The 225,611-nt window shown below is 67.4% G+C and carries 211 protein-coding genes, 1 tRNA gene and 4 pseudogenes (1 of these 216 cut by a window edge); 124 read left to right on the plus strand and 92 right to left on the minus strand.

Annotated features, from left to right (window positions below; genetic code table 11):
• Positions 1-521, plus strand: partial view of an esterase/lipase family protein gene (locus tag J2739_RS07635; RefSeq protein ID WP_309900174.1) — the 3' portion only. 253 nt of this gene lie to the left of the window's left edge; 521 of the gene's 774 nt are visible here — the last part of the coding sequence; its start codon lies beyond the left edge, outside the window; the stop codon is at positions 519-521.
• Between the two features lie 14 nt (positions 522-535).
• On the opposite strand, the gene J2739_RS07640 is transcribed toward J2739_RS07635, so the two are convergent.
• On the minus strand, positions 536-859 hold the full coding sequence (locus tag J2739_RS07640) for a GYD domain-containing protein (RefSeq protein ID WP_309900176.1): 324 nt from the start codon (positions 857-859) through the stop codon (positions 536-538).
• Between the two features lie 131 nt (positions 860-990).
• On the opposite strand from J2739_RS07640, the pseudogene J2739_RS07645 reads away from it, so the two are divergent.
• Positions 991-1,197, plus strand: a pseudogene (locus J2739_RS07645) (Rid family hydrolase); the annotation flags it as partial.
• Positions 1,198-1,437: 240 nt separating this feature from the next.
• Here J2739_RS07645 and J2739_RS07650 read toward each other — a convergent pair.
• The 3 genes from J2739_RS07650 to J2739_RS07660 form a co-directional block, all read right to left on the minus strand.
• A complete protein-coding gene (locus tag J2739_RS07650; protein WP_309900178.1) occupies positions 1,438-4,659 on the minus strand; it encodes a bifunctional cytochrome P450/NADPH--P450 reductase in 3,222 nt (1,073 codons plus the stop codon).
• Positions 4,660-4,756: 97 nt separating this feature from the next.
• Positions 4,757-6,010 carry a branched-chain amino acid ABC transporter substrate-binding protein gene (locus tag J2739_RS07655; protein WP_309900180.1) on the minus strand — a complete coding sequence of 418 codons (1,254 nt, stop codon included), beginning with the start codon at positions 6,008-6,010 and terminating at the stop codon, positions 4,757-4,759.
• A gap of 51 nt (positions 6,011-6,061) precedes the next feature.
• On the minus strand, positions 6,062-6,733 hold the full coding sequence (locus J2739_RS07660) for a TetR/AcrR family transcriptional regulator (RefSeq protein ID WP_309900182.1): 672 nt from the start codon (positions 6,731-6,733) through the stop codon (positions 6,062-6,064).
• A gap of 83 nt (positions 6,734-6,816) precedes the next feature.
• Between J2739_RS07660 and J2739_RS07665 the strand changes: the two genes are divergently transcribed.
• From J2739_RS07665 to J2739_RS07680, 4 genes are all read left to right on the plus strand, one after another.
• A complete protein-coding gene (locus J2739_RS07665) occupies positions 6,817-8,430 on the plus strand; it encodes an AMP-binding protein (RefSeq protein WP_405053858.1) in 1,614 nt (537 codons plus the stop codon).
• A gap of 10 nt (positions 8,431-8,440) precedes the next feature.
• Complete coding sequence (locus tag J2739_RS07670) at positions 8,441-11,743, plus strand: acetyl-CoA carboxylase family protein (RefSeq protein ID WP_309900186.1); 3,303 nt, start codon at positions 8,441-8,443, stop codon at positions 11,741-11,743.
• A 63-nt stretch (positions 11,744-11,806) separates the two neighbouring features.
• Complete coding sequence (locus J2739_RS07675; RefSeq protein WP_309900188.1) at positions 11,807-13,099, plus strand: SGNH/GDSL hydrolase family protein; 1,293 nt, start codon at positions 11,807-11,809, stop codon at positions 13,097-13,099.
• A gap of 116 nt (positions 13,100-13,215) precedes the next feature.
• A complete protein-coding gene (locus tag J2739_RS07680; RefSeq protein ID WP_309900190.1) occupies positions 13,216-13,593 on the plus strand; it encodes a YXWGXW repeat-containing protein in 378 nt (125 codons plus the stop codon).
• 140 nt (positions 13,594-13,733) lie between these two features.
• Here J2739_RS07680 and J2739_RS07685 read toward each other — a convergent pair whose 3' ends face one another.
• Together J2739_RS07685 and purU are read right to left on the minus strand one after the other, a co-directional pair.
• A complete protein-coding gene (locus J2739_RS07685) occupies positions 13,734-15,239 on the minus strand; it encodes an FAD-linked oxidase C-terminal domain-containing protein (protein WP_309900192.1) in 1,506 nt (501 codons plus the stop codon).
• A gap of 32 nt (positions 15,240-15,271) precedes the next feature.
• Positions 15,272-16,120 (minus strand): formyltetrahydrofolate deformylase, encoded by an 849-nt coding sequence (gene purU / locus J2739_RS07690; RefSeq protein WP_309900194.1) that lies wholly within the window; start codon positions 16,118-16,120, stop codon positions 15,272-15,274.
• Positions 16,121-16,209: 89 nt separating this feature from the next.
• On the opposite strand from purU, the gene aptA reads away from it, so the two are divergent.
• Complete coding sequence (gene aptA / locus J2739_RS07695; protein ID WP_309900196.1) at positions 16,210-17,544, plus strand: omega-aminotransferase AptA; 1,335 nt, start codon at positions 16,210-16,212, stop codon at positions 17,542-17,544.
• Between the two features lie 16 nt (positions 17,545-17,560).
• On the opposite strand, the gene J2739_RS07700 is transcribed toward aptA, so the two are convergent.
• From J2739_RS07700 to J2739_RS07710, 3 genes are all read right to left on the minus strand, one after another.
• Positions 17,561-18,400, minus strand: coding sequence for a ChaN family lipoprotein (locus tag J2739_RS07700; RefSeq protein ID WP_309900197.1), 840 nt, complete (start codon positions 18,398-18,400; stop codon positions 17,561-17,563).
• 129 nt (positions 18,401-18,529) lie between these two features.
• The gene (locus J2739_RS07705; protein ID WP_309900199.1) at positions 18,530-18,808 is read right to left on the minus strand and encodes a BTH_I0359 family protein; all 279 of its coding nucleotides are present in this window, start codon (positions 18,806-18,808) and stop codon (positions 18,530-18,532) included.
• Between the two features lie 121 nt (positions 18,809-18,929).
• A complete protein-coding gene (locus tag J2739_RS07710; protein WP_309900201.1) occupies positions 18,930-20,090 on the minus strand; it encodes a DUF3108 domain-containing protein in 1,161 nt (386 codons plus the stop codon).
• 79 nt (positions 20,091-20,169) lie between these two features.
• Between J2739_RS07710 and J2739_RS07715 the strand changes: the two genes are divergently transcribed.
• Entirely contained in the window at positions 20,170-21,174 is a 1,005-nt protein-coding gene (locus tag J2739_RS07715) for a fumarylacetoacetate hydrolase family protein (protein ID WP_309900203.1), read from the plus strand.
• Between the two features lie 73 nt (positions 21,175-21,247).
• Here the strand turns inward: J2739_RS07715 and J2739_RS07720 are convergent, their stop codons facing one another.
• Positions 21,248-22,027, minus strand: a complete 780-nt coding sequence (locus J2739_RS07720; RefSeq protein ID WP_309900205.1) for a LuxR C-terminal-related transcriptional regulator — start codon at positions 22,025-22,027, stop codon at positions 21,248-21,250.
• Between the two features lie 74 nt (positions 22,028-22,101).
• On the opposite strand from J2739_RS07720, the gene J2739_RS07725 reads away from it, so the two are divergent.
• The 3 genes from J2739_RS07725 to J2739_RS07735 are packed head-to-tail and all read left to right on the plus strand — an operon-like array spanning position 22,102 to position 25,080.
• Positions 22,102-23,847: an FAD-dependent monooxygenase gene (locus J2739_RS07725; RefSeq protein ID WP_309900207.1), complete on the plus strand. Its 1,746-nt coding sequence runs from the start codon at positions 22,102-22,104 to the stop codon at positions 23,845-23,847.
• Positions 23,844-24,074 carry a hypothetical protein gene (locus J2739_RS07730; protein WP_309900208.1) on the plus strand — a complete coding sequence of 77 codons (231 nt, stop codon included), beginning with the start codon at positions 23,844-23,846 and terminating at the stop codon, positions 24,072-24,074. Before J2739_RS07725 ends, J2739_RS07730 begins: the two co-directional genes overlap by 4 nt.
• 31 nt (positions 24,075-24,105) lie before the next feature.
• Entirely contained in the window at positions 24,106-25,080 is a 975-nt protein-coding gene (locus J2739_RS07735; RefSeq protein ID WP_309900211.1) for a Bug family tripartite tricarboxylate transporter substrate binding protein, read from the plus strand.
• Positions 25,081-25,092: 12 nt separating this feature from the next.
• Here the strand turns inward: J2739_RS07735 and J2739_RS07740 are convergent, their stop codons facing one another.
• Together J2739_RS07740 and J2739_RS07745 are read right to left on the minus strand one after the other, a co-directional pair.
• Complete coding sequence (locus tag J2739_RS07740; protein ID WP_405053847.1) at positions 25,093-26,259, minus strand: toxin-antitoxin system YwqK family antitoxin; 1,167 nt, start codon at positions 26,257-26,259, stop codon at positions 25,093-25,095.
• A gap of 4 nt (positions 26,260-26,263) precedes the next feature.
• Positions 26,264-26,677 (minus strand): VOC family protein, encoded by a 414-nt coding sequence (locus J2739_RS07745; RefSeq protein ID WP_309900215.1) that lies wholly within the window; start codon positions 26,675-26,677, stop codon positions 26,264-26,266.
• Between the two features lie 106 nt (positions 26,678-26,783).
• On the opposite strand from J2739_RS07745, the gene J2739_RS07750 reads away from it, so the two are divergent.
• From J2739_RS07750 to J2739_RS07775, 6 genes are all read left to right on the plus strand, one after another.
• The gene (locus J2739_RS07750; protein WP_309900217.1) at positions 26,784-27,857 is read left to right on the plus strand and encodes a TraB/GumN family protein; all 1,074 of its coding nucleotides are present in this window, start codon (positions 26,784-26,786) and stop codon (positions 27,855-27,857) included.
• A gap of 10 nt (positions 27,858-27,867) precedes the next feature.
• Positions 27,868-28,221: a DUF2946 family protein gene (locus tag J2739_RS07755; RefSeq protein ID WP_309900219.1), complete on the plus strand. Its 354-nt coding sequence runs from the start codon at positions 27,868-27,870 to the stop codon at positions 28,219-28,221.
• 98 nt (positions 28,222-28,319) lie between these two features.
• Positions 28,320-30,647 carry a TonB-dependent receptor gene (locus J2739_RS07760; protein WP_309900220.1) on the plus strand — a complete coding sequence of 776 codons (2,328 nt, stop codon included), beginning with the start codon at positions 28,320-28,322 and terminating at the stop codon, positions 30,645-30,647.
• Between the two features lie 26 nt (positions 30,648-30,673).
• Entirely contained in the window at positions 30,674-31,579 is a 906-nt protein-coding gene (locus J2739_RS07765) for a copper chaperone PCu(A)C domain-containing protein (protein WP_309900222.1), read from the plus strand.
• A 79-nt stretch (positions 31,580-31,658) separates the two neighbouring features.
• Positions 31,659-32,408, plus strand: coding sequence for a PhaM family polyhydroxyalkanoate granule multifunctional regulatory protein (locus tag J2739_RS07770; RefSeq protein WP_309900224.1), 750 nt, complete (start codon positions 31,659-31,661; stop codon positions 32,406-32,408).
• Positions 32,409-32,439: 31 nt separating this feature from the next.
• Positions 32,440-33,708: an FIST signal transduction protein gene (locus J2739_RS07775; RefSeq protein WP_309900227.1), complete on the plus strand. Its 1,269-nt coding sequence runs from the start codon at positions 32,440-32,442 to the stop codon at positions 33,706-33,708.
• 156 nt (positions 33,709-33,864) lie between these two features.
• Here J2739_RS07775 and J2739_RS07780 read toward each other — a convergent pair whose 3' ends face one another.
• Positions 33,865-34,599 (minus strand): helix-turn-helix domain-containing protein, encoded by a 735-nt coding sequence (locus J2739_RS07780; RefSeq protein ID WP_309900229.1) that lies wholly within the window; start codon positions 34,597-34,599, stop codon positions 33,865-33,867.
• Positions 34,600-34,722: 123 nt separating this feature from the next.
• Here J2739_RS07780 and J2739_RS07785 point away from each other — a divergent pair, with 123 nt between their 5' ends.
• The 7 genes from J2739_RS07785 (at position 34,723) to J2739_RS07815 (ending at position 41,293) form a co-directional block, all read left to right on the plus strand.
• The gene (locus J2739_RS07785) at positions 34,723-35,565 is read left to right on the plus strand and encodes a hypothetical protein (RefSeq protein ID WP_309900231.1); all 843 of its coding nucleotides are present in this window, start codon (positions 34,723-34,725) and stop codon (positions 35,563-35,565) included.
• A gap of 22 nt (positions 35,566-35,587) precedes the next feature.
• The gene (locus tag J2739_RS07790) at positions 35,588-37,552 is read left to right on the plus strand and encodes an MFS transporter (protein ID WP_309900232.1); all 1,965 of its coding nucleotides are present in this window, start codon (positions 35,588-35,590) and stop codon (positions 37,550-37,552) included.
• Positions 37,552-38,205, plus strand: coding sequence for a phosphatase PAP2 family protein (locus J2739_RS07795; protein WP_309900234.1), 654 nt, complete (start codon positions 37,552-37,554; stop codon positions 38,203-38,205). Before J2739_RS07790 ends, J2739_RS07795 begins: the two co-directional genes overlap by 1 nt.
• Before the next feature lie 102 nt (positions 38,206-38,307).
• On the plus strand, positions 38,308-38,793 hold the full coding sequence (locus J2739_RS07800; protein ID WP_309900236.1) for a YiaA/YiaB family inner membrane protein: 486 nt from the start codon (positions 38,308-38,310) through the stop codon (positions 38,791-38,793).
• A gap of 40 nt (positions 38,794-38,833) precedes the next feature.
• Complete coding sequence (locus tag J2739_RS07805; protein WP_309900238.1) at positions 38,834-39,292, plus strand: hypothetical protein; 459 nt, start codon at positions 38,834-38,836, stop codon at positions 39,290-39,292.
• An 89-nt stretch (positions 39,293-39,381) separates the two neighbouring features.
• On the plus strand, positions 39,382-40,173 hold the full coding sequence (locus tag J2739_RS07810) for a DUF2145 domain-containing protein (RefSeq protein WP_405053859.1): 792 nt from the start codon (positions 39,382-39,384) through the stop codon (positions 40,171-40,173).
• 31 nt (positions 40,174-40,204) lie between these two features.
• Positions 40,205-41,293: a serine endopeptidase gene (locus tag J2739_RS07815; protein ID WP_309900240.1), complete on the plus strand. Its 1,089-nt coding sequence runs from the start codon at positions 40,205-40,207 to the stop codon at positions 41,291-41,293.
• Here the strand turns inward: J2739_RS07815 and J2739_RS07820 are convergent.
• Positions 41,266-42,042 carry an SDR family NAD(P)-dependent oxidoreductase gene (locus J2739_RS07820; RefSeq protein ID WP_309900242.1) on the minus strand — a complete coding sequence of 259 codons (777 nt, stop codon included), beginning with the start codon at positions 42,040-42,042 and terminating at the stop codon, positions 41,266-41,268. The two genes, J2739_RS07815 and J2739_RS07820, sit on opposite strands and share 28 nt — an antisense overlap.
• A 183-nt stretch (positions 42,043-42,225) precedes the next feature.
• Between J2739_RS07820 and J2739_RS07825 the strand changes: the two genes are divergently transcribed.
• Positions 42,226-42,615, plus strand: a complete 390-nt coding sequence (locus J2739_RS07825) for a hypothetical protein (protein WP_309900245.1) — start codon at positions 42,226-42,228, stop codon at positions 42,613-42,615.
• 18 nt (positions 42,616-42,633) lie between these two features.
• Here J2739_RS07825 and tgt read toward each other — a convergent pair whose 3' ends face one another.
• Together tgt and queA are read right to left on the minus strand one after the other, a co-directional pair.
• Positions 42,634-43,806, minus strand: coding sequence for a tRNA guanosine(34) transglycosylase Tgt (gene tgt / locus J2739_RS07830; RefSeq protein ID WP_309900247.1), 1,173 nt, complete (start codon positions 43,804-43,806; stop codon positions 42,634-42,636).
• 7 nt (positions 43,807-43,813) lie between these two features.
• The gene (gene queA / locus J2739_RS07835; protein ID WP_309900249.1) at positions 43,814-44,860 is read right to left on the minus strand and encodes a tRNA preQ1(34) S-adenosylmethionine ribosyltransferase-isomerase QueA; all 1,047 of its coding nucleotides are present in this window, start codon (positions 44,858-44,860) and stop codon (positions 43,814-43,816) included.
• Positions 44,861-44,940: 80 nt separating this feature from the next.
• Between queA and recG the strand changes: the two genes are divergently transcribed.
• From recG to J2739_RS07850, 3 genes are all read left to right on the plus strand, one after another.
• Entirely contained in the window at positions 44,941-47,043 is a 2,103-nt protein-coding gene (gene recG / locus J2739_RS07840) for an ATP-dependent DNA helicase RecG (RefSeq protein WP_309900251.1), read from the plus strand.
• A gap of 128 nt (positions 47,044-47,171) precedes the next feature.
• Positions 47,172-48,143, plus strand: a complete 972-nt coding sequence (locus J2739_RS07845; RefSeq protein WP_309900253.1) for a LysR substrate-binding domain-containing protein — start codon at positions 47,172-47,174, stop codon at positions 48,141-48,143.
• A gap of 56 nt (positions 48,144-48,199) precedes the next feature.
• Complete coding sequence (locus tag J2739_RS07850; RefSeq protein ID WP_309900255.1) at positions 48,200-48,793, plus strand: Dps family protein; 594 nt, start codon at positions 48,200-48,202, stop codon at positions 48,791-48,793.
• Positions 48,794-48,803: 10 nt separating this feature from the next.
• Here J2739_RS07850 and J2739_RS07855 read toward each other — a convergent pair whose 3' ends face one another.
• Complete coding sequence (locus J2739_RS07855; RefSeq protein ID WP_309900257.1) at positions 48,804-50,957, minus strand: TonB-dependent receptor; 2,154 nt, start codon at positions 50,955-50,957, stop codon at positions 48,804-48,806.
• 229 nt (positions 50,958-51,186) lie between these two features.
• Here J2739_RS07855 and ubiA point away from each other — a divergent pair, with 229 nt between their 5' ends.
• A complete protein-coding gene (gene ubiA / locus J2739_RS07860; protein ID WP_309900260.1) occupies positions 51,187-52,068 on the plus strand; it encodes a 4-hydroxybenzoate octaprenyltransferase in 882 nt (293 codons plus the stop codon).
• Positions 52,069-52,085: 17 nt separating this feature from the next.
• On the opposite strand, the gene proC is transcribed toward ubiA, so the two are convergent.
• Positions 52,086-52,943 (minus strand): pyrroline-5-carboxylate reductase, encoded by an 858-nt coding sequence (gene proC / locus J2739_RS07865; protein WP_309900262.1) that lies wholly within the window; start codon positions 52,941-52,943, stop codon positions 52,086-52,088.
• A 447-nt stretch (positions 52,944-53,390) separates the two neighbouring features.
• Here proC and rplN point away from each other — a divergent pair, with 447 nt between their 5' ends.
• The 20 genes and pseudogenes from rplN (at position 53,391) to J2739_RS07965 (ending at position 63,092) form a co-directional block, all read left to right on the plus strand.
• Positions 53,391-53,759 (plus strand): 50S ribosomal protein L14, encoded by a 369-nt coding sequence (gene rplN, locus J2739_RS07870; RefSeq protein WP_068674584.1) that lies wholly within the window; start codon positions 53,391-53,393, stop codon positions 53,757-53,759.
• Positions 53,760-53,771: 12 nt separating this feature from the next.
• Positions 53,772-54,089 carry a 50S ribosomal protein L24 gene (gene rplX / locus J2739_RS07875; protein WP_309900264.1) on the plus strand — a complete coding sequence of 106 codons (318 nt, stop codon included), beginning with the start codon at positions 53,772-53,774 and terminating at the stop codon, positions 54,087-54,089.
• A gap of 11 nt (positions 54,090-54,100) precedes the next feature.
• Positions 54,101-54,640, plus strand: coding sequence for a 50S ribosomal protein L5 (gene rplE / locus J2739_RS07880; RefSeq protein ID WP_068674580.1), 540 nt, complete (start codon positions 54,101-54,103; stop codon positions 54,638-54,640).
• A gap of 8 nt (positions 54,641-54,648) precedes the next feature.
• Positions 54,649-54,954, plus strand: a complete 306-nt coding sequence (gene rpsN, locus J2739_RS07885) for a 30S ribosomal protein S14 (RefSeq protein ID WP_106556362.1) — start codon at positions 54,649-54,651, stop codon at positions 54,952-54,954.
• Between the two features lie 20 nt (positions 54,955-54,974).
• Positions 54,975-55,370, plus strand: coding sequence for a 30S ribosomal protein S8 (rpsH, locus tag J2739_RS07890; protein ID WP_162572711.1), 396 nt, complete (start codon positions 54,975-54,977; stop codon positions 55,368-55,370).
• Positions 55,371-55,394: 24 nt separating this feature from the next.
• On the plus strand, positions 55,395-55,928 hold the full coding sequence (gene rplF, locus J2739_RS07895) for a 50S ribosomal protein L6 (protein WP_309900266.1): 534 nt from the start codon (positions 55,395-55,397) through the stop codon (positions 55,926-55,928).
• Between the two features lie 14 nt (positions 55,929-55,942).
• Complete coding sequence (rplR, locus tag J2739_RS07900; RefSeq protein ID WP_309900268.1) at positions 55,943-56,308, plus strand: 50S ribosomal protein L18; 366 nt, start codon at positions 55,943-55,945, stop codon at positions 56,306-56,308.
• An 18-nt stretch (positions 56,309-56,326) separates the two neighbouring features.
• On the plus strand, positions 56,327-56,845 hold the full coding sequence (gene rpsE, locus J2739_RS07905) for a 30S ribosomal protein S5 (protein WP_068674573.1): 519 nt from the start codon (positions 56,327-56,329) through the stop codon (positions 56,843-56,845).
• Positions 56,846-56,859: 14 nt separating this feature from the next.
• Complete coding sequence (gene rpmD / locus J2739_RS07910) at positions 56,860-57,045, plus strand: 50S ribosomal protein L30 (protein ID WP_057593150.1); 186 nt, start codon at positions 56,860-56,862, stop codon at positions 57,043-57,045.
• 11 nt (positions 57,046-57,056) lie between these two features.
• Positions 57,057-57,488, plus strand: a complete 432-nt coding sequence (gene rplO, locus J2739_RS07915) for a 50S ribosomal protein L15 (RefSeq protein WP_309900269.1) — start codon at positions 57,057-57,059, stop codon at positions 57,486-57,488.
• Between the two features lie 22 nt (positions 57,489-57,510).
• Positions 57,511-58,821, plus strand: a complete 1,311-nt coding sequence (gene secY, locus J2739_RS07920) for a preprotein translocase subunit SecY (protein WP_309900271.1) — start codon at positions 57,511-57,513, stop codon at positions 58,819-58,821.
• A 19-nt stretch (positions 58,822-58,840) separates the two neighbouring features.
• Positions 58,841-58,942 (plus strand): annotated as a pseudogene (locus tag J2739_RS07925) (S1 domain-containing protein); the annotation flags it as partial.
• A gap of 34 nt (positions 58,943-58,976) precedes the next feature.
• The gene (gene rpmJ / locus J2739_RS07930) at positions 58,977-59,090 is read left to right on the plus strand and encodes a 50S ribosomal protein L36 (protein WP_038201958.1); all 114 of its coding nucleotides are present in this window, start codon (positions 58,977-58,979) and stop codon (positions 59,088-59,090) included.
• Positions 59,091-59,113: 23 nt separating this feature from the next.
• The gene (gene rpsM, locus J2739_RS07935; protein WP_019653977.1) at positions 59,114-59,479 is read left to right on the plus strand and encodes a 30S ribosomal protein S13; all 366 of its coding nucleotides are present in this window, start codon (positions 59,114-59,116) and stop codon (positions 59,477-59,479) included.
• Positions 59,480-59,491: 12 nt separating this feature from the next.
• Entirely contained in the window at positions 59,492-59,896 is a 405-nt protein-coding gene (gene rpsK, locus J2739_RS07940) for a 30S ribosomal protein S11 (RefSeq protein WP_309900272.1), read from the plus strand.
• A 129-nt stretch (positions 59,897-60,025) separates the two neighbouring features.
• Complete coding sequence (rpsD, locus tag J2739_RS07945; RefSeq protein ID WP_309900275.1) at positions 60,026-60,649, plus strand: 30S ribosomal protein S4; 624 nt, start codon at positions 60,026-60,028, stop codon at positions 60,647-60,649.
• Between the two features lie 127 nt (positions 60,650-60,776).
• Positions 60,777-61,766: a DNA-directed RNA polymerase subunit alpha gene (locus J2739_RS07950; RefSeq protein ID WP_309900276.1), complete on the plus strand. Its 990-nt coding sequence runs from the start codon at positions 60,777-60,779 to the stop codon at positions 61,764-61,766.
• Between the two features lie 101 nt (positions 61,767-61,867).
• Entirely contained in the window at positions 61,868-62,269 is a 402-nt protein-coding gene (gene rplQ, locus J2739_RS07955) for a 50S ribosomal protein L17 (protein WP_309900278.1), read from the plus strand.
• An 18-nt stretch (positions 62,270-62,287) separates the two neighbouring features.
• Positions 62,288-62,364, plus strand: a tRNA-Met gene (locus J2739_RS07960).
• A 326-nt stretch (positions 62,365-62,690) separates the two neighbouring features.
• Entirely contained in the window at positions 62,691-63,092 is a 402-nt protein-coding gene (locus tag J2739_RS07965; RefSeq protein WP_309900280.1) for a hypothetical protein, read from the plus strand.
• Between the two features lie 17 nt (positions 63,093-63,109).
• On the opposite strand, the gene J2739_RS07970 is transcribed toward J2739_RS07965, so the two are convergent.
• Genes J2739_RS07970 through J2739_RS07995 form a run of 6 tightly spaced genes read right to left on the minus strand, consistent with a single transcriptional unit; the run spans position 63,110 to position 70,008 of the window.
• A complete protein-coding gene (locus J2739_RS07970) occupies positions 63,110-63,505 on the minus strand; it encodes a RidA family protein (protein WP_309900282.1) in 396 nt (131 codons plus the stop codon).
• Complete coding sequence (locus J2739_RS07975; protein WP_309900285.1) at positions 63,502-65,118, minus strand: AMP-binding protein; 1,617 nt, start codon at positions 65,116-65,118, stop codon at positions 63,502-63,504. The genes J2739_RS07970 and J2739_RS07975 overlap by 4 nt, the downstream gene beginning before the upstream one ends.
• Positions 65,115-66,311, minus strand: a complete 1,197-nt coding sequence (locus J2739_RS07980) for an acyl-CoA dehydrogenase family protein (RefSeq protein ID WP_309900287.1) — start codon at positions 66,309-66,311, stop codon at positions 65,115-65,117. The genes J2739_RS07975 and J2739_RS07980 overlap by 4 nt, the downstream gene beginning before the upstream one ends.
• Before the next feature lie 4 nt (positions 66,312-66,315).
• Positions 66,316-67,170: an enoyl-CoA hydratase family protein gene (locus J2739_RS07985; RefSeq protein ID WP_309900289.1), complete on the minus strand. Its 855-nt coding sequence runs from the start codon at positions 67,168-67,170 to the stop codon at positions 66,316-66,318.
• Positions 67,167-67,643 (minus strand): MarR family winged helix-turn-helix transcriptional regulator, encoded by a 477-nt coding sequence (locus tag J2739_RS07990; protein ID WP_309900292.1) that lies wholly within the window; start codon positions 67,641-67,643, stop codon positions 67,167-67,169. Before J2739_RS07990 ends, J2739_RS07985 begins: the two co-directional genes overlap by 4 nt.
• 1 nt (position 67,644) lies before the next feature.
• A complete protein-coding gene (locus J2739_RS07995) occupies positions 67,645-70,008 on the minus strand; it encodes a bifunctional salicylyl-CoA 5-hydroxylase/oxidoreductase (RefSeq protein WP_309900294.1) in 2,364 nt (787 codons plus the stop codon).
• A gap of 99 nt (positions 70,009-70,107) precedes the next feature.
• Here J2739_RS07995 and J2739_RS08000 point away from each other — a divergent pair, with 99 nt between their 5' ends.
• Positions 70,108-71,394 carry a class I SAM-dependent methyltransferase gene (locus J2739_RS08000; RefSeq protein ID WP_309900296.1) on the plus strand — a complete coding sequence of 429 codons (1,287 nt, stop codon included), beginning with the start codon at positions 70,108-70,110 and terminating at the stop codon, positions 71,392-71,394.
• Positions 71,395-71,405: 11 nt separating this feature from the next.
• A complete protein-coding gene (locus J2739_RS08005; RefSeq protein WP_309900298.1) occupies positions 71,406-71,729 on the plus strand; it encodes a DUF1840 domain-containing protein in 324 nt (107 codons plus the stop codon).
• Between the two features lie 105 nt (positions 71,730-71,834).
• Here the strand turns inward: J2739_RS08005 and J2739_RS08010 are convergent, their stop codons facing one another.
• Both J2739_RS08010 and J2739_RS08015 read right to left on the minus strand, forming a co-directional pair.
• Positions 71,835-72,848 (minus strand): Bug family tripartite tricarboxylate transporter substrate binding protein, encoded by a 1,014-nt coding sequence (locus J2739_RS08010; RefSeq protein ID WP_309900300.1) that lies wholly within the window; start codon positions 72,846-72,848, stop codon positions 71,835-71,837.
• A gap of 85 nt (positions 72,849-72,933) precedes the next feature.
• The gene (locus J2739_RS08015) at positions 72,934-73,872 is read right to left on the minus strand and encodes a LysR family transcriptional regulator (protein ID WP_309900301.1); all 939 of its coding nucleotides are present in this window, start codon (positions 73,870-73,872) and stop codon (positions 72,934-72,936) included.
• 109 nt (positions 73,873-73,981) lie between these two features.
• Between J2739_RS08015 and J2739_RS08020 the strand changes: the two genes are divergently transcribed.
• Positions 73,982-74,743 carry an SDR family oxidoreductase gene (locus J2739_RS08020; RefSeq protein ID WP_309900303.1) on the plus strand — a complete coding sequence of 254 codons (762 nt, stop codon included), beginning with the start codon at positions 73,982-73,984 and terminating at the stop codon, positions 74,741-74,743.
• Between the two features lie 13 nt (positions 74,744-74,756).
• Here the strand turns inward: J2739_RS08020 and J2739_RS08025 are convergent, their stop codons facing one another.
• From J2739_RS08025 to J2739_RS08035, 3 genes are read right to left on the minus strand one after another with little or no spacing between them, the layout of a single operon-like run.
• Positions 74,757-75,779, minus strand: a complete 1,023-nt coding sequence (locus J2739_RS08025) for an alpha-ketoacid dehydrogenase subunit beta (protein WP_309900305.1) — start codon at positions 75,777-75,779, stop codon at positions 74,757-74,759.
• Positions 75,770-76,789 carry a thiamine pyrophosphate-dependent dehydrogenase E1 component subunit alpha gene (locus J2739_RS08030; RefSeq protein ID WP_309900307.1) on the minus strand — a complete coding sequence of 340 codons (1,020 nt, stop codon included), beginning with the start codon at positions 76,787-76,789 and terminating at the stop codon, positions 75,770-75,772. The genes J2739_RS08025 and J2739_RS08030 overlap by 10 nt, the downstream gene beginning before the upstream one ends.
• A complete protein-coding gene (locus J2739_RS08035) occupies positions 76,786-78,012 on the minus strand; it encodes a helix-turn-helix domain-containing protein (RefSeq protein WP_309900309.1) in 1,227 nt (408 codons plus the stop codon). The genes J2739_RS08030 and J2739_RS08035 overlap by 4 nt, the downstream gene beginning before the upstream one ends.
• Before the next feature lie 146 nt (positions 78,013-78,158).
• Here J2739_RS08035 and J2739_RS08040 point away from each other — a divergent pair, with 146 nt between their 5' ends.
• Entirely contained in the window at positions 78,159-80,264 is a 2,106-nt protein-coding gene (locus J2739_RS08040) for a PQQ-dependent dehydrogenase, methanol/ethanol family (RefSeq protein WP_309900310.1), read from the plus strand.
• Here the strand turns inward: J2739_RS08040 and J2739_RS08045 are convergent.
• The 3 genes from J2739_RS08045 to J2739_RS08055 form a co-directional block, all read right to left on the minus strand.
• On the minus strand, positions 80,227-80,919 hold the full coding sequence (locus J2739_RS08045; RefSeq protein ID WP_309900312.1) for a hypothetical protein: 693 nt from the start codon (positions 80,917-80,919) through the stop codon (positions 80,227-80,229). The two genes, J2739_RS08040 and J2739_RS08045, sit on opposite strands and share 38 nt — an antisense overlap.
• A gap of 1,409 nt (positions 80,920-82,328) precedes the next feature.
• A complete protein-coding gene (locus J2739_RS08050; protein ID WP_309900314.1) occupies positions 82,329-82,655 on the minus strand; it encodes a hypothetical protein in 327 nt (108 codons plus the stop codon).
• On the minus strand, positions 82,652-82,984 hold the full coding sequence (locus J2739_RS08055; RefSeq protein ID WP_309900316.1) for a hypothetical protein: 333 nt from the start codon (positions 82,982-82,984) through the stop codon (positions 82,652-82,654). The genes J2739_RS08050 and J2739_RS08055 overlap by 4 nt, the downstream gene beginning before the upstream one ends.
• A 160-nt stretch (positions 82,985-83,144) precedes the next feature.
• Between J2739_RS08055 and J2739_RS08060 the strand changes: the two genes are divergently transcribed.
• The 5 genes from J2739_RS08060 to J2739_RS08080 all read left to right on the plus strand — a co-directional run bounded on the left by J2739_RS08060 (position 83,145) and on the right by J2739_RS08080 (position 88,521).
• Positions 83,145-83,345 carry a hypothetical protein gene (locus J2739_RS08060; RefSeq protein WP_309900318.1) on the plus strand — a complete coding sequence of 67 codons (201 nt, stop codon included), beginning with the start codon at positions 83,145-83,147 and terminating at the stop codon, positions 83,343-83,345.
• A 16-nt stretch (positions 83,346-83,361) separates the two neighbouring features.
• Positions 83,362-84,231 carry a DUF6502 family protein gene (locus tag J2739_RS08065; RefSeq protein ID WP_309900320.1) on the plus strand — a complete coding sequence of 290 codons (870 nt, stop codon included), beginning with the start codon at positions 83,362-83,364 and terminating at the stop codon, positions 84,229-84,231.
• Entirely contained in the window at positions 84,228-85,589 is a 1,362-nt protein-coding gene (locus tag J2739_RS08070) for a DUF5666 domain-containing protein (protein WP_309900322.1), read from the plus strand. The genes J2739_RS08065 and J2739_RS08070 overlap by 4 nt, the downstream gene beginning before the upstream one ends.
• Before the next feature lie 17 nt (positions 85,590-85,606).
• Positions 85,607-87,370 carry an IlvD/Edd family dehydratase gene (locus J2739_RS08075; RefSeq protein WP_309900324.1) on the plus strand — a complete coding sequence of 588 codons (1,764 nt, stop codon included), beginning with the start codon at positions 85,607-85,609 and terminating at the stop codon, positions 87,368-87,370.
• Positions 87,371-87,627: 257 nt separating this feature from the next.
• On the plus strand, positions 87,628-88,521 hold the full coding sequence (locus J2739_RS08080; protein ID WP_309900326.1) for a hypothetical protein: 894 nt from the start codon (positions 87,628-87,630) through the stop codon (positions 88,519-88,521).
• 12 nt (positions 88,522-88,533) lie between these two features.
• Here the strand turns inward: J2739_RS08080 and J2739_RS08085 are convergent, their stop codons facing one another.
• Positions 88,534-89,871, minus strand: coding sequence for an NHL repeat-containing protein (locus J2739_RS08085; protein WP_309900328.1), 1,338 nt, complete (start codon positions 89,869-89,871; stop codon positions 88,534-88,536).
• A 355-nt stretch (positions 89,872-90,226) separates the two neighbouring features.
• Here J2739_RS08085 and J2739_RS08090 point away from each other — a divergent pair, with 355 nt between their 5' ends.
• Positions 90,227-91,153: a 1-acyl-sn-glycerol-3-phosphate acyltransferase gene (locus J2739_RS08090; RefSeq protein ID WP_309900330.1), complete on the plus strand. Its 927-nt coding sequence runs from the start codon at positions 90,227-90,229 to the stop codon at positions 91,151-91,153.
• A gap of 282 nt (positions 91,154-91,435) precedes the next feature.
• Here the strand turns inward: J2739_RS08090 and J2739_RS08095 are convergent, their stop codons facing one another.
• Positions 91,436-91,798 carry a hypothetical protein gene (locus J2739_RS08095; RefSeq protein ID WP_309900332.1) on the minus strand — a complete coding sequence of 121 codons (363 nt, stop codon included), beginning with the start codon at positions 91,796-91,798 and terminating at the stop codon, positions 91,436-91,438.
• A 576-nt stretch (positions 91,799-92,374) separates the two neighbouring features.
• Between J2739_RS08095 and xylF the strand changes: the two genes are divergently transcribed.
• The 3 genes from xylF to J2739_RS08110 all read left to right on the plus strand — a co-directional run bounded on the left by xylF (position 92,375) and on the right by J2739_RS08110 (position 95,380).
• Positions 92,375-93,400: a D-xylose ABC transporter substrate-binding protein gene (xylF, locus tag J2739_RS08100; RefSeq protein ID WP_309900334.1), complete on the plus strand. Its 1,026-nt coding sequence runs from the start codon at positions 92,375-92,377 to the stop codon at positions 93,398-93,400.
• Between the two features lie 70 nt (positions 93,401-93,470).
• Positions 93,471-94,604, plus strand: coding sequence for a sugar ABC transporter permease (locus J2739_RS08105; RefSeq protein ID WP_405053860.1), 1,134 nt, complete (start codon positions 93,471-93,473; stop codon positions 94,602-94,604).
• Positions 94,601-95,380, plus strand: coding sequence for an ATP-binding cassette domain-containing protein (locus J2739_RS08110; protein WP_309900338.1), 780 nt, complete (start codon positions 94,601-94,603; stop codon positions 95,378-95,380). Before J2739_RS08105 ends, J2739_RS08110 begins: the two co-directional genes overlap by 4 nt.
• A 113-nt stretch (positions 95,381-95,493) precedes the next feature.
• Here J2739_RS08110 and J2739_RS08115 read toward each other — a convergent pair whose 3' ends face one another.
• Complete coding sequence (locus J2739_RS08115; protein WP_309900340.1) at positions 95,494-96,471, minus strand: tripartite tricarboxylate transporter substrate-binding protein; 978 nt, start codon at positions 96,469-96,471, stop codon at positions 95,494-95,496.
• A gap of 179 nt (positions 96,472-96,650) precedes the next feature.
• Complete coding sequence (locus J2739_RS08120; protein WP_309900342.1) at positions 96,651-97,742, minus strand: zinc ribbon domain-containing protein; 1,092 nt, start codon at positions 97,740-97,742, stop codon at positions 96,651-96,653.
• A gap of 234 nt (positions 97,743-97,976) precedes the next feature.
• Between J2739_RS08120 and J2739_RS08125 the strand changes: the two genes are divergently transcribed.
• Positions 97,977-98,534, plus strand: coding sequence for a type 1 glutamine amidotransferase domain-containing protein (locus tag J2739_RS08125; RefSeq protein ID WP_309900344.1), 558 nt, complete (start codon positions 97,977-97,979; stop codon positions 98,532-98,534).
• 87 nt (positions 98,535-98,621) lie between these two features.
• Here J2739_RS08125 and J2739_RS08130 read toward each other — a convergent pair whose 3' ends face one another.
• From J2739_RS08130 to J2739_RS08160, 7 genes are all read right to left on the minus strand, one after another.
• The gene (locus tag J2739_RS08130) at positions 98,622-99,869 is read right to left on the minus strand and encodes a phenylacetate--CoA ligase family protein (protein ID WP_309900346.1); all 1,248 of its coding nucleotides are present in this window, start codon (positions 99,867-99,869) and stop codon (positions 98,622-98,624) included.
• On the minus strand, positions 99,866-100,678 hold the full coding sequence (locus J2739_RS08135) for an ABC transporter ATP-binding protein (RefSeq protein WP_309900348.1): 813 nt from the start codon (positions 100,676-100,678) through the stop codon (positions 99,866-99,868). Before J2739_RS08135 ends, J2739_RS08130 begins: the two co-directional genes overlap by 4 nt.
• A gap of 138 nt (positions 100,679-100,816) precedes the next feature.
• Complete coding sequence (locus tag J2739_RS08140; protein WP_309900350.1) at positions 100,817-102,133, minus strand: ABC transporter substrate-binding protein; 1,317 nt, start codon at positions 102,131-102,133, stop codon at positions 100,817-100,819.
• Between the two features lie 39 nt (positions 102,134-102,172).
• Positions 102,173-103,237, minus strand: a complete 1,065-nt coding sequence (locus J2739_RS08145) for a branched-chain amino acid ABC transporter permease (RefSeq protein WP_309900353.1) — start codon at positions 103,235-103,237, stop codon at positions 102,173-102,175.
• Positions 103,238-103,246: 9 nt separating this feature from the next.
• Entirely contained in the window at positions 103,247-104,176 is a 930-nt protein-coding gene (locus J2739_RS08150; protein ID WP_309900355.1) for a branched-chain amino acid ABC transporter permease, read from the minus strand.
• Positions 104,177-104,269: 93 nt separating this feature from the next.
• The gene (locus J2739_RS08155) at positions 104,270-105,103 is read right to left on the minus strand and encodes an ABC transporter ATP-binding protein (RefSeq protein ID WP_309900357.1); all 834 of its coding nucleotides are present in this window, start codon (positions 105,101-105,103) and stop codon (positions 104,270-104,272) included.
• A complete protein-coding gene (locus J2739_RS08160; protein ID WP_309901088.1) occupies positions 105,100-107,058 on the minus strand; it encodes an AMP-dependent synthetase/ligase in 1,959 nt (652 codons plus the stop codon). The genes J2739_RS08155 and J2739_RS08160 overlap by 4 nt, the downstream gene beginning before the upstream one ends.
• 85 nt (positions 107,059-107,143) lie before the next feature.
• On the opposite strand from J2739_RS08160, the gene J2739_RS08165 reads away from it, so the two are divergent.
• Complete coding sequence (locus J2739_RS08165; RefSeq protein ID WP_309900360.1) at positions 107,144-107,881, plus strand: Crp/Fnr family transcriptional regulator; 738 nt, start codon at positions 107,144-107,146, stop codon at positions 107,879-107,881.
• A 22-nt stretch (positions 107,882-107,903) separates the two neighbouring features.
• Here the strand turns inward: J2739_RS08165 and J2739_RS08170 are convergent, their stop codons facing one another.
• On the minus strand, positions 107,904-108,551 hold the full coding sequence (locus J2739_RS08170; RefSeq protein ID WP_309900362.1) for an SOS response-associated peptidase family protein: 648 nt from the start codon (positions 108,549-108,551) through the stop codon (positions 107,904-107,906).
• Positions 108,552-108,649: 98 nt separating this feature from the next.
• Here J2739_RS08170 and J2739_RS08175 point away from each other — a divergent pair, with 98 nt between their 5' ends.
• Positions 108,650-109,414, plus strand: a complete 765-nt coding sequence (locus J2739_RS08175; RefSeq protein WP_309900363.1) for an SDR family NAD(P)-dependent oxidoreductase — start codon at positions 108,650-108,652, stop codon at positions 109,412-109,414.
• A 53-nt stretch (positions 109,415-109,467) separates the two neighbouring features.
• Here the strand turns inward: J2739_RS08175 and J2739_RS08180 are convergent, their stop codons facing one another.
• From J2739_RS08180 to J2739_RS08190, 3 genes are all read right to left on the minus strand, one after another.
• The gene (locus J2739_RS08180; RefSeq protein WP_309900365.1) at positions 109,468-110,430 is read right to left on the minus strand and encodes a Bug family tripartite tricarboxylate transporter substrate binding protein; all 963 of its coding nucleotides are present in this window, start codon (positions 110,428-110,430) and stop codon (positions 109,468-109,470) included.
• Positions 110,431-110,719: 289 nt separating this feature from the next.
• A complete protein-coding gene (locus tag J2739_RS08185; protein WP_309900367.1) occupies positions 110,720-110,926 on the minus strand; it encodes a hypothetical protein in 207 nt (68 codons plus the stop codon).
• A gap of 183 nt (positions 110,927-111,109) precedes the next feature.
• Positions 111,110-111,382, minus strand: coding sequence for a DUF4242 domain-containing protein (locus J2739_RS08190; RefSeq protein WP_309900369.1), 273 nt, complete (start codon positions 111,380-111,382; stop codon positions 111,110-111,112).
• Positions 111,383-111,531: 149 nt separating this feature from the next.
• Here J2739_RS08190 and J2739_RS08195 point away from each other — a divergent pair, with 149 nt between their 5' ends.
• The 7 genes from J2739_RS08195 (at position 111,532) to J2739_RS08225 (ending at position 115,961) form a co-directional block, all read left to right on the plus strand.
• Entirely contained in the window at positions 111,532-112,299 is a 768-nt protein-coding gene (locus J2739_RS08195) for a pseudouridine synthase (RefSeq protein WP_405053850.1), read from the plus strand.
• Between the two features lie 102 nt (positions 112,300-112,401).
• Complete coding sequence (locus J2739_RS08200) at positions 112,402-113,061, plus strand: response regulator transcription factor (RefSeq protein WP_309900373.1); 660 nt, start codon at positions 112,402-112,404, stop codon at positions 113,059-113,061.
• Positions 113,062-113,069: 8 nt separating this feature from the next.
• A complete protein-coding gene (locus J2739_RS08205; RefSeq protein ID WP_309900375.1) occupies positions 113,070-114,431 on the plus strand; it encodes a sensor histidine kinase in 1,362 nt (453 codons plus the stop codon).
• A gap of 82 nt (positions 114,432-114,513) precedes the next feature.
• A complete protein-coding gene (locus tag J2739_RS08210; RefSeq protein ID WP_309900377.1) occupies positions 114,514-114,834 on the plus strand; it encodes a hypothetical protein in 321 nt (106 codons plus the stop codon).
• A 45-nt stretch (positions 114,835-114,879) separates the two neighbouring features.
• The gene (locus tag J2739_RS08215; RefSeq protein WP_309900379.1) at positions 114,880-115,128 is read left to right on the plus strand and encodes a hypothetical protein; all 249 of its coding nucleotides are present in this window, start codon (positions 114,880-114,882) and stop codon (positions 115,126-115,128) included.
• Positions 115,129-115,272: 144 nt separating this feature from the next.
• On the plus strand, positions 115,273-115,647 hold the full coding sequence (locus J2739_RS08220; protein ID WP_309900381.1) for a DUF4148 domain-containing protein: 375 nt from the start codon (positions 115,273-115,275) through the stop codon (positions 115,645-115,647).
• A gap of 83 nt (positions 115,648-115,730) precedes the next feature.
• Positions 115,731-115,961, plus strand: coding sequence for a hypothetical protein (locus J2739_RS08225; RefSeq protein WP_309900383.1), 231 nt, complete (start codon positions 115,731-115,733; stop codon positions 115,959-115,961).
• 46 nt (positions 115,962-116,007) lie between these two features.
• On the opposite strand, the gene J2739_RS08230 is transcribed toward J2739_RS08225, so the two are convergent.
• From J2739_RS08230 to J2739_RS08255, 6 genes are all read right to left on the minus strand, one after another.
• On the minus strand, positions 116,008-116,274 hold the full coding sequence (locus J2739_RS08230; RefSeq protein WP_309900385.1) for a hypothetical protein: 267 nt from the start codon (positions 116,272-116,274) through the stop codon (positions 116,008-116,010).
• A 245-nt stretch (positions 116,275-116,519) separates the two neighbouring features.
• A complete protein-coding gene (locus tag J2739_RS08235) occupies positions 116,520-118,628 on the minus strand; it encodes an SdrD B-like domain-containing protein (RefSeq protein ID WP_309900387.1) in 2,109 nt (702 codons plus the stop codon).
• On the minus strand, positions 118,625-119,452 hold the full coding sequence (locus J2739_RS08240; protein ID WP_309900388.1) for a hypothetical protein: 828 nt from the start codon (positions 119,450-119,452) through the stop codon (positions 118,625-118,627). The genes J2739_RS08235 and J2739_RS08240 overlap by 4 nt, the downstream gene beginning before the upstream one ends.
• On the minus strand, positions 119,449-119,919 hold the full coding sequence (locus J2739_RS08245) for a hypothetical protein (RefSeq protein WP_309900391.1): 471 nt from the start codon (positions 119,917-119,919) through the stop codon (positions 119,449-119,451). The genes J2739_RS08240 and J2739_RS08245 overlap by 4 nt, the downstream gene beginning before the upstream one ends.
• The gene (locus J2739_RS08250) at positions 119,916-120,578 is read right to left on the minus strand and encodes a hypothetical protein (RefSeq protein WP_309900393.1); all 663 of its coding nucleotides are present in this window, start codon (positions 120,576-120,578) and stop codon (positions 119,916-119,918) included. Before J2739_RS08250 ends, J2739_RS08245 begins: the two co-directional genes overlap by 4 nt.
• Positions 120,579-120,621: 43 nt before the next feature.
• Positions 120,622-121,263: a hypothetical protein gene (locus J2739_RS08255; RefSeq protein ID WP_309900395.1), complete on the minus strand. Its 642-nt coding sequence runs from the start codon at positions 121,261-121,263 to the stop codon at positions 120,622-120,624.
• A gap of 274 nt (positions 121,264-121,537) precedes the next feature.
• Between J2739_RS08255 and htpG the strand changes: the two genes are divergently transcribed.
• Positions 121,538-123,583: a molecular chaperone HtpG gene (htpG, locus tag J2739_RS08260; protein ID WP_309900397.1), complete on the plus strand. Its 2,046-nt coding sequence runs from the start codon at positions 121,538-121,540 to the stop codon at positions 123,581-123,583.
• 146 nt (positions 123,584-123,729) lie between these two features.
• The gene (locus J2739_RS08265; protein ID WP_309900399.1) at positions 123,730-124,974 is read left to right on the plus strand and encodes a cytochrome P450; all 1,245 of its coding nucleotides are present in this window, start codon (positions 123,730-123,732) and stop codon (positions 124,972-124,974) included.
• A gap of 87 nt (positions 124,975-125,061) precedes the next feature.
• Here J2739_RS08265 and J2739_RS08270 read toward each other — a convergent pair whose 3' ends face one another.
• The 6 genes from J2739_RS08270 to J2739_RS08295 form a co-directional block, all read right to left on the minus strand.
• Positions 125,062-126,084 carry a serine/threonine protein kinase gene (locus J2739_RS08270; protein WP_309900401.1) on the minus strand — a complete coding sequence of 341 codons (1,023 nt, stop codon included), beginning with the start codon at positions 126,082-126,084 and terminating at the stop codon, positions 125,062-125,064.
• Between the two features lie 18 nt (positions 126,085-126,102).
• The gene (locus J2739_RS08275; protein ID WP_309900403.1) at positions 126,103-127,212 is read right to left on the minus strand and encodes a DUF2855 family protein; all 1,110 of its coding nucleotides are present in this window, start codon (positions 127,210-127,212) and stop codon (positions 126,103-126,105) included.
• A 108-nt stretch (positions 127,213-127,320) separates the two neighbouring features.
• Positions 127,321-127,749, minus strand: coding sequence for an organic hydroperoxide resistance protein (locus J2739_RS08280; protein ID WP_309900405.1), 429 nt, complete (start codon positions 127,747-127,749; stop codon positions 127,321-127,323).
• 72 nt (positions 127,750-127,821) lie between these two features.
• A complete protein-coding gene (locus J2739_RS08285; RefSeq protein WP_309900406.1) occupies positions 127,822-128,277 on the minus strand; it encodes a MarR family winged helix-turn-helix transcriptional regulator in 456 nt (151 codons plus the stop codon).
• A gap of 83 nt (positions 128,278-128,360) precedes the next feature.
• Positions 128,361-129,176: a crotonase/enoyl-CoA hydratase family protein gene (locus tag J2739_RS08290; protein WP_309900408.1), complete on the minus strand. Its 816-nt coding sequence runs from the start codon at positions 129,174-129,176 to the stop codon at positions 128,361-128,363.
• Between the two features lie 71 nt (positions 129,177-129,247).
• A complete protein-coding gene (locus tag J2739_RS08295; RefSeq protein ID WP_309900409.1) occupies positions 129,248-130,096 on the minus strand; it encodes a 3-hydroxybutyryl-CoA dehydrogenase in 849 nt (282 codons plus the stop codon).
• Between the two features lie 126 nt (positions 130,097-130,222).
• On the opposite strand from J2739_RS08295, the gene purT reads away from it, so the two are divergent.
• From purT to J2739_RS08355, 11 genes are all read left to right on the plus strand, one after another.
• On the plus strand, positions 130,223-131,425 hold the full coding sequence (purT, locus tag J2739_RS08300) for a formate-dependent phosphoribosylglycinamide formyltransferase (protein WP_309900412.1): 1,203 nt from the start codon (positions 130,223-130,225) through the stop codon (positions 131,423-131,425).
• A 22-nt stretch (positions 131,426-131,447) separates the two neighbouring features.
• On the plus strand, positions 131,448-132,401 hold the full coding sequence (locus tag J2739_RS08305) for an alpha/beta hydrolase (protein WP_309900414.1): 954 nt from the start codon (positions 131,448-131,450) through the stop codon (positions 132,399-132,401).
• Positions 132,402-132,756: 355 nt separating this feature from the next.
• The gene (locus J2739_RS08310; RefSeq protein ID WP_309900416.1) at positions 132,757-134,262 is read left to right on the plus strand and encodes a leucine-rich repeat domain-containing protein; all 1,506 of its coding nucleotides are present in this window, start codon (positions 132,757-132,759) and stop codon (positions 134,260-134,262) included.
• A 233-nt stretch (positions 134,263-134,495) separates the two neighbouring features.
• Complete coding sequence (locus tag J2739_RS08315) at positions 134,496-135,083, plus strand: hypothetical protein (RefSeq protein ID WP_309900417.1); 588 nt, start codon at positions 134,496-134,498, stop codon at positions 135,081-135,083.
• A 305-nt stretch (positions 135,084-135,388) separates the two neighbouring features.
• Entirely contained in the window at positions 135,389-136,267 is an 879-nt protein-coding gene (locus J2739_RS08325) for a branched-chain amino acid ABC transporter permease (protein ID WP_309900419.1), read from the plus strand.
• A gap of 89 nt (positions 136,268-136,356) precedes the next feature.
• Positions 136,357-137,433, plus strand: a complete 1,077-nt coding sequence (locus J2739_RS08330; protein WP_309900420.1) for a branched-chain amino acid ABC transporter permease — start codon at positions 136,357-136,359, stop codon at positions 137,431-137,433.
• Positions 137,430-138,338, plus strand: a complete 909-nt coding sequence (locus tag J2739_RS08335) for an ABC transporter ATP-binding protein (RefSeq protein ID WP_309900422.1) — start codon at positions 137,430-137,432, stop codon at positions 138,336-138,338. The genes J2739_RS08330 and J2739_RS08335 overlap by 4 nt, the downstream gene beginning before the upstream one ends.
• Positions 138,331-139,110 (plus strand): ABC transporter ATP-binding protein, encoded by a 780-nt coding sequence (locus J2739_RS08340; RefSeq protein ID WP_309900424.1) that lies wholly within the window; start codon positions 138,331-138,333, stop codon positions 139,108-139,110. The genes J2739_RS08335 and J2739_RS08340 overlap by 8 nt, the downstream gene beginning before the upstream one ends.
• A gap of 5 nt (positions 139,111-139,115) precedes the next feature.
• Complete coding sequence (locus J2739_RS08345) at positions 139,116-140,972, plus strand: AMP-dependent synthetase/ligase (RefSeq protein ID WP_309900425.1); 1,857 nt, start codon at positions 139,116-139,118, stop codon at positions 140,970-140,972.
• A 26-nt stretch (positions 140,973-140,998) separates the two neighbouring features.
• Positions 140,999-142,171: an ABC transporter substrate-binding protein gene (locus tag J2739_RS08350; RefSeq protein ID WP_309900427.1), complete on the plus strand. Its 1,173-nt coding sequence runs from the start codon at positions 140,999-141,001 to the stop codon at positions 142,169-142,171.
• 1,172 nt (positions 142,172-143,343) lie between these two features.
• Positions 143,344-144,171, plus strand: coding sequence for an HDOD domain-containing protein (locus J2739_RS08355; protein ID WP_309900429.1), 828 nt, complete (start codon positions 143,344-143,346; stop codon positions 144,169-144,171).
• A gap of 136 nt (positions 144,172-144,307) precedes the next feature.
• Here the strand turns inward: J2739_RS08355 and J2739_RS08360 are convergent, their stop codons facing one another.
• The 5 genes and pseudogenes from J2739_RS08360 to J2739_RS08380 form a co-directional block, all read right to left on the minus strand.
• Positions 144,308-145,819, minus strand: a complete 1,512-nt coding sequence (locus J2739_RS08360; protein WP_309900431.1) for a tripartite tricarboxylate transporter permease — start codon at positions 145,817-145,819, stop codon at positions 144,308-144,310.
• An 8-nt stretch (positions 145,820-145,827) separates the two neighbouring features.
• Positions 145,828-146,316 carry a tripartite tricarboxylate transporter TctB family protein gene (locus J2739_RS08365; RefSeq protein ID WP_309900433.1) on the minus strand — a complete coding sequence of 163 codons (489 nt, stop codon included), beginning with the start codon at positions 146,314-146,316 and terminating at the stop codon, positions 145,828-145,830.
• 134 nt (positions 146,317-146,450) lie between these two features.
• Positions 146,451-146,903 (minus strand): annotated as a pseudogene (locus tag J2739_RS08370) (acyl-CoA dehydrogenase family protein); the annotation flags it as partial.
• Between the two features lie 99 nt (positions 146,904-147,002).
• Positions 147,003-148,661, minus strand: a complete 1,659-nt coding sequence (locus J2739_RS08375; RefSeq protein ID WP_309900434.1) for a Vgb family protein — start codon at positions 148,659-148,661, stop codon at positions 147,003-147,005.
• A 35-nt stretch (positions 148,662-148,696) separates the two neighbouring features.
• The gene (locus J2739_RS08380) at positions 148,697-149,470 is read right to left on the minus strand and encodes a type III pantothenate kinase (RefSeq protein WP_309900436.1); all 774 of its coding nucleotides are present in this window, start codon (positions 149,468-149,470) and stop codon (positions 148,697-148,699) included.
• A gap of 152 nt (positions 149,471-149,622) precedes the next feature.
• Between J2739_RS08380 and lysM the strand changes: the two genes are divergently transcribed.
• Entirely contained in the window at positions 149,623-150,087 is a 465-nt protein-coding gene (lysM, locus tag J2739_RS08385) for a peptidoglycan-binding protein LysM (RefSeq protein ID WP_309900438.1), read from the plus strand.
• Between the two features lie 84 nt (positions 150,088-150,171).
• On the opposite strand, the gene J2739_RS08390 is transcribed toward lysM, so the two are convergent.
• The gene (locus tag J2739_RS08390) at positions 150,172-150,636 is read right to left on the minus strand and encodes a rhodanese-like domain-containing protein (RefSeq protein ID WP_309900440.1); all 465 of its coding nucleotides are present in this window, start codon (positions 150,634-150,636) and stop codon (positions 150,172-150,174) included.
• A 166-nt stretch (positions 150,637-150,802) separates the two neighbouring features.
• Between J2739_RS08390 and J2739_RS08395 the strand changes: the two genes are divergently transcribed.
• From J2739_RS08395 to J2739_RS08430, 8 genes are all read left to right on the plus strand, one after another.
• Positions 150,803-151,924 (plus strand): TRAP transporter substrate-binding protein, encoded by a 1,122-nt coding sequence (locus J2739_RS08395; RefSeq protein ID WP_309900442.1) that lies wholly within the window; start codon positions 150,803-150,805, stop codon positions 151,922-151,924.
• 73 nt (positions 151,925-151,997) lie between these two features.
• Complete coding sequence (locus tag J2739_RS08400; RefSeq protein WP_309900444.1) at positions 151,998-152,654, plus strand: TRAP transporter small permease subunit; 657 nt, start codon at positions 151,998-152,000, stop codon at positions 152,652-152,654.
• 61 nt (positions 152,655-152,715) lie between these two features.
• On the plus strand, positions 152,716-154,635 hold the full coding sequence (locus tag J2739_RS08405; protein WP_309900446.1) for a TRAP transporter large permease subunit: 1,920 nt from the start codon (positions 152,716-152,718) through the stop codon (positions 154,633-154,635).
• A gap of 17 nt (positions 154,636-154,652) precedes the next feature.
• Positions 154,653-155,609, plus strand: a complete 957-nt coding sequence (locus J2739_RS08410) for an extracellular catalytic domain type 1 short-chain-length polyhydroxyalkanoate depolymerase (protein ID WP_309900448.1) — start codon at positions 154,653-154,655, stop codon at positions 155,607-155,609.
• A 122-nt stretch (positions 155,610-155,731) separates the two neighbouring features.
• Entirely contained in the window at positions 155,732-157,765 is a 2,034-nt protein-coding gene (locus J2739_RS08415; protein ID WP_309900450.1) for a DUF6600 domain-containing protein, read from the plus strand.
• A 72-nt stretch (positions 157,766-157,837) separates the two neighbouring features.
• Positions 157,838-159,196: a glutathione-disulfide reductase gene (gene gorA, locus J2739_RS08420; protein ID WP_309900451.1), complete on the plus strand. Its 1,359-nt coding sequence runs from the start codon at positions 157,838-157,840 to the stop codon at positions 159,194-159,196.
• A 33-nt stretch (positions 159,197-159,229) separates the two neighbouring features.
• Positions 159,230-160,747 (plus strand): AMP nucleosidase, encoded by a 1,518-nt coding sequence (locus J2739_RS08425; RefSeq protein WP_309900454.1) that lies wholly within the window; start codon positions 159,230-159,232, stop codon positions 160,745-160,747.
• Positions 160,748-160,871: 124 nt separating this feature from the next.
• Entirely contained in the window at positions 160,872-161,867 is a 996-nt protein-coding gene (locus J2739_RS08430) for a Bug family tripartite tricarboxylate transporter substrate binding protein (protein WP_309900456.1), read from the plus strand.
• 80 nt (positions 161,868-161,947) lie between these two features.
• Here the strand turns inward: J2739_RS08430 and J2739_RS08435 are convergent, their stop codons facing one another.
• Positions 161,948-162,634, minus strand: coding sequence for an ArsR/SmtB family transcription factor (locus tag J2739_RS08435; protein ID WP_309900458.1), 687 nt, complete (start codon positions 162,632-162,634; stop codon positions 161,948-161,950).
• Positions 162,635-162,685: 51 nt separating this feature from the next.
• Between J2739_RS08435 and J2739_RS08440 the strand changes: the two genes are divergently transcribed.
• The gene (locus J2739_RS08440) at positions 162,686-163,843 is read left to right on the plus strand and encodes a cytochrome P450 (RefSeq protein ID WP_309900460.1); all 1,158 of its coding nucleotides are present in this window, start codon (positions 162,686-162,688) and stop codon (positions 163,841-163,843) included.
• 14 nt (positions 163,844-163,857) lie between these two features.
• Here the strand turns inward: J2739_RS08440 and J2739_RS08445 are convergent, their stop codons facing one another.
• Complete coding sequence (locus tag J2739_RS08445; RefSeq protein ID WP_309900462.1) at positions 163,858-164,811, minus strand: pyridoxamine 5'-phosphate oxidase family protein; 954 nt, start codon at positions 164,809-164,811, stop codon at positions 163,858-163,860.
• Positions 164,808-164,945 (minus strand): hypothetical protein, encoded by a 138-nt coding sequence (locus tag J2739_RS08450; protein ID WP_309900464.1) that lies wholly within the window; start codon positions 164,943-164,945, stop codon positions 164,808-164,810. The genes J2739_RS08445 and J2739_RS08450 overlap by 4 nt, the downstream gene beginning before the upstream one ends.
• A 105-nt stretch (positions 164,946-165,050) precedes the next feature.
• Here J2739_RS08450 and J2739_RS08455 point away from each other — a divergent pair, with 105 nt between their 5' ends.
• From J2739_RS08455 to J2739_RS08465, 3 genes and pseudogenes are all read left to right on the plus strand, one after another.
• Positions 165,051-165,935 (plus strand): LysR family transcriptional regulator, encoded by an 885-nt coding sequence (locus J2739_RS08455; protein WP_309900465.1) that lies wholly within the window; start codon positions 165,051-165,053, stop codon positions 165,933-165,935.
• 118 nt (positions 165,936-166,053) lie between these two features.
• Positions 166,054-166,908, plus strand: a pseudogene (locus J2739_RS08460) (ATP-binding cassette domain-containing protein); the annotation flags it as partial.
• A 260-nt stretch (positions 166,909-167,168) separates the two neighbouring features.
• The gene (locus tag J2739_RS08465) at positions 167,169-167,930 is read left to right on the plus strand and encodes an ABC transporter permease (protein WP_309901094.1); all 762 of its coding nucleotides are present in this window, start codon (positions 167,169-167,171) and stop codon (positions 167,928-167,930) included.
• A 36-nt stretch (positions 167,931-167,966) separates the two neighbouring features.
• Here the strand turns inward: J2739_RS08465 and J2739_RS08470 are convergent, their stop codons facing one another.
• Both J2739_RS08470 and argE read right to left on the minus strand, forming a co-directional pair.
• Positions 167,967-169,094: a DUF445 domain-containing protein gene (locus J2739_RS08470; protein WP_309900467.1), complete on the minus strand. Its 1,128-nt coding sequence runs from the start codon at positions 169,092-169,094 to the stop codon at positions 167,967-167,969.
• A gap of 89 nt (positions 169,095-169,183) precedes the next feature.
• Entirely contained in the window at positions 169,184-170,395 is a 1,212-nt protein-coding gene (argE, locus tag J2739_RS08475; protein WP_309900470.1) for an acetylornithine deacetylase, read from the minus strand.
• A gap of 180 nt (positions 170,396-170,575) precedes the next feature.
• On the opposite strand from argE, the gene J2739_RS08480 reads away from it, so the two are divergent.
• Genes J2739_RS08480 through J2739_RS08490 form a run of 3 tightly spaced genes read left to right on the plus strand, consistent with a single transcriptional unit; the run spans position 170,576 to position 174,077 of the window.
• Positions 170,576-171,709, plus strand: a complete 1,134-nt coding sequence (locus J2739_RS08480; RefSeq protein WP_309901096.1) for a glycerophosphodiester phosphodiesterase — start codon at positions 170,576-170,578, stop codon at positions 171,707-171,709.
• A 56-nt stretch (positions 171,710-171,765) separates the two neighbouring features.
• Positions 171,766-172,980, plus strand: a complete 1,215-nt coding sequence (locus J2739_RS08485; protein ID WP_309900472.1) for a M20 aminoacylase family protein — start codon at positions 171,766-171,768, stop codon at positions 172,978-172,980.
• Positions 172,977-174,077, plus strand: a complete 1,101-nt coding sequence (locus J2739_RS08490) for a M14 family metallopeptidase (protein WP_309900474.1) — start codon at positions 172,977-172,979, stop codon at positions 174,075-174,077. Before J2739_RS08485 ends, J2739_RS08490 begins: the two co-directional genes overlap by 4 nt.
• Positions 174,078-174,083: 6 nt before the next feature.
• Here the strand turns inward: J2739_RS08490 and J2739_RS08495 are convergent, their stop codons facing one another.
• Positions 174,084-175,208 carry an ABC transporter substrate-binding protein gene (locus tag J2739_RS08495; RefSeq protein WP_309900476.1) on the minus strand — a complete coding sequence of 375 codons (1,125 nt, stop codon included), beginning with the start codon at positions 175,206-175,208 and terminating at the stop codon, positions 174,084-174,086.
• Positions 175,209-175,283: 75 nt separating this feature from the next.
• On the opposite strand from J2739_RS08495, the gene J2739_RS08500 reads away from it, so the two are divergent.
• From J2739_RS08500 to J2739_RS08510, 3 genes are read left to right on the plus strand one after another with little or no spacing between them, the layout of a single operon-like run.
• A complete protein-coding gene (locus J2739_RS08500; protein ID WP_309900478.1) occupies positions 175,284-177,311 on the plus strand; it encodes a molybdopterin-containing oxidoreductase family protein in 2,028 nt (675 codons plus the stop codon).
• Between the two features lie 12 nt (positions 177,312-177,323).
• A complete protein-coding gene (locus J2739_RS08505; protein ID WP_309900480.1) occupies positions 177,324-178,466 on the plus strand; it encodes an aminopeptidase in 1,143 nt (380 codons plus the stop codon).
• Entirely contained in the window at positions 178,459-178,794 is a 336-nt protein-coding gene (locus J2739_RS08510; RefSeq protein WP_309900482.1) for a polyhydroxyalkanoic acid system family protein, read from the plus strand. Before J2739_RS08505 ends, J2739_RS08510 begins: the two co-directional genes overlap by 8 nt.
• Positions 178,795-178,828: 34 nt before the next feature.
• Here J2739_RS08510 and J2739_RS08515 read toward each other — a convergent pair whose 3' ends face one another.
• The 4 genes from J2739_RS08515 to J2739_RS08530 all read right to left on the minus strand — a co-directional run bounded on the left by J2739_RS08515 (position 178,829) and on the right by J2739_RS08530 (position 181,284).
• Positions 178,829-179,083, minus strand: coding sequence for an acyl-CoA-binding protein (locus J2739_RS08515; protein ID WP_309900484.1), 255 nt, complete (start codon positions 179,081-179,083; stop codon positions 178,829-178,831).
• A gap of 68 nt (positions 179,084-179,151) precedes the next feature.
• Positions 179,152-179,982, minus strand: coding sequence for a tetratricopeptide repeat protein (locus J2739_RS08520; RefSeq protein WP_309900486.1), 831 nt, complete (start codon positions 179,980-179,982; stop codon positions 179,152-179,154).
• 9 nt (positions 179,983-179,991) lie between these two features.
• On the minus strand, positions 179,992-180,666 hold the full coding sequence (locus J2739_RS08525) for a TetR/AcrR family transcriptional regulator (RefSeq protein WP_309900488.1): 675 nt from the start codon (positions 180,664-180,666) through the stop codon (positions 179,992-179,994).
• A gap of 114 nt (positions 180,667-180,780) precedes the next feature.
• On the minus strand, positions 180,781-181,284 hold the full coding sequence (locus J2739_RS08530; protein ID WP_309900490.1) for a phasin family protein: 504 nt from the start codon (positions 181,282-181,284) through the stop codon (positions 180,781-180,783).
• A 155-nt stretch (positions 181,285-181,439) separates the two neighbouring features.
• On the opposite strand from J2739_RS08530, the gene rfbB reads away from it, so the two are divergent.
• From rfbB to J2739_RS08555, 5 genes are read left to right on the plus strand one after another with little or no spacing between them, the layout of a single operon-like run.
• Positions 181,440-182,501, plus strand: a complete 1,062-nt coding sequence (rfbB, locus tag J2739_RS08535) for a dTDP-glucose 4,6-dehydratase (RefSeq protein WP_309900492.1) — start codon at positions 181,440-181,442, stop codon at positions 182,499-182,501.
• Entirely contained in the window at positions 182,498-183,388 is an 891-nt protein-coding gene (rfbD, locus tag J2739_RS08540) for a dTDP-4-dehydrorhamnose reductase (RefSeq protein ID WP_309900494.1), read from the plus strand. The genes rfbB and rfbD overlap by 4 nt, the downstream gene beginning before the upstream one ends.
• A 22-nt stretch (positions 183,389-183,410) precedes the next feature.
• A complete protein-coding gene (gene rfbA, locus J2739_RS08545) occupies positions 183,411-184,298 on the plus strand; it encodes a glucose-1-phosphate thymidylyltransferase RfbA (protein ID WP_309900496.1) in 888 nt (295 codons plus the stop codon).
• Positions 184,295-184,843 carry a dTDP-4-dehydrorhamnose 3,5-epimerase gene (gene rfbC / locus J2739_RS08550; protein ID WP_309900498.1) on the plus strand — a complete coding sequence of 183 codons (549 nt, stop codon included), beginning with the start codon at positions 184,295-184,297 and terminating at the stop codon, positions 184,841-184,843. The genes rfbA and rfbC overlap by 4 nt, the downstream gene beginning before the upstream one ends.
• 22 nt (positions 184,844-184,865) lie before the next feature.
• The gene (locus J2739_RS08555) at positions 184,866-186,554 is read left to right on the plus strand and encodes a hypothetical protein (protein WP_309900500.1); all 1,689 of its coding nucleotides are present in this window, start codon (positions 184,866-184,868) and stop codon (positions 186,552-186,554) included.
• A gap of 49 nt (positions 186,555-186,603) precedes the next feature.
• On the opposite strand, the gene J2739_RS08560 is transcribed toward J2739_RS08555, so the two are convergent.
• The 10 genes from J2739_RS08560 to J2739_RS08605 form a co-directional block, all read right to left on the minus strand.
• Positions 186,604-188,016, minus strand: a complete 1,413-nt coding sequence (locus J2739_RS08560; protein WP_309900502.1) for a hypothetical protein — start codon at positions 188,014-188,016, stop codon at positions 186,604-186,606.
• A gap of 13 nt (positions 188,017-188,029) precedes the next feature.
• Entirely contained in the window at positions 188,030-188,977 is a 948-nt protein-coding gene (locus tag J2739_RS08565; RefSeq protein ID WP_309900504.1) for a glycosyltransferase family 2 protein, read from the minus strand.
• Positions 188,974-189,339, minus strand: coding sequence for a GtrA family protein (locus J2739_RS08570; RefSeq protein WP_309900506.1), 366 nt, complete (start codon positions 189,337-189,339; stop codon positions 188,974-188,976). Before J2739_RS08570 ends, J2739_RS08565 begins: the two co-directional genes overlap by 4 nt.
• Position 189,340: 1 nt before the next feature.
• Positions 189,341-190,258, minus strand: coding sequence for a transketolase family protein (locus J2739_RS08575; protein ID WP_309900507.1), 918 nt, complete (start codon positions 190,256-190,258; stop codon positions 189,341-189,343).
• The gene (locus J2739_RS08580; protein WP_309900510.1) at positions 190,255-191,067 is read right to left on the minus strand and encodes a transketolase; all 813 of its coding nucleotides are present in this window, start codon (positions 191,065-191,067) and stop codon (positions 190,255-190,257) included. Before J2739_RS08580 ends, J2739_RS08575 begins: the two co-directional genes overlap by 4 nt.
• Positions 191,064-192,098, minus strand: a complete 1,035-nt coding sequence (locus J2739_RS08585; protein WP_309900512.1) for an NAD-dependent epimerase/dehydratase family protein — start codon at positions 192,096-192,098, stop codon at positions 191,064-191,066. Before J2739_RS08585 ends, J2739_RS08580 begins: the two co-directional genes overlap by 4 nt.
• 13 nt (positions 192,099-192,111) lie before the next feature.
• A complete protein-coding gene (rfbH, locus tag J2739_RS08590) occupies positions 192,112-193,443 on the minus strand; it encodes a lipopolysaccharide biosynthesis protein RfbH (RefSeq protein WP_309900514.1) in 1,332 nt (443 codons plus the stop codon).
• A complete protein-coding gene (gene rfbG, locus J2739_RS08595; protein ID WP_309901098.1) occupies positions 193,436-194,521 on the minus strand; it encodes a CDP-glucose 4,6-dehydratase in 1,086 nt (361 codons plus the stop codon). Before rfbG ends, rfbH begins: the two co-directional genes overlap by 8 nt.
• The gene (gene rfbF, locus J2739_RS08600; protein ID WP_309900516.1) at positions 194,521-195,291 is read right to left on the minus strand and encodes a glucose-1-phosphate cytidylyltransferase; all 771 of its coding nucleotides are present in this window, start codon (positions 195,289-195,291) and stop codon (positions 194,521-194,523) included. The genes rfbG and rfbF overlap by 1 nt, the downstream gene beginning before the upstream one ends.
• 68 nt (positions 195,292-195,359) lie before the next feature.
• Positions 195,360-197,081 carry a sugar translocase gene (locus J2739_RS08605; RefSeq protein WP_309900517.1) on the minus strand — a complete coding sequence of 574 codons (1,722 nt, stop codon included), beginning with the start codon at positions 197,079-197,081 and terminating at the stop codon, positions 195,360-195,362.
• A gap of 572 nt (positions 197,082-197,653) precedes the next feature.
• Here J2739_RS08605 and J2739_RS08610 point away from each other — a divergent pair.
• The 6 genes from J2739_RS08610 to J2739_RS08635 are packed head-to-tail and all read left to right on the plus strand — an operon-like array spanning position 197,654 to position 203,986.
• Positions 197,654-198,781, plus strand: coding sequence for an FkbM family methyltransferase (locus J2739_RS08610; protein ID WP_309900519.1), 1,128 nt, complete (start codon positions 197,654-197,656; stop codon positions 198,779-198,781).
• Positions 198,778-199,431, plus strand: a complete 654-nt coding sequence (locus tag J2739_RS08615) for a NeuD/PglB/VioB family sugar acetyltransferase (RefSeq protein WP_309900521.1) — start codon at positions 198,778-198,780, stop codon at positions 199,429-199,431. Before J2739_RS08610 ends, J2739_RS08615 begins: the two co-directional genes overlap by 4 nt.
• Positions 199,428-200,465, plus strand: coding sequence for a glycosyltransferase family 4 protein (locus J2739_RS08620; RefSeq protein WP_309900522.1), 1,038 nt, complete (start codon positions 199,428-199,430; stop codon positions 200,463-200,465). The genes J2739_RS08615 and J2739_RS08620 overlap by 4 nt, the downstream gene beginning before the upstream one ends.
• Positions 200,462-201,496, plus strand: coding sequence for a glycosyltransferase family 4 protein (locus J2739_RS08625; protein WP_309900524.1), 1,035 nt, complete (start codon positions 200,462-200,464; stop codon positions 201,494-201,496). Before J2739_RS08620 ends, J2739_RS08625 begins: the two co-directional genes overlap by 4 nt.
• A complete protein-coding gene (locus J2739_RS08630; RefSeq protein ID WP_309900526.1) occupies positions 201,493-202,845 on the plus strand; it encodes a glycosyltransferase in 1,353 nt (450 codons plus the stop codon). Before J2739_RS08625 ends, J2739_RS08630 begins: the two co-directional genes overlap by 4 nt.
• Complete coding sequence (locus J2739_RS08635; RefSeq protein ID WP_309900529.1) at positions 202,838-203,986, plus strand: DegT/DnrJ/EryC1/StrS family aminotransferase; 1,149 nt, start codon at positions 202,838-202,840, stop codon at positions 203,984-203,986. Before J2739_RS08630 ends, J2739_RS08635 begins: the two co-directional genes overlap by 8 nt.
• 28 nt (positions 203,987-204,014) lie before the next feature.
• Here the strand turns inward: J2739_RS08635 and gmd are convergent, their stop codons facing one another.
• Complete coding sequence (gene gmd, locus J2739_RS08640; protein WP_309900531.1) at positions 204,015-205,052, minus strand: GDP-mannose 4,6-dehydratase; 1,038 nt, start codon at positions 205,050-205,052, stop codon at positions 204,015-204,017.
• Between the two features lie 441 nt (positions 205,053-205,493).
• Here gmd and J2739_RS08645 point away from each other — a divergent pair, with 441 nt between their 5' ends.
• From J2739_RS08645 to J2739_RS08660, 4 genes are read left to right on the plus strand one after another with little or no spacing between them, the layout of a single operon-like run.
• The gene (locus tag J2739_RS08645) at positions 205,494-207,908 is read left to right on the plus strand and encodes a glycosyltransferase (protein ID WP_309900533.1); all 2,415 of its coding nucleotides are present in this window, start codon (positions 205,494-205,496) and stop codon (positions 207,906-207,908) included.
• A gap of 5 nt (positions 207,909-207,913) precedes the next feature.
• On the plus strand, positions 207,914-209,053 hold the full coding sequence (locus tag J2739_RS08650; protein ID WP_309900535.1) for a glycosyltransferase: 1,140 nt from the start codon (positions 207,914-207,916) through the stop codon (positions 209,051-209,053).
• A gap of 56 nt (positions 209,054-209,109) precedes the next feature.
• Positions 209,110-210,066, plus strand: coding sequence for a GDP-L-fucose synthase family protein (locus J2739_RS08655; RefSeq protein WP_309900537.1), 957 nt, complete (start codon positions 209,110-209,112; stop codon positions 210,064-210,066).
• Positions 210,059-212,209, plus strand: a complete 2,151-nt coding sequence (locus J2739_RS08660; RefSeq protein WP_309900539.1) for a glycosyltransferase family 4 protein — start codon at positions 210,059-210,061, stop codon at positions 212,207-212,209. The genes J2739_RS08655 and J2739_RS08660 overlap by 8 nt, the downstream gene beginning before the upstream one ends.
• Here the strand turns inward: J2739_RS08660 and J2739_RS08665 are convergent.
• The 3 genes from J2739_RS08665 to J2739_RS08675 are packed head-to-tail and all read right to left on the minus strand — an operon-like array spanning position 212,175 to position 215,153.
• Complete coding sequence (locus J2739_RS08665; protein ID WP_309900541.1) at positions 212,175-212,924, minus strand: ABC transporter ATP-binding protein; 750 nt, start codon at positions 212,922-212,924, stop codon at positions 212,175-212,177. The two genes, J2739_RS08660 and J2739_RS08665, sit on opposite strands and share 35 nt — an antisense overlap.
• A gap of 7 nt (positions 212,925-212,931) precedes the next feature.
• Entirely contained in the window at positions 212,932-213,735 is an 804-nt protein-coding gene (locus tag J2739_RS08670) for an ABC transporter permease (protein ID WP_309900544.1), read from the minus strand.
• The gene (locus tag J2739_RS08675) at positions 213,732-215,153 is read right to left on the minus strand and encodes a mannose-1-phosphate guanylyltransferase/mannose-6-phosphate isomerase (protein ID WP_309900546.1); all 1,422 of its coding nucleotides are present in this window, start codon (positions 215,151-215,153) and stop codon (positions 213,732-213,734) included. Before J2739_RS08675 ends, J2739_RS08670 begins: the two co-directional genes overlap by 4 nt.
• Before the next feature lie 219 nt (positions 215,154-215,372).
• Between J2739_RS08675 and J2739_RS08680 the strand changes: the two genes are divergently transcribed.
• From J2739_RS08680 to J2739_RS08690, 3 genes are read left to right on the plus strand one after another with little or no spacing between them, the layout of a single operon-like run.
• Positions 215,373-217,391: an acyltransferase family protein gene (locus J2739_RS08680; RefSeq protein ID WP_309900547.1), complete on the plus strand. Its 2,019-nt coding sequence runs from the start codon at positions 215,373-215,375 to the stop codon at positions 217,389-217,391.
• A 28-nt stretch (positions 217,392-217,419) separates the two neighbouring features.
• Positions 217,420-219,282 carry a glycosyltransferase family 2 protein gene (locus J2739_RS08685; RefSeq protein WP_309900550.1) on the plus strand — a complete coding sequence of 621 codons (1,863 nt, stop codon included), beginning with the start codon at positions 217,420-217,422 and terminating at the stop codon, positions 219,280-219,282.
• Entirely contained in the window at positions 219,282-220,265 is a 984-nt protein-coding gene (locus J2739_RS08690) for a glycosyltransferase family 2 protein (protein WP_309900551.1), read from the plus strand. Before J2739_RS08685 ends, J2739_RS08690 begins: the two co-directional genes overlap by 1 nt.
• 3 nt (positions 220,266-220,268) lie before the next feature.
• Here J2739_RS08690 and J2739_RS08695 read toward each other — a convergent pair whose 3' ends face one another.
• The gene (locus J2739_RS08695; RefSeq protein WP_309900553.1) at positions 220,269-221,036 is read right to left on the minus strand and encodes a glycosyltransferase family 2 protein; all 768 of its coding nucleotides are present in this window, start codon (positions 221,034-221,036) and stop codon (positions 220,269-220,271) included.
• 56 nt (positions 221,037-221,092) lie between these two features.
• Between J2739_RS08695 and J2739_RS08700 the strand changes: the two genes are divergently transcribed.
• Together J2739_RS08700 and argB are read left to right on the plus strand one after the other, a co-directional pair.
• Positions 221,093-222,187, plus strand: a complete 1,095-nt coding sequence (locus J2739_RS08700) for a glycosyltransferase family 4 protein (protein ID WP_309900555.1) — start codon at positions 221,093-221,095, stop codon at positions 222,185-222,187.
• 145 nt (positions 222,188-222,332) lie between these two features.
• Positions 222,333-223,226 carry an acetylglutamate kinase gene (gene argB, locus J2739_RS08705; RefSeq protein WP_068680954.1) on the plus strand — a complete coding sequence of 298 codons (894 nt, stop codon included), beginning with the start codon at positions 222,333-222,335 and terminating at the stop codon, positions 223,224-223,226.
• 323 nt (positions 223,227-223,549) lie between these two features.
• Here argB and J2739_RS08710 read toward each other — a convergent pair whose 3' ends face one another.
• The gene (locus J2739_RS08710; RefSeq protein WP_309900557.1) at positions 223,550-224,503 is read right to left on the minus strand and encodes a hypothetical protein; all 954 of its coding nucleotides are present in this window, start codon (positions 224,501-224,503) and stop codon (positions 223,550-223,552) included.
• 80 nt (positions 224,504-224,583) lie between these two features.
• The gene (gene galE / locus J2739_RS08715) at positions 224,584-225,600 is read right to left on the minus strand and encodes a UDP-glucose 4-epimerase GalE (RefSeq protein ID WP_309900559.1); all 1,017 of its coding nucleotides are present in this window, start codon (positions 225,598-225,600) and stop codon (positions 224,584-224,586) included.
• Between the last annotated feature and the right edge of the window lie 11 nt (positions 225,601-225,611).

Here is a 225,611-nt window from a genome sequence, read left to right on the forward strand (position 1 = left end):
GCCCGCGCGAGGGCATCGAGGACGGCATGGTCGCCAAGCTCGAAGCCCTGCATGCCGGGACCGGCCGCAAGGTCAGCCTGGTCGGCTGGAGCCTGGGCGGCGTCTATGCGCGCCTGCTCGCCACGCGCCATCCGCAATGGGTGCGCAGCGTGGTCACCCTGGGCAGCCCTTTCACCGGCAGCGCCCGCGCCACCCACGCATGGCGCGTCTACGAAGGCGTGAGCGGCCAGAGCGCGGAGGACCCGCGGCGCATGAAGCATGCGCGCCCCACGCCGCCGGTGCCGACCACGTCGATCTTCAGCCGCAGTGACGGCGTGGTCGCCTGGCGCTGCAGCGTGGAGGCGCCCGGGCCGCAGTCCGAGAACATCGAGGTGATCGCCAGCCATCTGGGGCTGGGCGCCCATCCGGCCGTGCTCTATGCGCTGGCGGACCGGCTGGGGCAGCCGGAGGGGCAGTGGAAGCCCTTCGATCGCAGGCTATGGGGGCCGCTGGTCTATCCGGATCCCACGCGGCCGGCGTAGGCGCGGCGCCCGCGCTACTTCGGCGGCTGGTACTTGACCTTCGCCGCTTTTTTCATTGCCTCCATCGCCTCGCTCGGCGTGAGCAGGGGCGTCGTCTTGAAGGTGCGCAAGGCGCCGCTCGCGCCGATCGCCATCGAGATGGCGGCGGCGCTCGCGTTGTCCGGCAACTCAGCGATCGCCACCACGTCGTAGTCGCCGAATGACAGCCACAGCCCGTGCAGCTTGCCGCCGGTACTTTCGAACACCGGTGCGACAGCGGCGGCGCGGTCCTGCGGGTTCTTGATCAGGCTGGCCGTGGCGCTCGTGTCGTAGGACGCTTGAACCAAGTAGAAAGACATGATGTCTCCTCGGTGTGAAGCGGAAGATCCGCCATGCCATCCTAGGCCGTGGCAACGCGAATTCAAGCGACGAACGCAAGCGCCTTTCCTGCGCGGGAAAATCCCCGATCTCCGAACTTCGAGCAACCCCCATGACACGCAGACTCATCAGCTCCGGCTCCACCTTCGAGCAGGAGATCGGCTATTCGCGGGCGGTGGTGGACGGCGACTGGGTGTTCGTCTCCGGCACCACCGGCTTCGACTACGCGACCATGACCATTCCCGAGGGCATCGTCGAACAGGCCGAGCAGTGCCTGCGCAACATCGGCGCGGCGCTGGCCGAGGCCGGCGCCTCCTTCGCGGACGTGGTGCGGGTCAACTACGTACTGCCGGAGGCGGGGGACTTCCCGCCCTGCTGGCCCGTGCTGCGGAGGCGAGTGCAGGCCGGCAGCGATGATGATCTCCGCGGGCCTCGCCGATCCGCGCATGCGCATCGAGATCGAGGTCACGGCGCGCAAGCGCGGTTGATTCGCATCGAGGCGCGCCCGGTTGTGTCCCGGACGCCGATCTCCGCGAGGGCTCCGGGGAATCGGGTCGTCTCAGTTGCCCGCCCAAACGTCCAGCACGTAGCGCTTGTCGGCGATCATGCGTTCCAGCCAGGCCTCGCCGTCCTGCCCATGCTCGCGTGCGATGTCCGACAGCGCGCGCCGCACATCGGGCTCCATGCGCGAGCCGTCGCCGCACACGTAGACGATCGCGTCCCGGTCCAGCAGCCGCCAGACCTCGGCGGCCTGCTCGCGGATGCGGTCCTGCACATAGACCTTGCGCTCGCCGGCGCGCGAGAAGGCGGTGAAGAGCCGCAACACGCCGCGCCCGGCCCAGGCCTGCAACTCGTCCCTGTAGATGAAGTCCTGCTCCGGGTGCCGGCAGCCGAAGAAGAGCAGGGCCTCGCCGAGCGTTTCGCCCGCGTCGATCCGCGCCTCGCGTTCCTGCAGGAAACCGCGGAAGGGGGCGAGCCCGGTGCCCGGCCCGACCATGATCACCGGGCGTTGCGGATCATCGGGCAGGCGGAAGCCCTCGGCCGTGGTCTCGCGCACCACGCCGTGCACCAGTTCGCCGGCCTCGGCGCGCGCCAGGTAGCTGGAGCACACGCCCTCGAATTGCCCGAAGCCCGAGCGCGCCGGGCCCGCCACCACGCCCACGGTGATGCTGCAGCGCGATTCGTCGACACGCGGCGAGGACGAGATCGAGTAATAGCGCAGCGACAGCGGCGACAGCATCTCCAGGAACGCGGCAAAGGGCGGCTGGCTCGCGGGAAACTCGTCGAGCAGGTCCAGCACCGACTTGCGCTTCTGCAGCACCTCGCTCTTGTAGAGCCCCATGGAGGCTTCATCGGCGCTCGACAGCGCTTCCAGCCTGGGCCGCGTGGCGGGGCATGGCGTATGGGCCGCGAGCTGCGCGATCTGCTTGCGCGTGGCCACGTCCTGCAGCTCGACATAGTCGGCGAGCAGCCGGTCGACCGCGATCACCTCGTTCACCGGCAGCGCGGCCTTGCGTCCCGGCGCCGCCTGCAGCCGCACATGGGCCTGGCGTTCGAAGCGAAAGCGCGCCATGGCGCGCTCCACCTGCGCGGCGCCATTGCGCGGCACCACGCTCAGGTGGTCGCCGGCGCGGTAGCGCACGCCTTCGGGCAGCTGCAACTCGACGTGGCGGGTGGAACGGTCGTTGCCGACAAGGTCGCCGCCGTTCTGCAGCTCGCGGTTCTGCAGGATGCGCATGCCCACTGCGCCGAGCGCATCCACCAGCGCGTTCTTCTGCGGCGGCGGCATCTCCTCCAGCGTGTAGAGCGGCTCGATCTGCAACGGCGCCGAATCGGTGGCCTTCAGAGCGAAGGCCTTGGCGAGCTGCGGCCACAGTGCGTCGCTCCAGTCCTGGAAGGCGCCGTCCATGTCCTCGCGCGCATCGCCTTCGCCGCGCGTGTGGACGCGCGTGGCGCCCAGCGCTGCCAGGCGCTCGTCGATGCGCCGCGGCACGGCCTGGTAGGTGGAGGCCCAATCGGTGTTGCCGCAGCCGAAGACGCTGAAGCGCACGCCCTTGAGCGCATCGTCGGCCTGGTCCAGCCAGCGGTGGAACTCGGCCGCGTTGTCGGGCGCCATGCCGTTGTAGGAGGCGCAGACGATCGCCACCGCGCCTTCTGCGGGCAGGCGCTCGGCATAGTCGTCCAGGGAGGCGAGCTGGGTCGAGAAGCCGCGCATCTCGCCGGCCTCGGCCAGCTGGCGCGCCAGGTCTTCGGCACTTCCCAGGTTGGAGCCCTGCAGCACCAGCAGCGGCGTGCCATGGCGCGCGGCCTGCGGCCTTGCGACAGGGCGCTCGGTCGCAGTCGCCACGGGTTGCACGGCCAGGGCGGCGTCGCTGCGCGGGCGAGTGGCCGGATCGCGCGGCACCGCCCGGATCTTGAAGCCCTCCGGCTTGATCGTGAGGGCCTCGCGGATCTTCAGCTTGTAGCCCGTGTGGTCGACCAGGTCGAAACGCTGCAGGATCATGCCCAGCGTGAGCACCGCCTCCTGCAGCGCAAACTGGCGCCCGATGCAGGCGCGCTGCCCGTTGCCGAAAGGCTTGAAGGCGTTGGCGGGGCGTTCGCGCTCGGCCTCGCGGCTGAAGTGGTCGGGGTTGAAGCGGTCGGCGTCCTCGCCCCACACCGTCTTGTCGCGGTGCAGCGCGAGCGCATGCATGATCACCATGTTGCGCTTCTTGATGGTGTACTGGCCGCCGATGGTGGTGTCTTCCTTCGCGGCCATCGCGATGGCCGGCGCGGTCGGGAACATGCGCAGCGATTCCTTGAGCACCTGAAGCACGTAGACGAGCCGGTTGACCTGCGCGTAGGTGGGCTTCACCGTCGGATCGGAGCCGAACACATGGTCCACCTCGGCCTGGGCCCTGGCCATGGCGTCCGGGTTGTTCAGCAGGAAGTAGAGCGCGAAGGACAGCAGGCCGCTGGTGGTCTCGTGGCCCGCGATCAGGAACTCGATGCACTCGTCGCGGATCTGCCGGTCGTCCAGGCGCTCGCCGGTCTTCTTGTCCACGCCCGCGATCATGTAGCTCAGCAGGTCCGGCTTGGCCCCGATGTCGGCCCCGCTCTGGCGCCGCTCCTGGATGATGTCCTCCACCATCTTGTGCATGAAGCGGATGTCCTTGCGCTGCTGGGCCAGCTGCTTCTTGAGCATCAGCGCCTCGAGCGGGATGCCGCGCCGGTTCTGCACCGTCTCCAGCGTGCGCACCATCGCGTCGACGAAGGGATGGAAGCCCTCGCGGTAGAAGGAGTTGAAGCGGTAGCCGAAGCCGCACAGACCGATGGTGTCGAGCGTGAGCGCGGTCATGTCGCGCACCACGTCCACTTCCTCGTCGAAGTTCAAGCGCTCCCACTTGGTCACCAGCTGCTCGGCGATGTCCAGCATCATCGGGTGGTAGGCCTGCATCGCGCGCTGGCTGAAGTTGGCCAGCAGGATGTTGTGCGGCTTCGACCAGGTCGACTCGTGCGTGTCGGAGGTGAACAGCCCGTGCGAGAGCGCGCGCAGCCGGCGCAGCGTGCCCTTGGTGCTCTTGTCGAAGCGCTTTTCGTCGCACAGCTCGTCGACCAGCGCGGCTGACGAGACCACGATCACCGGCATGCCCGGCATGTCGAGCCAGTAGATGGCGCCTAGCTCCTGCGCGATCTTCCACATGTCGAGCACCGGCGACTCGGAGCCGATCGACAGGAGGTTGCCGACGAAGGGTTTCCTCGCGGGGTGCGGGATCGGGTAGAGCGGATTCTTGCCTGCCATGGTGTTCTTCGACCTCCGGTCCGCCCTTTGCGAGCGACCTCGCAGTATCCCGATGCCGCCCCGCGCGGCAGGCAGGGCTATCCCTTAGCGCGGGGCATCAGGAGGCAGGCCGCACCATCTTGCATTCCGTCCCCTGCGCCAGCTCGTTGCCGGTGTAGACCGCGTCGGTGCGGAAGCCGTAGTTCGTGCCTTCCCAGCCCACCTTGACCGCCTTGCCGTCCACCGGCGCGATGGTGTTGACCACCTGCGGCAGCAGCAGCTGGTGGTCCTCGGCGCGCATGCGAACGGGGCCGACCACCGAATCAAAGCTCAGGTCTTCCATCGCGCGCGCCACCTTGGTGGCGTCGGTGCTGCCGGCCTTGTCGATCGCCGCGGACAGCAGGCGGGGCGTGAACTCGATGCGCGGCGCGAGGAAGTCCTTGCCGGTCTTGGCCTTGTAAGCCTTGGCCAGCGCGTCGGCCCTGGGCACGCCAGCCTCGCCCGGATGCCATTCGGCCACCCAGGTCAGCTGACCCAGCTTGGCCTGCGACACCGCCAGCACCGTGCCCGGCACCGAGCCGGCGCTGTGATTGAAGTAGCGCAGGTTGTACCCGGCATCGCCCGCGGCCTTCAGCAGCAGCGTCATGTCCTGGCCCCAGTTGCCGGTGATCACCGTATCGGCACCGGCCTGCTTGACGTTCGCGATGTAGGGCGCGAAGTCCTTCACGCGGCCGATCGGGTGCAGCGTCTCGCCGACGAACTGCACATCAGGCCGTGCCAGGCCCACGAGCTGGCGGCCGTAGTTCGCCCATTGCCTGCCGTGCGCATAGTCCTGGTTGAGCAGGAAGATCTTCTTGATGTCCGGCGTCTTCTTGATGTAGTTGGCCAGGGCCTTCATCTTCATCGCCGTGTTGGCCTCGGTCTGGAAGTGCCAGAAGCTGCAGCCCTTGCCGGTCATTTCGGGGTCGATCGAGGAGTGGTTGAGCACGATCAGTTCCTTGCCCGGGTTGCGCTGGTTCCACCGGTTGACCGACTGCACCAGCGCCGTCACCACGGAGGAGCCGGAGCCGCCGGTGACGATCGCCTGCGCGCCCTGGTCGATCGCGGCCTGCAGCGCACTCTGGCTCTCCTGCGCCGAGAGCTTGCTGTCGAACTGCAGCAGCTGCAGCTTCGTGCCGCCGAGCACGCCGCCCTTGGCGTTGATGTCCTCGATCGCATACTGCGTGTGCGTCAGCATCAGCTCGCCGACGTTGGCGAAGGGACCCGAGAGCGGGTCGATGTAGGCGATCTTGTAGGTCTGCTGGGCCTGGGCCGCGCCGGCCGCGAGCAGCATGGCCGCGGCCAGCGGCGCGAAGGCGAAAGAGGGCTTCATCGCTTGTCTCCGGAAGGGGTGGAACGAAAGGGAAGGGCGCAGGGCAGCCGCTCAGCCGCCCCGATCGCGCAGGCCCAGCACGCGCCACGCGAGCTGCGCCAGTTCGGCCACCACCTCGTCGGGCGAGAGCCTGCCGTCGGGCCGGTACCAGCTGTAGAGAAAGCCCGGCAGGCTGAGCGCGGCCAATGCGGTGATCTTGGTTTCGCGGAAATGCAGGTCCCCGTCGCGCCGCGCCTCCTCGAGCAGGGGGCAGAGCCGGTCGTAGAAATGGTGCGCCAGCTTCTTCTGCGCGGCGATGTACTCGGGCCGGTAGACCTGCGGCTCGCGATAGGGGAAGAAGGCGCACGGGTGGTGGGCCACCGTGGCACGGATCAGGCGCTCGATGCCTTCCTTGACCTTGTCGACCGCGGGCCGCGGATCGCCCTCGGCGAAGTCCAGCGAGGTGAAGCAGTCGACCGCGGGCTGCCACGAGAGCGTCTCGAAGATCTCCTGCTTGTCGCGGAAGTAGTAGTAGACGAAGGGCTTGGTGACGTCGAGCGCGCGCACGATCTGCGCCATCGTCGTATTGGCATAGCCCTGCGCCGCGAACAGCTGCGCGGCTGCCTGCAGGATGCGTTCGCGCTGCACGTCGGTCCCCGCGGTGGCGGCGCGCTGGCGGCCGGTGCCCTGGGGCAGGTCGGTGCGCTCAGAGGGTTTGTGCGGTGTCGCCGAGGTTATACCCATCGGTAGGATTGTTGGAGCACCATGCGGCCATGGCAAGCGGCCAACCCTATCGATAACCCTGTGAGAGTGACGCCATGGAGACAATCACCGCGCTTCCCGATCGCCCTGTTCAACCCCTGCACGAGTACCTGCGCACGCATGCGCGCGAGCGCGGCGGGCATCCTGCCTGCATCTGGTACGGCCATGCGATGAGCTATGCCGAACTCGATGCCGCCAGCGATGCCTTCGCGGCGCGGCTGCAGGCCGCCGGCGTGAAGAAGGGCGACCCGGTGGTGCTCTTTCTCAACAACTGCCCGCAGTACCTGGCGGCGCACTACGGCATCCAGAAGATCGGCGCGATCGTGTGCCCCAGCAGCCCGCTCAACAAGGAGCACGAGCTGGCCTACCAGGTCGACGACCTGAAGGCGCGCGTGATCGTCGCGGCCTCCTCGCTGCTGCCGGTCGTCGACAAGGTGCGTGCCCGGAGCGCGCTGCAGCACGTCTTCGTGGTGCACTACGCCGACCTGCTGCCGCAGGCGCCCACGCTGGACCTGCCCGCCGACCTGGCAGCGGCGCGCGACGAGCCGCGCAGCGTGCCCACCGGCTGTGAGGATTTCCTGGCCGTCATCAAGAGCGGCGAGCGCCCGGCGCCGGTCGCGCTCTCGATGGATGACGTCGCCCTGATGACCTACACCTCCGGCACCACCGGTCTGCCCAAGGGCGCGATGCTGAGCTACGGCAATGCGCTCTTCAAGACGCGCGCCGCGGCCGACTGCAACGGCGTCGCGGGCGGCGATGTGCTGCTGTCGGTCGCGCCGCTCTACCACATCGCCGGCATGCTGATGGGCGTGAACGTGCCGGTGCTCACCGGCGCGACCTCGGTGCTGCTGCACCGCTTCGAGCCGCGCGCGGTGCTGCAGGCCATCGAGCGCTACCGCGTCAGCTGGTGGTACAGCATTGCGCCGATGAACGTGGCCTGCATGCAGGTGGAGGGGGTCGCGGACTTCGACCTGTCCAGCCTGCGCATGAACCCGGTCACCAGCTTCGGCATCACCTTCACCGAGCCGTTGGCGGCGCAATGGCGCGGCTTCGCGAAGAACTGCACCTCCTTCGAGGCGGCGTACGGCCTGTCCGAGACCCACACCTGCGACACCTACACGCCGCACCACGCGCCGCGCTGGGGCACGCAGGGCATCGCAGTGCCGGGTGTCACCATCCGCATCGTCGACCCCGACACGGGTGCGGACCGGCCGGTGGGCGAGATCGGCGAGATCGTGCTCGCGAGCCCCGGCAGCTTCAAGGGCTACTGGAACAAGCCCGAGGCGACGGCCGCCACCCTGCGCGGCGCCTGGGTGCATACCGGCGACATGGGCAAGCTCGATGCCGACGGCTACCTGAGCTTCATCGGCCGCTTCAAGGAAATGATCAAGGTCTCGGGCTACAGCGTGTTCCCCGAGGAGGTGGAGACCATCCTCACCAAGCACCCCGCCGTGGCACAAGCCGCGGTCATCGCGGAGCCCGACGCGGAGAAGGGCGAGGTGGTCAAGGCCTTCATCGTGCGCAAGCCCGGTGCCGCGCTCGAGGCCGAGGCGCTGGTGGCCTGGGCGCGCGAGAACATGGCTCCTTACAAGGCGCCGCGCACGGTGCGCTTCATCGACACGCTGCCTGCTACCGGCGCCGGCAAGGTGTTGCGCCGGCTGTTGAAAGACCATCCCTGAAAGGCCCGCGTTGTTCAAGAAGATTCTCGTGGCCAACCGCGGCGAAATCGCGGTGCGGCTGGTGCGCGAGCTGCGCGACCTGGGCATCGCGAGCGTGGCCGTGCATGCGAAGGACGACGCCGCTGCGCTGCATGTGCAGCTGGCCGACGCGGCCGTGCCGCTGGCCGCGACCGGGCCCGCGGCCTACCTCGACGGCGCTGCGCTGATCGCAATCGCGCAAGCCCAGGGTTGCGATGCCGTGCATCCCGGCTATGGCTTCCTGAGCGAGCGCGCTGATTTCGCACAGGCCTGCGCCGAGGCGGGACTCTGCTTCATCGGCCCCACGCCGGATCAGCTCGCGCTCTTCGGCGACAAGGCACGCGCCCGCGCGCTGGCGCAGCAGTGCGATGTGCCGGTGATGCCGGGCAGCGCCGGCGCGGTGACGCTCGCAGAGGCGCAGGCCTTCTTCGCGGCGCAGCTGGCGGAGGATGCCCCCGGCGTCATGATCAAGGCCATCGGCGGCGGTGGCGGCCGCGGCATGCGCGCCGTGCTGCGGGCATCGGATCTGCCGGAAGCGCATGCGCGCTGCATGTCAGAGGCCAAGGCCGCGTTCGGCGTCGAGGGCGTGTATGTCGAGCGCCTGATGCGCAACGCACGCCACATCGAGATCCAGGTGCTGGGCGACGGCCGTTCGGTCGCCAGCCTGGGCGAGCGCGAATGCACGCTGCAGCGGCGCTTCCAGAAGCTGGTCGAGATCGCGCCCAGCTCCTCGCTGCCGCCGGCGCTGCGCGAGCGGCTCACGCAGGCGGCGCTGCGCATGGCAAAGGCCGTGGGCTACCGGAGCCTGGGCACTTTCGAATTCCTGGTGGACGAGGCGTCGACGCGGCTGCCCTTCGTCTTCATCGAGGCCAATCCGCGCCTGCAGGTGGAGCACACGGTCACCGAGGCCGTCACGGGGCTCGACCTGGTGCAGCTGCAGATTGGCGTCGCGGCGGGGCAATCGCTGGAAGCGCTCGGCATCGACGCCGACCGCTGTGCCGCGCAGCGCGGCTTTGCCGTGCAGTGGCGTCTCAACGCCGAGACGCTCGATGCGCAAGGCCACGCACGCCCGGCCAGCGGGAGCCTGTCGCGCTTCGACTTGCCGGCGGGACCCGGCGTGCGCGTCGATACCCATGGCTACGCGGGCCTGGCGCCTTCGCCGCACTACGACACGCTGCTCGCCAAGGTGATCGTGCACACGTCCTCGCCGCGCTTCGACGACGTGCTGCGGCGCTCGCTGCGCGCGCTGGAGGAATGCCGCATCGAAGGCGTCGAGACCAACCTCGCGTTGCTGCGCGCAATCGCCGAGCGGCCCGAGTTCGCGACGCAGAAACTGCACACGCGCTTCGTCGAGGCGCATCTTTCGGACTTGCTCGCCGCGGCTTCGCGCATCGACGCGGCCGCGGCCCGGGCGGCGCACCCGCCGGCGGTCGAGCCGAAGGCCATGCCGCCGGAGGAAGACGCGGCCGGGCTCGTCGTCAAGGCGCCGATGCCTGCGCGGCTGGTGCAGTTCGAGGTCGAGGTGGGCGATGTGCTGCCCGCCGGCGCGCAGCTCGGCGTGCTCGAGGCGATGAAGATGGAGCACCTGCTGCACGCCCCCGCCGCCGGCCGCGTGAGCGCGCTGCTGGCCGCGCCGGGCGACTACCTGGTCGAGGGCCAGTCGCTGCTGCGGCTCGAGGCGATGGAGGCGCAGGACGTCCACGCCGAAGCGAAAGGCGAGCAGGACCTCGATGCGATCCGGCCCGATCTGCAAAAGGTGATCGACCGCCATGCCTTCACGCTCGATGCGAACCGCGGCGCCGCGGTCGCGAAACGGCAGGCGCAGGGTGGCCGCACGGCGCGCGCCAACATCGCGGACCTGTGCGACCTTGCCGCAGACCCGGGCAACTTCAGCGAATACGGTGCCCTGGCGATCGCCGCGCAGACGCGCCGCCGCACGCTGGAGGACCTGATCGCCAACACGCCGGCCGACGGCATGGTGACCGGCATCGGCAGCATCAACGCCAGGCAGTTCGGCCCCCAGAAGTCGCGCTGCGTGGTGATGGCCTACGACTACACCGTGCTCGCCGGCACGCAGGGAATGCGCAACCACCACAAGACCGACCGCATGCTGGGGATCGCGCACCGGCTGAAGCTGCCGGTGGTGCTGTTCGCCGAAGGGGGCGGCGGGCGGCCGGGCGACACCGACATGCCGATCGTCGCCGGCCTCAACAACCACACCTTCAGCCAGTTTGCGGCGCTCTCGGGCCAGGTGCCGGTGGTGGGCATCGCGCACGGGCGCTGCTTCGCGGGCAATGCGGCGCTCCTGGGCTGCGCCGACGTGATCATCGCCACCGAAGCCAGCAACATCGGCATGAGCGGACCCGCCATGATCGAAGGCGGCGGGCTCGGCACTTTCGCGCCCGAGCAGATCGGGCCCAGCGGTGTGCAGTCGCGCAACGGCGTGATCGACCTCCTCGTGAAGGACGAAGCCGCGGCAGTGGCGGCGGCGAAGCAGTACCTCTCGTACTTCCAGGGTGCGACGGACGAATGGCAGTGCGCCGATCCGCGTGCGCTGCGCCATGCGGTGCCCGAGAACCGGCTGCGCGTGTACGACGTGCGCGCCGCGATGCGCGGCGTGGCCGACACCGGCTCCCTGCTCGAGCTGCGCGCGGGCTTCGGCGCCGGCATCGTCACCGCGCTGGCACGCATCGAGGGCAGGGCCGTCGGCCTGTTGGCGAACAACCCGCATCACCTCGGCGGCGCCATCGACGTCGAAGCGGCCGACAAGGCCGCGCGCTTCATGCAGCTGTGCAATGCGCATGGGCTGCCGCTGGTCGCGCTGTGCGACACGCCGGGTTTCATGGTCGGCCCCGAGATCGAGGCGCAGGCGCAGGTGCGCCATGTGTGCCGCATGTTCATGGTGGCCTCGCACCTGCGCGTGCCGTACTTCGCGGTGGTGCTGCGCAAGGGCTACGGCCTGGGTGCGCAGGCGATGACCGCCGGCGGCTTCGATGCCCCGGTCTTCACCGTGGCCTGGCCGACCGGCGAGTTCGGCGCGATGGGGCTGGAGGGCGCGGTGCGCCTGGGCTTCCGCAAGGAACTCCAGGCCGCAGCCGAAGGGGCCGAGCGCGATGCCCTGTTCAAGAAGCTGGTCGCGCAGCAGTACGCGAACGGCGAGGCAATCCACATGGCGCAGACGCTGGAAATCGACGCGGTGATCGACCCCGCCGACACGCGCGCCTGGCTGGTGCGCGGACTCGCGTCTGCTGCAGCGGCACAGCGGCCTGCCACGCCCTACGTCGACACCTGGTAGCGCCTTCGGCCCTCCGTCCGACAATGGCCGGGCCGGGCTTGCGTAAACTGCCTCGCTTTGCGCATGAACCTGGTTTCACGACGACGCTTCACCCAGGCCGGGCTCGCGCGCTGCGCGGGCCTGTGTCTCCTGGGCGTCACGCCCCTGGGCCTTGGCGCCAAGCCGAAGCACGCGGAGTCGCCGGGCTGGGCTGCGAGCTGGGCCGCGGCGCCGTTCGACTACATGCCGGCGCCGCTGTTCCCGGGGCTGCCCTCGCTGCCCGCCAAGCCGCAGCACTTCGATGGGCGGAGCTTGCGCCAGCAGATGGTGTCCGGCCTGGGAGGCGAGCGCGTGCGTGTGCGTTTCTCGAACCTGTTCGGGCATCAGCCGCTGCACATCGTCGATGCCAGCGTGGGGCTCTCCGCCGGTGCCGATGCGGTTGCGCCGGACAGCCTCCAACGCTTGCGTTTCGGCGGCCGCGCCGGCGTCACCATCGCGCCGGGCCGCGAGGCCTGGAGCGATGGCGCCCGGCTCGCAGTGGAGCCCGGCCAGAGGGTCGCCGTGGGCTACCAGGTCGAGGCTGGCACGCCCTTCGCCACCTTGCATCCACTGGGCGCGACGGTGATGCTGCCGGGCGCCGCCGTGATGCGGGCGAAGTGGCCTGGCGCCGAGCCTTCGCCCATCAACCACATCGTGACCGGGCTGGACGTTGCCATGCAGGTCATGCCGCGCGTGGTGGTGGCCTTCGGCGATTCGATCACCCAGGGCACGGGAAGCGCCGAGGCCCCGCCGGCGAGTTATCCGGACCGGCTGGCCGCGCGCCTGCGGGAGCAGCCCGGCGGCGATGGGGCCTTCTCGGTGATCAATGCCGGCATCGGGGGCAACCGGCTGCTCGTGGACGGTACGGGCCCGCGCGGCATCGACCGCTTCAGGCGCGACGCGTTGGGGCAGAGCGGCGTGACGCATGTGCTGATCCTGATCGGCATCAACGACCTCGGCGTCAGCCTGCCGGTTGCGATGCAGGGGCTGTCGCCGGCCTTCAGGCCGGCCAGCGCCGAGCAGCTCGCCGCCAGCCTGCAGCAGTTGATCGAGCAGGCGCGCGGCCGCGGCGTGAAGGTGCTGCTGGGCACGATCACGCCCTTCAAGGGCGCGGCCTACTGGAGCGAGGAGAAGGAGTTGCGGCGGCAGGCCCTGAACCGCTGGATCCGGGGCCGCCAGGACGTCGACGCCGTGGTGGATTTCGACCAGGCGCTGCGCGATCCCGGCGATCCTGCCGCGATGGACCCGCGCTACGACAGCGGCGATCACCTGCATCCCGGCCCGGCGGGCTATGCCGCCATGGGCGATGCGGTCGACCTGCGCGAGCTGCAGGAGTAGGCCCGGGGCGGCAACAAAAAGCGACAGCGCTTTACAAAAAGCTTCGGGCCGGGCTTACAAGGGCTTCACAGGGCGCAGGGAGGATGAAGGCTCCAATCACTCATGAGGGCATCCCCATGAAAAAACTCGCGATCTCTTTTGCTGTAGGCGCCGCGTCACTCCTGTCGGTGGGTACCGCCGTCATGGTTCCAACCACCGCGCAGGCGCAGCCCGCCGTCATCGTGCAGACGCCGCCGCCCCCGCCGCGCTCCGAGCACGTGCCACCGCCGCGCCGCGGCTATGTGTGGGCACCGGGCCACTACGAGTGGCACCGCGGCCGCCACGTGTGGGTGGCCGGAAACTGGGTCCGCGCACGGCCGGGCTACGCCTACCGCGCGCCGGAATGGCGTGAGCGCGACGGCCGCTGGGAGTACAACCGCGGCCGCTGGGACCGCGACCACGACGGCGTGCCCAACCGCTACGACAGGCGGCCGGACAATCCGAACCGCAGCTGATCCTTGGACTCGCCCGTGAGTCGCTTGAAAAAGCCCGCCCCACGTCGGCGGGCTTTTTCTTTCCAGAAAAGCCGGGAGACCGGCGGCATCGCGAGCGCTGCCAGAACCACGCCCTGCCCCGGCCGCCCAAGCCCTCATGGTCAGAAGCGCGGCAGCTCGGCGTGGGGAATGATCCGTCCCCCACGAAACACCTGCTTGCCGTATTCGGCGCAGCGCTGCAGCGTGGGGATGGCCTTGCCTGGATTGAGCAGCCCTGCCGGATCGAAGGCGCGCTTGACGCCGAACATCTGCTCGTTCTCCTCGGCCGTGAACTGCACGCACATGCTGTTGAGCTTCTCGACGCCCACGCCGTGCTCGCCCGACACCGTGCCGCCCATGGCGACGCTGGTCTCCAGGATGTCGGCGCCGAAGAGCTCGCAGCGGTGCAGCTCGTCCGGGTCGTTGGCATCGAAGAGCACCAGCGGGTGCAGATTGCCGTCGCCCGCGTGGAACACGTTGCAGCAGCGCAGGCCGTACTTCTTCTCCATCTCCTGGATCGCCAGCAGGATGTCGGCCAGGCGCTTGCGTGGAATCGTCGAGTCCAGGCACATGTAGTCGGGGCTGATGCGGCCCGAAGCGGGGAAGGCGTTCTTGCGGCCGCTCCAGAATTTCAGGCGCTCGTCCTCGCTGGTGCTCACCGAGATCGCGGTGGCGCCGGAGGCGCGCAGCACCTCGCTCATGCGAAAGATCTCTTCCTCCACCTCTTCCGGCGTGCCGTCGGATTCGCACAGCAGGATGGCCGCGGCCTCGAGGTCGTAGCCGGCGCGCACGAAGTCCTCGACCGCGGCCGTCATCGGCTTGTCCATCATCTCCAGGCCGGCCGGGATGATGCCGGCGGCGATCACAGCGGCCACCGCGTCGCCGGCTTTGCGCACGTCGTCGAAGCTGGCCATGATGCAGCGCGCCAGCTGCGGCTTGGGCACGAGCTTGACCGTGACCTCGGTGGTGACCGCCAGCATCCCCTCGCTGCCCACCACCAGGGCCAGCAGGTCGAGACCGGCGCAGTCCAGCGCCTCGCTGCCGAATTCGACCGGCTCTCCCTCGGCGGTGAAGCCGCGCACGCGCAGCACGTTGTGCAGGGTCAGGCCGTACTTGAGGCAATGCACACCGCCCGAATTCTCGGCCACGTTGCCGCCGATGGTGCAGGCGATCTGGCTCGACGGATCGGGTGCGTAGTAGAGGTTGAAAGGCGCGGCCGCCTCGCTGATCGCGAGGTTGCGAACGCCGCACTGGACCACGGCGGTGCGGCTGACCGGGTCGACTTTCAGGATGTTGTTGAATTTCGCCAGCGAGAGCGTCACGCCCATCGCATTCGGCATCGCGCCGCCGGAGAGCCCCGTGCCCGCGCCGCGCGCCACCACCGGCACACCCAGTGCGTGACAGGTCTGGAGCACGGCTTGCACCTGCGCCTCGGTCTCGGGCAAGGCCACGGCCAGCGGGCGCTGGCGATAGGCGGTGAGGCCGTCGCACTCATAGGGCGTGGTGTCCTCGGCCTGCCAGATCAGGGCATGCGCGGGCAGGCGGGCCTGCAGTGCGCGGACCACCTCGGCCTGGCGTTCGGCGGCCTGCAGGGGGTCGCGCTGGGTCGTCGTGGTGGGCGCGTTCATGGGTGGGGCTCCGAGGCAGGTGGCGATGCGCGCTACTTGAAGACCACCGTGCGGTGCCCGTTGAGCAGCACCCGGTGCTCGCTGTGCCACTTGACGGCGCGGGCCAGCACCTGGGTCTCGGTGTCGCGGCCGCGGGCGGTGAGGTCCTCCACCGTGTCGGTGTGGTCGGCGCGTTCCACGTCCTGCTCGATGATCGGGCCCTCGTCGAGGTCGGCCGTCACGTAGTGGGCGGTGGCGCCGATCAGCTTCACACCGCGGTCGTGCGCCTGGTAGTAGGGCTTGGCGCCCTTGAAGCTGGGCAGGAAGGAGTGGTGGATGTTGATCGCGCGGCCGGCAAGCTGCGTGCAGAGGTCGTTGCTCAGGATCTGCATGTAGCGTGCCAGCACCACCAGCTCGGCACCCTCGGCCTCGATGATTTCCAGCTGCCGGGCTTCCGCCTGGGCCTTGGTGGCGGCCGTCACGGGGATGTGGTGGAAGGGCACGTTGTAGCTGGCCGCCAGCTGGTAGAAGTCGCGGTGGTTCGAGACGATGGCGCGCACGTCGATCGAGAGCAGGCCGCTCTTCCAGCGGAACAGCAGGTCGTTGAGGCAGTGGCCTTCCTTGCTGACCAGGATCACCGTCTTCATCGCCTCGGTCGCCACGTGCAGCTTCCAGCACATGCCGAAGCTCTGGGCCAGGCCCGCGATCTGATCGCGCAGCGCAGCCTCGCCATGGTCGCTGCAAGCGAAGCGCACGCGCATGAAGAACAGGCCGGTCCCGTGGTCGTTGTACTGCGCTGCTTCTTCGATGTTGCCGCCGCGCTCGAGCAGGAAGCCGGACACGGCATGGACGATGCCGGTGCGGTCGGGGCAGGAAAGGGTGAGGATGTACGCGGGGGTCATAAGGGCGAGGATTGTCGCAGGGCTGCCGAAGATTGCGCCCGGTGCCAAAATGCCCTTCCCCCAGCATCCACCCTGCAGGAGCGAAGAAGATGGCCTACAACGACTTCAGCATGGACAACCAGTGGTTGCCCTTCACCCCCAACCGCCACTTCCGCAAGGACCCGCGCGTCTTCGTTGCGGCCGACGGCATGGAATTCACCACGCACGACGGCCGCAAGGTGATCGACGGCATCTCCTCGCTGTGGTGCGTGGGCGCGGGCCACAACCGCAAGCAAATCAACGAGGCGATCAAGAAGCAGCTGGACACGCTCGACTACGCCACGGCCTTCCAGGTCAGCAATGACAAGGCCTTCAAGGCGGCCGAGCTGATCGCCGCGATGGCCCCGGGCGACCTCAACAAGGTGCTGTTCTGCAACTCGGGCAGCGAGGCCGCCGACACCTCGCTGAAGGTGGCGCTGGCCTATTACCGCGCGCGCGGCGAAGGGCACCGCAACGTTTTCATCGGCCGCGAGAAGGGCTATCACGGCGTGGGTTTCGGCGGCATGTCGGTGGGCGGCATTCCGGGCAACCGCAAGGTCTTCGGCTCGGCCTTCCTGCCGCGCGTGGATCACATGCGCTTCATCCACGATCCGGTGAATCACGCCTACATCCACAACCAGGAGCCCGTGTGGGCCGAGGACGCGCTGGCCGATCTGGAGCAGCGCATCCTGCCGCTGCACGACCCGAGCAACGTGGCCGCGATCATCGTCGAGCCGGTGGCCGGCTCGGCCGGGTGGTACCTGCCGCCCCAGGGCTACCTGCAGAAGCTGCGCGAGATCTGCGACAGGCACGGCATCCTGCTGATCTTCGACGAGGTCATCACCGGCTTCGGCCGCATGGGGACGAACTTCGCATCGGACTTCTACGGCGTGGTGCCCGACATGCTGAACTTCGCCAAGTGCGTGACGAACGGCGTGATCCCGCTCGGCGGCGTGATCTGCCGCGACAAGCTCTACGACCAAATGATGAACACCTCCGCGCCGGAACACGTGGTGGAGTTCTTCCATGGCTACACCTACTCGGGCCATCCGGTGGCCTGCGCCGCGGCGATCGCGACGCTGGATCTTTTCGCGAAGGAAAAGCTCTTCGCGCGCGCCGGCGAGATGGCCCCGGTGTTGGGCGATGCCTTTCACGCCACCTTCAAGGGGCTGCCCAACGTGATCGGCATCCGCAGCCTCGGCCTGGCGGCGGCGGTGGAGTTCGCGCCGATCGCGGGCGCGCCGGGCAAACGCGCCTACGACATCTTCCTGGACTGCTTCCACCACGGCGCGCTGGTGCGTCCGGCCGGCGACGTGATCGTGATCGCGCCGCCCTACGTGGTCGAGAAGTCGCACATCGACACGCTGGTCAACACGCTCGCGGATTCGATCCGCAAGAACGCCTGAGACGCCTGCGCGGTCCTCAGCCCGGGGGGCGTGCCTGCGCCCGCAGCGTTGCGCAGTAATCCTTCTCGGGCAGCGCGGGCGTCTGCCACACGGCGTCGAAGGCGTCCGGCTCGCGCGGCAGCACCGAGGGGAGGCCGGCCTGCAACCGCACCGTCTTCACCGAGAGGTCGCTGGGCAGATGCTGCGGCACGCCCAGCGCCTTGGCACTGTGGCCGGCGCCGCTCACGAGCAGCACCGTCTTGCCCGGCATGCGGGCCTTGAGGAGGGTCTGCGCCATGGCGCGGTCGCGGGCGATCTGGATGCGCGTCATGGGGCCGATCTGCGACTCGGGGAGCAAGCGGCAGTGGCCCTCGCGCACGGCCTCCTGCTGGACCTTGAGCGCCTCGGCGCCGAGCTGGGCGTCGAGTGATACGTCGGCCATCGCATCTTTCATGCGTGCATGCCCGAGGTTGGCGCCGAGCACCGGAACGCCGGCACGCACCGCGGCCATCACGACCGGCCCGTAGTCGCTCCAGGGCCATGCCTTCTCGTTCCAGCCCAGGGCGGTCTGCACCTGGGCCTCGGTCGCGTCGGCGCCCAGGTGGGCGGTGCTGTTGCCTTCCTCGGCCATCTCGATGGCCAGCGCCGCCAGGCGCCCGCGCGCCGCCAGCGCCTCGACCATTTCGCGCTCGATCGCCTGGTGTTCGCTGGCGTCATGCTGTTCGCCCAGAAGCACGGCGTCGGCCGGCAGCAGGGCCAGGGCACGGCGGGCAACAGGCGCATCCGCCGGTGGCCCGAAGGCCGCGCAACCGGGGAGTAGGGCCACCGCCAGAAGGGCGGCCGGCCAGGCAGGCAAGGAGAGGGAGGGACGCGCCATCGAGGCATCCTACGCGAGGGCGGCGCGCCGAGCGCCATCACGCGCGTTCAATGGGAGCGTGAGCGAATTTTCGGGACGCGAAAGCGAAGTTGGCCGAGGCCTTTGGCAAAGCGAGGAGGGCGCCGGTGCTTAATGGACCAGCACCGGCGTATGGGCGAGTTCGGCATAGCCTTCGAGCGTGTCTTCGACCTCTTCCTGGGTCGGTGTATTGAGTTGCCACGCGGCGATCTGCTGCTGGAAGAGCTCCGCCCAGGAGCCATCGAGATAAACCTCCTTGCCGGAGCGCTTGTCCACGATTTCGAAGCCATGACGCGCGAGCACGGGAATGTTCGGCGCCACGGGCACGTCGCCTTCGGTCGGCTGCACGTGCACGACGACAAAGGAGTCGGAGTCGTAAAGCATTTGCATGGCGGGTCCAGTGAGGATGTCTGTGGCCTTCATGTTGGTTAGATAGCACTGAACGCGCCAGTTTCAATAAGAGCTGTTGTTTTGTAGGCACGCGCCGTCATTTTTTGTGCTTTTATTGGCTTCAGGGGCGGGCACCTTGAGCCTCCCGCAACTGGAAATCCGCGAAATCGCCATTGGCCTGGGTCTGCCGGATCCGCACCGGCAGATAACCGAGTTCGGGCGCAATCCAAAGCTCAACCTTGTCGTCATAGGGCTTGCGCGGGTTGCGCGTGACCTTGCGGGCGTTGAACTCGCCGGCCGGCAGGGTCAGATGCTCGTCCTCCTCGACCTTGAAGATCCAGAGGTCCGCATCGCGCGGTCCCACCGTCTGGATCGCGAAGGCCGCGCCGGGCGGATAGCGGCCCGGATCGCCGGCCATCAGCGCGCCGAGCTGAAGGATCACGCTGAGCCGGTCCTGCGCACCCGGCAGGAGCGGCGCGCTCGGCGCGTTGTTGCTGAACACCACCTGGCCCTGTTCACGCAGGAAATGCGCGGCCACCTCGTTGCGGCGTGTGTCCGAGAAGCGCGCGGGTTCGATGCCGCCGGGGCCGATCGCACCATGGCTGTGCTGGCTGCGGAGGGTCTTGAAGAGGAAATTGAGCGCGAGCTGCGCGTCGTACTGCTGGCCATCCTGCTGCCAGAGCAGTTTGCCGAACACGCCCTGCATCGGCGCGGTGCCGATCTGGCCCGTGACCGCAAACGCGAGCTGCACCGACCCCGGGATATGGATTGGAGCCGGCGCCTCCGCCTGGCCCGGGGTGGCACCGCTTCCGGCCGCGGCCGCCGGTGCGGAGCCCGTGCCTGCAGGGTCGCCCGTGGCCGCGCCTGGAGCGGCTTCGGCGGGGCCGGGCTCCGCCGGCGCCTCGGCCGCCGCGGACGCTGGCGGCTCGGCTGCCGGTCTTTCGGGGGGCACCGAATTCGATGCCGCGGGTGCAACCGATCGGGGCGCCGGCTTGGGTCGTGCGGGGCGGGGCGGGGCGGGCTTGGCGGCGGGCGGCGGTGGCGCTTCCGCCGGCGCTGCCGCAGGCGGTGCGACGACGATGGTCCGCGTGATGAACTTGCCGGCCAGCGGCGAGGGATGCGGCCCCCCCGCCAGGGGCGCCAGGCCCAGCAGGGCCAGGTGCGCGAGCAGCACGGCGGCTGCCAGCAGCAGCAGCACGCGCCAGGGCGGGCGCGGGACGCTGGGCGGGGCGGGAGCGGCGAAGCGCGGGTGCATCGGGAGTGGATCGGAGGCTGCTGCCAAGGTTCAGCTCGGTACACTGCCGCCCGTCCAACCAGTTTAGTGGCAGCGGTGCCGTGCCGGCATCCGCGCCCGTCTCACCATGAAACTCGCCACCCTCAAGGACGGCTCTCGCGATGGCCAGTTGGTCGTCGTCTCGCGCGACCTGGCCAGCGCCCACTACGCCACCGGCGTTGCCAACCGCCTGCAGCAGGCGCTCGACGACTGGGGCTTCGTCAGTCCGCAGTTGCAGGACCTCTCGGACGCCCTCAACGCCGGGCGCACGCGGCATGCCTTTCCCTTCGATCCCGCGCAGTGCATGGCGCCGCTGCCGCGCGCCTACCAGTGGGCCGACGGCTCGGCCTATCTCAACCACGTGGAGCTGGTGCGCAAGGCCCGCAACGCCGAGGTGCCCCAGAGCTTCTACACCGACCCGCTGATGTACCAGGGCGGGAGCGACGACTTCATCGGCCCCTGCGACCGCATCGTCGTGGCCAACGAGGCCTTCGGCATCGACTTCGAAGCCGAGATCGCCGTGATCACCGGCGACGTGAAGATGGGCGCCACGCCCGCGCAGGCGCTCGACGGCATCCGCCTGGTAATGCTGGCCAACGATGTGAGCCTGCGCAACCTGATCCCGAACGAATTGGCCAAGGGCTTCGGCTTCTTCCAGAGCAAGCCGGCCACCGCCTTCAGCCCGGTGGCCGTCACGCCCGACGAACTGGGCGAGGCCTGGGAGGGCGGGCGCGTGCACCTCACGCTGCAGAGCAGCTGGAACGGGCGCAAGGTCGGCATGTGCGACGCCGGTGAGGAAATGACTTTCCACTTCGGCGAGCTCATCGCGCACATCGCCAAGACGCGCAACGTGCGCGCCGGCAGCATCGTCGGCAGCGGCACGGTGAGCAACAAGGGCGTCGAGAAAGGCGGGCGGATGGAGTGGCCCAAGGGCTACAGCTGCATCGCCGAGAAACGCTGCATCGAAACGATCCAGGACGGCCAGCCGAGCACCGAATTCATGAAGTACGGGGACACGATCCGCATCGAGATGAAGGGGCGGGATGGGCAGTCGGTGTTCGGGGCGATCGATCAGGAAGTGGCGGCGCCCTGAACACCCGCCGGTCGCTTGGGCGCAGGGCGACATGACAAGGCACTGCGCCGCAAATCTCCATCTCGACGACACATCAGGCCGAAGCACCGCGCAGCAAGTCCTTCAAGCTCCGGATCCCCAGCCGCCGAAACGCCCTGTACTGGTGGGTCCGCACCGTGGTCAGCTCGATGCCGATCTCGCGTGCCGTCTCCTTCGCGGTGCGTCCGGCCAGCAGGTGGCCGATCACCTCCCGCTCGCGCAGGCTCAGGGCCAGCAGGCGCGTGCCCAGGCTGGGCTCGGCCGCCTCGCGTGCCGCCATCGCGCTGCGGCCGTGCGCGAGAGTGGCATCGGCGAGCAGGGTCGCGTGGGCCTCCAGCAACGCGAAGTCGCGGGCATCGAACTCCGCTTGCGCGAGGCTGCGGTAGAAGCTCACCGCCGTGCGCTGCCCGGTGGGCAACAGCAGCAGCACCGAGGCGCGTTCGCGGATGCCCACGTCGCCATAGCAGGCCGCGCGGTAGGCCGGGTCCGCCACCTCGTCGGCGCGCTGGTGTCCCATCCAGAGCTGGGGGCGCTTGGGCAGCTTGCGCCCGGCGAGCCACACCATGTTGGGATCGAGGCGGTCGAAGCGCTGGGCCACGTAGCGCTCGGCCGTTCGCTCGGCCGTGCTGCCGTAGCTGCTGGCGGCCGACACCGTCTCGATTCGGCCGCTGGCGCCGACGGCGAAAACGGTGCAGAAGGTAACCGGCAGCACCCGGTGCAGGGCGCCGAGGTAGCTGGCGGCCAGATGCGGCGTGCCGATACCGGCGAGCACGTCGCTGACCACGGGGGCCGCGAAGGCCCGCTCCTCGACACTGCGCAGCGGCCAGCGCCTCATGGGAATCTCAGGGTAAGCACGTCGTACAAAGTTAGGACATCGGCGCTCCCGAGGCATCGGGACAATCCCTTCGCATGAACACCGCTGTCCTGTCCCCACCGGCCGCCCGCCCGGGCCATGCCGCCACCGGCCCGCTGCCGCCTGCGGCCGGCGGGATGCCGCCGCAGGTCGGCGATTTCCGCTACACGCGCTTCGCGCCCGCGCTGCCGCCCCTCGAGGACGGCGTCGAAGCCCGCCGCCATCCGGTGGCGATCGCCGGCGGCGGCCCCGTGGGAATGGCGCTCGCCCTGGGCCTGGCCAACCATGGCGTGCGCAGCGTGATCCTCGAAGCCGACGACACCGTCTGCGTCGGCAGCCGCGCGGCCTGCATTTCGCGCCGCAGCCTGGAGATCGTCGAGCGCCTGGGCGCGCTGCCGGCCTTCTTGAACAAGGGCCTGCCTTGGACCGGTGGCCGCAGCTTCTACAAGACCGCGGAAGTGTTCCGCTTCGAGATGCCGCATGACGAGCGGCAGAAGCTGCCGCCGATGATCAACCTCGAGCAGTACTACATCGAGCAGTACCTGCTGGACGAGATCGTGCGCCGCAACGTTGCGGAGCCGGGGCTGATCGACATTCGCTGGGGCACCGAGCTCACCGGCTTCACGACGGGCGCCGAAGGGGTCATGCTGGAGGCGCGCAATGCCCTGGGCGGGTATGCCGTGAATGCGCAATGGCTGGTCGGCTGCGACGGCGGCCAGAGCTTCGTGCGCAAGTCGCTGGGCCTGAACCTCGAAGGCACGGCCTACGAAGGCCGCTACGTGATCATCGACATCGAGCTGCACAGCACCCACCCGACCGAGCGCCGGGCCTGGTTCGACCCGCCTTGGAACCCCGGTTCGACGGTGCTGATGCACCGCCAGCCCGACGACATCTGGCGCATCGACTACCAGCTGCGCGCCGGCCAGAGCACCGAGGAGGCCCTGCAGCCCGCCGCCGTGGCCGAGTTCGTGCAGCGCCACCTCGACGCCATCGGCGAGGGCCACCTCCCCTGGAAGACGGTGTGGACCTCGGTCTACCGCGCCGGCGCAATGACGCTGCAGAGCTACCGCCATGGCCGCGTGCTCTTCGCCGGCAATGCCGCGCACGCGATGCCGATCTTCGGCGTGCGCGGCCTCAATTCGGGCTTCGACGATGCCGACAACCTGGCCTGGAAGCTGGCACTGGTGGCGCGTGGCGTGTCGGACGCGTCGCTGCTCGACAGTTATTCGCAGGAGCGCATCGCCGCCTTCCACATCAATGCCGAAAGCGCGATGCGCAGCACCGAGTTCATGTCGCCGCCCTCGCGCGGTTTCGACCTGCTGCGCGAGGCGGCGCTGTCGCTCTCGGGCGCGCATCGGGGCATCGCGAACCTGATCAACCCGCGGCAGACGCAGGCCGTGTGCTACGAAGCCTCCGCGCTCTCCAGCGAAAGCGATGCGCTGCCCGCCGGACCGCGCCCCGGCGAGACGCTGCCCGAGCAGCCGCTGGCGCCCGGGCTGCATCTCTCCGACTGGGCGGGGCCGCAGTTCACCGTGCTCGTGCTCAACATCGATCGCCCGGACGCCGGCTTCGAGGCCGAGCTCGCCGCCGCTCAGGCCGGCCCTTTGCAGCCGGTGCTGCGCGTCCTGCCGCCGGGCGCGGAACATGGCGCCGTCTTCGCAGCGCTGGGTGCAGCGGAAGGTGCGGTCTATCTGCTGCGCCCTGACGGCCACGTGGCCGCGCGTTGGCGCCGCGTACCGCCGGGCGCATTGATGCGTGCGCTCGCGCGCGCATCGGCGCTCGCGACCCAGGAGATCGCATGACGGCCGCGCTGACGCTCGAAGCCCGCGACCGGCTCTACGCCGAATGCGCCAACGCCATCAGCGAAGCCGGTGCCGACCGAGAATCGCTTTTCCTCGCGCGGCTCGTGCTGCTGCTCTTCGAGCAGCTCGGCGACGAGGCGCGTTGCCGGGCCGCGCTCGCCGAAGCGTTGCGCGAGCTGCCGGTGCCTTCGCTGTCCGCATCGCCGGCCGAGGCGGGCAAGGCTTGATCCCAAGAAATCACTCAGGAGACTTCATTCGATGGACCGCAGAACCCTGCTCACCACCCTCGCCGCCACCGCGGCCGCCGGCGCCGCACCCTGGGCGCGCGCGCAGAACTACCCCGAACAGATCATCAAGTGGGTGGTGCCCTATCCCGCCGGCGGCGGTACGGACGTCATCGCGCGCACCCTGGCCGAAGCCATGCGCCAGCCCCTGGGGCAGCAAATCGTGGTCGACAACCGGCCCGGCGCCTCGACCAACATCGGCGCCGAACTGGTCGCCCGGGCCAAGCCCGACGGCTACACCATCATGTCGGCCGACAACGCGGTGCTGGCCTTCAACGAGTACCTGTTCAGCAAGCTGCCCTTCAACCCCGAGAAGGACTTCAGCTACATCGGCGCGATCGGCAAGTTCCCGCTCGCGCTGGTGGTGCATCCGGATTTTCCGGCCAAGGACTTCAAGGCCTTCCTGGCCTACGTGAAGGCCAATCCCGGCAAGGTCAACTACGCCTCGCCGGGCAACGGCTCGCCGCACCACCTGGCGATGGAGATGTTCAAGAACCGCACCGGCACCTTCATCACGCACATTCCCTACCGCGGCGCGGCGCCGGCGATGGCGGACGTGATGGGCGGCCAGGTGCCGTGCATGTTCCTCGACCTGGCCTCGGGCCTGCCGATCATGCAGGGGCACAAGGTGCGGGTGCTGGCGATCGGCTCGGGCGCGCGTTCGAAGCTGCTGCCCGATGTGCCGACCCTGGCGGAAGTGGGTGTGCCCAACACCAAGGTGTTCGCCTTCCAGGGCATCCTGGGCCCGGCCGGACTGCCCGCGCCGGTGGTGAGCAAGCTCAATGCCGAGCTCAACCGCGCTTTCACCGTGCCGGCGGTGCAGAAGCGCTTCAATGATTTCGGGATGGAGGCGATGCCCGGCACGCCGCAGCAGTTCGCCGCGCTGTCGCGCGCGGAGTCGAAGCGCTGGGGGCCGATCATCAAGTCGGCAGGGATCAAGCTCGATTGAGAACCTGAAGGCCTACCTTGCGTAGGCCTTGCGCGAGCCGTCCTCGAAGACCTCGTCGTCGCGCTCCAGCTTGCCCTCCGTATCCCAGCTGCGTTCGCGCGTCACGCGGCCCTTGTCGTCGTAGCTCGATTCGGCGCGCAGCGCGCCGCTGTCGCTGAAGCGCTGGTGCAGGCCGATGGGGACCTGCCTGAAGCGGCTCACGACGGCGAAGCGTCCCTGCGCGGCGCGCTGGCCGTTGTCATGGAACTCGGTGATCTCGACCGTGCGCGCCTCGTTGCCCTCGCCGTAGGTCGCCTTGCTGCGCGGCTGGCCGTTGAGGTAGTAGCTCTCGTCGGAAAGGGGCTCGCCCGCGGCGCCCCAGCGCTGGTCGCGCACCAGCGTGCCCTTCTCGGAGAACGCCTGCTCGCGCCGCTTGATCGCGCCGCGTTCGAGCAGCAGATAGACGATCTCCCGCCGCTTGATGCCCTCGGACGACCAGTGCCGCTCGACGCGTTGATCGCCGTTGATCTCGTCCTGCACCGAGGGCTTGCCGTTGTCATAGAGCTCTTCGCTTCGCACCCGCTTGCCAGCCAGGTAGGCGAGCCGCGTGCGCAGGATGCCCTTGGCGTCGAAGAGCTCGACTTGCGAGGGCGTGCTGCCCACGAAACCGCACAGCCGTGCATCGTCGGCCGCGGGCGCCAGCAGGGGCTTGTCGCCGCAGCGCAGTGCCGAGAGCTGGCCGCGCTCGGTGAACTCGGCGTACGCGCGCTCGCCCGGCTCGGCGTAAAAGGTGGCGCGGCGCAGCTGCCCGTTGGGATGGAAGCTGCGCGTCAGGCCGGTCTCATGGCCGTTGTCGAACACCGCCTCGCGCAGCACCCGGCCCGTGGCCGGCGAGAACTCGCGCGCCGGGCCTTCCATGTTGCCGCGCGCGTTGACGCTGTGCTCCTTCAGGAGCTTGCCCTTTTCGTAGTGGCGCACCACGCCCGTGAAGGCGCCGTTCTGGAGCTGCTGCTCGCGCACCAGCTCGCCGCTGTCGCGGTCCTTGCAGCGCATCAGGCCGCTCTTGCCGGCCGTGGTGTGGCCGTTGGCCGGATTCACGCTCTGGCCATTGAGCTCGCAGTCCTGCACTGCGTGCGCGCCCAGCGGCAGCAAGGCGAGCAGGGCGGCTGCCAGGCCGAGCGGACGCGCGAACACGGGCATGGATTCAGCTGGCGTAGACGGTATCCAGCGAGCGAAAGCCTTTGACCTCGATCGGATTGCCGGAGGGGTCGCAGAAGAACATCGTCCATTGCTCGCCCGGTTGCCCCTCGAAGCGCACCTGCGGCTTCAGCACGAACTCGGTGCCGGCTGCTTCCAGGCGCTCGGCCAGTGCCTGCCAGTCGGGCAGCTCCAGGATCAGGCCCAGGTGCGGCATCGGCACCATCACATCGCCCACGTGACCGGTACGCGCGGTGGCGAAGGGCTCGCCCAGGTGCAGCGAGATCTGGTGGCCGAAGAAGTCGAAGTCGACCCAGGTGCCGGTGCTGCGGCCTTCGGCGCAACCGAGGCGGCCGCCGTAGAAGCGCCGGGCCTCGTCGAGATCGCGGACGTTGAAGGCGAGGTGAAATATGCTGCGCATTCGAAGAGCATAGCGGCGCCGCCGCGGTCCCGATACCTGTGGATACAGACACCCTGAGATCACCATCCGACCCATCGCCGATGTCGCGGCGGCACTGGAGGCCCGAATGAAGCCTGGCGCCGCCCTGACCGGCTGGCGGCGGGCCCTTTGTGCGCTGGCCCTCGCCGGCCTGTGCGCCGGCGCCGCCCCTGTGTTCGCGGGCGGCGAGGCGGGAGCGCCGATGGCCTGCCCGCCCGCGGCGCCCGTGCCCGATCTCTCGCCGGCTGCCCTGTCGCGCGCGATGGCGTCGGGCACAGACCGCGGGCTGCTGTGGCGCATCGAGAAGGACGGCCACCGCTCCTGGCTCTACGGCACCATGCACCTGGGCAAGGCCGAATGGATGATTCCGGGCCGGCGCGTGCTGCGCGCGCTGATGCAGAGCGACACCCTGGCGCTCGAGCTCGACCTGGAAGACCCTGCGACCGTGGCCGTGTTCAGCACCCCGGCCGATGCCGCCGCCAGCGCGCGCCTGCTCACGCCGGAACGTCAGCGCCGGCTGGACCGCCAGGTGGCGGCGGCCTGCCTGCCGGAGGGTGCGCTCGCCAGCCTCAGGCCGATCCTGCAGGTCACGACGCTGGCCATGCTCGCGGCACGTGCCGAAGGTCTTTACGGCGACTTCGGCAGCGAGCCTGTCCTCTCGGGGCTGGCGCGGGCCCGCGGCAAGCCGGTGGTGGCGCTCGAAAGCGCCGCGTCGCAGTTGAAGATGCTGATGGGGGATTCGGAGGCGGAGGAGGGCGAGCAGGTCGACCAGGCGCTGGACGAGCTCGAATCGGGCCGGGCCGGCGCGCTGGCCGGGGAGCTGGCGCAGGCCTGGGCGCGCAATGACGGGTCGCGGCTCGAAAGCTACGCCCAATGGTGCGACTGCGTGCGCACGCCGGCCGAGCGGCGCGCGCTGCTGCGACTGCTCGACGAGCGCAACCCCGGCTTGGCCGAGGGCATCGCGCGGCTGCATGAGCAGGGGCGGCGCGTGTTCGGCGCCGTCGGCGCGCTGCACATGGTGGGGCCGGCCGGCCTGCCCGCGCTGCTGGCGGCGCGCGGCTTCCGTGTCACGCCGGTGGTGCCCGTCCCGGCCTCTCCCTCGCTTTCCGCATCCCCATCGGCGGAACCGGTCGAAGCCGCGAGCGCACCGCCTCGCCGATAATCGCAACCCCATGTCCTGCCTGCGCCACGCCCACCACCTCGGCCGCCTCGTGCTGCTGTGGTTCGCGCTGTCGCTGGGCGCGGCGATCGCATCGCCGGTCGTGCATCCGCAAGCGCTGGAGCTGGTGTGCTCCAGCGTCGGCGCCATCAAGGTGGTGGTGCAGGGCGAGGACGGCGCGCCGCAACTGGGCGCCACCCACATGGATTGCCCGCTGTGCCTCCTGACCGGCGCGCCGCCGCCGGCACCCGTGGCGGCGCGCCCCCATCCCCTCCCGCTGGGCCACGCGGTCCAACCCATCCCGGCCGCGCGCATCGCAGCGGCCACCGCGGCCCCGCTGCCCGCGCGCGGCCCGCCTGCGCTCTGAGCTTGCTGTCGATCCGGTAGCGGGAGCGCGCACCCCCGGCGCGCTCTCGCCGATCTCCTTGCAATGCACCGGCGCCGCGGCGCCGAGGAGCGCTCTTCATGAACAAGAAAACCGTGCTGAGGCTGGCCCTGGGCGCAGCCTTGCCCTGGCTCGCCGGGCCGGCGCTGGCCGAGACCCCGCCGACGCCGCTCGACGACCGGGCGCGCGATCGCACCAAGTCGCTCGGCATCGTGACCGTCACCGGCGGCCAGCCCACCTCGCTGCCCACGCAGATCCCCACCACCATCGAAGGCATCACGCGCGAGGACATCGAGACCCGCATCAACGCCACCGACAGCGAGGATGCGCTCAAGTACCTGCCCAGCCTGCTGGTGCGCAAGCGCTACATCGGCGACTACAACCACGCCATCCTTTCGACGCGCGCCTCTGGCACCGGCAACAGTGCACGCTCGGCGGTCTATGCGGACGGCATCCTGCTGTCCAACTACCTGGGCAACGGCATCGCCAACGGCACCAACTACGCGCCGCGCTGGGGGCTGGTCACGCCCGAGGAGATCGAGCGCGTGGACGTGATGTACGGGCCCTTCTCGGCCGCCTACCCCGGCAATTCGGCCGGCGCGGTGGTCGACTACGTGACGCGCATGCCGACGAAGCTGGAGGCGCACGTGAAGGCCGGCTACGCGTCGCAGCCCAACCGCCTGTACAACACCCACCAGACCTTCGACAGCTGGCAGACCAGCGCTTCGCTCGGCAGCCGCAGCGGCGACTGGTCGTGGTGGATCGATGTCAATCGCACCGACAGCCGCGGGCAGCCGCTGACCTTCACCACGGCGACCGTCACCTCGGGCACGCCGGGCAGCCGCGGCACCCCGGTGACGGGGTTCGTGCCGGGACGCAACACCACCGGCACGCCCTGGTACATCCTGGGCACCGGCACGGCCTATCACACGGTGCAGGACCATGCCAAGCTCAAGCTGGCCTACGACTTCTCGCCCACCGTACGCGCCGCCTACACGCTGGGCTGGTGGCAGAACACGTCGCAGGGGCGGCCCGAGAGCTATCTGTTCGACGGGGCGGGCCAGCCGGTCTACAGCGGGCCGGTCAACATCGGCGGACGCAGCTTCACGCTCGCGCCGACAGCCTTCCCGCTGACCAATGATGCCCAGACGCACTACATGCATGGCCTGTCGGTCAAGAGCAACACCAAAGGGGAGTTCGACTGGGAAGTGGCCGCGAGCCTGTACGACTACGCGAAGGACCAGCAGCGCGCTCCCACGGTCGCGTTGCCCCTGGCGGCCATCGGTGGCGTCGGCACGCTGCAGGACCAGGACGGCACCGGCTGGAACACGCTGGCGGCCAAGGGCACCTGGCGGCCGCAGGGCGTGGGCGGTGCGCACATCGTCGACTTCGGTGTCGGGCGCGATGCGTACAAGCTGGCGATCGCGAAGAACAATGTGCTGGGCAGCTGGCTGGACGGGCCGGCCGTGCCGGGGTCCGTCGTCAGCAATGTCGGCGGCCGCACGCAGACGCAGAGCGCCTGGGTGCAGGACAGCTGGGGCTTCGCGCCGCAATGGAAAGCCGTGCTCGGCCTGCGCTACGAACACTGGCAGGCCAAGGATGGCTTCACCGCCACCGGCGCCAGCGCGCAGGGCTATGCCGCGCGCAGCGTATCGGACCTCTCGCCCAAGGCCGCGCTCGCCTACCAGCTGACCAAGGACACGGTGCTCAAGGCCTCCGTCGGGCGCGCGGTGCGCTACCCGACCGTGGGCGAGCTCTACGGCGCGACCTCGGGCGGGGCGCTGTCCTTCATCAACGACGCGGGCCTGCAGCCCGAGAAGTCGTGGACCGGCGAGCTCTCGGCCGAGAAGGACATGGGCAGCGGCCTGGCGCGCGCCACGCTGTTCCACGAGACCACCATGGATGCGCTCTACAGCCAGCTCATTGCGAACTCGAACGTCTCGCGCGTGCAGAACGTCGACAAGGTACGCACCACCGGCCTCGAGTTGGCCTACACCGGCCAGGATGTGTTCGTCAAAGGCCTGGAGTTCGGCGGCAGCGTGACCTATGCCGATTCGAAAATCGTGGCCAACGCCGGCTTCCCGGCCAGCGTGGGCAAGTGGCAGCCGCGCGTGCCGCGCTGGCGCTCCACGGTCTACGCCGCCTACAAGCCCGATGCGCGTTGGGCCTACACCGTGGCGGCGCGCTACAGCGGACGCCAGTATTCGAACCTGGACAACAGCGACGTGAACGCCTTCGCCTACTTCGGCGCCAGCAGGTACTTCATCGTCGACCTGCGGGTGGTCTACCGAGTGGACAAGCACTGGTCGGCCGCCTTCGGCATCGACAACGCCGGCAACGAGCAGTACTGGAATTTCCACCCCTACCCGCAGCGCACCTACAGCGCTCAACTCCGCTTCGACCTTTGATTCACACTTCCCCAAGGAGCCATGCCATGAACAACCAGCCATTTCTTCCCCGGAGCCTCGCCTTCGCCCTCCTGCTGGCAGGCGCCGGCAGTGCCCTGGCCCATGTGGCCCTGCCGCGCGGCGGCGCGACCGCCGGCAGCGACTACGAAGCCGCCTTCCGTGTTAGCCATGCCTGCAAGGAGGCCAAGAGCACCACCGGCGTCGCCGTTCGCCTGCCCAAGGGCTTCTCCTTCAGCGATGCGCAGGCGCGCAAGGGCTGGAAGCTCGATGTGCAGAAGGCCACCGCCGACAACGGCGGCGAGGTGCGCTGGACCGCCGAGAGCGCGCAGGCGGTGCTTCCGGGCAGCGAGGCGGGCGAGTTCGTGCTGCGCGGCAAGCTGCCCGCGGCACCCGGCGTGCTGTGGTTCAAGGTGCTGCAGACCTGCGACACCGGCAGCACGGACTGGGCACAGGTGCCGGCCAGCGGCACGTCGACCGAGGGCCTGCAAAACCCGGCGGCGCGGCTCGAGGTGCTCGCGCCCGGCGTGGCACCGGTCGAGGTGCGCGATGCCTGGATCCGCGCCTCGGTGCCCGGTCAGAGCGGTACCGGCGCCTTCATGAAGCTGACCGCACCCACGGGCGCGCGCCTGGTCGGCGCATCCACGCCCGTCGCCGGCGTCGCCGACGTCCACGAGATGAAAATGGAAGGCGACACCATGCGCATGCGCGCGGTGGAAGGCGGCCTCGAACTGCCGGCTCGGCAGACCGTCGAGCTCAAGCCCGGCGGCTACCACCTGATGCTCACGGACCTGAAGCAGCCACTGGCCAAGGACAGCAGCGTGCCGCTGACCCTGCGCTTCGAGGATGCCAAGGGGCAGAAGAGCACGCTGCAGCTCGACGTGCCCGTGTTGTCCGGCCCCGCAGGCTCCGCGGGCGGCACACACAAGCATTGAGACAAGCATTGACCCGGCCCCAGGGCCGTGCGCATGGAGTAAGCTGGCCGAATACAAAAACCCTCGCAGGAGACCGCCCATGAGCGACGCCAAGCCCTTCGCCTTCAGCCAGTTCGTTCCGGGCTTCGACTTTCTCCAGAGCCTCGCGAGCGGTGCGTCGGGCGGTGGCTCCAGCGCGGTGCCCGGCATGCCCAGCCTGTCGAGCTGGGTGGCGCCGACGCTGAGCGTCGAGGAAGTCGACAAGCGCATCCAGGAGCTCAAGACGGTGCAGTACTGGCTCGAGCAGAACGGCCATGCGCTCAAGGCCACCATCCAGGCGCTGGAGGTGCAGAAGATGACGCTGTCGACCCTGCGCGGCATGAATCTGCGCATGGAAGACCTTGCCAATGCCTTCACCCGATCGGCCGCGACACCGCCAGTCGCGGCGGCACCCGCGCCCCGTGCGCAGGAACGGGCCCCGGAGCCCGAACCCGAAGTCGCCGCCGAGCCCGACGAGGCGGCTGAAGTGCCGGCGCCCAAGCGCGCCGCCAAGTCCCGGAAATCCAATGGCCCCGCCGCGCAGGAGGCTGGCGGCGGGGGCGTGGTGGACCCGCTGCAGTGGTGGGGCGCGCTCACGCAGCAGTTCCAGCAGATCGCCAGCTCGGCGCTGAAGGATGCCTCTCAGCTGAAGATGCCCGCCGCGGCCCAGCCGCTGGCCGAGGCGGTCGGCCAGGCAATGGGTGCCCCGGCGCCTACGCCGGCCAGCAAGACGGCCACCGCCATGAAGAAGGCACCGACCGCGGCCAAGAAGACGACGACGGCAGCGCGCAAGCGAACGCGCGCGCGCTGATTTCCAACCACGTTGCGGGGAGTCCGAGTTTATGAAGCTGTTTCCCACGGGCCACGCCACCCATCCCCAATGGCGCATGGCAGCCGGGCTGGTGCTCGCGCAGCTGCGTGCGCAAATGGCGCTGCCGGACTATGCGCGTTCGCCCACGCTGGGCCTGCTCTACATCACGGACCACTACGCGGCCGAGGCGCAGCAGATCCTCGATCATCTGGGCGCCGAGCTGCCCGAGATCACGGACTGGTCGGGCACCGTCGGCATCGGCGTGTCGGCCAACAACGCCGAGTACTTCGACGAGCCGGGCCTTTCCGTCATGCTGTGCATGCTGCCGAGCGACCAGTACCGCGTATTTTCGGGCGTGGCGCCCCTGGCCGGCTCCGAGATGAGCGGCTTCGCGGCGCACACGGCGCTGGTGCATGCCGACCCCGCGACGCCGGACCTCACCGAGCTGATCGCCGAGATGGCCGGGCGCACCGACACCGGCTATCTCTTCGGCGGACTGTCCTCGGGCCGCGGCGGCGCGCTGCAGTTCGCGATCGGCGGCAACGGCAACATCCGTGGTCATGGCGCCGCGGGCGGCGTGTTCTCAGGCGGCCTGTCGGGCGTGGCCTTCGGCGAGGCCGTGCGCCTGGTGTCGCGCGTGACCCAGGGCTGCCAGCCGGTGTCGCGCGAGCGCGAGATCACCGAGGCCGAGGGCAATCTGCTGCTCGAGCTCGATGGCCAGCCCGCGCTGGACGTGCTGCTGGCCGAGCTGGACGTTTCGCTGGAAGCGCCGCAGGAGGCGATCGAGGCGGTACGCGGCACCCTGGTCGGCCTGGTCGACGCAGGCAGCGACGGCATCCGCCGCACCGGCGACCTGGGGGCCGACGTGCTGGTGCGCCACATCATCGGCCTCGACCCCACGCGGCGCGGCATCGCGATCGCCGACGTGGCCGAGTCCGGCATGCGCATGAGCTTCGTGCGTCGCAACGCGCAGGCCGCGCGCGCCGACCTCATGCGCATCTGCGCCGAGATCCGCGAGGAGCTCGAGCCCCAGGAGCAGACGCTCGCCACCGCGCGCGCGGTGGCGGCCGGCGAGGCCGAGGCCGCGCCTCATCCGGCGCGACGCATTGCGGGCGCGGTGTACGTGAGCTGTTCCGGGCGGGGCGGGCCGCACTTCGGCGCGCCCGGCGCCGAACTTCAGATCGTGCGCCATGCGCTGGGCGACGTGCCGCTGGTCGGCTTCTTCGCAGCGGGCGAGATCGCACGGCACCACCTGTACGGCTACACCGGCGTGCTGACGGTGTTCGCTGCCAACGACTAGCGCAGAAAGCGCTCGGCCATGAGCACCCAGCAGGCCGCGCCGACGACGACGTTGCCGTCGGTGAAGTCGTAGCCCGAGTTGTGCGCCATCCTGCGCACGCTGATGGAGGCCTTGATGCGCGACGACTGAGGCGCAGGGAAGGTACCGGCGATCGGCTCAGGATCGCCGAAGCCGCGTGAAGAGCTCGAACTCCCAATTGCGCATGCCCAGCAGGAGGGTGTAGCCCTCGCGCTCCTTGGGCGAGAGCTTCTGATCGGTCTGGTGCTGCTGGGCGAAGTCCTGCGCCACGCGCTGGAGGCGGTCCAGGAAGGCCGGGGCCAGCGACCTGCTGATCGAGCCGTGCACCAGCAGCAGGCCTTCGGCCGGCCCGTCGAATCCGCCGCGGTAATAGTCCAGCACGACGTTTTCGCGGAAGAAGTCCATCACCGGCCCGTGCGGACGCCAGCGGAAGGTCTTGGCGAGCTTGAGCCGGTAGCGGTTGAGCGGTCGCAGCTCGATGATGCCGATGCGATCCAGCTGCGCCAGGTAGCCGATGCATTCGGCCTCGTTGATGCGGTAGGCCGCCACGATCTGCTCCAGCGTCCACTGGCTCAGCACGCAGATGGCCAGGAGCAGCAGCTTCTTGTCTTTCACCACGGCCTTTTCCTGCTCGAGCGTCAGCTCCTTGAGCAAGGGCTGGGCATCGGCGACACGCCGCGCCAGCTCGGCGAAATCGATCTTCAGCGCACGGCAGATCGCATCGACGCGCGTGAGCGGCATGTCGCCCTTGGCGAGCATGCGCTTGACGCTGGACTCGGCCATGTCCAGCGACTTGGCGAGATCCGCATAGGTCATGCGGGCGGTTTTGAGCTCGTTCTTGAGAGCCTGGATGAGGTCGACGGTGGTGCTCATGGAGTCGGGTATTGGCTCTCGATACCGATAGGCGTGAAAAAGTACGCCGTATCGATTCTCGATGCTCCCCCGTTGCTTGACAACCTACATTCCGCGGCACCGATCTCTCACCCGGAACTCGCCATGTCCCTCACGCTTCTCTCCCGCCGCGAACGTGTTCTGCTCTCCTTCTTCGCCTTGCTTCTGCTGCTGGCCATCGCCGGGCCCGCGCTGCCGTCGCCAGGGGCGGGCGGCGCTCCCTTTGCGGATGAGCGCGGCTGGCTGGGCCTGCCGCACGCGATGGACGTGCTGAGCAACCTGCCCTTCGCGGCATTCGGCGTCTGGGGCCTGCGCTGGCTCCACTGGCACGATCGGGCGCACGAGCATGTGCAGGACGCGGTGCCGCTGCAACAGGCCGTGGTCCAGCCGCCCGTCAACCTGCTCGACTGTGCCTGGATGTTCTTCGCCGGCCTGGTCATCACGGCGGCCGGCTCCGCCTTCTACCACTTGCAGCCCGACGCCTTGCGCCTGGCTGCGGACCGTGCCGGGATGACGGTGGCCTTCGCCGGGCTGATCGGCTGCGCCGTCTGCGAGCGGGTCAGTTCGCGCGCGGGCTGGCCGACCGCCTGGTTCGTGTTGGGTGCCGGCTTGCTGGCCGTGGCCGTGTGCCAGGAAACGGGCAATGCGATGCCCTGGGCGCTGGTCCAGTTCGGCGGCATGCTGCTGGTGCTCGTGCTGGCGCTGGCTCGGCCGGCTCAGGGAGCCATCGGTCTGCGGCTGGGCTGGGTGATCTTCTTCTATGCCCTGGCCAAGCTGTTCGAGCTGTCGGACCACGCCATCTACGAGGCCACGCACCATCTGCTGGCCGGCCACAGCCTCAAGCACCTGACGGCGGCCCTGGCGGCGCTGCCGGTGCTGCATGCATTGCAGGCCATGGGACGGCAGACGCTGCGGCACAATCCGGGCGCGGCCGCGGTGACGGCCTGAGGAGCCCGCCAGGGACATTCGAATGACGACACCCGCCGATGCCTCCACCCTCGCCGTTGCGCACGAGCCGAATCCGCACGCCAACCAGTTTGCCCTGCTCAAGCAGCGGCGCTTCGCACCCTTTTTCTGGACTCAATTCGAGGGCGCGGCGAACGACAGCCTTTTCAAGTTCGCCTTCACCGTGATGGTGACCTACCAGCTCCAGCTGAGCTGGCTGTCGCCGGTGATGGCGGGCCTGGCGATCGGCGCGCTCTTCATCCTGCCCTTCCTGCTGTTCTCGGCCACAGCGGGTCAGCTGACCGACAAGTACGACAAGACGAAGATGATCCGCTTCGTCAAGAACCTCGAGATCGCCATCATGGCGCTGGCTGCCTGGGGCTTCCTGCGCGCGGATGCGGTGCTGCTGCTGGCATGCGTGTTCCTGATGGGGCTGCACTCGACGCTGTTCGGTCCCGTCAAGTTCGCCTACCTTCCGCAGATGCTCGATGCGCGCGAGCTCACTGGCGGCAACGGCATGGTCGAGATGGGCACCTTCGTCGCGATCCTGTTGGGCCAGGTGGCCGGCGGCCTGCTGGTTGCGCTGCCGGGCATCGGCCACACGACCGTGGCGGTGGCCTGCCTGCTGCTGGCGCTGGCAGGGCGCGTCGTCGCCCAGGCCATTCCGCAGGCGCCGGCAACCGATCCTGGCCTGGTGATCAACTGGAACCCCATCAGCGAGACCTGGCGCAACCTGCGTCTCGCGCATGGCAACCTGGTGGTGTTCCGCTCGTTGCTGGGGATCTCGTGGATGTGGTTTTTCGGGGCGGTCTTCCTGAGCGAATTCCCGAGCTTCGCCAAGGAGGTGCTGCACGGCAACGAGCAGGTGGCCTCGCTGCTGCTGGTGGTGTTCTCGGTGGGCATCGGCATCGGCTCGCTGCTGTGCGAAACCATGAGCCGTCGCCAGGTGGAGATCGGCCTGGTGCCGCTGGGCGCGATCGGCATGAGCGTGTTCGCGATCGACCTTTACTTCGCCTCGCGCAACCTGCCGCCCGCGGCGGACATGGGCCTGGCGGGCTTCGTCGCGCAGCCGGCCCACTGGCGCGTGATGGCCGACCTGGGCCTGCTGTCGCTCTTCGCCGGCCTCTACAGCGTACCCATGTACGCGCTGATCCAACTGCGCAGCCAGCCCACGCACCGCGCACGCATCATCGCGGCCAACAACATCCTCAATGCGCTCTTCATGATCGCCAGCGCCGTGATCGCGGGCGCGCTCCTCAAGGCCGGCTGCACGATCCCGCAGATCTTTCTCTTGACCGGCATCGCCAATGCGGTGGTTGCCTTCTACATCTTCATGCTGGTGCCGGAGTACCTGCTGCGCTTCGTCGCCTGGATGCTGTCGCACCTGGTCTACCGTTTCGACGTGAAGGGCGATGAGCACATTCCGGCCGAGGGAGCCGCCGTGCTCGTCTGCAACCATGTGAGCTTCATCGATGCGGTGCTGCTGATGGCCGCAAGCCCGCGGCCGATCCGCTTCATCATGGACCACCGCATCTTCCGCGTGCCGGTGCTCGGCTGGCTGTTCCGCCTGGCCAAGGCCATTCCGATCGCGTCTCAAAAGGAAGATCCGGCCGCCTACGAGGACGCCTTCGCCCGCGCGGTCCAGGTGCTGCGCGAAGGCGACCTGCTCGCCATCTTTCCCGAGGGCGCCATCACGCGCGACGGCACGCTGCAGCCCTTCAAGGGCGGCGTGATGCGGATCCTCGAAGACGCTCGCGCCCAAGGCATCGACGTGCCGGTGATCCCGATGGCGCTGACCAACCTCTGGGGTTCGTATTTCAGCCGCATCGAAGTGCGCGACGGCGAGCGCGTGGCGATGGTGCGCCCCTTCCGGCGCGGCTTCTTCAGTCGTGTCGGGCTGCGCGTCGGCGGCGCGATGGCGCGCGCCGAGGTACAGCCCGAGGCTCTGCAGCGGCGCGTCAGCGGGCTGCTGGGCAGCCAGCCGACCTGATGCTGTTTCTGCCCGACGACGCCTGGCAATCGATCACCTGGTTCGGTGACAGCGGCTTCCTGCTGCCCGTCGCGGCTTGGATTGCCGTGTGGCTGGGCGTGCGGACGGTCACGCGGCCGATCGCATGGCGCTGGCTCGTGCTGTTCGGCTCCGCCGGTGCCCTCGTTGCGGCATCGAAGATCGCTTTCCTGGGCTGGGGCATCGGCAGCGCGATGCTCAACTTCACCGGCATCAGCGGCCACACCATGCTTTCGGCCAGCATCTGGCCGGTCGCCTTCTGGCTGGTCGCTGCCCATCGGGCGCCGCGCGTGCGCGCCTCCGCCGCCGCGCTCGGCTGGGTCTTCGCCGCGCTCATCGGCCTGTCGAGACTGGCGATCTATGCCCATTCCAAGTCGGAGGTTGCGGCGGGGTTCGCGGTTGGCGCGGCCGTCAGCGCGCTGTTCCTGTGGCGGCAGCATCACCGGCCGCCGCCGCGGCTCCACTGGCTCCTCCTCTTGCTCAGCATCGTCTCGCCGATGCTGTTCCTTCGCCCAGGCACGCCGGCGCCCACGCAGGACGCGCTCGGCCTGGTCGCCGTGCGGCTGGCCGGTATCGATCGCCCCTTCACGCGCGAGGACCTGCTGCGGCGCCGGCAGCGCATCGGTACCGATTGAAGATACCGGGAGCGGCGAGTTTCGCCACCGGCGCGGAATCTGCGCCCCGCGGTGAACGCGCGAACCATCATTCGCGCACCTTCACTACGCCGCGAGGCATCCATGCAACCCTCCACCCCCATCGTCTCCCTCCAGCGCGACACCCGTGCCTGGCAGGTCCAGGTCTGGATCTCCTTCGGCTTGGCCGTGTTCCTCTGCGCGACCGGCCTGGGCTGGCTGCCGGGACAGGCGCTGGACCGGGCGTTCATGGTGATGGGCTACGTGTTCTGCTTGTCGGCGGCCTTCGTGCTGGCCAAGTTCGTGCGCGACAACCAGCGCGGCGCGCTGCCCGGCGCCGGCGACACGCCGATGTGGAAGCTCGTGGTCTGGGGCGGCTTCTTCACCGCGATGGGCCTGACCGGCTGGGGCCTGCTGCGCATGGAGATCAGCGAGACCTACAAGGCCTTCCTCGGCGTGAGCTGGCTGTTCCTGATCAGCAGCGCCTTCACGCTGGCCAAGACCTTGCGTGACCGCCACGAGGCCGACATCGCCGAAGCGCGCCTGCAGGGCCGCCGCGAAGCCCGCGCCGAAGCGGAGCGTGGTGAATGAGAGCGCAAGCCCTTCAAGCCCTTATCCTGGAGAGCACATCATGACGAAGTCTTTGGTCCAGGCCGTGATCGCAGCGTGTGCCGCGCTGGCGGGCATCGCCGCCCCGCTTCAGGTTCATGCGCAGAGCGAGGCTTCGGCCGCTCTGTCGATGTTGCCGGTGGCCTCGGTCGTCGGAACCGCCTCGCTGGCAGGGAGCGCGGCGACTTCGGCGGTGGCGGTGCCGGCAGCGCTGTCGGTGGCCGGTTCGACGCTCACGGTGGTGGCGATCGAGGCTTCGGCGGATGGAACCGTTTATCTGCTGGAGCGCGCATCCGATGGCGCCCGCGCGAGCGTCAAGGTGATTGGCCGTGCCGTCCTTGGCAGCGTGGTCGTGGCCGGCACCGTGGTGACGGTCAGCGTGATCGGCACCGGCGTCGTGCTGTCGGCGGCCGGCGAAGTGCTGGCCTTCGTCCCGAATGCCCTGGGCCGCGCGCTGCTCTACAACGAGAGGCTGTCGTGAAGCGCATTCCTACCAACTTCGGCAACTACGAGACCGAGTACCGAAGCCGCGTGCCGCATGTGCGCCGCTGGCTGCGATCGGTCCTGCACGTGCTTGCGGCGGCGCTGGCTGTGACCCTGGCCGGGCTCTTCCTGTTCCCGCTCAACGCGCATGCCGGCCGATCCTGCGAGGAGCACCGGCCGAACGCGGCTTCCATCATCAAGGGCATGGAGCTTGCCCAGCGCACCGCGCAGCAGCTCGACGCCAGCGGCGCCCAGGTGGTGCTGCTGGCGCGGGCGGGCCAGGACCTGGGCAAGTACGGGCTGCGCTACTCGCACATGGGCCTGGCCTACAAGACCGAAGCCGGCCTCTGGCGCGTGGTGCACAAGCTGAACCAGTGCAACACGGCGACGGCGGCGGTCTACCGCCAGGGACTGGGCGAGTTCTTCCTCGACGACCTGTGGCGCAACGAGGCCGCCTGGGTCGTCCCGACGCCGGCCGTGCAGGCGCAGCTGCGGGCGGCGCTCGGCGAACCGCCTTCGCGCATCACGAGACTGCACATCCCTTCCTACAGCATCGTGAGCTATGCCTGGGGTGACAAATACCAGCAGTCGAACCAGTGGGCGATCGAGACCCTGGCGGCGGCGATGGAGCCCGCGACGATCCGCACGCGCGCGCAGGCGCAGGCATGGCTGAAGTTCAAGGGCTACGAGCCCACCACGCTCAAGCTCGGGCCGCTGACGCGGCTCGGCGGGCGCCTCGGCGCGGCCAATGTGGCCTTCGACGATCACCCCAACGAGAAGCGCTTTTCCGACCGTATCGAAACCGTGACGGTCGACTCGGTCTTCGCCTGGATGCCTCGTGCGGGACTCGGCGCGGCCCCGGTGGTGCTCGGGCTCTGATGCAGCAGCTTCAACAACAACGAGGAATCGGATGAGCAGCAAGTCCCTGCGTCTGTCGGAGAAATGGTTCCGACGCGGCCTGTGGGTGGTGGCCCTGGTGTTCGCGAGCTTCCTCATCGGATTGGGCAGCACCGTCGTTGGCGACCTGCCGCGCGTGGAGCGCACGCTCACGCTCGATGACTTCATCGATCGCCAGGCTGCCGAACCGCTGCGCCAGACGATCCTGGCCAGCGAGCGTACCGAGCAAGAGGCCACGCGCGAGCGCGAGCAGGCCGAGCTCGCGCTGATGGCCGCCCAGCAGGCCAGCCGCACTTCGCGGGAGACCTTCGGCAATTGGCTGGCGACGCGGCGCGTGACCGCGCAGCCGGACCAGGACACCGAGCTGATCGCCCGCACCAGGGCGCTGGACGCGCTGAAGGCCAAGGAGAACGAAGCCGAGCGGGCGGTCGGGGCGCAGCGGCAGATCGCGCTCGATGCACGCCAGGCCCGCCAGAGCGCCCAGGAGAAGCTTGCAGTGCTCGAAGCGTCGGCGCGCAAGTCGCTGGAGGCGGAGAGCCGGCGCGTCGAACTGCGCGTGTTCGCCTATCGGCTGGCGCTGACCCTGCCGCTGCTGGTGGTCGCGGGCTGGCTGTTCGCGAAGAAGCGCAAGAGCACCTGGTGGCCCTTTGTCTGGGGCTTCATCTTCTTCGCGTTGTTCGCCTTCTTCGTCGAGCTGGTGCCCTACCTGCCGAGCTATGGAGGCTACGTGCGCTACGCGGTGGGCATCGTGCTGACCGTGCTGGTGGGGCGCTACGCGATCATCGCGCTCAACCGCTACCTGGCGCGCCAGAAGCTCGCCGAAGCACAGCCCGACACCGTCCGCCGCAACGAGTTGAGCTACGACACGGCGTTGGCGCGGCTGGCCAAGAGCGTGTGCCCGGGTTGCGAGCGGCCGGTGGAACTGAAGAACACCGAGATCGACTTCTGCCCGCATTGCGGCATCGGCTTGTTCGACCACTGCCGGGCGTGCAAGGCGCGCAAGAGTGCCTTCTCGCGCTTCTGCCATGCCTGCGGTACCGTCGCGGCATCGCCGCCGGCCGATGGTCTGCCGCCTCAGGTCCAGCCGGCATCCACCACGTAGTCCTGCGCGCTGCACATCCGCGAATCGTCGGCGGCGAGGAAGAGCGCCATGCTCGCGATGTCCTGCGCCATCACCCGGCCGGGCAGGCATTGGGCAGCGTCGATCTGGGCCTCGGATTCAGGCTTGACCCAGAGCTTCAGCTGGCGCTCGGTCATCACCCAGCCCGGCACGATGGAATTCACGCGGATGTTGGCCTTGCCGAGGTCGCGCGCCAGCGAGCGCGTGAGCCCGCGCGCGGCGGCCTTGCACGCCTGGTAGACCGGGTAGCCGGCGCCCTTGATCATCCAGCTGATCGAGCCGAAGTTGATGATCGAGCCGCCGCCCGCTGCACGCATGTCGTCCGCCACGGCCTGCGCGGCGAAGAACTGGTGCTTGAAGTTCATCGCCACCAGCGCATCGAAGTCTTCGCTCGTGACATCGGCCATCTCGTGGCGGCGGTCGTTGGCGGCGTTGTTGAGCAGCACGCGGATCGGCCCGAAGCGCGCCCGCACCGCGGCGATGGCCGCCTGCAATGCGGCGACGTCGGTCACGTCGCATTGATGGAACAGCACTTCGTTGTCGCCCTGCAGTGTGGCCGCCAATGTGTTGCCGGCCGCATCGTCGATGTCGCAGAAGCCGACGTGAGCGCCCTGCGCGTGAAAGGCACGCACCAGGGCCTCGCCGATGCCGGTGGCGCCACCCGAGATGAAAACGCTGCGGCCGGCGAGTGATGGATAGCGCGCGGAATAGAAGGAGTTCGTTGCCGTCATGATCAGGATTCCTGCGATTGGAAGGGGCTGCCGCGGAGGGCGCGGCCGGGTGATTCTCTACGGCGGGGACGGCGCGCGCCAGTGCGCGCACCGCCCTCGCGCATGCGGCGTATGGCTTAGGTCGTGTTCCCGCGCGCACTGCTTCTGGCTACGCTCGATGCCTTCGATACGAGACGTGCCACCATGTTCAGCCAGCTCCTTCATCGCCACGCCGCCGCCGGCCTGTACCTTGCGTCCTTTCTCATCGCACTGCTGTCGGCGGTGAGTCTGGTCGCCAACGCACAGGAGCCGGGCATCCGGCTCTTCAAGGTGGTTTCGCCGCGCGACGATATCGTGGTCGGCATCGAGGCCGTGCAGTTGGGCTCCGGCAGCACGCCCGAGGTGCAGCGCTTCGCAGCACTGGTTCAGGCCAAGAGTCCCCTGACCGTGTGGCAGTACGCCTCGCAAAAGGACGCGGGCGGCGCCCTGGTCCAGGCGCCCATCCGGCAGGTCGCCTTGTTCGGGAACGAGCTGCTGCGCGTCGAGCCCTACAGCACGCCCTTGCCCATCAAGACGCCGAGCGCCGCGAAATAGCCGCCGACCGGTTTTGCGCTAAACGCCGCGCGCCCGATCGGCCTTGAACTGCACGCGGAACTGCGAATAGGTGCCGGTGTCGAGCGCCGCGCGGATCTCGCGCATCAGGTTCAGGTAGTAGTGCAGGTTGTGGATGGTCGTGAGCATCGGCCCGAGCATCTCGCCGCAGCGATCCAGGTGATGCAGGTAGGCGCGGCTGAAGCCCTCGCGTCCGCCGTCGTTCCAGGGCACGCCCGAAGCGCCGGCGCAAGCATGGCAGCTGCAGCTCGGATCGATGGGCTGCGGATCGTTCTTGTGGCGCGCGTTGCGCATCTTCAGGTCGCCGAAGCGGGTGAAAAGGGTCCCGTTGCGGGCATTGCGCGTGGGCATCACGCAGTCGAACAGGTCGACGCCCTGGGCCACGCCCTCCACCAGGTCCTCGGGTGTGCCCACGCCCATCAGGTAGCGCGGCTTGTTCGCCGGCAGCCGGTGCGGCGTGTGCGCCATGATGCGCAGCATCTCCTCCTTGGGCTCGCCGACGCTGACGCCGCCGATCGCATAGCCCGGGAAGTCGAGCTCGACCAGCTGGGCCAGCGATTCCTCGCGCAGGTGCTCGTACATGCCGCCCTGCACGATGCCGAAAAGCGCGTTCGGGTTCGCGAGCCGCGCGAACTCGGCCTGGCAGCGCCGGGCCCAGCGCAGGCTCAGTTCCATCGACGAACGCGCCTCGGCTTCGGTCGTGACGTGGCCGTGGGTGTCGTAGGGCGTGCATTCGTCGAACTGCATGACGACGTCGCTGTTGAGGATGGTCTGGATCTGCATCGAGACCTCGGGCGTGAGAAAGAGCTTGTCGCCGTTGACGGGCGACGCGAACTTCACGCCCTCCTCGCTGATCTTGCGCATGGCGCCCAGCGACCAGACCTGGAAGCCGCCCGAGTCGGTGAGGATGGGCTTGTCCCATTTCTCGAATTGATGCAGGCCGCCGAAGCCGGCCATCACGTCCAGGCCCGGGCGCATCCAGAGATGGAAGGTGTTGCCCAGGATGATCTGCGCGCCCATTTCCTCGAGGCTGCGCGGCATCACGCCCTTGACGGTGCCGTAGGTGCCCACGGGCATGAAGATCGGCGTCTGAACCACGCCATGGTTGAGCGTGAGTTTGCCGCGGCGCGCATGGCTGCCGGGATCGGTGGCGAGGAGTTGGAAGTTCAGCATGCGTTGTCTATTGATCGTTCGCGCGGGCCAGCAGCATCGCGTCGCCATAGCTGAAGAAGCGGTAGCGCTCGCGGATCGCGTGGGCATAGAGCGCCATCACGCGTTCGTAGCCGGCAAAGGCACTCACCAGCATCATGAGCGTGCTCTTGGGCAGGTGGAAGTTGGTGACGAGCAGGTCCACATGCGCGAAGGCGAAGCCCGGCGTGATGAAGATGCGGGTGTCGCCGGCGGCCTCACCGCTCTTGGCCCACGATTCGAGGGTGCGCACGGTGGTGGTGCCGACGGCGACGATGCGGCCGCCGTGCGCCTTGGTTTCTGCGATTGCGCGCTGCGTCGCCTCGGGCACCTCGTAGCGCTCGGCATGCATCTGGTGCTCGGCGATGTTCTCGGTCTTGACCGGCTGAAAGGTACCGGCGCCCACGTGCAGCGTGACGCTGGCGCGTTGCACGCCCCGCGCCTCGAGCTCGGCGAGCAGTGCCTCGTCGAAGTGCAGTGCCGCCGTCGGCGCGGCCACCGCGCCCGGCACGCGGGCGAACACGGTCTGGTAGCGCCGCTCGTCGTCCTGCGAGTCGGCGTGCTCGATGTAGGGCGGCAATGGCACATGGCCGCAGCGCGCCATCAGCGCATAGGGGTCCTCGCCGGCGGGGCTGTCGAAGCGCAGGCGGAACAGCGCGCCTCGTTCGTCGGGCCACCGGCCCAGCAGCGTTGCCTGGAAGCCGCCGCCCATGGCGAGCACGGTACCCACCGGCGGCTTCTTGCTGACCTTCATATGGGCCACCACCTCGTGGTGCTGCAGCACACGCTCCACCAGCAGCTCGAGCTTGCCGCCGGTGGGTTTCTCGCCGAACAGGCGCGCCTTGACCACGCGGGTGTCGTTGAAGACCAGCAGGTCGCCCGGGCGCAGCAGCGAGGGCAGGGCCTTGAAGATGCGGTCGGAGGGTGGGTCTGTCCTGCCGTCGAGCAGGCGCGAGGCGCTGCGCTCGGCGGCCGGGTGCTGGGCCACCAGCTCGGGCGGCAGATCGAAATCGAAGTCGGAGAGCGTGAAGGCGCGCATGGATCTTGAGGGCCGGACGGGCCCGTGCCAAGGAGGCGGGGGAAAGGAAAGGGGGCCGAAGAGGCGGGCAGAATTGTCCCATGCCCGCCGCCGCCAAGTCCTTGCCTCCGGAAAAGCCCGTCGCGGCGCCCGGCACCGGCCTGAGCGCAGTGCAGCGCGCGCTGCGCAAGCTGGGCCTGGTGCGCGACATCGACTTCGCGCTCTATTTGCCGATGCGCTACGAAGACGAGACCCGCCTGGTGCGCCTGGCCGACACGCGCGATGGCGACGTGGCGCAGATCGAGGCGGTGGTGACCGGGAGCGAGGTGGTCTTTCGCCCCCGCCGCCAGCTCATCGTGACGGTGGACGACGGCAGCGACACCTGTCAGCTGCGCTTCTTCAATTTCTATCCTTCGCAGCAGAAGCAGCTGGCGGTGGGCGCGCGGGTGCGCTTGCGCGGCGAGGTGCGTGGCGGTTTCGCCGGGCGGCAGATGATGCATCCGAACGTCAAGGCAGCGGGCACGGAGCTCCCGCAGGCGCTGACGCCGGTGTACTCGACCGTCGCCGGCCTGCCGCAGCCGGTGCTGCGGCGCGAAGTGCGATCCGGCCTGGCTCGCGCGGCGCTCGACGAAACCATTCCCGAGGGGTGGGCGCCGCCGAACGCCTGGGACCTGCGGCGAGCACTTCATTTCCTGCACTATCCGGCGCCCGATGTCGCAATGGCCACGCTGGAGGACCACAGCCACCCGGCCTGGCAGCGGCTCAAGGCCGACGAACTGCTGGCGCAGCAGCTGTCGCAGCTGCAGGCGCGGCGGGCCCGCGGCGCGCAGCGGGCGCCGGTGCTGTCGGCGGCTGCCTCGAAGAACTCGCTCGGCGAGGCGTTGCGGGCCGTTCTCCCGTTCGCGCTGACCGGCGCCCAGCAGCGCGTGGTGGAGGAGATCGCCCGCGACCTCGCGCGCGAAGTGCCGATGCACCGGCTGCTGCAGGGCGACGTGGGCTCGGGCAAGACGGTGGTCGCGGCGCTCGCGGCGGCGCGCTGCATCGACGCCGGCCACCAGTGCGCCCTGATGGCGCCCACCGAGATCCTGGCCGCGCAGCATTTCGGCAAGCTGGTCGGCTGGCTCGATCCGCTGCTGGCCGAGCGGGGCCTGCGCGTGGCCTGGCTCACCGGCAGCCAGAAGAAGAAGGAGCGCGATGCGATGTCGGCCGTGGTCGAGAACGGCGAGGCGGCATTGGTGATCGGCACGCATGCCGTCATCTCCGAGAAGGTTCGCTTCCGCAACCTGGCCCTGGCGATCATCGACGAGCAGCACCGCTTCGGCGTCGCCCAGCGGCTGGCGCTGCGTGGCAAGGCCGGGGGGCAGCTGGAGCCGCATCTCCTGATGATGAGCGCCACTCCGATCCCGCGCACCCTGGCGATGAGCTACTACGCCGACCTCGACGTCTCGACCCTCGACGAGCTGCCGCCGGGCCGCACGCCCATCGTCACCAAGCTGGTGGCCGAGCATCGGCGAGACGAAGTCATCGATCGCATCCGCGTCCAGCTGGAACAGGGCAGGCAGGTCTACTGGGTCTGTCCCCTGATCGAGGAGAGCGAGGCCGTCGACCTGCGCAATGCGACGCAGACGCGCGACGAACTGGCCGGCGCGCTCGGGGCGGAGGTGGGCGTCGGGCTCCTGCACTCGCGCATGCCGACGGCCGAGAAGCAGGCCGTGATGGAGGCCTTCACGGCCAACCGGCTGCAGGTGCTGGTGAGCACCACCGTGATCGAGGTCGGCGTCGACGTGCCCAATGCCTCGCTGATGGTGATCGAGCATGCCGAGCGCTTCGGTCTGTCGCAACTGCATCAGCTGCGCGGCCGGGTCGGGCGCGGCGCGGCGGCCTCGGCTTGCGTGCTGCTGTACGCGCCGAACGAGGGCGGCCGGGTCGGCGAGTCGGCCCGGGCGCGGCTCAAGGCGATGGCCGAGACCAGCGACGGCTTCGAGATCGCGCGGCGCGACCTCGACATACGCGGCCCCGGCGAATTCCTCGGCGCGCGCCAGTCGGGCGCGCCGCTGCTGCGCTTCGCCGACCTCAGCACCGATGTGCTGCTGCTCGACTGGGCGCGCTCACTGGCACCGCGCATGCTCGACCGCCATCCCGCGCTGGCCGAGAAGCATGTCGACCGTTGGCTGGGCAGCAAGGCCGAATACCTCAAAGCCTGAGTGATGGCCTCCATCGGGCCGGGCGGTCACGGGTTGAATCCCCGTTATGAAATTTGGCGCTCTGTCAAAAGCCCTTAGCGATGCTCCCGGCACGCGTCGGGAGCTCTTGCGCATAATTGACGGAAGCTATGACCCTCACCGAACTCAAATACATCGTTGCGGTTGCGCGCGAGCGGCATTTCGGCAAGGCGGCCGAGGCCTGCTACGTCTCGCAGCCCACCCTGTCGGTCGCCATCAAGAAGCTGGAGGACGAACTCGAAGTCAAGCTCTTCGAGCGCAGCGCAGGTGAGGTCACGGTCACGCCGCTGGGCGAGCAGATCGTGCAGCAGGCCCAGAGCGTGCTCGACCAGGCTGCCAGCATCAAGGAGATCGCCAAGCGCGGCAAGGACCCGCTGTCGGGTCCGCTGAATCTCGGCGTGATCTACACCATCGGCCCCTACCTGCTGCCCGACCTGGTGCGCCAGAACATCGCGCGCACACCCCAGATGCCGCTGGTGCTCCAGGAGAATTTCACCGTCAAGCTGCTGGAGATGCTGCGTTCGGGTGAGATCGATTGCGCGATCATGGCCGAGCCTTTCCCGGACACCGGGCTCGCGGTGGCGCAGCTGTACGACGAGCCTTTCATGGCGGCTGTTCCGGTCCACCATCCGCTGGCGGAGCGCGAATCCGTGAGCTCCGACGAGCTCAAGAAGGAAACCATGCTGCTGCTCGGCACAGGCCACTGCTTTCGCGACCACGTGCTCGAGGTGTGTCCGGAATTCGCCCGCTTCTCGAGCGATGCCGAGGGCATTCGCAAGAGCTTCGAAGGCTCCTCGCTGGAGACCATCAAGCACATGGTCGCGGCCGGCATGGGCGTGACGCTGGTGCCGCGCCTGTCGGTTCCGGCCGATGCACTCAAGCCTCGGGGCGCGAAAGGACGCAGCAGAGAGCCAGAGCAGATCGTGCGCTACCTGCCTGTGCGCGACATCCAGGGCGGCGAGCCGCCGACGCGCCGCGTGGTGCTGGCGTGGCGCCGCAGCTTCACGCGCTACGAGGCCATCGCGGCGCTGCGTAACGCCATCTATGCCTGCGAGCTGCCGGGCGTCAAGCGGCTTTCGTAGCCGACCCGGCTTCTCAAGTTTTCACCCGTTCAACGACCTCGAAGAAGGAACTCGCCATGGCCAAAGTCCACAAGAAATCCAAGTCCGCTGCTGCCGACGCACCGGCCGCTTCCGCCGGCAAGGTGCCCACGAAGGGCGACACGCTGGTGGCCCAGGAATCGGGCAGCCGCAATGCGCCGATGATCAACATCGGCATCGACCGTGAGGACCGTGCCGCCATCGCCGAGGGCCTGAGCCGCGTGCTGGCGGACACCTATACGCTCTATCTCACGACGCATAACTTCCACTGGAACGTGACCGGCCCGCACTTCAACTCGCTGCATGCGATGTTCATGGCGCAGTACACAGAGCTGTGGGGCTCGACCGACGTCATCGCCGAGCGCATTCGCGCGCTGGGCCACTACGCGCCGGGCTCCTATGCGGAGTTCAGCAAGATCGCGACTGTGCCCGACGTGCCCAGGGACCCGCCCAAGGCCATGGAGATGGTGCGCATCCTGGTCAAGGGCCACGAGACTGTCTCGCGCATCGCGCGCGAGTTCATCCCCGTCGCCGAAGAGGCCGGCGACGATCCGACCGCCGACATGCTGACCGCGCGCTGCACGGTGCACGACCAGACGGCCTGGATGCTGCGTTCGCTGCTGGAGGATTGAGCGAGGTCGCTCAGAACTTGGCGCGCAGCGTCAACTGCAGCTCGCGCGGCGGCCCGGGGATGATCAGGTTGTCCACGCTGCCGTGGGCCGATACATAGTGCTTCTTGTTGGCGAGGTTCTTCAGGTTCAGTGCCAGCTCGTAGCGATCGGTCTTGTAGCTGCCTGCCAGGTCGGCCGTCACGTAGCCCGGCAGCGTCACCAGGTTGGTCAGCGAGGCGTAGCGCGCCGCCACGTAGTTCAGCCCGCCGCCGGCGCTGAAGCCGTGCCCCAGGTCCTTCATGAGCCACACGAAGGCCGAGTGCCGGGGCGTGAGCGGCGCCACCTTGCCCTGGACCGGCATCGGTGCGCCCACGGGCAGTTGCAAGCCGCTGACGGTGGCGAGCGACTTCACCATCCGTCCATCCAGGTAGGCATAGCCCGCGCTGATGTCCCAGCGTCCCGGCAGCTTGCCCGCGACCGTGAGCTCCAGCCCGTTGGTGCGCTGGGTGCCCACGTTGATCTGCCGTGCCGGATTCGCCGGGTCGCTGTTCTTGATGCCCGAGCGCTCCAGGTTGAAGAGCGCGGCCGTGAAGCCGAGCGCGCCTTCCAGGAAGTCGAGCTTGGCGCCGATCTCCTTGTTGACCGTGATCTCGGGCGCGTTGTCGGCGTTGTTGGCAGACAGCGCGAAGTTTTCCGCCGAAGGCTGGAACGAGCGGCTGTACGACACATAGTACGACTGCGCGTCGCTCGGCTGCCAGACCAGGCCGGCTCGCGGGCTGAACTTTTTGTCGGTCCGCGTGAGGGTGGGCAGGCTTCGTTCGAAGGACGTCTCCTGGTCGAACATGTCGTAGCGAGCGCCCACCAGGGCCTTCCATTGCGGCGCCAGCGTGATCTGGTCCTGCGCATAGAGCGCCGTGGTCTCGAAGGTGGAGTTGCTGGGGATGGCGCTCGTCGCCAGGTAGCTGGCGAGTGGAATGGGCGGCGGGACGGAGACCGGGTCGAAGATGCTCACGCGCTGAAAGCCGACGCTCGACGAGACGGAATAGGCGCGCTTGTTCTGCACGCCGAGCTCCGCGCCGACCAGCCACTCCTGCTTGAAGCCACCGAGCTCGTTGCGCCAGCTCAGGTCGCTCTGGTTGAACCAGCCGTCTTCGTCGCGATCGACGAAGCCGCGCGTGCGGCCGACGGTGAGGCGCACCGGGTCGGTCGTGCCGCTGGGCAGCGTGTTGAAGCGGTCGAGCTTGTAGCTGTAATAGCGGGTGGTGTTGCGCAGGCTCAGCGTGTCGCTGAAGCGGTGGTTCAGCGTGGCGGTGAAGGACTGGACCTTGGAGGTGCTGGTGTCGTCGCGCCGGGCGAGGGCAGAGCCGTAGTAGGTGCCGATCGGCACGTCGACCGGGCGGCCGTTGAGTGCCGGAATGCCGAAGTCCGTCAATCGCTGGTCATGGGCGTTGGTGTACTGCAGCAGCAGGTCGGTCTGCGGGCTGAACTTCATCGCCAGGGAAGGCGCGATGCTGTAGCGGTCGATGAACTGCTGGTCGCGATAGCTGCCCGACTTCTCACGGGCGACGTTGAGCCGGAACGCCATGTTCTCGCCGATGGGCGTGTTGAGGTCGGCGGTGGCGCGCTTGAAGTCGTGGCTGCCGAGCCCGAGCGAGACTTCGCCGAAGGACTCCCCGAATACCGGCTTCTTGGTGACGCGATTGATCAGGCCGCCCGAGGACCCGCGGCCGTAGAGCACGGCAGCCGGACCTTTGAGCACCTCGATGCGCTCGGTGTCCGACAGGTCGCGAAAGTAGAGCGCATCGTCGCGCACGCCGTCCACGAACCAGTCTGCGATGGCCGTGAAGCCGCGGATGACAACCTGGTCTCGCTGGCCGTCGCCGCTGCTGAAGGAAACGCCGGGCGCGTTGCGCAGTGCATCCTGCATGGAGGTGGCGCCCTGGTCGCGCAGCAGCTGCGCCGGCAGCACATTGACGGCCTGTGGAACGTCGCGCAGCGGAGCGCTGCCCTTGGTGGCCGTGCTGCCGACGGCGGTCGCGTAGCCGGCCTCCTGGTCCGTGCTGACGGTAACTTCCTTCAAGGTGTTGCCCTGTTGCTGGGCCTGCGCCGCGCCATGAAGCAGGGCCAGTGACGCTGCAGTAAGTGGCAGAAGGCGCAGCCGTGAGCGCGTGCGGGGGAGGGACATGACATTTCCTTTCAGGCAAGAACAGCATGCGAAGCGCCGTGCGGTCTGCCATCGAAGCGATGGCGAACCGACGGGGCCCTGCCTGGAAATATCTGGGTTGGGTGCCTTTGCGCGGCGACCCGGCAGGGCAGCCGAGGCCTGGAATGCAAAGGGAATCGCGTCGCGCGAAGCGTCGGATTCTAGCGGGCCCCCTGGCGAGCGGCTGTCCTGCGTGGCGCAAAATCGCGGCATGTCCGCCTCTACCGCCGTCGCGCCTCGCGGCCGCTTTTCGCTCTACCTGGATCTGATCCGATGGAACCGCCCGGCCGGCTGGCTGCTGCTGTTGTGGCCCTCGCTGGCGGCGCTGTGGTTTGCGGCGGACGGCTTCCCCGGCTGGCACCTGTTGACGGTCTTCGTGCTCGGCACCATCCTGATGCGCAGCGCGGGCTGCTGCGTCAACGACGTCGCCGATCGCGACTTCGATCGGCACGTCAAGCGAACCGCCCAGCGGCCCGTCACCAGCGGGGCGGTGTCAGTCAAGGAGGCGCTGACCCTCGGGGCGGTGCTCGCGCTGATGGCCTTCATGCTGGTGCTCACGACCCGTCGCGCGGCGGTGCTGTGGTCCTTCGCAGCGTTGGCCGTCACGCTGGTCTATCCCTTCGCAAAGCGCTTCGTCGCAGTCCCCCAAGCGGTGTTGGGCATTGCCTTCAGCTTCGGCATTCCGATGGCCTTTGCGGCCGTGCAATCCTCGGTGCCGGCCTTGGCCTGGTGGCTGCTGGCGGGCAACCTGTTCTGGGTGCTGGCCTACGACACCGAATACGCCATGGTCGACCGCGACGATGATCTCAAGATCGGCATGAAGACCTCGGCCATCACCTTCGGCCGCTTCGATGTGGCCGCGGTGATGGCGAGCTATGCGATCTTCCTGGTGATGTGGGCTGTTGCCAGCGCGAGCCGGCAGCTGAACCCTGTCGTCTACGCGGGCGTTGCTCTCGCAGCGGCGCAGGCGCTGTGGCACTGGCGGTTGATCCGCGAGCGTACGCGGGAGGGCTGCTTCAAGGCCTTTCGGCTCAACCATTGGCTGGGCTTCACCATGTTTGCCGCCGTGGTGGCCGGGCATCTGCTGCGCTGAATCCGAGGGAGCGCGCTTCAGCCGCGGCCGAACTCCTCGGCCAGTTCCGCCGCGCGCAAGTGGGCGGCGCGGATCGCGGCCTTGAATTTGCCTTTGACGTCGGCGCTCTCGAGCGAGGTGATCGCGGCGTACGTGGTCCCGCCCTTGGAGGTCACGCGCTCGCGCAGTACGGCGGGCGGCTCGCTTGCATCATTCGCCAGGGTCGAGGCGCCGGTGAAGGTGCCGACGGCCAGCCGGTGTGCCTGCTCGGGCGTGAGACCCAGCTCGATGCCCGCTTCGGTCATGGCCTCGATGAAATAGAACACGTAAGCGGGCCCCGAGCCGGACACCGCGGTGACTGCGTCCAGCGCGCTCTCGGCGTCCACCCAGATCAGCTCGCCGGTGGCTTCCAGGACCTGCTCCACCAACTTGTGCCCGGCCGCATCGACGGCCTGCCGCGCGAACAGGCCGGTCATGCCCTTGCCGACCAGCGCCGGCGTGTTCGGCATGGCGCGTACCACCTTCTCGGTGGCGAGCCAGCGCGCGATGCTCTCGGAGGGGATGCCCGCGGCGACGCTGAGATGCAACGCGTCCTTGGCCAGCCCCCGGACGGCCTGTGCGGCTTGCGCAAAACTCTGCGGCTTGACGGCCCAGACCACCACCCCGCAACGCTCGAGCGCCGCGCCCGCCTCGGCCTGCGCCGTGATGCCGAAATCGTGGCGGAGCCGCTCGCGGGCTTCGGCCAGGGGTTCGACCACCTCGAAGGCCGTGGCCGGGATCTGTCGCTTGATCAGCCCGCCGATGATGGCGCTGGCCATGTTGCCGCCGCCGATGAAGCCGATGGGCGGCAGGGGAGCCCGCTCCTGGCGGGGCAGGAAGGTGACGGCGATGTTCATGATCTATCCATTGAAATGAACGCTGCGAAGTGCAGAGCTGAAGCGGATGGAAATTGTCGCCGCTCGTCATCCTGGAGGTGCTCGCCACTCGGCCTCGGCGCGCGAAGTCTATCGTGATGGAAGGGAGACTGAACAGAGGGCAGCCTCCATCGGTCGTATTTAGGAAGCGTGCACTCACCTTGCAAGCCTCGCGTTTGCCAGATTGGGTTCGACGCATCGACAACGCGCATCCCCGGGAAGGTCGCGGCACAATGGCGGTTTGACACCCGTGCACTCTCGTGCCACAATCGCGGGCTTCGCTTTAAAAGGCGAAAAACAGCGATAGAGCTTCCGCCCAACGGAGACGCATCGAAGTGGTTTCGATGCGAGGACGACGGGCCCAAGACTGACCGCAAGCTGCTTCCGGCATTTCGGAGTGGCGACCGGTACAAGTTGGGAATACACGAAATGATCCAAACTGAATCCCGGCTCGATGTGGCCGACAACACGGGCGCGAAATCCGTCCTGTGTATCAAGGTGCTCGGCGGCTCCAAGCGGCGTTATGCCAGCGTGGGCGACGTCATCAAGGTCAGCATCAAGGAAGCCGCTCCGCGGGGTCGCGTCAAGAAGGGCGAGATCTACAGCGCAGTGGTGGTTCGCACCGCCAAGGGCATCCGTCGCGCCGACGGCTCGCTCGTCAAGTTCGACGGCAACGCCGCCGTTCTGCTCAATGCCAAGCTGGAGCCCATCGGCACCCGCATCTTCGGACCGGTCACGCGCGAGCTGCGCACCGAGAAGTTCATGAAGATCGTGTCGCTGGCCCCCGAAGTTCTCTAAGGACAACTCGCCATGAACAAGATTCGCAAGGGCGACCAGGTCATCGTGCTGGCCGGGCGCGACAAGGGCAAGCGCGGCACGGTGTCGCTGCGTAAGGATGACTCTCATTTGGTCGTCGAGGGCGTGAACCTCGCCAAGAAGCACACAAAGCCGAACCCGCTCAAGGGCACGACCGGGGGCATCGTCGAGAAGGCCATGCCGATTCACCAATCCAACGTGGCGATCTTCAATGCCGCGACCGGCAAGGCCGATCGCGTGGGCATCAAGGTCACGGACGGCAAGCGCGTGCGCGTCTTCAAGTCCAGCGGCGAAGAAATCAAGGCCGCCTAAGGGGTACTCACATGGCACGTCTCCAACAACACTACCGCGAAAAGATCGCGAAGGACCTGACCGAGAAGTTCGGCTACAAGTCGCCCATGCAGGTTCCGCGCCTGACCAAGATCACGCTCAACATGGGTGTGGGCGAAGCGGTCGCCGACAAGAAGGTGCTCGATAACGCGGTGGCCGACCTGACCAAGATCGCCGGCCAGAAGCCCGTCGTGACCAAGTCGAAGAAGGCGATCGCCGGCTTCAAGATCCGCGAAAACCAGCCGATCGGCTGCATGGTCACGCTGCGCGGCGTCCAGATGTACGAATTTCTGGACCGCTTCGTGACCGTGGCGCTGCCGCGCGTGCGCGACTTCCGTGGCATCTCCGGCCGTGCCTTCGACGGCCGTGGCAACTACAACATCGGCGTGAAAGAGCAGATCATTTTCCCGGAGATCGAATACGACAAGGTCGACGCTCTGCGCGGTTTGAATATCAGCATCACGACCACGGCCAAGACCGACGAGGAAGCCAAGGCGCTGCTCGCGGGCTTCCGTTTCCCGTTCAAGAACTGAGGTGACTTGTGGCTAAAGTAGCTTTGATCGAGCGCGAGCTCAAGCGAGAAAAACTGGTCGCAAAGTACGCCGCCAAGCACGCGGAACTGAAGGCGATTGCCAACGACGCGAAGAAGAGCGATGAAGAGCGTGCGGCTGCGCGCCTGGCTCTGCAGAAGCTCCCGCGCAATGCCAACCCGACCCGTCAGCGCAACCGCTGCGAAATCACCGGCCGTCCGCGTGGCACCTTCCGCCAGTTCGGTCTGGCCCGCGCCAAGATCCGTGAACTGGCCTTCAACGGCGACATCCCCGGTGTCACCAAGGCCAGCTGGTAAGCCAGGCAGGAGCAAAGAACATGAGCATGAGTGATCCCATTGCCGACCTGCTGACGCGTATCCGCAACGCGCAGATGGTGGCGAAGCCCACCGTCTCGGTCCCGTCTTCCAAGGTGAAGATTGCGATCGCGCAGGTGCTGAAGGACGAGGGCTATATCGACGGCTTCCAGGTCAAGACCGAAGCCGGCAAGAGCGAGCTCGAGATTGCGCTGAAGTATTACGCAGGCCGTCCGGTCATCGAGCGCATCGAGCGCGTGAGCCGCCCCGGCTTGCGTGTCTACAAGGCCAGCGCTGCAATCCCGCAAGTGCAAAACGGGCTCGGCGTCGCCATCGTCACCACTCCCAAGGGCGTGATGACCGACCGCAAGGCTCGCGCCAGCGGCGTGGGCGGCGAAGTGCTGTGCTACGTCGCCTGACCGAGACATCGAGGAGTAACTGAAATGTCCCGAGTAGGAAAAATGCCGGTCGCCATCCCCCAAGACGTGGATGTGGCGATCAAGGATGACCAGATCAGCGTCAAGGGCAAGGGCGGCACGCTCAGCCTGGCGCGCAATGCGCTGGTGAACGTCGTCAACAAAGACGGCAAGCTGAGCTTCGAGCCCGCCAACGAATCGCGCGATGCAAACGCGATGAGCGGCACGGTGCGCCAGCTGGTGAACAACATGGTGGTCGGTGTGACCAAGGGCTTCGAGAAGAAGTTGAACCTGGTCGGCGTGGGCTACAAGGCCCAGGCACAAGGCACCAAGCTGAACCTGCAGGTCGGTTATTCGCACCCGGTCGACAAGCTGATGCCCGAAGGCATCACGGTGGCGACGCCCACCCCGACCGAAATCGTGATCAAGGGTGCCGACCGCCAGCGCGTCGGCCAGGTGGCCGCTGAGATTCGAGCTGTTCGTCCGCCCGAGCCCTACAAGGGCAAGGGGATCCGTTATTCGGACGAGAAGATCGTGATCAAAGAGACCAAGAAGAAATAAGGGGCAGCAAAATGATGTTGACCAAGAAAGCACAGCGTCTTCGCCGCTCGCGTCAGACTCGCATCCGCATTGCGACGCAAGGCGTGGCGCGCCTGACCGTGAACCGCACCAACCTGCACATCTATGCTGCCGTCATCTCCGACGACGGCACCAAGGTGATCGCCTCCGCGTCCACCGCGGAAGCGGAAGTGCGCACCTCGTTGGGCGGGTCGGGCAAGGGCGGCAACACCGCCGCCGCCACGATCATCGGCAAGCGCATCGCCGAGAAGGCGAAGGCCGCCGGTGTCGAGAAGGTCGCTTTCGACCGCGCGGGTTTCGCCTACCACGGCCGCGTCAAGGCGCTGGCCGATGCGGCTCGCGAAGCCGGCCTGCAGTTCTAATCGGACACGAGATTCAACATGGCAAAGATTCAGGCAAGAACGCAAAGCGAAGGCCCCGAAGACGGTCTGCGCGAGAAGATGATCGCGATCAACCGCGTCACCAAGGTGGTGAAGGGTGGTCGTATCCTCGGTTTCGCAGCACTCACCGTGGTCGGTGACGGCGATGGCCGCGTCGGCATGGGCAAGGGCAAGTCGAAGGAAGTGCCGGCCGCAGTGCAGAAGGCGATGGAAGAAGCGCGCCGCAATCTCGCGAAGATCTCGATCAAGAACGGCACCTTGCACCATCGCGTGACGGGCCATTGGGGCGCCGCTTCGGTGGTCATGATCCCGGCGCCGAAGGGTACCGGCATCATCGCCGGCGGCCCGATGCGCGCCGTGTTCGAAGTGATGGGCATCACCGACATCGTGGCCAAGAGCCACGGTTCGTCGAACCCCTACAACATGGTTCGTGCCACGCTGGACGGCCTGCGCAACTCGACGACGGCTTCCGAAGTCGCTGCCAAGCGCGGCCTGACCGTCGAGCAACTCTTCGCCTGAACGGGAGCATCGACATGACGACGCAACAACAAACGCTCAAGGTGCAACTGGTCAAGAGCCCGATCGGCACCAAGCAATCGCATCGCGATACCGTGCGCGGCCTGGGCCTGCGCAAGCTCAACAGCGTGAGCGAACTGCAGGACACGCCCGCGGTGCGCGGCATGATCAACAAGATCAGTTATCTGGTCAAAGTGCTCTAAGAGAGACGGATATGGAACTCAATGGCATCAAGCCGGCGGCGGGCGCCAAGCACGCCAAGCGCCGCGTCGGCCGCGGCATCGGCTCCGGCCTGGGCAAGACCGCGGGCCGCGGTCACAAGGGTCAGAAGTCCCGCGCGGGCGGTTTCCACAAGGTCGGCTTCGAAGGCGGCCAGATGCCGCTGCAGCGCCGGCTGCCCAAGCGAGGCTTCAAGTCTCAGTCGCTCAAGTACAACGCCGAAGTGACGCTCGCTGCGCTCGAGAAGCTCGGGTTGACCGAAGTGGACCTGCTCGCGCTCAAGCAAGCCGGCCTGGTGGGCCAGATCGCGAAGGTCGTGAAGGTCATCAAGTCGGGCGAGTTGACCAAGGCCATCAAGCTGACGGGCATCGGCGCGACTGCCGGCGCCAAGGCCGCGATCGAAGCGGCCGGCGGCAGCGTGGCCTGATCACGAGCGAAAGAAGGTCATAGTGGCAACGAACGCGGCGACGCTCGCAAAGACAGGCAAGTTCGGCGACCTGCGTCGCCGGCTGGTCTTCTTACTGCTCGCCCTCGTGGTCTACCGCATCGGAGCGCACATTCCGGTGCCGGGCATCAACCCGGACCAACTGGCGCAGCTGTTCAAGGGCCAGCAAGGCGGCATCCTGAGCCTGTTCAACATGTTCTCGGGCGGCGCGCTCTCGCGCTTCACCGTGTTCGCGTTGGGCATCATGCCGTACATCTCCGCGTCGATCATCATGCAGTTGATGACCTATGTGGTGCCGACTTTCGAGCAGTTGAAGAAGGAAGGCGAGGCCGGCCGTCGCAAGATCACCCAGTACACCCGCTACGGGACGCTCGGCCTGGCCCTGTTCCAGTCCTTCAGCATTGCGGTGGCGCTGGAATCTTCCGCAGGGCTGGTGATCTCGCCCGGTTTCGGTTTCCGGCTTACGGCCATGGTCAGCCTGACGGCGGGCTCGATGTTCCTGATGTGGCTCGGCGAGCAGATCACCGAACGAGGCTTGGGCAACGGCATCTCGATCCTGATTTTCGCGGGCATCGCTGCCGGTCTGCCGAGTGCCGTCGGCGGCCTGCTGGAACTGGTGCGCACCGGCGCCATGAACGTGCTCGTCGCACTGTTCATCGTCGCCGTGGTGATCCTGGTCACCTACTTCGTGGTGTTCGTCGAGCGCGGTCAGCGCAAGATCCTGGTGAACTATGCGCGTCGGCAGGTGGGGAACAAGGTCTATGGCGGCCAGTCCTCGCACCTGCCGCTGAAGCTGAACATGGCCGGCGTGATCCCCCCGATCTTCGCCTCCTCGATCATCCTGCTGCCGACCACGGTGGTGAGCTGGTTCAGCACGGGCGACAGCATGCGCTGGATCAAGGACATCGCGAGCGCGCTGACGCCGGGACAGCCGATCTACGTGCTGCTCTATGCCGCCGCGATCGTGTTCTTCTGCTTCTTCTACACGGCCCTCGTGTTCAACAGCCGCGAGACTGCCGACAATCTGAAGAAGAGCGGTGCGTTCATCCCAGGCATCCGCCCGGGTGACCAGACCGCGCGCTACATCGACAAGATCCTGGTTCGCCTCACGCTGGCGGGCGCGGTGTACATCACCTTCGTCTGCCTGCTTCCGGAGTTCCTGATCCTGAAATACAACGTGCCGTTCTATTTTGGCGGCACCTCTTTGCTGATCATCGTGGTTGTCACGATGGACTTCATGGCCCAAGTGCAGAACTACATGATGTCGCAGCAGTACGAGTCCCTGCTAAAGAAAGCCAATTTCAAGACTTCGTAGCAGCCAAAGCGAGATGTCGGTGCGGATGCAATGCATCCGCATCCTTACAGGTGACAAGGTCACCATCGAGTTGACGCCCTATGACTTGAGCCGGGCGCACATTGTGTTTAGGGCGAAGTGAGTCGCCGGGTTGAACAGAGTTTTAGGAGAGTGAAATGAGAGTTTCGGCTTCGGTCAAGACCATTTGCCGCAATTGCAAGATCATCCGCCGCAAAGGTGTCGTGCGCGTGATCTGCACCGACCCGCGCCACAAGCAGCGCCAGGGTTGAGCTAGAGATTTAAGAGGACGCACATGGCACGTATTGCTGGCATCAACATTCCGCCGCACAAGCACGCTGAGATCGGCCTGACCGCCATCTTCGGCATCGGTCGCACCCGCGCTCGCAAGATCTGCGAAGCGAGCGGCATCGAGTACTCGAAGAAGATCAAGGATCTGACCGACGCCGATCTCGAGAAGATCCGCGACCAGATCGCGCTCTTCACCATCGAAGGCGACCTGCGCCGCGAAACGACGATGAACATCAAGCGCTTGATGGACATCGGCTGCTACCGCGGCTTCCGTCACCGTCGCGGCCTGCCGATGCGCGGCCAGCGCACGCGCACCAACGCCCGCACCCGCAAGGGTCCGCGCAAGGCCGCGCAGTCCCTGAAGAAGTAAGGATAGACAAGCATGGCTAAAGCTCCTGCCAACAACGCCGCACAGCGCGTTCGCAAGAAGATCCGCAAGAACGTGGCGGATGGCGTCGCGCACGTGCATGCCTCGTTCAACAACACGATCATCACGATCACCGATCGCCAGGGCAATGCCCTGTCGTGGGCGTCGTCGGGTGGCCAGGGCTTCAAGGGCTCGCGCAAGTCGACGCCCTTCGCTGCGCAGGTCGCTTCCGAAGTCGCCGGCCGCGCTGCGGTGGAACAAGGCATCAAGAACCTCGATGTCGAGATCAAGGGCCCCGGCCCCGGTCGCGAATCGTCGGTGCGCGCACTCGCCGCACTCGGCATCCGCATCAACTCGATTGCCGATGTGACGCCAGTTCCGCACAACGGCTGCCGTCCCCAAAAGCGCCGTCGCATCTGAGGCGAAGGCGTTCGGCGCAGCCAGCTTCCGGGCCGGCTGCGCGTTTTGTTTTTAACAAGCCCACCGCCATCGGCACGCCGCTGATGGCTCCCGCAGTCCCCTGCGGAAGATGACACAAAGGAAGATCAAGTGGCACGCTACCTCGGCCCCAAGGCCAAACTTTCCCGCCGCGAAGGCACGGACCTGTTCCTCAAGAGCGCGCGCCGCTCCATCCAGGACAAGGCCAAGTTCGATTCCAAGCCCGGCCAGCATGGCCGCACCTCGGGCCAGCGCACCTCCGACTTCGGCCTGCAGCTGCGCGAGAAGCAGAAGGTCAAGCGCATGTACGGCGTGCTCGAGAAGCAGTTCCGCCGCTACTTCGAGGAAGCTGACCGCCGCCGTGGCAACACCGGCGCCAACCTGCTGTTCCTGCTCGAGTCCCGCCTGGACAACGTGGTCTACCGCATGGGCTTCGGCTCCACGCGCGCCGAAGCGCGCCAGCTGGTGTCGCACAAGGCGATCACGGTCAACGGCAAGTCCGTCAACATTCCGTCTTACCTGGTCAAGACCGGCGACCTGGTCGCAGTGCGCGACAAGTCGAAGAAGCAGAACCGCATCGTCGAGGCGCTGCAACTGGCCCAGCAAGTCGGCATCCCGGCATGGGTCGAAGTGAACGCCGACAAGGCCGAAGGTACCTTCAAGAAGGTGCCCGATCGCGACGAGTTCGGTGCGGACATCAACGAATCGCTGATCGTCGAGCTGTATTCGAGGTAACGAGCGATACGTGCCGCCCACCGGTGGCCCGAGCCTTAGATTCTTGTTCCCTGCCGCGAGCACTGCGGCCGGGCACTTCACCAGCCTTACCGGTGTAACGAGCCGGGGGTATTGAGAGGAAGTCTGCATGCAAACCACCCTGTTGAAACCCAAGACCATCCAGGTCGAGCAACTGGCCGCCAACAAGGCCAAGGTCACGCTCGAGCCTTTCGAGCGCGGCTACGGCCACACGCTCGGCAACGCGCTGCGCCGCGTATTGCTGTCCTCGATGGTCGGGTACTCCGCCACCGAAGTGACGATCGCCGGCGTGCTGCACGAGTACTCGTCCATCGATGGCGTGCAGGAAGATGTCGTCAACATCCTGTTGAACCTCAAGGGCGTGGTGTTCAAGCTCCACAACCGCGACGAAGTGACGCTGAGCCTGCGCAAGGACGGCGAGGGCGCGGTCACCGCCTCGGACATCCAGACCCCGCACGACGTCGAGATCATCAACCCCGACCATGTCATCGCCCATCTGTCGCAAGGCGGCAAGCTGGACATGCAGATCAAGGTCGAGAAGGGCCGCGGCTATGTCCCCGGCACCATGCGCCGCTATGCGGACGAGCCGACCAAGTCGATCGGCCGTATCGTGCTGGACGCCTCCTTCTCGCCCGTCAAGCGCGTGAGCTACACCGTCGAGAGCGCCCGGGTGGAGCAGCGCACCGACCTGGACAAGCTGATCGTCGAGATCGAGACCAACGGCGCCATCACCGCAGAAGACGCGGTCCGCGCCTCGGCCAAGATCCTCGTCGAGCAGCTGGCCGTATTCGCGCAGCTGGAGGGTGGCGAGCTCGCCGCCTTCGACCAGCCCGCGCCGCGCAGCGCTCAGCAGTTCGACCCGATCCTGCTGCGCCCGGTCGACGAGCTCGAGCTCACGGTGCGTTCGGCCAACTGCCTGAAGGCAGAGAATATCTACTACATCGGCGACCTGATCCAGCGTACCGAGAACGAACTGCTCAAGACCCCCAACCTGGGTCGCAAGTCGCTCAACGAAATCAAGGAAGTGCTCGCCTCGCGCGGCCTGACCTTGGGCATGAAGCTCGAAAGCTGGCCGCCCGCGGGACTGGACAAGCGTTAACTCACAAGGGCTGCCGCGCGCGGCAAGCCTTGTTTTCTAGCAACGGTGAACGCGAGGTACCTGATACGGCCGCGCGGATTTGATAAGGAAAGGAACTCACCATGCGTCACGGACACGGACTCCGCAAACTCAACCGCACCAGCTCGCACCGCCTGGCGATGCTGCAGAACATGATGAACTCGCTCATCGAGCACGAGGCCATCAAGACCACGGTCCCCAAGGCCAAGGAACTGCGCCGCGTCATCGAGCCGATGATCACCCTGGCCAAGAAGCCCACGGTGGCCAACAAGCGGCTGGCGTTCAACCGCCTGCGCGACCGCGACAGCGTGGTCAAGCTATTCGCTGAACTCGGCCCGCGCTACCAGGCGCGCCCGGGTGGCTACACGCGCATCCTGAAGATGGGCTTCCGTGTCGGCGACAACGCCCCCATGGCGTTGGTCGAACTGGTCGATCGCCCCGAAATTGCCGATGTCGCTGCCGACGAGCAGGCCGGCGAAGAATAGGCTATAATATTAATCTGCCGCGCGATGGAGCAGCCTGGTAGCTCGTTGGGCTCATAACCCAAAGGTCGCAAGTTCAAATCTTGCTCGCGCAACCAGATCTTTTGCGAATCCGAGGTTCGCAAATATAAAACGCCCACTTTCGAGTGGGCGTTTTTGTTTTTGCTTCAGGCAATAGAAATTGGGCGGCCTCGCGGGCTCAACGATTTTTACCGATTAAATATGCCGGCTAGAAATGTCGGCCGCTTGGCGCGACCCCGCCCTCCCTCCTTAAGAAAAAACAATGCCTTCATCGCCGCGGTACGGCCGCGAGCGCCGAGGGACAAAAAAAGTTGTGGATTTTCCCCCTGCCATGTGTAACATTTGGTCAACAAACACCGAGCAACGGCGGAAAAGTCCATGAATCCCGGGCACATAGAATTTCATGATTGACCCTTCGATTTCCCGCGATCTCGTCGAGAACGCGATGGATGCGGTCCAGCGGGTCGTCCATTACATTTTCGACAATCAGCCTGCTGTTCCATTTCATCCGACGACTGATCTTCTTTCCCTGGATGAGAATGAGCAGGAGCGGATTCGTCGTGGGGAACAGGCCAATTACCGAGGTCGGCCGACGATGTCGGCTCTCAGTTTCTGTCTGACCTCGGCCATTTCCGTGCTGGCCATTGCGCATTCCTTGATCGACCAACCGGACAGTCTCTCTCCGGTCGAGCGCGACCAGCTCTGGAAAAAGCTGGCCGCCGAGACCAAGGTGGCGGGGCGGGCCGCCTACCGTGCGGCGCTCATTCTTTCCGACCCCGGCGCGGAGGACGGCGCCTTTCTCTAGCGGTCGGCGTCGGCCGCTCAGTCGGGCACGACAGCCGTGACCTCGATCTCCACCTTGGCGCGGGCCTCCACCAGCGCCGCAACCTCCACGCAAGTCATCGCGGGGAAGTTGCGGCCCATCGCATCGCGGTAGACCGGCCCCAACTCGCCCAGGCGCCGGTTGTATTCGTCGCGGTCGGTCACGTACCACGTCATCCGCACCATGTGCTCGGGACCGGCGCCGCCCTCGCGCAGGATCTCGGCGATGTTGCGCAGCGCCTGACCCGTCTGCTCGATGAAGTCGTCGGAGACGAACTGCTGCTGGGCGTTCCAGCCCACCTGTCCGCCGACAAAGATCATCGTGCCGCGCGCGGCGACTCCGTTCGCATAGCCTTTGGGAGGCGCCCAGCCCGGGGGCTGCAAGAGTTTGTTCATGGTGTCATCTGCCTCAGTTTGAATCGTTGGAGCTTCCCGGTTTCGGTGCGCGGCAGGCCGGCTACGAACTCGATCTCCCTTGGGTACTTGAAGGGAGCGATGGTGGCCTTGACGTGCTCCTGCAGCGCCTTGACCATCGCCGCATCGCCGGTGTGGCCGGGCTTGAGCACGCAGAAGGCCTTGACGATCATGCCGCGCTCCTCGTCCGGCTTGCCGATCACGCCGCACTCGGCGACGGCGGGGTGCTTGAGCAGCGCATCCTCCACCTCCGGACCGCCCACGTTGTAGCCGGCCGTGATGATCATGTCGTCGGCGCGCGATTGGTAGAAGAAGTAGCCGTCCTCATCCTGCACGAAAGCATCGCCGGGGTAGTTCCAGCCATTCTTCACGTAATCGGTCTGGCGCGGGTCGTCCAGGTAGCGGCAGCCGACCGGGCCGATCAGCGCCAGCTTGCCGACGGTGCCGCGCGGCACTTCCTTGCCTTCGTCGTCGACCACCTTGGCGGTGAAGCCAGGCACGACCTTGCCGACGGCGCCGCGCCGCACGTCCTCGGGGGCTGCCGAGATGTAGATGTGGAAGACCTCGGTGCCGCCGATGCCGTCCAGCATTTCGATGCCGGTGGCGTCTTTCCAAAGCTGGCGCGTCGCATCCGGGAGCGCCTCGCCGGCGCTCACGCTGATGCGCAGCGTGGGAACGCCCAGCGTCTTCGCGAAGGGCGCCATCTGCCTATAGAAAGTGGGGGCCGTGTAGCAGATCGTGGCGCCCACATCGCGGATGGTCTTGACCATGTTCTCCGGTGTGTAGGGCCCATCGTTGAAATAGACCGAGGCGCCGGCCCACATCGGAAAGACCAGCAGCCCGCCGAGCCCGAAGGTGAAGGCCAGCGGCGGCGAGCCCAGCACGATGTCCTCGCTGCGGGCGCGCAGCACGTGGCGTGGCCAGGTCTCGCAAATGCACAGCACGTCGCGGTGCGTGCTTACCGGCGCCTTCGGCTTGCCCGTGGTGCCGGACGTGAAGGCCAGCAGCGCGATATCGTCAGCGGCCGTGGGGCAGGCCTTGAACACGCCGGGCTTGGCGGCGGCGCGCGCCTCCAGCGAGTCGGGCCCCTCCGGCTGGTTGAAGGCAATCAAGGTCTTGAGCACCGGATGGGCCTGCTGTGCGGTCCGAAGCTCGTCGAGCAACCGACCGTCGCACAGCGCGACCACGGGCTGCGCCTTCTCGATGATGTCCCCCAGCTCCTTGGCGCGCAGCAGCGGCATGGTGGCGACCGCGATCAGGCCTGCCTTCACCACCGCAAGCCAGCTCAGCGCCATCGCAATCGAGTTGCCGCCGCGCAGCAGCACGCGGTTGCCCGGCACCAGGCTCAGGTCCTCCGTCAGTACCTGCGCGATGCGATTGACTTCCTTTGCGGCATGGGCATAGCTCAGCGTGCGCGACGGCGAGCGCAGCATCGGCCGGTCGGCCCAAGGCTTGGAGGCGGCCTTGTCGAGCAGTTCCTCCACCAGGTTCAATTGGTCGGGCAGCTGCAGTTCGGGGAGGTCATAGCGCAGCGTCGGCAGCTGGTCTGCCGGCGGCAGGCGGTCGTGGACGAAACGGTCGACCTGCGCACTCATGTCACGCTCCGCAGCACCGACTTGCCGATGATCAGCTGCTGTACTTCCGTCGCGCCCTCGTAGATGCGCAGCGACCGGATGTCTCGGTACAGGCTCTCGACCTTGGTGCCCACCTTCACACCCAGGCCGCCGTGCATCTGCAGCGCCATGTCGATCACGCGGCTTGCGTTTTCCGTGGCGCACATCTTGGCCATCGCTGCGGCGGCCGTGATGTCGCCGGCCGGCGGCACGCCGCGCTTTTCGCTGTCGTCGCGCATCCAGGCGGCGCGGTAGGTCAGGAGCGCCGCGCTGTCGATCAGTGCGGCCATTTCACCCAGCTTGGCCTGCGTGAGCTGGAAATCGGCCAGGGTCTGGCCGAACATGCGGCGGGTGCTCGCATGGCGCACGGCCTCGGCCAGGGCGCGACGCGCCATGCCGAGCGCGGCGCCGGCCACCGAGGCGCGGAAGATGTCCAGCGTGCGCATCGCAAGCTTGAAGCCGCCGTTCACCTCGCCCAGCTGGGCTTCGCGCGCCACCGTGCAATTCTCGAAGCGCAGCGTGGCGAGTGGGTGCGGCGCCATCACCTCGATATGCGCGGAGCTGTCGAGCCCCGGCGTGTTCGCATCGACGACGAAGGCGCTGATGCCGCGCGATCCTGCCGCCGGATCGGTCTTGGCGAACACGCAGTAGAAGTCCGCGATGCCGCCGTTGCTGATCCAGGTCTTCTGGCCATCGAGGCGCCAGCCTTGCGGCGCGGCAACCGCCTGCATGGCCATTGCGCCCACGTCGGAGCCGGCCTCCGGCTCGCTGAGGGCGAAGGCCGCGATCTTGTCGCCGCGCGCCACGGCGCCGAGGTAATCGCGCTGCTGCGCGGCACTGCCCGCCAGCGTGATCGCACCGCTGCCCAAGCCCTGCATCGCGAATGCGAAATCGGCCAGCGGCGAATGGAAGGCGAGCGTTTCGCGCAGCAGCACCAGCGCGCGCGAATCGAGGCGCTCCAGCGCGCCGCCCGCGGATGCCGGCACGCAATAGCGCAGCCAGCCGCCCTGGCCCAGGCGCTTGACCCAGTCGCGGCAGGCGGCGCGATCATCGCGTTCGTCCACCGATTGCGCGGCCACCCAAGGCAGCAGGTCGCGCGCCAGCGCACGATGCGCGTCGTCGAAGAAGGGAAGCGCCAGGTGCGCCGTGTTGGGGGATGAAGCCGATGCAGCCATTTCGTCAGTCTCCGCCGAACACCGGTTTGCGCTTGGCTGCGAAAGCCTCGAAGGCGCGCTTGAAGTCCTCGGTCTGCATGCAGATCGCCTGCGCCTGGGCTTCGGCCTCGATCGCCTGGTCGATGGTCATCGACCATTCCTGCGAAAGCATGGTCTTGGTCATGCCGTGGGCAAAGCTCGGTCCTTCTGCGAGCTTGCGCGCCATGGCGGCCGCGGCGGACAGGAGCGCATCGCTTTCGTGCAAGGCGTTGAAGAAGCCCCAGGCCTGTCCCTCCTGCGCCGTCATGGCGCGCCCGGTGAACAGCAGCTCCGAGGCGCGGCCCTGGCCGATCACCCGCGGCAGCAGCGCGCAGGCGCCCATGTCGGCACCGGCAAGCCCGACGCGGGTGAACAGGAACGCAGTGTTCGTGGACGGCGTGCCGTAGCGCAGGTCGCAAGCCAGCGCGATCATCGCGCCGGCACCGGCGCACACGCCGTCGATGGCGCCAACGATGGGCTGCGGACAGTGGCGCATGGCCTTCACCAGGTCGCCCGTCATGCGGGTGAACTCCAGCAGCTCGGGCATGCGCATCTTCGTCAGCGGACCGATGATCTCGTGGACATCGCCACCCGAGCAGAAGTTGCCTCCCGCGCCGGCCACGACGATCGCCTTGACATCGGTCGCGAAGTACAGAGCGCGGAACAGATCGCGCAGCTCGGCATAGGAGTCGAAGGTCAGCGGGTTCTTGCGCTCGGGCCTGTTCAGCGTGATGGTGCCGACGCCGGCTTCGAAAGCCCAGCTGAAGTGCTCGGCCCGGTAAGCCGATTTCGATTCGAAGTGCGCATGCATGGGATTGCCTGCGCCGATGTAATGCTTCATAGGGCCTCCGCCAATTGCTGATGAGAATGCTGCTTGACCTTGCCGAGCAGCTTGTGCAGCTGCGCGATCTCCTTGGCATTGAGCGCCGCGAAGGCGTCGACGATCCATGCCTCGTGCTGCTGCGCCATGTCATTGAAGAGCCGGCGCCCGCGTGCGGTCAGCCGAACGCGCCAAGCTCGGCGATCGCCCTCGACGTCGACGCGCTCGACCAGCCCCTCGGCCACCAGCTGGTCGGTGATGCCGGTGACGTTTCCGCCGGTCACCATCATGCGGCGCGAAAGCTCGTTCATCTTGAGCCCTTCGGGCGCGCGCTCCAGCTGCGACATCAGGTCGAAGCGGGGCAGGGTGGTGCCGAACTGCTCGCGCAGCTCGTTGCGCACCTGCTTCTCGATCAGCTGGGTGCAGGTCAGGAGACGCAGCCAGAGACGCAGTTCCTCCGGGTGCTCGCTGTGGCCGCGTGCTTCGAGGTCCATGCTATTGCTCCTCTTCCGGATTGCGCGGCGCGGCGCTGTGGGCCATGGCGGCGGCGAGCTGTTGCTGCTTGGCGATCTCGCGGTACAGCTGATCGCGACCGCTCAGATACTGCTTCGGCCAATCGACCTCGCGGCTCTGCAGCCTGGCCGCTTCATGCAGCGTCCAGGCCGGGTCGGCCAGGTGGGGACGCGCGATCGCGCAGAGGTCGGCGCGGCCTGCGGCGATGATGCTGTTGGCCTGGTCGGCATCGGTGATGGCGCCCACCGCAATGGTCGCGATGCCCACCTCGTTGCGGATCCGGTCGGCAAACGGCGTCTGGTACATGCGGCCGTACACCGGCTTGGCAGCGCGGGTGGTCTGGCCTGAAGAAACATCGATGAAGTCGCAGCCTGCTTCCTTGAAGAGGCGTGCCACGACCACCGCATCCGCATCGGTGTTGCCGCCGGGCACCCAGTCGTGGGCCGAGATGCGCACGCTCATCGGCTTGTCCGCGGGCCACGCCGCGCGCATGGCGCGGAACACTTCCAGCGGATAGCGGCAGCGGTTCTCCAGGCTGCCGCCGTAATCGTCGGTGCGCAGGTTGGTCAGCGGGCTGATGAAAGAGGCCAGCAGGTAGCCGTGCGCGCAGTGGAGCTCGAGCCAGTCGAAGCCGGCCTCGGCCGCGCGCCGCGTCGAGGCCACGAACTGGTCCCGCAGCGTGTTCATGTCTTCGCGCGTCATCGCGGCCGGCAACTGGTTCTGGTCGCCGTAGGCCAGCGCGCTGGCGGCCAGCAGAGGCCAGTTGCCCTGCGGCAGCGGCTCGTCCATTTCTTCCCAGCCCAGCTGGGTCGAGCCCTTGGGGCCGCTGTGCCCCAGCTGCATGCCGATCTTGGCAGTGCTCTGGGTGTGCACGAAATCGACGATGCGCCTGAAGGCCGCCGATTGCGCATCGTTGTAGAGGCCGGTGCAGCCCGGCGTGATGCGGCCTTCGGGCGTGGGGCTGGTCATCTCCACGAACACGATCGCCGCCCCGCCGAGCGCGCGCGCGCCGAGATGGACCAGCAGGAAGTCCTTCGGCACGCCGTCGACGGCGCTGTAGGTTGCCATCGGCGAGACCATGATGCGGTTCTTGAGCGTGAGCCCGCGCGCCTTCAGCGGCATCAACATCGGTGGGATGGCCTTGCCGCCCGACAGCCACCGCTCGTAGCCGCCCAGCCATTGCGTGTCGCGCAGTCGCAGGTTCTCGTGGCTGATGCGCTGCGATCGCGTGAGCAGCGAATAAGCGAACTGCTCGATCTCCATGCCCGTATAGCGCTTCACGTTCTCGAACCACTCGGTCGAATTGCGGGCCGCGTTCTGGATCTTCAGCACCTCGACGCTGCGCCGCGCCTCGTAGGCCTCGAGCACGGCATCGACATCGCCGCCGCGCTCGAATTCGTTGCACAGGTCGATCGCGTCCTCGAGCGCGAGCTTGGTGCCCGAGCCGATGGAGAAGTGGGCGGTATGCGCCGCATCGCCCATCAGCACCACCGGCACGCTCTTGCCGCCGATGTCGACGCGGTGCGTCCAATGCTTGCAGACCACGCGCGGAAAGCGGATCCAGTTGGCCGACCCGCGCAGGTGGGTGGCGTTGCTGATCAACGCGTGGCCGCCCAGGTACTTCGCGAACATCTTCTCGCAGAAGGCGATCGCCTCGGGCTGCTCCATCTGGTCCAGCCCGTGGGCCTTCCAGACCTCTTCCGGCGTCTCGACGATGAAGGTCGAGGTCTTGTCGTCGAACTGGTAGGCATGCGCCTGGAACCAGCCATGCTCCGTCTCTTCGAAGGCGAAGGTGAAGGCGTCGAAGGTCTGGTGCGTGCCGAGCCAGACGAAGCGGCATTGGCGCAGGTCGATGTCAGGCTCGAAGACCTGGGCGTAGCGCTGGCGGATGCGGCTGTTGAGGCCATCGCTGGCGATCACGAGGTCGGCGTTGTACTGCTCGGCCAGCGCCTGATCGTCCGTCACGTCGGTCTCGAACACCAGCTTGACGCCCAGGGCCAGGCAGCGCTCCTGCAGGATGTTGAGCAGCCGCTTGCGCCCGATGCCGCAGAAGCCATGGCCGCCCGAGCGCACCTGTCGGCCCTTGAAGAAGACCTGGATGTCGTCCCAGTGATGGAACTCGTTGCCGATCAGCGCGGCACTCGGGGGGTCGGCCGCGCGGAGGTTGTCCAGCGTCTGGTCGCTGAGCACCACGCCCCAGCCGAACGTGTCGAAGGGGCGGTTGCGCTCGACCACCGTGACCTCGAGGCCGGGCTGCCTGGCTTTCATCAGGAGCGCGAAATAGAGGCCGGCGGGCCCGCCGCCGATGCACAGGATGCGCTGCAGGTTGGGTGCGAAGCTATTCATGGATCAATAGTTTAGGCCTAAACAATTTGATGTCAACTCCAGCAAGGGTTTCCCTGAGGGTCGGTTGACGACTTTGCGCGTGCTGGCAAGAATGGCTCCATGCCCAGTCTGATGCCAAGCTCCCTGCCAAGCCTGATGCCGAAGATCGAGTCGCAGCTCTCCGACTTGCCGGTCCCCTTGACCCTTCAGCTGCCCGACGGCCGCCAGGTCAGCCGGCCCGGATCGCGCATCACGCTGGCCTTCTCGGACTGGTCGGCCCTCGCCAAGCTGGGCGCACGGCAGCTCGGCGCCATCGGCGAGGCCTATGTCGAGGGCAAGGTCCAGATCCAGGGCGCCATGCGCGACCTGGTCGATGTCACGGTCGGGCTGCTGCCGGGCAATCCGGCGGAGATCACCCACAGCTGGTGGAGCAAGCTGCAGCGGCACGCGCGTTCGCGCGGCTCGCATTCGCTCGGCAAGGATGCGGAGCAGATCCAGTTCCACTACGACGTGTCCGACGACTTCTATGCGCTGTGGCTGGACCCGCGCCGCGTCTATTCGTGCGCCTATTTCCGCGACGCCGCCATGACACTGGCGCAGGCGCAGGAGGCCAAGCTCGACCACATCTGCCGCAAGCTCATGCTGCAGCCCGGCGACCGCTACCTGGACATCGGCTCCGGCTGGGGCGGGTTGCTGCTGTGGGCGGCCGAGCACTACGGCGTCGACGCGACCGGCATCACGCTGTCGAAGAACCAGCACGCCTACGTGACGCGGCTGATCGAGGAAAAGGGCCTTTCGGGCCGGGTTCGGGTGGAGCTGCGCGACTACCGCTTGCTCGAGGAGGACAAGCCCTTCGACAAGATCTCTTCCGTGGGCATGTTCGAGCACGTGGGCAGCGCCAACATGGGCACCTACTTCCGCAAGGTCCATGCCCTGCTCAAGCCCGGCGGCTTGGCGCTGAACCATGGCATCACCTCGGGCCAGCTCGAGTATGCGCAACTGGGCGCCGGCCTGGGCGACTTCATCGAGAAGTACATCTTCCCGGGCGGCGAGCTGCTGCACGTCACCCGCATCCTGCACGAGACCTCTGCCGCCGGGCTCGAGATGGTCGACACCGAAAACCTGCGGCCGCACTACGCACGCACGCTGTGGCATTGGTCGGATGCGCTCGAGGCGCGCTTCGACGAGGCACGCGAGGTCCTGGTGCGCACCAGCGGCACGGACAAGGCCGAGCGCATCCTGCGCGCCTACCGCTTGTACCTGGCAGGCTCGGCGATGAGCTTCGAGCAGGGCTGGATCGCGCTGCACCAGATGCTGTCCACCAGGCCCGACGGGAGGGTCAAAGAATGGCCGCTGCGCGGCGCACAGTCGGTGTACCCTTTTGTGCGTGACTACATCTACAAGTAAGCGAGGCACCCATGCTGTATCGATTCAAATCCCGCGCCAGCCCTCCCTTCGTGATGCTCGAGACGCACGCGCGGCAATTGTTCGACATCATCGGCAAGGCGCCCGCGCCCAAGGGCGTCATCACCGGTGAGCAGATGCCGGCCGCCATCTCCGCGCTCGAGTCCGCCATTGCGCGCGAGGGTCGCAACGCGCACAACTACGACGAATATGCCGTCGAGGGTCACGACAACGAGGCCGAGAAGCAGCACATCGGCTTGCACCAGCGCGCCGTGCCGCTGCTGCACATGCTCAAGGAGTCCCTGGCCGATGGCAAGGACGTGACCTGGGAGGTTTAGTTCGCAACCCTCGTCCGGGGGCGAAACCGGCGGTCCGGCAAAGCCGGTTCCGCGATGTCTCCTGACCGGGCCACTGGGCGCGGCCCGGGGAAGGCAAGTTCGAGGTCAGTCGACTTTTGCGCCGGAGGCCTTCACGACCTTCGCCCACTTGGCGTGCTCGCTGTCGATCAGCTTGGCGAAGGCGGCCGGCGTGTTGCCGCTCGGAATCGCGCCCTGGGCCTGCAGCTTCTCCTTGATGGCCGGTGTACTCAGCGATTTGGCGACTTCCTGCTGGATGCGGTTGATGATCTCGGGCGAGGTGCCGGCCGGCGCGAGCAGGCCGAACCATGAGCTCGCCTCGTAGCCTTTGAGCGCGGGGCCGCCGGCCTCTTCGACCGTGGGCACGTCGGGCAACGCCGGCGAGCGCTGCGCGCTGGTGACGGCCAGGGCCTTGAGCTTGCCGCCCTTGATCTGCTGCATCGAGGAGGGCAGGTTGTCGAACATCACGTCGGCATTGCCGCCGACCAGGTCCAGCAGGGCCGGGCCCGAGCCGCGGTAGGGGATGTGCGTCATGAAGCTGCCCGTCATCGTCTTGAAGAGCTCGCCGGCCAGGTGGATCGACGTACCGCTGCCGCTCGAGGCCATGTTGAGCTTGCCCGGGTTGGCCTTGGCGTACTTGATGAAATCCGCGACGCTGTTGATGTTCAGCGCCTTCGCCTTGTCGGCATTCATCTCCATCACGTTCGGGACCGCGGCCACCAGCGTGATCGGCGCGAAGTCCTTGATCGGGTCGTACGGCAGCTTGGGATAGAGCGCGCGGTTGATGCCGTGCGTGCCCACCGTGCCCATCAGCAGCGTGTAGCCGTCGTTCGGTGCCCTGGCGACGATCTCTGCGCCCACGTTGCCGCCGGCGCCCGCACGGTTGTCGACGATGAACTGCTGGCCGAAGGCCTTCGACAGCTCCGGCGCGACGGCGCGCGCCAGGATGTCGGTGGTGCCACCGGCCGCGAAGGGCACGACGATGCGCACCGGCTTGGTGGGCCAGGTGCCTTGCGCGCCGGCGGTACCTCCGGCCAGCAGCAGGGTGATGGCCGCAGCCGCCAAGGCGTTGCGACGTGAAAGGGACGGAAAAAATGTCATGTTGTGATCCTGTTGATCCGGTGGATGCCTGGCGCCGTGTTGTACATGGTGGGCGTCACATCCGCCGCAGGGAATAACCCCGTGTTCATGCAGGGGCCATGCACGCGCCCTGCATGCGCTCGGCGAAGCGCTGCGCCCGGAAGCGCTCCACCACGAAGTCGATGAACACCCGCGTCTTCGCCGGCAGCAGCTTCTTGCTCGGGTAGTAGAGCGAGAGCGGGCCCGAATCGGCATACCAGCCGGGCAACACGCGGACCAGGTCTCCGCGCTGCAGTCCGGGCAGGGCGAAGGGCATCGGCACCAGCGCGATACCGAGGCCCAGCATGGCCGCGCGGCACATGGCCTCGGGATCGCTGAAGATCACGCGCGGCCGGCCTTCCACCGCGGCCTCCTCGCCTGCCGCGCTGCGCAGCGTCCAGCTGCGCAGACGCCCCGTGGGGGAGGACCGTCGCACGATGCTGTCGAAGGCCGCCAGCTCGGAAGGGTGGGCCGGCGCCGGCCTGCCGGCGAGGTAGCGCGGCGCCGCCACCGCGACCACGTGGATGCGCGCCAGCTCGCGCGCCACGACGCCGGGCGTGAGCTGGATGCCGCCACCGATCGCCGCATCGAAACCCTCGCCGATCAGGTCCACCTGCCGATTGTCGAAATGCCAATCGGGCACCACGCCCGGGTAGCGCGCGAGGAATTCGCCGAGCAGCGGCACCACGTACTCGCGCCCGAAGGCCTGGCCCATGCTCACCTTGAGCGTCCCCGCCGGTTGCCGGTTGGCCTCGGCGGCGCCGGCCACTGCGTCCGCCAGGGTGCCGAGCGGGCCGGAGATCTGCTGCAGCAGCCGTTCGCCGCCCTCGGTCAGGGTCAGCTTGCGCGTGCTCCGCTGGAACAGGCGCAGGCCGAGGCCGGCCTCGAGCCGCGCAACGTTCTTGCTCACCGCCGCCGGCGTCAGGCCCAGCTGCCGCGCCGCCGCGGAAAAGCTGCCGCTCTCGGCGCTGCGCAGAAAGGATTCCAGGTGGCTCAAAGGTTGCATGAAGCGGATTCTCAACCCAAGGTTGAAATTGATAGGGCCTTTTAGTGGCTACCGCCAATGCAATCGAGTCGCGACACTGGAGACATCGCAACACACATCGGAATCCACCATGTCCCCCACCACCTCCCCCAGGCCCCTCTTCAGCGGCAAGGCCGCCTTCGTCACCGGCGGTTCGCGCGGCATCGGCGCCGCCATCGTGCGGCGTCTCGCCGAGGACGGCGCCGCTGTCGCCTTCAGCTACGCCAGCAACGATGCCGCAGCCAGGGACCTCGTCGCGAGTATCGAAGCGGCCGGCGGGCGCGCGCTCGCGCTGCGCGTCGACAGCGCCGATGCGGATGCGCTGCGCTCGGCCATCGACCAGGCTGCGGGTGCGTTCGGCCGGCTCGACATCCTGGTCAACAACGCAGGCGTTCTCAAGCTCGGTGCCGTCGACCAGATCTCGCTCGACGATTTCGACCTCACGCTCAACATCAACGTGCGCGCCGTCTTCGTCGCCATCCAGGCAGCGCTGCGCCACATGGGCGAGGGCGGCCGCATCGTCAACATCGGCAGCACCAATGCCGAGCGCATGCCCTTTGCAGGCGGCGGCGTCTACGCCATGAGCAAGTCTGCACTCACCGGCCTCGTGCAAGGATTCGCGCGCGACCTCGGGCCGCGCGGCATCACGATCAACAACGTCCAGCCCGGCCCCGTCGACACCGACATGAACCCGGCCGATGGCCCGATGGCTTCCACCATGCACAGCTTCATGGCCGTTCCCAGACACGGCCGCGGCACCGAGATCGCCGGCATGGTCGCCTACCTCGCCGGGCCGGAGGCCGGGTTCGTGACCGGCGCGAGCCTCAACATCGACGGCGGCTTCGCCGCCTAGGCACCGGGCGATCTCATCCTCGAAGAGGAGGGGCTCTGCAGAGCGCCCGGGCCGCCTCGGCAATCTGCGCGACGCCCACGCGCGACTGCGCTTCGAGCACCGGCGCATAGCCCACCGGAATGCGCGGCGCGCCCACTCGCGCGATCCGGCAACCGGTGGCCTCGGCTGCGCTCGCGGCGATCTCGGCGCCGAAGCCGGCCGCCTGCACCGCCTCGTGCACTACCAGCAACCGCCCGGTGCGCGCACACGACCCCAATACCATCGCGCGGTCCCAAGGCCACAGGGTGCGCAGGTCGATCAGATCGACCGCGATGCCCTCGGCGGCGAGCACATCGCAGGCGGCGTTGCAGGCCTGCAGCTGTCGGCTCCAGCTGACCATCGTCAGCGCATCGCCCCGGCGCAAGGTGGCGGCCTGTCCGAGCGGCATGTCCAGCGACTCGTCCACCGCGGCACGCAGGTTCCACAGGTTCTTGTGCTCGATATAGACCACCGGGTCGCCGCACTGCAGCGCCGCGCGCAACAGCGAATGGTTGTCCTGCGGCGTCGACGGGCACACCACCACCACGCCCGGCAGGTGCGCGAACCAGGCTTCGAGCGACTGCGAATGCTGGGCGGCCGACGCATCCCAGATGCCGCCCGGCATGCGCGCCACCAGCGGCACGCGGCCCTGACCGCCGAACATGAAGCGGTTCTTGGCGGCCTGGTTCACCAGCTCATCCATGCCGCACAGCGCGAAGTCCACCACCCGCATCTCGACCACCGGCCGCAGCCCTGCGAGCGCCATGCCCACGCCGGCGCCCATGATCGCGGCCTCCGAGATCGGCGTGTCGATGACGCGTTCGACGCCGAAGCGCTGCTGCAAGCCTTGGTACTGGCCGAAGATGCCACCGCGGCCCACGTCCTCGCCAAGCACCACCACGCGCGCATCGGCTTCCATCTCGCGCCGAAGGGCCAGCGCGGCGGCCTCGGCATAGCTGAGCGCCTGCACGGCGGGCAGCGCGTCACGGCCCGGTGCCACGTCGCTCGTCATGTCCATTGCCCGGCCCCCGTGGTCTGCACGTCCGTGAAGGCCGCCGCGGCCTCGGGCCAGGGCGCGGCATCGGCCGCGGCCACGGCAGCCTCGACCTCCTGCCGCGCGTCGTGCTCGATCGCATCGAGCAAGGCCGCGTCCAAGCCCTCGGCCAACAGGCGCGCGCGGGCATGCGCGAGCGGATCGGTCCGCAAGGCCGATGCCAGTTCGGACGGATCACGGTACGCGGCTCGATCGACCGACACATGGCCTTTCACCCGGTAGGTCAGTGCATGCAGCAGCCGCGGCCCCAGGCCCGCGCGCACTGCCGCCACGTGCGTGCGCGCTGCCGCGTGCACGGCGAACACGTCGTTGCCGTCCACCCGCGTCGCCACGATGTCCAGCGCATGGGCGCGTGCGGAGGCCCCGTCGCCCGCGATCATGGGACCGCTCGCGGTGGTTGCGCTCCAGCGGTTGTCCTCGCAGACGAAGAGCACCGGCAAGCCGTAGACGCGGGCCCAGTTCAACGATTCCAGAAAGGGGCCGCGGTTGATCGCACCGTCGCCGAAGAAGCACACGGTGATCGCCGCCTTCTTCTGCAGCTTCTGCGCATGCGCCGCGCCCACGGCGATCAGCAATCCGGCCGCGACCACGCCGTTGGCGCCCAGCATGCCCACCGAGAAGTCGGCGATGTGCATGGAGCCGCCCTTGCCGCCGTTGAAGCCGGTGGCCTTGCCGAAGAGCTCGCACATCATGCGCGTGAGGTCCGCGCCCTTGGCCAGCGTGTGGCCGTGGCCGCGGTGCGTGGAGGTGAGGTAGTCCTCTTTCGTGAGATGGGCGCAGACGCCCGCCGCCACGGCCTCCTGTCCGGTCGACAGGTGCAGCGGGCCGCGCACCCGGGCCGTCCCTGCGGCTTCCTGGCCATAAGCGCTCACGCCGCCCTGGCTCGCCGCCTCGGCGGCATTCTCGAAGGCGCGGATGCGCTGCATCGTCCGGTAGAGCGCCAGGCGCTCGGCTTCAGGAAGGGGTGGGTTCATCCCGACGGGTTCTCCTGCTGCCAGCCGCGCAGGCGCCGGTACAGCGTGCCGCGCGACACGCGCAACTGGCGCGCGGCCTGCGAGATGTTGCCGCCGTGCGCGGCCAGCGTGTCCTCGATGAGCTTGCGGCTGTGGTCGCGCAGCGTCGTGTCGCTGCCGGCCGCAGCTTCGGGAGCCACGGGCTGCGGCGCCTCGATCGCGGGCGGGCTTGCGTTCTCGACGCGCGTCACGCCCACGGCATGCCGGAAGTCCACGCCGTCGTGCCCCTGCAGCCGCACCTGCAGCCACACGCCCAGCCCGCTCGCGAGCCGCACCGGCTGCGCCGCCTCGCGCCGCCCCAGGCGCAGCAGCGCCGCGAGCTCGAGCCCGAACACCCGCTCCACATCGCGCGGCCCGCCTTCGGGCAGCCGGCCGACCAGGCGCGCGCCGGCCGCGTTGAGCCAGTCGACGCGGCCGTCGGGCCCCACGCCGGCCAGCGCTTCGAGCGGTGTCGCCAGCAGGGCCGGGCTCGCCTGGAAGCGCAGCACCAGCCCGTCGGGCGACTGCGCCAGCAGCAGCCGGTTCTCGATGGTGGTGGCGTAGAGCGCCACCATCGTGGCGGCGTCGAAGCCGAAAGGCCGGGCCTCCGCCGTGATGTCCAGCACCGCGGCCAGCCTCCCGTGCACGTCCCGGATCGGCGCGGCGGCGCACTGCATCTCGCGCAGGTAGTCGAAATAGTGCTCCGCGCCATGCACCGCGCAGGCCTGGCCGGTGCAGGTCACGATGCCCGGTGCGGTGGTGCCGACCACGCTCTCGGCGATGTTCACGCCCAGCCGCGCCGTCTTGCGCAGGATGGGCTGCTGCGCGCCCGCGGGGTGGTGCGTCACATGCACGATCACGCCCTGCGCGTCGGTCAGCAGCACGCGCGAGTCGGTGCCGGCGAGCGAGCTCTCCATGCTCTGCAGTTCGGCACGCGCGGCATCGAGCAACTCGCGGTTGCGGTTCAGCGTCGCGTGCAGCCGGCTCGGCGTGACGGCATCGAAGGCGATCATCCGGTCGCGGTCGCCGTGCGCGCGCGTGCAGCGCATCCACGACTGCAGCACCGCCTCGCCGACCAGGCCCGACGGGCGAACCCCTTCCTCGAAGAACTGCTGGCGCGCCAGCGCCACGCGCTCCGCGTGCGTGCGCGAGAACAACTGCCGCGGACCGCCGGCGGCGCTGCTGCGGCGCGAGGGCAGGGACATGGGGTTTTCTCCTCCGGATGGGGCGATTCGAATGCCGGTCGAATGTGTTCCGCAATGGAACACTCGGGCGCTAGGGAAATCCCGAGGGTGAACAAAGCCAGCCGGCGAAGGATTCTTCGTCCCACAACGACACCGGAGACCCCACGATGACGAAGCTCCATGCCGCGCTTGCGCTCGGCGCCTTGCTGTGCCTTGCCATGGCGCCCGCGACGGCGCAGGACAAAGGCTCCGCAGACCACATCAAGGCCGCCACCGGCCGCGTGGACGGCGCCTTCATCCGCGCCAACGCGGCCAAGACGCCCGACTGGCCCAGCCATGGCCTCGACTATGCGGAGACCCGCTTCAGCAGGCTCGACCAGATCAACGCCGGCAACGTCAAGGACCTGGGCCTGGCCTGGTCCTACGACCTCGAGTCCACGCGCGGCGTCGAGGCCACCCCGCTGGTGGTCGACGGCATCATGTACGTCAGCGCCTCCTGGAGCGTGGTGCATGCGATCGACGTGCGCACCGGCAAGAAGATCTGGAGCTTCGATCCGAAGGTGGACCGCTCCAAGGGCTTCAAGGGATGCTGCGACGTGGTGAACCGCGGCGTCGCGCTCTACCAGGGCAAGGTCTTCGTCGGTGCATTCGATGGCCGCCTGATCGCGCTCGACGCCGCGACCGGCCAGCCCGTCTGGGAGAAGGACACGCTGATCGACCACAAGCGTTCCTACACCATCACCGGCGCGCCGCGCGTCTTCAAGGGCAAGGTCATCATCGGCAACGGCGGCGCCGAGTACGGCGTGCGTGGCTACGTCACCGCCTACGACGCGAATTCCGGCGAGCAGAAGTGGCGCTGGTTCACCGTGCCCGGCGATCCTTCGAAGCCCTTCGAGGATGCCTCCATGGCCAAGGCCGCCAAGACCTGGGACCCTTCCGCCAGGTATTGGGAATCCGGCGGCGGCGGTACCGCGTGGGACACCCTCGCCTTCGACCCCGAGCTCAATCTCATGTATGTGGGCACCGGCAATGGCTCGCCCTGGGCGCGCAGCAAGCGCAGCCCCAAGGGCGGCGACAACCTCTATCTCGGCTCCATCGTCGCGCTCAACCCCGACACCGGCAAATACGTCTGGCACTACCAGGAGACGCCCGGCGACAACTGGGACTACACCTCGACCCAGCCGATGATCCTGGCCGACCTGAAGATCGACGGCAAGCCGCGCAAGGTCATCCTGCATGCGCCGAAAAACGGCTTCTTCTTCGTCATCGACCGCACCAACGGCAAGTTCATCTCCGCCAAGAACTTCGTCGATGTCAACTGGGCGACCGGCTACGACGACAAGGGCCGCCCCATCGAGGTCGCCGCCGCGCGCGAGGGCGACAAGCCCGGCGACAGCATCCCCGGACCCTTCGGCGCGCACAACTGGCATTCGATGTCCTTCAATCCGCAGACCGGCCTCGCCTACCTCCCCGCGCAGAACATCCCGTTGAACCTCATGGACGACAAGGACTGGAAGTTCAACGAGAACAAGCCGGCCCGTCCGCATGCTGCACTGGGCTGGAACACGGCGATGTTCGTCAATGTCGAGCCGCCCAAGAGCAAGCCGATCGGCCGCCTGGTCGCCTGGGACCCGGTCGCGCAGAAGGAGGCCTGGGCCGTCGAGCACGTGTCGCCCTGGAACGGCGGCACGTTGACGACAGCCGGCAACCTGGTGTTCCAGGGCACGGCGGACGGCCGCCTGGTCGCGTACAACGCGAAGACTGGCGAGAAGCTTTGGGAGACCGCCACCGGCACGGGCGTGGTCGCCGCGCCCGCCACGTACATGGTGGACGGCAAGCAGTACGTCTCGATCGCCGTCGGCTGGGGCGGCGTCTATGGCCTCGCAGCGCGCGCCACCGAGCGCCAGGGGCCGGGCACCGTCTACACCTTCGTGGTCGGCGGCAATGCGCCGAAGCCGGAGTTCGTGCAGTACCGCATGGACAAGCTGCTGCAGGGCGTGAAGTACGACCCGGCCAAGGTGCCCGACGGCACCCTGCTCTACGTCAGCAACTGCGTCTTCTGCCATGGCGTGCCGGGCGTCGACCGGGGCGGCAACATCCCGAACCTCGGCTACATGAACGCGGCCTTCATCGAGAACCTGGACAAGTTCGTCTTCAAGGGCCCGGCCATGGAGCGGGGCATGCCCGACTTCAGCGGCAAGCTGAGCGCCGAGGACGTGGAGAAGATCAAGGCCTTTATCCAGGGGACGGCGGACGCCATTCGGCCGAAGTAGCTGCCGCGCTCGTGACAACGGCGCCGAGAGGCGCCGCGTCGATGGGAGGGGTGGTTCCTGATTTACCTGCCGGGGCCGCCACCACCACCCGGGCCGCCGCCACCGGGGCCACCACCGCCCGGACCGCCACCACCGCCGGGACCGCCACCACCGCCGGGGCCACCACCGCCGGGACCGCCACCACCGCCAGGGCCACCACCGCCGGGACCGCCACCGCCGGGACCGCCACCACCGCCAGGGCCACCACCGCCGCCGGGGCCGCCACCAGCACCACCGCCTGCGCCACCACCGGCACCACCTGCGCCACCACCGGCACCACCTGCGCCGCCGCCAGCACCACCTGCGCCGCCACCGGCACCACCTGCGCCGCCGCCAGCACCACCTGCGCCGCCACCGGCACCACCTGCGCCGCCACCAGCACCACCTGCGCCGCCACCGGCACCACCTGCGCCGCCACCGGCACCACCTGCGCCGCCACCAGCACCACCTGCACCACCACCAGCGCCACCGCCAGCACCGGCACCACCACCAGCACCGGCACCACCGCCAGCACCGGCACCCGCACCGCTACCAGCTCCGGCACCACCGCCAGCACTTCCACCCGCGCCGCTGTCGCCTCCCCCGGAAGCTCCCGCTCCGCCGGCGGCAAAGACAAAGCGGTCGTTGTAGCCGACGCCCGGCCCCTTCGAATTTCCGGAACGTGCCACCGAGCCCGAGCCGGATGGCCTCGCATTCAGGCAGGCAGCTTCGCCGAAGGGGTTGTAGCGGTCGCAGTTGCCCGGGGAAATCGAGCCCCGGGGCACGGCGGCCTGAATCTGCGGAGCCGGCATTTGCCGGGGCCGGGCCTCTGCGGTCGCCGGCCGCGGCGCAGTGACCGGCTGCTGAACCAAGGCGGACAGCGCCCGACCGTCGACGTCGCCCTGGGCCCTGGGCTCGGCGGCCCTGGCCGGCTCAGCGAGTTTCATGGGCTCGGGCGGCCTGGCAGGCTCGGCGAGTTTCATTGCTTCGCTGCCCCTGGCCGGCTGGGCCGGTCTGCGATGGGCATCCGCTCTCGCAGCCGCCGGGGCCTTGGCCGTCTCGACGGGCGCCGTCCTCTCAAGGGGAACGGGCGTCGCTTCGGGTGGCGCGGCTTCTAGGACGGCGGGGGGCGTAGCTGCTGCCGTCTCGACAGGCGAAGAAGGCACCGCGTCATCCTGCAGACGCGGCGCAGGCTGAGCCGTCGAAGTCGTCGGTTCGGTCGCAGCTGTCGGTCCCGTCGGTTCCGTTGCAGCCGTCGCCGCTGTCGCACCCGTCGGTTCCGTTGCACCCGTCGGTTCCGTCGCGGCCGTCGGTCCCGTCGCAGCTGGCGCGGCAACGCGTGCTTCCATCTTCGACGCCGGCCGCGGGTCTGGCTCGCGCCTGGCCTCGGTCACCGGCGCGGCGGGCTGGGAAGGCACGGTCGCTGCCGTTCGGCGCTCCGGCTCCGCCGCCGGCTTCAACGCACTCGTTGCCGGAAGCGATTGCGCGGGCCGGCCTGGCGGCGCCGAGCGGCCGAGATACCAGAGCACGAAGGCGACGTGCGACACGGCCAGCACGATCAGCAGCCATACGATGGAGGCATCGACGCCCGGCGGGACGGGAATTCCCAGCACGCGTCGAGCCGTCCTGCTCCCGTGCTGCTTGCGCACCGGCGGCCACGCGTCCAGCGCCGCGCCAGGCGCCGGCCGCGCGTGCGGATCGCTGCGCGCCTTTTCCGTGTTCGTCTCGATCGGTTCGGTGACGCCATGAGGCAACAGCTTGCGCGCGCAATGCCGGCAGTACTGGGCCGTGTCCCTGTTGAGCGTCTGGCAGGATTCGCAGACGCGCGTCAGCTGGTGCGGCGGAATGGCCGGCCCGGGCGGCGTCCAGTCCGTCCAGTCGGGCTGTCTCGGCGGCGTGCGCGATAAGGGCGGGGCGTCCGGGAGCAACGGCTCGTTGGCGGCCGGGGCGGGCGCGTGATCGAAAGGCGAGCGGACTGCCGCTTCGCTCATGCCGGTGACCGGCTGGTTGGCTTTGGTTCGCATGGCATCGGACCGGTGACGACCGCTACCAGACGTTGCCGAGCGCCGTCGCACCCGCCAGCGAGTTGATGACGAGCCAGAAGGCCGCCAGATCCCATGTCCATCCGCGCCTCAGCGCCATGCGCGCCTCGCCGAGCGGCACCGCCGTGTCGCGCGCGGGCTGTTCGCCATAGAACGCCGGCAGCTTGTGAGAGCAGCCCTTGCACAGTCGCGCGCCGCCGAGATTGATGGTGCTGCATGCTTCGCAGATCTCTACCGAGACCGCGCCCGTTCGGACCATTGCCAGGTCGATCAGGCTCCCAAAGGCGACGTCCGAGGGGCCCGACGGACGGGCGGAGGCGACAGAGGTCATGGCTGCGCTCCTCGAGAAGGAAGGATGGGTGGCGGCCAGCGAAGCCGGCGCTCGAGCCGGTGCTCCGCGATCGCCAGTCTTGCGAAGGTCAGAAGCTGTTCGTCCGTGGGCCCCGGGCCTGCGCCGTCCACGTACCGCCCGAAAGCCTCGGCGATCTTGGCCTGCACCGCTTTCCTCGCGCGCATGGCAGTGATCCAGTCGCTGCGGACCTTCTTCTCGCGCGGCTCCGCGGAAGTGCGCGCCGATGCCCTCGCGTACCGGGCGGCGCCGTTCGCGCGATCGCCCAGCCAAGCCACCGAGCCCTTGTTGTGTGTGACAGACTTTGACATTTGTGCCTCTGCGATCGACGGAACGGGCATGTGAAAACTTCACATCAATAATGCTCTTGTCTTATAGTCACAGCCACCGTTGTGTCAGACGGTTACGCATCTCATCGTCCCTTTGGTAACCGCATGTCAATGACCGTCTTCTTCTGCACTGGAGAGCACCGTGTCGCCTAAGACCTTGCGCGCCCTGTTCGAGATCAGGCTTCGCTGGTCCGACGAAGTCGTGCAGGAGCAGCCTGCCCGATGCGACGGTCTCTGGCTTCCCGACCTACCCCGCAACCGAATCCTTCTCAACGAGGCCATGGCCTTGGGTAACAGGCTTTATGGCGACGAAACGCACTGGATCGAGCAGCGCCAGGCCTGACAAAGGCGGCGCAGCCATGCAGGTCGGGGGCGCGGGCCCGCCGGCCGAGGGCACGATGGGCTGGGCGCTCGAGGCCTGCGCACGGGTCATGCGTCCCATGATCCGCCTCGCGCTTGCGCTGGGCCTCAAGCACGCGCAGCTCGAACTGATGCTGCGCGAGCTTCTGATCGACGAGGCGCGCCGGGCCTGGCTCGACAAGGGCGTCGAGCCGAACCTCAGCCAACTTTCGGTGACCACCGGATTGAATCGCAAGGCGGTGACGGCTAAGGTGCGTGAAGCAGAAGAACCCCTGCCGCACACCGAGATGTCGGCCGCGGCCAAGACCCTCACACTCTGGCTCCAGATGTCCACCGACGACCCTGCCTTGCTGAGCTTGCCGATCACGGCAGGAGGCGAGACGGCCTCTTTCGAGGCGGTGGCCCGGCATGCCAGCCGCGGGAACGTGCATCACCGCACCATCCTCGACGAGCTGGTGCGGCTGAACATGGCCACCGAGCGCGAAGGCCGCGTCGACCTGAACGCCGCCGGATTCGTGCCCGCCACGGACATGAAGGGGATGCTCTCTTTCCTCGGCGACAACGCGCGCGACCATCTCCTGGCCGGCGTGAGCAACACGCTGGGCGCGCCCAAGCCCTTGCTCGAGCGCTCGGTGTTCGCCACCGGCATCTCGCTCGAGGATTGTGAGCGGATCCACCAGCTGGCACGGCAGCGCTGGAGCGCGCTGCACCACGAACTGACGCGCGAGATGACGCGTGCCTTCGAGGCGGCGGAGAGCACGGCCTCGGGTCGCATCCGGGTCGGCATCTACACCTACTATGAAGACGCCGGGGACGTGGCAAAAGCGTCCCCTGCGCCTGCCTCGAAACCATCGGATAAAAAAGCATGAAGTACGCATTCCTGCGCGCCGGCTTGCTGGCGCTGTCGACCGCGCTGCTGCTCTCGTGCGGTGGTGGCGGTGGCGGGGGGGCTGCCTTCGGGAATGTCGGCACCGCGGGATCGGGGACGGCGCTGATATCGGGCGAGGGGAGCCCGTCGGCAGGCGGGGCCGACGGCCAGGGTGGTGCAGCGACCGGCTCCGACGCAAGCGCGTCCGGCGCCGGCGGAACAGGCACGAGCGCCGGCGGCACCAGCACCGCCTCCACCGCCGGCGATGGATCGGGCGTGGGGTCCGGCGGCACCGGCGTGAGCACCGCCGATGCATCCGGCGTCGGCGCGGTCGACGGGGCCGGCAGCATCATCGTCAACGGGCTGCGCTACGACACCGACACCGCCATCCTGAACATCGAGGATGCGGCCGCACTGCAGCTGGGCATGAGCGCGAAGGTCACGGGCCCGTTCAACGCCGACTTCACGAGCGGCGTCGCCCGCCGCGTCGATTCCGCCGCGGATCTGCGCGGGACGGTGTCCTCGATCGATCTCACGCAGGGCAGCTTCGTCATCCTCGGCACCACGGTGACCACGGACAGCGCCACCGTGTGGGCCGATACCAGCGGTCTTGCCGCCCTCGTGCCCGGCAGCACGCTGCAGGTGTGGGGCCTGCCGGGCGCACCCGGCGTCCTGCGCGCCACGCGCGTGGCGCAGCGCGGCCCCTCCGCGGCCATCCTCACCGGCACGGTGCAGAACCTCGACGTCCTCCGGCATACCTTCACCCTCGGCGGCTTGACGGTCGACTATGGCGCGGCCGTGATTGCCGGCAGCCCGGACGGCAGCGCCCTGGCGAATGGCATCCTGGTGCGCGTGCGCGCGAATGCCGTGCTGCCGGGCCGCCTGCCGGCCACCCTCGTGCAGTGGTGGTATCCCGTGCCGCGGGCGAATGCCACGCCGGTCCAGATCGCCGGCATCGTCACCGACTACGCCGGCCTGGGGTCGCTGCGCGTGCTCGGCGTCCCGGTGAACGCCTCTTCGGCGACCATCACCGGCGGCCTTGCCAGCGCAGTGGGCAACGGCGTCAAAGTGGAGGTCGGCGGCGTCATGTCCAACGGCGTCCTGCAGGCCACGAAGCTCAAGATCCGCAACGTGCCGGGCACCGGCGGGCCTTCGTCCTTCAACCTGATCGGCGCCATCGGCAACTTCAGCTCGGCCGCGAGCTTCTGGGTGAAAGGCCAGCCCGTCGATGCCAGCGGTGCGGGCGTCGTGTTCGTCAACGGCACCGCGGCAAATCTCGGAAATGGCGTCAACGTCAACGTCCTGGGGTCGCAGGTCGTGAATGGCGTGCTCATCGCCACGCGCGTCACATTCGAGTGACGCGCCTTTTCACGGACATGCCCGCGCAAAAATCGCCCTTCGATCCGGAAGACGCCGCGGGAAATGCCGGCACGGCCGGTCTGCGAAAGGGCCTGACCAGCTATGGCGACCAGGGCTTCTCGCTCTTCCTGCGCAAGGCTTTCATCAAGGGCGCCGGCTACACCGACGCGGCGCTCGACCGACCCGTGATCGGCATCGCCGGCACCGGCAGCGCCTACAACCCCTGCCATGGCAACGCGCTGCAGCTCATCGAAGCCGTCAAGCGCGGCGTGATGCTCGCCGGCGGCCTGCCGATGGAGTTCCCGACCATCTCGGTCCACGAGAGCTTCGCCTCGCCGACCAGCATGTACCTGCGCAACCTGATGGCAATGGACACCGAGGAGATGGTGCGCGCGCAGCCGATGGACGCCGTCGTCCTCATCGGCGGCTGCGACAAGACGGTGCCCGCGCAGCTGATGGGCGCCGCATCGGCCGGCCTCCCGGCGATCCAGCTCGTCACCGGCTCGATGCTCACCGGCAGCCACCGCGGCGAGCGCGTCGGCGCGTGCACCGATTGCCGCCGCTACTGGGCGAAGTACCGAGCGGGCGAGATCGAGGCCGAGGAGACCGTCGACGTCAACAACCAACTGGTGGCCAGCGTCGGCACCTGCTCCGTCATGGGCACCGCCAGCACGATGGCCTGCATCGCCGAGGCGCTCGGCATGACGGTGCCTGGCGGCGCGTCGCCGCCCGCCGTCACGGCCGACCGCATCCGCATTGCCGAGCAATCCGGCGCGCAGGCCGTGCAAATGGCGCGCGACGGACTCACCATCGACAAGGTGCTGACGCCCGAAGCCTTCGAGAACGCGATGCGCGTGCTGCTGGCGATCGGCGGCTCGACCAACGGCATCGTCCACCTCACCGCTATCGCGGGCCGCATGGGGCTGGATGTCGACCTCGCCGCGCTCGACCGCATGGGCCGCGAGACGCCGGTGCTGCTCGACCTCAAGCCCTCCGGCCAGCACTACATGGAAGACTTCCATCGAGCCGGCGGCATGCCGGCCCTGCTGCGCGAACTCAAGCCGCTGCTGCAGCTGAATGCCCTGACCGTCACCGGCCGCACGCTGGGCGAGGAGCTGGAGCGCGCCGGCGCGGGCTTCGCGCAGGACGTGGTTCGCACCATCGCCGATCCGATCTATCCGCAGGGCGGCATCGCGGTGCTGCGCGGCAATCTCGCGCCCGGCGGCGCCATCATCAAGCAGTCCGCCGCCGACCCGGCGCTGATGGAGCACGAAGGTCGCGCTGTCGTCTTCGAGAACGTCGGGGACCTGGCCCGCCGCATCGACAGCGACGCGCTCGACGTGACGCCGCAGGATGTCCTGGTGCTGAAGAACATCGGCCCCAAGGGCGCGCCCGGCATGCCCGAGGCCGGCTACCTTCCCATCCCGCGCAAGCTCGCGCGCGCCGGCGTCAAGGACATGGTGCGCATCTCCGATGGACGCATGAGCGGTACCGCCTTCGGCACCATCGTGCTGCACGTGACCCCTGAATCGGCCATGGGCGGATCCCTGGCCCACGTGCGCAACGGCGATCGCATCCGGTTGAGCGTCTCGAAACGCGAGATCGCCTTGCTGGTGTCCGACGACGAACTCGCCCGCCGCGCGAGCGAATCGCCGGTCGTCGCGCCCAGCGCCGAACGCGGCTACCGCAAGCTCTTCCTGCAGACCGTAACGCAGGCCGACCGGGGCGTGGACTTCGACTTCCTGCGCGCACCCCGGACCATCGGCAAGGTCCCGCGCTGATATCGCAGCGCCGGCCGCGCGATGAGTGCGTTCGCGTTCATGTCTTCATCCGCAACAGCGCCATGAAACGGCTGTCGAGGGGCAGTTGCCGTCGATCCGAAACGCGCGGCGCAGGAAGCCTCGGCCTCATCGCCTTTTTCACGTGAAGCCTGCACTCGTCGGCCACTGACGGTCGGTAACAGCTCGGTCGACTGAATACATTGGTTTGCGGATCGCCTTGTTCCACAATCGGGAGTCGAACAAGACGGAGCGTCGACATGAATGAACCCTCCGACAGGGCGGCACCGCGGCTGCGGGAGCGCCGAGACCTGTTGCATCGACTGTGGGCACTGGCGACGGTCGGCATCGCATCTGGAACCGCAACGCTCACGGCCTGTGGAGGCGGTGGCGGGGGCGGTGGCGGCGGCGCAGTGGCTGCCGCGGCGATCGCCACGGCCGGTGCTGCTCCTCCCGCTCCGCCTCCTGCCCCTGCACCCGCGCCTGCACCGGCGCCTGCGTCTGGTTCCGACGCGCCAGGCCTCGGCGCACATGCGCTCGCCTTCAACCGTGATGAAGTGACGTCCTCGTCCTTGCCCATCTCCGGCGTGACCACGCGCCCGTCCGGCAGCACCCTGCTGGTCTGCATCGGGCGGGGCGTGCTGGCGGACTCCGCGCCGACGGACAACGCGGGCAATGTCTTCGTCCAGCTCGGCGTGCCGCACACCTACACGCTCTGGCCGAGCTCGGGGACGGCCTTGTATGCCTGTGCGCAGGCCCGGGGCATGGCAGGGCACGTGGTCACTGCGGCGAAACCCAAGGTCACCGACGAAACGACCCTGACCCTTGTCGAGGTCGCCAACGGTGGTGTCATTCGCGATGTGCAATGGCGGGAGGTGCTGTCGGGCCAGCCCCTGACCAGCGCCAGTGTCAGCACCACCGGCCCTGCGCTGCTCGTCGCCTGGTGGTGGGGCGATGCCGGTGTCGACCTGGACAAGACGGCCGTGCCGGACAACGGCTTCACCGTGATCGATTCGGTGCTGGCGTCAGGGGCACTGGTGCAGTGCGCCGTGGCCGTCAGGCAGGTGGACGCGGCCGGCAGCTACAACGTGACCTGGACCTCGACGCCGCAGCAGGGGGCGCAGCTCTGGCTCGTTGCCGTTCAGGCGGCTTGAGGCGAGCGCAGCCTACTGGCCGGTCAACGCCTGCTGAATGGGCGCGATGATGAGCTTCCTGCTGCCCAGGATCAGCAGATTGTTGCCGTCCGGGGTGAGGCGCATCTTTGGCCGGTAGCAGTCATAGTTGGGATAGCTGGAGGTCTGGCAACCGGGCACGTCCGGAATGGTGAAGCTCCCGACCAGCGGCAGATCGATCTGCGTGCCCGCCGCTGCGCTGGTGTCGAAGACCTGGACCACGGGCGGGGACGCATCGCCCGGCTCGACTGCGTAGCTCAGCACGTATGCACGGCGCCCGTCCGGCGACATTTGAGCGGCTCTCACGCCCTTGGGCGGCTGCGGCACTTGGCCTACCGTGCCGAACGCGCGGTCGTAGACCGTGCGGCCCATCATCAGGAAGCGGTCGCCGCTGTCGCTGAGACTCGTCAGGTAGTAGAAGAAGGTCAGCCCGATGGGATTCGGTTTGAAGGTGCCATCGGCCGTGTCCCTGTAGAGCATCGGCGGCGCCGGCGATATCGACGCCGACTGCGTGAACATCAGCCGGGAGCCATCGCGCGAAACCGCGAAGAACTGGCCTCCATAGCAGTGGGCACAAGGAGGCGACGCGTTTCCGAAGGTGGACGTCCGCAGATCGAAGTAGCCCAGCCCGTGCCAGCTGCTGCCCGTGCCCGTCGCCATCCACAACTTGCCGTCGCTGGTGAAGGCGATGTCCACTTCCTCCAGGTTCCCCTGGTCGGCGATCCCGGAGGGCGAGACATGGCTGCTCTTCACGCTGAAAGTCACCGGATCGATCAGGTTGACCTTGTCGCTGGTGTCGGTCGCCGCCAGCACGCTGCCATCGGTTGCCAGGGCAATGTCCTTCAAGCCGGGAACGGAAAGCGTCGAGCCTGCCCAGCCCGCGATGCCCGAGCGGAATCGCGCCACGGCACTCAGGCCGACCCCGCCGTACGGCGTCGGGTACGAGGCGTAGATGTCGCCATGCGCGGCGTCGTACACCATGGTCTTGGGAGCGCCGAAGCTGCTGGTGTCCAGCGCTGCGTACACCATGGTCACGGTCAGCGTGTAGCTGACGGTCCAGGGCGAGCCGGCATAGACCACAGCGCAGGCCGAGTCGGAACATGCGTGAAGGACCAGCTTGCCTTTGTAGACGCCGGGGGCCAGGCCGGCCTTGGGTTTCACAGCGATACGCCCCGACAGGCCGGTCAGGGCCACCTGCGTGCTCTCGACGTAAGGGTCGGCTTGGCCGTCCGGCGTGGTTACGCGCACGAACAGGCCACTGGCCGTTGCGCCTTCAGCGAAGGCGTTGATGAGCGCCTCGCTCGGTGCGGTGGCGCCCATCTGGTAATTCATCGTCAATGTGGAGGTGTCGAAGGTGACCTTCACGTTGTTGTCGACCGACGCCGTGGGCGTTGTCGTGGGCGTCGTGGATATGGACGACGTCGCCGCTGGCGTGGACGTCCCAGCCGTCACCGGAAGAAGGCCGCCGCCCCCGCCGCCCCCGCCGCCACCGCACGCACTCGCCAAAAGCACTGTGCCGACACCAAGCAACCTCGCGGCCGTCAACGCGGCCGAGGCCCATTTTTTCAGATACATCCTCTCACCCTCGAAAGCAACAATTAGTCTCTAATTCTTACATACTAATCATGCATTCTGAAAACGGATGTACTAATGAAAGAATGATGCCCGCCCAGCCAGTCCCTATCCAATGCCCCACCAGCAGATGGCCGCCACCGCGTCACCATGGGTCGACACCCTGACCGAGATCAACCTCGTCGACCTGCTGGATTCGGTGGGTTTGTCACGCCTGCGTGGCACATCGTTGTGCCGCTTGTTTCTGCCTGCGGCCCGCCGCTTTGCCCGCACTGCGCACGAGTTCGACACGCGCGTCGGCACGCATGGCCTTGCGCAAGGCAGTGCGTGGCTGATGAGCCGGATGAGCGCCGGCATCGTCGCCTCCGGCCTCGAACACGTTCCGCCGCAAGGCCCGGTGGTCATTCTGGCAAACCACCCCGGCATGACCGACACCGTCGCGCTCTTTACCAGTCTCGCGTCACGTCCCGACCTTCGGGTGATTGCGCTGGATCGCCCCTTTCTTCGTGCCCTGCCCAACGTCGCGCGGCAACTGATCTTTCTGCCGGATGAAGAAGGCGGGCGCATGGCCGCGATACGTGCAGCCGCCAGGCATCTGCAGGAAGGCGGCGCCCTGCTCACCTTCCCGGCAGGAGAGATCGAACCCGATCCCGCCCTCTTCGGTCCGCAGCGGGCAACAGCGTCATTGCAGAACTGGTCCGGCAGCTACACCTTGCTCGCACGGCTCGTGCCCCGCACACGTTTCGTGCCCGCGCTGGTGAGCCATGTCGTCTCGCCGGATGCACAGCGGCATCCGCTCACGCTATTGCGCCGCGCGGCGCGCGACAAGGAGAAGCTCGCTGCAGCCTTGCAGGTGGCGCTGCCGCGCTACCGCGATCAGGTCGCCAGGGTCGCCTTCGGCCATTCGCCGGACGTGGAAGCGGACGGGGCGCAGGCACTCGGCGCGCGCATCGCGGCGCAGATGCGCCAGCTCATCTTTGCGGACGCGTCGGCCGAACGCATGACAGGGCCCCGGGAGCCACTCGTTCTGCGTGGAAATTGACTGCTGAGCGGTGTGCAGCACTGGGAAAAGTTCCAACCGCGAAGTGCGGCATCGGGCCTTGCAACGAGTCGAACATGTCGAAGTTCTTATGACTCCTTCGAGGAGCTGTTCGTCCGATCGATCCGCCAGATCGATGCCGACACGGTCGAGGCGAGTTACCGGCACCGGGATCGCTCGTGTCCCGGCGGCCAGGGAATGCGTCATCGACCAGCGTAGGGTGCCTCCGACAGCAAACGGGGCGGGCCTCGCACAGCACGGGCACAGGGCAGGCGCCAAATGAAGTCATTGCTTGGCTTCAAGGAGACGCACGATGTCCACGATCAGCACTGCGCTAGTGGCGACTTGCCTGGCGCTCGCATCCTTCTGTGCCACGGCCCAGACGGCAGCACCGGGAGCACCCCCCACCCACCCGGCGACCGGCGGCAGCGACGAAACGTCGACGCCGAGTCCGACCACCCCTCCGACGCATCCGGCGATCGGCACCAGCGGCGCCACCCCGGAGATCGCGCGCAAGCAGAACCCTGTGCTCAACAGCTCCAGTTCGGGGGATGTCGAAAGGCCTGCCGCTGCCCGCTCGAAGTCGAAGCCCGCCCGGGCCGGCGCCGAGCGCAATTCCGCGAGCACGGATTCGATGGCAAAAGACAAGATGAAGAACCCAGCTTCGGAATCGAAGTAGACGACGCGGCGGGAGCATCGAACGCATCACCGTCAGCCGCGGCTGATGCTCACGCCTGAGCCGTCGACTGCGGAGCGCTCTATTTCCCTCCCCGACCGGACGCAGTGTTGAACCTCGCTGTGACACAAGGCGCATCGCACGATGCCACGACAACACCAACGTTGATGAACTCGGCCGTGACGATGTCGTGTCGTAGCGAAGAACCGTGTAGACGTAGGGCCCCTCCGCCGCGGTGGTTGGCTCGGGAACCTGGATTGAACGCGTCGTCGCCGTCCCTTCGATGGTCCACGAATGCCTGCGCGTCCGCTCTACGAATCACGTAGATCCGCAAGCGGCCGAGCCCGGCCAAATCGCCACAGGGGCCAGGCAGATGCGATGACGCAACACCGCCGACCTTCATCACCCCTGTACCACCTTCTCCCGCAGGGATTCCCCCGATAGCCCCGCCCAAACGGGCTAGCCATAGTCAATCCGCCGCCGCCACCCAGCGCCTCCGCGCGGCGACGCCCGCGGCAACAAGCCCAACAATCCCCGGAGATCTGCCCATGAACAAGCCTCTTCGCGCCCTCGGCGCCCTGGCCCTCGGCCTTTCCGCCATCGCCGCTTGCGCTCAGACCGTGGTCGGCGTGAGCTGGTCCAACTTCCAGGAGGAGCGCTGGAAGACGGACGAGGCCGCGATCAAGGCGCAGCTCGAGAAGCTGGGCGCCAAGTACATCAGCGCCGACGCGGGCGGCTCGCCCGAGAAGCAGCTGGCCGACATCGACGGCCTGATGTCCAAGGGCGCCAAGGCGCTGATCGTGCTGGCGATGGACAAGGACGCGATCCTGCCCGCGGTCAACAAGGCAGTGCGCCAGAAGGTGCCGGTGGTGGCCTACGACCGGCTGATCGAAACGCCCGGCGTCTTCTACATCACCTTCGACAACGTGGAGGTCGGCCGCATGGAGGCGCGCGCGGTCTACAAGGTGCAGCCCAAGGGCAACTACGTGTTCATCAAGGGATCGCCCACCGACCCGAACGCCAACTTCCTGCGCGCCGGGCAACAGGAGATCGTGGCCGACGCAGTGAAGAAGGGCGACATCAAGATCGTCGGCGACGAGTACACCGACGGCTGGAAGCCCGAGGTGGCGCAGAAGAACATGGAGCAGATCCTCACCAAGGCCGGCGGCAAGGTCGATGCGGTGGTGGCGTCCAACGACGGCACGGCCGGCGGGGCGGTGGCGGCGCTCACGGCCAAGGGGATTCGCGGCATTCCGGTGTCGGGGCAGGACGCGGACTTCGCGGCGCTCAACCGCGTGGCCCTCGGCTCGCAGACGGTCACGGTGTGGAAGGACTCGCGCGAGCTCGGCCGCGAGGCCGCCTCCGCCGCGATGGCACTGGTGCAGGGCAAGACGCCGGACAAGGCGTCCAACTGGAGCGGCGGCGAGAAGAAGGTGGCAATCTCCTCGCGCCTGCTCACGCCGGTGCCGATCACGCGCGACAACCTCGACGTGGTGGTCAAGGCCGGCTGGATCAAGAAGGACGAGCTCTGCAAGGGCGTCACGGGTGACAAGGCCCCTGCCGCCTGCAAGTGAAGCCCGGGTCGTGACGGGCGACTCGCCGGGCTTCTGGCGGCGCAGCGGCATCGACCTGCGCCTCTTGCTGATGTGCGCGCTGCTGCTGGTGATGGCGCTGGCCTTCCACTGGCTGTCGGGCGGCTTGTTCCTCACGCCCGAGAACCTCTACAACATCGCGCAGCAGACCGCGGTGGTCGGCATCGTCTCCACGGTGATGGTGCTGGTGATCGTGGCCCGCCACATCGATCTTTCGGTGGGCTCGGTGATGGGCTTCGTGGGCGTGCTGGTGGCCTACCTGCAGTACACCTCGGGCTGGTCGTGGCCGGCCTCGTGCCTGGCGGGGCTGGCGGTGGCGCTGCTGGTGTCGCTCTACCAGGGCGGGCTGACGGCGATGCTGGGGGTGCCGTCGTTCGTGGTCACGCTGGGCGGGCTGATGTCGTTTCGCGGCGCGGCTTTCCTGGTGGCCGACGGCAAGACGCAGCCGGTCAACGACGAGTTCTTCCAGCGCCTGGGCGGCGGCTACGACGGCGGCATCGGTGTCACGGCGACGTGGGCGCTGGCGGCGCTGGTGGCGGTGGTGCTGTTCGCGCGCATGCTGCAGCAGCGCCGCGCGCGCCAGCGGCACGAGATGCCGGTGGAGCCGCTGGGGCTCGATCTCGTGCTGACGGCGGTGCCGGTGCTGGTGGTGTTGGCCTTCGCGTGGACCATGAACAGCTACCAGATCTCCTCCAAGCCCGAGCCGCAGGGCCTGCCCATCCCGGTGCTGATCTGGGCGGTGGTCGCGGTGGTGCTGTCCTTCATCGTGCACCGCACGCGCTTCGGGCGATACGTGTTCGCGATGGGCGGCAATCCCGATGCGGCGGCGCTGGTGGGCATCCCGGTCAAGCGGGTGACGATGATGCTGTTCGCGCTGCTGGCGGTCCTGGTCACGCTGGCGGCCATCGTGTCGATCGCGCGGCTCAACGCCGGCACCAACTCGCTGGGCTCGGGGATGGAGCTGTACGTGATCGCGGCCGCGGTGATCGGCGGCGCCGCGCTGGCGGGCGGCAGCGGCTCGATCTTCGGCTCGGTATTGGGCGCGCTGATCATGCAGTCGCTCGACAGCGGCATGCTGCTGCTCGACGTGACCATCGGCAAGCGGATGGTGATCATCGGGCAGGTGCTGATCGTCGCCGTCGTCTTCGACGTGCTGTACCGCCGCCGCTTCGGAGAGACTCGATGAGCAGCGCCGCGGCGCCCCTGGTCGAACTGCGCGAAATCCGCAAGGCCTTCGGCGGCGTGAAGGCGGTGGACGACGTCAGCGTCAACCTCTATGCCGGCGAGGTGGTCGCGCTGCTCGGCCACAACGGCGCGGGCAAGTCCACGCTGATGAAGATGCTGGCCGGCGCCTACCCTGTCGACTCGGGCGAGACGCGCGTCGCGGGCGAGGTGGTGCACATCCGCACGCCCTCGGAAGCGCAGGCCCTGGGCATCGAGACCATCTACCAGACGCTCGCACTGGCCGACAACCTGGACTCGGTGGCCAATCTCTTCCTCGGCCGCGAGAAGCTCACGCCCTGGCGCACGCTGGACGACCACTTCATGGAGACCGAGGCGCGCAAGGTGTTCCGCCGCCTCAACAAGAACTTCACCAACATCCGCGTGCCGGTGCGGCGCCTCTCGGGCGGCCAGCGGCAGGTGGTGGCGATTTCGCGCGCGCTCTATTTCAACGCCCGCATCCTGATCATGGACGAGCCGTGCGCCGCCCTCGGCCCGGAAGAGACGGCGATGGTCGGTTCGCTGGTCAAGCAGCTCAAGGCCGATGGGGTGGGCATCTTCCTGATCACGCACGACATGCCCGATGTCTTCGGCCTCAGCGACCGCGTGGCGGTGATGAAGAACGGCCGCCTGGTCGGCACCTACCGCACCGCCGACGTGAACGAGGACGAGGTGCTCGGCATGATCATCGCGGGCAAGCGTCCCGCGGGCAAAGCGCAGGCCGAACACAAGTCTTCGTGAGGCCCCGGGCTGCCGGAGGCGGCGGCACTCGCATTGCACGAGTGCCTCGGGCCGCTGCGTCCGGCTTCGAAGGCGCAGCGCCTGCGCGCCGCACCTTCGTCATCGAGACCGGGTCAATCCGCGTAGACGCCGGCGGCCTTGATGATCGGGCTCCACTTCGCGATCTCGGCGGCCACGAACTTCTTGTGCTCGGCCGGCTCGATGCGCTTGTCGCTGGCGACCACGGCGCCCAGGCCTTCCTGCTTCTTGATGAAGTCAGGGTCCTTCAGCGCGACCTTGAGCGCGTCGTTGATCTTCTTCGTGATGGCCGGCGGCGTGCCCTTGGGCGCGTAGAGGCCATGCCAGATCGTGATCTGGAAGTCCTTCAGCCCCGACTCCTGCAGCGTGGGCAGGTCCTTGAGCAAGGGCGTGGTCAGGCGCTTCGAGGTGGTCACCGCGTAGGCCTTGACCTTCTTGGCCTCGATCTGCGGCGAGGTGTTGGTGGTCTGGTCGCACAGCAGGTCGATCTGGCCGCCGATCAGGTCGGTGATGGCAGGCGCCGTGCCCTTGTACGGCACGGGCGTCATCTCGGTCTTGGTCGCGCTCTGGAACAGCAGGCCGCACAGGTGCGATGCCGAGCCGACGCCGGCGTTGCCGAGGTTGATCTTGCCCTTGTTCTCCGCGAGCCAGGCCGTCAGCTCCTTGTAGTTGTTGGCCTTCATCGAAGGCTTGGCGATGAGCGTCATCGGCACGTCGTTGACGATGCCCAGGTACTCGAAGTCGGTCTCGACCTTGAAGGGCACGTTGCGAACCAGGGTCGGGACGGTGGCCATGCCGATGTGGTTCAGGAGCAGCGTGTAGCCGTCCGGCGCGGCGCGCGCCACCTTGGCCGCGCCGATGGAACTGCCGGCGCCGGGCACGTTGTCGATCACGATGCTGCCGCCGCCCAGCGGCTTGCGCAGGGCCTCGGCCAGGTCACGCGCGACCCGGTCGGTCGGACCGCCGGCGGAGAAGGGCACGACGATGGTGATGGGCTTGCTGCCGGGGAAGTCCTGTGAATATGCGCCGGTGACAGCTGCCGCAATGGCCGCGAAGGCCAACAGTCTCTTCATGTGCTCTCCTGGATGAGTCCGGGTTAAAAGGCCGCGATCTTATCGTCGTCAGCAGGGCAGGAAATACCGGAATGCCCTTAGGTAATCCACGCTCATTGGCTGCGAGTCCGCGGGTGACGAGAGCTGGTGACCGAACCATCAGGCATGCCCGGCGAGGCGGAAGTGCGCGAGGATCTTGCCTAGCGTTCCCGCGTCGTCGTCCAGTTGTAGACCGGCCCCGGTCCGGCGACGACGGGTGGCCCGGCATCGCCAGTGGCCACGGCCGGCGCGCCGCGCGTGCTGCCGAACAGCGGGCCCGGCCCGGGCACCACCGGCGGGCCCCCGTCACCGCGTGACGATGCGGAGCTGCCGGGCGAACTGAAGTTGTAGACGGGGCCCGGACCCGCCGCGACCGGCGGGCCGCCGTCGCCGCGGGTTGCGGCTGCCGTGCGCGGCGCGACCACCGGCGCAGGGGCGGGAGCGACCCGCTGGCCCGGATCGTCGCGCGTCCATCCCGGGGGACGCACCCAGGCGGGCATCACAGGCACGGCGGCCAGTGCCGGCTCCGGATCGTTCTCCCATCCAGGCATGCGCGGCGGTGGGCGTCCCGTGGAGGTCGGCTCGCTGCGCCTGCGCTCCGGCGGCGCCACCGAGGCGGTGCGCGTGGGCGGCTCCGGGGCTGCGGCGGGAGGCGCGGCCCTGGCCGGTGCCGGCGCCTGCGCCTGGGCCTTCGCCTTGGGTTGAGCTTGGTCCTGGTCCTGAGGGGGTGCCGGGGACTTCTCGGTCGCTGCAATCCCTGCGGCCGGTGCTGGCTTGGCAGGCGCAGGCTCCGGTGCGGCCTTGGCAGCGGGCGCGGGTGCCGTCGGCTGCGCCGGCGCTGGCGTCATCGCAGCCAGCGTCGCTGCGGAAGGCGCAGCCAGGGCCTGCTGTTCATCCGTGGCCGGCCGTTTGTCTTCCAGCTTGAGAGCCGCGCTGACCTGGTTCAGCAACGACGGCGCGGTCAGATCGCGCGTCACATACATGTACCAGCCGATGAAGGCCAGGCCCATCCCCACGCCCAGCAAACCCAGTCGCAGCCAGAAGCCCGCCGTTTCTGCCGGCAGCAGCGCCGCCGGGTCGTCACGGCGCCAGACGCGGCCCGGGCGGGCGGGTGCGCGCGGGTGCGCGTGGTTGATGGCCTCGAGGGCCGAGGGGCCCGTGGGCACGAAGCCGGGTAAGCGGCGCGCGCAGCCGATGCAGAACTTCGCGTTCTCCCGGTTCTCGCTTCCGCAAGCCGCACAAACGACGGGCATGGACAAATTCCTCCGTGAAACGCCAGAAGCCCCCACTGTCCACGCGAACTCGCGCCTGTCTGTCAGCGATCTCCTACCCCATGCTTCGGAGACGGGCGCTTGCCAGCCGTGCGATCCTGGATGTGAGCACATCCACACTTGCCGATTTGTCTGACACGGGGTGTCGGCACAGGCGCATCCGGCGGCACGCGCGCCGGCCTAGCGTGGAACGCCTACTTGCACGAAAGGACTCCCATGATCAAACGCCAACTCGAGGGCATGAAGGTTGCCATTCTCGTGACGGACGGCTTCGAGCAGTCCGAGATGACCGAGCCGCGCAAGGCGCTGGACGCCGCAGGTGCGGACACGAGCCTCGTGTCGCCCGGCAACGGCGGCGTGCGCGGCTGGAAGCATCACACGCCGGCCGACCGCTTCGATGTCGATGTGCCGCTTCAACAGGCGGCCGCCCACGAATACGATGCGCTGGTGCTGCCGGGCGGCGTCATGAACCCCGACGCGCTGCGCATCGACGAACAGGCGGTGAGCTTCGTGCGGGACTTCGTCAAGGCCGGCAAGCCGATCGCCGCGATCTGCCATGGACCCTGGACCCTGATCGAGGCGGACGCCGTCAAGGGCCGCACCATGACTTCATGGCCTTCGCTGCGCACGGACCTGAAGAACGCGGGCGCGAAGTGGGTCGACCTGGAGGTGGTGGCCGACGGCCCGCTGATCACCAGCCGCAAGCCCGCCGACCTGCCGGCGTTCAACCGCGTGATGGTCGAAGCCTTCGCGGGCGTGCGTACGCACGCCTGAACGAAGCCGCGGCGCCCGTGCCGTCGCGGGAGCCTGGTGTGGTGGTCCCGGCCGGTGCGGAAACCTCGGCGGGCGAACAGGCGCAGCTTAGCGGTAGCTGCGCGCGTCCTCGATCACCTTGCCGTCATTGGGCAGGCTTCCGGGCTCCATCAGCTCGACGTCGCCGCGCAGCTTGGTGACATCGCGCATCGCCTCCGCGATGCGCTCCGCCAACCCCTCGGGCTCCGATGCGCATTCGAGCCGGAGCGTCATGCGGTCCTCGCCCATCTCGCCCTCGACCACCAGCCGTGCGCGCCGCACTTCCGGAAAGCGCCGCGCGATCTCGGCCACCTGGCCCGGATGCACGAACATGCCGCGCACCTTGGTGGTCTGGTCGGCGCGGCCGAGCCAGCCCTTGATGCGCGAGTTGGTGCGGCCGGTCGGGCACCGTCCCGGCAGCACGGCCGAGAGGTCGCCGGTGCCGAAGCGGATCAGCGGGTAATCGGGGTTCAGCGTGGTGACGACGATCTCGCCGACCTCGCCCTCGGGCACCGGGTCGCCGGTGCCGGGACGCACGATCTCGACGATCACGCCCTCGTCGAGCACCAGGCCTTCGTGCGCCGAGGTCTCGTACGCGATCAGGCCGAGGTCGGCGGTGGCGTAGCACTGCATGCCGGCCACGCCGCGCTCGACGATCCAGTCGCGCAGGCTGGGCGGAAAGGCCTCGCCCGAAACCAGGGCCTTGGTCAGCGAGGGCAGGGCGATGCCGCGCTCGGCGGCCTTTTCCAGAAGGATCTTCAGGAAGCTCGGTGTGCCGGCATAGCCCGCGGGCTTGAGCTCGGCGATCGCGTCCACCTGCTGTTCGGTCTGGCCGGTGCCGCCGGCGAACACCGTGCAGCCCAGTGCGCGCGCGCCGCTTTCCATGATCGAGCCGGCCGGCGTCATGTGGTAGCTGAAGCTGTTGTGAACCAGCTCGCCGCCGCGAAAGCCCGCGGCATGCAATGCGCGCGCCGTGCGCCAGTAGTCGCTCGCCTCGCCCTCGGGCTCGTAGATGGTGCCGGGGCTGGCAAACACGCGCGTCATGCGTGGACCGAAGCGGATCGCGGAGAAGCCGCCGAAGGGGTCGCGCGCACGCGCGGCCTTCTGCCGCTCGAGCAACTCGGACTTGCGCGTGACGGGCAGACGCGCCAGCGCCTCGCGGCTGGCAATGTCGGCGGGCTTCACGCCGTCAAGGATCTTGGCGAAGGCGGGCGCGGCGGTCTGCGCCTGCGCAATCTGCTTGGGCAGCGCGGCCAGCAGATCCTGTTCACGCTCCGCGGGATCGCGGACTTCGAGCTTGTCGTAGTAGTCGTTCACGCGAGCCACCTCTTGCGCCGCTTGTAGCTCTTCACGTCGCGGAAGCTCTTGCGGTCGGCGCCGCCGACGCCGAGGTAGAACTCCTTGACGTCCTCGTTCTCGCGCAGGCTCTGCGCCTCGCCGTCCATCACGATGCGGCCGTTCTCCAGGATGTAGCCGTAGTCCGCATAGCGCAGGGCCATGTTGGTGTTCTGCTCGGCGAGGAGAAAGGTCACGCGCTCCTTCTCGTTCAGGTCCTTCACGATGCCGAACACCTCCTCCACGATCTGCGGCGCCAGCCCCATCGAGGGCTCGTCGAGCAGCACCATGCTGGGGTCCGCCATCAGCGCGCGGCCGATGGCGCACATCTGCTGCTCGCCGCCCGAGGTGTAGGCCGCTTGCGAGCTGCGCCGGACCTTCAGGCGCGGGAAGTAGGCGTAGACCTTTTCCAGGGTCTGCGCCACCGCGGCCTTGCCGTCGGTGCGGGTGTAGGCGCCGGTCATCAGGTTGTCTTCGATGCTGAGGTGGGCGAAGCAGTGGCGGCCCTCCATCACCTGGATCAGCCCGCGCTTGACCAGCTCGGCCGGCGACAGCGCCTCGATGCGCTCGCCGCGCAGCTCGATGGTGCCCTTGGTCACCGCTCCGCGCTCGCCCGCCAGCAGGTTGGAGACGGCGCGCAGCGTGGTGGTCTTGCCCGCGCCGTTGCCGCCGAGCAGGGCCACGATGCCGCCTTCCGGCACCTTCAGCGAGACGCCCTTGAGCACCAGGATGACGTGGTTGTAGATGACCTCGATGCCGTTGACGTCGAGGAGGGTGGTGGCTGGACTCATGGTGTATTCATCAGCATTCGAAAAAGCGGGAGGGCCGCACTTTCAGATGCCGCCCGATCGGGCGGGACTTCCCTCCCGCGCGGGCGGGAGGACAGCGGGCGGTGCCCTCAAGGCGGGCACCGCGTTCCGCCCAGCAGGCTAAGCCGCGCAGTCGGAGGCCTCGCGCTTGGGAAGCTTCTTCTCGGCGGCGTACTTGTCGCCCGCGGCCTTGACCATCGGCTTGATGATCTGCTCGTCGGCCTGGTACCAGTCGCTCATGCCGCCCCACTTGCTGCCGTCCCAGGTATGGACGCGCGCCCAGGTCGAGCCCATGTGGTCCTGGCAGGAGGTGCTGATCGGCCGCAGCACGCCGGAGAAGCCGAGCGCGTCGAGCTTCTTCTGGTCGAGCGCGAGGTTCTCCAGCCCCCAGCGCACCTGCTCGCCGGTCATGACCTTGCCCTTGCCGAAGCGCTCCTGCGCGCGGCGCACCGCTTCCACGCCGAGCATCTGGATGATCAGGCCGCGCGTGTAGAGCACCGAGCCGACCTCCTCGCGCGGGCCCGTGCCCTGGCCCTTGTCGTGCACGACCTTCAGGATGTCCTGGATCACCTTGGGCTGCGTGCCCGAGGTGTTGAGCGCCAGCGCGTTGTAGCCCTTCGCCGATGCGCCGACGTCCTTCACGTCGGGTTCGGCGCCGGCCCACCACACGCCGTACATCTTCTCGCGCGGGTAGCCGGTGGCCACCGCCTCCTTGAGCGCGGTCGAGTTCATCACGCCCCAGCCCCACAGCAGCACGTAGTCGGGGCGCTGCTGGCGCACCTGCAGCCAGGCCGACTTCTGCTCGATGCCGGGCGCGGCCACCGGGATCAGCGAGAGCTCGAAGCCGTTCATCTTCGCGCGCTCCTGCAGCAGCGGGATCGGCTCCTTGCCGAAGGGCGAATCGTGGTAGACCAGCGTGATCTTCTTGCCCTTGAGCTTGTCGAAGCCGCCTTCCTTCTTCGCGATGTGCTGGATCAGGATGTCGGCCGCGGTCCAGTAGCTGCCCATCAGCGGGAAGTTCCACTTGAACACGCTGCCGTCCTGCGAGGCCGAGAGGCCGTAGCCCAGCGTGATGAGCGGGATCTTGTCGACGGGGGCCTTGTCGGTCAGCGCGAAAGTGATGCCGGTGGCCTGCGGGTCGATCAGCGTGGCGCCCTTGTCCTTCAGGCGCTCGTAGCATTCCACGCCCTTGTCGGTGGCGTAGCCGGTTTCGCATTCCTCGTAGCTGATCTTCACACCGTTGATGCCGCCGGTCGCGTTGATGAGCTTGATGTAGTCCTGCTTGCCGTTGGCCCAGGGGGTGCCATTGGGCGCGTAGGGCCCGGTGCGGTAGACCAGCAAGGGAAAGAACTGCTCCTTCGCCTGCGCGAATGCGGGGACTGCGCCTGCGAGCGCAGAGACCGCAGCAACGGCGAGTGCAAGTGACTTCAGCTTCATGAATGCCTCCTTTGAAAAGGTAAGTGGTTGCCGGTGAAATCAGTGGGGGAAAGGCCAAAGGCGCAGCTTTTCTTTTGCGGTGGACCACAGCCGCGCGAGCCCGTGCGGCTCCACGATCAGGAAGAACACGATCAGCGCGCCGAAGATCATGAACTCGAGGTGCGAGGCCAGCGCCGTCGAGATGGACAGGCCGAACCAGCCCGGCATCTGGTTGAGCACGAGCGGCAGCAGCACGATGAAGGCAGCGCCGAAGAAGCTGCCCATGATCGAGCCGAGGCCGCCGATGATCACCATGAACAGCAGCTGGAAGGAGCGGTCGATGTTGAAGGCCGCGGGCTCCCAGGTGCTCAGGTGCACGAAGCCCCACAGCGCGCCCGCCACGCCCACGATGAAGGAGCTCACCGCGAAGGCCGTGAGCTTGGCGTAGACCGGGCGGATGCCGATCACCGCCGCCGCCACGTCCATGTCGCGCATCGCCATCCACTCGCGGCCGATGGCGCTGCGCACCAGGTTCTTCGCCAGCATCGCGAACAGCACCATCAGGGCGAGGCACAGGAGGTACTTCTGCACGGCCGTCTCGACCGGCAGCCCGAAGAGGTTGAGTCCCGCCACGCTGACCGAGCCCGAGGCCGAATTGTTGGTCAGCCAGTTGATGCGAAGAAAGGCCCAGTCGACGAAGAACTGCGCGGCCAGGGTCGCGACCGCGAGGTAAAGGCCCTTGATGCGCAGGCTGGGAACGCCGAAGAGCACGCCGACCACCGTCGCGCACAGCCCGCCGAGGAGCAGCGAGAAAAGGAGCGGCATGCCCTCGATGCGCACGTGGAAGTTGTAGGCCGCATACGCCCCGACCGCCATGAAGGCGCCGGTGCCCAGCGAGATCTGGCCGCAGTAGCCCACCAGGATATTGAGGCCCAGCGCGGCGAGCGACAGGATGAGGAAAGGGATGAGGATCGCGCGCAAGAAGTATTCGGACGCGATGAAGGGCACCACCGCGAAGGCGAAGGCCAGCAGCAAGAGCATGAGCACCCGGTCCTGCAGGATCGGGAAGATCTGCTGGTCGGCGCGGTAGCTGGACTTGAACTGGCCGTTTTCTCTGTAGAGCATGGTGCTTGCCTAGACGCGATCGATGATCTTCTCGCCGAAGAGGCCCTGCGGCCGCACGAGAAGGAAGATGAGCGCCAATACATAGGCGAACCAGATCTCGATGCCGCCGCCCAGCAAGGGCCCGAGATAGATCTCCGACAGCTTTTCGCCCACGCCGATCAGGAGCCCGCCGACGATCGCGCCGGGGACCGAGGTCAGCCCGCCCAGGATCACCACCGGCAGCGCCTTCAGCGCCACCAGCGAGAGCGAGAACTGCACGCCCAGCTTGGAGCCCCAGATGATCCCGGCCACCAGCGCCGCGAAGCCCGCCACCGACCACACGATCACCCAGATGCGGTTGAGCGGGATGCCGATCGACTGCGCGGCCTGGTGATCGTCGGCCACCGCGCGCAGTGCGCGGCCGGTCGCCGTCTTCTGGAAGAACAGCGCCAGCACCGCCACCAGCGCGGCGGCCACGCCGGCGGCGATCAGGTCTTCCCGGCTCAGCAGCAGGCCGCCCTGGAAGGTGCCCTCCAGCACCATCAGCGGCTCCTTGGGCATCCCGACGTCGATCTTGTAGATGTCGTTGCCGAACAGGCTCTGGCCCAGGCCGTCGAGGAAGTAGGCGATGCCCAGCGTGGCCATCAGCAGCGTGATGCCTTCCTGGTTGACCAGCTTGCTCAACGCCAGCCGTTCGATCAGCCAGGCCACGACGATCATCACCGCCATGGCCGCGACGAAGGCCAGCAGATTGGCGAGCACCAGGCTTTCGAAGCCCAGCCACCGCGGGAACCATTCGGCGAAGCGCGCCATCGCCAGCGCCGCGAACAGCACCATCGCGCCCTGCGCGAAGTTGAAGACGCCGGAGGCCTTGTAGATCAGCACGAAGCCGATCGCGATCAGCGAATACAGCATGCCGACCATCAGGCCGCCGAAGAGGGTTTCGAGGAAAAAGCCCATGATCAAGCCTCCCGCCGGGCCGGGCCGAAGGACGCTTGCGCCACCTCGGGCGGCAGCGAACAGAAGAAGCGATGCGCGTGGGGGCTGTTCAATTCAATGCTCCGTCCCGAGGTATGCCCGGATCACGTCCTCGTTGTTGCGTACTTCGTCGGGCGTGCCGTCCCCAATCTTCTTGCCGTAGTCGAGCACCACCACGCGGTCGGAGATGTCCATCACCACGCCCATGTCGTGCTCGATCAGCACGATGGTGGTGCCGAACTCGTCGTTCACGTCGAGGATGAAGCGGCTCATGTCCTGCTTCTCCTCCACGTTCATTCCGGCCATCGGCTCGTCCAGCAGCAGCACCTGCGGCTCCATCGCCAGCGCGCGGCCGAGGTCGACGCGCTTCTGCAGGCCGTAGGGCAGGCGCCCCACCGGCGTCTTGCGGTGCAACTGGATTTCGAGGAAGTCGATGATGCGTTCGACGAACTCGCGCTGCGCGATCTCCTCGCGCTCGGCCGGGCCCCAGCGCAGCGCCTGCGCGAGCAGGCCGCTCTTCATCTTGAGGTTGCGCCCGGTCATGATGTTGTCGAGCACGCTCATGCCCTTGAACAGGGCCAGGTTCTGGAAGGTGCGCGCCACGCCCATCTCGGCCACCTGGCGCGAGTTCATGTGCTTGAACTGCCGGCCGCGGAAGGTGATGGAGCCTTGCTGCGGCTGGTAGACGCCGTTGATGCAGTTGAGCATCGAGCTCTTGCCCGCGCCATTGGGCCCGATGATGGCGCGCACCTCGTGCTCCCGCACGTCGAAGCTGATGTCGGTCAGCGCCTTCACGCCCCCGAACGACAGGCTGATGTTCTGCACGTCCAGGATCACCTCGCCGATGCGGCGGCCGCCCTGGGTCGCGCCGGCGAGCATGGCCGTCTCGGCGATGTTCTGCGCGTTCATGCAGCGGCTTTCATCGGCGGGAAGCGCTTGGCCTCCACGATTTTCAGCGTGGCGCTCACCACGCCCGTGCGTCCGTCCTCGAACTTGACCTGCGTCTCGATGTACTGCTCGGTCTTGCCGCCGTACAGCGCATCGACCAGCACGCGGTACTTGTCCGCGATGAAGCCGCGCCGCACCTTGCGCGTGCGGGTGAGCTCGTCGTCGTCGGGGTCCAGCTCCTTGTGCAGCACCAGGAAGCGTGCGATCTGGGTCTCGCCCATGCCCTCTTCGCTCGCCAGGTCGGCGTTGACCTTCTCCACGCATTCGGCCACCAGCCGCAGCACCTCGGCCTTCCCGGCCAGGTCCACGTAGCCGCCGTAGGGCAGGCCGCGCCGCTCGGCCCAGTTGCCCACGGCCTCGTAGTCGATGTTGATGGCGGCGCAGACCTGCTCGCGCCCGTTGCCGAAGCACACCGCTTCCTTGATCTGCGGGAAGAACTTCAGCTTGTTCTCGATGTAGTTGGGCGCGAATATCGCGCCGCGCGAGAGTTTGCCGACGTCCTTGGCGCGGTCGATGATGCGCAGGTGCCCTTCGGCGTCGATCACGCCCGCATCGCCGGTGTGGAAGTAGCCCTCGGCATCGAGCACCTCGGCCGTGGCGTCGGGCCGCTTGTAGTACTCCTTGAGCACCGACACGCCCCGCACCAGCACCTCTCCGTCCGGCGCGATGCGCAGCTCGATGCCGGGCGCCGCGCTGCCCACGGTCTGCAGCTTGACCTTGCCGTCCTGCTGCAGGCAGACGTAGGCGCAGGTCTCGGTCTGGCCATAGAACTGCTTGAGGTTGACGCCGATCGAGCGGTAGAAGCGGAACAGGTCCGGCCCGATCGCCGCGCCCGCGGTGTAGGCCACGCGGATGCGGCTCATGCCCAGCACGTTGCGCAGCGGCCCGTAGATCATCAGGTCGCCCAGTGCGTAGAGCAGCCGGTCGCCCAGGCCCACCTTCGCACCGTTCAGGATATCGGCGCCCACGCGCTGCGCCAGGCGCATGAACTTCGCGTAGAGCCAGCGCTTGGGCGCCGCCGCATCCTCCATGCGGATCGACACGGCGGTCAGCAGGCCCTCGAAGGTGCGCGGCGGGCCGAAGTAGTAGCTGGGCCCGATCTCGCGCATGTCGTTCATCACGGTCGCGGCGGACTCGGGGCAGTTGAGCGTGAAGCCGCCCACCAGCCACTGCGCCACCGAGAACAGATGGTCGCCGACCCACGCCATCGGCAGGTAGCTCATGATGTTGTCGCCGGGGCCCAGGCGGTCGGTCTCGACGCCGCCGCGCCCGGCCGCGATGAAGCTGGCATGGGTCTGGCACACGCCCTTGGGGCGGCCGGTGGTGCCGGAGGTGTAGAGGATCACTGCGACATCGCCGGGCTCGACGCCGTTCAGGCTCTGTTCGAAGAAGGCGGGCTGCGATGCATCGAAGGCACGGCCCAGCTCGCGCAGGCGCTCGTAGCCCATCAGGCCCGGCTGGTCGTAGTGACGCAGGCCTTTCGGATCGTCGTAGACGAGGTGGCGCAGGCCCCGGGTGCCCTTGGCCGCCATCAGCTCGCGGCACTCGAGCAGCTTGTCGACCTGCTCCTGGTCCTCGGCGATCACGAAGTCGATGGCAGCGTCTTCCAGCATGAAGACCATCTCGCCCGCCACCGCGTCCTGGTAGAGCGGCACCGGCACGCCGCGCAGGCTTTGCGCCGCGAGCACCGCCATGTACAGATGCGGCCGGTTGGCGCCGACGATCGCCAGGTTGTCGCCCGGCTTGAAGCCCAGGCTGGCGAGGCCGCAGGCGATCTCGCGCACCTCGCGGGCGACATCCGACCAGCGCCAGGTCTGCCAGATGCCGAGATCCTTCTCGCGCACGGCGGGCGCGTCGGGCTGTCGCTCGGCGTGGGCCAGCAACAGGCGGGGAAAGGTGTTGGCGGTGGTTTGCACGATGGGCGGACTGTAGATCTTGCGCTTGTCGTCAAGTTGTCGTTTCAACGACAATCCTAGGGACACTACTCCCCGGAGTTTCCCGATGAGCCACGGCATGTCCAACGGCGCGTCTTCCCTGCGCGAGCGCGTGCGGCCGGCCACCGCCGAGGAGCTGCGCAACATCCCCTGGCTTCACACCCTCACGCCCACCGAGCGCCGCCGCGCGGAGACCGCGGTGGTGGTGGGCGACGCCGAGCCCGGGGAGCTCGTCTGCCGCATCGGCCGCCCGCCCACCTTCTGGTTCGGCGTGGTCGAGGGGCTGCTCAAGATGAGCAACGACAACGCCGACGGCACGTCCATGACCTACAGCGGCCTGCCGCCCGGCGGCTGGTTCGGCGAGGGCACGGCGCTCAAGCGCGAGCCCTACCGCTACAACATCCAGGCGCTGCGGCGCAGCGTCGTCGCGGGCCTGCCGGTGGATGACTTCCATTGGCTGCTGGACCACTCGATCGGCTTCAACCGCTTCGTGATGAACCAGCTCAACGAGCGCCTCGGCCAGTTCATCGCGGCGCGCGAGGCGGACCGGCTCAACAACCCGGACACGCGCGTCGCGCGCAACCTGGCGGCACTGTTCAACCCGGTGCTCTTCCCCGGCGTCGGCGAACTGCTGCGCATCACGCAGCAGGAGCTGGCCTACCTGATCGGGCTCTCGCGGCAGCGCGTCAACGAGGCGCTGCGCACCTTGCAGGCCGAGGGTGCGATCCGCGTCGAGTACGGCGGGCTGCGCGTGCTCGACCTCGCGGCCTTGCGGGCGGGCGGGCATGGGGCGATCAGCCGCTGATGTCCGATCCCCGGTGCTCGGCTCAGCCTGCAGGCGCCCGCTCCGGCAGGGGAATGCCAGGGTCGCGCACGATCTCGCGGCGCACCAGCTTGTCGAGGTCGTAGGGGCGCAGGTACGCGGCTGTCTCCTCGACAGGGCAATGCAGCCAGTCGTCGATCCAGGCGTCGCGCAGGAACACCACGCGGCGTTGCGAGGGCTGCTCCACCGCCGGCAGCGTCAGCAGGGCGAAGCTCTCGACGCACTCGCCGTCCGGGGCACGCCAGCCGTTCCACAGCCCGGCCATCGCCAGCGGCTGGCCGTCGCCACGGGTGACGCGCACCACCGTGTGCTCGCTGTCGCCGCGGCGGTACAGCGCATCGGCGAGGACCACGCAGCGATGGCCGCGTTTCCAGGGCTGGTAGAAGTTGCGCTCGCTTGCGGCCGTCTCGCCGCGGGCCTCGAATGTATAGGGGTAGTCGCGCTCCTTGGCGAACAGGGGGACCAGGCCCCAGCGGCCTTCGGCCGCCTCGAAGCGGGCGGCAATGACGCTGTCGTCACGGTCGCCTCGCGGGCGGCGGATGAAGAGCCCTTGCGTCCCGGGCCGCACGATGGACGGCTGCGCGGGCGTCGCCAGTCCGAAGCGCTCGGCAAAGTGGCGCACGTCGCTTGCAGGCTCGTACTGGATGGGCATGGCCGAATGTAAGAAGGCGCGTTGCGCTTCGTCAATCCGCCGGTAGCATGCGAGCCACGAGGCATGCCGCCATCGATGACGCATTTCACGAGACCTCCATGAATTCACGCCGACTCACCATCATCACCGGCGCCTCGCGCGGCCTCGGGCGCGCCATGGCCGAGCAGCTGCTGGCGCAGCCCGGGCAGCGCCTGCTGTGCATTTCGCGCCGGGCCGACGAGCAGCTTGCCGCGCGCGCCCGCGAGAGCGGCGCCGAGCTCGAGCAATGGCAGCAGGACCTCGCCGACCCGGTGCCGGCGGCGGCGCGGCTCGCGGCCTGGCTGCAGGCCCTGGATGGGCAGGCCTTCGACGGCGCCACGCTGATCAACAACGCCGGCACCGTCGGCCGCACGGGGCCGCTGTCGCGGGCGGCGCCGGCCGAGCTCTCGCAGGCGTTGCGCGTCGGGCTGGAGGCGCCGCTGCTGCTGACCTCGGCCTTCCTGGGCGCGACCCGCGATTGGCGCGGGGAGCGCAAGGTGCTCAACATCTCCTCGGGCCTGGGGCGCAATGCCATGGCCAGCCAGGCGCCTTACTGCGCGGCCAAGGCCGGCATGGACCATTTCTCGCGCGCGGTGGCGCTGGAGCAAGAGGCGCTGGGCGGCGGCGCCAAGATCGTCTCGCTCGCGCCCGGCGTGATCGACACCGACATGCAGCTGCAGCTGCGGGAAAGCGATGCGGCCTTGTTCCCGGACCGCGCCCGTTTCGAGCGCCTGAAGGCGCAGGGGCAGCTCGATACGCCCGCCGAAGCGGCGGCGAAGGTCCTGGCCTATCTGCAGCGCGCAGACTTCGGCAGCAAGCCGGTGGCGGACGTCCGCGACGCCTAGGCTGCGCGCCTCGTTCGGAGGCGGCCACATGAAGCGGGCAGGGCAGGCCTGGGTTACTCGATCGTGGCGCCAGACGCCTTCACGATGTCGCGCCACTTCAGGTAGTCGGTCTTCAGCAGCGCGCCGAACTGCTCCGGTGTCATGCTCTGCGGCTCGGCGCCCTGGGCGACGATGGCTGCCTTCATCTCGGGCGTAGACAGGAGCTTGTTCACCTCGGCGTTCAAGGTGGTGACGATCTCCTTCGGCGTGCCCGCCGGCGCGAAGAGGCCGTACCAGGTGCTAACGTCGAAGTCCTTGTAGCCCAGCTCGGCCACCGTGGGCACCTCGGGCAGCGAGCTGCTGCGCCTGGCGGAGGTGACGGCGAGTGCGCGCAGCTTGCCGGACTTGATCTGGCCCATGGCCGAGGGCAGCGAGGACACCATCAGGTCCACGTTGCCGGCCAGCACGTCCATCATGGCCGGGTTGGAGCCCTTGTAGGGCACGTGGCGGATCTTGATGTTGGCGGCGTTCTTGAAGATCTCGCCGGCCAGGTGGATGGTGGTGCCGTTGCCGGGCGAGCCGTAGGTGATGGTGTCGGGCGCGGCGCGGGCGGCCTCGACCACATCCTTGAGCGTCTTGAACTTCGATTCGGTGCGGGTGACGATCACCACCGGCGTGTAGGCCACGTGGGCCACGGCCGTGAGATCCCTGGTCGGGTCATAGCTGAGGTTCTTGTAGAGCCAGGGCGCGACGACCATGTTGTCCTTCTGGCCCATGACGATGTCGTAGCCGGTAGGCGCGGCGCGCACGGCTTCCGCGATGCCGATGGTGCCGCCGGCGCCCGCGCGGTTGTCGGGCACCACCGTCCACTTGCTCACCTCCGTCAGCTTGGTGGCCACCAGGCGGGACAGGATGTCGGTGCCCCCGCCGGGCGGGAAGGGCACGATGAGGCGCACGGGCTTGGCGGGATAGGGCTGGGCCTGCACGGCGGCAAAGGCCAATGTCAGGACCACGGAGGTCAGCAGCTTTCGGATCATGGGTTTGTCTCTTCGTTCAGGCGCAGCCTGAAGACTGCGCGGGATGGGCAGGCAGTGTGCCGGATCGGGAGCGATGGAGGGTGCGCGGTTCGAGATGGGCATCTTATCGAGGCGCGAGGCTTGGGGGGCGGGTATACGCGCGGGGCCCTGTATCGACGGGCGGCGCGGGCCCGGAACGGGTGGGGCCTTTGGCGGGCCGAGGGCGGCGGGTGGCCAACTCCGCTCATGTCCCCCGCCGGCCTGCGGCCGGCTCCTCCTCGATACCCGCGTCAAGAAAACGCGCGTGAATTCAATGAATCGTGGACGACCCAGCGCGCGCATCGTTGCGCCGCTGCAGCGCCGCGATGCCGGCCATCATGGCAGCGCCGTAGGTGGGCATCGGCCCCTCTGCCGCTTCGATGGGGCGGCAGTCGTTGCCGTCCTGCTTCTGCAGCACCCAGTAGAAGTGGCCGGCAATCGGTTCGTCCACGATGAGTGCGATGGCTTCCGTGTCCATGTGAGTCCTCGTCTTTCAGTCCATGCCTCGGTTGTACGCAGGCACAGGACGAACGCCTAGCAAGGAATTCACAAAGCGGGGCGCGACGCGCCACAAAGACGCGGCGAGTGTGCAAATGCGCACGGCCCGGGCGGGGGCGGGCTGCTGACCGAGACGCGGTGGGCTACCGGCTGGTGGGCTGAGTCACTCAGCGGTGGTGGGGCCGATGACGGCGCGCACCTGCGACACGCTGTCGGCCGGGAAGCCGCCGCGCCTGGCATGCTCGCGGATCATCTCGTCGTTGGGCGCGACGTAGACGCAGTAGATCTTGTCGTCGGTGACGAAGCTTTCGACCCAGTTGATCTCGGGCCCCAGCTCGCGCAGGACGCCGTTGGACTTGATGGACAGGGCCTTGAGGTCGCGCTCCGACAGCTTTCCGGCGCCCGGGAGCGTGCGTTCGATGACATAGCGTGGCATGGTGTGTCTCCAAAGGAAGGGTGGTGAACGGGGTCGCGCCAGTATGGTCGCCTCGCCGTCGAATTGCGATGTGCCATCCGGCCTGTGCCCGCGGCGCCGGCGCTGTCGAATGGCGGACAATGGCGCGCCGCCTCCCGAGCCTCCGACCCATGTCCGACAGCCCCGAACCGATCCGACTCAACAAGCGCATGGCCGAGCTCGGCCTGTGCTCGCGCCGCGAGGCCGACGACTGGATCGCGCAGGGCTGGGTCAAGATCAATGGGCGGGTCGCGGAGATGGGCGTCAAGGTCGGCCCCGCCGACCACATCGAGGTCGACCGCAAGGCGCAGACCCACCAGCAGCAGCAGGTCACCATCCTTCTGCACAAGCCCATTGGCTACGTCAGCGGCCAGGCCGAAGACGGCCACGAGCCGGCCGTGGTGTTGATCAATCCGCGCACGCACTGGCGCGAGGACCCGAGCCGCATGCGCTTCTCGCCGCCGCATTTGCGCGGCCTGGCGCCGGCCGGCCGGTTGGACATCGATTCGGTGGGCCTGCTGGTGCTCACGCAGGACGGCCGCGTGGCGCGCCAGCTGATCGGCGAGGCCTCGGGCATGGAAAAGGAATACCTGGTGCGCGTGAGCTACGGCGAGGTGGCGCAGAACCCGCAGGCCACGTTCCCGCGCGAGCAACTGCAGCGCCTGCGCCATGGTCTCAGCCTGGACGGCCAGCCGCTCAAGCCGGCGCTGGTCGACTGGCAGAACCCCGAGCAGCTGCGCTTCGTGCTGACCGAGGGCAAGAAGCGACAGATCCGCCGCATGTGCGAGCTGGTCGGGCTCAAGGTGGTGGGCTTGAAGCGCATCCGCATCGGGCGCGTGGTGCTGGGGCACCTGCCCGTGGGACAGTGGCGCTACCTGGGGCCGCAAGAGCGCTTCTAGACAGGCGGCCGGGACCGCGGGCGGGATCGGTCCGATGCAAAGTCTCATGACATGCTAAGAATCCGCGTGTAGCCTTCATCGCTTTCGCGAAAAGGAGGCGCCGTGCGCACGCTGCTGGTGGAAGACGACGAGATGATCGGGAGCAGCCTGCGGCATGCACTCGAAGGCGCCGGCTGGTCGGTCGACTGGGTCCGCGACGGCGCGCTGGCGCAGAGCGCCTTCGCCGACGGCGGCTACACCTGCGTGCTGCTCGACCTCGGCCTGCCCAGGCAGGATGGCACCGAGGTACTGCGCCGGGCGCGCGAGCGCGGCGACACCACGCCGGTGCTGGTGCTCACCGCGCGCGACGGCCTGGAAGACCGCATCCAGGGCCTGGATCTCGGCGCCGACGACTACCTGCTCAAGCCCTTCGAATTCCGCGAGCTGCTGGCGCGCATGCGCGCGGTGATCCGCCGCCGCGACGGCGCCGCGCATTCGGTGATCGGCGGCGCCGGCCTGCAGCTGGACCTGACCACGCGCGAGGTGCTGCGCAATGGCACGCGCGAGGCGCTGACGGCGCGCGAGTTCGCGCTGCTGCATGCGCTGCTGGAGAGGCCCGGCGCCATCCTGTCGCGCGAGCAATTGGAGAACCGCATCTACGGCTGGGGCGAGGAGGTCACCAGCAACGCGGTGGATGTGCTGATCCATGGGATGCGGCGCAAGCTCGGGCCGGAGGCGATCCGCAATGTGCGCGGGCTCGGATGGCGGGTGGCGGCGGCATGAGGAAGAAGATGCATCCGCGTCCGTGGTACATGCCCTGCTCGCTGCGAGGCAAGCTGCTCCTGTGGCTGGTCTCGCTGCATCTCATCGCGGCCTTCGTCGCGGCCTGGGCTTCCTACATGAGCTACGGGCGCATGGTCCACACCTTCATGGACGACCAGATGCAGCTGCTGGCCAACTCCTACGCGGCCAACGACGGCACGCCGGTGCTGCAGCCGCTGGCGGACGAGGGCGTCTTCAAGTGGGGTTCCTTCATCGTCCAGATCTGGAGTCCCGACGGCCGACTGCTGGCCAGCTCCTGGCCGAGGCTCTCCCTGCCCCTGCAAGCCGAGCCCGGCCTGCACAACGTGCGCACCGGCGCCGGCAGCGACGAGGACTGGCGCGTCTACACCGCCGAGGCCGGCCTGCGCGCCAGTCAGCCGCGCGTGCAGATCGCGCAGAACGGCAGCTTCCTGCGCCACGAGGTGGCGCATCGCGCCCTGTTCGCGGCGCTGCCGATCGCGCTCCTGCTGCCGGTCTCGCTGGCGGTGCTGTGGCTGGTGGTGTGGCTCAGCTCGTACTCGCTGCGCGCGGTAGCACGCGAGGTGGCGGCGCAGGACGAGCGCAGCCTCTCCGAGCTCTCGCTGGCACGCGTGCCCGATGAAATCGCGCCGCTGGTGAGCGCCTTCAACAGCCTCCTGGCGCGCCTGCGCGCCGCCTTCGCGGCCCAGCGGCGCTTCGTGCAGGACGCGGCGCACGAGCTGCGCACGCCGGTCGCCGCGATCGGGCTGCAGCTGGAGAACCTGCGCGCCCACGTCCCGCCCGGCGATGCCGCCGAGCGCTTCGCGCAGCTGGAGGCGGGCGTCACCCGCGCCCAGCATCTGATCGAGCAGCTGCTGAGGCTGTCGCGCCAGGAGAGCGCTGCGCCGGCGGCCGGCGCCGAGCCGGTGGACGTCGCCGCGCTCCTGCGCGAGAGCCTGGGCCAGCTGATGGTGGTGGCGGACCGGCGCCGCATCGATGTCGGCTTCGACGGCACGGTGGCGCCGGTCGTCAGCGCGCCCGCGGCCGAGCTGCGCAGCGTGTTCGACAACCTGATCGACAACGCCCTGCGTCACGCGCCGGAGGGCGGGGTGGTCGACGTGCGCCTGCACGAGGTGCAGGGCCAGCCGGTGGTGGACGTGGTCGACAATGGCCCCGGCATCCCGCCGGAGTTCATGCCGCGCGTCTTCGACCGCTTCTTCCGCGTGCCGGGCACCTCGCCCGGCGGCAGCGGACTGGGCTTGGCCATTGCCCGCACCGCGGCCCTTCGGCACGGGCTGCGCATCGCGCTCAGCAACCGCAGCGAACAGGAGGGCGGCACCGGTCTGATTGCCCGGGTTTACCTGCCGACCTGAGTCAGGGGGGAGTAGGCGAAAGTAGTAAAAAGGTGAAGAAGTTTGCTTGTTACTTTATGTTTAACTAGGCACAATGTATTACATGCAAGTTCACACCGACACCCAAGCCCAGTGGTCCTCGAACGGCCTTCTCCGTCTGCTGCGCGCCACGCTGCCGTCTTCAGGCGGCCGGCGGTCGCGGATGGACTCGCCGCCTGAGCTGGACTCCCCGCCGAAGCGCCTCAGCAGCGATCAGCTGTCGGCACTTGCGCAGAAGTGGCGCCGCCGCTCTCAGGAAGGCGACGAGGGCGCCGAGTCCGTGGCCATGGCGCTCGAGCAGTTGGCGGAGCGTCGCGCCGGCAAGAAGAGCTCGCGGATGCAGGCGGTCGGCCGCCGGCTGTCGGAGCTGATGCAGCTGAGCTGAAGCGTCGGCATCTCCGCCCTGGCGGTACTTGGCAGAGTCGAGATCATGAAGACCCAAACCGAAGCAATTTGCGAAGGCTACGACGTGGATCTGTCCGGACCGGGCCGTCCCTTGGGCGCGCGCGGACGCTATCCCCGCTACGAGGTGATCCCGCTGCTGACGGACATGGAGGCAGAGCTGCTCAACACGCTGGGCCTGATCCGCCAGTTGCTGGTCGAAGGCGCGCCCACGCCGGAGGCACGACAGGGCGTGGTCCACGCCATCGACGGCCTGCTGTCCGTCGCGCGTTCCTGAACGAGCGCCCGCCAAGGGGCTAAGACTCGGCTAAGTTTTCCCTAACGATCGGCTCAGTGGGGCTGCCTAGAGTGCAACCCAGGTCAGCCGAGGCGCATGTCGCACCCGGCGCGAGACCTGCCAGTCACCCCGGAGTTCATCGCCATGCAAGCCTCCCTGAAGTTCCTCGCCGTCACCACCCTGAGCGCCCTCGCGGGCATGGCCCCGATCGCGGCCCAGGCCGAAAGCTACGACGGTGTGCTCACGCACGCCTCGGCCCTGAGCCGCGCCGAGGTCGACGCGGAAGCCGTCCGCACCGCCTCGGCTCCGAATCAGAACGTGGTTCGCGGCTCGCGCGGCGCGGAGCCCTTCAAGGCCGTGGCCGATTCCAGGGCGGTGGCGCGGGAGGCCATGCGCGCGGCCGCGGCGCCGGATCAGAACGTGTCCTCCGGCTCGCGCGTCAACAGCAAGGTCATCTCGACGATGCCGCATCCGATGGATGTGCGCACCTCCAACGCCAACGGCGGCAGCCGGCTCTGATTCGAGAAGGTCTGCGCGGGACGCAAGACCTCGCCGGTCGCACGCGAATGCCGCGCGGGCAAAGAACGAGAGCAGGACTGACCATGTCACAGGTGAATTGGGATCGCAGCACCATCGGCGGCGCCGGGCCGGATGCCAGCCGCCGCCGCATGCTGCGCACGGCGGCCGCCGGCCTTGCCGCGGGGCTCGTCACCGGGGCCGCGCTTGCCTTCGTGGCAATGAAGCACGAGGCGCCGCAAAGACCGAAGGACGGCAGCGGCAACGCCGCCGTGGGCGCTGACTTGAATGCGCAGTCGCAACTCGGCCCCTCGTGAGCGCCGTGGCAGGAAACGGAGCTGGCCTCCCATCCCGCTCGCGGCACTAGAGCCCGTGCACCAGGTACAGCGCTGCGGGGGCGGCCGGCACCCGCAGCGTGCTCTCGCCCACCTGGCTGAAGCGGAACTCGCGCCCATCGAGCACCACCGAGCGCTGGTTGGTCCAGACGCGGTACTCGTAGCCGCCCGCCACCGGCGTCACCTGCAGTACCCGGAACACCGGCGGCACGACGACCGTGAAGTTCAGCCGGGCCGCCACGCTGTTGGCGCCCACCCGCGTTTCCGCCATGCAGGCCAGCGGCAGCAGGAGCATGGCGGACAGGGCGCTTTTCAGGCAAACACCCTTGAACAACCGGCTGGCGGACATACGGCCCTCGTCGAACGAACACAAGCAGGGCGTCCCCATTGACGGCCCGGCATTCGCATATCGGCAGCAGGACGGAAAAGCTGAAGCCTTTCCGTAGTGCAGCGCAACGTGTTCGAAAGTAAATACGAGGCCAGGATGGCCGGCAATCAGCCAAAAGGCTTCAGGCGCGGGCAAAAGCCGCAGTTTTCGGCTCAGCGCTCTTTGTGGACCGGGAACTCGGCCATGGCGGTGTCGCGCACATGCACGTCGACGCGCTGCGAGGGCGGGCCGGCGCTGCTCCACGGCAGGGGCAGGTTGTCCTGGAGCAACTCGACCTCGTGCGGGCCGGCCGCCACCTGCGGGAAGCTGTAGAAGCCCTGGGCGTCGGTGCGCGCGATGTAGCGCCGATCGAGCACCACGGTGACGTTCGGGACGCCGCCCTCGCTGGCCTCGCGCCGGCCGTTGTTGTCGTGGTCGAAGAACACATGGCCCTCGAGCCGGCCCGCGCCGCTGCCCGGGGCACCTCCGATGGGCGCGCTGGCGAGCCCGGCGCGGCTCTCATGGCGCAGCGCGATCATGAAGCTGCGGTTCGACGGCGTGACCAGCACCGGCGCCAGCGTGGCCGCCGCCAGGGCCGACACGACTGCCGGATTGAGCGACTCCTGCCCGCGCGCCGCGGCGTATTGCGCGATCAGCGACCAGCCGAGGCCCAGCGGCCAGCTCAGGCGGGCATTGGCGCTCAGGAAGCGTGCCTTGTTGTCACCCGTACCATTGCTGCCGCGCACGCTGAGGTCCAGGCGCGCGCCGCCCGGCAGCGGCGTGGTGCCGAGCACACCCCAGTGCACCGTGCTCCGGTCGACACCTTGCTCGCGCGCGTGCTCCAGGGCCAGCGACGTCGACAGCGACTGCGTCTCGCCCACGTTCCAGGCATGGTCGACGCCGCTGCGCAGCACGCGCAACTCGGTCCCATGGGCGAGGTCGGTGCGCCACTGGGTGTAGCCCCAGTCGGACTTGTGCTCCCACGTGACTTGCGCGGACTGTGCGGCGAAGTTGCCGCTGCGCGCGGCCAGGGTGCCGGAGATCGCGTCGCGAGAGTCGAAGCGCCAGCGGCCGAAGAGGTTGCCGAAGACCGAGCTGCGGTGCAGCCCGCTGACGCTGTCGCTGAACTCGACGTGGGTGCCCAGCTGCCACTGGCGCGTCGAGATGTCGCCGCGCCAGGAGGCGCCGCGCAGATCGTTCGGCAGCGTGTCGCCGCCCCATCGCAGCGAAGGCTCGAAATAGAACACCGAGGCGGCCTGCTGCATCAGCGCGCTGCGCCAGGCGGCGTCGACCCAGGCACCGTTGGCCGAGTCGCGCGGTGCCAGGGAGCCGGCCTCCGAAGGCCGGCCCTCGCTGCGCGCCAGGTTGGCCTGGATGCGCATGCCGCCCACCTTGTCGGCCAGGCCGCCGAAGCCGTTGCCCAGCGTGTCGGCCCACGGCGCCAGGCCCTGCCAGGCCACGGCGGTCCAGATCGAGCGCGTGTTCTGCGCATAGCCGGCGACGCCGTTCTGGTTGAGGTCGCGCGTCTCGACCATCTGCACCGCCGCGTCCACCCGGTTCGGCGCCAGCGCGCCCTCGGCACCCGCCAGCTGCGTCTGCGCGCCCATGCCGGCGGCGGTGCCGCGCCCGGTCGTGAAGCCCTGGAAGTTGAGGCCGTCGAAGTACCCGAGGCGGCCGGCGGACGCATTGAAGCTGGCGCGCCCCGGCCGCTCCAGGGTCGCCGCCACGCCCTCGATCGGCAGGCTGGGTAGGTAGACCCGGCCGATGCCGCGCGCCAGCGGCGTGCTCGCCATGTTGATGTTGCCCACGCTGTTGTTGCCGAACCAGCCGCCGTCGAAGGGCATGCCGCGCTGGTCGATGCGCCAGGTGCTGCCGCTGCGGTAGCTGTAGGGCACCACGGTGGTGGGCAGTCCGGTGCTGCCGAGAACGCCGAAGCCGGTGACAGGCGCGGTGTCGCGGTTGAGGTTCAGGTTGGCCGAGAAGCTGCCGTAATCGGGCGTGTCCAGGTAGCCCGAGAACAGCAGCGACTGGCTGTTCTGGCGCACCACGCCGCTCTGCCGGGTGGACTGCGCCTCCGCGCTCCAGCCGCGCGGCCATCCGGTGTCGCGGGCGGGCGGCTCGTCAGCCTCCGCAGCGGGTTGCGGGCTGGCGTCGAGCACGCGGTCGACGTACTCGGCGCCTGCCGCTACCGGCAATGCGGATTGCGCCCACGCCGCGGCGCCGGCCAGGGCGGAGCCCGCCCAGCACAGTTCGAGGGCGTGGCGCGCGATCCTGAAGCTCATGGTGCGAATCGCTGCTCGACGGGCATCGAGCCCTTGCGGCCCCATTCCAGCGAGCCTTCGATGGCAATGGGATAGCGGATCGCGACCGCCGTCTCGGTGTCGCCGGGCCGGGTGGCCACCAATGCGATGTCGCGCGTCTCGCCCGGCATGATGGGCGTGGTGGCGGCCTGCACCTCCAGCAGGGTGCCGTCCGCATCCTTGCCCTTGAGGAAGCCGGCCAGCCGGCCGTGCGCATTGCCCGTGTTGCGGATCTTCAGCACCGGCGTCGGACGGCCGTCGATGGTCTTCACCGCGATGCCGGCCAGTTCCAGCACCGGGGCCACCTCGCCCACCGCGACGTACACGATGACGCCGATGCGCGCGCCCAGCGCAATCGGCATGCCCGGCGCGGCCGCCGGCTGCTGGCCTTCGACCATCACGGCGAAGCGGCATTCCGTCGGCGGCGTATTGGCCGGCGGCGCGACCTCGAAGCGGAAGCGATAGGGGCGGCCGGGCGTGATGCTGAGTTCGCGCCGCTCGATCGCGACCCAGGGGCGGCAACTGCCGGGCAGCAACTCGTCGCTGAAGTCCACCGATCCGTCCGGGCGCAGCGTCCAGTCGGCGGTCTTGAGCTTGTAGGCGCCGGCCCGCACGTCGCTGTGCGTCAGCTCGATGACCTCGCGCACCTGCTCGCCGGGCTTGACGGAGAGCTCGAAGCGCGGCGGCGAGACCGCCAGCGAGAACTGGGCCCGGGCCGGAACAACCGCAGTCGCCGTAACGGCGATCAGGACGGCGAGGCGGAAGGCGGCGCCGTTGCGGCGCAGGAAAACGGCAAGGCGCGTCACGGCGTGACCTCGATCTCGAAAAAGAATTGCAGGGATTGCGCACGCTCCAGGGTCCGGCCGTCCGCCATTAGCTCGAGCACGATGCTTTCCTGCAAAAAGGGATCGCGCACCACGCCATCGAACACCAGGGTGCGGCCGCCGCCGCGCACCGTGCCCGGCTGCAGCCGGCCTTGCGTGCGCCAGATGGCAACCATCTGCTCGCCCTCGGTCGGTGCCAGGCTCATATAGAGACGCGCCGGCCGGTTGAGCCAGGGCGAGAGATTGAGCCGCAGCGCGACGGTGACGCGGCCTTCCACCGTGTGATCGCCGGCGCGGCCCGGGGCCAGTTGACGCCAGCGCATCTGCGTGGTGGGTTGGCTTGTGTACGTGCCGGTGTCGTCGACGCGGTAGGTGGCAGCGCTCGCCGGGAGCCACAGGGCCAGGGCGAGGAGGGCGGCGGTCCGCCGGTGGAGACGGCGGACCTTCATGGCGTGCTGAGTGTGAAGGTCGCGACCCCATTGAAGGTGCCCGCGGGCACCAGCTGGGTGTTGAGGTAGCGGAAGGCCAGGCAGCTTTCGAACCAGGTGTTGCGCGTGACCGAGAGCAGGGTCTGTGCGCCGCCCGTGAAGGCGCCGCTCGGGATGGTCGGCGTCGCATCGCCGTTGCCGGAGGAGGTCCAGGCGATGCTGCTGAACGCCAGCGTGTCGCCGTTGGCGTTGGCGAGGCTGACCGGCGTGCTCACGCTCAGCGTGGCGGCGGCGCCCGTGGTGCCCGGCACCCGGTAGAAGCCGCCCACGTACACCTGCCCCGTGGTGGCCGGCGAGGTGCAGAACGCAAAGCCGTCCCAAGGGCTGGCGGTGACCGTGCTGCTCGTCGTCATGGCCTGCGCGGTGCCGGACCCCAGCTGCGCGCCCGGCACCGTGACCGAGGCCGTGTTGACGGTGCTGTTGTTGCCGGGCGTCGCGTTGTTGTTGAAGGTGCCGCCCGTCATCGTGCCCGCGCCCACCTGCAGGAACAGCGCCCGCGTCCCGGCGGTGATGCCGACCGTGAAGCCGTGCGCCGCCGGCAGGCAGGCGGCGCACAGCACGAGGGCCAGGCCCCGTGGGCGACCTCTGGTGCAATGGAAGAAGGCAAGCGAGGTTTTCACGGTCGGCGCTGTGGCGCGGCGGCCTGCCCCCGCGAGCTCTCGATCAGGGCGTGGTGGCGGTGTAAGTGACGACGCCGTTGTTGCCCGCCGTGTTGCCGTAAGTGCCGGCCGGCAGCGTCGCCGTGTTCGCGTATGCGAAGGTCCATTTGCCTTCCTGGCGCACCAGGCCGCCGGTGGCCGTCAGCGTGGTGCCGGTGGTGGAGGTCCCGCCCCCGGCGCTGGTATTGAAGGCCGGGTGGGCAATGCCGGTGTTGGTGAATCCGCCGGTGGTCGACGACAGAGGGGCTGACGCCACCGTGATGTCGCTCCATGGCACCGTGGGATTGCCTGCGACGCCGGTGCCGAGGGGGCCGGTGACCGCGTTGTTGAGCGTGACGGCGCCGCTGTTGCCGAGCACACGGACCGTGACGGCGCCGGCCGTCTGGTCGCCGCCCGCGCCCGCCACCGCCGTGCCGTTGCCGACGCTGCCCGCCGGCACTGCGAACGAAATGTTGTCCACCGTCGCGTTGCTGGAGTAGCTCGTGCCCGTACCCACCTGCAGGAACAGCACCTTCGGAATGGTGACGCTGAAGTTCAGTTTTGCGCTGGCCGACAGGGCGCCGGTGCCCGTCACGAAATTCGATTCGGCCTGCGCGGCCAGCGGTGCAATGGCGGCAAGGACGGCGACCAAAAGAAGTTTTCTCATGCTGCTCCTGAAGATGGATTGAGATTCGGGTCGCTGAAATGTAGGCGAAGGACTACATGAATTGTGAATACTTAAGTCCTCGCCATTCTCCTTCTGAATACTTCCGTTAAAAATTAACGGTAGGGGTTTCCACGAGGTCGCTTGCGGCGGCGCCGTGCGGATCTGACCGGCGTCCCACAGCGTCCCGCCACGCCCGTGGCCCTCCCGCGCACGGTCTTGTAAAGTTCTCTGTTCGCCCGAGGCGACCTCTTTCCTCTCTTTCGCTTACCGAGTCATGACGCTTTCCAAGACCAAACTCCCCTTCCAGGCCGAAGTCGCGCAACTGCTCCACCTGGTCACCCATTCGCTCTACTCGAACAAGGAAATCTTCCTGCGCGAGCTGATCTCGAATGCCTCCGACGCCTGCGACAAGCTGCGCTTCGAGGCGATCGACCAGCCGGCGCTCTACGAAGACCAGCCCGCCCTGGAGGTGCGCGTGTCCTTCGACCCGGCCGCCAAGACCCTCACCATTGCCGACAACGGCATCGGCCTGTCGCAGCAGGAGGCCATCGACAACCTGGGCACCATCGCCAAGAGCGGCACCAAGGAGTTCATGAGCAGGCTCTCGGGCGACCAGAAGGCCGACGCGCAGCTGATCGGCCAGTTCGGCGTGGGCTTCTATTCGGGCTTCATCGTGGCCGACAAGATCACGGTCGAGTCGCGCCGCGCGGGCCTGCCGGCCGAAGAGGGCGTGCGCTGGGTCAGCGCGGGTGCCGGCGACTTCGAGGTCGACACCATCACCCGCCCGCAGCGCGGCACCAGCGTCACGCTGCACCTGCGCGACGACGCCGAGGAGTACCTGAACCTCTGGAAGCTCAAGTCCATCATCTCCAAGTACTCCGACCACATCTCGCTCCCCATCCTCATGGAGAAGGAAGAATGGAAGGAAGGCGAGGACAACAAGGGCGGGCGGATGGTCAAGACCGGCGAGTGGGAGCCGGTCAACCAGGCCAATGCGCTGTGGAGCCGGCCCAAGAAGGACATCACCGACGAGCAGTACGTCGAGTTCTACAAGAACATCAGCCACGACTTCGAGGCCCCGCTGGCGTGGAGCCACAACCGCGTCGAGGGCAATACCGAGTACACGCAGCTGCTCTACATCCCGGCCAAGGCGCCGATGGACCTGTGGAACCGCGAGAAGAGCGCGGGCGTCAAGCTCTACGTCAAGCGCGTCTTCATCATGGACGACGCCGAAGCGCTGCTGCCGACCTACCTGCGCTTCGTGAAGGGCGTGATCGACTCGGCCGACCTGCCGCTCAACGTGAGCCGCGAGCTGCTGCAGGAGAGCCGCGACGTCAAGGCCATCCGCGAGGGCAGCACCAAGCGCGTGCTCGGCATGCTGGAAGACCTGGCGAAGAAGCAGCGCAAGACCACCACCAGCAGCGGCGATGACGGCAAGCTCGACATCGGCTCCGGCGAGTCGGTGCCCGCGCCGAACCCGGCCGACGGCGTGACCGATGTCGTCGACAAGAACGCCGACACCTCCCTGGCCGCCGAGGCCGCGGCCGAGTACGGCGACGAATCGGGCAAGTACGCCAAGTTCTATGCCGAGTTCGGCGCCGTGCTGAAGGAAGGCCTCGGCGAGGACTTCGCCAACCGCGAGCGCATCGCCAAGCTGCTGCGCTTCGCCTCCAGCACCAGCGACACCGTGAGCGTGTCCTTCGCCGACTACAAGGCGCGCATGAAGGAAGGCCAGGAGGCGATCTACTACATCACCGCCGAGACCCTGGCCGCGGCCAGGAACAGCCCGCAACTCGAGATCTTCAGGAAGAAGGGCATCGAGGTGCTGCTGATGACCGACCGCGTCGACGAGTGGGCGCTCAACTACCTCACCGAGTTCGAGGGCACCCCCCTGCAGAGCGTGGCCAAGGGCGCGGTCGACCTGGGCAAGCTGCAGGACGAGGCCGAGAAGAAGGCGGCCGAGGAAGCGGCCGAGTCCTTCAAGCCCATGCTGGAGCGGCTCAAGGAGGCGCTCAAGGACAAGGCCGAGGACGTGCGCGTCACCACCCGGCTGGTCGATTCGCCCGCCTGCCTCGTGGTGCAGGACGGCGGCATGAGCACCCAGCTCGCGCGCCTGCTGAAGCAGGCCGGCCAGCCGGCGCCGGAACTCAAGCCGGTGCTGGAGGTGAATGCCGAGCATCCGCTGGTGAAGAAGCTCGAGACTTCGCCGCACTTCGAAGACCTCGCCAACATCCTCTTCGACCAGGCCTTGCTCGCCGAGGGCGGCTTGCCGGCCGACCCCGCCGCCTACGTGCGGCGAGTCAACGCACTGCTGGTTTGATTTCGGGCTGACCGGGCAGGGAACGCAAAGAGGCGCAAGGGCGCGAGAAAGACAGGGGAGAAATAGCCGATGTCTTCTCTGGTGTCCTTTGCGAAGCCTTTGCGTCCTCTGCGTCCGGATGTCCGGTCTTCAAAGGAGCGCCCGACATGAATCCGCCCGACCTGTCGGGCTTCGACCTGCGCAGTCCCGATCCGGCCTTCTACGAAAACCCCTACCCCTGGTACGCCGCGCTGCGCGAGGCAACGCCCGTGCGGCACATGCCCGACGGCTCGCTGCTGCTGACGCGCTACGCCGATTGCGTGGCGGTCTACAAGGACACGCTCAGCTTCAGCTCGGACAAGCGCGCCGAGTACGCGCCGAAGTACGGCGTCGGCAGTCCGCTCTACCAGCACCACACCACCAGCCTCGTGTTCAACGACCCGCCCTTGCATACCCGCGTGCGCGGGCTGATCGCCGGGGCGCTCACCGCACGCACCATCGAGTCGATGGAAGACGGTCTCGCACACCTGGTCGCAGGCCTGCTCGATCGGATGGAAGAGCGGCAGCACGCCGGCGGCGAGGTGGACCTGATCGAGGACTTCGCCGCGGCCATCCCGGTGGAGGTCATCGGCAATCTGCTGGGCGTGCCGCGCGAGGAGCGTGGGCCCTTGCGCCACTGGTCGCTCGCCATCCTCGGCGCGTTGGAGCCGCAGCCCAGCGCCGCGCAGCTGGAAGCCGGCAACCGCGCGGTGGTCGAGATGGTGGCTTACCTGCGCGCGCTGGTGCTGGAGCGCCGCCGGCACCCGGGCGACCCGGCGCACGACGTGCTCACACGCCTGATTCAGGGCGAGCAGGACGGCGGCGACCGGCTGACCGAGAACGAGCTCTACCAGAACTGCATCTTCATCCTCAACGCCGGTCACGAGACCACCACCAACCTGATCGGCAACGGCCTGGTCGCGCTGCACGAATGGCCCGCGCAGAAGCAGCGGCTGCTGGACGACCCTTCCCTCATCCGCGGTGCGATCGAGGAGTTCCTGCGTTTCGAAAGCTCCAATCAGCTGGGCAACCGCATCGCCACGGTGTCCGCCCACGTGGGCGACGTCGAGATCCCGGCGGGTACTCGCATCACGCTGTGCATCGGCGCGGCCAATCGTGATCCGGCGGTGTTCGCCGAGCCGGATCGGCTCGACATCACGCGCTCGCCCAATCGCCACTTGGCCTTCGGCTCCGGCACGCACCAGTGCGTCGGCATGAACCTCGCGCGGCTGGAAGGTCGGATCGCCATCGCCGCCTTTCTGGCGCGTTTTCCGGACTACCGCCTCTGCGGCCCGGCAGTGCGCGGAGGGCGCGTTCGCTTTCGCGGCTATCTGCGGGTGCCGCTGAGCCTGGGGTTGCCGATCGAGTCCTGAGCGCCGGTCAGAGCCTGCTGCGGACGGCATCGCTCGTGACTTGTAGGCCTACCAGCGCGCACCAACCCGTGCGCGCGGACCCCGCGCTCACGCGTACAGCGGCTCCTCCGCCATCGCCTCGCACTGGTCGTGCAACATCTGGATCTGCTCCTTCCAGTAGTCGCTCGAGCCGAACCAGGGGAAGTTGATCGGGAAGATCGGATCGCGCCAGCGCCGTGCAAGCCACGCGCTGTAGTGGATCTGTCGCAGGGTGCGCAGCGGCTCGATCAGCGCCAGCTCACGCCGGTCGAAAGGCCGGAATTGCTCGTAGCCCTCCAGCAGGCCGCTGAGCTGCGCGGTGCGCTGGGCGCGGTCGCCCGACAGCAGCATCCAGAGGTCCTGTACCGCGAAGCCGGTGCGGGCGTCGTCGAGATCGACGAAATGAGGGCCGCCGTCGGGGCGATCGGTGGGCGTCCACAGGATGTTGCCGGGGTGGACGTCGCCATGCAGTCGCAGCTTCTGCAGCTCGCTGTAGGTGTCCGCGCCCAGCGCCGTGACGGCGATCATCTCGAAGGCTTCGCTGCAGGCCTTCTCCCAGTCGCGCTGCACGTCCAGCGGAATCATCTCGTGCGCGAGCAGCCAGTCGCGCGAGGCCAGGCCGAAGCTCTGCAGGTCCAGCGCCGGCCGCTCGACGAAGGGCCGCGCCGCGCCTACCGTGTGGATGCGCGCGAGGAAGCGGCCCACCCATTCGAGTACCTCGAAATCGTCCAGCTCCGGCTGGCGTCCGCCGCGGTAGGGACTCACGCTGAAGGCGAAGCCGCTATGGTGGTGCAGCGTCGAGCCCTCCAGCGCGAGCGGCGCGACCGCCGGGATCTCGGCTGCGGCCAGCTCGGCGGAGAAGCGGTGCTCCTCCGCGATCTGCGTGTCGCTCCAGCGCCCCGGCCGGTAGAACTTGAGCACCACGGCGCGGCCGTCTTCCAGGTAGGCCTGGTACACGCGGTTCTCGTAGGAGTTCAGTGCCATCAGGCGGCCGTCGCCATAGAGGTCGAACCCGGCGAGCGCGTCCAGCACCACGTCGGGCGTGAGTGATTCGTAGGGATGGGCGGCAGCTTGCTGCTCTGCGGAAGTCATCCGCCCATTGTCGCCACACTACGAGGAGAGCGACAGGATATGCCCGATGCGCGGATCACCGCGGCCCGACAGCACCTGCGCATAGGCGGCCTGCACCGCCTCGGCGCCCTCGTGATGCTCCACCGTCAGCCACGGCACCGCGGGCTGCGCGACCTTCGCGATGAAGCCCTGCCAGGCCCGCGCCATGCGCTGGCCGAAGCCCTCCGGGCCCCATTCCTCGGTGCGCTTCTTGATCTGGGCCGGCGCAAAGAAGAAGGCGGCGCGCGGACCGGGCAGCTCCTTGGCGGTGCCCGCCGGCGCGAGCTGTTCCACATGCGTGCCGCCGATGACGCAGTCGTGCCGCAGCAGCGAAAAGCGCGTGTGAATTGCACGCCGCAGCGCGCCGTTGCCTGCGAAATCCACGTAGACGCAAGGCACATCGGCCGCGACCTGGTCGAGCTCGTCGTAGGCCAGCACGCGGTGGTAGCAGCCCAGGCTTTCGCAGAAGGCCTTGTTGGCGGCCGAGGTCAGGCCGACCACCTCGATGCCCTCGCGCTGGTGCATCTGGAAGGCCGTGCCGTAGGCCGTCTTGCTCGAGGCGCTGGAGAGCAGGGCGACGCCGGGCCGCGCGCCGAAGAAATCGTTGTCGTCGAAGAAGTCGTCGATCAGCCAGGAGGTGATGAACAGTGGGCGCAGCAGGGCCTGCAGGTCTTCGGTGTCGGCGGTGTAGAGCGGGTCGCTGGCGCAGCGGAAATACTGGTTGTAGACCGGCGGCAGCGCGGCCCGGTGCGCCGCACCGTCGACCAGGCGTGCGGCCGAGAGCCGCTCGGGCGCCAGCACCACGCTGGAGGCCATCGGCACGTAGCCGTAGAGCCGCTCGCCCACCGCCACGCCCGGATGCAGCGACTGCACGACCGAGGCGAAGCCCCAGACCGGAATGCAGCCCCAGCCGTCCTCACCGGTCGGAAAGAACTGCCAGTAGTTCATGGACTCGCCGAAGGCGGCGTAGGTGATGTTGTTGGATGTGAGCGCGAAGCGCTCGATGCGCAGCCGGACCTGCCCTTCGGCGAGCGCCGGGTCGTCGGTCGTGCGCACACGGGTGGAGGAGAGTTCGTCCTTGCGGACCAGCAGCTGGGTGGTGGTGCTCATGAAAAGCACCTTATCGCGAAGCCGCGTCCGGTGCATGAAAAAAGCCCGGCGCCACGTCACCCAGGTGACGCGGCGCCGGGCCGAACGAAGCTCGGTTCGCCTTCGCGATCAGGCGATCGCGAGCTCGACCTCGACGTTGCCGCGGGTGGCGTTGGAATACGGGCAGACCTGATGGGCGGTCTCGACCAGCAGCTTCTTCTGCGCGTCGTCCAGGCCCGGCAGCGAGATCGCCAGCTTGACCGCGATGCCGTAGGCCTTGCCGCCATCCGTCGGGCCGAGCGAGACATTGGCGTCGATCGCGACGTCCTCCGGCACCTTGACGTTGATCTTGGGCGCCACCGCCTTCATCGCGCCGATGAAGCAGGCCGAGTAGCCGATCGCGAACAGTTGCTCGGGGTTGGTGCCAGGCTTGCCGGAGCCGGGGGGGTTGAGCTTGACGTCGAGCGCGCCGTCGCTGGACTGGCCGGCGCCGCCGTCGCGGCCGCCGGTGGTGTGGGACTGGGCGGTGTACAGGACCTTGTCGAGCTGCTTGACCATGATGATTCCTTCAGGTTGGTGGTTGCGGAGAAAGATGCTTCGATGCCGAAGCGGTCGGGGAAACGAAAAAAGCTAGGCGGCCGCCTTCACGCGGTCGCGCAATTGCTGGATCTGCTGCGTGAGTGCCACCAGCTCTTCGATCGAGCATTGGCTCGCGGCCATGAGGCAGGCCGGAACGGTGGCCGCGCGCGCCTTGAGGCGGCGCCCCGCGGTGCTGAGGCTCACGTGCACGCGGCGCTCGTCGGCCATGTCGCGGATGCGTGCCACCAGGCCATTGGCTTCGAGGCGCTTGAGCAGCGGCGTCAGCGTGCCGGAATCGAGCGACAGGCGCTCGCCCAGCTCCGACACCATCAGGCCGTCACGCTCCCACAACACCAGCATCACAAGATACTGGGGGTAGGTGAGCTTGAGCTTGTCGAGCAGCGGCTTGTACAGCTTGGTCATGGCCAGCGAGGCGGAATAAACCGCGAAGCAGAGCTGGTTGTCGAGCCGGAGCATCTCGTCGGCGGTCGGTGCTTTGGAGGGCATGGCAGAATTGTAGTGCGTTATTAAATTGTGTGCAATCTAATTGCTGAATTACGTCTTGCTGCATTTCCCGGGCGGGCGAATCATCAGTGTCCGGTGAAGCGCGCCGGCCTTCGCTCGACGAAGGAGCGCACCCCTTCCGCCGCGTCCTCGCTGTTCGCCAGCCGTTGCTGCACGGGGATGAAGTCCGCCACCGCCGCCAACGGCCCTTGCTCGATCGCCTTGATCACATTGAGCCGCGTCGCCACCACCGCCAGCGGCGCCTGCGCGGCAATGCGCTGCGCGATGCGCAGGGCTTCGTCGAGTTCCTGCCCGGCCGGCACGACCCGCTGCACGAAGTTCAGGCGCAAGGCCTCGGCGCTGTCGAATTCGTCAGCCGTCAGCAGATGCAGCATGGCGTTGCCGAGGCCTGCGCGCTCGGCCATGCGCAGCGTGGCGCCGCCGGTGGCCATGATGCCGCGCTGCACCTCCATCTGCGAGAAGCGGCAGTTGTCCGCCGCCACCACGATGTCGGCACCCAGCATCAGCTCGATGCCGACCGTGAAGCAGATGCCCTTGACCGCCACGACCATGGGCTTGGTGCGGCGTCGGTAGTTGGGCAGCCCGAAGTCATGCGGTTCCACCAAGCCCTCGGGGACCGCCTTCTCGCCGCGCTTCATGTATTCGGCCACCGCGGGCAGGTCGAGGCCGGCCGTGAAGTGGTCGCCGAAGGCATGCAGCACACCCACGCGCAGACCGGGCTCGTCGTCCAGACGCGTGTAGGCTTCCGCCAGTTCGCGGAACATCTTCGGCGTCCAGCCGTTGCGCTTGGCGGGCCGGTTGATGCCGATCAGCAGCACATGGTCGAGCACCTGGGTGTCGATGCAGCCTTCGGCTGGGGGCGTGGTGGGGATGGCGGTCACGGTTGTCTCCAAGTCGGGTTGTGTTTTCTTTCGTGCCTTTTGCGAATCCGTCGCGTGCGGTAAGCCCGTTCTCAGTAGGTGTAGACCCCGCGGCCGGTCTTGCGGCCAAGCTGCCCTGCGGCCACCATCTCCTTCAGCAGCGGGCACGGCCGGTACTTGGAATCGCCGAACTGCTCCAGGTACACCTCCATCACCGCCAGGCACACGTCCAGCCCGATCATGTCCGCCAGCGCCAGCGGCCCGATCGGCTGGTTGCAGCCCAGCTTCATGCCGGCATCGATGTCCTCCGCGCTGGCGATGCCTTCGGCCAGCACGAAGAAGGCCTCGTTGATCATCGGTACCAGGATGCGGTTGACTACGAAGCCCGGCGCGTTCTTCACCGTGATCGGCGACTTGCCCAGGCGCTCGGCCAGCGCCTTCACCGCATCGTGCGTGGCATCGCTGGTGAGATAGCCGCGGATGATCTCCACCAGCGCCATCATCGGCACCGGGTTGAAGAAGTGCATGCCGATGAAGCGATCCGGGCGCGAGGTGGCGGCGGCCAGCTGCGTGATCGAGATCGAGGAGGTGTTGGAGGCGATGATCGCCTCGGGCGCCAGCATGGCGTCGATCTGCTGGAGGATCTTGAGCTTGAGCGCGTGGTTCTCGGTGGCGGCCTCGATCACGAGCTCGGCGCTCTTCAGGTCCTCGTAATTCGTCGACCCCCTGATCAGCGCCAGCGCCGCGTCCTTCTGCGCGCTCGTGAGCTTGTCCTTCTTGATCAGCCGGTCAAGGCTGCCCGCCACCGTGGCCACGCCCTTGTCGACCGCGGCCTGCGCGATGTCGACCATGACGACGTTGACGCCCGCGACGGCGCAGGCCTGGGCGATGCCGTTGCCCATCGTGCCGGCTCCGATGATGCCGACGGTCTGGATAGCCATGTGAAATGCTCCTTGAACTGAAAGCTGCGATTGTGGAACAGCGCGCGCGGCGCGCATGTTGCTGCCGGTGACAGCCGCAGTGATTTAAAGTGCCGGCTCCCTCCCTTCTTAGCGCGACCACCGCCCATGACCACCCTCGGCACGCCTTTATCCCCCACTGCCACCCGCGTGATGCTGCTCGGCTCCGGCGAGCTGGGCAAGGAGGTGCTGATCGCGCTGCAGCGCCTGGGCGTCGAGACGATCGCCGTCGACCGCTACGAGAACGCCCCCGGCCAGCAGGTGGCGCACCACGCGCGCACCATCGCGATGAGCGACCCGGCGCAACTCAAGGCGCTGATCGAGGCCGAGAAGCCCCAACTGGTGGTGCCCGAGATCGAGGCCATCGCCACGCCCATGCTGCAGCAGCTGGAGGAGGCCGGCACGGTCCGCGTGATCCCGACCGCGCGTGCCGCGCGCCTCACGATGGACCGCGAAGGCATCCGCCGCCTCGCGGCCGAAACCTTGGGACTGCCCACCAGCCCCTACGCGTTCTGCGACTCGCTGGCCGAACTGCAGACAGCGATCGACGGCGGCATCGGCTATCCCTGCATCGTCAAGCCCGTCATGAGCAGCTCCGGCAAGGGACAGAGCAAGATCGACGGCCCCGCAGACGTGCAGAAGGCCTGGGACTACGCCATGGCCGGCGGCCGCGTGAGCCACGGCCGCGTGATCGTCGAGGGCTTCATCGACTTCGACTATGAGATCACCCTGCTGACTGTGCGTGCGCTCGCGGCGGGCGGCGCGGTGCAGACCCAGTTCTGCGAACCCATCGGCCACGTGCAGGTCAGCGGCGACTACGTCGAGAGCTGGCAGCCGCATCCGATGTCTCCCGTCGCCCTTGAAAAGGCCCAGCGCATCGCCCAGGCCGTGACGGCCGACCTGGGCGGACAAGGCCTGTTCGGTGTCGAGCTCTTCGTCAAGGGGGAAGCGGTCTGGTTCAGCGAGGTCAGCCCGCGCCCCCACGACACCGGCATGGTGACGATGACGACGCAATGGCAAAACGAATTCGAGCTGCACGCCCGCGCCATACTCGGCCTGCCGGTGGACACCACGCTCAAGAGCCCGGGCGCCAGCGCCGTGATCTATGGCGGCATGGACGCGCAGGGCATCGTCTTCGACGGCGTCGACCACGCGCTGCAGGTGCCCGGCAGTGACGTGCGCCTATTCGGCAAGCCCGAGAGCTTCGTCAAGCGGCGCATGGGCGTGGCCTTGGCGCGCGCCGGCGACGTCGAGACCGCCCGCCGCAACGCCAAGGAAGCTGCCTCGCGCGTCAAGCCGCGCGCTGCCTGAATCCCCGCGACAGGAGTACGCCATGCTGCATCCCCAGGCCCAGGCCTTCATCGATCTGCTCGTCGAACGCGAGGTGCCGCCCACCCACACGCTGACGCCGGCCGATGCACGCAAGTTCTATCGCGAGCGCCGCGCGTTCGCGCAGCCCGAGCCGAGCCAGGTCGCCGAGGTGCGCGGGCTGAGCGCGCCGGGCCCGCATGGCCCGATCCCCCTGCGCCTCTATCGCCCGCTCGGCAGCGCGACCGGCGCCATGCTGCCGGTGCTCGTCTACTACCACGGCGGCGGCTGGACCATCGGCGACCTCGACACGCATGACACCCTGTGCCGCGAGCTCAGCAATCTCTCCGGGTGCGCGGTGGTGGCGGTCGACTACCGCATGGGTCCGGAGCACCGCTTCCCCGCGGCGGTCGACGACGCGCTGGCGGCCACGTACTGGGTGCGCGCGCAAGCGGCCGAACTCGGCATCGACGCGAGCCGCCTCGCGGTCGGCGGCGACAGTGCGGGCGGCAACCTCGCAGCCGTCGTCGCGATCGCTGCGCGCGATGCGGGCGACCTGCCCATCGGCTTCCAGCTGCTGATCTATCCCGCCACCGACATGCGCTGCGTGCACCCATCGCACACCAGCAACGGCCAGGGCTATGTGCTGACCCGCGACAGCATCCGCTACTTCCACGATCACTACATCGACGATCCGCGGCACGACCTCGACTGGCGCGCCTCGCCGCTGCTGCATCCCGACCTGTCGCGCCTGCCGCCGGCGCTGGTGCTGACCGCCGGCTATGACCCGCTGAGGGACGAAGGGCTGGACTATGCGCGCGCGTTGACCGCGGCCGGCAACCGCGCCACCTACGTCTGCTTCGAGCGCCAGATCCACGGCTTCATCACCATGGGACGGCTGATCGACGAGGCGAACGCTGCGGTGTCGATGTGCGCGGCCGAGCTGCGGCGGGTGCTGGGAAGCAGCGCTGCGCGCTGAAGAGGGGCTGGCCCCGGCGGGCGTGGAACGGTTCACGCACTGACGTCACCAAGAAGGGTTCTCGCGAGGTACGCGGGGACGCTTTCATGAACCGTCAGGAATTTATCTTGAGCATTCCCTCCTCTCGTCAAAAGAACGCTCCGCTTTCGTTGCCGAACTCGCTACCGGCTGTCCTTCCCCCGACAGAGAGCGACAACCGGAAGCTCGATCTTCTCTCGGAATGTACGGTCAACCCGTGCGATTGGAATCCCGAGTTCAACTCACTGTTTCAAGACTCCGTCGCCGAGGACCCCAAAGGCACGGTTCGGCGCCGGCGACGGTCGGGCGAGCAAATGAGCCCCAAGGAGTGCGTACCGTGCATTTGACCGTGAATCAAAAGATAAATCTCCGGGTTCAGCCGAACGCGGTCGAGGCCCCAGCCGTGGATCGCGGTGCCAGGCTGGCGATGTTCGCCAGGTACTTGGAGCCCCATCGGCATTCGAGGTCCATCGCCTTCAATGAGTTGGTCGACGAGTACCTCGCCAAAGGCGCCACCCCGGACCCAGGGCCTCTGATCCACGGATGCATGGCGCACACGGAGGTGGCAGCGCTGCGGGAAATCCTTGACTTGGAGCGCATGCATGAGGGGATGAAGAGCCTCTGGCTGCTGGGCGAGCTTGGCGAGCTGGAGTGGCAGACCTTGATCGATGCGATGCCAGCCGATTTTCCTGCCAAGACGTTGAAGCTGTCGAAGATGTGCTTCGACCATTCCACGGGCCCCCTGCTGTTCGCGGCGTTGCATCGAATGCCTGCATTGGATAGCCTGTTCCTCGAGGGGATCGGCGTGGAGAATGAAGACTTCTTCGCCCTTTTGAGTTGTCCGGCCTTGAAGCTCGAGACGCTGGACGTCGTCACGACAAGCGATCCCGCGATTGACGTCTGCCCGCTGCTGCGCAAGCTCCTCGGAGCTTGCCAACTGGAGAGCCTGAGCATCGAGGACCAGGGGGCGATCACTCTCCAGCAGCATGCAGGCCTGGCCGAGGCGCTCAGCCAGCAAACCCGGCTTGATTCGCTCCAGCTGAGTTTGGCGAAGCGCAGAGCGGCAGAGGAAATCGAATGCTATATGCCATTCCTCTACGACCAGACGCCACGCGCTGTGCTGGATCTGAGTGGCTCCAAGCTTGGAACGCATCACCTCGCACTTGTCCTCGAAGCGCTGTCGCGGAACAAGGTCGCTTTGGAGGGTCTCTTCCTGCGTGGGTGTTGGCTATCGCTGCCTTCAGAGTCTTGCGAGTGGGCCGACATCTTGCCGAGGGTCGACATGAGCCGACTTCAGTACTTGGATCTCTGCGAGAACTTCCTCACGGACGCAGCGGCAGCGGCATTGGTCGGCAACCTGGAAGAAAAGGCCACCAAGCTCAAGGCTCTGGACATGAGCGACAACTGGATCGGATCGAAGACCATCGCTGCGATGTCGTCCCTGCTGAAGACGAACAAAACGCTCGTGTCGCTATCGTTTCAGCCTTTCACGATCCAGCCCAAGGGCTACAACGCTGCCGCCCTGGAGGCGCTGGCCGATGCGTTAGAGCGCAACACTTCATTGCGGCGCCTCGGTATTCGCTGGGATGCTGTCCCCGATGCCCAATGCGAACGCATGGTCCGTTTTCTCGCTCGCAACGAACAAGCATTCGAGCTTTCTTACATGGAGGGCGGCATGCGTGCGGTCCTCAATAGCTCTGGGCATCTATTTCCGCAGGAGCTGGTCCGGCGCGTCGCTGGGCTGGACCTGGACCAGGGCGACGCCTTGAGCCTGTCCTCGGTCAACACGGACGCCTGGAAATGGCGCACAAGAATCTTTGATGGGGACGACTCTTCGAGGTGAATGGGCGGATGGACGGTAGGCGTGCTCCGTGCCAACCGAGCAAAGAAGCCTCGGGTGGTAGGGCGTGCCGCGCCGGGCAGCCGGAGAGGGCACTTGCAAGTGATGCCGGCGAAGAGCGGCGCGGCCTAGGGAAACTCCCTGCGTTGCTTCGCCCGTCCGCCCGCCCCGCCCCGCTACGATGAACCGTCGCGATGCCGTCCCGGCCCCGCGACCGGCACAGGAGAACGCCCACCGTGGCAGCCCGGCGAACGACAACGGCACTGCGCAGCAGCGAGGGGCGGCTCATGTGGCTCGGCCCCACGCGCGTGTTCTACGCCGGCCTTTTGGGCGCGACCTCGTATCGCAGCCTGGGCGGCCATGGCGTCTATGTCTCTCCCACCGGCGAGCCGCTGCGCATGCGCGTGGCCGGCGGGGCCTGGCACTGCGGCGAGGTGCTGGTGGTGCCGGCCCGCGTGTCGCACCAGGTCGCGACGGCGCATCCGCAGATCCTCAACCTGCTGCTCGAATCGGAGTCGCTCGACAGGGCGCGCCTGCCGTCCTTTCTGCGTCACTGCGGGCCGGTCGATGCACCCGGTTTCGCGCAACGCGTGCGGGACGGGCATGCGCGCCTGCTTGCGCTCGCGGACCAGGACGGACCGGCGAGCTTCCCCGACTTCGACGCGCTCTTCTTCGGCGCCACGCTGCCGCCGCCCGTGCTCGACGCCCGCATCCGCGCAGTGATCGAGCGCATCGTCGCCGACCCGGCCGCGCCGAGCCCGGCGGAGGCGTGCGCCGCCGCAGTGGGCCTGTCCTTCTCGCGCTTCCTCCACCTGTTCAAGTAGCAGACCGGCGTCACCTTCCGCGCCTTCCGCGCCTGGAAGCGCGCGCAGCCTGCTGTACCACGTCGATCAGGCGGCCAGCCTGACGGACATCGCGCTCGACACCGGCTACCCCGACTCCACCCACTTCAGCCATTCGATCCGGCAGGTGTACGGCCTGCGGCCCAGCGACATCCTCGCGGGCTCGCGCCGCCTCGCGGTGCACCGGTAAGAGGCGGCGGCCGGCGACCGCCCGCGCCATGCGGGACAACCCTGTGCGCGGCACGGGCAGGCGACCGATATAAACCGCCAACCCCTTCGAGGCCCCGTTGCTTCAAATCCTCCAACTCCTGCTCTCGGGCATTGCGCAAGGCTGCATCTATGGCCTGATCGCGCTGGGGTTCGTGCTGATCTACAAGGCCACGGAGACGGTGAGCTTCGCCCAGGGCGAGCTGATGATGCTGGGCGCCTTCTGCGCCTTTGCCGCCATGTCGCTGGTGGGCCTGCCCTTCTGGGGGGCGGCGCTGCTGGCGATCGCGGCGATGGCGGCGTTCGGCGTGCTGTTGGAGCTGGTGGTGATCCGGCCCATCCTCGGGCAGCCGCAGTTCTCGATCGTGATGCTGACCATCGGCATCGGCTACGTGGCGCGCGGGCTGATCACCATGATCCCCGCCATCGGCACCGACACGCACAGCCTCCCGGTGCCCTACAAGGACGAGATCTGGAAGCTCGGCGCGCTGGTGGTCAACGTGGAGCAGGCGGTGATCGTCGGCGCCACCGCCGTCCTGTGCGGGCTGCTCTACGCGATGTTCCGCTACAGCAAGCTGGGCATCGCGATGCAGGCTGCCTCGCAGAACCAGCTGGCGGCCTACTACATGGGCATTCCGGTCAAGCGGCTCAACGGGCTGGTGTGGGGGCTGGCGGCCGCGGTGGCGGCCATCGCCGGCATGCTGCTCGGGCCCATCACCTTCGTGCACGCCAACATGGGCTTCATCGGGCTCAAGGCCTTCCCGGCGGCGGTGGTGGGCGGCTTCGGCAGCCTGCCGGGCGCGATCGTCGGCGGGCTGGTGATCGGCATCGTGGAGTCCTTCGCGGGCTTCTACCTCCCGGATGGCTTCAAGGACACGGCGCCCTACATCGTGGTGCTGGTCATGCTGATGGTGAGGCCCAATGGTCTCTTCGGCGAGAAGCTGCGGAAGAAGGTCTAGGACATGTGCCCCCACGCTCGTCATTTCATGGACTCGCTGCCCCTCGAGGTGGCGCAGGCCTGCCTTGGGGCGGCCCGGCGCCAGGCCTGATGCGCTTCATCTTCAAGACCAGCTACGCGCAGGACATCGCGCTCGCCAGGCACGGCGGCCATGTGTTCTGGTACGGGCTGCTCGGCGCGGCGCTGATCGCGGCGCCGTGGGTGCTGCCTGAATACTGGCTCGCGCAGCTGACCTTCGTGCTGATCTACGGGATCGTCGGCCTTGGGCTGATGCTGCTGGCCGGCTTCACCGGGCAGTTCTCGATCGGGCATGCGGCCTTCCTGGGCACCGGTGCCTACACGCAGGCGGTGCTGGCCAACGCGGGCGTGCCCTTTCCCCTGGCGCTGGGTGCGGCGGCGGCGCTGTCGGCCGCGGTCGGCGTGGTGGTGGGGCTGCCGGCACTGCGGGTGAAGGGCATCTACCTGGGCATCGCGACGCTGGCTTTCGGCTTCATCGTGGAAGAGGTCTTCGCGCGCTGGGAGCGCGTGACCGGCGGCAACTCGGGCCTGCACGTGAACTCGCCGCAGCTGTTCGGGCTGGACATCGGCTCCAGCGAGAACTTCTACGTGGTGTGCCTGCTGATCGCGGTGCTGTGCACCTTCGCGATCCTGAACCTGCTGCGTTCGCCCACCGGCCGCGCCTTCGTTGCCATCCGCGATTCGGAGATCTCCGCGCAGAGCATGGGCATCCACCTGGCGCGCTACAAGACGATGTCCTTTGCCATCTCGGCCGCGCTGGCGGGCCTGGGCGGGGCGCTCTATGCGCACAAGCTGAGCTTCATCGCGCCGGACCAGTTCAACATCGTGCAGTCCATCGACCTGCTGCTGATGGTGGTGATCGGCGGGCTGGGCTCGGTGCACGGCGCCTTTCTGGGCGCGATCTTCCTGATCGCGATGCCGCAGCTGATCTCGCTGGGCAAGGACTGGCTGCCGCCGGCGATCGGCCAGGCGCCAGGGCTGCAGGGGCTGGTCTACGGGCTGGTGCTGATCGGCTTCGTGCTCTTCGAGCCGCTGGGGCTGTATGGGCGTTGGCTCAAGGTGCGCACGTACCTGCAGCTCTTTCCGTTCTACCGCCGGGGGCTGTTCAGGCGGCAGAAGGCTTTCACGAAGTCGGACCGCTTGAGATGACGACGGCCCCCGGGCTTGCGACCTTGTCTGCTGCGCCGGGCGCGCAGGCGCAGGCCCGTCCGACTTCGGGCGGCCCGGCGGCGGTCAACGCCGATGTCCTGCTCTCGGCCAGGGAACTGAGCGTGCGCTTCGGCGGCGTGCTGGCGGTCAACAAGGTGAGCTTCGAGGTGCGGCGCGGCGAGGTGTTCACGCTGATCGGGCCCAACGGCGCCGGCAAGACCACGGTCTTCAACCTCATCAGCCGCATCTATACGCCGACCACCGGCGAGATCCTGTGGCATGGCGGGGGCGATGCGCCCACGGCGCTGACCGCCCACGCGCCGCACGAGATCGCGGCCCTGGGCATCGCGCGCACCTTCCAGAACATCGAGCTCTTCGAGCATGCGACCGTGCTGCACAACCTGCTGATCGGCCGCCACACGCACCGCTGCACCGGCTTCTGGCGCGAGGTCTTCTTCACCCCGGGCACGCGGCGCGCCGAGATCGAGGCGCGCGAGAAGGTCGAGCGCGTGATCGAGCTGCTGGACCTGCAGCACCACCGCGATGCGATGGTGGCCGGGCTGCCCTACGGCGTGCGCAAGGTGGTGGAGCTGGCGCGGGCTCTGTGCACCGAGCCGAAGCTGCTGCTGCTGGACGAGCCCTCGTCGGGCCTCAATGTCGAGGAAACGGCGGACATGGCCTTCTGGATCCAGGACATCCAGCAGGAACTCGGGATCTCGGTGCTGATGGTGGAGCACGACATGTCGCTGGTGTCGAAGGTGTCGGACCGCGTGCTGGCCATGAACATGGGCGAGGCGCTGGCGTCGGGGACGCCGCGCGAGGTGCAGTCGGACGCGCGGGTGGTGGAGGCGTATCTGGGGGCGGTGGACGATCTCAGCAGCTTGAGGAGGAGGCCTCATGAATGATGGCGACACCGTCCTCCAACTGCTCAACGTCGAGAGCGCCTACGGCCCCATCAAGGCCATCCGCGGCGTCAGCCTGAAGGTGCGCCAGGGCGAGATCGCCACCGTGCTCGGCGCCAATGGCGCCGGCAAGACCACCATCCTCAAGACCATCTCCGGCATCATCGACCCGAGAAAGGGCAGCATCGAATTCGAGGGGCGCAACATCACCGCCCAGGACCCCGCGCAGATCGTCCAGCAGGGCCTCTGCCACGTCCCCGAAGGCCGCGAAGTCTTCCCGCTGCTGTCGGTCAGGGACAACCTTCTGATGGGCGCCTACACCCGCAGCGACCGCGACGGCGTCGCGCGCGACATCGAGACCGTCTATGGTTATTTCCCCATCCTGCGCGAGCGCGCCGCGCAGCACGCCGGCCTGCTCTCCGGCGGCCAGCAGCAGATGCTCGCCATCTCGCGCGCCATCATGGCCGCGCCCAGGCTGATCCTGCTCGACGAACCCAGCCTCGGCATCTCGCCCAAGCTCACGCGCGAGATCTTCGAGATCGTGGTGCGCATCAACCGCGAGCGCGGCACCACCATCCTGCTGGTCGAGCAGAACGCCAACATGGCGCTCAACGCCGCCGACTACGGCTACGTGCTGGAGAACGGCCGCATCGTGATGGAAGACAGCTGCGAGCGCCTGCGCGAGAAGGAGGACATCAAGGAGTTCTACCTCGGCCTCAAGGACGAGGGCGTGCGCGGCGAGCGGCGCTGGAAGAAAAAGAAGACCTGGAGGTGAAGGCGATGCAGGGACTCTGGGACACCAGCGGCATCCAGCCGTGCCATGACCTGATCGTGCCGGGGGACACCGTCCCGTCCGTCTTCTGGAACGCCGTTGCGATGCGCGGCGACCAGGTCTGGATGCGGCAGAAGGAATTCGGCATCTGGCGCAGCTGGAGCTGGCGCCAGACCGCCGAGGCGGTGCGCGAGATCGCCGGCGGCCTGATGGCGCTCGGCTTCGCGCCCGGCGAATGCGCCTCCATCCTGGCCAACACGGTGGTCGAATGGGTGCTGGCCGACCTCGCCGTGCTCAGCTGCGGCGGCGTGGCCAACGGCATCTACCCGACCGATGCCGCCGCCCAGGTGCACTACCTCTGCGAGGACTCGCGCACCACCGTGCTCTTCGTCGAGGACGACGAGCAGCTCGACAAGGCGCTGGAGGTGCGCGCCGGCCTGCCGCTGCTGCGCAAGGTGATCGTGTTCGACATGAACGGCCTGCGCGATCTGCACGACCCGGACGTCATGAGCCTGGAGGCCCTGCGCGCCCTCGGCCGCGAGCATCTGCAGGGCCATGCCCAGGAGCTGGAGCAGCGCATCACCGGCTGCACGCCCGGAGACCTGGCGATCCTGGTCTACACCTCCGGCACCACCGGCAAGCCCAAGGGCGCCATGCACTCCCACCGCGGCCTGGTCTACACGGTGCGCGGCTACAACACCCTGGTCGCGCAGGACGCGCACGATGAGCGCATGTGCTTCCTGCCCCTGTGCCACATCGCCGAGCGGCTGGGCGGCGAGTACTTCGCGATGTACACCGGCGCCATCCTCAACTTCGTCGAGAACCCCGAGACCGTGCCCGAGAACGTGCGCGAGATCGCACCCACCGTCTTCACCGCCGTGCCGCGTGTGTGGGAGAAGTTCTACTCGGCCGTGATGATCGCCCTCAAGGAAGCCAGCGGCCTGCAGCAGGCGGCCTACGGTTGGAGCATCGGCGTGGGCAGCGCCATCGCCGAGCGCGTGCTGGCCGGCCAGCCGGTGGGCGCCGGCCTTCGCCTGAAGTTCCGCCTCGCGCGCTGGCTGGCGCTGGACAACGTGCGCAAGCTGATCGGCATCCACCGTTCGCGCTACCTCGTTACCGGCGCGGCGCCGATCTCGCCCGAGCTGGTCAAGTGGTACCTCGCGCTGGGCGTCCCCATGCTCGAGGTGTGGGGCATGACCGAGACCTGCGGCGCCGCCACCGGCATGCCGGCGGGGCGCATCAAGCCCGGCTCGATCGGGCCGGCCGCGGCCTACAACGAGGTGCGCATCGACCCCGCCACGGGCGAGATCCTGGTGCGCGGCACCAACGTCTTCATGGGCTACCTCAATCTGCCGGAGAAGACCGCCGAAGCCATCGACCCCGATGGCTGGCTGCACACCGGCGACGTCGGCGCCATGGACGAGGACGGGTATTTCCGCATTACCGACCGCATGAAGGACATCATCATCACGGCAGGCGGCAAGAACGTCACGCCCAGCGAGCTGGAGAACGAGCTGAAGTTCAGCCCCTACATCACCGACGCCGTCGTGATCGGCGACGCCCGGCCCTACCTCACGGCGATCGTCATGATCGACCAGGAGAACGTCGAGAAATTCGCGCAGGACCACGACGTGCCCTTCAGCAACTACCAGAGCCTCACGCGCGCACAGGAAGTGCAGGACCTGATCCAGGCCGAGATCGACCGCGTCAACGCCAGGTTCGCCCGCGTCGAGCAGATCAAGAAGTTCTTCCTGCTCGAGACCCAGCTCAGCGCCGAAGACGAAGAACTCACGCCCACCATGAAGCTCAAGCGCAAGCTCGTGCAGGCCAAGTACCGCGAGCGCATCGACGCCATGTACGCCTAGTTTTTTTGCGACCGAGGAGACACGCGATGAAGATCCAGGCTCTGATCCCGCTGGCCGCGATGGCCGGTCTTGCACTGAGTTCCGGCCTGGCCGGCGCGCAGTCGCAGGGTGTTACCAAGGACGAGATCCGCATCGGCACCATCCAGGACCTCTCCGGTCCGCTCGCCGGCTACGGCAAGCAGGCGCGAAACGGCATGCAGCTGCGCGTGGACGAGCTCAACGAGCAGGGCGACGTGAACGGCCGCAAGCTCAAGCTCTTCGTCGAGGACTCGGGCTACGACCCCAAGAAGGCCGTGCTGGCGGCGCAGAAGCTGGTCAACCAGGACAAGATCTTCATCATGGCCGGCCACCTCGGCACCGCCCAGAACATGGCGGCGATGCCGGTGCAGTTCGAGAAGAACGTGGTCAACTTCTTCCCCATCACCGCGGCACGCGAGATGTACGAGCCGCTCCACCGGCTCAAGTACTCCTTTGCCGCCACCTACTACGACCAGATCCGGCTGGCGCTGCCCAAAATGATCAAGGACAAGGGCGCCAAGAAGGTGTGCACCATCTACCAGGACGACGAGTTCGGCCTGGAAGTGGAGCGCGGCGCCGAGGCCGGCCTGAAGACCGTGGGCATGGAGCTGACGGAGAAGACCTCGTACAAGCGCGGCGCCACCGACTTCTCATCGCAGGTCGCGAAGATGAAGGCAGCCAACTGCGACCTGGTGGTGCTGGGCACCATCATCCGCGAGACCATCGGCACCGTGGGCGAGGCCCGCAAGACCGGCTTCAATCCGGTCTTCCTGGGCTCCAGCGCGGCCTACACCGACCTGATCCACAAGCTGGGCGGCAAGGCCATGGACGGCATCTACGCCACCCACACCGCGCAGCATCCCTACCTGGACGAGGCTTCGCAGCCGCTGCGCTTCTGGGCCAACAAGTACAAGACCAAGTTCAACGAAGACCCGACCGTGTTCTCGGTCTACGGCTATTCGATCATCGACGCCTTCATCAAGGCCGCGCAGAAGGCCGGTCCCAATCTCACGACCGACAGCTTCGTCAAGGCGATGGACACCATGACCTTCGAGCCCGACATGTTCGGCGCACCCAAGAGCACCTACACCGCCACCAAGCGACTGGGCAACGACCAGTCGCGGCTGTCGCAGATCGTGGACGGGAAGTGGAAGGTGGTGTCGGATTACGTGGCGCCTTGAAGGGGGAACTGCTTCGATCGCTGAGAACGGGGAGCGGGTCAGCGGCGATGGGGGCTGGCGTGCTATCGATCGATACGAAAGATCTCGCGCCCGTCCTCACAAAGTGAATGACCTCCGAATGCCGAGCAGGCCGACTTACTTGTTCAAGTATTCTGTCTGGCGGCGATAGATGAATTCCTCCATGATATCGTTTGGAGCCAAAGCACTCGAGATCTGTCTCCTGAGAATCCGAGACTGATCGAATTCGATTTCACGAGATAACTTTCCGACGCGTCTGCCCCGCGCAATGTCATTCGAAACAATGGACCATGGGACGCCAGTTTCACTGTACGCACATTGGAAAGTCCACGGTATACAGATCGAGGAACAAATAGCGCATGTCCCGAAACCTCGATGCCGATCGCTTCCATGAGACTGCACGGGGGCTCTCCCCAAGGGCAGTCCTGCGCCAGCAGAAGCTTCTCATTCGGCGACAAGTTGCCGTCGATTCGCCGATTTTTCAGCCTGATTTCAACAGTGGACTTTGCAGTTGACATCGAAAGCAATGTTTCCCCATCGAGAGCCACATTCCGACGACTCTTCGGCAGCGTTAGCCCCTATGGCAGCGCACATCCAGATTGCAAGAAGAATCAGGCGATTTGAAAAACTTTTCATGGGGTGACGCTTAGCTGGCGATCTGAGCTTCTTCCGACTTCGAGCGAATGGAACTGAAAGCGCAGCGCGCACGCGTGCGCGCCGTTGACGGCTTGCCATGGGTTCTCCCTGGTTGTTTGATCTTCTCGCTGCGTGCCCTCGGCACGCAGCGGCGCGATTCAATGAAAGGGAGTGCGTGGGCAACGATGTCTTGCCGCCGCATCCACTTCATTGGCGGTGCGGATCGTAGCCATGCAAGCCACAGCAGCAAAGACAGCAGAAGTTCAAGCCACGTCGATTTCGAGTGCGAGCGAGTAGTACTTCCCGCGTTTTTGAAACGCGGATGATCCCTTCGCACGCTGATTGCATGCCTGCCTGGTGCCTACGGCGGCTGGGGCCCGAATCCCGCGCCGTGACGCCGCTCCGTCGCGCGCACATCCAAAGCGATCTCCCCGGCCTCACCTGATTTCAGTGGGGGATAGCGCCCCAGCGCTGTAGGAGAATGGAGGCCCCCGACAGATCCATTCCGAGCACCGAGCATGACCGCAGCAAGCCTGGACGAGCTGTTCGCCGAGAACCATTCGCTGCCCTCGGTCCCGAAGGTGGTTCGCGACCTGATCGAGGTCCTGAGCAACGACAACGCAACGCTGTCGCAGGTGGCCCGCAAGATCGACGTCGACCAGGTGCTGACGGCCAAGATGCTGCGCCTGGCCAACTCTCCCTTCTACGGCGTGCGCCGGAAGATCTCGACCATGGAGGAGGCCATCCGCATGCTCGGCCTGTCCGCCATCCGCACGCTGGTGATCAGCTCCAACCTCACGGGCGCCTTCAAGAAGGTCCCGCATGTGGATCTGCCCGGCTTCTGGCGCCACAGCCTGCGCGTCGCGTCCGCCGCCCGGCACCTGGCCGGCGAGTCGCGCGCCGTCGACCCGAACCTCGCCTTCACCGTGGGCAGCATGCATGCGATCGGCCACCTGATCATGTGCATCGTCATGCCCGAGGAGATGGGCCCCCTCAACGCCGCCTGTCCGATCGATACCGTGAAGCGCCTGGGCACCGAAGAGCAGGCCTTCGGCTACCACTTCGGTGACGTCAGCGCCCGGCTGGCCTCGCGCTGGAATTTTTCCGACGAGTTCGTCACCGCGCTGGGCGGGTTCGCGCGGCCCTTGAGCCTGCAGCCTTTCGACCCGCTGTCCGGTGTCGTCCACCTGGCGGTGTGGCGGGTGGCGGTCGATCGCCAGGAAGACCCGGCAGGCCCCGGCTGGCCCGCGGAGGTCGTCGAGGCGCTGGGGCTGTCGGCCGGGAAGCTGTTGCAGATGCCGACGCCGGCCGAGCTCGCGGCCGATCTCGAGCTCATGATCGCCTGAGCCGAGCGGCCTCGCGCCAACATCGGTTTCAAGCGACCGGCGCCATGAATCGCCGCATGTGACCAGCAAAAAGGCCGCCTTTCAAGGCGGCCTTCGCGCTCGGGGAACGCCGCGCGCAGCGGCGTTGCCGGGCCGCTCAATCCTCCACGAACGCCTCTTCCCGCTTTGCCTTGATCGAAGGCAGCAGCACGATGCCCAGCAGCAGCAGCGCCGCGACCAGCAGGCCGGCCGACAGGGGCCGCGTCACGAACACGCTCCAGGTGCCGCGCGACAGCAGCAGCGCGCGGCGCAGGTTCTCTTCCATCATCGGCCCCAGGATGAAGCCCAGCAGCAGCGGGGCCGGCTCGGTGCGCAGCTTGAGGAAGAGGTAGCCGACGAAGCCGAAGATCCCGACCATCCAGACGTCGAAGGTGTTGTTGTTGGTCGAGTACACGCCGATCGCGCAGAACAGCACGATGGCCGGGAACAGGAACTTGTAGGGCACCGTCAGCAGCTTGATCCACATGCCGATCAGCGGCAGGTTCAGGATGATCAGCATCGCATTGCCGATCCACATGGAGGCGATCAGGCCCCAGAACAGCTCGGGGTTGCTGGTCATCACCTGCGGGCCCGGCTGGATGTTGTGGATGGTCATGGCACCCACCATCAGTGCCATCACGGCATTGGGCGGAATGCCCAGCGTCAGCAGCGGGATGAAGGAGGTCTGCGCGCCGGCGTTGTTGGCCGACTCGGGCGAGGCCACGCCGCGGATGTTGCCCTTGCCGAAGGGGACCTCGCCGGGGCGCATCTTGATCTTCTTCTCCAGCGCATAGGCGGCGAAGGCTGCCAGCAGTGCGCCACCGCCCGGCAGGATGCCGAGGGCCGAGCCGAGGAAGGTGCCGCGCAGCACGGCCGGCGCCATGCGCTTGAAGTCGTCCTTGGTCGGCCACAGGCCCTTGACCTTGGAGGTGAACACTTCGCGCTCGTCGTCGGGCTGCGACAGGTTGCCGATGATTTCGCCGTAGCCGAACACGCCCATGGCGATCACCACGAAGCCGATGCCGTCGGTCAGCTCGGGGATGTCGAAGCTGAAGCGCGCCACGCCCGAGTTCACGTCGGTGCCGACGATGCCCAGCAGGAGGCCCAGCACGATCATCGCCACCGCCTTGAGCAGCGAGCCCGAGGCCAGCACCACGGCGCCGATCAGGCCCAGCACCATCAGCGAGAAGTACTCGGCCGGGCCGAACTTGAAGGCCAGTTCGGTCAGCGGCGGCGCGAAGGCGGCCAGGATCAGCGTGCCCACGCAGCCGGCGAAGAAGGAGCCCAGGCCGGCGGCCGCGAGGGCGGGACCCGCGCGTCCCTGCCTGGCCATCTGGTAGCCGTCGATACAGGTCACCACCGACGACGACTCGCCGGGCAGGTTGACCAGGATGGCGGTGGTCGAGCCGCCGTACTGCGCGCCGTAGTAGATGCCCGCCAGCATGATCAGCGCGGACACCGGCGGCAGCGCGTAGGTGGCCGGCAGCAGCATGGCGATGGTGGCGACCGGGCCGATGCCCGGCAGCACGCCGATCAGCGTGCCCAGAATGCAGCCGACCAGGCAATAGAGCAGGTTGGTGAAGGTGAAGGCGACGCCGAAGCCGGTCGCGAGGTTTTGAATCAGGTCCATGGTGTCTCTCAGCCCGAAATGAAGGTAGGCCAGACCTGGATCTGAAGCTTGAGCGCCCAGATGAAGGCCACGTAGCTGCCGGCCGCCAGGATGGTGGCGAGGATCAGCACGTCGCGCAGCTTGAAGTGCGAGCCGGCGAGGCTCGAGATGATGGTCAGCGCATAGATCGCGAGGATCATGCCCATGGCCGGCAGCCCGATGCTGGGCAAGCCGCCCAGCAGCACGCCGAAGGCGAGGTTGGCGGCGATCACGTAGAACAGCGGCTTCCAGGCCCACTTGCCGATCTTGTCGCCGTCGATCGTCTCCACCACCAGCGACTGGAACATGATGACGACCCCCAGGAATGCCAGCAGCACGCCCAGCATCAGCGGGAAGTAGCCAGGCCCCATGCGGGCGCCGTCTCCGATGGTGTAGCTGGTGGAGCCGATGGCAAACGCCCCGCCCACCGCTGTGAACATGACTCCCGAATAGAAGTCAGCCTGACTCTTGATACGCATTGTCTCTACCCTCGTTTTGGAGCCTTCGAGGGTCGTTCCCGGAGCCTGACTGCTGGCTGACCAGTACTGTACGGACTTCCACGTACCGGGCGTCAGCGGGGCAGGCGAAGGGGAGGGCGCAGGGCGCTCGATCCCCCGGCGGCCGCTTGGCGATGCCCATCGCGCGCGCGGCTCTTGAGGCCGGCCACGTCGCTGCCGGCGCCGGGCTCGCTGACGCCGAGGCAGCCCACGGTCAGGCCCCCGATCGCGGGGGCCAGGAACTCGCGCCGGAGCGCGTCGCTGCCGAAGCGCGCCAGCGCCGGCGTGCACATGTCGGTCTGCACGCCGATGGCCATCGGCACGCCGCCGCAGCCCACGTGGCCCAGAGCCTCGGCCATCGCCATCGCATAGGAGTAGTCGAGGCCTGCGCCGCCGTAGTCCTCCGGCTTGTTGAGGCCCAGCAGGCCCGGGGCACCGAGCTTTCCGAACACCTCGTGCGCGGGGAAGCTCTCGGCCGCCTCCCACTCGTCGACGTGCGGGTTGATCTCCTCGTCGATGAAGCGCCGCAGCGTCTTCTGGATCTCGAGGTGCTCGTGGGTGTACTGCATGCGCCACTCCAGGCGCACCCCTCGGCGTGCGGCTTGCGCCAATTGGCTATGCGTGGCGAGGCCGGCCTGGCCACGCCTTGGGCGCGCGGAGGCCGGCGATCAGCGCTGCGGCCGGATCCGGTAGAGCGCGTTGTTGCGGTCGGCGGACAGGTAGATGCTGCCGTCGGCGCCCACCGCCACGCCGGTCGGCACGTAAGGCGGGGGCAGGCCCGGGCCCGGCGGCAGGCCGATCGGCAGGTTCTCGGCCACCGTACGCCGCTTGCCGTTCGACGGATCGATCTCGACCAGCCGCCGCGCGGCGCTTTCCGCGACGATGAAGCTGCCCCAGGGCGTCTGGGCCAGGCCTTCGGGCAGCGCGAGCCCGTCGGCCAGCACGCGCAGCGGGGCACTGGCGTCCAGCGGAATGCGCGTGAGCTTGCCCGTGGCTTCGGTGACGTAGAGGGCGCCGTCGTGGCCGAGCACCATCTGCACGGGGCCGCCCAGGCCGCTGACGATGAGCTGGCGGTTCTCGAACTTCGGGCCGCTCGCGCGGGTCACGCTGCCGGTGGCGAGCTCGGCGTACACCAGGCTGCCGTCGGGCATCGGGATCGCGTCCACCGGGGCCTTCAGGCCGTGCAGGATGGCGGTGGTTTTCCAGGTCTTGCGGTCCACCAGCTGCACCGAGCCGGTGAACCAGGAGGACAGCGCGATCTGCGTGGCCGAGAGGCCGACGCCGAAGGGGTAATCGAGTTCGGGATCGCGCTGCATGCGAAAGATGTCGCGCACCTCGCCGGTCCGCGCGTCGACCTGGCGGAAGCTGAAGATGTCGGCCACGAAGAGCGCGTCGCCGTCGATCTTCAGGCCAGCCGGCACTGCCAGCTTGCCGCCCGTCAGCAGGCGCGAGGTGCCCGTCTCCGGTTCGAAGGCCTCGATCGAGTTGTCGGCCATGTTCGAGACGTAGATCGTCCCCTCGGGCGCGATCGCGAGGTTGTCGATGGAGGGCTTGAACTGCCTGACGACCGTCTTGCGGCCGCTGGCCAGTTCCACGCGCACCAGCTCGCCGCTGCGGGCGTCGACCACCCACAGGTTGCCCTTGCCGTCCAGGTTGGCCGCGGCCGGGACCTGGAAGCCGTCGGCAATCACGGTGAGCCGGCCATCGGCCGGGTCGATCTTCACCACCTGGCCCTTGAACCACAGCGGGCCGTAGAGCAGCCCGTCCGGCCCGACCTCGAAGCCGTTGAAGCCGCCCATGTCCTTCTTGATCAGGCGCGGCGGCTTCTGGCCGGCGACGTCGATCTCCCACAGCGCATCGCCGAGGAAGACCTGGGAGGCGTAGAGCTTGCCGTTCCTGCGGTCGAAGTCGAGCGAGTTGATGCCGGGCAGGTCCTTGGCGAGCACCTGCATCGGCGCGCCGTCGTTTTCGCGCAGGCGCACCATGCCCATCAGGTAGTTGGTCCAGGCGAGCTCGCCCTTGGGGCCGATCGCGATGTCGTCGGCCTGGCCGTCGGGCGCATCGATCAGCACGTGGGCGGCGCCGGTCCGGCGGTCGACCTCCCACAGCTGGTTGCCGACCACCGTGCCGGCGAGCAGCCGGCCCCGGCGGTCGATCGCGAGGCCGTGCACGCCCGAGAAGGAGGAGGGCGCGACCAGCGCCTCGGGCGGGCCCCAGGCAGCGGGGCGGGTGGGCGGGGCGATGGCGGCGGTGCGTGGCGCCGGCGTGGTGCAGGCGCCGAGGGCGAGCACGGAAGAGAGCAGGACAGCGGCGAAAGCACGTGGCACGCTCGGACTCCTTGGTTTGCCGAGGGAAGAAGACATCAGGAAGCCAGCAAGCGCTCCTGCGCGATCACCAGCAACCCGTCCATGATCAGGCTGTCCACCTGCTCGAAGTTCCCGTTCATGCTCGGCGCCATCTTCCAGGCCGCTCCGCCCGTCATGTAGCAGGCCGGCTCGGCGCCGCAATGCGCACGCACATGCTGGACCATGCGCTCGATCGCGCCGGCGATGGCATAGGTGCCGCCACTGGTCAGCGCATCGCTGGTGTTGGTCGGAAATTCGCGCACATCGCCGGTCGGCACGTGCAGCCCCGCGGTGCCCGACTCGAGCGCGCGCAGCATGATGCCGTGGCCGGGCAGGATCAGGCCGCCCAGGAACTTGCCATGCACATCCACCGCCTCCACCGTGACCGCGGTGCCGATCATCACCACCACCATCGGCCGGGCGGGGCCCTCGGCGAGCATGCGGTGGCGCGCGCCGATCATCGCGACCCAGCGGTCGGCGCCCAGCCGCGTGGGGTGGTCGTAGCCGTTGACGATGCCGGCCTCGGCGGCGCTGGACACCACCCAGCGCGCGGCGCAGTCGAAGCGCTCCGTCAGCTGTTCCTCCGCCCGACGCCGCACGGCATCGCCCGCCACCACGCAGCCCAGCATCGAACTGGGGGCGGGCAGGTCGGCCCAGGGCCCCTCGGCCAGCCGTTCGATGTGATCGAGGAACTCGGCGCCGTGGGCCAGCAGCGATGCGCCCGGCCGAGCCGCGTCGTAGAGCGACCACTTGAGCCGGGTGTTGCCGATGTCGATCGCGAGGAATGCCATGCGCGGCATTATTGCGACTGTGGGCCGCCAGCGTCGAATCCGCTGTTCCTCCGCCTTCGCCGGCGCCTGCAGTAGCGACCCCGGCCTACGCGTGGCCGTCATTTGCTGCCGTTAAAGTGACCCTCCCTCAACCAAGGCACAAGGAGAGCCCCATGGGATTGCTCAGTTTCATCAAGGAGGCGGGAGAAAAGCTGTTCGGCGGCTCCTCTGCCCACGCCGCGGAGCCCGATGCCAACAAGGCCGCGGCTGCTGCCATCAAGACCTACATCGAGACGCAGAACCTCGGGCTGACCGGCCTCGAAGTGAGCTACGTCGCCGCCGAGGGGCTGGTCACGCTCAAGGGCAACGCGCCCTCGCAGGAAGCCAGCGAGAAGGCCTCGCTCGCGGCCGGCAACGTGGCCAACGTGACCAAGGTCGACAACCAGCTGGTGGCGCCGGCGGCGGACCCGGCGCAATACCACGACGTGGTGAAGGGCGACACGCTGTCGGCCATTTCCAAGAAGTACTACGGCGACGCCAACAAGTACAACGCGATCTTCGAGGCCAACAAGCCGATGCTGACGCACCCGGACAAGATCTATCCAGGGCAGAAGCTCAGGATTCCGCCCCTGAAATAGTCCGGCCGCGCTGCCTTGTCGACGCGCTTTTCCCCGAGCGCTCCTGGCGAGGACGCGCGCGGGTCGTGCATCGGCCGGCGCTGTTCAGTTCTGCTTCCACGGCAGGCCGCGCAAGCGCCAGCCGCCCTTGCGGCCGCGGTGGCCCTCAGCGTCGGCATCGCCCTCGAAGCCCTCGAGGATGTTGTAGGCCTCGAAGCCGAGCTCGGTGGCACGCCGCGCCGCGGCGATCGAGCGCACGCCGCTGCGGCACAGCATCAATGCCTTCTTGCCGGCCGGCACATTGGCGCGCAGCCCGGCATCGAAGCCGGGATTGAAGGCCATCCCGGGCCATTGCTTCCACGCCAGGCCGACCGCGCCGGGCACATAGCCCACCCACTCGCGTTCGGCATCGCTGCGCACGTCCACCATGACGGCCTCGCCGTTCGTCATCCATGCATGAGCCAGCTCGGGCAGCACGTCGCCGGCATAGCCCTCGGCGGGCCGGATGCCTTGCTGTTCACCGGCTGGTGCATGGCTCGCACCGGAGGGGTTCTGGGCTGCTTGGGTCATAGGCTTTCTTTCCTTCAGGTCGCTGCAGTTTCAGGGTTAGTGCGTAGGGCGGTGCGCGGCTCGATCGATGATTTTTCACCAGTTCGTGAAAACCCTCTTTGTCACGCTTGTTCACATGTCCAAAGATGGCAGTCTGGGGTTTTCCAGCCACCTATGGAGACACGCAATGACAGCCTCCCAATCGAACCGCCGCCGCAGCCTGCTCAAGGGTGCGGCCGTGGCGGCCGGCGCCATGTCGGCGCCGATGGTCAGCATGGCGCAGACCACATCGTTCCGCTTCCAGAGCACCTGGCCGGCGAAGGATATCTTCCACGAATACGCCAACGACTTCGCCAAGAAGGTCAATGACATGGCCGGCGGGCGTCTCAAGATCGAGGTGCTGCCTTCGGGTGCCGTGGTGCCCGCTTTCCAGCTGCTCGAAGCGGTGAACAAAGGCACGCTCGACGGCGGCCATGGCGTGGTGGCCTACCACTACGGCAAGAACTCGGCGCTCGCGCTGTGGGGCTCGGGCCCCGCCTACGGCATGGACCCCAACATGGTTCTGGCCTGGCACAACTACGGCGGCGGCAAGGCGCTGCTGGAGGAGATCTACAAGGCCATCAACATGGACGTGGTCTCCTACCTCTACGGGCCGATGCCCACGCAGCCGCTGGGCTGGTTCAAGAAGCCCATCGCACGGGTCGAGGACCTCAAGGGCCTGAAGTACCGCACCGTGGGTCTGGCGGTGGACGTGTTCACCGAACTGGGCGCGGCGGTGAACCCGCTGCCCGGGGGCGAGATCGTGCCGGCGCTGGACCGCGGGCTGATCGATGCCGCCGAGTTCAACAACGCGTCCAGCGACCGCGCTCTCGGCTTCCAGGACGTGGCCAAGAACTGCATGCTGCAGAGCTTCCACCAAAGCGGCGAGCAGTTCGAGATCCTGTTCAACAAGACCAAGTACAACGCGCTGCCGCAAGAGCTCAAGTCCATCATCGACTACGCGGTGCAGGCGGCCAGCGCCGACATGAGCTGGAAGGCGATCGACCGCAACACGAAGGACTACGAGGAACTCAAGAAGGCGGGCGTCAAGTTCTACAAGACACCCGACGCCATCCTGCGCGCGCAGCTCGCTGCCTGGGACAAGACGATCGCCAAGAAGTCGGCGGAAAACGCGCTGTTCAAGAAGGTGCTCGAGTCGCAGAAGGCCTTCGCCAAGAGCGCAGGCCAGTGGCAGAGCGATTACATGGTCGACTTCAAGATGGCCTACAACCACTATTTCGGCGCAGGCGCGTCCCAGAAGAAGGCGTGAGTTTCGGTGTGGACCAGCAAGCCTTCCGGCCATCACCGGAAGGCTCATTTTTTTGCCTGTCGCAGGGGCATCGATGAACACCCAACAACTGCTGCATGTTGCCGACCGGATAAGCACCTGGGCCGGCAAGACCTTCGCGTGGCTCATCGTCGTGCTGATGCTGGTGGTCTGCGCCGAGGTTTTCAAGCGCTATGCCCTCAACGCGCCCACGGCCTGGATCTACGACGCCAACAACATGATGTACGGCACGCTCTTCATGATGTGCGGTGCCTACACGCTCTCGCAGGACGGCCATGTACGCGGCGACTTCCTTTACGGCAGCATGAAGCCGCGCACCCAGGCCACGCTGGACCTGGCGCTCTACATCCTCTTCTTCCTGCCCGGCATCGGGGCCCTCACCTGGGCCGGCTGGGACTATTTCCACGATTCGCTTGCCATGCGCGAGCAGACCTTCAATGCCACGCCGCTGCCGGTGTATCCCTTCAAGTTCGTGATCCCGGTGGCGGGCGCCGTCGTCATGCTGCAGGGGCTGGCCGAGATCCTTCGCTGCGTGGTGTGCCTGCGCACCGGCGAGTGGCCGGCGCGGCTCAAGGACGCCGAGGAGATGGACGTGGTCGAGCAGCAACTGGCCGGCAGCACCTATGTCGACGAGGAGTCCCGGCGCGACGTGATCGAGCGGGCCAAGGAAGTGGACGAGGCGGCGCGTCAGCGCGGAAGGGAGTCCACATGAGCCTTCGCCCGGCCGATCCGAAGGAGGCCCGCACCGCAGCGCGGCGCACGGAGCTTGCCTTATGAGCAATGCCGCACTCGGCCTGACCATGCTGGGCCTGATCGTGGTCGTGATCATGATGGGCTTCCCCACCGCCTTCACCCTGATGGGGCTGGGCATGCTGTTCGGCTTTGCCGCTTTCTACGACCCGGCCACGCCCTGGTTCGACAACCATGTCTTCGACCTGATGGTGCAGCGCACCTACGGCGCAATGACGAACGAGACGCTGCTGTCGATCCCTTTGTTCGTGCTGATGGGCTACGTGATGGAGCGCGGCGCGCTGGTGGACAAGATGTTCCACAGCGTGCAGCTGGCCTTCCGCCGTGTGCCCGGCTCGCTGGCCGTCGCGACGCTGATCATCTGCACGTTCTGGGGCATCGCCAGCGGCCTGGTCGGCGCGGTGGTGGTGCTGATGGGCGTGATCGCGATGCGGCCGATGCTCAACGCGGGCTACGACACGCGGCTGGCGGCCGGCGTCATCACTGCCGGCGGCACGCTGGGCATCCTGATCCCGCCCTCGGTGATGATCATCGTCTACGCGGCGGTGGCCGGGCAGTCGGTCGTCAAGCTCTACGCGGCGGCGATGTTCCCCGGCTTCTTCCTCGCCTTCCTCTACCTGATCTACGTGGTCGGCTGGGCCCTGATCCAGCCCAAGGTGGCGCCGAAGCTGCCGCTGGAGCAGCAGCGCGCGCCGATCACACCTGCGGTGGCGCACATCGCGCAGCGCTACTCGCAGCGCATGCTGCCGGCGCTCGCTGCCGCCGTGCTGGCGCCGGGCCGGGCCCTGGCCGGCGCCGCCGAAGGCGTTCGCCTGCGCTGGCTCACGCTGGTGGGCTTCCTCGGCACTGCGCTGGTTCCCGTGCTGCTGGCGGTGGTGACGCTGGGCTCGGTCTGGTGGTACGTGACCATCTATTCGCAGCAGACCGACACCAGCGCGCCGGTGGCGGCCGAGGCGCCGGCGGAGGAGCATTCCGGTGCCGGCCTGGCCGAGCCGTCCGCGCAGGGACTGGAAGCGCCGAAGCCCGAAGGCCTGCAGGAGCCGCCCACCGAAGGCCTTCAGGAGCCGCCGTCTTCAGGCGGCGCGCAGGAGCCGCCCGGCGCCGAGCCCGACACGCCGCAGCCCGCGGGCGGGTTGCAACAGCTCGGCGAGCCGGTGGCGGCACCGCATGCCGAACCGGTGCCCGAATCTTTCTACACCGGCTTCTGGATCACCTGCGCCATCACCCTCGCGCTGCTCGCGCTGTACTACTGGAAGATGGACGCCGAGCAGTTCGAGATCCTGCGCTTGCTGGTGTCCTCGGTCATGCCGCTGGGCGTGCTCACGCTGGTCGTGCTGGGCGTGATCCTGTTCGGCATCACCACCGCTACCGAGTCGGCGGCGGTCGGTGCGGCCGGCGCCTTCCTGATGGCATGGCAGGCGAAGACGCTGAACTTCCAGCGCATCAAGGAGGCCGTCTTCCTGACCGCCAAGACCACCGCCATGGTCTGCTGGCTGTTCGTCGGCTCCGCGCTGTTTTCGGCGGTGTTCGCGCTGCTGGGCGGCCAAAGCATCGTCGAGCACTGGGTGCTCTCGATGAACCTGTCGCCGCTGCAGTTCCTGCTGCTGTCGCAGGCCATCATCTTCGTGTTGGGCTGGCCGCTGGAGTGGACCGAGATCATCGTGATCTTCATCCCGATCTTCCTGCCGCTGCTGACGCACTTCCAGATCGATCCGCTGCTCTTCGGCGTGCTGGTGTTCGTGAACCTGCAGGCCGCCTTCCTGTCGCCGCCGGTGGCGATGTCGGCCTTCTACCTGAAGGGCGTGTCGCCCGCGCATGTCACGCTCAACCAGATCTTCGCGGGCATGATGCCCTACATGCTGATCGTGATCCTGTGCATGGTGTTCATGTACATCTGGCCGAGCCTGACGCTGTGGCTGCCCAAGTATCTCTACGGAGGTTAGGGCGCTAAGCGCCGGCAATGGCCTCCCTGTTCGATGAATGGAAGCGCCGCTTCGGGCGCCTGGCCGATGCGCTGCTGCAACCGGTGCGGCGCATCGGCCTGCTGCCGACTGCGCCAGCCGACCAATGGCTCGACGGCCGCTTCGAGCACCAGCACCGCACGGTCGACTACAAGCTCTTCGTGCCCGGGCGGGGCATGGGCAGGCCCCGCCCGCTGCTGCTGATGCTGCACGGCTGCACCCAGCACCCGGAGGACTTCGCCGCCGGCACGCGGATGAACCGGCTGGCCGCCGAGCTCGGCTTCCTCGTGCTCTACCCGAGCCAGACCCAGAAGCACAACGCCGGCAGATGCTGGAACTGGTTCCTGCCGCAGCACCAGCAGGCCGGGCGGGGCGAGCCCGCGCTGCTGGCCGCGCTCACGCAGGCGGTGATGCACGAGCACGGGGCCGATCCGGCACGCGTCTACGTGGCGGGCTTGTCCGCCGGCGGCTCCATGGCCGACATCCTGGGCCGGGTCCATCCCGAGCTCTTCGCTGCCGTCGGCGTTCACGCGGGCCTGCCGGCCGGCGCGGCGCACGACCTCGTTTCCGCGATCGGCGCCATGAAGAACGGCCCGGACAAGGCCACGCTCAGCGGCCCGATGCGCCCCACCATCGTCTTCCACGGCGATGCCGACGAGACCGTGCATCCGCGCAATGGGGAGCAGGTGGCGGCGGATGCGGTGGCGGGGCTGCTGGCGGCGGGCGAGCGTGCGCCCGCCCACGAGATGCGCGGGCGCTCCGAGGGCGGCCGCGCCTTCACGCGCTGGACCTATGCCGATACCCGCGGCCGCATCGCGGTCGAACACTGGCTCCTGCATGGCGCCGGCCATGCCTGGGCCGGCGGCAGCGCCGATGGGTCCTTCACCGACCCCGCCGGGCCGGACGCGAGCGCCGAAATGCTGCGTTTCTTCCTCAGCCATCCGAGGACACGATAAGTCCCTTGCTTACACGCGGTTGCGCGGCGCGCGGGATAGTTCCAAAAGCTTTGCAATCCGGATGCCAGCGCAGCGCACTGCTGGCGCGTTGCATCGACATCGGCATCGATTCGAGGACGATCATGAAACATCGCACGCATCCGCGCGCCCGCGGCCGCACCGCCGGCTGGCTGCTGCTGGGCCTGGTGCTGCTGCTTTTCTCCAGCGCCGCCGCCTGGGCGCAGCAAGACCCCCCGGGCCGCGTGGCCCGCCTCAACGAGCAGCAAGGCACCGTCAGCTTCTCGCCGGCCGGCGACGACAGCTGGTACGAGGCGGTGCCCAACCGGCCGATCACCACCGGCGACCGGCTCTGGACCGATCGCCATGCCCGCGCCGAGCTCTATGTGGATTCCACCGCCGTGCGCATGGATGAGCAGACCCAGCTGGTCATCTCCGAACTCGACGACGACAGCGCCCGCTTCACCATCAACCAGGGCCGCCTGCAGCTGCGCGTTCGCGAAGCCCCGGCCGACCAGCGCCTGGAGATCGGCACTGCCAACCTAGCGATGGTGGTCGACACCCCCGGCGACTACCGCATCGACGTCGATCCGGCCGCCGGCACGACGAACGTGGCGGTCGCCGCCGGCGGAGTCACGCTCTTCGGCGACAACGGCGAATCGGTGGCGCTCGGCGCCCACCAGCAGCTCACGGTCTCGGGGCGCCAGCTGGCGGCGGTGAGCGGCACCGCGGTGCGCGCCGGCGACGACGCCTTCGACCGCTGGGTGGCGGAGCGCGACCGATTGGAAGACCAGTCGATCTCGGCGCGCTATGTCTCGCGCGACATGCTCGGCTACCAGCAGCTCGACCGCTACGGCGACTGGCAAACCGATCCCACCTACGGCAACGTCTGGTATCCGCGCAGCGTGGATGCCGACTGGGCGCCTTACCGGGACGGCCAATGGGTCGACATCGCGCCTTGGGGCTGGACTTGGATCGACGCGGCGCCGTGGGGCTTCGCGCCTTCGCATTACGGCCGCTGGGCGCGCATCGGGCCGCGCTGGGCCTGGGTGCCGGGACGGGCGAATGCAAGGCCGGTCTATGCGCCGGCACTGGTCGGTTTCGTGGGTGGCGCCGGTGCCCAGGCGAACGTCGTGGCCGGCGGTCGGCCGGGCGTGGGCTGGTTCCCGCTCGCGCCGGGCGAAGCCTGGCGGCCGGGCTACCGCGCCAGCCAGCGCTACATCGACGAGGTCAACCGCGCCATCGCGTACCAGCGGCAGCTCGCGCGCGCCGACTACCTGCACCGCAACACGCCGGGCGCGCTTTCGCTGGTGCCGGTGGACATCTTCGGACGCGGCCCGATCGCCCGCCGCGATTTCCTGCGCGTGCCGGAGGACCGGGTCGCCCAGTTGCCGATCACCACGGCCGTGCCGATTTCGCCGCGTGGCGACCGGCACTTCGGCGGCTTCGGGCGCTCGGCCGCGGCACTGCCGCCCCCTGACCTGCGGCCACGGCAGATCCAGGCGCTGCAGGCGCGCCAGCTGCAGCAGGCGCAACAGGGCCAGCAGCAGCTTCAGCTGCAGCAGCAGGCCGTGCGCGCCCAGCAGGAGATGCAGCAGCGTGCGGCCCAGGCCGCGCAGGCCCAGCAGTTGCAGCAACGCGCCGCGCAGGGCCAGGCCCAGCAGCAATTCCAGCTGATGCAACAGCAGCAGCAGGCCGTGCGCGCGCAGCAGGAAATGCAGCAGCGTGCAGCCCAGGCCGCGCAGGCCCAGCAACTGCAGCAGGCGCAGCAGATGCAGCAACGCGCCGCGCAGGCGCAGGCACAGCAGCAGCTCCAGTTGCAACAGCAACAGCAGCTACAGCTGCAGCAGCAGCAGGCCCTGCGCGCGCAGCAGGAGATGCAGCAACGCGCCGCGCAAGCGGCGCAGGCCCAGCAACTGCAGCAGATGCAGCTGATGCAGCAGCAACAGGCCCTGCGGCAGCAGCAGATGCAGGCGCAACAGCAGGCCCAGCAGCTCCAGATGCAGCAGCTCAACGCGCAGCGCCAGGCGCAGGAGAACCAGCAGCAGCGCGCGCAGCAGCAGATCCAGCAGATGCAGCAGCGCGCCGGCGAAGCGCGCGCCCAGCAGCAGCAGCGCTACATGTCGAGGGATTCCAACCAGCAGAACGACCGGCCCTGAGCCCAGCGCGTTCACCTCGCGCGGCAGCCCTTCCTGTGGCCGGCTACAGTCGGCCGCAAGGAGCGGCCTTTCATGCGCACATTCGACTTCGACCTGTTCGTGATCGGCGGCGGCAGCGGCGGCGTGCGCGCGGCACGCATGGCCGCGCAGCGCGGTGCCCGCGTGGCCCTCGCGGAATGTGCCGAGCTGGGCGGCACCTGCGTCAATGTCGGCTGCATTCCCAAGAAGCTCTACAGCTACGCGGCCGGCTATGCCGAATCCTTCGAGGAGGCGCCCGGCTACGGCTGGACCCTCGACGGCCCGCCGCGCTTCGACTGGCGCCGGCTCAAGGCCAACCGCGCTCGGGAGATCGCGCGGCTCAACGGCGTCTACCGCGGCCTGCTCGAAGGCGCGGGCGTGACGCTGATCCAGGGCTGGGCCTGCCTGGCCGATGCGCACACCGTGCAGATCGGCGAGAAGAAGCACACCGCGCGCCACATCCTGGTCGCCACCGGCGGCATGCCCTTCGTGCCCGAGCTCAAGGGCCGCGAGCACGTGGTCGTGTCGGACGCGATGTTCGATCTCGATCCTTTTCCCGAGCGCCTGCTGGTGGTGGGCGGCGGCTACATCGCCTGCGAGTTCGCCTCCATCTTCAACGGCCTGGGCGCGAAGGTGACGCAGCTGTACCGGGGCCCGCACCTGCTCAACGGCTTCGACGAGGACGTTCGCCAGTTCCTGGCCAAGGAGATGGGCCGCGCCGGTGTCGACATTCGCGTCAACAGCGAGATCGGCATGATCACGCGCCAGGAGAGCGGCCTGTGCGCGCTGAGCTCGCGCGGCGTGCGCACGGAGGCCGACGTCATCCTGTATGCCACCGGCCGGGTGCCCAACACCCAGGGCCTGGGCCTGGAAGCCGCCGGTGTCGAGCTCGACCCGCGCGGCGGCGTGGTGGTCGATGCGCACTACCGCAGCTCGGTGCCCTCGATCCTGGCGGTCGGCGACGTGTCGACCACGCAACAGCTCACGCCGGTGGCGCTGGCCGAGGCCATGGTGGTGGTGGACATGCTGTTCGGCCAAGGGCCGCGCGAGCTGGACTATGAGTTCACCCCCACGGCCGTCTTCACCCATCCCAACATCGGCACCTGCGGCTACACCGAGGCCGAGGCGCGTGCGAAGTTCGGCAAGGTCCGGGTGTTCTCGAGCGAGTTCAAGGCGCTGCGCCACACGCTCTCGCAAAGCGGCGAGCGCACCTTCATGAAGCTGGTGGTCGAGCAGGCCACCGACCGCGTGGTCGGGCTGCACATGGTGGGTCCCGATGCGGGCGAGGTGGTGCAGGGCTTCGCCGTCGCGATGCGCGCGGGCGCGACCAAGCGGGTGTTCGACAGCACCATCGGCATTCATCCCACGGTCGCGGAGGAGTTCGTCACCATGCGGGAGCCGATGCCGGGCTGAGGGAGCGGCGGCGCGCGTTGCACAATCGCTCGCATGCCCTACATGCCTGCTTTCATCGCCCCGGCCCGCTTCACCGACCCCGTTGCCGCGCTCGAGCAGGTGCGGCTCATCTACGACAGCGGCCTCACGCATCTGCGCGAGGCGATGCAGCGCTTCGTTGCCGGCGAGAGCATGCCGGGCCGGGTGCGGGCCTGCTACCCCTTCGTGCGGGTGCACACGCACACCGTCTCGCGCCGCACGCCGGCGGCCAACGCCTGGCTCAGCTACGGCTTCGTGGCCGGGCCGGGCCGCTACGAGACCACGCTGACACGCCCCGACCTGTTCGAGCGCTACTACCGCGAGCAGTTTCGCCTGCTGCTGGAGAACCACGAGGTCGAACTCGAAGTCGGCACCAGCACCCAGCCGATCCCGATCCATTTCTCGTTCGCCGAGAACGACCATATCGAAGGCACGATGGATGTCGCGCGCCGCGTGCTGATGCGCGACGTCTTCGACCTGCCCGACCTCGGCGCGATGGACGACGGCATCGCCAACGGCACCTTCGAGGCCCGGCCGGGCGAGGCGCAGCCCCTGTCGCTCTTCACCGCGGCGCGGGTGGACTATTCGCTGCACCGGCTGCGCCACTACACCGGCACGGCGCCCGAGTGGTTCCAGAACTTCGTGCTCTTCACCAACTACCAGTTCTACATCGACGAGTTCGTGCGCCTGGGCCGCGAGGCGATGGCCGACGAGCACAGCGAGTACATCGCCTTCATCGAGCCCGGCAACGTGGTCACGCGCCGGCGCGGCCTGGCCGCGGGCACGAGCACCTTCTATGGCTCGCTGCTCGACGGCAGCCAGGGCACGCCGCCCGGGCGGCTGCCGCAGATGCCGGGCTACCACCTGGTGCGGGAGGACTGCAGCGGGATCTCCATGGTCAACATCGGCGTGGGCCCGGCCAATGCCAAGACCATCACCGATCACGTCGCCGTGCTGCGGCCGCACGCCTGGATGATGCTCGGCCACTGCGCCGGCCTGCGCCAGGGGCAGCAGCTGGGCGACTACGTGCTGGCCCACGCCTACGTGCGCGAGGACCACGTGCTCGACGAGGAGCTGCCGCTGTGGGTGCCGATCCCGGCCCTGTCGGAAATCCAGCTGGCGCTCGAGAAGGCCGTGGCCGACGTCACCGGCATGCAGGGCACGCAGCTCAAGAAGATCATGCGCACCGGCACCGTGGCCAGCACCGACAACCGCAATTGGGAGCTCCTGCCGGGCAACCAGCCGCAGCGCCGCTTCAGCCAGAGCCGCGCGGTGGCGCTGGACATGGAAAGCGCGACCATCGCCGCCAACGGCTTCCGCTTCCGCGTGCCCTACGGCACCCTGCTGTGCGTGAGCGACAAGCCGCTGCACGGCGAGATCAAGCTGCCGGGCATGGCCAACCATTTCTACCGCGAGCGCGTCGAGCAGCACCTGCGCATCGGCATGGCCGCCATCGACGTGCTGCGCAGCGAGGGATCGAGCCGGCTGCACAGCCGCAAGCTGCGAAGCTTCGCCGAAGTGGCCTTCCAGTAGTTACGTTTCTGGCAGGGCATTTCGTGAATTCCTGAATCCGGCGCGACGTTTTCGTGCCGCGGGCCCCGGCCGGGCGCGGAGATCCGTGGCTACGATTTCTCCGATCCAAACTCCCGGAGACCTCATGGTTCACACGACGCGGCGCCTCTTCACTTCGTGGCTCGCCGCCACGGCCGCCGGCGCCTTGCCGGCCGTGGCCTCGGCCCAGGCGGCACGTCCCGCCCTGCCCGCAGCGCCGGCCCTGCCCAAGCTGCGCATCGTCATTCCCGCCAACGAGGGCGGCGGCTGGGACCAGACCGGCCGCGCCCTCGGCGCCGCCATGGTGGCCGCCGGCGCCGTGGGGCAGATCGAATACGAGAACATCGGGGGCAAGGGCGGCACCATCGGCCTGGCGCGCTACGTCGAGAAGTACGACGCCGATCCCGACGCCCTGCTGATGAGCGGCATGGTGATGGTCGGCGCCGTCGCGCTGCAGAAGCCCGCGGTCGACATGAGCCGCATCGCGCCGGTCGCGCGGCTGACCAGCGACTATGAAGTGGTGGTGGTCCGGGGCGACTCCGCGATCATGACCGCGAAGGACCTGATCGCGAAGATGCGCGCCGATCCCGCCAATGCCGGCATCGCGGGCGGCTCCGCAGGCGGCATCGACCACATGTTCGCCGGCATCCTGGCACGCGCGACCGGCAACACCGCCGCGCTGGTCTACCAGCCCTTCGCGGGCGGCGCGCAGGTGGTGTCGGCCGTGGAGTCGGGCAAGGCCATCGCCGGCATCTCCGGCTACAGCGAGTTCAGCGAGCACATCGCCAGCGGCAAGCTGCGCGCGGTCGGCGTGTCCTCGCGGAATGCTTTCATGGGCGTGCCCTCGGTGCGGCAGCAGGGCGTCGATGCCGACCTGGCCAACTGGCGCGGGGTCTTCACCGGCAAGGGCGTGCCTGCGGCGCGGCAGGCCGTCCTGCTCGATGCCGTGCGGCGCGGGGTGGCGAACGATGCGTGGCAGAAGGTCGTCAAGCGCAACAACTGGGACAACTACTGGATGGAGGGCAAGGACTTCCAGTCCTTCCTCGAGCTGGACCAGTCGATGGCGGGCGTGCTGACCTACATCCTCAAGCTCAAGACCTGATCGAGCAGCGCGGCGGTGCCGGGGCGCGAGCTCCGTGCGGCGCACTGCAGTGCAGGCCGCTTCAGAGAGGCCGGCCGGGCTCAGGCCAGCCCGAACAGCTCCGGCATCTCGCGCTGCGCCCTGGGCGTGAGCGCGAGCTCGCGGCCGTCGAGCGCCTGGCGCACCCAGCCGCGGCGCAGCGCGAGCTGCAGGCAGGCGGCGCCCAGTGCGCCACCCAGGTGCGGGCGCCGCTCGCTCCAGTCGAGGCAGGCACAGGCGAAGCGGCGGCGCGAACGGCGCGCGTCATCGATGTCCAGGCCCAGGCTTTCGAGCGCCACCGCGCCTTGCGCCGTCAGTTCGTAGACATCGCCATCGGCCTGCAGCCAGCCCTGCGCATGCAGCCGGTCGTGCAGCGCGACACCGGCCTTGCCGGCCATGTGGTCGTAGCAGGTGCGGGCGGCGCGCAACCGGCTCGGCGTCCTGGGCTGGAACTCGCCGCGCGGTGCGCCGGCCACCACCAGCAGGCCCTCGAGCATGGCGGCGACGTCGCTGCCGGCCAGGCGGAAGTAGCGGTGCTTGCCCTGTGCCACCGATTCCACCAGTCGCTGTTCCTTGAGCCGCGCCAGGTGCGCGCTGGCGGTGGAGGCCGCGACCTCGCCGACGGCCGCCAGCTCGGTCGCGGTGCGGGCATGGCCGTCCAGCAGGCAGCACAGCATGCGGGCGCGGGCCGGTTCGGCAATCGCGCCGGCCAGGCGCGCCAGGTGGGTGTCGGCGGTTGGTGCATCCATGCTTCGATGCTAAGCGAAGTGTGGACGTGCGCGAAGGGCCACACTGCCGGCATGGAACAAAGACACATCGACCCACCCGCCGACGCCATCGCGGCCGTCACCCACCCCGATCCCTATCCCTGGTACGCACGGCTGCGCGCGGGACCGGCGCTCGTGCGCGACGAGGGCCTGCGCCTCTGGGTCGCGAGCCGCGCCGACGTGCTGCAGGAGGCCTTCGCGAACCCGGCGCTGCGGGTGCGCCCGGTGGCGGAGCCGGTGCCGCGGGCGATTGCCGGCACGCCGGCCGGCGAGCTCTTCGGCCGGCTGGTGCGCATGAACGACGGTGCGGCGCATGCCGCCCACAAGCCGATCCTGCAGCGTGCGCTGGGCGGGCTCGACCTCGGTAGCGTGCACACGGCCATGCCGCGCATCATGGCGCAGCGCCCGGTGCCGGCCCTGTCCGAAGCCTGCTTCGCCTGGCCGGTCGCGGGCGTGGCCCACCTGCTGGGCTTTGCCGACGAAGCGCTGCCGCGCATCGCGGACTGGACGCGCGATTTCGTCGCCTGCCTTTCGCCGCTCTCCACCGAGGCCCAGTTGCGTGCCGCCAGCGAGGCCGCGGCCGCGCTGATGGCGCGCTTCGAAGCCCTGGTCGCGGCGCGGCCGGCGCGCGACGGCAGCCTGCTCGCGGCCGTGCGCGCGCAAGCGCCCGGCGACGCCTCGCGTGCGCTGCTCGCCAACCTCGCCGGCCTGTTGTCGCAGACTTGCGAGGCCACGGCCGGCCTGCTGGGCAACAGCGTGGTGGCGCTGGTGCGCGAGCCGGGCCTGGCCGATGCGATCGCCGCGCGGACGGCATCGATCGGGGCACTGGTGGAAGAAGCGGCGCGCCACGATCCCTCGGTCCAGAACACCCGCCGCTTCGTTGCCGAACCCACCACCGTGGCGGGTACGCGGCTCGAAGCCGGCGATGCGGTGCTGCTGGTGATGGCTGCGGCGAACCGCGATCACCGGCTGAACGCGCAGCCCGATCTATTCATGCCCGGGCGCAACGATCGACGCATGCTCGGCTTCGGCCACGGCCCCCACAACTGCCCCGGCCAGGCGCTGGCCTGCGCGCTGGCGGCGGCCGGCGTCGAGGCGCTGCTGGCGCGCGGGCTGGACCTGCCTGCGCTGCGCGCGCAGGGCTGGCACTACTCGCCCTCGGCGAACGCGCGCATCCCGGTCTTCCACTGAGCTTCACAGCCGGTTCAGCGCTCGGCCGGCCAGCGGCCCGTCGCCTCCAGGAAAGGCGACAGGCTCGCTGCCCCGAAGCGCAGCGGCAGCGCGGCCGGCGCGTGCTGCGCGGCCAGCACCTCCATGCGCAGCAGGCGTTCGGCGCCCTCGAAGGCGTCGACCTGCGGGCCATCCCAGATCACTTCGGCCTTCACCGACAGCTGCAGCAGGTCGCCATGGTCGAAGTCGACGAAGAGCAGGCCGGCCATCGGATTCAGCGCGATGTTGCCCAGCGTGTTGAAGAAGGCGTTGCCGATGAAGTCCGGCACGATGAGCGAGCCTCCATCGACCCGTACGAAGCCCGGACGCCCACCGCGGTGCGAGACATCGACGCCTTCCGCCGGCGAGCGTGCCGCGCCCGCCGAAGGATGCGCCGTGGCGATGAAGAAGGTATCGGCCGCGCGCACCATGCGCCGGGCTGCGGCGTCCAGCCCTTGCATGCGCGGCCCGAAGCCCGCAGCCGGCGCGCCGCCGACGAACAAGGGCTCGCGCGCCTGGATGTACTTCGGGCAGTTGCCGAAGCTCTGGCCCACCTGCACGGAGAAACCTCGCGCATCGAGCGCGTCGACCGTGCCGTTCATGCGATTGCGCCGCCGCGTGTGCGGCTCGATGCCGAGCAGCCCGATCGGCGCGCCGACCGCGAGCGCGGCTGCCAGCGGATCGCCGGCCGGAGGCCGTGCATCGATGCGCAGATGCCGCGGGTCGGGCGAGTGCGCGAAGCCGGGCGCCGCGGCGAGCACGCTGGCCCAGGGGCGGCCTTCGCCGTCCAGGCTGCCCGCGATCAGGAAGGGCAACTGGGCGAAGAAGCTGCGATGCTGATCGGGCATGTGGTCGCGCAGCACGCGCGGCCCGATCTCGGCCATGCGCTCGGCGATGCCGGCACGCGCTTGCAAGGCGCGCTCGCCTTCGTGCCATGCGGCGGCGTTCATGACGCCACTCCGATCGGCGTGGCCACCACCGGTACCCAGGCGCACGCCTGCAGCGGCGGGAGAAACAGCCGCATGCGATGGCTGCGGCCGGAGATGGACGAGCTGTCGTCGGCGACGGAATGGGTGGCGGGCATCGGCGGTCTCCTGGGGTGCTTCGGCCCGATTGTTCTTTGATCCGGCATTCGGAGTAATGGCGCGACTCGCATTTCACTGTTGCGATCTGCGGTCTAATCATTTCCATGGACCGCCTCAAAGCCATGCAGACCTTCGTGCAGATTGCCGACCAGGGCAGCCTGACCAAAGCCGCCGACGCGCTGGAGAGCTCGCTGCCCGCGGTGGTGCGCTCGCTGGCCGCCTTGGAGGCACACCTGGGCGTGCGGCTGTTCCATCGCACCACGCGGCGCATCTCGCTGACCGAGGAAGGCCGCCAGTACCTGCAAAGTGCGCGCGAGGTGCTGGCTGCGGCCGATGCTGCCGACAGCGCGCTCACGCGCGAGGCCGCCGAGCCCGCCGGCCAGCTCACCGTCACCGCGCCCGTCCTCTTCGGCCACATGTACGTGGCGCCCGCGATCGTGCGTTTTCTCCAGCGCCACGACAAGATGCGTTGCAGCGTGCTGCTGCACGACCGAACGGTGAATCTGCTGGAGGAGGGCATCGATGTCGGCATCCGCATCAGCCCGCTGGAAGACTCGTCGCTCGTGGCCCAGCAGCTCGGCACCATCCGCCGCGTGGCCGTCGCCAGCCCGGACTACCTGCGCGCCCACGGTACGCCGCGGCATCCGCGCGACCTGCTCCAGGCCAACTGCGTGCGCATCCATCCCGGCCCACCGGTGCACTTCCGCGAGAACGGCCGCGACTTCGCGGTCGCCGCCCGCGGCAACCTGGAGTTCAACCACATTGCGCCCGCGGTGGAAGCGTGCGCGGCCGGCATGGGCTTCGGCTTCTTCTTCTCGTACCAGGTGCTGCCGCTGGTGCAAGCGGGGCGGCTTCGCATCGTGCTGGAAGACTTCGAGCTGGCGCCGCGGCCGGTGAGCGTGATCTATCCGCACGCGCGCCTGCTGCCGGCGCGCACCCGGGCCTTCATCGACTGGATGAAGAACGAGTTCCACGGCTTGCGCCTTTGAGTCCGATGGCCTCGGGGCCTTGCGCCACAATGCCTTGGTGCTCAGCCCTCCCGCCCCTCTTTTCCAAGCCAGCCACCTGTGCAAGCGCTACGGCGCGACGACCGTGGTCGACGACCTCTCGTTCACCATCGCGCCGGGCGAATGCCTGGGCGTGATCGGCCCCAACGGCGCGGGCAAGACCACCACCATCCGCATGTGCCTGGGGCTCACCGCACCCGACGGCGGCAGCATCGATGCGATGAGCGGGCTCTCGATGCCGCGCGACGCGCGCGCCATCAAGGCACAGCTCGGCGTGGTGAGCCAGTTCGATACCCTGGACCCCGACTTCAGCTGCGCCGAGAACCTGATGGTCTATGCGCGCTATTTCGGCATGCGCCGGCGCGAGATCACGCCGCGCATTCCGCAGCTGCTGGAGTTCGCGGCGCTGTCGCACAAGGCCGACGTCAAGCCGGGCGAGCTGTCCGGCGGCATGCGGCGCCGGCTGTCGCTGGCGCGGGCGCTGGTCAACGACCCGAAACTCCTGATGCTCGACGAGCCCACCACCGGCCTGGACCCGCAGGCCCGCCATCTCATGTGGGAGCGCCTGCAGCTGCTGTTGCAGCAAGGCAAGTCGATCCTGCTGACCACGCACTTCATGGACGAAGCCGAGCGCCTGTGCTCGCGCCTGATCGTGATCGACCATGGGCGCAAGATCGCCGAGGGCCGCCCGCGCGACCTGATCGCCGAGCATCTGGAGCCCGACGTGGTCGAGGTCTACGGCAACGGCGCGCTGGGGCTGGCGCAGTCGCCGCTCAAGGACCACGCCGCGCGCGTCGAAGTCAGCGGCGAGACGGTGTTCTTCTACACGCAGGACGCGCGCGGCCTGCTGAATGCGCTCGACGGCCACAAGGGCTTGCGCACCTTTCATCGGCCTGCGAACCTGGAGGACCTGTTCCTCAAGCTCACCGGCCGGCAGATACGTGAAGACGGTTGAAGATGAAGCTCTCCCCCAGGTTGGCTCACTTCGTGGAGCCGACCAACGTTCCGCGGCACAGAGGCCTTGTCTCTTCAGGCCGTCCAAGCCTGCGCAGGCAGGCTTGGAGCCGCGGCCCTCAGCCCTCACCGGGGCAACACCAGCGGCCCGGCAAAGCCGGTTCTGCGGTGTTCCCCGCAATTTGGAGCAAGTACGTGAGTGCCCTGATCAATGATGCACTGCCGGCCGCGCCTTCGGTGTGGCGACCGCCCGAGCTGTCGATGCGCTGGTGGCCGGTGTTCCTGCGCAACCTGCTGGTGTGGCGCAAGCTCGCGATCCCCAGCCTGATCGGCAACATCGCCGAGCCGCTGATCTGGCTGGTGGCCTTCGGCTACGGCATGGGAGCGCTGGTGGGGCAGGTGTCAGTGGAGGGCGTCCAGGTGCCCTACATCCTGTTCCTCGCCAGCGGCTCGATCTGCATGAGCTCGATGAACGCCGCCTCGTTCGAAGCGCTCTACTCGGCCTTCTCGCGCATGCACGTGCAGAAGACCTGGGACGGCATCATGAACGCGCCGGTGGGGCTCGACGACGTGGTGCTGGCGGAGATGCTGTGGGCCGCCTTCAAGGCCATCTTCACCACCACCGCGATCCTGTTCGTGATGCTGGGGCTGGGCATCAGCCACAGCCCGAAGCTGCTGGTCGCGTGGCTGGTGTTGGCGGGGGTGGGCGTGACCTTCTCGTGCATCGCGCTGATCTTCAATGCGCTGGCGAAGAGCTACGACTTCTTCACCTACTACTTCACCCTGTTCATGACGCCGATGATGTTCCTCTCGGGCGTGTTCTTTCCGCTGGAGCAGCTGCCGGAGGTGGTGCACCGGATCGCCGACTGGCTGCCGCTCGCGAATGCGGTGGCGCTGGTGCGGCCGCTGTTCATGGACCAGTGGCCGCAGGGGTGGTGGCGGCATGCCGTCGTCCTGGTGGGGTACACGGTGATTGCGTTCTGGGCGGCTCTGGCGTTGACGCGCAAGCGCTTCCGGGCCTGATCCTCGACGCGCTCCCTCCCTGTCCGGGGAATGAGCTCAGGCGAAGGCTTGCGTGAGGGTGTGAATGGCGAGGCCGACCAGCCCGCCCACCAGCGTCCCGTTGACCCGTATGAACTGCAGGTCCCGCCCGATGTGCTTCTCCAGCTCCACGCTCATCTCCTCGGCGTTCCATTGGCCGACGCGCTCGACGATGTAGCGGCGGATGTCTTCCCGGTAGCGTTCGATGGCCTTCGGTGCCGCATCCACGATCTGCTCGTTGATCCAGCGCCGCATCGCCGGGTCGGCCTCCAGGCGCGCGCCGAGCGTGCCGGCCATCGCGACGATGCGTTGCCGGATCGCCGAGTCGCTCTTCGCCAGGTCCTCGTGCAGCCAGCCCAGCAGCTCGCTCCACAGCCCATGCAGGTATTCGCCGATGGCCGGGTGCGCCTGCAGCTCCGCGCGGATGGCCTCGCCGCGGCGCTGGAACTCGGGGTCGGTCTTGAGCTTGCGGACGAACTCGTGCATGAAGGCATCGAAGCGCTGCCGCATCGGATGCGCGGGATCGCCGGCCATCTCGGCCACGGTGCGTGCGGCGGCCGCCACCACCTTGCGCGTGGCCAGCCGGGCCGTGACCTGGTCCAGGCCCACGTAGCGCAGCGCGCGGATTTCGCGCGCGATCGCCTCGGTGATCTGCACCTGCACTTCCTCGCCTTCGACCGCGGCCGCCACCTGCGCGAGCACGTCGTCCAGCAAGGCCTGGTGTCGCCCATGGGCGGTCAGCGCATCCAGGGCCTGCCCCGCCAGCCGCGCCATGTCGAGCTGCGCCAGGCCGGCTGCCGCCGCGCGGCCCAGGAATTCGCGCACGCGCGCATCGTCGAAGGCTGCCAGGCCGAAGCGCGCCGCGGCCACCAGGTGCCCGCCCAGCGTGGCGGCATGCGCGGGTTGCGCCAGCCAGTGGGCCAGCCGCGCGGCCGGATCGAGCTGCTCCAGCTTGGCCAGCACCTGCGGCGTGCTCAGGAAGTTGTTGCAGATGAAGCCGGCCAGCCGGGCGCCGATGCGGTCCTTGTTGGACGGGATGATTGCGGTGTGGGGGATGGGCAGCCCCATGGGGTGCCGGAACAGCGCGACCACCGCGAACCAGTCGGCGATCGCGCCCACCATCGCGGCTTCGGCGAAGGCCGCCACGTAGCCCCAGGCCGGATGCCGCGCCGCCAGCGCCGTCGCCGCCGCATACAGCAGGGCGGCGGCGCCGAGCAGGCCAAGGGCGATGCGCTTCAGCGGAGCTCCCGGACCGCTGCGAGCCCCTGCAGGAACTGCTCGCAGCGCGCGAGTTGGGCGAGCGTCACGTACTCGTCCGGCTGGTGCGCCTGGGTGATGCTGCCGGGGCCGCACACCACGGTCGGGATGCCGGCCTGCTTGAACAGGCCGGCCTCGGTGCCGAAGGCGACCAGCGTGGTGCCTGCTTCGCCCGCCAGTCGCTGCGCGAGGCGGGTGACCGGGTCGTCGGCCGTGGTGAGGAAACTGGGGATCTCGCAGATGGTCTCGAAGCTGAAGCCGGCCTCGGGTGCGATCTTCTTCATGCCGGCCTCGAGGCGGTTGGCATGCAGCAGGATCTCCTTTTGCATCTTCTGCGCGTCGGCCGTGGGCAGGTCGCGGAACTCGTAGCGGAACTCGGCGTCGCGCGGCACCACGTTGTCGGCAATGCCGCCGTGGAACTGGCCGACGCTGGCGGTGCTGTACGGCACGTCGAAGCCCGCATAGCGGGGCTCGTCGCGCTCGAAGCCCTCGGCCATGTCGCGCACCCTGCCGACCAGGCGCGCCGCCATCTCGATCGCGTTGACCGAGCGCGGCGTGAGCGAGGAATGCGCCTCCTTGCCGCGCACGCAGCAGCGGTAGCGGTAGACGCCCTTGTGCGCGATGGCGGGCACCATCATCGTCGGCTCGCCGACGATGCAGGCCAGCGGCCGGATGCCCTGGTCCTTCATGTCGGCGAGCAGTTCGCGCACGCCGAAGCAGCCCACCTCCTCGTCGTAGCTGAAGGCGAAGTGCACCGCGAAGGGGGAGTCGCTCTCGACGAAGCGCTCGGCGTTGGCCAGCGCGATCGCAATGAAGCTCTTCATGTCGGCCGAGCCGCGGCCGTAGAGGCGGGGCTCGACCTGCATCGCCTCGCCGTCGTGCTCGTCCTGCGGCCAGTCCTGGACGAGTGCCGACAGGGGGTCCACGCTCCAGGCCTGCCCGTCCCAGGGCACGGTGTCGGTGTGGCCCGAGACGATCACGCCGGCCGGCTTGCCCGCGCCCAGCGTGGCGAACAGGTTGGCCTTGGTCTTGTCGGCGTTGTAGGTGAGGCGGCTGCGCACGCCCAGGCCGGCCAGGTGGTCGCGCGCGAAGTCGATCAGCTCGAGGTTGCTGTGGGTGCTCACGGTGTTCATGCGCACCAGCGTCTGCGCGAACTCGAGGCTGCGGCTGGAGAGGGAAGCGGTCGGCATGCGGGCCATTTTGTCCCGGAAAGTCCTGCATCGGCGCGCTGCAATGCAGTCAAACTGTCACCCGGGCCGGCTAGGCTGCGCCTTTTTTTCAACCTGACGGAGAAGAAGACCTTGAAGCAATCCCAGACCGCGAAGTACGTGCTGACCGCCGCCGCTGCCTTCACCCTTGCCGCCTGCAGCATGCCCGGCGCGGGCCCGTCTGCCAGGCTGCCCACCCTCGACGGGCAGCCGCCGCTGGTGGTGGCGCACCGCGGCGCCTCCGGGTACCTGCCGGAGGAGACGCTGGAGGCCTATGCCCGGGCCATCGAGCTGGGCGCCGACGTGATCGAGATGGACCTGGTCTCCACCAAGGACGGCGTGCTGATCACCCGTCACGACCCCAACCTGGCGATCAGCACCGACGTGGCGAAGCACCCCGAGTTCGCGCAGCGCAAGAAGACCATCCAGGTCGACGGCGAGACCCAGACCGGCTGGTTCAGCAACGATTTCACCCTTGCCGAGATCAAGCGCCTGGGCGCCATCTCCACCGATGCCGAGCGGCCGCAGCAGTTCAACGGCCAGTACAAGGTGCCGACCTTCCAGGAGGTGATCGACCTGGCCAAGGCCAAGTCGCGCGAGACCGGCCGCACCATCGGCATCTACCCCGAGACCAAGAACCCGACCTACTTCCGCGACCTCGGAATGCCGATGGAGGACAAGCTGATCGCCCTGCTCGAGGCCGCTGGCTGGAACAGCCGCGGCGCGCCGGTGTTCGTGCAGTCCTTCGAGCCGGGCAGTCTCAAGTACATGAAGAGCAAGGGCCTGAAGACGCGGCTGGTCCAGCTGATCGACGGGGACGGCATCGACATGGCGACCGGCCGCATGACCTACGCTGTGCCGGTGGACCGGCCCTACGAGTGGACCAAGGCCGGCGATCGCCGCAACTTCGACGTGATGGTCACACCTGCCGGGCTCGCCGAGATCAAGACCTACGCCGATGCCATCGGCCCGTGGAAGCGCTACATCGTCAGCATCAAGGGCACGGTCGGCGCCGACGGCAAGCCGGTGGACGTCAACCGCGACGGCAAGGTCAACGATGCCGACGCCACCTCGATGGCCCCGACCAACCTGGTGGCCGAGGCGCACAAGGTGGGACTCCTGGTGCATCCCTTCACCTTCCGCAACGAGTCGCGCCGGCTGGCCTCCGACTACAAGGGTGACGCGGCGAACGAGTACCTGGCGTTCTACCGGCTCGGCGTCGACGGCGTGTTTACCGATTTCACCGACACCGCGCTGGCGGCGCGCAAGGCCTGGCTGAAGGAAAACGGGCGCTGATCTCGGGGGAGGCACGGGCTTTGCGGGCAATTCCCGCTCAGCCTAGACTCCTTTCCATGAAACTCATCGACTCCCTGGTCACCCAGGCGGCGGGCATCGCGTCCGTCCGGCGTGACCTGCACGCCCATCCCGAACTCTGCTTCCAGGAAGTGCGCACCGCCGACGTGGTGGCGGCCAAGCTCACCGAGTGGGGCATCCCCATCCACCGCGGCCTGGCGACCACCGGCGTGATCGGCATCGTGAAGAACGGCAGCAGCCCCCGCGCCGTCGGCCTGCGCGCCGACATGGATGCGCTGCCGGTCACCGAGCTCAACACCTTCGCCCACGCCAGCAAGCACCCCGGCAAGATGCACGCCTGCGGCCACGACGGCCACACCGCCATGCTGCTGGCGGCGGCCCAGCACCTGGCGAAGCACCGCAATTTCGACGGCACGGTCTACCTGATCTTCCAGCCGGCCGAGGAGGGCGGCGGCGGGGCGCGCGAGATGGTCAAGGAGGGCCTCTTCGAGCAGTTCCCGATGGAGGCCGTGTTCGGCATGCACAACTGGCCCGGCATGAAGGCCGGCCAGTTCGCCGTGAGCCCCGGGCCGGCGATGGCCTCGAGCAGCGAATTCACCATCACCATCCGAGGCAAGGGCGGCCACGCCGCGCTGCCGCACACCGGCATCGACCCGGTGCCGATCGCCTGCGAGATGGTGCAGGCCTTCCAGACCATCCTCACCCGCAACAAGAAGCCGACCGAGGCCGGTGTGATCTCGGTGACCATGATCCACGCCGGCGAGGCCAGCAACGTGATCCCCGACCGCTGCGAGCTCAAGGGCACGGTGCGCACCTTCACGTTGGAGGTGCTGGACCTGATCGAGGCGCGCATGAAGAAGATCGCCGAGCACGTGAGCGCGGCCCACGATGCCGGGTGCGACTTTTACTTCCACCGCAACTACCCGCCCACCATCAACACCGCGGCAGAGGCGAACTTCGCGCGCCGCGTGATGGCCGGCATCGTCGGCGAGCAGAACGTGCTGGTGCAGGAACCGGCCATGACGGCCGAAGACTTCGCCTTCATGCTGCAGGCCCGGCCCGGCGCCTACGCCTTCATCGGCAACGGCGACGGCAGCCACCGCGAGATGCACCATGGCGGCGGCCCCTGCATGCTGCACAACGCGAGCTACGACTTCAACGACGAGCTGATACCCCTGGGCGCGACCTGCTGGGTGCGGTTGGCCGAGGAGTTCCTGAAGAGCCCGACGCTCGTCGAAGGCAGCGCCGCATGATCGGCGTCGGCGAGGCCTTTGCATCGCGCTACGCACAGGCACGCAGCAAGTTTCTCCAGGGATGCGCCGAGGCAGGCCTGGCCGTGCAGTCCCATGTTCATCCGTTGCGGGGCCGCGATGGCGAGGCGCTGGCGATCGACGTGGCGCTCGATGGCGACGCGGATGCCGGCAAGCTGCTGATCGTGAGCAGCGGCTGCCATGGCGTGGAGGGGCACTGCGGCAGCGGCGTGCAGGTGTTCGCGCTGCACGACGCCGAGTGGCGCGAGAAGGCGCGGGACCAGGGCGTGGCGGTGCTCTACATCCATGCGCTCAACCCGCACGGCTTCTCGCACGGGCGGCGCGTCACGCACGAGAACGTGGACTTGAACCGCAACTTCCTCGACTTCTCGAAGCCGCTGCCGGTGAACGAGGCCTATGCCAGCCTGCATGCGCTCTTGCTGCCCGAGCAGTGGCCGCCCTCGGCAGCCAACCAGGCGGCCATCGACAGCCTCATCGCCCGCGAGGGCCTGGGCTTCTACCAGGCGGCCGTGTCACGCGGCCAGTACCAGTTTGCCGATGGCCTGTTCTATGGCGGCGACGCGCCGACGTGGAGCAACAGGACCGTGCGCGAGGTGCTTCGCAGCCACGCGGCGCCGGCGACTCGCCTGGGCTGGATCGACCTGCACACCGGGCTCGGCCCCAATGGCATCGGCGAGCGCATCTTCGCCGGCCGGGACGACAAGTCCGCCTATGCGCGGGCCAACGCCTGGTGGGGCAGCCCGGCGGCGCCGGTGACCTCGATGTACGACGGTTCGTCGACTTCAGCCTACCTGACCGGGCTGATGTGCTACGCGCTCGACGACGAATGCCCCCAGGCCGAGCACACCTCCATCGCGCTGGAGTACGGCACCGAGGCGATGCTGGAAGTCACGGCCGCGCTGCGCGGCGACCACTGGCTGCACTGCCATCCCGAAGCGCCCGCCGAGCTGGCCGAAGCGATTCACGCGCGCATGCTCGCGGCGTTCTACTGCGACACCGATGCCTGGCGCGGACAGGTGATCAGCCAGGCCAGGCAGGCGATGTTTCAGGCGGTCGACGGTCTTGCTTCGGGGAAGTGACTTTCCTCAAGTCCGGATCCGGCCGTCGGCGGTGATCATCGACAGCTCCACGAACTTCGACCCGACGTGGTTGCGCGGCGAGAAGGAAACTTCGAAGCCGCCGAACTGCTGCCGGTCGATGCTTTCCAGCCCCGCGATCAGGCTCTCGCGCGTGAGCTTGCCGGGCGCGCGGCGCAGGCCTTCGGTCAGCACTTTCGCGGCCAGGTAGCCCTCCATGCTCGAGAAGTTGGACTGGACCGTGCCGCCGCTCTTCTTCACCGCCTCGTTGAATTCGCGCGTGATGCCGTTCGCGGCGTAGTAGGGGGAGGGCACGACCTGGGTGACGACCACCCCGGCGCCGTCCTTGCCCAGTTCGTCGGCCAGGGCCTGCGTGCCGACGAAGGACACGTTGTAGAAGGTGCCGCCGTAGCCCGCCTTGCGTGCCTCGCGGATGAACGCGGCGCAGGACTTGTAGGCGCTGACCTGGACCACGGCGTCGGGCTTGGCGGCGACGATGGTCTTCACCGCCGCGGCGACGTCGACCGTGTTGCGCTCCACCGTGGCCAGGGCCGCCGGCTTCAGGTCGAGCTGCGAGAGCGCCAATGTCACGCCGTCCAGCCCGGCCTTGCCGTAGGCGTCGTTCTGGTAGAAGACCGCGATCTTCTTCAGGCCCAGGTGGGTGAGCTGCTTCACGATCAGCGCCGTCTCGTCGTTGTACGAGGCGCGCAGGTGGAACACGTTGCGATGGAAGGGCTCGCGCAGCGCCATGGCGCCGGTGAAGGGCGCGATGAAGGGCACCTTCGCATTCACCGCCAGCGGCAGGGCCGCCAGGCTGGTGGGGGTGCCGATGTAGCCGAAAAGCGCGAACGCCTCCTCGTCGATGAGCTTCTTGGTGTTGGCGGCGCAGCGCTCCGGCTCGTAGCCGTCGTCCAGGAACTTGATCCGGACGTCGCGGTGGCCCGGCATCGCGTTGTACTGGTCGAGGTATAGCTTGGCGCCCTGCTGGAACTGGATGCCCAACTGCGCCGCCGGCCCGGTGAAGGGCGCCGACTGGCCGAGCACGATGGGCGCTTCGCCCTGCGCTCTCGCCAGGCCGAAGCCGCCGAGTGCCGCGGCGCCTGCCGCGATCGAAAATTGCCTGCGTTGGATCATCGTGAAAACTCCAGAGCGCCGCTGCGGCGCAGAACTTAGACTTGACCGGTCCCTCTTGTTGCCCGGTCCATTCCCATGAACTCCCCGACCCAGGTGCTCGGCGCCTGTCCTCACGACTGCCCCGACACCTGCTCCCTCGTGACCACCGTGCAGGACGGCAAGGCCGTCAAGCTGCAGGGGAACCCGGCGCATCCGCATACGGCCGGCGTGCTCTGCACCAAGGTCTCGCGCTACATCGAACGCAACGACCACGCCGAGCGGCTGCTGCAGCCCCTCAGGCGGGTCGGTCCCAAGGGCAGCGGCCGCTTCGAGCCTGTAAGCTGGAATGCTGCACTCGACGACATCGCCGAGCGCTTGCATGTACTAAAAAGTAACAATCCGGAAACGATTGTGCCCTACAGCTACGCCGGAACCATGGGGCTGGTGCAGGGCGAATCGATGGACCGTCGTTTTTTTCACAAGCTCGGGGCTTCGCTGCTGGATCGCACCATCTGCTCGACGGCCGGCAGCGAAGCCCTGGGTTTCACCTTGGGTGGCAAGGTCGGCATGCGCGTGCAGTTCTTCGCCGAGGCGAAGCTGATCCTGATCTGGGGCAGCAACTCGATCGCGAGCAACCTGCATTTCTGGCGGCATGCGCAGGCGGCCAAGCGTGCCGGCGCCAGGCTGGTGTGCATCGATCCTCGCAAGACCGAGACCGCCGACAAGTGCGACGAGCACGTGGCGCTCCTGCCGGGCACCGATGCCGCGCTGGCCTTCGCCCTGATGCATGAGCTGATCGTCAACGGCTGGCTGGACGCCGACTACCTCGAGCGCTACACCTTGGGCTGGGAGCCGTTGCGCGAACGCGCGCTGCAATGGCCGCCGGCACGTGCGGCCGCCGTCTGCGGCGTGCCCGAGGCGCAGATCGTGGCACTGGCGCGCGCCTACGGCACCACGCGGCCGGCGGCGATCCGGCTCAACTACGGCATGCAGCGGGTGCGCGGCGGCGGCAATGCGGCGCGCGCCATCGCCTGCCTGCCCGCGCTGGTGGGCGCCTGGCGCGATCGCGCCGGCGGGCTGCTGCTGAGCAGCTCGGGCCAGTTCCCGGTGGACCGCGCCGCACTGCACAGGCCGGACCTGCTGGCCGGCCGGCGCCCGCGCACCATCAACATGAGCACCATCGGCGATGCCTTGCTCGACACCGCCCATCCGATCCGTGCGCTGGTGGTCTACAACAGCAACCCGGTCGCGGTCGCGCCGGACTCGGCGAAAGTGGTGGCCGGCTTCGCGCGCGAGGACCTGTTCACCGTGGTGCTGGAGCAGTTCCAGACCGACACCGCCGACTTTGCCGACTACGTGCTGCCGGCCACCACCCAGCTGGAGCACTGGGACATCCACACCAGCTATGGCCATACCGACGTGCTGCTGAACCGGCCGGCGCTGGCGCCGCGCGGGGAGGCGCGCAGCAATGCCTGGGTGTTCCGCGAGCTGGCGCGCCGCATGGGCTTCGACGAGCCCTGCTTCTCCGACGACGACGAGGCGCTGTGCCGCAGCGCCTTCGCGCCTGGCGCCATCGATGTCGAGGAACTGCAGGCGCAGGGCTTCAGCAGCCTCAAGCTGCCCGATGCACCCTTCGCCGAAGGCGGCTTCCCGACGCCCTCGGGCCGATGCGAGTTCTTCAGCGAACGCCTCGCGGCGCAGGGCCAGGACGGGCTGCCCGACCACCTGCCCAACTACGAGGCGGCCGGCAGCTCGACGGAGTTCCCGCTCGCGATGATCTCGCCACCGGCGCGCAACTTCCTCAACTCGAGCTTCGTCAACGTCAGGAGCCTGCGCGCGATCGAGGGCGAGCCGCTGCTGGAGATCCACGAGGACGACGCCGCCGCGCGCGGCATCGTCGATGGCGCGATGGTGCGCGTCTTCAACGGTCGCGGCGAGCACCGCTGCCGCGCCGAGGTCTCGCGCCGCGCCCGGCCCGGTGTAGTTCATGGGCTGGGCATCTGGTGGCGCAAGCTCGGGGCCGACGGCACCAATGTCAACCAGCTCACCAGCCAGCGCCTGACGGACATCGGCCGCGGGCCCACCTTCTACGATTGCCTGGTCGAGGTGGCTTTGGATGCCTGACGAGGGCGAGAGATGAGCCGCCGGCGCGTGGTCTTCGCCGCCTTGGCGGTCCTGGCGCTTGCGGGTTGCGCCGAGGTCGGCTATTACTGGCAGTCGGCCGCCGGCCACCTCGCGCTCATGCGCGCGGCGCGGCCGGTGCCGGAGGTGCTGCAGGACCCGGCCACCTCCGAGGCGCTCAAGGCCAAGCTGGAGCTCACGCAGCGCATCCGCCGCTTCGCGGTCGCCGAGCTCGGCCTGCCCGACAACCCGAGCTACAAGGCCTATGCCGACCTGCACCGGCCCGCGGCGATCTGGAACGTGGTGGCGGCGCCGCCCCATTCGCTCACCCTCAAGACCTGGTGCTTCCCGGTCGCCGGCTGCGTCGGCTACCGCGGCTATTACGACCAGGCCGCGGCCCGCGCCGAGGCGGCCGCGTTGAGCGCTCAGGGTCTGGAAGCGGCCGTGTACCCGGTTCCCGCCTATTCCACCCTGGGCTGGATGAACTGGGCCGGCGGCGACCCGCTGCTCTCCACCTTCATCGGCTACCCCGAGGGCGAACTCGCCCGCATCGTGTTCCACGAGCTCGCCCACCAGGTGCTCTACGTGCCGGGGGACACCACGTTCAACGAGTCCTACGCGACGGCGGTGGAGCGCATCGGCGGCGCTCGCTGGCTGCAGTCCCAGGCCAGCGAGGCGGCGCGGCTCGAGTACGCCCAGTTCGATGGCCGCCGCCAGCAGTTCCGCGCCCTCGCGGCGCATACGCGGCAGGTGCTTTCGGACATCTATGCCTCGAAGGAGGCGCAGGCCGGGGACTGGGCGGCGGTCGATGCGCGGAAGAAGGCCGCGATGGACGACTTCCGCCAGCGCTACGCCGCACTGCGCGCCGGCTGGAGCGGCCCCCGGCAGGGCGCCTACGATGCCTGGGTGGCGCGCGCCAACAACGCCCTGTTCGGCGCGCAGGCGGCCTACGATGAACTGGTGCCGGGCTTCGAGGCGCTGTTCGACCGCGAGGGCCGGAACTGGCCGCGCTTCTACGCGGCCGTCAAGCGCCTGGCCCGGCTGCCCAAAGACGAGAGAATGCAGGCGCTGGGAGCCGGGGATGCCGTGGCGCCCGCGGCCCGCAGGCCGACCGAAGAACCGAATCATCCAAGCCGACAGGGGGGGCCAGGTGCCTGAGATCCATATCGAACGCAGTCATCAACTCGGCATCGAGGCCGCGCGCACGATCGCGCGCAAGTGGGTCCGCCAGGTCGAGCGGGACTACGGCCTCGACTGCAGCTACGAGGAAGGCCCGGCACGCGACCTCGGCCATTTCAGCCGCACGGGCATTGAAGGCAGCGTCGAGGTCAGCGGCGACACCTTCAGGCTGCAGGCGACGCTGACCGGCCTGTTCGGAGGCTTCAGCGGGCCGATCGAGCAGCGCTTGCGGCAGAAGCTCGACGACCTGCTGAGCAGGCGCGGCGACGAAGACGAGAACGCCTACAACGACAACGATTGGCTGTAAGGCTCGTCCCGGGCGCATCGGCGGCGGTTGGCGCTCAGCGCAGCGACTCGATCAGGTCGATGTATTTCTGCTTGGCCTCGTCGGCCGAGAGGCCCTTCTGCGCGGTCCATGCCTCCCACTTGGCACGGGCGACGACGTCGCTGAAGCTGGGCTTCTTCTCGGTGTTGTCGCCCAGGGTCGCCTGCTTGAACAGGCCGTAGATCTTGAGCAGCGTCGGGTTGTCCGGACGCTCCGGGAGCAGCTTGGCGTTGGCTTGGGCGGCTTCGAAAAGCGCGTTCAGGTCGGACATGGTGGCGGCGATCGCGTGGCTGGGGCCTGCATCTTAAGTGACGACGCCGTTGATAAAGCGGCCGCGATTCAGTCGGACAGGCCGGCACGGGCCAGCTCGATGTCGAGCCGCTCCCGCGCGTCGAGCGGCTCGAGGGAGGCGGCCCGTTCGTAGAGCGCGGTGGCTTCGGCCGTGCGCGCTTCGCCTTCGAGCATCAGCAGGCCGCGGGCATATTCCATCAGTGCGCCGGGCGAGTTCGGGTGGAGTTCCAAGCCGTGCTGGAAGAGCGCCATCGCGGTTTCGGCCCGCACGCCATAGGTCATGCGCCCGACCAGTGCGCCCACCTTGTCGATCACTTCGGCATGGAAGGCGGCCAATGCCACGTGGGCGGCGGCGTGCCGCGGCTGCAGCTCGATCACGCGCTCGAGCGCACCCTTGACCTTGGAGCCCAGGCCCTGCGCCAGCGCCCTGGCCACGCTGATCCCCTGGCTGTAGCGGCCCAGCGCATAGGCCTGCCAGTACAAGGCCTGCCAGTTCTCCGGTTCCTCCTCGACCTGGGAGGCGGCGCGCTCGGCCACCTGCTTGAACAGCGCCTGCCGGCATGCCTCGCGCGGCTCCAGGTAATTGGCATAGATGGCCGTGGCCTGGTTCGCCAGCACCAGCCCTTCGCCGCCGATTCGCAGCCCGATATTGGCGGCCAGCTCGAATTCGCCGCTGTGGTAGAGCGCCCAGCCCTCGGCCAGCGGGCCGGGTGCCGGCGGCGGCATCCCGTGGCCGACATGCAGCCGTCGCCAGTGCTGCAGCACCGTCACGGCATCGAAGCGCGGCGCGTCGCGGTAGGGCATCGCAACCCAGGGTTCGGAGCCTGGCACGGTGTCCGCGGCCTGCAACGAGAAGGAGTGGAGGTCGGGATGGGCCATGCGCGATGTTCAGACGGTTGCCGGTTGATCTTCGCCGCTGTAGGCATTGCTGAGTGTCAGCAAATGCCGCCGTTGTTCAGCGGCGAGGTAGGGCGCGAGCAGATGCAGCGTGTGGCGCGCGCCGCGCAGCAGGGCCCCCTGGGCATGGCCCGGCTCCAGCGCCTCCCGCGGATTGCGCACGTACTCGAAACTCAGCCAGTAGGTCAGCACCACCACCATGCTCTGCGCCAGCGGGTCCACCTCGCGCGCGTCGATGTCCAGGTGGCCGGCCCGGCTCAGTCCGGCGAGCAGGGTCCGGATGGCGCGTGCCTTGTTCTGCAGCACCAGCTTGAACTGAGTTTCCAGATGCCGGTTCTTGGACAGCAGGTCGTTGAGGTCGCGGTAAAGAAAGCGGTAGCGCCAGATCAGCTCGAACAGGCTGTGCATGAAGAACCAGGCGTCTTCCACGTCGTGCACGCCTTCGCTCGCGTGCAGCAGCTCGTTGAGCTCGGTCTCGTAGCTCTCGTAGAGCCGGTTGATCAGCTCGTCCTTGGCGGGGTAGTGGTAGTAAAGATTGCCGGGGCTGATGTTGAGCTCGCCCGCCACCAGCGTGGTCGAGACGTTCGGCTCCCCGAACCGGTTGAACAGGTCCAATGCGGCTTCGAGGATGCGTTGCGCAGTGCGGCGTGGCGCCTTCTTGGCCATGTACTCGTAGCCCCCGGGGTTTGTCTCTGGAGGCCACTCTAGCGCAACTCCCGGGCCATGGGGCGATTGCTGCGCTGCGGCGAGAACGCTGGCGGCCTGCCGGGCCGCAAGGGTTCAAGCGTCGCCGCTCGGCTTGCGTCGCCGCGAAGGCTTGGCCGCGGCCTCGGCCGGATGGCGGGCAGCCGTCTTGCGCGGCGTGCGTGCCGGGCGCCCGGCATGCGCGGTGCCGTCCTTGTGCTTGAGCTGGGCTTCGAGCGCCTGGACGCGCGCCTGCAGCGCCGCGACCTCCTCCGCCGAGGGAATGCCGAGCTTTTCGAGCGCGCGGGCAACGCGGTCCTCGAAGATGGATTCCAGCTTGCCCCAGCCGCCCGCTGCCCGGTTTCCGAATTCGCTCGCGAAGCCGCTCATCCGGGCCTGAGCCTGGGCCATGGTTTCCTCCGCCGCGCGCTGGGTCTTCTTCTGGACGCCGAGCCCGTCCTTCACCAGCGCTTCGAAGGCCTTGCTGCCTTCCTGCTGCATCTTGGCGAAGGCACCCAGGCCGGCGAGCCAGATTTGCTGGGCGGAATCCTTGATGCGGTCGGCTTTGTCTTCCGGCTTTTCATCATCCTTGGTGGCCATGGTCTTTCCTCGATAACTACATCGGCAGCACTCTAGCTGCGCTTCAGTCCATCTGTTAGTGGCCGGTCTCTAGCAGCCTCTCGATACATCGGCAATGGGATAATCGCAGGTCGACCGCCTCCTGGCGGTTTTTTTCCACAACAAGGAAAGACCTCATGATCCTGGTCACCGGCGGCGCCGGCTTCATCGGCGCCAACTTTGTCCTCGACTGGCTGGCGCAAAGCGATGAGCCCGTCGTCAACCTCGACAAGCTGACTTACGCCGGCAACCTCGAGACGCTGGCCTCGCTCGCGAACAACCCGAAGCACGTCTTCGTGCAAGGCGACATCGGCGACAGCGCCCTGGTCGACCGGCTGCTGGCCGAGCACCAGCCGCGCGCAGTGCTCAACTTCGCGGCGGAGTCGCATGTGGACCGCTCGATCCACGGGCCCGAGGACTTCGTCCAAACCAACGTGCTGGGCACCTTCCGCCTGCTCGAATCGGTCCGGGGCTACTGGGGCGCCTTGCCCGCCGAACAGAAAACCGCCTTCCGCTTGCTGCATGTGTCGACCGACGAGGTCTACGGATCGCTCTCCGCCAGCGATCCCGCCTTCACCGAAGAGAACAAGTACGAGCCCAACAGCCCCTACTCGGCCAGCAAGGCCGCCAGCGACCACCTGGTGCGCGCCTGGCACCACACCTACGGTCTGCCGGTGCTCACCACCAATTGCTCGAACAACTACGGCCCCTTCCATTTCCCCGAGAAGCTGATCCCGTTGATGATCGTCAACGCAATGGCCGGCAAGCCCCTGCCCGTGTACGGCGACGGCATGCAGGTGCGCGACTGGCTTTACGTGAAGGACCACTGCAGCGCCATCCGCCGCGTGCTCGAGGCCGGGCGGCTCGGCGAGACCTACAACGTCGGCGGCTGGAACGAGAAGCCCAACATCGAGATCGTCCACACCGTCTGCGCGCTGCTCGACCAATTGCGCCCGCGCGCGGACGGCCGCAGCTACAAGGAGCAGATCAGCTTCGTGACCGACCGCCCCGGCCACGACCGGCGCTACGCCATCGACGCGCGCAAGCTCGAGCGCGAGCTCGGCTGGAAGCCGGCCGAGACCTTCGACAGCGGTATCCGCAAGACCGTCGAGTGGTACCTGGACAACGCGGCGTGGGTGCGCAACGTGCAAAGCGGCGCCTACCGCGACTGGGTGAAGAAGCAGTACGAGGCCGCATGAAGCTATTGCTGCTCGGCAAGACGGGGCAGGTGGGATGGGAGCTGCAGCGCAGCCTGGCGCCGCTCGGCGAACTGGTCGCGCTGGACGCCAGGAGCACCGAATTCCCTGCGGACTTTCGCCATCCCGAACGCGTGGCGCAGACGGTGCTGGCCCTGCAGCCTGACGTGATCGTCAATGCTGCCGCCCACACCGCCGTCGACAAGGCCGAGAGCGAGCCCGAGCTCGCGCGCACGCTGAACGCGACCACGCCCGGCGCCATCGCGCAGGCGGCCCGGCAGATCGGCGCGCTGATGGTGCATTACTCCACCGACTACGTGTTCGACGGCGGCGGCGAGCGGCCCTGGCAGGAAGACGATGCCACCGGTCCCCTCAGCGTGTACGGCCGCACCAAGCTGGAGGGCGAGCAGCTGATCGTCGCGCAGGGCCCGAAGCACCTGATCTTCCGCACCAGCTGGGTCTATGCCGCGCGCGGCGGCAACTTCGCCAAGACCATGCTGCGCCTGGCCAGGGAGCGCGACCGGCTGACCGTGATCGACGACCAGTTCGGCGCGCCGACCGGCGCCGAGCTCCTGGCGGACGTGACGGCCCATGCGATCCGCGACACGCTGCGCGATCCGGCCAAGGCGGGGCTCTATCACCTCGCAGCCGGTGGCGAGACCACCTGGCACGGCTACGCGCGCTTCGTGCTCGAGCAGGCCGAGGCGGCCGGCGTCGCGCTGAAGGCCGGGCCCGCCATGGTCGACCCGGTGCCGACCCGCGCGTTTCCGACCCCGGCTGCGCGGCCGCACAATTCGCGCCTGAATACCCTCAAGCTGCGGTCCGCCTTCGGCCTCAGCCTGCCGTCCTGGCAGACCGGCGTCGCGCGCATGCTGCACGAGACGCTCTGACCCACAACCGGAACAAGAATCCATGACGCAACGCAAAGGCATCATCCTCGCCGGCGGCTCCGGCACACGCCTGCATCCCGCCACGCTGGCGCTCAGCAAGCAGCTGCTGCCCGTGTACGACAAGCCGATGATCTACTACCCCCTCAGCACCCTGATGCTCGGCGGCATGCGCGACATCCTGGTCATCAGCACGCCGCAGGACACGCCGCGCTTCCAGCAGCTGCTGGGCGATGGGAGCCAGTGGGGGATCCACATTCAGTATGCGGTGCAGCCGAGTCCGGATGGCTTGGCGCAGGCTTTCATCATCGGCGACAAGTTCGTGGGAAATGCGCCGAGCGCGCTGGTGCTGGGGGACAACATTTTCTATGGACACGACCTCGTGCCGCTGCTCTCCGCGGCGGATGCCAAGGAGAAAGGCGCCACTGTTTTCGCGTACCACGTGCACGACCCGGAGCGCTATGGCGTGGTCGCCTTCGATGCGAAAGGCAAGGCCAGCAGCATAGAAGAGAAGCCGGACAAGCCCAAGAGCAGCTATGCGGTGACGGGGCTGTACTTCTACGACAACCAGGTCGTCGACATTGCCAAGGCGGTGAAGCCCAGCGCGCGGGGCGAGCTGGAGATCACCGCGGTCAACCAGGCCTACCTGGAACGCGGCGAACTCAACGTGCAGATCATGCAGCGCGGCTACGCCTGGCTGGACACCGGCACGCACGAAAGCCTGCTCGAGGCCGGGCAGTTCATCGCGACGCTGGAGCACCGGCAGGGGCTCAAGATCGCGTGCCCCGAGGAAATTGCGTGGCGCAATGGATTCATCACCACCGACCAGCTCGCGGTGCTGGCGAAGCCGTTGGAGAAGAGCGGGTATGGCAAGTATCTGAATCGTCTGATGACCGACGAGGTGCACTCGTGAAGGTCACGCCGACTGCGATTCCCGATGTGCTCGTGATCGAGCCAAAGGTGTTCGGCGATGCGCGCGGGTTTTTCTACGAGAGCTTCAACAACAAAGCCTTTGACGAGGCGGTGGGTCGCCACGTGGAGTTCGTGCAGGACAACCATTCGCGATCGGTCAAGGGCGTGCTGCGCGGGCTGCACTACCAGATCCAGCAGCCGCAAGGGAAGCTGGTGCGCGTGGTGCGTGGCGCGGTGTTCGATGTGGCGGTGGATATTCGAAAGTCCTCGCCGACCTTCGGGCAGTGGGCGGGGGTGGAGCTCACGGAAGAGAATCACAAGCAGCTGTGGGTGCCTGAAGGCTTTGCGCATGGGTTCCTGGTGGTGAGCGAGTCGGCGGACTTCTTGTACAAGACGACGGACTACTATGCGCCGGCGCATGAGCGGTGCATCAGATGGGATGACGAGCGCTTGAACATCCGCTGGCCTGACCTCGGCGTGGCGCCGCAATTGTCGGCAAAGGACCAGGCGGGCGCTGCTCTCGCCGAGGCCCAGCTCTTTGCCTGAGACAAGGCCAAGGTCAGCGGCGTTGCCGCCGCTCGTGCTGGGACTCTGCGTCGCGGCACTCGTCTTTCGCATCACTCTCGGCGTCGACTTGAGCGATGAGTCCTACTACGCCGCCTTCGTCGACGGATGGTTGAAGCGGGGCGTGGGGGACTCCCCTTTCCTCATGATCCACCAAACCGCCGATCTCCTCGTGTACCCGCTGGCACTCCTCTATCGCGAGGTGCGGGGCGATGCGGACGGGCTTGTTCTGTTCCTGCGGAGTGTCTATCTGGCCATCTCCGTGCTCTCCGCGACATGCCTGTACCGAGCGATCGTGCCCTGTTGGGGCAGGACGGAAGGCACCTTGGTCGCTGCGTTCGCGCTTCTGTTCGTCCCCTTCGGCCTGCCGGCCCCTTCGTACAACACGCTGGGTATGTGCTCGCTCGTCGGGGCCCTGTCACTGTTTGCGGTCGGGATGGGGCGTTCGCCGTCGGAGCGCAGTCCTGCCGGGGGCTGGCTCGCTCCTTCACTGTGGCTCTCGGCCGTTTGGTGGGCCATCGCATGCACCGCTTATCCCCCTTTGCTGGTGCCGCTGACCGCCCTCGTTCTTCTTACGCTGGCTGCCTTACGAGCGCCGGCCGAGCGATTGCTCGTGACCCGCTATGCGACTGCGTGCGCTTCGCTTCTTTCCGTGGCACTGATCGCGCTCTGCTGGGTGCTGGGACCCGCGCGGCTGCTAGAGATGGTGCGGTTCACCAATGCATTCAACAATGTTTCCGGCGGCCTGAGCGGCAAGTTGGGCTTGGCCTTGGATGCATTCGCGGCACATCGGAACTTTGCGCTGATGTGCCTGGCGGCCGTGGCACTCGCAGCCGCTCGATGCCTGAACACTCCGCGGTTTCAACTGCTTGGCGATATGGCGCTGGGGCTGCTCGTCTTGGGGGTGGCCGCATCGGACGCACCGACGTTCTTCAGCCGCGCACACGACCTTGTGGTCTTGCTCTCCTTGACCGGCGTTTTCGCAGCGGCCCGCATCCTGCTCTCACCCGCTGCAGACAAGCGCCCTTGCGTCATCGCCATCGTCTATGGAGCCAGCTTTGTCGGTGGGTTCACCACCGCTGCCATGGCATTCAACGGCTTGTTCAATTTTCCCATCGGCGGCTTCCTGGCTTCTTGTCTCGCGTTGGTGTTGCCCAGATCGGCGACTGCATATTCCCGTGTTTCGCGGCGGGTGGTCATGGCGATCGCATGTGCGACGATGGCAACGGCGACGTTCAGCCACTACTATGGGCAGATCGGCGGATTCACGTACCGGGATTCGGTCCGCGTGCCTGGCGGCGCCTTCGCCGGGCTTCGTACCGATCCAGACCAGGCGAGTTTCATTGCCCAGATGACTGAAGCCATCGAGCGGCAGCGCGGTTGCGGGAACAAGCTTGCAGTGCTCGGTACAGGGCCTGGTTTTTATCTCATGACGGGCATGTCGCCCAGCGCTCTATCGACCTGGAACTACCCCGGTGACGAGCAGAACTACGCAACGAATGCAGTGAAGTCGTTCTATGGCATCCCGGCGAACCAGCCGGATGTGCTGGTGGTCAACAACTGGCAGTGGGCAACGCCATTGTCAGCGGCAGACCGCGCACTGTTGGACAACTACATGCCTGTCCAAAACGTCGTCGTCGGCTTGCGCAAGGCTTCCGTCTACCGACGACGCGACTGCACTTCGCAGCGATAGGCCGGCGAGGCACTCCGCCAGGCAAGCCACCGTCTCGCCGAGAATTCGCTCACGGTTCCTTGAGGCATGCCACCGGGACGATGGCAAAGGTGGCGCTTTCCGCAAACCGCTCTTTGCATGCCGCGTCGAGTTGAGGCGAGCGCTTCACCATCACGAACGCGGCGATATCGACCGCCTTGGTCTGTCGCTGCAGCCAGGCGATTCCCTTGGCATCGAATGGAAATTCGAAAGAAGTGAAGGAAACGAGGCCATCGACGAAATCCGAATGAAATTCCGCCAACGTGGTTCCGGGCTGGTACGCAGGCCATCGAAACTGCGCCGCATTGTTCGCATAGTTGATCGCGTCCACGATGGGACGCACGGGCGTCGTGAACGAGTGGAGTATCACGAGTGATGCAAGTCCTGCAGCGATCGGCGACAACAACTGCGCGGAGACAAGTCCCTGGCGAAGATGAATGCGCAAGGCCACCAGCCTCGCGGCGTTCATGGCCCCCAGAGTCACAATGAGGAACATGTGCTTCTTGACCGCGTACAGCGAGCCATCGTGATTCAATTTCCAGGCAACGAACTGCAGCAGGGCCATGCTGCTCGCGGCGATCACGGCCGATCCGAGCACAGCGTCAGTGAAGTCTGCCGTCTTCGCCAGCCATCGCCAAAGGTTCAGTGCGCCGATCGCGGCAGATGCAGAAGTGACGAGCATCAGATCCGAATAGCCGAGATTGAGCCCACCGTTGTTGGCCGAGATCATCCGCATCACCTGGAAAGCAGGGTGAATCGCGACGACGACCACGCCCGCGGCCAGGACACCCAGCAATGCAAGGACGCACCATTTGAGCGAGCTCGCTCTGGCGCGCCACAGGGCGAGGCACTCGAGCGCCAGCAATACGGCGCCGGCAGCGAATATGTGAAGCGCCACCAAAGGCTGGATCCACATGGTCGCCACACCGGCACTCACGACGATGATGGTGCGCTCCAGAATGGTCGAACTCCTCGTCAGCCAGAGAAGCGTTCCGAGATAGACGACGTCCGCGACCAACTGAGGGTAGAAGTAATTCTCGATGACCTCCCACCCGATCAGGGAGCGCGACCGGATCAAGGCAACGAAGAAGATGCCGAAGACGATGATCGCGATGGGCTTGTGCGCTCCCACCAATCGTGCAATCAGGAGGTAGGAAAGGAAGACGGCCGAGATGGTCACCAGCGTGATGGCCACCAGGCCCGACCCGCCGATCCAACCAATGACTGCTGCCATCCAGTGCGACGCCGGAGGATAGATCGCCATCGTCGTGATGTTCGGGATCGGCGGCGGCCGGATGGTGCCGTGCTTCATGATCTCGTCGACCAGGAAATAGTGCTGGGCCAGATCGAAGCTGAGCGACTGAATATACGGCGCGAACCGAAAGCACAATGCCAGGAGAATGGCAAGTGGAAAGACCACGTGGAGAACGACGGGGCGCTGCATCGCGAACGCGCCTTCAAAGGTCGGGCGCTTGGTTCATGTTGATCCTCTCGCGTTCCACGACCAGCGGTCTCTTCATCACGTGAGTAAGAATCGCCCCCACATATTCCCCCAGCAATCCGATAAAGAACAGTTGCACCGACGCGAAGAAGAACATGCCGATCAGAATGGGCGCAGTGCCGGCGGAGAACTCGTTCCAGAAAGCCAGCTTCAGTACGAGGTAGACCAGCGAGACGAACAGGCTCAAGCCGGAGAGGATGAAGCCCGCCATGGTTGCAATCCGCAGGGGCACGCGCGAATGCGATGTGATGCCCAGCATCGCGATGTCGTACAGCGTATAGAAGTTGTTCTTCGTGATGCCTCGCCTGCGGCGTGGCTGGTTGTACGGGATCTGTACCGGTTCGAAGCCCACCTCCGAGATGAGGCCCCGAAGATAGGGATAGGGATCGTCGATCCTGCGCAGTTGCTCCAGCACTTTTCGGTCGTAGAGACCGAAGCCCGTGAAGTTCTGGATGAGCTTCACGTCTGCAATGCGGGTGACCATCCGGTAGTACAGGCGCCGAATCGCAAACATCAGGCTCGATTCATCCGCACTCGGCTTGACGCCCACGACCAGCTTTGCGCCTTTGCGCCATTCCTCCACGAAGCTGCGCATGAGTTCCGGTGGATCCTGGAGGTCGCAGACCAGCAGGATCGCCGCATCGCCGCCGGCCTGCAGCAGCCCGTGGTACGGCGATCGGATGTGGCCGAAATTGCGCGCATTCAGAATCACCTTGACCTTGGGGTCGCTAGCGGCCATGGCGCGCAGCAGGTCCGGCGTGCGGTCGGACGAACAGTTGTCGATGAAGAGATGTTCGTAGCTCACACCCTCGATCGTCGCGAAGACCTCCCGAGTCTGCCGGTAGACCTCCTCGACATTGTCTTCTTCGTTGTAGCAAGGAGTGACGACGGTGATGTGCTTCATGAAACTTCAAAGACGAAACGGCGCTGCAGCAGAAAGGCGATCAATGCCAGCGGGAGGATGACCAGGGCGTTCGCGAGATAGACATTCAGTCCCGCGCGGAGCAAGGCCGCGACGGAGCCCACGTTCAAGAGATACACGACGCCATAGACGGCGACGAAGCGGCCGATCCGGGACAGAGGCGCGCCCCCGAAGACGAGCCGCCCCGTGCTCTGGAAATTGAATGCGATGCCCAACACGGTCGCAAGGCCGATCGCGATGGGGTAGGGCATTCCGGCCCAGATGAAACCGGCGAAGATCCCATAGCCTACGACGGTGTTCAGCCCGCCGACCATTAGAAAGCGAAACAGCTGCGAACTGATCACCTCAGGATGCCTTCCAGCGGGCAGCGAAGGGGAGGACCCGCTCGCGGACCGACGCAAGATCCAGCCCGTGCTCGCGCATGGCGTGCGCGTAGCTGCCGCAAGTCTGGGAGAAGCGTTCTCCGATACCCACACGCAGCATGGGAAGCGGGCGCGTTTCGGACAACGCCTCCAGCACCGCACCCCCGAGTCCACCCGCCGCAGAATGCTCCTCGAACGTGACGAAGGCGCTGGCACCCGCGGCCAATTCGGCAACCTGCCGTGTGTCGAGCGGCTTGATCCACGGCGCACTCCACACGGAAGCAGCGAGTTCGTCGCCCAGCGCGCAAGCCGCCTTGACCATGGAGCCTGTGGCGATCAGCGCTACCGGATGATGTCCTTCGCGAACCCGAACGAGTTGGCCGCGCCGCAGGTCTGGCAGGGATGCATGAACCTGGCCGACATCGGCTTTGCCCATGCGGAGGTACACCGGGCCTTCCGCGCGCAAGGCCATTCTCATGCAGGCGGTCAGTTCGTGCGCATCGCAGGGGGACATGATCTCGATGTGCGGCACCGACCGCAGACAGGCGATGTCCTCGAAGCTCTGGTGGCTGGTGCCTAGCGTGCTGTAGACCAGGCCGGCCCCGTCGCCCGTGAAGACGACCGGAAGCTTCTCGTAGCACACGTCGATCTTGATCTGTTCCAGCACCCGAACGGGAATGAACGCGCTGAGGCCGTACACAATGGGCCGCAGCCCTGCCTTCGCGAGTCCGGCCGCCACGCCCACCATGTTCTGTTCGGCAATGCCGGCATTGATGTACTGGCCGGGGCACCGCTTGCGGAACTCGTCGAAGAGCGCGTAGCCGTGGTCTCCGGTCAAAAGGACAACGCGCTCATCTTGTGTGGCCGCCTCGACGAGGGCATTGGAGAACGCCGTTCTCATGCCATCGCTCCTTCGATTTCGCGCAGGGCCTGCACATACAGATCAGGTGTGAGCCGCGAGTAGTGCCACGCATTCACGTTCTCCATGTAGGAGACGCCCTTGCCCTTGACGGTCTTGGCCACCAGCGCCTTGGGCCGGCCATTCTTCTTGGCCTCAAGAGCCTCGATGGCGGCGGAGATTGCGTCGAGGTGGTGGCCATCGACCGGCAGGACGTCGAAATCGAAGGCGGAGAACTTCGCGCAGAGGTCGCCGAGCTGCATCACCTCGTCCGTGGTTCCCATGGCTTGAAAGCCGTTGGCGTCGACGATGATCATCAGGTTGTCCAGCTTCGCGTGTGCTGCAAAGAGCATTGCCTCCCAGATCGGACCTTCGTTGATCTCTCCGTCTCCGATGATCGCGTAGCACTTCTGTCCCGTCTTCTTCCGCGCCGCGGCCATCGCCAGGCCCACGCCGACCGAGAGTCCGTGCCCGAGAGTTCCGGATGTCACTTCGCAACCCGGCACGTGGGCATCGGAAAGCCCCTTGAGCCGCGACCCATCATGAAAGTAGTTGTCGATGTCCTTGCGGTCCAGCCAGCCCAGCTCGTACAGACAGGCGTACTGCGCCATCACGCCATGCCCCTTGCTGAGCACCAGATAGTCGCGCATCGGGTCGTCCGGGTTCGTCTCGTCATAGCGCAGGTGCCGGCCATAGAGCCGCGAGAGCAGCTCGATGATCGAGAAGGCACAACCCAGGTGGACGGCGTTGCCGGCGAAGGCCATTTCGACGACTGTTTTCCGCAGGTCCGCGGGATGGAAGGAGGGTTTCATGTTGAAGCCGTTGAAGTTGCGGCTGGCGCTTGCCGGCGCCAGGCGAGAGTTCGTTGGATTCCCTCTTCGAGGTCTACAGCATTGGTCAGTCCGAGCTCGGCGCGCGCGCGCTGCACACTGGGGACATAGCGCTGTCCCGCGAGGCCCGGCTTCGGCTGGCCGGCAATGCGCAGTGGAACACCAGTGCCCGAAAGCCGCGTTATCTGGGCCGCCAGGGCTGCGATTGTGACCGTCCTGTCGCTGCCAATGTTGTAGGCGCGCCGGGGCGCGCCGAGGACGAGGCAGCTCAATAGCCAGCGGGCCATGTCAGCCGCGTACTGGTAGCTGCGGACTGCATCGCCAGTGCCCTGCACGATGATACCTTGGCCGGCCGCCGCCTCTTCGATGAACTGGGCAGCTGCAGCACCGCTCGATGGAAGGAGGTACGGGCCGATGAAGGCGAAACAGCGCGCGATCACGACGTCGAACGGCCAATGCTGCAGCATCACAGCCTCCGCAAGACGCTTGGCCCGCGTGTAGTCGTTGGCCGCCTCCGACGCGTTCCATGCCATTTCCTCGGTCAACGACTCGGCGGATTGCTGCCCTCCGTAAACGGCGCCGGAGCTGATGTGCAGGAGCCGACCGGCCCGGCACGACGCGGCGAACTCGCACACGCGCCGCGCGCCTGCTTCGGCCAATGCCTGGAGCGCGCTGCCACCGGCCTGCTGCGGCGCGACTGGGAGGGCCGCGTGAATCACGCAGGAGAACTCGCCGGCCGGAGCTGCAAAGTCCTGCACGTCTCCGCGGATCAGCGTCACTGCGGGTGCGTGCGCGAGATGCGGGCTGGCCCGGCCGAACGCGTCCGGGTCGCGCGTCAGTACCGTCACGGCGATTCCCAGCCTCAAGGTGCGCTCCGCGTGCAGCAGGCATTCGAGCAACCACTTGCCCACGAAACCCGTGCCCCCGGTGATGAACAGCGACTGCTTGCGCATTCCGTTCCATACATCCGGAGAGGTCAGGCGCAGGACCTCATCGAGATCCGTTACCGGCACGGGCGAAACTGTGTCAGTCAAACCGCAGGCCGAGATAGGTTTCGATGCTGTCGATGGTGTGGTCGAGCATGGCTTCCGTGAGCCCGGGGTAGACACCGACCCAGAAGGTGTCGTTCATGATGCGGTCGGTATTCTTGAGCTCCCCCACCACGCGATAGTTGCGCCCGGCCATGTAAGGCTGGCGAACGAGGTTCCCCGCGAAAAGGAGTCGCGTGCCGACTTTCTGCTGATCGAGATAGGTCAGCAAATCGACGCGACGGGTGTTGGCTGCGTCGCGCAGGGTAATCGGAAAGCCGAACCACGAAGGCTCCGAACCAGGGGTGGCTTCGGGTAGCTCGAGAAACTCTTCGGCTCCGCGCAGACGGTCCTTGAGATAGTCGAAGTTCTTCTTGCGTGCAGCCACGAAGCCATCCAGCCGATCAAGCTGGGCCAGTGCGCAGGCGGCTTGCATGTCGGTGATCTTCAGGTTGTAGCCTAGATGCGAATAGGTGTACTTGTGGTCGTAGCCTTCAGGCAGGTCGCCGAGCTTCCAGCAGAAGCGCTTGCCGCAGGTGTTGTCCTTGCCGGGCGGGCAATAGCAGTCGCGGCCCCAGTCGCGGATGGATTCGGCGATGAGTCGAAGCTCATCGTTGTTGGTGAACACCGCGCCGCCTTCGCCCATCGTAATGTGGTGGGCCGGGTAGAAACTCAGGGTGCCGATGTCGCCGAAGGTCCCGACCAACTGGCCGTCGTAGCGTGACCCGAGCGCATCGCAGCAGTCCTCGACCAGCCAGAGCCCGTGCTTTTCGCAGGCGGCCTTGACCACCTTCAGGTTGTAGGGGTTGCCCAACGTGTGGGCCAGCATGATGGCCTTCGTGCGCGGGCCGATGGCTGCTTCAAGAAGATCGGCGTCGATGTTGTAGGTCGGAATGTGCACGTCCACGAAGACAGGCACCGCTCCGCACTGAAGGATCGGATTGACCGTCGTCGGGAAACCGGCCGCCACGCCGATGACTTCGTCGCCCGGCCGGATGGCGCGCTCGCCGAGCTTGGGCGACGTCAGCGTCGTGAACGCTACCAGGTTTGCGGACGACCCTGAGTTGACCGTGATCAGGTGCTTGACGCCGATGTAAGCCGCCAGGCGGCCTTCGAACAAGGCGTTGAACCGACCCGTTGTCAGCCAGGCGTCGAGCGATGCATCGACCATCAGTTGCATTTCAGGCGTACCGACGACTTTGCCCGATGGCGGAATCAGCGTTTCGCCAGGAACGAAGGGTTGTGGCTTGCCGGCCAGTTCGCCGTATTCAGCGACCAAGGCCAGGATCTTCTTGCGGAGCTCGTTTTTCTGGAATGAGACTTCAGTCATGGAGGGGGGTGCTTTCGTATTGCTGGATCTGTTCGAGGGTGAAGTCGGTCATGTCGCGGCCCGCGAGCCAGGCTTGCTGCCATTCGACAATCGCGCCGAGGCTTCGAGGCAAGTCCCAACGTGGAATCCAGCCGAGGGTCTGCCGAGCCTTGGAGCAATCGAGCTTGAGCCAATTTGCCTCATGAGGTTGATCCTCGCGCACTTCGCTGCGCCACTTCGCACCGCCGCCCCACATTGTTGCCAGCTTGTCGGCGATCCAGGACACGGGCCGGGCATCCGAATCGTGGGGCCCGAAGTTCCACGCCTGAGCCCATCGCGGACCTTCGGCGTGCAGCTTCTCTGCCAGCATCATGTAACCGTGCAGCGGCTCCAGCACGTGCTGCCATGGACGCACGGCAGAGGGATTGCGTATGTCCGCGATTCGATGTTCGCCGAAGGCGCGCAGCAGGTCGGGCACCAGCCGGTCGTCTGACCAGTCGCCGCCACCGATGACATTGCCTGCGCGCGCCGTTGCCAAGGCGACGCCGTGCTCGCCGTGCCGGCTTTCGTTGAAGAACGACAATCGATAGGAAGCAGAGACAAGTTCCGCGCAGCCTTTGCTGTTGCTGTATGGGTCGTACCCGCCCATCGGCTCGTTCTCGCGATATCCCCATTGCCATTCGCGGTTCTCGTAGCACTTGTCGCTGGTGACCACCACCACCGAACGCACGGAGCTGCACGAACGAACGGCTTCGAGCAGGTTGACGGTGCCCATGACGTTGGTCGAATAGGTTTCGACCGGATCCACATAGGAGCGACGCACGAGCGGCTGCGCGGCAAGATGGAACACCACTTCGGGTGCGCAAGCCTGCATGGCCTGGCGCACGCCAATCAAGTCCCGAATGTCCCCGATGACGGAACTGGCAGTTGCCGACGCCGTGGTGAGCGCATGCAGGCTGGGTTGCGTCGAGGGATCGAGCGCGTAGCCTGTCACGATCGCGCCTTGCCTCGTTAGCCAGAGCGCCAGCCAACCTCCCTTGAAACCGGTGTGGCCCGTCAGGAAAACCCGTTTGCCCGCCCAGAAAGAGTCGCCGCGCATCACCAGATCTTCCACGGCGCCTTGCCGCTCTGCCACAGTTCTTCGAGGTGGGTCTTGTCGCGGAGCGTATCCATCGGCTGCCAGAAGCCCTCGTGCCGGTAGGCGCCGAGCTGAGCTTCTTCTGCAAGGCGCTCCAAGGGGTCTCGTTCCCAGATCGTGTGATCGTCGGCGATGTAGTCGATCACCGACGGCGACAGCACGAAGAAGCCGCCATTGATGAGGCCGCCATCCCCCTGGGGCTTTTCCTTGAAGGCCATGACCTTGTCTCCGTGCAGTTCAAGGGCGCCGAAGCGTCCTGGCGGCAGTGTGGCCGTGAGCGTCGCCTTGCGACCGCTTGCGCGATGGAACGCCACGAGTTTCGTGATGTCGACATTGCTGACGCCATCGCCATAGGTAAAGCAAAAGTCCTGCTCCCCCTGCAGATGGTCCACCACCCGCTTGAGACGCCCTCCGGTCATCGTCTCCTCGCCGGTGTCGACGAGAGTCACCTTCCAGGGTTCGGCATAGCGCTGGTGCACTCGCATCTGGTTGTGCTCCATGTCGAAGGTGACGTCGGACATGTGCAGGAAGTAGTTTGCGAAGTACTCCTTGATGACGTAGCCCTTGTAGCCGCAGCAGATGATGAAGTCATGGATCCCATGGGCGGAGTAGATCTTCATGATGTGCCAGAGCACGGGCTTTCCGCCGATCTCGACCATGGGCTTGGGCTTGAGATGGGTCTCTTCGGAGATCCGGGTTCCTAGGCCGCCGGCAAGAATGACTGCTTTCAAAAATTTCTCCTATGGGCTGCCGTTGAAGTTAAGACTCGGCGTTGGGCAAGGCGCGGACCAGCGGAGCGCTAGTCGAGGACGAAGAACACGACACGGCCATCGTTGCGGGTGAGCGTGGGAGCACGCCCGAGGCGGCGAGTCATCTCGTCGACGACGCTCGCGCCATTATCGGCGTACCCGTTCCTGTCGATGTACACGCCGGAGAAGCCCAGCGCTCTCACGCATTCCAATTGTTCTCCAAGGGGTTTCTTCGACAGCTCTCTATAGAAGAGATCTGCTTCCCTGCCTCGCGTGCCGCCTGAACTCCATCGAAGATCCCTGGAATTCAAGAAGCCCACGAGCAAGTCGTAACCGCCGAGGTTGAACAGGTTCGCCGATTCGGGAAAGGAAAGATAAGGCAGCTGGTAGACTGCCGCCCCCTTGGGTAAGGCGCTTTCAATTGACGCAATGAATTGCCTGTCCTGAAAAAACCTCGCCTTGGAAGACAAGGCCAAGTTGTAGGACGGCTTGGCCGTTTGGTCGTAGAGCCCGATGGTCGTAATGATGAGAAGAACAATCGCCATGGCCCATCTGCCGAGGCGCGCGGTCCTTCTCGCTCGGTCCGCCAGCAGGAAGAATGCTCCGATCGCGAAAAAGGCAATGAAGATGCTGATGCGATCCCACCCCCTGATCAAGGGTGAGACCAAGGTGGCAAAAAGAACGTTCAAGCCGCCGACCGTAGCGATCAGCAGAAGAAGAAACGTCAAGAGCGTGAAGATCCTCAGTCGCTGATCGATCTGCTGCCCAGCCGCAGCTCGAAAAAGAGCGACTGTCATCCACAAGAAGCCCAATACGCCAATGATGCCGAGTGACGAGACGGTGTTCGTGAGGGGGAAGGTGGTGTTGTACCGTTGCGTGAAGTCTCTGAGCGCCTTTATCCGATGCTGTTCGTACGGAAGTAGCAGGTGCACAGGCTTGAGCGAATAGACCTCGGTTTCCATCGGCACCCGCCGCGCGACTTCAACGTTTCTGCCGCTTTTCTGGATTTCGATGAGATGGGGGGCGACATTGGCAAGCACACCTGCTCCTATAGAACCGCACAAAGTCAATGCAATTAAAAAAGCGCGCGTACTCTTCGCCTGGACAGAGCCTGCAATGCCGCAGGTCAGAATGACGATCACGCCGAAGAAGGCAAAGTAGACACCGAAGCAGCTTGCAGTCGGCAGCAACACGGAAAAACCTGCCCAGCTCGATCTTTCAATACCGTGCAGTCCTGCATCGAAGACGCGGAAGCCGGCATAACAATAGAGCGGAACGACAAAATACCAGGTGTAAAACAGGTGCCCCATCTGCAGCCGAGCGAAGTGATAAGGCATGAATGCAAAAAGAAGGGCACCCGCAAATGCAGCGCCGGGTGCAATGTCGATCTTGCGGAGGGCAAAAAAAGCCGTGCCAAAAGCCGCTGAAAAGCCAAGGAGGATATAGAGATTGACTGCCGCAAAATAGGAGCCAGATGCAAGGCCGAGGAGCTTGAGCAGCAACAGGTTTCCGGCGTCGGACGCCGGGAAGTCCAGGAACGAGGATCCGAAGGGGAAGCCGCTTCTGTCGTTCTGAAAGAGCCAGCCCTCCAGGACTCGTTGCCCCATCCAGAACTGAAATAGCCCATCGCCCCCATAGATGAACGGGTATTCCAGATTGGGTTTGAGCCCCGCAGGCCATCCTGACAAGAAGACGCTTGCAAGGACGAACGAAAGCACCGCCCCGAATAGCAGAACGCCACGGTCTGCGGGTCTGAATGCAGGATTTCTCATCTCGAGGTCGGCGATCCGTGCGTGCGGGTTGCACGCCTGAGCAGCATCGCCTGCCGCTCGAACCGGCCCGGCTGGTCGCCCGGCAAACTGACTTGAACCGGACGCCCATGGAACGTTGCGGTGAAAGTCGCGGCGGACAATGCTTGGAGCGCGGTCATTGATGAAGCTGGAAGATGAAAGAAGCAGGGCGCACGGTGTTGCCCGGCGCTGAGCGAAGCAGTGCCGGGTCCACTGGCCGAAGCACTATGCAAGGCAATCCTGCCGAGTCCTGCAGCAAGCGCCGGCGATTATTACAAGTGTCCTGGCATGGTTTGCGCGCGTCTGCCAGCTTTCGTGGATCGGAAACGGCGCCGAGGGCCCTGCTACCATCCTCTTCTTCCCCTAGATGCCGAAGCGCTGTTCCGCGGACCAACCCGCGTTCGCGGGGCAGGATGCCCGCTTGAAAGAATGCAGACGGAGACTTTCCACAATTGAATACGCCACCGCCACAAGAGCCTTTGAGCTTTTTTCGACGCGCGGGACGCAGGGGTATGCGCGGCATTCGGCCATTCGTCCTACCGCTCCTCAATCGCTTGCAGACGCGCCTCCAATCCGCCATCGACCAATCGTCGATTCCGGCCAGGCTGGATGCCAGCGATCGGGCGCATGCCGCACGCTTCGATGCAATCGATCGCCAAGGTGCCGCGATGCGCGCATCGCTCGAGTCCGGGGAAGAGCTTTCGGCCCTTCGGTTCGAAAGCCTTCGCGTGGCCATCGACGCTTTGCGAAGAGATCAGGCGGAGACGGTAAGCAGGATCGAAGCGGCGGCTGAGCGTGTGTCGGATGCATTGGCGGGCGTCTCCGCTGCGAGTTCCGAGGGGGCGACGGCCGGCGCACTGCTTTCGCGCGTCGACACGCTCCTGCAGCGTTTGTCTCTGCCCCTCGGCAACGAGGTGATGTTGCAGACTCCCGATGGGTTCCTGCTTGTCCCGGCCGAGGACAGGACCTTGCTGGCCGCCGTATGGGAATCGGGCGGCCGCCTCGAGCCGGGAACCATCAAGGTCATGAAGGCGCTGCTGCGCGAGGGCGACTATGTCGTCGATGTAGGAGCCCACATCGGGCTGACCGTGCTCCCGGCCGCCAGGAAAGTTGGCCCTCACGGCCGCGTCCTTGCCATCGAACCGGGTTCGCGCGTGGCCTCCTTGTTGCGGCAGAGCATTGCGCTGAACTTTCTCGGCGACAGGGTGGTCGTGGAGCAGTGCGCTGCCGGCGACCAGCCAGGAACCGCTCGCCTTCATCTTTCCGACATCCTGGGTGAGTCGTCGCTGCTGAGCCTGCCGACGACCCGTGAGGCCGAGGACGTGGAGGTGAAGACGGTCGATGCCCTCGTTGCTCCGCAACAGCCGGTGCGCCTCGTCAAGATCGATGCGGAGGGCTTCGAGCCGCACGTCTGGCGGGGGATGCGTCGGGTCGTTGACGAGAATCCCGAACTGTTGCTGCTGGTCGAGTTCGGCCCCATCCATCTTCAACGGGCGGGTGTTTCGGTCGAAGCGTGGCTCTCTGGGTTCAACGCAGCCGGATTCACGCCCCATGAGATCGACGAGATGAGTGGCGAGATACGTCCGCTGCGGCCTGCGGCTGCGCTCGGTTCAGTTGCTTCGCTCAATCTCCTCATGTTGCGGCGACCGCTCGAGATGTATCCGGAGCTCCTGTTGGAATGAAGAAAACATTGAGTCGACGCATCGTCGTCGTCGGAGCGGGAGGCCACGCCAAGGTGGTGATCGAGCTGCTCCAGGTTTCCGGAACGTGGGACATCGTCGGCCTGGTCGATCCCTCTCCTGCTGGAGATGCCGTCTTGGGGGTTCCGGTCCTGGGGGGCGATGAAGTGCTGCCGGATGTTCTGGCGGGCGGTGTGTCTTCCGCGGTCATCGCCCTTGGAGGAAATCGGCTGAGGGAGCGCCTGGGCCGCCGGGCGCAGGCCCTCGGCTTCGATCTTCCGGCCATCGTGCATCCTTCGGCGCTGGTTTCGCCGAGTTCGCGCCTTGGCGCAGGGGTCGTGGTCATGGCGCGTGCCGTGGTCGGCACCGAAGCCTTCATATCGGACCTGGCGATCGTCAACACCGGTGCCGTGCTCGACCACGACAATTTCGTGGGCATTGCCGGACATGTAGCGCCCGGTTGTGCATTGGCCGGCAACGTGTCGGTGGGAGACCGGACACTGGTGGGGGTCGGCAGCGCCGTTCGTCCTCAGGTTCGCATCGGCGCAGACGTCGTCGTCGGCGCAGGCTCGGCTGTCGTGGCCGACGTCCCGAACGGCGCCATGATCGGCGGCGTTCCCGCCCGCCCGCTGCGCAAGAAAGAGTCGGCGTGAAGATCGGGATCATCTCGACAGCGGTTCCTCTGGTGATGGGGGGCGGCCGCTTCATCGTCGACTGGCTGCACGAGAAGCTGATCGAGCGGGGCCACCAGGCAGAGATCGTCTACATCCCGTATACGGACGACGTGGAGCACATACTTCCCCAGATGGCGGCGATCCGCATGATGAAGCTCGACGACTATTTCGATCGGGTGATCACCATCCGGCCGCCGGCTCACGTGGTTCGTCATCCGCGCAAAGTGGTGTGGTTCATCCATCACATCCGCATGTTCTACGACCTGTGGCAGACGCAGTACTGCCCTGTGCCCGATGACGCCCGCGGGCGCGCCATGCGAGCGGCAGTGATGGATGCCGACAACGTTGCGCTCGATGAGGCCTATGCGGTGTTCACGAATTCACGCGTCGTTGGCGATCGTTTGCGCAATTTCAACAGGATTGAGAGCCAAGTCCTGTATCCGCCTATCCTGCGGCCGGAGATTTTCCGCAGCGGCGAGTACGGGGACGAGATCGTGTCCGTATGCCGCATGGAGCATCACAAGCGCCAGCACTTGCTCGTGCAAGCGCTTGCCCACACCCGAACGCCGGTGCGCCTTCGCCTTTGCGGCACTTCGATGAGCTCGGCTTACATCGACGAGTTGAAGAGCACCGCGCTGCGGCTCGGCGTCGAAGAGCGGGTCACGCTCGAGGTCCGTTGGATTACAGAGCAGGAAAAGGCGGCCCGACTCGAGACCGCGCTGGCTTCGGCCTATCTGCCTTTTGACGAAGACAGCTACGGCTATCCCACCATCGAGGCCGCTCATGCCAAGCGATGCACGATCACGGTGACCGACTCCGGCGGGGTACCGGAGTTCGTCACGGATGGCGTGACCGGCTTCGTCACAGAGCCGACGCCGGATGCGGTCGCGCTTGCCTTCGATCGGCTCTACGAGGATCGCGGCATGGCGGGTCGCATGGGCGAGGCGGCGAGCGACCGCGTCTACGAGCTCGGCATCGACTGGGACACTGTCATCTCCAGGTTGCTCGCATGAAGGTCCTTGTGCTGAGTACCATGGTGCCGTTTGTCCACGGTGGCGCCGAGGAGTTGTTCTTCCATCTCGTCGACAACCTTAAAGCGGCCGGCGTCGAGGCGGAGGGATTCCGGATTCCGTTTACCTGGAATCCCGCCGAGCGCCTGATCGACGAGATGCTGATTGCAAGGCGATTGCGGCTCTACAACGTCGACCGGGTGATCGCACTGAAGTTTCCGGCATATCTGGTGCCGTGGAACGACAAGGTGCTCTGGCTTCTCCATCAGTTCCGCCAAGCCTATGACCTGCTCGATGCGGGCCAAAGCAACATTCCGCCCGATGCGCGCGGAGCGCAGATCATTCGCGCCATACGGGCCGCCGACAACGCTGCCTTCGCGGAATCGACGCGAATATTCGCCAATGCTCCGACCACTGCACGGCGTCTGGCGCACTACAACGGTGTCGCCAGCGAGGTGCTTCGGCCACCGCTCAACGACCCGGAACTCTTTGCCGGAGCCGAAAGCGGGGGCTACGTCCTGGCGACAGGACGGGTCAACGCCGGCAAGCGCCAGCACCTGCTGATCCGCGCGCTTGGTCATGCCCGCTCGACCCGGCTCGTGATCGCAGGACCGCCAGACTCGGCTGAAGACGCAGCGCTCTTGAGACGCCTCGCGGCCGAGGAGGGAGTGGCAGACCGTGTGGACCTCCGGCTCGGCTTTGTGCCTCGCCTTGAACTGGCCGAGCTCGTTAACCGTGCTCTCGCAGTTGCTTATCTGCCGTTTGATGAGGACTCGCTGGGCTACTGCACGATGGAAGCCTTCCAGGCCGCCAAGCCGGTGTTGACCACGAACGACGCGGGCGGCGTCCTCGATATCGTGCATCACGACGAGACCGGACTGGTGTCGGCACCCGAACCCGAGGCTTTGGGCGCTGCCCTCGCTGCGCTTTCGGGTGATCCGGCCCGGGCCGCCCGGCTCGGTAGCGCCGGACGTGCGGCCATGGAGGCGGAAGAGCTGACGTGGCCCGCCACTATCGAGAAGCTGGTCTCATGAGTCGATTGAGAATCGCTTGGCTCACGCCCTGGAATGCCGAGTCCGCAATCGCGCGGTCGGCGTCGGAGGTGGCTTCCGAACTGCAGCGGCGCGGACACGAACTCACCGTGTTTCGCACCGAGGTAGGCGATGCGCTGGACTTGCCTGCGCTGCCTTCGACCTGCAGGGTCGAGCGGGCCGCACATTGGTCAGCGCGCGACATTCGACATCAATTCGATGTCGCGGTGGCGCAGATTGGCGACCATCTCGGTTTCCACGGCGCGCTGCTGCCCAAGCTCCCCGACCTGGACGCAGTGGGGGTCTTCCACGACGCATTTTTGGCGGATCTTGCCTATTGCTGGCTTGACGGCGACGAAGCGGCGTTGCGGGAGCTGACCGCGCGGACCTACGGCGCAGACGCATGGCCGAGCGGCGAGCCCTACCTGCGCGACTTGGCAGATGTCATGAAGCGTCGGCCGATGCTCGAGTGGCTGGCTCGTCAGACCCAGGCGGCCGTTGCGCATGCGGAATACTATGCGCCGCGCCTGCGCCAATCTTGTCCCGGTCCTGTTGCGGTCATCCCTCTGGCCCTGACCTATCCCGGCCTGCCGCCGGTGCCTCCCGTCTGGCGTGGGATCACGATCGCCACTGTCGGACACGCCAACGCGAACAAGCGGATCGACCAGATCGTGATGGCGGTGGCTTCGTCCTACGAGTTGCGCTCGTGCTGCAGGATCAAGGTCATCGGCGCGATCGTCGAAGCCGAGCGTGTCCGCCTGGAGCGCCTGGCCTGGGCCGTGGGGATTGCGCCGCTGATGTTCACTGGCTGGTTGACGGACGATGACCTGCCGTTTCAGTTGCGCGACGTCGATGTGATGTCCTGCCTGCGCAATCCCGTGCTGGAGGGCGCGTCCGCGTCGCTGATTCTGGCCATGTCCTCCAAGCGGCCCACGCTTGTAACGAACCACGGCTGCTACGCGGAGCTGCCCGATGACACGCTCCTGAAGTGTTCGCCCGTCGACGAAGCGGTCGATGTGATGCGGCACCTGGAACGCTTGCTGCGCGATGCCTCCCATTTCAAGGCGCTGGGCGAGCGAGCCCATGCTCTTGCGGTCCGCCGTCATGCGCCCTCCGCTTACACTGATGCGCTCCTGCCTCTGCTAGAAGAGGTTGTCGAGCGACGGCCTGCAATTGATGCTTCGCGTGAACTCAGAGCCACTCTGGCCAGTTTCGGGCTGGATGCGGCAGACCAGGCAGTGGCGCGTGCGCAGGACGCGCTGGCCCAGCTGGTCAGAAGACGAAGTACATCTTTCAATATTCGCCATGACTACAAGCCAACTTCTTCCAACGCAGAACCAGGCCATGCGTAACATCCCCGTCTACGAACCTGATCTTTCCGGAAACGAGCGCAAGTACGTGCTCGAATGCCTGGATAGCAGCTGGATTTCGTCCATCGGCGCATTCATCGGGAAGTTCGAGGCTGCCATTGCGTCCACTACCAGCGCACCGCATGCCATCAGCGTCTGCAACGGAACAGTCGCCCTGCACCTCGCACTTCATTGTCTCGACATCGGCCCCGGTGACGAGGTCATCGTTCCAACGTTCACCTACATTGCATCGGTCAACACGATCGCACAGACGGGAGCGACGCCGGTGTTTGCCGAAAGTCGTGCGAGCGATTGGCAGCTGGATGCGGCGGATGTCGAGCGCAGGATCACGCCAAGGACCAAGGCCATCATGCCGGTTCATCTGTTCGGAGGCGCCTGTGACATGACTGCGTTGATGAAGATCGCCGATCGGCATGGATTGAAAATCGTTGAAGACTGTGCCGAGTCGCTGGGAACCACCATCGGGGGGAGGCATGTGGGCACCTTCGGCGATATCGGTACCTTCAGCTTCTTTGGCAACAAGACGGTGACGACCGGCGAGGGCGGCGCGGTGATCGCGACGGACGACGCTTTGGCTGCACGGCTGCGCATGACCAAGGGCCAGGGCCAATCGCTGACGCGCCGCTATTGGCATGAGGTATTGGGCTTCAACTACAGGATGACGAACATTGCCGCTGCCATCGGCCTTGCGCAGATCGAGCGTCTCGAGCCCGTGCTGGCTCGTAAACGCAACATTGCTGCCGCCTACCGCGAACTGCTCTCGCAGCTGCCTGTCAGCTTTCAAGCCGCCAACAACGATGTCGTCGGCTCCGACTGGCTGGTCAGCATGTTGCTTCCGCAGGGCACAGACCGGGATCGCCTCATGCAAGACATGGCAGAGGCCGGCGTCGATTCCCGGCCCGTCTTCTACTGTGCGCATACCATGCCGATGTATCGTAGCGACGAGGGGTTTCCGATCGCACAGGATATTGCGGCACGGGGACTCTCCGTTCCGAGCTATCCGACGATGACCGATGGCGACGTGGCGCGGGTTTGCGACGCACTTCAGAGCGCGCTGCGGCGGCAAGGGAAGGGCGCGCTTGACAATCGGCCAAGACTCAGGACCGAAGCGATCGGAGGGTAGGCGCGGCCCCAAGGGCCGCCCGGGACGATCAGAACGAACGGCCCTCGGCGTTCCGCCGCAGATCCGCCTCCACCATCATCGTGCACAACTGCTCCAATGTCGTCGTCGGCTCCCACCCCAGCTTTTCCTTCGCCCGCGCCGGGTTGCCGATCAGGAGATCCACCTCCGCGGGACGGTAAAACTTCGGGTTGACGCGGACCAGCGTCTTGCCGGTCTTGGTGTCGATGCCGATTTCGTCCTGCTCCTCGCCTTCGAAGCGCAGCTCATAGCCAGCCGCCTTGAAGGCCATGTCCACGAATTCCCGCACGGTCTCCGTCCGGTTGGTCGCAAGGACGAAGCTGTCCGGCTCCTTGGCCTGCAGCATCAGCCACATGCCCTCCACGTATTCCTTGGCAAAGCCCCAGTCGCGCTTGGCGCCCAGATTGCCCAGTTCCAGCACGGGGGCCTTGCCCAGCCTGATCTTGGCGACGCCGTCCGTGATCTTTCGCGTGACGAACTCGCGGCCGCGAAGAGGGCTTTCGTGATTGAAGAGGATGCCGCTGCAGCCGAAGATGTCGTAGCTCTCGCGGTAGTTGATCGTCATCCAATGCGCGAACAGCTTGGCGACGCCATAGGGGCTGCGCGGATAGAACGGGGTGTCTTCCACCTGGGGAATCGCCTGCACCTTGCCGAACATCTCGGAGGTGGACGCCTGGTAGAAGCGGATCTTCGGGTTGGTGAGGCGAATGGCCTCGAGCAGATGCAGCGCGCCCATGGCGGTGATCTGGGCCGTGGCATCGGGCTGGTTGAAGCTCACGCCCACGAAGCTCTGGGCCGCCAGGTTGTAGACCTCGTCCGGCGCGGCTTCCTTGATGAGGGTCAACGAGCTGCCGAGGTCTGTGAGGTCATACTCGATCAGGTGCAGGTCCGGATGATCCTGAATGCCGAGCTCCTCGATGCGCCAAAAGTTGACGGAGCTGGTCCGGCGGTACGTGCCGTAGACGACATAGCCCTTGTTCAGCAAGAGTTCGGCGAGATAAGCGCCGTCCTGGCCGGTGATGCCCGTGACTACTGCACGTTTCTTCATGAGGTCCTTCCGAAAGATACAAGCAAGCGCGCCATCCGCATGGCGCTGAACCCGGGGATTTTGCCCTAAAGCACGAAGCAGCCTTTTCGCCATTCGTGACGTGAAAATCGAGGCCCCTCCTGCGTGTCCCTTAAAATCGGGCGCAGACGGTGAGGCTGAGGAGCGCCCTGGGTCGCGAGGAAGAAACCATGGCTCGATCCGAAATGGCGATGCGTAGAAAAAGACGATGCTTCGGGGGGCGATCGAAGCGAGCGTCCACGATCCACACTGCTGGATACATTTCTTCCGATGTTTTTCGTTTGGGTTCGTGGGTGTGGCCCGAACCATGCTCCGCCTTATGTGCCAACGGCGTGCATTGCGGGGGGAGCTGCGTGCCTTTGGCGAAAGTCGTCGTGTACCCGCCCCGGCGTGTTGCCTTGTATCTGTTCAATGATGAGTGAAATGACACCGCGCCTGGCGCTTGATATGTACGTACTTGCGCAGGGCGTGAAGACCGGCGTCTACCGCGTTTGCGACGAGCTCTATGGGAGGCTGGCGGTTTCTCCGCGATTCAGCCCGCGCCTGTTTGTGAGGGCAGGCGATGAGCTCAAGGCTGGCGAATACATTGCGGCGAGGCATCTGCCCGGAAAACTGCACGAAGGTCGACTCGCACCTTCGGGCGACGCCGACATCCTGCTTTCTCCCTTCGGCGTGGCCCCACGCGCGTGGTTGGACGACGACAACGTCGTTCATGCGCACATCATCTACGACCTGATCGCAATCCATCGGCCCGAGTACTTCAGCCTCGAAGCCGCGACAGAAGTACGCAACATCATCGCCAGCCTCGACGAGCGCACGGTGGTCTTCGCAATCTCCGAGCACACCCGCAAGGAACTGCTGGCATACCGTCCGGACCTCAGTCCGGCGCAGGTGACCGTGATCCCCCTGGCCGCCGGCGAGCGCTTTCAGCCTTGCAGCGACGCCGACGTGCGAGCGAGGGTGCGCGCAAGGTACGGCATCCCCCTTGGCGTGCCCTATGTCCTGAGCCTCGCCACGCTGGAAATCCGCAAGAACCTGGACCAGGTGGTCAACGCCTTCGTTCGATACATGGAGCAGCATGGCGCGAGTGACATGCACCTGGTGCTTGCGGGCATGTCCGGGTGGAAGCTCGAGAAGCTCCACGAAGCGCTCGGGGCCGCTGGACCGTGGCGCGACCGAATCATTCTGACCGGCTTCGTGGACGACGAAGACCTGGCGGCGCTCTACAGCGACGCCCTTTGCTTCGTCTACCTGTCGCGCTACGAAGGATTCGGCCTACCTGCTCTGGAGGCGATGGCCTGCGGCACGCCCGTCATCAGTGCGGACAATTCGTCGCTTCCCGAAGTTGTAGGCGACGCTGGCCTGATGCTGGGTGCCGACGATATTCAGGGTGTCGCCGACGGCCTCCACGAGATTGCCGCCTCCGACACCTTCAGGAAAGAGCTCTCCCGCAAGGGCCTCCAAAGGGCCTCCCTCTTCGACTGGAACCGCTGCGCCGAAATCGTGATGGATACGCTGGCTGCTGCATACGAACGGCATGCTGCCAGGCCCGCGCATCAAAGGCGCCGGCCGGCGGTGTTGCCTGCCACGCCCGAAGGGCTGGAAGCGGTCAGCGTCGACAGCCTGACCGAGGCCAGCTTCCTCGGCTATCGGAATGGCAGTCTGGGGCCGTCCTTTGTCGCACACGGCGCTCCGCTGTCAAGCCGTATCGACGCCGCATGGCCCGCGTGGGCGGATCACCTCCCGGACCAGGGCGTGGAAAACCGCGTCGAAGGCGGGCTGCGAACCCAAGGCCGGCTGAAGTCAGGCCGCCCGGATTTGCCATTGATCAGCTATGTCACCGTGGTCCGCAACAACAAGGCCACGCTGGCCCGGACCATCGAGAGCGTCCAGCAGCAGACCTACGGCAATGTCGAGCATATCGTGCTGGACGGCGCCTCGACGGACGGCACGCTCGATCTCATCCGGCAGTACGGTGACAGGCTGGACTACTTCGTGTCCGAGCCCGACGCCGGACTCTACGACGCCATCAACAAGGCGGTGCCGTTGGCGCGTGGGCAGCTGATCTGCATCCTGAATTCGGACGATTGGCTGGAGCCGCATGCGGCGGAGATCGCGGCTTACCGCATGCGCGACATATGCGACGACCCGGCATTGCTGTTGACGACTGCACTGGTGCGCGACGGCGCGGTCATCCACGAATGGCATCCCGCCTTCGTACACCCGGGGAGCTATTTCACCTGTGCGAACGATTGCCACAACGGCATCTATGCAACGCGGGCCGCCTATGAGGGCTCCGGGCCTTACGACAGCACCTACAAGATCGCCGCCGATTTCAAGTGGATCATGACCTGCCTGGAGTCAGGTGCGCGCTTCGTCTATACGCGAGAGCCCACCGTGAACTACTCGATGGGCGGAACTTCGGGCGATGTCCGCAAGCACAGCATCGAATGCATGCGTGTGGTCAGCGACCGCTTCGAGTTCCTGTCTCCAATCGAAGTCAGTGGGCTTTATCACAGCTTCTTCGTGCTGGCGGGCGCATTTGCCGCCGAGCAGAGCGGCCGCCCGAGCAACCACACCCTGTTCCTGCGAAGAGTCTTCGCGGCCCATGAGGGCAAGCCCGATTTTCTGAGCGCATTGGGCTGGGCCTCGATGGCGACCCTCGAGCACCCGGTCGATGTGGCCGTGGCGCCTCAGCCTGCGCCGGCAGTCGAAGCCGCGCCGCCGTCGGTGCCGACCTTCAAGCGTTCCGTCAAGGAATTGGCCAAAAGTCTGCTCTACAAGCACCCTGGCCTGTATGGCGCCGCCGCGCGCGGATACCGGCGGCTCAGAGGGTGAGCGACGTGGCGCGAATTGCCTATATCGACCACTCGTTCCACCGAACCACCCGCTCCACCGAATTCCTGCCGGAAATACTGCGGCGCCACGGACACGTCGTCGAGCAGTTCTGGGACGATGCCTGGCAGGGCGGCCCGCCCGTGGCGTGGCGCGAGGTTGCCTCGCACGACGTGGTGATCATGTTCCAGTCCTTCTGCCTGCCGGACGGTCCTTATTTCAGACAAGCGCATCCGAACGTCGTCTATATTCCGATGCTCGACCAGTTCGGCCTCTGGCAAGGGCCGATCTACAACCTGTCCGCGTTCTGGGAGCCTTTCCAAGGCTCGAAGGTGCTCAACTTCTCGAATGCGCTGCAATCGATGACGACAGCATTCGGCATTGCAAGCCATTTCGTTCGCTACTACCAGCCGGTAACGCCCCCGCCCGCACCAGTGCAGGCGGGCCTGCATGGCTTCTTCTGGCTGCGCCGGGAACTGCAGCTGCCATGGAAGACCATTCGCCAGCTCATCGAGGGCGCGCGCTTCGACAGCTTCCACATCCACCTCGCGACCGATCCGGGCACGCCCGCGCCGCAGTTGCCCTCAGCCGAAGACATCGACAGGCATCACATCACGACATCCACGTGGTTCGAGCACAAGGCCGATCTGCTTGCGGTGATGGAACGCGCGAACGTCTACTTCGCACCCCGCGCGGAGGAGGGAATCGGCCAGTCGTTTCTGGAAGCCATGGGGCGCAGCCAGTGCGTGGTGGCGCCCAACCAGGGCACCATGAACGAATACATCCTGCCCGGCGTCAACGGCCTGCTCTTCGACATCCGGAATCCGCGGCCGCTCGATTTCTCCGACATTGCCCGGTTGGGCGCACGGGCCAGGGAGAGCACGGTCGCGGGCCGCGCCGCGTGGGAGCAGGCCGAGGAGGATCTCGTGCGCTTCATCCTCACGCCGAGCGCGCGGCTGTACGAAGGTCGTTATCAGCATGCGTTCGCGGCAGCCAGTGCGCCATCGGATGCCCCGAGCGCCGAGCCGGTCGCTGCATCGCCCTTTGTCCGCTTGCGCGCGTTCTCCCAACGACACGCCTTCTTCCGATCGACGCGATTCATCTGGCATCCGATGATCCGGCTGGCCCGGCAACTCCTCGGCCGCTGAGCGTGTCGATGCGCTACTCTTGATCGCATTCACTGCGAGTTTTCATGGAATCCACGATGGAAAAGAAAAAGCTATTCATTGCCGGGCACAGAGGCCTTGTCGGCACGGCCACGCTGCAGGCTCTGAGCGCTCGCACCGACTACGAGGTGCTCACGCGTACGCACGACGAGCTGGATCTCGAGGACCGCGATGCCACGAGGGCGTTCTTCCTCGAGCACCGCCCCGACCATGTCGTGATGTGCGCGGCCAAGGTCGGCGGCATCCTCGCGAACTCGAATTTCCCGGTCGACTTCCTGCACAACAACCTGCGCATCCAGCTCAATGTCTTCGATGCAGCGCATGAGGCCGGCATCGATCGAATGATCTTCCTGGGCTCCTCGTGCATCTATCCGCGCGACTGTCCCCAGCCCATCAAGGAGGAGTACCTCCTGACAGGGCCGCTGGAAGCCACCAACCGACCCTATGCACTGGCGAAGATTGCCGGCGTGGAGTCATGCTGGGCCTTCAATCGCCAGTACGGCACGCGCTATCTCGCCGTCATGCCGACCAACATGTACGGACCTGGCGACAACTACCACCCCGAGCATTCGCATGTGCTGCCCGCGTTGATCCGGCGCTTCCACGAAGCCAAGACCAAGGGTGATCCCGCCGTGGTTGTCTGGGGCTCCGGTACGCCGCGCAGAGAGTTCATGTATTCGTCGGACCTGGGTGAGGCCATTCTGTTTCTGCTCGGGCTCCCCGAAGAGAAGTTCGCCGAACTCACCCGTGCGAATGCGACGCCTCTGATCAACATCGGCGTGGGAGAGGACGTCACGATCCGCGAGGTGGCCGAACTCGTGAAGGCGACCGTCGGCTACACAGGCGAACTCCGGCTGGATGCCACCAAGCCGGATGGGACGCCGCGCAAACTGCTCGATGTAGGGCGGCTGGCCTCCCTCGGATGGAAGGCCAGGACACCGCTTGCCGTGGGCCTCAAGAACGCGTACCGGGACTTTGTCGAGCGCCATGGCTGAACAATTGTTGAAGCGCTATGCGAGGCGCGTCGCCAAGGGCGCTTGGTGGATCGCTACGCCCTGGCGCATGGGTGCAAGGCTGGCGTTCTTGCGCGAGCGTGCGGCAGCGCAGGCGCGCGCGGCCGAGTTCGAGCTTCTGGTCGACGCCGAGCGGACGCGGCGGGCACTGCGGGAGCGCGGAATGCCGGTCCCAGCGGTGGCGCCGCTCGATCTGTTCGACGATGCCGCTGTGTGCGAGGCGGCCGGGCTGCCGTTGGAAGGCGTCCTGTGGACTCCCGTGGGGCCTCAGGACGTCACGGATCGCTGGTCGGCCGCGCGTTTCATGATCGACCTGTGGCGCAAGCGGGGAGACCTGCGGACACGCTATCCGAAGGCGATCGAGATCGGCAGCTGCGGCGAATTCGCGCGATGGCTGCAGAACGAAGGTGCAACGGAGCTGCGACTCGGCGAGCCGGCCTTGGCGCTGATCCTCGATGTGCTGGATGCAGGGATGGCCGATCCCGCGCGGCAGGCGCTGCTCGCCGATCCGATGCTGTTGCCCGCGTGGCCGCACGGCTTGACGCCGGCCGGCATGCCGCGCTTTTTTCGATGGCTCATGCACCACGGCGTCAGCCAACCCGGTATTCGGCGCGAAGAACTCTGGTGGCTCTTTCTCCAGGCAGCTCAGAATCCGGCGCGCGAACTGATGCTGGCCTGGGCCTTCACGCCCGCATGGCAGGAACTGCACCCCGACGCCCTCACGGTTTTCGGGCGCGAGGGCTTCTGTGAGTGGTTTGGCTCGGAGTACGGCGCCTCGGGCCACTGGGCCGACCCCTCCACCTGGGCGGAGTGGGAAACCCCCGCCGTGCAGATCCGAAGCGCCTACTGGGCGCGCGATGCCTGGCGTGCGGCCCACCCCGAGGCGTTGACCGATGAAGACCACGCGCGCGCGCTGCTGACGTGGCTGTCGTCGCCGGCAGCCGGACTGACCGATGCGGCGCATGCCTGGTGCGCAAGCCTCGATACGACGGGGGTTGCCCGCGAGCTCGCCCGGCCCGGGGTGAACATGATCGGCCACTTCTGCTATGCCTCCGGGCTGCGGGTCTCGGCCGAATCCATGGTCCAGGCCATGGACCGCGTCGGCGTATCAGCCTCGCTGCGCGATGTCTGGACCGACGCCAGGGATGACCCGCATCACGTCGATTTTCACGGAATGGAGGTGCACGACGTCACCGTCATCCACACGCAGCCCGAACCCTTCTTCGACGAGGCTTACCAACGCGCCCACCTGTTCGAGCGCAGTCCCCGTACCTATCGCATCGGCTACTGGTACTGGGAGTTCGACTCGATTCCCGATTCATGGGTCGGGCATGCCGAGAAGGTCGACGAAGTGTGGGTCGCCACCGAGTTCGTCGCCCGTGGATTTCGGGACAAGCTCGCCATTCCGGTTCGCACGCTGTTCCCCGGTGTCAAGCTGGCGCCGTACGAGAGGCGCAGCAAGAGCTACTTCGGGCTGGAGGAGAGCCCCTTCACCTTCCTCTTCACGTATCACATGATGAGCGTGATGGAGCGCAAAAATCCCAAGGGCCTGATCCGCGCATTCAAACAGGCTTTCCGCCCGGACGAAGCCGTGCGTCTGGTGCTCAAGAGTTCCTTCGGCGATCGGCACCCCGAGCAGATGCAGGAACTTCGCGATGCCGCTGCCGGGGCCAACATCACCATCATCGACGAGGTCTACAGCCCCGATGAAGTCCTATCCCTCATGGACGCCTGCGACGCCTACGTCTCCCTCCACCGCAGCGAAGGCCTCGGCCTCACCATGGCGGAGGCCATGCTCATGGGCAAGCCGGTGATCGCCACCAATTTCTCCGGCAACGTGGACTTCATGGACGAGAGCAACAGCCTGCTCGTGCCCTACAAGCTCGTGAAGCTGGGCAAGCCCATCCCGCCCTACGATGCCGATCTGGAATGGGCCGAGCCCTCGGAGCAGCACGCGGCCGAACTGATGCGCCGTGTCTACGACAACCAGGCCTGGGCGAAAGAGGTGGGAGCGCGGGGCAAGGCCAGCGCCGAGGCCAACCTGTCGCTGGAGGCGGCGGGCCGCCGCATCGCGGCCCGCCTGAAAGAGATCAAGTCGCTACGGCGGCGCTCACCGGCAGGCTGACAGGCCCGCTGGCCGACTGCTCGACGATCCGCCCGTGCTCCAGGTGGATCACCCGGTTGCACTCCTTCGCGATCAGCTCGGTCGAGTGCGAGGCCAGCACCAGGATGCCGGACTTGGCCACCACGTCCTTCATGCGCTGCTCGGCCTTTTCGGTGAACTCGGCGTCACCCACCGAGAGCCACTCGTCCATCAGCAGGATATCGGCTTGCACGCTGGTCGAGATCGAGAAGGCCAGCCGCATCAGCATGCCGGTGGAGTAGGTGCGCACCGGCATGTTGACGTACTCGCCCAGGCCGCTGAACTCGCAGATCTCGGGCGTGAGCGCGTCGATCTGCTTCTTGCTCATGCCCATCACCAGCCCGCGCAGCATGATGTTCTCGATGCCGGTGGCGTCGTGCTCGATGCCGAGCGCTGGATCGATCAGGCTGGAGACGGTGCCCTGGCGGGCGAACTCCCCGGAGGACGGCTCGTAGACGCCCGCGAGCGCGCGCAGCAGCGTCGACTTGCCCGCGCCGTTGTGGCCCAGCAGGCCGAGGCGATCGCCGCTCTTGAGTTCCAGGTTGATGTTGCTCAGCGCCTGCACCACATTGACGCCGGTTTCCTTGCCGAAGCGCCCCCCGGTGACGGAGGCCGCCAGCGTTTTCTTCAGCGAGGCGGCGCCGGCGCCATAGATGGGGAAGTTGACCGAGACGTTCTTGAGGGAGATGAAAGCCATTGTTCTTTCAGAGCCAGTAGACGACGCGGCGGCGGTATTTCGCGAACAGCAGCCCCGACACGGCCACGCTCAGCGCCGTCCACACGAGAATGCCCCACCAGTTGTGGGCATCGGCCACGCCGCCCATCAAGGGCGTGCGCACCAGCTCGAGCATCTGCGCGAAGGGGTTGTAAAGGATGTACTGGGCACGGCCCGGCAGGCTCTCGGGCAGCCAGAAGACGGGCGTCAGGAACATCAGCATCTGCATCACGCTGGTGACGATCTGGGTCACGTCGCGAAAGCGCGTGCAGACCAGGCCGAGCGCCAGTCCCAGGGCCTGCGCATTGATCATGAGCAGCAGGAAGGCCGGCACGAAGAGCCAGGCCGGCCACGACAGCGAGATGCCCGCCCACAGCGCGACCGGCACGTAGAGCACGATCTGGTGCGCGAACTGGATCAGGTTGCGCGCCATGCTCCGCCAGACGAAGAGGCTGATCGGGAAATAGCCCTGCTTGAGGTAGTTGCTGGAGCCGATGAAGGCATTGCACGAGTCCGTCACCATGCTGGAGAAGAAAGTCCAGAAGATGATGCCCAGCGCCAGGTGCGGAAAGAACTTCGACAGCTCGGTGCCGAACAGCGAGCTGTACAGCGGCCCCATGCCGCCGATCATGGCGCCCATGCTGAGGGTCAGCCACAGCGGCCCGAGCATCGAGCGGCGGTAGCGCAGCACGATGTCGAACCAGGCCAGCGTCCACCAGATGTCGGTGCGGCGGGTGCCCTCCCACCAATCGGACCACGCGCTGCGATGAAGGTTGGAATGCGCCTGTGTCATACACGTCCGTAGGTATCCACCAGGCGCACGATGTCGTCTTCGCCGAGGTAGCTACCGCACTGGACTTCGATGAGCACCAGTTCATCCTGTCCGATGTTCGTCAAACGGTGTTTCTCCTTGAGCGGGATGTAGCGGTATTCGCCGGGCAGGGTCTTGTGCTCCACGTCGCCGATCTGCACGATGGCCGTGCCTTGCACCACCACCCAGTGCTCCGCGCGCTGGTGGTGGTACTGCAGCGACAGCGCCTCGCCCGGCTTCACGGTGATGCGCTTGACCTTGTAGCCATCTTCTTCCTTGAGCGAGGCATAGGTGCCCCAGGGGCGGTGGACCGTGGCAGGCAGCTGCACCGTCTCGTGCTTGCGCGCCTTGAGGATGTCGACCACCTTCTTGACCTGTTGCGCGCTGTTCTTGTGGGCCACCAGCAGCGCGTCGGGCGTGTCGACGATGACGAGGTCGTGCAGGCCCAGGGCTGCGACGATCTTGGGCCCATGGCTCTCGATCTGGATGTGGGTGCCCGTGGTGTCCACGGCCACCACGTGGTCGTCCGGGAAGGTGTTGCCGCTCGAATCCGAAGGCTGTGCGCTGGCGACGGCCGGCCATGAGCCGACGTCGCTCCAGGCAAACCTGGCGGGCACGACGCGCACGTTGTCGGCGTGCTCCATCACTGCGTAGTCGATGCTGATGTCGGGCTGCAGGCCGAAGGCGTGCAGGTCGAAGCTGATGGCGTTGTCCTTGGTCTGCGCCGTGTCCAGCGCATGGCGCGCCGCGTTCATCACGTCGGGCGCGTGCCGCTCCAGCGCGGAGACGATCGCCGAGGCGGTGAAGCAGAACATGCCGCTGTTCCAGTAATAGCGGCCGGTCGCCAGGTATTCCTGCGCCGTGGCGAGGTCCGGCTTCTCGACGAAGCGCTTGGCGAGCTGGCTCGCGCGCGAGACGCGCTCGACCTCCACGTAGCCGAAGCCGGTATCCGGCGCGGTCGGCGAGATGCCGAACAGCACCAGCGCGCCTTCCTGCGCCAGGCGGAAGGCCTCGCTCGCGCTGGCGACGAAGGCCTCCACGTCGGGCACCAGGTGATCGGCCGAAAGCACCAGCATCACCGTGTCGCCGCTGAACTGGCGCTCGCACTGCAAGGCCGCCAGCGCGATGGCCGGCGCCGTATTGCGGCCCCTGGGTTCGAGCAGGAAGGTGGCGGATGGCGGGTCGCTCATCTGCCGCAGCACATCCTTGGTCAGGAACTGGTGGTCCTTGTTGGTCACGACCATCAGGTCGCCGGTGCCGCACGCCTGCCCCCGCTCGATGGCCTGCTGGAGCAGCGTGGAATCGCCAAGCTTCATGAAGGGCTTGGGGAAGGCTTGCCTGGAGAGTGGCCAGAGCCGTGAGCCGGATCCTCCGGAGAGCACCACGGAGAGCAATCGCATGTTTGTCCTTCTCTTTGAGAGAGCGGGCGATTTTACCGGCCTGAGTTGGGCCCGCCCATTTGCCGCGTCGGCGGGCTTCGGCGCGCACAGGGCAAGCTCCCGGCTTCGCATTGCGGTGCGAGCGCCTTCGCGGCGGGCGCGGGTGTTGCGAAGATAATCACGCGCTGCGCCGCGACGCCGAGTCGCCGGCCGACCCGCCCCCGCCCAGACAGCGCTCGCATGCCGCCACAAGAAGAACAGCCCCAACTCGCCCACCCCAAGTACCGGCCGGACATCGACGGCCTGCGCGCGATCGCGGTGCTCTCGGTCGTGGGCTTCCACGCCTTTCCGGCCTGGGTCAAGGGCGGCTTCATCGGCGTCGACATCTTTTTTGTCATTTCTGGTTACCTGATCTCGACGATCATCTTCGGCAGCCTGGCGGGCGAGGGCTTCAGCTACGCGGAGTTCTATGCGCGGCGCATCCGGCGCATCTTCCCCGCACTGCTGGTGGTGATGGCCGCGACCTTCGTCTTCGGCTGGTACGTGCTGCTCGCCGACGAGTTCCGCCAGCTCGGCAAGCATTTGCTGGCCAGCGCCGGCTTCGTCGTGAACCTCGTGCTGTGGGGCGAGGCCGGCTACTTCGACACCGTCGCCGAGACCAAGCCGCTGCTGCACCTCTGGTCGCTGGCGGTCGAGGAGCAGTTCTACATCGTGTGGCCCGTGCTGCTGGGCCTGGCCTGGCGCTTCGGCGGCGGCAAGGGCCGCAGCATGCTCGCATGGATGTGGGCGGTGACGCTGCTGTCCTTCCTGATCAACGTGCTGGGGGTGCACCGCCATGCGACGGCCACCTTCTATTCGCCGCTCCCGCGCATGTGGGAACTGGCCGCCGGCGCGCTCCTGGCCTGGGACGCGCTGCGCCGCGAGCCGCATCGCAACGTGTTCCGGCGCGAGCTGCGCAGCGTGTCGGGGCTGGTGCTGATCGGACTGGGCCTGGTCCTCATCAGCAAGGGCAAGGCCTTCCCGGGCTTCTGGGGCCTGCTGCCGGTGCTGGGCGCCTGCCTGTGCATCTCTGCCGGGCCGGGCGCCTGGCTCAACCGGCACCTGCTGGGATCGCCGCCCATGGTCTGGGTCGGCCTGATCAGCTATCCGCTCTACCTTTGGCATTGGCCCCTGCTGGCCTTTGCGCGCATCCTCGAGGGTGGGGAAGCCACGCGCGAAACCCGCATTGCGGCCGTCATCCTCTCGATCGCGCTGGCCTGGCTCACGTACCGCTTCGTCGAGCTCGGGCTGCGCAGGCGCCGGGGCGGCGCCGTGGTGCAGGGGCTGGCGTCGGGGATGGTCGCGCTGACCGTCGTGGGGCTGGTGCTCTACGGGCGCGTCCTGCCGCCGCGCAACAACGACCCGACGGTCCAGGCGATCGTCGCGGCCAATGCCGACTGGGCCTACCCGGACGGGCTGAAGGAAGTCGCGGTCAAGGGCGAGACGCTCTACCGCATCGGAGAAGGCAAGGAGCGCGTGCTGCTGCTGGGCGACAGCCACGTCGAGCAGTTCGGCCCGCGCGCCGTGGAGCTGGACCGGGTCGCACCGGAGGCGCTCAAGACGCTGTACTTCGGCACGCGCGGCGCCTGCCCGCCGGTGCCGCAACTGTTCGAGGACCGCGATCCGGGTTGCGGCCCGCGGCGCGAGCAGCTCTTGAAGTTCGCCTTCAGCGCCGACATCGACACCGTCATCCTCGGCGGCTGCTGGACCTGCTATTTCGACATCGGAGAGACGACCCCGGGCTCCAGCGCGCCGCCGCCCCCGGACCACTACTATTTCCTCGATGTCCAGGGCCGCCATCTGCTGCGCGGCGGCGACGGCGTGGCGCGTTCGATGACCTCCCTCGAGACGCTGATCAAGCTGCTGCGGACCGCCGGCAAGAAGGTCTACCTGATCCTCAATCCGCCGCTCTCCGCGAGCTTCGAGCCGCGGCTCCTGATCCACGGCAGCCGCCTCGGCACCATGACCGCGTCGACAATGCCTTTGTCGGCCCCGTTCCCGCCGGCCCAGAAGCGCCTGCAGGAGCAGATGCGCCAACTGGCCGAGCGCGCAGGCGCCATCGTCCTGGACCCGGCACCCGCGGTCTGCGTCAGCGACCAGCAATGCATGCGCAGCGGCGCCGGCGGCGACCCCGTCTACAAGGACGGCGCCCACCTGCGCGCCGGGTTCGTGCGCGACGGGGCCACCTTCCTCGACCCGGCGATCACCGTATCGCGATGAAGCGCCTGCGCATCAAGGACGACCGCACATGAAGAACCTGGTCTATCGTTTTCTCGTCTTCCCCCTCGCATTGCTGCGCGGTCCCGGATTGTTCGGACGCGTGCAGCGCGCCTGGCGCATCTTCGGCAAGTCCGGCTGGGCCGGCGTGCAATGGGAGCTGGGCCGCCGCATCGGCGGCTACAACAACTACGACAACTGGGTGCGCAAGCACGACACGCTGACGCCGGAGCTGCGCGAGCGGATTGCCCGGCGCGTGGAGGCGATGACGGAGCGCCCGCTGATCTCCGTGATCATGCCGACCTACAACCCCAACCCGGCATGGCTGCGCGAGGCGATCGAGTCCGTCCGCGCGCAGATCTATCCCGACTGGGAGCTGTGCATCGCCGACGATGCTTCGACCTCAAGGGAAGTGCGTGAAACGCTCGAGGCCTACAGCCGCAGCGATGCGCGCATCAAGGTCATCTTCAGGCCGCAGAACGGCCATATCTCGGCGTCCTCGAACAGCGCCATCGAGCTGGCCTCCGGCCCGTGGCTGGCGCTGATGGACCACGACGACCTGTTGCCGGCCCACGCGCTGTCTTGCGTCGCCGAATGCATCGCCGCGAATCCGGGCGTGCGCCTGATCTACTCCGACGAAGACAAGATCGACGAGGGCGGCCACCGCTTCGGTCCCTACTTCAAGCCCGACTGGAACATCGACCTGTTTCGTTCTCAGAACATGTTCAGCCACCTGGGCGTGCTGTCCACCGATCTGGTGCGTGCCGTCGGCGGCTTTCGCGTCGGGCTGGAGGGTTCGCAGGACTGGGACCTCGTGCTGCGCTGCATCGAGCGCGTCGAGCCGCGCCAGATCCGGCACATCCCGCGCGTGCTGTACCACTGGCGCGTGCATGGCGAGAGCACGGCCAAGTCGATGCAGGCCAAGCCTTACGCCGCCGTCGCCGGCGAGCGTGCGCTCGACGAGCACTTCGCACGCACGGGCGTGCAGGCGAAGGCGGAGTATCTAGGCTACGGCTTCCGGGTGCGCTATGCGCTGCCGCCCGCGCCGCCCCTCGTGTCGTTGATCATCCCGACGCGCAATGCACAGGCGCTGGTGCGGCAGTGCGTGGACTCGATCGAGGCGAAAACGGATTACGCGAACCACGAGATCATCCTGGTCGACAACGGCTCCGACGACCCGGCCGCGCTGACGTATTTCGAGGAGCTCGCGAAGCGGCCGAACGTGCGCGTGCTGCGCGACGACCGGCCCTTCAACTACGCCGCGCTCAACAACGCGGCCGTGGCGCAGGCCAGGGGCGAGCTCGTCGCACTGGTCAACAACGACATCGAGGTGATCACGCCGGACTGGCTGTCCGAAATGGTGTCCATCGCCTTGCAGCCCGGCGTCGGCGCGGTGGGCGCGCGACTGTGGTACCCGGGCATGACGCTGCAGCATGCCGGCGTGATCCTCGGCATCGGGGGTATCGCGGCCCATTCGCACCGCGGCATGCCTGCCGGGCGCGAAGGCTATGGGGGCCGCGCCGGTTTGATCCAGTCCTTCTCTGCGGTCACGGCCGCCTGCCTCGTGATCCGTAAGTCGATCTACGAGCAGGTGGGCGGCTTCGACGAGGTCAACCTGCAGGTGGCCTTCAACGACGTGGACTTCTGCCTGCGCCTGGGCGAGGCCGGCTACCGGAATGTCTGGACGCCGTTCGCCGAGCTGATGCACCACGAGTCCGCGACGCGCGGAAAGGACCTGTCGCCCGAGAAGCGCGCGCGCTTCGAGCGGGAGGTGGCCTACATGCACCAGCGCTGGGACCCCATCCTCCAGAACGACCCGGCCTACAGCCCCAACCTCATGCTGGCGCGCGAGGACTTCAGCTACGCCTGGCCCCCGCGCCTCGCGCCGCTCTGATGGCGCTGGGCATCTCCGTCGCGCTGTGCACGCGCAACGGCGCGCGCTACCTGCCGGCGCAGGTGCAGAGCATCTGCACGCAGGAGCCGCTGCCGCGCGAGATCGTGCTGTCCGACGACGGCTCCAGCGACGGCAGCGTGGCGGTCGTGCGCCAGGCCATCGAGGCCTGCGGCGTCGCCTCGCGCGTCGCGCTCACCGTGTTCGAGAACAAGCCGGCCCTGGGCGTCACCCGCAACTTCGAGCAGGCGATCAAGGCCTGTCGGCACGAGCTGATCGCTCTCAGCGACCAGGACGATGTCTGGCATCCGGGCCGCCTCGCACGGATGGCGGCTTGCTTCGACGCCCGGCCGGAGCTTCTGCTGCTGCACACCGATGCCCGGCTGGTGGACGGCGAGCTCCGGCCTCTGGGCGACACGCTGTTCCATGCGCTGGAGGTACAGCCCGGGGAGCTCGAGGCCATCGCCCAGGGCCGCGCCTTCGAGGTGTTCCTGCGGCGCAACCTCGTGACCGGGGCGACCGCCATGTTCCGCCGCAGCCTGCTCGCATCGGCGCTGCCCTTTTCCGACGAATGGGTGCACGACGAATGGCTGGCGGCGCTGGCCGCCGCCACCGGCCGGGTCGACGTGCTGCCCGAAGCCCTGATCGACTACCGCCAGCACGGCAGCAACCAGATCGGCGCCAGGCGCCCTTCATTCGCCGACAAGCTGCGCAAGGCGATGGACACGCGCGGCAGCAAGCACGTGCAGCGCTGGCGGCGCGCGCAGGCGCTGCTCGAACGCCTGCTGGCGCTGCAGGGCGTGGTGCCGCAGGCCGTGCTGGAAGCCCAGCGCGGCAAGGTGGCGCACCAGCGCTTCCGGGCCGAGCTGCCGGCCTCGCGCCTGGCGCGTTGGCTGCCGGTGCTGCGCGAGGCGGCCAGCGGCCGCTACGCGCGTTTCGGCCGCGGCAAGCAGGCCATCGTGCAGGACCTGCTGGAGCGTGGCTAGGCCCTAGCGCGCGCCGGGGCGCGAAGCCGCATCCAGCCGGCGGTAGCGCCAGAACGCGGCCGAGCTCCACACCTTCAGCAGGCTCGTGAGGTGCCAGTACAGGTGCCGCTTGCTGCTGTGGCTCGCACGCTGCGCGTCGTGCCGGGTCTGCAGGTGCTCCGCGATCGACAGCGTCCAGCCGGCCAGGCGCAAGCGCGCGCAGATGTCGAAGTCCTCCCCGTACATGAAGAAGCGCTCGTCGAAGCCGCCGATCTGGCGATAGGCCTCGCTGCGGAACAGCATGAACAGGCCCGGAATCCAGGCCGGTTCCGCCGGTACCGCGTAGCCCGGACGCCGCCGCGTGAGGATCTCGCGCGGCGTGATGATCGCGCGGTGCTGCTCCGGCGTGTTCTTGCCGGGCTCCAGGATGCGCGGCGCCAGCAGGCCGGCGCTTGCCGTCGCGAAATCGACCAGCGGCGCCAGCACGTCGGCGTCGAAGCGGATGTCCGGATTGAGCACCAGGAACCACGGCGTCTCGCAGCGCGCGAAGGCCTGGTTGTGGTTGGCGCCGAAGCCCATCGGGCGGCGGTTCTCGATGCGCTCGATCGGAAAGCCCCAGCGCCCGCCCGCCAATGCATCGGGCTCGGGGATGTTCAGCGTGAGCAGCACCTTGGCCGTCGCGGCGCGGCTGAAACGGTCGAGCTGGTCCAGCAGCGGGCGGATGAGTTCGAGCTGACCATGGCTCACGATCGAGACCGTGACGGCGGGAGAGTGGGGCGGGGATGTGGACATGGTCTAATTTCGCCCGGGGATTCTAGGAGCAGGCTCCTGGGTTCCCGCTCACGCCCATGCTTACCCTGATCGTCATCAGCTTCCTTCTGTCCGCCATCGCCGTGCAGCTGTTCATGCGGCGCGCGCGCCGCCATGCGCGGCGCTATGGCACCGACATGCCGCAGCGCTTCCACAAGGGCCATGTGCCGCGGCTCGGCGGTGCCGGCATGCTGCTCGGCACCGGCGTCGCCTGGCTGGTGGCGGGGCTGCCTTCCGATCCTTTCAATGTGAACTGGCCGGTCAAGGTTTCCGGCATCGCGCTGCTGTGCATCGCGCCGGCGGTGCTCGCCGGCATCGTCGAGGACCTGACCCAGCGCGTCTCGGTACGCTACCGGCTCGGCATCACCATCGGCTCGGCGCTGCTCCTGTGCTGGTTGCTCAAGCTGGGCGTCGCGCGCACCGGCATTCCCTTCGTCGACAGCTGGCTTCAGGCCTGGCCCTATGCCGCGATGCTGTTCGCGGTCGTCGCCATCGGCGGCTTGCCGCACGCCTTCAACATCATCGACGGCTACAACGGGCTGGCCGGCACGGTCGCCATCCTGGTGTGCCTGGCGATCTCGCACGTGGCGCTGCAGGTGGGCGACCGGCAGCTCGCCGCCATGGTGATCTGCCTGGTCGGCGCGACCGCGGGCTTCCTGATCTGGAACTACCCGCGCGGCAAGATCTTCGCCGGCGACGGCGGGGCCTATGTCTGGGGCATGGTGATCGCGCTGGCCGCGGTCACGCTGGTGCAGCGGCACCGGGTGGTCTCGCCGTGGTTCCCGATGCTGCTCCTGATCTACCCGGTGTGGGAAACGGTTTTCTCGGTCTACCGCCGCTTCGTGCGCGGCCAGTCGCCGGGCGACCCCGACGCGCTGCACTTCCACCAGCTGATCTTCCGGCGCATCGTGCGCGTGGCCTTCGCCGACGACGAGGCCCGCCAGCTGCTGGCGCGCAACAACCGCACCTCGCCCTACCTGTGGATCTTCGCGGCCCTCACCGTGGTGCCGGCCGTGCTGTTCTGGAACAACACGCCGGTGCTGATGGCCTTCAGCGCGCTGTTCATCGCCACCTACGTCCTGGCCTACTTCATGATCGTGCGCTTCAAGGTGCCCCGCTGGCTGCGCCCCTGAACCGCTAAGCTCTCCCCCAGGTTGGCTCACTTCGTGTAGCCGCCCACCCCCTCACCGGGGACAACACCAGCGGCCCGGCAAAGCCGGTTCCGCGGTGTTTCCCGAATTTGCCGGCAAAATCCCGTCGTCTTTCAGCGTGAGCACCATGACCGATCCTGTCCTCAATATTCCTCCGCGCGACAAGGCCGAGATCCTGGCCCAGGCGCTGCCCTACATCCGCAAGTTCCACGGCAAGACCATCGTCATCAAGTACGGCGGCAATGCCATGACGGACCCGGCCCTGCAGGCCGACTTCGCGGAAGACGTCGTGCTGCTCAAGCTGGTCGGCATGAACCCGGTGGTGGTCCATGGCGGCGGCCCGCAGATCGAGGCCGCGCTCAACCGGCTCGGCAAGAAGGGCCATTTCATCCAGGGCATGCGCGTGACCGACGCCGAGACCATGGAAGTCGTCGAGTGGGTGCTGGCCGGCGAGGTGCAGCAGGACATCGTGGGCCTGATCAACCAGGCCGGCGGCAAGGCGGTCGGCCTGACGGGGCGCGACGGCGGCCTGATCCGCGCCCAGAAGCTCAAGATGGCGGACCGCAACGACCCGAACATCGAGCATGACGTCGGCCAGGTGGGCGACATCGTCGCCATCGATCCCGGCGTGGTCAAGGCGCTGCAGGACGACGCCTTCATCCCCGTCGTGAGCCCGATCGGCTTTGGCGAGGAGAACGAGAGCTACAACATCAACGCCGACGTGGTGGCCGGCAAGCTGGCCACCGTGCTCAAGGCCGAGAAGCTGATGCTGCTGACCAACACGCCCGGCGTGCTCGACAAGGACGGCAAGCTGCTGACTAACCTCAGCGCGCGGGAGATCGACGACCTGTTCGCCGACGGCACCATCTCCGGCGGCATGCTGCCGAAGATCGAGGGCGCGCTCGACGCGGCCAAGAGCGGCGTCAACGCGGTGCACATCATCGACGGGCGGGTGCCGCACGCGATGCTGCTGGAGATCCTCACGGATCAGGCGTACGGGACCATGATCCGGGCTCGCTGAACATTCAAGCGCTGGCTCGTGACAGCCGGCTACGAGGTCTTGCCCAGATTCAACGCGCAGGGCTTGCTGATCCTCAAGGAGTCTTTCGCCTACCTGCCTGGAGGCCCGCTTCCAGGGCCGCTGCCTGGGGGCGGGCCTCTCCCTGCGTCGCCGTTCTACATCCCGGCGAACCCCGCGCCACTGAATCCGTTCATGACGCCTGCCTTTCCATTTCAGACGCCTTCATCGCTGCCGGCCATCGACGATGACCCCTATCCCAATGCGTACGTGGATGTAGGGCCCTTGGAACCCTCGTGGGACTGGTAGGACACTGCCTTCCGGCCCTAAAGCTCACCGGCCGGCGCTTGTACCTTCAGTGGCGAAGACGACTCCAGCGATCCAGAGCCCACGAGACGTGCCAGGTCGCGCTTCATCGCTTCGGGCATGGATTCACCTTTGACCGTCGTGTTCGTCGGCACACAGATCGAATTCGGAAAGGTGATCGGAGGCAGGTCCGAGTACCCACCCGTCCTGGCGAGATCCAGCATGTAGGCGCGGTAGGCCTGTCTTGCCTTCTCCACCGCCGAGTCCAGGTTGATCAAGGAATAGATCAACTGCCCGGCGTCCCCGGATTTGCCGGCCCGTTCCATCTGGGTCTGAATTGCCGAGAGGTCGCTCACGGTGATCTTGTCGAGGTTGCCGGCGTGGTACTTGTCCGCATACGCGCGGACCTGCTCCATGACGGGATTGTTCTGCAGGTCGTTCCCGTCGAGGGCCACGGCCCAGTGCCGGCCCTCGGCCTGGAAGGTGCCGATCACGAGAATCGCGTGGTGTCCCGCGTACTGCGTACCGCCCTGGTCGGCTGGCAGCATTCGTGCGAGGTTCAACACGCACGGGCCGTGCAGTTCCACCGTCGCGACGATGTCTTCGACCGTCGGGTCGTGACGGTACTCTCGATCCAGTTCCGGCGCTTTGTCGAGGCCGAGCCTCCGTTGCAACTGCCGAAGCAACCCTCCGCCACTGCCGTTGCCCGCGATCTCGACCTGGCGCTGGTCATGCAGGGTACCCAGGATGTTCTCCTGCATTCCCTCCGAATTGGCCACGCACTCGCCCGGGCTCTGGAGCCGATAGTTGTGTGCGAGGGCCGCTGCCCAAGGGCTTCGCTGGAGGACCCTGAGCACGGCCTCATTCACGAACCGGCGACCCTGCTGGCCGGGCTGCGCTTGCAGTGGGTGTGAGGCCGGTGCGCGCCGGCTGAATGCCGGCACCTGAAGATGCGCTGATGATCTGGTGAACATGGGCTTGTCGTGTCTCCTGTGGGGTCCCTGCCTGGGTGGCCGCGGCACGGACTTGGTTCCACGCTGCCCGCGCTCCCCGATCAGTCGTAGCCCTTCGGATTCCCCTGCTGCCACCGCCAGCTGTCCGCGCACATCTCATCCAGCCCGCGCCGCGCACGCCAGCCCAGGAGCGATTCGGCGAGCGCTGGATCGCCCCAGTAGGCCGGCACATCGCCCGGGCGCCGCGGCCCGATCTCGTAGGCGATGGTCTTGCCGCTCGCCCGCTCGAAGGCCTTCACCACGTCGAGCACCGAGGCGCCCTGGCCCGTGCCGAGGTTCAGCGTCACCAGTCCGGGCTGGCGCTCGGCGTGGCGCAGCGCCGCCACGTGCCCCTCGGCCAGGTCCATCACGTGCACATAGTCGCGCACGCCGGTGCCGTCCGGCGTCGGGTAGTCGCCGCCATGCACCGAAAGCTTCTCGCGCAGCCCCACCGCCACCTGGCTCACGAAGGGCATCAGGTTGTTGGGCTTGCCCTGGGGGTGCTCGCCGATCAGCCCGCTCTCGTGCGCGCCTACCGGGTTGAAGTAGCGCAGCAGCGCGATGCGCCAGGCGGGGTGCGCGCGATGCAGGTCGCGCAGCGCCTCCTCCACCATCAGCTTCGACCGGCCGTAGGGGTTCTCGGGCCGCAGCGCTGCGCTTTCGGGGATCGGTGAACGGTCCGGGTCGCCGTACACGGTCGCCGAGGAAGAGAAGATCAGCGTGCGCACGCCCGCCGCCTGCATCGCCTCGGCCAGCACGAAGCTGCCGTGCACATTGTTCTGGTAGTAGGTGATCGGGTCGGCCACCGAGTCGCCCACGGCCTTGAGGCCGGCGAAATGGATCACGCCGCCGATGGCCTCCTCGCGGAACAGCCGGTCGAGCAGGGCGCGGTCGCGCACGTCGCCCTCGATGAAGCGCGGCGCGGTGCCGATGATCCGGCCGAGCCGATCGAGCACGCGCACGTCGCTGTTGCCGAGGTTGTCGAGGATCAGCGGCACGTAGCCCGCCGCTGCCAGCGCCACGCAGGTGTGGCTGCCGATGAAGCCGGCCCCGCCGGTCACAAGAATCGTTGGGCTCATCGTTCTCTCTT

The sequence above is a fragment of the Variovorax soli genome, from assembly GCF_031454625.1.
Taxonomy (GTDB): Bacteria; Pseudomonadota; Gammaproteobacteria; order Burkholderiales; family Burkholderiaceae_C; genus Variovorax; species Variovorax soli_A.

Coding starts and splice junctions, on each gene's coding strand:
- J2739_RS07640 (WP_309900176.1), bottom strand. CDS start 859: ATGTCTTTCTACTTGGTTCAAGCGTCCTACGACACGAGCGCCACGGCC.
- J2739_RS07650 (WP_309900178.1), bottom strand. CDS start 4,659: ATGGCAGGCAAGAATCCGCTCTACCCGATCCCGCACCCCGCGAGGAAA.
- J2739_RS07655 (WP_309900180.1), bottom strand. CDS start 6,010: ATGAAGCCCTCTTTCGCCTTCGCGCCGCTGGCCGCGGCCATGCTGCTC.
- J2739_RS07660 (WP_309900182.1), bottom strand. CDS start 6,733: ATGGGTATAACCTCGGCGACACCGCACAAACCCTCTGAGCGCACCGAC.
- J2739_RS07675 (WP_309900188.1), top strand. CDS start 11,807: ATGAACCTGGTTTCACGACGACGCTTCACCCAGGCCGGGCTCGCGCGC.
- J2739_RS07680 (WP_309900190.1), top strand. CDS start 13,216: ATGAAAAAACTCGCGATCTCTTTTGCTGTAGGCGCCGCGTCACTCCTG.
- J2739_RS07685 (WP_309900192.1), bottom strand. CDS start 15,239: ATGAACGCGCCCACCACGACGACCCAGCGCGACCCCCTGCAGGCCGCC.
- purU (WP_309900194.1), bottom strand. CDS start 16,120: ATGACCCCCGCGTACATCCTCACCCTTTCCTGCCCCGACCGCACCGGC.
- aptA (WP_309900196.1), top strand. CDS start 16,210: ATGGCCTACAACGACTTCAGCATGGACAACCAGTGGTTGCCCTTCACC.
- J2739_RS07700 (WP_309900197.1), bottom strand. CDS start 18,400: ATGGCGCGTCCCTCCCTCTCCTTGCCTGCCTGGCCGGCCGCCCTTCTG.
- J2739_RS07705 (WP_309900199.1), bottom strand. CDS start 18,808: ATGCAAATGCTTTACGACTCCGACTCCTTTGTCGTCGTGCACGTGCAG.
- J2739_RS07715 (WP_309900203.1), top strand. CDS start 20,170: ATGAAACTCGCCACCCTCAAGGACGGCTCTCGCGATGGCCAGTTGGTC.
- J2739_RS07720 (WP_309900205.1), bottom strand. CDS start 22,027: ATGAGGCGCTGGCCGCTGCGCAGTGTCGAGGAGCGGGCCTTCGCGGCC.
- J2739_RS07725 (WP_309900207.1), top strand. CDS start 22,102: ATGAACACCGCTGTCCTGTCCCCACCGGCCGCCCGCCCGGGCCATGCC.
- J2739_RS07730 (WP_309900208.1), top strand. CDS start 23,844: ATGACGGCCGCGCTGACGCTCGAAGCCCGCGACCGGCTCTACGCCGAA.
- J2739_RS07735 (WP_309900211.1), top strand. CDS start 24,106: ATGGACCGCAGAACCCTGCTCACCACCCTCGCCGCCACCGCGGCCGCC.
- J2739_RS07740 (WP_405053847.1), bottom strand. CDS start 26,259: ATGCCCGTGTTCGCGCGTCCGCTCGGCCTGGCAGCCGCCCTGCTCGCC.
- J2739_RS07745 (WP_309900215.1), bottom strand. CDS start 26,677: ATGCGCAGCATATTTCACCTCGCCTTCAACGTCCGCGATCTCGACGAG.
- J2739_RS07750 (WP_309900217.1), top strand. CDS start 26,784: ATGAAGCCTGGCGCCGCCCTGACCGGCTGGCGGCGGGCCCTTTGTGCG.
- J2739_RS07755 (WP_309900219.1), top strand. CDS start 27,868: ATGTCCTGCCTGCGCCACGCCCACCACCTCGGCCGCCTCGTGCTGCTG.
- J2739_RS07760 (WP_309900220.1), top strand. CDS start 28,320: ATGAACAAGAAAACCGTGCTGAGGCTGGCCCTGGGCGCAGCCTTGCCC.
- J2739_RS07765 (WP_309900222.1), top strand. CDS start 30,674: ATGAACAACCAGCCATTTCTTCCCCGGAGCCTCGCCTTCGCCCTCCTG.
- J2739_RS07770 (WP_309900224.1), top strand. CDS start 31,659: ATGAGCGACGCCAAGCCCTTCGCCTTCAGCCAGTTCGTTCCGGGCTTC.
- J2739_RS07775 (WP_309900227.1), top strand. CDS start 32,440: ATGAAGCTGTTTCCCACGGGCCACGCCACCCATCCCCAATGGCGCATG.
- J2739_RS07780 (WP_309900229.1), bottom strand. CDS start 34,599: ATGAGCACCACCGTCGACCTCATCCAGGCTCTCAAGAACGAGCTCAAA.
- J2739_RS07785 (WP_309900231.1), top strand. CDS start 34,723: ATGTCCCTCACGCTTCTCTCCCGCCGCGAACGTGTTCTGCTCTCCTTC.
- J2739_RS07790 (WP_309900232.1), top strand. CDS start 35,588: ATGACGACACCCGCCGATGCCTCCACCCTCGCCGTTGCGCACGAGCCG.
- J2739_RS07795 (WP_309900234.1), top strand. CDS start 37,552: ATGCTGTTTCTGCCCGACGACGCCTGGCAATCGATCACCTGGTTCGGT.
- J2739_RS07800 (WP_309900236.1), top strand. CDS start 38,308: ATGCAACCCTCCACCCCCATCGTCTCCCTCCAGCGCGACACCCGTGCC.
- J2739_RS07805 (WP_309900238.1), top strand. CDS start 38,834: ATGACGAAGTCTTTGGTCCAGGCCGTGATCGCAGCGTGTGCCGCGCTG.
- J2739_RS07815 (WP_309900240.1), top strand. CDS start 40,205: ATGAGCAGCAAGTCCCTGCGTCTGTCGGAGAAATGGTTCCGACGCGGC.
- J2739_RS07820 (WP_309900242.1), bottom strand. CDS start 42,042: ATGACGGCAACGAACTCCTTCTATTCCGCGCGCTATCCATCACTCGCC.
- J2739_RS07825 (WP_309900245.1), top strand. CDS start 42,226: ATGTTCAGCCAGCTCCTTCATCGCCACGCCGCCGCCGGCCTGTACCTT.
- tgt (WP_309900247.1), bottom strand. CDS start 43,806: ATGCTGAACTTCCAACTCCTCGCCACCGATCCCGGCAGCCATGCGCGC.
- queA (WP_309900249.1), bottom strand. CDS start 44,860: ATGCGCGCCTTCACGCTCTCCGACTTCGATTTCGATCTGCCGCCCGAG.
- recG (WP_309900251.1), top strand. CDS start 44,941: ATGCCCGCCGCCGCCAAGTCCTTGCCTCCGGAAAAGCCCGTCGCGGCG.
- J2739_RS07845 (WP_309900253.1), top strand. CDS start 47,172: ATGACCCTCACCGAACTCAAATACATCGTTGCGGTTGCGCGCGAGCGG.
- J2739_RS07850 (WP_309900255.1), top strand. CDS start 48,200: ATGGCCAAAGTCCACAAGAAATCCAAGTCCGCTGCTGCCGACGCACCG.
- J2739_RS07855 (WP_309900257.1), bottom strand. CDS start 50,957: ATGTCCCTCCCCCGCACGCGCTCACGGCTGCGCCTTCTGCCACTTACT.
- ubiA (WP_309900260.1), top strand. CDS start 51,187: ATGTCCGCCTCTACCGCCGTCGCGCCTCGCGGCCGCTTTTCGCTCTAC.
- proC (WP_309900262.1), bottom strand. CDS start 52,943: ATGAACATCGCCGTCACCTTCCTGCCCCGCCAGGAGCGGGCTCCCCTG.
- rplN (WP_068674584.1), top strand. CDS start 53,391: ATGATCCAAACTGAATCCCGGCTCGATGTGGCCGACAACACGGGCGCG.
- rplX (WP_309900264.1), top strand. CDS start 53,772: ATGAACAAGATTCGCAAGGGCGACCAGGTCATCGTGCTGGCCGGGCGC.
- rplE (WP_068674580.1), top strand. CDS start 54,101: ATGGCACGTCTCCAACAACACTACCGCGAAAAGATCGCGAAGGACCTG.
- rpsH (WP_162572711.1), top strand. CDS start 54,975: ATGAGCATGAGTGATCCCATTGCCGACCTGCTGACGCGTATCCGCAAC.
- rplF (WP_309900266.1), top strand. CDS start 55,395: ATGTCCCGAGTAGGAAAAATGCCGGTCGCCATCCCCCAAGACGTGGAT.
- rplR (WP_309900268.1), top strand. CDS start 55,943: ATGTTGACCAAGAAAGCACAGCGTCTTCGCCGCTCGCGTCAGACTCGC.
- rpsE (WP_068674573.1), top strand. CDS start 56,327: ATGGCAAAGATTCAGGCAAGAACGCAAAGCGAAGGCCCCGAAGACGGT.
- rpmD (WP_057593150.1), top strand. CDS start 56,860: ATGACGACGCAACAACAAACGCTCAAGGTGCAACTGGTCAAGAGCCCG.
- rplO (WP_309900269.1), top strand. CDS start 57,057: ATGGAACTCAATGGCATCAAGCCGGCGGCGGGCGCCAAGCACGCCAAG.
- rpmJ (WP_038201958.1), top strand. CDS start 58,977: ATGAGAGTTTCGGCTTCGGTCAAGACCATTTGCCGCAATTGCAAGATC.
- rpsM (WP_019653977.1), top strand. CDS start 59,114: ATGGCACGTATTGCTGGCATCAACATTCCGCCGCACAAGCACGCTGAG.
- rpsK (WP_309900272.1), top strand. CDS start 59,492: ATGGCTAAAGCTCCTGCCAACAACGCCGCACAGCGCGTTCGCAAGAAG.
- J2739_RS07950 (WP_309900276.1), top strand. CDS start 60,777: ATGCAAACCACCCTGTTGAAACCCAAGACCATCCAGGTCGAGCAACTG.
- rplQ (WP_309900278.1), top strand. CDS start 61,868: ATGCGTCACGGACACGGACTCCGCAAACTCAACCGCACCAGCTCGCAC.
- J2739_RS07965 (WP_309900280.1), top strand. CDS start 62,691: ATGATTGACCCTTCGATTTCCCGCGATCTCGTCGAGAACGCGATGGAT.
- J2739_RS07970 (WP_309900282.1), bottom strand. CDS start 63,505: ATGAACAAACTCTTGCAGCCCCCGGGCTGGGCGCCTCCCAAAGGCTAT.
- J2739_RS07975 (WP_309900285.1), bottom strand. CDS start 65,118: ATGAGTGCGCAGGTCGACCGTTTCGTCCACGACCGCCTGCCGCCGGCA.
- J2739_RS07980 (WP_309900287.1), bottom strand. CDS start 66,311: ATGGCTGCATCGGCTTCATCCCCCAACACGGCGCACCTGGCGCTTCCC.
- J2739_RS07985 (WP_309900289.1), bottom strand. CDS start 67,170: ATGAAGCATTACATCGGCGCAGGCAATCCCATGCATGCGCACTTCGAA.
- J2739_RS07990 (WP_309900292.1), bottom strand. CDS start 67,643: ATGGACCTCGAAGCACGCGGCCACAGCGAGCACCCGGAGGAACTGCGT.
- J2739_RS07995 (WP_309900294.1), bottom strand. CDS start 70,008: ATGAATAGCTTCGCACCCAACCTGCAGCGCATCCTGTGCATCGGCGGC.
- J2739_RS08000 (WP_309900296.1), top strand. CDS start 70,108: ATGCCCAGTCTGATGCCAAGCTCCCTGCCAAGCCTGATGCCGAAGATC.
- J2739_RS08005 (WP_309900298.1), top strand. CDS start 71,406: ATGCTGTATCGATTCAAATCCCGCGCCAGCCCTCCCTTCGTGATGCTC.
- J2739_RS08010 (WP_309900300.1), bottom strand. CDS start 72,848: ATGACATTTTTTCCGTCCCTTTCACGTCGCAACGCCTTGGCGGCTGCG.
- J2739_RS08015 (WP_309900301.1), bottom strand. CDS start 73,872: ATGCAACCTTTGAGCCACCTGGAATCCTTTCTGCGCAGCGCCGAGAGC.
- J2739_RS08020 (WP_309900303.1), top strand. CDS start 73,982: ATGTCCCCCACCACCTCCCCCAGGCCCCTCTTCAGCGGCAAGGCCGCC.
- J2739_RS08025 (WP_309900305.1), bottom strand. CDS start 75,779: ATGGACATGACGAGCGACGTGGCACCGGGCCGTGACGCGCTGCCCGCC.
- J2739_RS08030 (WP_309900307.1), bottom strand. CDS start 76,789: ATGAACCCACCCCTTCCTGAAGCCGAGCGCCTGGCGCTCTACCGGACG.
- J2739_RS08035 (WP_309900309.1), bottom strand. CDS start 78,012: ATGTCCCTGCCCTCGCGCCGCAGCAGCGCCGCCGGCGGTCCGCGGCAG.
- J2739_RS08040 (WP_309900310.1), top strand. CDS start 78,159: ATGACGAAGCTCCATGCCGCGCTTGCGCTCGGCGCCTTGCTGTGCCTT.
- J2739_RS08050 (WP_309900314.1), bottom strand. CDS start 82,655: ATGACCTCTGTCGCCTCCGCCCGTCCGTCGGGCCCCTCGGACGTCGCC.
- J2739_RS08055 (WP_309900316.1), bottom strand. CDS start 82,984: ATGTCAAAGTCTGTCACACACAACAAGGGCTCGGTGGCTTGGCTGGGC.
- J2739_RS08065 (WP_309900320.1), top strand. CDS start 83,362: ATGCAGGTCGGGGGCGCGGGCCCGCCGGCCGAGGGCACGATGGGCTGG.
- J2739_RS08070 (WP_309900322.1), top strand. CDS start 84,228: ATGAAGTACGCATTCCTGCGCGCCGGCTTGCTGGCGCTGTCGACCGCG.
- J2739_RS08075 (WP_309900324.1), top strand. CDS start 85,607: ATGCCCGCGCAAAAATCGCCCTTCGATCCGGAAGACGCCGCGGGAAAT.
- J2739_RS08080 (WP_309900326.1), top strand. CDS start 87,628: ATGAATGAACCCTCCGACAGGGCGGCACCGCGGCTGCGGGAGCGCCGA.
- J2739_RS08085 (WP_309900328.1), bottom strand. CDS start 89,871: ATGAATTACCAGATGGGCGCCACCGCACCGAGCGAGGCGCTCATCAAC.
- J2739_RS08090 (WP_309900330.1), top strand. CDS start 90,227: ATGCCCCACCAGCAGATGGCCGCCACCGCGTCACCATGGGTCGACACC.
- xylF (WP_309900334.1), top strand. CDS start 92,375: ATGAACAAGCCTCTTCGCGCCCTCGGCGCCCTGGCCCTCGGCCTTTCC.
- J2739_RS08105 (WP_405053860.1), top strand. CDS start 93,471: ATGTGCGCGCTGCTGCTGGTGATGGCGCTGGCCTTCCACTGGCTGTCG.
- J2739_RS08110 (WP_309900338.1), top strand. CDS start 94,601: ATGAGCAGCGCCGCGGCGCCCCTGGTCGAACTGCGCGAAATCCGCAAG.
- J2739_RS08115 (WP_309900340.1), bottom strand. CDS start 96,471: ATGAAGAGACTGTTGGCCTTCGCGGCCATTGCGGCAGCTGTCACCGGC.
- J2739_RS08120 (WP_309900342.1), bottom strand. CDS start 97,742: ATGCCCGTCGTTTGTGCGGCTTGCGGAAGCGAGAACCGGGAGAACGCG.
- J2739_RS08125 (WP_309900344.1), top strand. CDS start 97,977: ATGATCAAACGCCAACTCGAGGGCATGAAGGTTGCCATTCTCGTGACG.
- J2739_RS08135 (WP_309900348.1), bottom strand. CDS start 100,678: ATGAGTCCAGCCACCACCCTCCTCGACGTCAACGGCATCGAGGTCATC.
- J2739_RS08140 (WP_309900350.1), bottom strand. CDS start 102,133: ATGAAGCTGAAGTCACTTGCACTCGCCGTTGCTGCGGTCTCTGCGCTC.
- J2739_RS08145 (WP_309900353.1), bottom strand. CDS start 103,237: ATGCTCTACAGAGAAAACGGCCAGTTCAAGTCCAGCTACCGCGCCGAC.
- J2739_RS08150 (WP_309900355.1), bottom strand. CDS start 104,176: ATGGGCTTTTTCCTCGAAACCCTCTTCGGCGGCCTGATGGTCGGCATG.
- J2739_RS08155 (WP_309900357.1), bottom strand. CDS start 105,103: ATGAACGCGCAGAACATCGCCGAGACGGCCATGCTCGCCGGCGCGACC.
- J2739_RS08165 (WP_309900360.1), top strand. CDS start 107,144: ATGAGCCACGGCATGTCCAACGGCGCGTCTTCCCTGCGCGAGCGCGTG.
- J2739_RS08170 (WP_309900362.1), bottom strand. CDS start 108,551: ATGCCCATCCAGTACGAGCCTGCAAGCGACGTGCGCCACTTTGCCGAG.
- J2739_RS08175 (WP_309900363.1), top strand. CDS start 108,650: ATGAATTCACGCCGACTCACCATCATCACCGGCGCCTCGCGCGGCCTC.
- J2739_RS08180 (WP_309900365.1), bottom strand. CDS start 110,430: ATGATCCGAAAGCTGCTGACCTCCGTGGTCCTGACATTGGCCTTTGCC.
- J2739_RS08185 (WP_309900367.1), bottom strand. CDS start 110,926: ATGGACACGGAAGCCATCGCACTCATCGTGGACGAACCGATTGCCGGC.
- J2739_RS08190 (WP_309900369.1), bottom strand. CDS start 111,382: ATGCCACGCTATGTCATCGAACGCACGCTCCCGGGCGCCGGAAAGCTG.
- J2739_RS08195 (WP_405053850.1), top strand. CDS start 111,532: ATGTCCGACAGCCCCGAACCGATCCGACTCAACAAGCGCATGGCCGAG.
- J2739_RS08205 (WP_309900375.1), top strand. CDS start 113,070: ATGCATCCGCGTCCGTGGTACATGCCCTGCTCGCTGCGAGGCAAGCTG.
- J2739_RS08210 (WP_309900377.1), top strand. CDS start 114,514: ATGCAAGTTCACACCGACACCCAAGCCCAGTGGTCCTCGAACGGCCTT.
- J2739_RS08215 (WP_309900379.1), top strand. CDS start 114,880: ATGAAGACCCAAACCGAAGCAATTTGCGAAGGCTACGACGTGGATCTG.
- J2739_RS08220 (WP_309900381.1), top strand. CDS start 115,273: ATGCAAGCCTCCCTGAAGTTCCTCGCCGTCACCACCCTGAGCGCCCTC.
- J2739_RS08225 (WP_309900383.1), top strand. CDS start 115,731: ATGTCACAGGTGAATTGGGATCGCAGCACCATCGGCGGCGCCGGGCCG.
- J2739_RS08230 (WP_309900385.1), bottom strand. CDS start 116,274: ATGCTCCTGCTGCCGCTGGCCTGCATGGCGGAAACGCGGGTGGGCGCC.
- J2739_RS08235 (WP_309900387.1), bottom strand. CDS start 118,628: ATGAGCTTCAGGATCGCGCGCCACGCCCTCGAACTGTGCTGGGCGGGC.
- J2739_RS08245 (WP_309900391.1), bottom strand. CDS start 119,919: ATGAAGGTCCGCCGTCTCCACCGGCGGACCGCCGCCCTCCTCGCCCTG.
- J2739_RS08255 (WP_309900395.1), bottom strand. CDS start 121,263: ATGAGAAAACTTCTTTTGGTCGCCGTCCTTGCCGCCATTGCACCGCTG.
- htpG (WP_309900397.1), top strand. CDS start 121,538: ATGACGCTTTCCAAGACCAAACTCCCCTTCCAGGCCGAAGTCGCGCAA.
- J2739_RS08265 (WP_309900399.1), top strand. CDS start 123,730: ATGAATCCGCCCGACCTGTCGGGCTTCGACCTGCGCAGTCCCGATCCG.
- J2739_RS08270 (WP_309900401.1), bottom strand. CDS start 126,084: ATGACTTCCGCAGAGCAGCAAGCTGCCGCCCATCCCTACGAATCACTC.
- J2739_RS08275 (WP_309900403.1), bottom strand. CDS start 127,212: ATGAGCACCACCACCCAGCTGCTGGTCCGCAAGGACGAACTCTCCTCC.
- J2739_RS08280 (WP_309900405.1), bottom strand. CDS start 127,749: ATGGTCAAGCAGCTCGACAAGGTCCTGTACACCGCCCAGTCCCACACC.
- J2739_RS08285 (WP_309900406.1), bottom strand. CDS start 128,277: ATGCCCTCCAAAGCACCGACCGCCGACGAGATGCTCCGGCTCGACAAC.
- J2739_RS08295 (WP_309900409.1), bottom strand. CDS start 130,096: ATGGCTATCCAGACCGTCGGCATCATCGGAGCCGGCACGATGGGCAAC.
- purT (WP_309900412.1), top strand. CDS start 130,223: ATGACCACCCTCGGCACGCCTTTATCCCCCACTGCCACCCGCGTGATG.
- J2739_RS08305 (WP_309900414.1), top strand. CDS start 131,448: ATGCTGCATCCCCAGGCCCAGGCCTTCATCGATCTGCTCGTCGAACGC.
- J2739_RS08330 (WP_309900420.1), top strand. CDS start 136,357: ATGCGCTTCATCTTCAAGACCAGCTACGCGCAGGACATCGCGCTCGCC.
- J2739_RS08335 (WP_309900422.1), top strand. CDS start 137,430: ATGACGACGGCCCCCGGGCTTGCGACCTTGTCTGCTGCGCCGGGCGCG.
- J2739_RS08340 (WP_309900424.1), top strand. CDS start 138,331: ATGAATGATGGCGACACCGTCCTCCAACTGCTCAACGTCGAGAGCGCC.
- J2739_RS08345 (WP_309900425.1), top strand. CDS start 139,116: ATGCAGGGACTCTGGGACACCAGCGGCATCCAGCCGTGCCATGACCTG.
- J2739_RS08350 (WP_309900427.1), top strand. CDS start 140,999: ATGAAGATCCAGGCTCTGATCCCGCTGGCCGCGATGGCCGGTCTTGCA.
- J2739_RS08355 (WP_309900429.1), top strand. CDS start 143,344: ATGACCGCAGCAAGCCTGGACGAGCTGTTCGCCGAGAACCATTCGCTG.
- J2739_RS08360 (WP_309900431.1), bottom strand. CDS start 145,819: ATGGACCTGATTCAAAACCTCGCGACCGGCTTCGGCGTCGCCTTCACC.
- J2739_RS08365 (WP_309900433.1), bottom strand. CDS start 146,316: ATGCGTATCAAGAGTCAGGCTGACTTCTATTCGGGAGTCATGTTCACA.
- J2739_RS08380 (WP_309900436.1), bottom strand. CDS start 149,470: ATGGCATTCCTCGCGATCGACATCGGCAACACCCGGCTCAAGTGGTCG.
- lysM (WP_309900438.1), top strand. CDS start 149,623: ATGGGATTGCTCAGTTTCATCAAGGAGGCGGGAGAAAAGCTGTTCGGC.
- J2739_RS08390 (WP_309900440.1), bottom strand. CDS start 150,636: ATGACCCAAGCAGCCCAGAACCCCTCCGGTGCGAGCCATGCACCAGCC.
- J2739_RS08395 (WP_309900442.1), top strand. CDS start 150,803: ATGACAGCCTCCCAATCGAACCGCCGCCGCAGCCTGCTCAAGGGTGCG.
- J2739_RS08400 (WP_309900444.1), top strand. CDS start 151,998: ATGAACACCCAACAACTGCTGCATGTTGCCGACCGGATAAGCACCTGG.
- J2739_RS08405 (WP_309900446.1), top strand. CDS start 152,716: ATGAGCAATGCCGCACTCGGCCTGACCATGCTGGGCCTGATCGTGGTC.
- J2739_RS08410 (WP_309900448.1), top strand. CDS start 154,653: ATGGCCTCCCTGTTCGATGAATGGAAGCGCCGCTTCGGGCGCCTGGCC.
- J2739_RS08415 (WP_309900450.1), top strand. CDS start 155,732: ATGAAACATCGCACGCATCCGCGCGCCCGCGGCCGCACCGCCGGCTGG.
- gorA (WP_309900451.1), top strand. CDS start 157,838: ATGCGCACATTCGACTTCGACCTGTTCGTGATCGGCGGCGGCAGCGGC.
- J2739_RS08425 (WP_309900454.1), top strand. CDS start 159,230: ATGCCCTACATGCCTGCTTTCATCGCCCCGGCCCGCTTCACCGACCCC.
- J2739_RS08430 (WP_309900456.1), top strand. CDS start 160,872: ATGGTTCACACGACGCGGCGCCTCTTCACTTCGTGGCTCGCCGCCACG.
- J2739_RS08435 (WP_309900458.1), bottom strand. CDS start 162,634: ATGGATGCACCAACCGCCGACACCCACCTGGCGCGCCTGGCCGGCGCG.
- J2739_RS08440 (WP_309900460.1), top strand. CDS start 162,686: ATGGAACAAAGACACATCGACCCACCCGCCGACGCCATCGCGGCCGTC.
- J2739_RS08445 (WP_309900462.1), bottom strand. CDS start 164,811: ATGAACGCCGCCGCATGGCACGAAGGCGAGCGCGCCTTGCAAGCGCGT.
- J2739_RS08450 (WP_309900464.1), bottom strand. CDS start 164,945: ATGCCCGCCACCCATTCCGTCGCCGACGACAGCTCGTCCATCTCCGGC.
- J2739_RS08455 (WP_309900465.1), top strand. CDS start 165,051: ATGGACCGCCTCAAAGCCATGCAGACCTTCGTGCAGATTGCCGACCAG.
- J2739_RS08465 (WP_309901094.1), top strand. CDS start 167,169: ATGCGCTGGTGGCCGGTGTTCCTGCGCAACCTGCTGGTGTGGCGCAAG.
- argE (WP_309900470.1), bottom strand. CDS start 170,395: ATGCCGACCGCTTCCCTCTCCAGCCGCAGCCTCGAGTTCGCGCAGACG.
- J2739_RS08480 (WP_309901096.1), top strand. CDS start 170,576: ATGCCCGGCGCGGGCCCGTCTGCCAGGCTGCCCACCCTCGACGGGCAG.
- J2739_RS08485 (WP_309900472.1), top strand. CDS start 171,766: ATGAAACTCATCGACTCCCTGGTCACCCAGGCGGCGGGCATCGCGTCC.
- J2739_RS08490 (WP_309900474.1), top strand. CDS start 172,977: ATGATCGGCGTCGGCGAGGCCTTTGCATCGCGCTACGCACAGGCACGC.
- J2739_RS08495 (WP_309900476.1), bottom strand. CDS start 175,208: ATGATCCAACGCAGGCAATTTTCGATCGCGGCAGGCGCCGCGGCACTC.
- J2739_RS08500 (WP_309900478.1), top strand. CDS start 175,284: ATGAACTCCCCGACCCAGGTGCTCGGCGCCTGTCCTCACGACTGCCCC.
- J2739_RS08505 (WP_309900480.1), top strand. CDS start 177,324: ATGAGCCGCCGGCGCGTGGTCTTCGCCGCCTTGGCGGTCCTGGCGCTT.
- J2739_RS08515 (WP_309900484.1), bottom strand. CDS start 179,083: ATGTCCGACCTGAACGCGCTTTTCGAAGCCGCCCAAGCCAACGCCAAG.
- J2739_RS08520 (WP_309900486.1), bottom strand. CDS start 179,982: ATGGCCCATCCCGACCTCCACTCCTTCTCGTTGCAGGCCGCGGACACC.
- J2739_RS08525 (WP_309900488.1), bottom strand. CDS start 180,666: ATGGCCAAGAAGGCGCCACGCCGCACTGCGCAACGCATCCTCGAAGCC.
- J2739_RS08530 (WP_309900490.1), bottom strand. CDS start 181,284: ATGGCCACCAAGGATGATGAAAAGCCGGAAGACAAAGCCGACCGCATC.
- rfbB (WP_309900492.1), top strand. CDS start 181,440: ATGATCCTGGTCACCGGCGGCGCCGGCTTCATCGGCGCCAACTTTGTC.
- rfbD (WP_309900494.1), top strand. CDS start 182,498: ATGAAGCTATTGCTGCTCGGCAAGACGGGGCAGGTGGGATGGGAGCTG.
- rfbA (WP_309900496.1), top strand. CDS start 183,411: ATGACGCAACGCAAAGGCATCATCCTCGCCGGCGGCTCCGGCACACGC.
- J2739_RS08560 (WP_309900502.1), bottom strand. CDS start 188,016: ATGCAGCGCCCCGTCGTTCTCCACGTGGTCTTTCCACTTGCCATTCTC.
- J2739_RS08565 (WP_309900504.1), bottom strand. CDS start 188,977: ATGAAGCACATCACCGTCGTCACTCCTTGCTACAACGAAGAAGACAAT.
- J2739_RS08575 (WP_309900507.1), bottom strand. CDS start 190,258: ATGAGAACGGCGTTCTCCAATGCCCTCGTCGAGGCGGCCACACAAGAT.
- J2739_RS08580 (WP_309900510.1), bottom strand. CDS start 191,067: ATGAAACCCTCCTTCCATCCCGCGGACCTGCGGAAAACAGTCGTCGAA.
- rfbH (WP_309900514.1), bottom strand. CDS start 193,443: ATGACTGAAGTCTCATTCCAGAAAAACGAGCTCCGCAAGAAGATCCTG.
- rfbG (WP_309901098.1), bottom strand. CDS start 194,521: ATGCGCGGCGACTCTTTCTGGGCGGGCAAACGGGTTTTCCTGACGGGC.
- J2739_RS08605 (WP_309900517.1), bottom strand. CDS start 197,081: ATGAGAAATCCTGCATTCAGACCCGCAGACCGTGGCGTTCTGCTATTC.
- J2739_RS08615 (WP_309900521.1), top strand. CDS start 198,778: ATGAAGAAAACATTGAGTCGACGCATCGTCGTCGTCGGAGCGGGAGGC.
- J2739_RS08625 (WP_309900524.1), top strand. CDS start 200,462: ATGAAGGTCCTTGTGCTGAGTACCATGGTGCCGTTTGTCCACGGTGGC.
- J2739_RS08630 (WP_309900526.1), top strand. CDS start 201,493: ATGAGTCGATTGAGAATCGCTTGGCTCACGCCCTGGAATGCCGAGTCC.
- J2739_RS08635 (WP_309900529.1), top strand. CDS start 202,838: ATGCGTAACATCCCCGTCTACGAACCTGATCTTTCCGGAAACGAGCGC.
- gmd (WP_309900531.1), bottom strand. CDS start 205,052: ATGAAGAAACGTGCAGTAGTCACGGGCATCACCGGCCAGGACGGCGCT.
- J2739_RS08645 (WP_309900533.1), top strand. CDS start 205,494: ATGACACCGCGCCTGGCGCTTGATATGTACGTACTTGCGCAGGGCGTG.
- J2739_RS08655 (WP_309900537.1), top strand. CDS start 209,110: ATGGAAAAGAAAAAGCTATTCATTGCCGGGCACAGAGGCCTTGTCGGC.
- J2739_RS08660 (WP_309900539.1), top strand. CDS start 210,059: ATGGCTGAACAATTGTTGAAGCGCTATGCGAGGCGCGTCGCCAAGGGC.
- J2739_RS08665 (WP_309900541.1), bottom strand. CDS start 212,924: ATGGCTTTCATCTCCCTCAAGAACGTCTCGGTCAACTTCCCCATCTAT.
- J2739_RS08670 (WP_309900544.1), bottom strand. CDS start 213,735: ATGACACAGGCGCATTCCAACCTTCATCGCAGCGCGTGGTCCGATTGG.
- J2739_RS08675 (WP_309900546.1), bottom strand. CDS start 215,153: ATGCGATTGCTCTCCGTGGTGCTCTCCGGAGGATCCGGCTCACGGCTC.
- J2739_RS08680 (WP_309900547.1), top strand. CDS start 215,373: ATGCCGCCACAAGAAGAACAGCCCCAACTCGCCCACCCCAAGTACCGG.
- J2739_RS08685 (WP_309900550.1), top strand. CDS start 217,420: ATGAAGAACCTGGTCTATCGTTTTCTCGTCTTCCCCCTCGCATTGCTG.
- J2739_RS08690 (WP_309900551.1), top strand. CDS start 219,282: ATGGCGCTGGGCATCTCCGTCGCGCTGTGCACGCGCAACGGCGCGCGC.
- J2739_RS08695 (WP_309900553.1), bottom strand. CDS start 221,036: ATGTCCACATCCCCGCCCCACTCTCCCGCCGTCACGGTCTCGATCGTG.
- J2739_RS08700 (WP_309900555.1), top strand. CDS start 221,093: ATGCTTACCCTGATCGTCATCAGCTTCCTTCTGTCCGCCATCGCCGTG.
- argB (WP_068680954.1), top strand. CDS start 222,333: ATGACCGATCCTGTCCTCAATATTCCTCCGCGCGACAAGGCCGAGATC.
- J2739_RS08710 (WP_309900557.1), bottom strand. CDS start 224,503: ATGTTCACCAGATCATCAGCGCATCTTCAGGTGCCGGCATTCAGCCGG.
- galE (WP_309900559.1), bottom strand. CDS start 225,600: ATGAGCCCAACGATTCTTGTGACCGGCGGGGCCGGCTTCATCGGCAGC.